The organism is Ensifer sp. CCNWLY38 (assembly GCF_037120565.1).
In the GTDB taxonomy this organism is placed as follows: domain Bacteria; phylum Pseudomonadota; class Alphaproteobacteria; order Rhizobiales; family Rhizobiaceae; genus Ensifer; species Ensifer adhaerens_H.
The window spans coordinates 1-230,686 of sequence record NZ_JBBBBO010000014.1 but is presented as its reverse complement, the minus strand read 5'-3'; the positions used below and the strand labels follow the sequence as shown (position 1 = coordinate 230,686).

At 61.4% G+C, this 230,686-nt stretch carries 202 protein-coding genes and 8 pseudogenes (1 of these 210 cut by a window edge); 84 read left to right on the top strand and 126 right to left on the bottom strand.

From position 1 onward, the window contains the following. The 14 genes from V7S54_RS27235 to V7S54_RS27170 all read right to left on the bottom strand — a co-directional run. Window positions 1–895 carry the 5' portion of an ABC transporter ATP-binding protein gene (locus V7S54_RS27235; RefSeq protein WP_336409082.1) on the bottom strand. It extends 155 nt beyond the left edge of the window, so the window shows 895 of its 1,050 coding nt (coding positions 1–895); it begins with the start codon at window positions 893–895; its stop codon lies beyond the left edge, outside the window. A 30-nt stretch (window positions 896–925) separates the two neighbouring features. Next, entirely contained in the window at window positions 926–3,025 is a 2,100-nt protein-coding gene (locus tag V7S54_RS27230; RefSeq protein WP_336409083.1) for an ADP-ribosylglycohydrolase family protein, read from the bottom strand. Window positions 3,026–3,041: 16 nt separating this feature from the next. Further along, complete coding sequence (locus V7S54_RS27225) at window positions 3,042–4,247, bottom strand: ADP-ribosylglycohydrolase family protein (protein ID WP_336409084.1); 1,206 nt, start codon at window positions 4,245–4,247, stop codon at window positions 3,042–3,044. Next, the gene (locus tag V7S54_RS27220; RefSeq protein ID WP_336409085.1) at window positions 4,237–5,658 is read right to left on the bottom strand and encodes an extracellular solute-binding protein; all 1,422 of its coding nucleotides are present in this window, start codon (window positions 5,656–5,658) and stop codon (window positions 4,237–4,239) included. Before V7S54_RS27220 ends, V7S54_RS27225 begins: the two co-directional genes overlap by 11 nt. A 50-nt stretch (window positions 5,659–5,708) precedes the next feature. Continuing rightward, window positions 5,709–6,611, bottom strand: a complete 903-nt coding sequence (locus tag V7S54_RS27215) for a carbohydrate ABC transporter permease (protein ID WP_336409086.1) — start codon at window positions 6,609–6,611, stop codon at window positions 5,709–5,711. Next, window positions 6,611–7,540: an ABC transporter permease gene (locus V7S54_RS27210; RefSeq protein WP_336409087.1), complete on the bottom strand. Its 930-nt coding sequence runs from the start codon at window positions 7,538–7,540 to the stop codon at window positions 6,611–6,613. Before V7S54_RS27210 ends, V7S54_RS27215 begins: the two co-directional genes overlap by 1 nt. 39 nt (window positions 7,541–7,579) lie before the next feature. Continuing rightward, window positions 7,580–8,629 carry a LacI family DNA-binding transcriptional regulator gene (locus V7S54_RS27205; protein WP_336409088.1) on the bottom strand — a complete coding sequence of 350 codons (1,050 nt, stop codon included), beginning with the start codon at window positions 8,627–8,629 and terminating at the stop codon, window positions 7,580–7,582. Window positions 8,630–9,003: 374 nt separating this feature from the next. Beyond that, on the bottom strand, window positions 9,004–10,623 hold the full coding sequence (locus tag V7S54_RS27200; RefSeq protein WP_336409089.1) for a dihydroxyacetone kinase subunit DhaK: 1,620 nt from the start codon (window positions 10,621–10,623) through the stop codon (window positions 9,004–9,006). Window positions 10,624–10,633: 10 nt separating this feature from the next. Next, on the bottom strand, window positions 10,634–11,629 hold the full coding sequence (locus tag V7S54_RS27195; protein ID WP_336409090.1) for an ABC transporter ATP-binding protein: 996 nt from the start codon (window positions 11,627–11,629) through the stop codon (window positions 10,634–10,636). Then, complete coding sequence (locus V7S54_RS27190; RefSeq protein WP_336409091.1) at window positions 11,622–12,719, bottom strand: ABC transporter ATP-binding protein; 1,098 nt, start codon at window positions 12,717–12,719, stop codon at window positions 11,622–11,624. Before V7S54_RS27190 ends, V7S54_RS27195 begins: the two co-directional genes overlap by 8 nt. Window positions 12,720–12,723: 4 nt before the next feature. Beyond that, window positions 12,724–12,912 (bottom strand): hypothetical protein, encoded by a 189-nt coding sequence (locus tag V7S54_RS27185; protein WP_065372979.1) that lies wholly within the window; start codon window positions 12,910–12,912, stop codon window positions 12,724–12,726. Then, window positions 12,909–13,847, bottom strand: a complete 939-nt coding sequence (locus V7S54_RS27180) for a carbohydrate ABC transporter permease (RefSeq protein ID WP_336409092.1) — start codon at window positions 13,845–13,847, stop codon at window positions 12,909–12,911. Before V7S54_RS27180 ends, V7S54_RS27185 begins: the two co-directional genes overlap by 4 nt. Further along, on the bottom strand, window positions 13,844–14,791 hold the full coding sequence (locus V7S54_RS27175; RefSeq protein WP_057249298.1) for a carbohydrate ABC transporter permease: 948 nt from the start codon (window positions 14,789–14,791) through the stop codon (window positions 13,844–13,846). The genes V7S54_RS27180 and V7S54_RS27175 overlap by 4 nt, the downstream gene beginning before the upstream one ends. Before the next feature lie 209 nt (window positions 14,792–15,000). Continuing rightward, complete coding sequence (locus V7S54_RS27170) at window positions 15,001–16,335, bottom strand: ABC transporter substrate-binding protein (protein WP_336409093.1); 1,335 nt, start codon at window positions 16,333–16,335, stop codon at window positions 15,001–15,003. A gap of 274 nt (window positions 16,336–16,609) precedes the next feature. Here V7S54_RS27170 and V7S54_RS27165 point away from each other — a divergent pair, with 274 nt between their 5' ends. Both V7S54_RS27165 and V7S54_RS33325 read left to right on the top strand, forming a co-directional pair. Further along, window positions 16,610–17,647 carry a LacI family DNA-binding transcriptional regulator gene (locus V7S54_RS27165; protein WP_336409094.1) on the top strand — a complete coding sequence of 346 codons (1,038 nt, stop codon included), beginning with the start codon at window positions 16,610–16,612 and terminating at the stop codon, window positions 17,645–17,647. An 87-nt stretch (window positions 17,648–17,734) separates the two neighbouring features. Continuing rightward, window positions 17,735–17,869 (top strand): annotated as a pseudogene (locus V7S54_RS33325) (hypothetical protein); the annotation flags it as partial. A gap of 75 nt (window positions 17,870–17,944) precedes the next feature. On the opposite strand, the pseudogene V7S54_RS27160 reads toward V7S54_RS33325, so the two are convergent. From V7S54_RS27160 to V7S54_RS27150, 3 genes and pseudogenes are all read right to left on the bottom strand, one after another. After that, window positions 17,945–18,514 (bottom strand): annotated as a pseudogene (locus tag V7S54_RS27160) (polysaccharide deacetylase family protein); the annotation flags it as partial. Between the two features lie 2 nt (window positions 18,515–18,516). Beyond that, window positions 18,517–20,685 (bottom strand): glycosyltransferase family 2 protein, encoded by a 2,169-nt coding sequence (locus V7S54_RS27155; RefSeq protein ID WP_336409095.1) that lies wholly within the window; start codon window positions 20,683–20,685, stop codon window positions 18,517–18,519. An 8-nt stretch (window positions 20,686–20,693) separates the two neighbouring features. Further along, window positions 20,694–21,485, bottom strand: a complete 792-nt coding sequence (locus V7S54_RS27150; RefSeq protein WP_065372985.1) for a glycosyltransferase family 2 protein — start codon at window positions 21,483–21,485, stop codon at window positions 20,694–20,696. 757 nt (window positions 21,486–22,242) lie between these two features. On the opposite strand from V7S54_RS27150, the gene V7S54_RS27145 reads away from it, so the two are divergent. Further along, the gene (locus V7S54_RS27145) at window positions 22,243–22,545 is read left to right on the top strand and encodes a hypothetical protein (RefSeq protein WP_336409096.1); all 303 of its coding nucleotides are present in this window, start codon (window positions 22,243–22,245) and stop codon (window positions 22,543–22,545) included. Between the two features lie 274 nt (window positions 22,546–22,819). Here V7S54_RS27145 and V7S54_RS27140 read toward each other — a convergent pair whose 3' ends face one another. Beyond that, window positions 22,820–23,821, bottom strand: a complete 1,002-nt coding sequence (locus tag V7S54_RS27140; protein WP_336409239.1) for an NAD-dependent epimerase/dehydratase family protein — start codon at window positions 23,819–23,821, stop codon at window positions 22,820–22,822. A gap of 328 nt (window positions 23,822–24,149) precedes the next feature. On the opposite strand from V7S54_RS27140, the gene V7S54_RS27135 reads away from it, so the two are divergent. Continuing rightward, entirely contained in the window at window positions 24,150–25,214 is a 1,065-nt protein-coding gene (locus tag V7S54_RS27135) for a hypothetical protein (RefSeq protein WP_336409097.1), read from the top strand. 103 nt (window positions 25,215–25,317) lie between these two features. On the opposite strand, the gene V7S54_RS27130 is transcribed toward V7S54_RS27135, so the two are convergent. The 7 genes from V7S54_RS27130 to V7S54_RS27100 all read right to left on the bottom strand — a co-directional run bounded on the left by V7S54_RS27130 (window position 25,318) and on the right by V7S54_RS27100 (window position 37,633). Further along, window positions 25,318–27,657 (bottom strand): tetratricopeptide repeat protein, encoded by a 2,340-nt coding sequence (locus V7S54_RS27130; protein ID WP_336409098.1) that lies wholly within the window; start codon window positions 27,655–27,657, stop codon window positions 25,318–25,320. 23 nt (window positions 27,658–27,680) lie between these two features. Beyond that, complete coding sequence (locus V7S54_RS27125) at window positions 27,681–29,849, bottom strand: tetratricopeptide repeat protein (RefSeq protein WP_336409099.1); 2,169 nt, start codon at window positions 29,847–29,849, stop codon at window positions 27,681–27,683. Between the two features lie 163 nt (window positions 29,850–30,012). Next, window positions 30,013–31,872, bottom strand: coding sequence for a hypothetical protein (locus V7S54_RS27120; protein WP_336409100.1), 1,860 nt, complete (start codon window positions 31,870–31,872; stop codon window positions 30,013–30,015). 29 nt (window positions 31,873–31,901) lie between these two features. After that, the gene (locus V7S54_RS27115) at window positions 31,902–34,316 is read right to left on the bottom strand and encodes a phosphotransferase (RefSeq protein ID WP_336409101.1); all 2,415 of its coding nucleotides are present in this window, start codon (window positions 34,314–34,316) and stop codon (window positions 31,902–31,904) included. 41 nt (window positions 34,317–34,357) lie between these two features. Beyond that, window positions 34,358–35,200 carry a glycoside hydrolase family 16 protein gene (locus V7S54_RS27110; protein ID WP_336409103.1) on the bottom strand — a complete coding sequence of 281 codons (843 nt, stop codon included), beginning with the start codon at window positions 35,198–35,200 and terminating at the stop codon, window positions 34,358–34,360. 484 nt (window positions 35,201–35,684) lie between these two features. After that, a complete protein-coding gene (locus tag V7S54_RS27105) occupies window positions 35,685–36,734 on the bottom strand; it encodes a hypothetical protein (protein ID WP_336409104.1) in 1,050 nt (349 codons plus the stop codon). A gap of 422 nt (window positions 36,735–37,156) precedes the next feature. Further along, window positions 37,157–37,633 carry an Lrp/AsnC family transcriptional regulator gene (locus V7S54_RS27100; RefSeq protein ID WP_336409105.1) on the bottom strand — a complete coding sequence of 159 codons (477 nt, stop codon included), beginning with the start codon at window positions 37,631–37,633 and terminating at the stop codon, window positions 37,157–37,159. A gap of 126 nt (window positions 37,634–37,759) precedes the next feature. Here V7S54_RS27100 and alr point away from each other — a divergent pair, with 126 nt between their 5' ends. From alr to V7S54_RS27085, 3 genes are read left to right on the top strand one after another with little or no spacing between them, the layout of a single operon-like run. After that, window positions 37,760–38,893 carry an alanine racemase gene (gene alr, locus V7S54_RS27095; protein ID WP_336409106.1) on the top strand — a complete coding sequence of 378 codons (1,134 nt, stop codon included), beginning with the start codon at window positions 37,760–37,762 and terminating at the stop codon, window positions 38,891–38,893. Window positions 38,894–38,920: 27 nt separating this feature from the next. Continuing rightward, on the top strand, window positions 38,921–40,171 hold the full coding sequence (locus V7S54_RS27090) for a D-amino acid dehydrogenase (RefSeq protein ID WP_336409107.1): 1,251 nt from the start codon (window positions 38,921–38,923) through the stop codon (window positions 40,169–40,171). A gap of 34 nt (window positions 40,172–40,205) precedes the next feature. Then, a complete protein-coding gene (locus V7S54_RS27085; RefSeq protein ID WP_336409108.1) occupies window positions 40,206–40,583 on the top strand; it encodes a RidA family protein in 378 nt (125 codons plus the stop codon). A 94-nt stretch (window positions 40,584–40,677) separates the two neighbouring features. Here V7S54_RS27085 and V7S54_RS27080 read toward each other — a convergent pair whose 3' ends face one another. The 5 genes from V7S54_RS27080 to V7S54_RS27060 form a co-directional block, all read right to left on the bottom strand. Beyond that, window positions 40,678–41,376: an alpha/beta fold hydrolase gene (locus V7S54_RS27080; protein WP_336409109.1), complete on the bottom strand. Its 699-nt coding sequence runs from the start codon at window positions 41,374–41,376 to the stop codon at window positions 40,678–40,680. 259 nt (window positions 41,377–41,635) lie between these two features. Further along, window positions 41,636–42,709 (bottom strand): phosphatase PAP2 family protein, encoded by a 1,074-nt coding sequence (locus tag V7S54_RS27075; RefSeq protein WP_336409110.1) that lies wholly within the window; start codon window positions 42,707–42,709, stop codon window positions 41,636–41,638. A gap of 2 nt (window positions 42,710–42,711) precedes the next feature. Continuing rightward, complete coding sequence (locus V7S54_RS27070) at window positions 42,712–43,779, bottom strand: phosphatase PAP2 family protein (RefSeq protein ID WP_336409111.1); 1,068 nt, start codon at window positions 43,777–43,779, stop codon at window positions 42,712–42,714. Between the two features lie 239 nt (window positions 43,780–44,018). Then, window positions 44,019–44,471: a DUF2721 domain-containing protein gene (locus V7S54_RS27065; RefSeq protein ID WP_065373002.1), complete on the bottom strand. Its 453-nt coding sequence runs from the start codon at window positions 44,469–44,471 to the stop codon at window positions 44,019–44,021. 247 nt (window positions 44,472–44,718) lie between these two features. Beyond that, the gene (locus V7S54_RS27060) at window positions 44,719–45,078 is read right to left on the bottom strand and encodes a hypothetical protein (RefSeq protein WP_336409112.1); all 360 of its coding nucleotides are present in this window, start codon (window positions 45,076–45,078) and stop codon (window positions 44,719–44,721) included. 490 nt (window positions 45,079–45,568) lie between these two features. Between V7S54_RS27060 and V7S54_RS27055 the strand changes: the two genes are divergently transcribed. Beyond that, window positions 45,569–46,081: a tetratricopeptide repeat protein gene (locus V7S54_RS27055; RefSeq protein ID WP_065373157.1), complete on the top strand. Its 513-nt coding sequence runs from the start codon at window positions 45,569–45,571 to the stop codon at window positions 46,079–46,081. Between the two features lie 192 nt (window positions 46,082–46,273). Here V7S54_RS27055 and V7S54_RS27050 read toward each other — a convergent pair whose 3' ends face one another. The 14 genes from V7S54_RS27050 to V7S54_RS26985 form a co-directional block, all read right to left on the bottom strand. After that, complete coding sequence (locus V7S54_RS27050; protein WP_065373004.1) at window positions 46,274–46,852, bottom strand: hypothetical protein; 579 nt, start codon at window positions 46,850–46,852, stop codon at window positions 46,274–46,276. A 181-nt stretch (window positions 46,853–47,033) separates the two neighbouring features. Continuing rightward, window positions 47,034–48,338, bottom strand: coding sequence for an AAA family ATPase (locus V7S54_RS27045; RefSeq protein WP_065373005.1), 1,305 nt, complete (start codon window positions 48,336–48,338; stop codon window positions 47,034–47,036). A gap of 16 nt (window positions 48,339–48,354) precedes the next feature. Then, complete coding sequence (locus tag V7S54_RS27040; RefSeq protein ID WP_065373006.1) at window positions 48,355–49,299, bottom strand: type II secretion system F family protein; 945 nt, start codon at window positions 49,297–49,299, stop codon at window positions 48,355–48,357. 7 nt (window positions 49,300–49,306) lie between these two features. Beyond that, complete coding sequence (locus V7S54_RS27035; RefSeq protein WP_336409113.1) at window positions 49,307–50,260, bottom strand: type II secretion system F family protein; 954 nt, start codon at window positions 50,258–50,260, stop codon at window positions 49,307–49,309. Then, window positions 50,257–51,705, bottom strand: coding sequence for a CpaF family protein (locus V7S54_RS27030; protein ID WP_336409114.1), 1,449 nt, complete (start codon window positions 51,703–51,705; stop codon window positions 50,257–50,259). Before V7S54_RS27030 ends, V7S54_RS27035 begins: the two co-directional genes overlap by 4 nt. 19 nt (window positions 51,706–51,724) lie before the next feature. Further along, window positions 51,725–52,336, bottom strand: coding sequence for a L,D-transpeptidase (locus V7S54_RS27025; protein WP_336409115.1), 612 nt, complete (start codon window positions 52,334–52,336; stop codon window positions 51,725–51,727). Continuing rightward, window positions 52,333–53,475, bottom strand: coding sequence for a pilus assembly protein (locus V7S54_RS27020; protein WP_336409116.1), 1,143 nt, complete (start codon window positions 53,473–53,475; stop codon window positions 52,333–52,335). Before V7S54_RS27020 ends, V7S54_RS27025 begins: the two co-directional genes overlap by 4 nt. Before the next feature lie 28 nt (window positions 53,476–53,503). Then, entirely contained in the window at window positions 53,504–54,154 is a 651-nt protein-coding gene (locus V7S54_RS27015; protein ID WP_336409117.1) for a TadE/TadG family type IV pilus assembly protein, read from the bottom strand. Next, the gene (locus V7S54_RS27010) at window positions 54,148–54,648 is read right to left on the bottom strand and encodes a TadE/TadG family type IV pilus assembly protein (protein ID WP_336409118.1); all 501 of its coding nucleotides are present in this window, start codon (window positions 54,646–54,648) and stop codon (window positions 54,148–54,150) included. The genes V7S54_RS27015 and V7S54_RS27010 overlap by 7 nt, the downstream gene beginning before the upstream one ends. After that, window positions 54,645–56,255: a TadE/TadG family type IV pilus assembly protein gene (locus V7S54_RS27005; RefSeq protein WP_336409119.1), complete on the bottom strand. Its 1,611-nt coding sequence runs from the start codon at window positions 56,253–56,255 to the stop codon at window positions 54,645–54,647. Before V7S54_RS27005 ends, V7S54_RS27010 begins: the two co-directional genes overlap by 4 nt. Window positions 56,256–56,355: 100 nt before the next feature. Next, a complete protein-coding gene (locus tag V7S54_RS27000) occupies window positions 56,356–56,697 on the bottom strand; it encodes a pilus assembly protein (RefSeq protein ID WP_234792900.1) in 342 nt (113 codons plus the stop codon). Then, window positions 56,642–58,126, bottom strand: a complete 1,485-nt coding sequence (locus V7S54_RS26995) for a type II and III secretion system protein family protein (protein ID WP_336409120.1) — start codon at window positions 58,124–58,126, stop codon at window positions 56,642–56,644. The genes V7S54_RS27000 and V7S54_RS26995 overlap by 56 nt, the downstream gene beginning before the upstream one ends. 72 nt (window positions 58,127–58,198) lie before the next feature. Beyond that, window positions 58,199–59,194, bottom strand: a complete 996-nt coding sequence (gene cpaB / locus V7S54_RS26990) for a Flp pilus assembly protein CpaB (RefSeq protein ID WP_065373013.1) — start codon at window positions 59,192–59,194, stop codon at window positions 58,199–58,201. 104 nt (window positions 59,195–59,298) lie between these two features. Continuing rightward, window positions 59,299–59,496: a Flp family type IVb pilin gene (locus V7S54_RS26985; protein WP_336409121.1), complete on the bottom strand. Its 198-nt coding sequence runs from the start codon at window positions 59,494–59,496 to the stop codon at window positions 59,299–59,301. A 329-nt stretch (window positions 59,497–59,825) separates the two neighbouring features. On the opposite strand from V7S54_RS26985, the gene V7S54_RS26980 reads away from it, so the two are divergent. From V7S54_RS26980 to V7S54_RS26955, 6 genes and pseudogenes are all read left to right on the top strand, one after another. Then, on the top strand, window positions 59,826–60,350 hold the full coding sequence (locus V7S54_RS26980; RefSeq protein ID WP_336409122.1) for a prepilin peptidase: 525 nt from the start codon (window positions 59,826–59,828) through the stop codon (window positions 60,348–60,350). Window positions 60,351–60,520: 170 nt separating this feature from the next. Next, a pseudogene (locus tag V7S54_RS26975) lies at window positions 60,521–61,057 on the top strand (ISAzo13 family transposase); the annotation flags it as partial. A gap of 213 nt (window positions 61,058–61,270) precedes the next feature. Beyond that, window positions 61,271–61,645, top strand: a complete 375-nt coding sequence (locus V7S54_RS26970; RefSeq protein WP_336409123.1) for a VOC family protein — start codon at window positions 61,271–61,273, stop codon at window positions 61,643–61,645. 338 nt (window positions 61,646–61,983) lie between these two features. Next, the gene (locus V7S54_RS26965; protein ID WP_065373016.1) at window positions 61,984–63,012 is read left to right on the top strand and encodes a glycosyltransferase family 2 protein; all 1,029 of its coding nucleotides are present in this window, start codon (window positions 61,984–61,986) and stop codon (window positions 63,010–63,012) included. Then, window positions 63,005–63,706: a class I SAM-dependent methyltransferase gene (locus tag V7S54_RS26960; protein WP_065373017.1), complete on the top strand. Its 702-nt coding sequence runs from the start codon at window positions 63,005–63,007 to the stop codon at window positions 63,704–63,706. The genes V7S54_RS26965 and V7S54_RS26960 overlap by 8 nt, the downstream gene beginning before the upstream one ends. Then, window positions 63,666–65,582 (top strand): GtrA family protein, encoded by a 1,917-nt coding sequence (locus V7S54_RS26955; protein WP_336409240.1) that lies wholly within the window; start codon window positions 63,666–63,668, stop codon window positions 65,580–65,582. The genes V7S54_RS26960 and V7S54_RS26955 overlap by 41 nt, the downstream gene beginning before the upstream one ends. Window positions 65,583–65,826: 244 nt before the next feature. Here the strand turns inward: V7S54_RS26955 and V7S54_RS26950 are convergent, their stop codons facing one another. The 12 genes from V7S54_RS26950 to V7S54_RS26895 all read right to left on the bottom strand — a co-directional run bounded on the left by V7S54_RS26950 (window position 65,827) and on the right by V7S54_RS26895 (window position 77,877). Beyond that, a complete protein-coding gene (locus V7S54_RS26950; protein ID WP_336409124.1) occupies window positions 65,827–67,011 on the bottom strand; it encodes a serine hydrolase domain-containing protein in 1,185 nt (394 codons plus the stop codon). Between the two features lie 691 nt (window positions 67,012–67,702). Beyond that, window positions 67,703–68,980, bottom strand: coding sequence for an L-fuconate dehydratase (locus tag V7S54_RS26945; RefSeq protein WP_336409125.1), 1,278 nt, complete (start codon window positions 68,978–68,980; stop codon window positions 67,703–67,705). A 21-nt stretch (window positions 68,981–69,001) separates the two neighbouring features. Further along, complete coding sequence (locus tag V7S54_RS26940) at window positions 69,002–69,847, bottom strand: fumarylacetoacetate hydrolase family protein (RefSeq protein WP_336409126.1); 846 nt, start codon at window positions 69,845–69,847, stop codon at window positions 69,002–69,004. A 25-nt stretch (window positions 69,848–69,872) separates the two neighbouring features. Then, window positions 69,873–70,607: an SDR family oxidoreductase gene (locus V7S54_RS26935; protein ID WP_336409127.1), complete on the bottom strand. Its 735-nt coding sequence runs from the start codon at window positions 70,605–70,607 to the stop codon at window positions 69,873–69,875. A 10-nt stretch (window positions 70,608–70,617) separates the two neighbouring features. Beyond that, window positions 70,618–71,064 (bottom strand): MaoC/PaaZ C-terminal domain-containing protein, encoded by a 447-nt coding sequence (locus V7S54_RS26930; RefSeq protein ID WP_336409128.1) that lies wholly within the window; start codon window positions 71,062–71,064, stop codon window positions 70,618–70,620. A gap of 1 nt (window position 71,065) precedes the next feature. Further along, window positions 71,066–72,145, bottom strand: a complete 1,080-nt coding sequence (locus V7S54_RS26925) for a Gfo/Idh/MocA family protein (RefSeq protein ID WP_336409129.1) — start codon at window positions 72,143–72,145, stop codon at window positions 71,066–71,068. Then, window positions 72,138–72,488: an L-rhamnose mutarotase gene (locus V7S54_RS26920; RefSeq protein ID WP_058321361.1), complete on the bottom strand. Its 351-nt coding sequence runs from the start codon at window positions 72,486–72,488 to the stop codon at window positions 72,138–72,140. The genes V7S54_RS26925 and V7S54_RS26920 overlap by 8 nt, the downstream gene beginning before the upstream one ends. 10 nt (window positions 72,489–72,498) lie before the next feature. Continuing rightward, a complete protein-coding gene (locus tag V7S54_RS26915) occupies window positions 72,499–73,611 on the bottom strand; it encodes a mandelate racemase/muconate lactonizing enzyme family protein (protein ID WP_336409130.1) in 1,113 nt (370 codons plus the stop codon). Window position 73,612: 1 nt separating this feature from the next. Next, window positions 73,613–74,710 (bottom strand): ABC transporter ATP-binding protein, encoded by a 1,098-nt coding sequence (locus tag V7S54_RS26910; RefSeq protein WP_336409131.1) that lies wholly within the window; start codon window positions 74,708–74,710, stop codon window positions 73,613–73,615. A 6-nt stretch (window positions 74,711–74,716) separates the two neighbouring features. After that, window positions 74,717–75,583 (bottom strand): carbohydrate ABC transporter permease, encoded by an 867-nt coding sequence (locus V7S54_RS26905; RefSeq protein WP_336409132.1) that lies wholly within the window; start codon window positions 75,581–75,583, stop codon window positions 74,717–74,719. Next, a complete protein-coding gene (locus V7S54_RS26900; RefSeq protein ID WP_336409133.1) occupies window positions 75,583–76,479 on the bottom strand; it encodes a carbohydrate ABC transporter permease in 897 nt (298 codons plus the stop codon). Before V7S54_RS26900 ends, V7S54_RS26905 begins: the two co-directional genes overlap by 1 nt. A 78-nt stretch (window positions 76,480–76,557) precedes the next feature. Beyond that, the gene (locus tag V7S54_RS26895; protein ID WP_336409134.1) at window positions 76,558–77,877 is read right to left on the bottom strand and encodes an ABC transporter substrate-binding protein; all 1,320 of its coding nucleotides are present in this window, start codon (window positions 77,875–77,877) and stop codon (window positions 76,558–76,560) included. Window positions 77,878–78,044: 167 nt separating this feature from the next. On the opposite strand from V7S54_RS26895, the gene V7S54_RS26890 reads away from it, so the two are divergent. Continuing rightward, entirely contained in the window at window positions 78,045–78,833 is a 789-nt protein-coding gene (locus tag V7S54_RS26890) for an IclR family transcriptional regulator (RefSeq protein WP_057249366.1), read from the top strand. Between the two features lie 76 nt (window positions 78,834–78,909). Then, entirely contained in the window at window positions 78,910–79,746 is an 837-nt protein-coding gene (locus V7S54_RS26885; RefSeq protein ID WP_336409135.1) for an amidohydrolase family protein, read from the top strand. A 587-nt stretch (window positions 79,747–80,333) separates the two neighbouring features. On the opposite strand, the gene V7S54_RS26880 is transcribed toward V7S54_RS26885, so the two are convergent. The 3 genes from V7S54_RS26880 to V7S54_RS33320 all read right to left on the bottom strand — a co-directional run bounded on the left by V7S54_RS26880 (window position 80,334) and on the right by V7S54_RS33320 (window position 81,440). After that, the gene (locus V7S54_RS26880; RefSeq protein ID WP_336409136.1) at window positions 80,334–80,831 is read right to left on the bottom strand and encodes a GNAT family N-acetyltransferase; all 498 of its coding nucleotides are present in this window, start codon (window positions 80,829–80,831) and stop codon (window positions 80,334–80,336) included. Further along, window positions 80,828–81,124 carry a type II toxin-antitoxin system TacA family antitoxin gene (locus V7S54_RS26875; protein WP_336409137.1) on the bottom strand — a complete coding sequence of 99 codons (297 nt, stop codon included), beginning with the start codon at window positions 81,122–81,124 and terminating at the stop codon, window positions 80,828–80,830. The genes V7S54_RS26880 and V7S54_RS26875 overlap by 4 nt, the downstream gene beginning before the upstream one ends. Window positions 81,125–81,233: 109 nt before the next feature. Continuing rightward, on the bottom strand, window positions 81,234–81,440 hold the full coding sequence (locus V7S54_RS33320; RefSeq protein ID WP_442892615.1) for a hypothetical protein: 207 nt from the start codon (window positions 81,438–81,440) through the stop codon (window positions 81,234–81,236). Here V7S54_RS33320 and V7S54_RS33315 point away from each other — a divergent pair. Further along, window positions 81,348–81,557: an ATP-binding cassette domain-containing protein gene (locus tag V7S54_RS33315; RefSeq protein ID WP_442892613.1), complete on the top strand. Its 210-nt coding sequence runs from the start codon at window positions 81,348–81,350 to the stop codon at window positions 81,555–81,557. The two genes, V7S54_RS33320 and V7S54_RS33315, sit on opposite strands and share 93 nt — an antisense overlap. On the opposite strand, the gene V7S54_RS26865 is transcribed toward V7S54_RS33315, so the two are convergent. The 3 genes from V7S54_RS26865 to V7S54_RS26855 are packed head-to-tail and all read right to left on the bottom strand — an operon-like array spanning window position 81,520 to window position 84,371. Further along, window positions 81,520–82,656, bottom strand: a complete 1,137-nt coding sequence (locus V7S54_RS26865) for an ABC transporter substrate-binding protein (RefSeq protein ID WP_336409138.1) — start codon at window positions 82,654–82,656, stop codon at window positions 81,520–81,522. The two genes, V7S54_RS33315 and V7S54_RS26865, sit on opposite strands and share 38 nt — an antisense overlap. Further along, window positions 82,653–83,813 (bottom strand): CaiB/BaiF CoA transferase family protein, encoded by a 1,161-nt coding sequence (locus V7S54_RS26860; protein WP_336409139.1) that lies wholly within the window; start codon window positions 83,811–83,813, stop codon window positions 82,653–82,655. Before V7S54_RS26860 ends, V7S54_RS26865 begins: the two co-directional genes overlap by 4 nt. Window positions 83,814–83,819: 6 nt before the next feature. Then, window positions 83,820–84,371 carry a MaoC family dehydratase gene (locus V7S54_RS26855; protein ID WP_065373162.1) on the bottom strand — a complete coding sequence of 184 codons (552 nt, stop codon included), beginning with the start codon at window positions 84,369–84,371 and terminating at the stop codon, window positions 83,820–83,822. A 333-nt stretch (window positions 84,372–84,704) separates the two neighbouring features. Between V7S54_RS26855 and V7S54_RS26850 the strand changes: the two genes are divergently transcribed. The 3 genes from V7S54_RS26850 (at window position 84,705) to V7S54_RS26840 (ending at window position 87,423) form a co-directional block, all read left to right on the top strand. Continuing rightward, window positions 84,705–85,814 (top strand): NAD(P)-binding domain-containing protein, encoded by a 1,110-nt coding sequence (locus V7S54_RS26850; protein ID WP_336409140.1) that lies wholly within the window; start codon window positions 84,705–84,707, stop codon window positions 85,812–85,814. A 194-nt stretch (window positions 85,815–86,008) separates the two neighbouring features. After that, window positions 86,009–86,878 (top strand): DMT family transporter, encoded by an 870-nt coding sequence (locus V7S54_RS26845; protein WP_336409141.1) that lies wholly within the window; start codon window positions 86,009–86,011, stop codon window positions 86,876–86,878. Window positions 86,879–87,126: 248 nt separating this feature from the next. Next, window positions 87,127–87,423 (top strand): hypothetical protein, encoded by a 297-nt coding sequence (locus V7S54_RS26840; RefSeq protein WP_336409142.1) that lies wholly within the window; start codon window positions 87,127–87,129, stop codon window positions 87,421–87,423. Window positions 87,424–87,447: 24 nt separating this feature from the next. Here the strand turns inward: V7S54_RS26840 and V7S54_RS26835 are convergent, their stop codons facing one another. Next, window positions 87,448–87,945: an NUDIX hydrolase gene (locus V7S54_RS26835; RefSeq protein WP_234792901.1), complete on the bottom strand. Its 498-nt coding sequence runs from the start codon at window positions 87,943–87,945 to the stop codon at window positions 87,448–87,450. Between the two features lie 346 nt (window positions 87,946–88,291). Between V7S54_RS26835 and V7S54_RS26830 the strand changes: the two genes are divergently transcribed. The 10 genes from V7S54_RS26830 (at window position 88,292) to V7S54_RS26785 (ending at window position 98,237) form a co-directional block, all read left to right on the top strand. Further along, window positions 88,292–88,888 carry a DJ-1/PfpI family protein gene (locus tag V7S54_RS26830; RefSeq protein WP_336409143.1) on the top strand — a complete coding sequence of 199 codons (597 nt, stop codon included), beginning with the start codon at window positions 88,292–88,294 and terminating at the stop codon, window positions 88,886–88,888. Between the two features lie 24 nt (window positions 88,889–88,912). Next, window positions 88,913–89,263 (top strand): ribbon-helix-helix domain-containing protein, encoded by a 351-nt coding sequence (locus V7S54_RS26825; protein ID WP_336409144.1) that lies wholly within the window; start codon window positions 88,913–88,915, stop codon window positions 89,261–89,263. A 580-nt stretch (window positions 89,264–89,843) separates the two neighbouring features. Beyond that, a complete protein-coding gene (locus V7S54_RS26820) occupies window positions 89,844–90,347 on the top strand; it encodes an Lrp/AsnC family transcriptional regulator (protein WP_176707529.1) in 504 nt (167 codons plus the stop codon). A gap of 3 nt (window positions 90,348–90,350) precedes the next feature. Then, window positions 90,351–91,895: a hydantoinase/oxoprolinase family protein gene (locus tag V7S54_RS26815; RefSeq protein ID WP_336409145.1), complete on the top strand. Its 1,545-nt coding sequence runs from the start codon at window positions 90,351–90,353 to the stop codon at window positions 91,893–91,895. Next, window positions 91,892–93,013: a DUF917 domain-containing protein gene (locus tag V7S54_RS26810; protein ID WP_065373039.1), complete on the top strand. Its 1,122-nt coding sequence runs from the start codon at window positions 91,892–91,894 to the stop codon at window positions 93,011–93,013. Before V7S54_RS26815 ends, V7S54_RS26810 begins: the two co-directional genes overlap by 4 nt. Before the next feature lie 37 nt (window positions 93,014–93,050). After that, window positions 93,051–94,616: an ABC transporter substrate-binding protein gene (locus V7S54_RS26805; protein ID WP_336409146.1), complete on the top strand. Its 1,566-nt coding sequence runs from the start codon at window positions 93,051–93,053 to the stop codon at window positions 94,614–94,616. 16 nt (window positions 94,617–94,632) lie between these two features. Continuing rightward, window positions 94,633–95,655, top strand: a complete 1,023-nt coding sequence (locus tag V7S54_RS26800) for an ABC transporter permease (protein ID WP_327500108.1) — start codon at window positions 94,633–94,635, stop codon at window positions 95,653–95,655. After that, window positions 95,652–96,491 (top strand): ABC transporter permease, encoded by an 840-nt coding sequence (locus V7S54_RS26795; RefSeq protein WP_065373042.1) that lies wholly within the window; start codon window positions 95,652–95,654, stop codon window positions 96,489–96,491. Before V7S54_RS26800 ends, V7S54_RS26795 begins: the two co-directional genes overlap by 4 nt. Beyond that, window positions 96,478–97,431: an ABC transporter ATP-binding protein gene (locus V7S54_RS26790; protein ID WP_336409147.1), complete on the top strand. Its 954-nt coding sequence runs from the start codon at window positions 96,478–96,480 to the stop codon at window positions 97,429–97,431. Before V7S54_RS26795 ends, V7S54_RS26790 begins: the two co-directional genes overlap by 14 nt. Next, a complete protein-coding gene (locus V7S54_RS26785; RefSeq protein ID WP_065373044.1) occupies window positions 97,428–98,237 on the top strand; it encodes an ABC transporter ATP-binding protein in 810 nt (269 codons plus the stop codon). The genes V7S54_RS26790 and V7S54_RS26785 overlap by 4 nt, the downstream gene beginning before the upstream one ends. Window positions 98,238–98,376: 139 nt before the next feature. Here the strand turns inward: V7S54_RS26785 and V7S54_RS26780 are convergent, their stop codons facing one another. Continuing rightward, window positions 98,377–98,802 (bottom strand): plastocyanin/azurin family copper-binding protein, encoded by a 426-nt coding sequence (locus tag V7S54_RS26780; protein WP_065373045.1) that lies wholly within the window; start codon window positions 98,800–98,802, stop codon window positions 98,377–98,379. A 314-nt stretch (window positions 98,803–99,116) separates the two neighbouring features. Further along, on the bottom strand, window positions 99,117–101,702 hold the full coding sequence (locus tag V7S54_RS26775; protein WP_336409148.1) for an SH3 domain-containing protein: 2,586 nt from the start codon (window positions 101,700–101,702) through the stop codon (window positions 99,117–99,119). A gap of 707 nt (window positions 101,703–102,409) precedes the next feature. Between V7S54_RS26775 and V7S54_RS26770 the strand changes: the two genes are divergently transcribed. The 4 genes from V7S54_RS26770 (at window position 102,410) to V7S54_RS26755 (ending at window position 106,741) form a co-directional block, all read left to right on the top strand. Next, window positions 102,410–102,994 (top strand): tyrosine phosphatase family protein, encoded by a 585-nt coding sequence (locus tag V7S54_RS26770; RefSeq protein ID WP_336409149.1) that lies wholly within the window; start codon window positions 102,410–102,412, stop codon window positions 102,992–102,994. 217 nt (window positions 102,995–103,211) lie between these two features. After that, the gene (locus V7S54_RS26765; RefSeq protein ID WP_336409150.1) at window positions 103,212–103,655 is read left to right on the top strand and encodes an MEKHLA domain-containing protein; all 444 of its coding nucleotides are present in this window, start codon (window positions 103,212–103,214) and stop codon (window positions 103,653–103,655) included. A 173-nt stretch (window positions 103,656–103,828) separates the two neighbouring features. Continuing rightward, window positions 103,829–105,325 carry an NAD-dependent succinate-semialdehyde dehydrogenase gene (locus tag V7S54_RS26760; RefSeq protein ID WP_336409151.1) on the top strand — a complete coding sequence of 499 codons (1,497 nt, stop codon included), beginning with the start codon at window positions 103,829–103,831 and terminating at the stop codon, window positions 105,323–105,325. Between the two features lie 36 nt (window positions 105,326–105,361). Further along, window positions 105,362–106,741 carry an aspartate aminotransferase family protein gene (locus V7S54_RS26755; protein WP_336409152.1) on the top strand — a complete coding sequence of 460 codons (1,380 nt, stop codon included), beginning with the start codon at window positions 105,362–105,364 and terminating at the stop codon, window positions 106,739–106,741. Window positions 106,742–106,960: 219 nt separating this feature from the next. On the opposite strand, the gene V7S54_RS26750 is transcribed toward V7S54_RS26755, so the two are convergent. Beyond that, on the bottom strand, window positions 106,961–108,274 hold the full coding sequence (locus tag V7S54_RS26750; protein WP_336409153.1) for an alkyl/aryl-sulfatase: 1,314 nt from the start codon (window positions 108,272–108,274) through the stop codon (window positions 106,961–106,963). Window positions 108,275–108,654: 380 nt separating this feature from the next. Here V7S54_RS26750 and V7S54_RS26745 point away from each other — a divergent pair, with 380 nt between their 5' ends. After that, window positions 108,655–109,080: a hypothetical protein gene (locus V7S54_RS26745; RefSeq protein ID WP_336409154.1), complete on the top strand. Its 426-nt coding sequence runs from the start codon at window positions 108,655–108,657 to the stop codon at window positions 109,078–109,080. Between the two features lie 335 nt (window positions 109,081–109,415). Here V7S54_RS26745 and V7S54_RS26740 read toward each other — a convergent pair whose 3' ends face one another. After that, complete coding sequence (locus V7S54_RS26740; protein ID WP_336409155.1) at window positions 109,416–110,813, bottom strand: family 16 glycosylhydrolase; 1,398 nt, start codon at window positions 110,811–110,813, stop codon at window positions 109,416–109,418. 351 nt (window positions 110,814–111,164) lie between these two features. Between V7S54_RS26740 and V7S54_RS26735 the strand changes: the two genes are divergently transcribed. The 4 genes and pseudogenes from V7S54_RS26735 to V7S54_RS33310 all read left to right on the top strand — a co-directional run. After that, the gene (locus tag V7S54_RS26735; RefSeq protein WP_336409156.1) at window positions 111,165–113,036 is read left to right on the top strand and encodes a sigma-54-dependent Fis family transcriptional regulator; all 1,872 of its coding nucleotides are present in this window, start codon (window positions 111,165–111,167) and stop codon (window positions 113,034–113,036) included. Window positions 113,037–113,198: 162 nt separating this feature from the next. After that, window positions 113,199–114,272: a 2,3-butanediol dehydrogenase gene (locus V7S54_RS26730; RefSeq protein WP_336409157.1), complete on the top strand. Its 1,074-nt coding sequence runs from the start codon at window positions 113,199–113,201 to the stop codon at window positions 114,270–114,272. Window positions 114,273–114,338: 66 nt separating this feature from the next. Beyond that, the gene (locus V7S54_RS26725; protein WP_336409158.1) at window positions 114,339–116,138 is read left to right on the top strand and encodes an NAD(P)/FAD-dependent oxidoreductase; all 1,800 of its coding nucleotides are present in this window, start codon (window positions 114,339–114,341) and stop codon (window positions 116,136–116,138) included. A gap of 185 nt (window positions 116,139–116,323) precedes the next feature. Further along, window positions 116,324–116,941, top strand: a pseudogene (locus V7S54_RS33310) (LysR substrate-binding domain-containing protein); the annotation flags it as partial. A gap of 138 nt (window positions 116,942–117,079) precedes the next feature. Here V7S54_RS33310 and V7S54_RS33305 read toward each other — a convergent pair. Next, the gene (locus tag V7S54_RS33305) at window positions 117,080–117,982 is read right to left on the bottom strand and encodes a DMT family transporter (protein ID WP_442892614.1); all 903 of its coding nucleotides are present in this window, start codon (window positions 117,980–117,982) and stop codon (window positions 117,080–117,082) included. 71 nt (window positions 117,983–118,053) lie between these two features. Then, window positions 118,054–118,698 (bottom strand): glutathione S-transferase family protein, encoded by a 645-nt coding sequence (locus V7S54_RS26715; protein WP_065373167.1) that lies wholly within the window; start codon window positions 118,696–118,698, stop codon window positions 118,054–118,056. A 175-nt stretch (window positions 118,699–118,873) separates the two neighbouring features. Between V7S54_RS26715 and V7S54_RS26710 the strand changes: the two genes are divergently transcribed. Continuing rightward, window positions 118,874–119,803 carry a LysR family transcriptional regulator gene (locus V7S54_RS26710; RefSeq protein ID WP_336409160.1) on the top strand — a complete coding sequence of 310 codons (930 nt, stop codon included), beginning with the start codon at window positions 118,874–118,876 and terminating at the stop codon, window positions 119,801–119,803. A gap of 17 nt (window positions 119,804–119,820) precedes the next feature. Here V7S54_RS26710 and V7S54_RS26705 read toward each other — a convergent pair whose 3' ends face one another. From V7S54_RS26705 to V7S54_RS26685, 5 genes are all read right to left on the bottom strand, one after another. Then, entirely contained in the window at window positions 119,821–120,630 is an 810-nt protein-coding gene (locus tag V7S54_RS26705; protein ID WP_065373057.1) for an inositol monophosphatase family protein, read from the bottom strand. A 1,053-nt stretch (window positions 120,631–121,683) separates the two neighbouring features. Beyond that, window positions 121,684–122,742: an ABC transporter ATP-binding protein gene (locus tag V7S54_RS26700; protein ID WP_336409161.1), complete on the bottom strand. Its 1,059-nt coding sequence runs from the start codon at window positions 122,740–122,742 to the stop codon at window positions 121,684–121,686. A 2-nt stretch (window positions 122,743–122,744) separates the two neighbouring features. After that, on the bottom strand, window positions 122,745–123,533 hold the full coding sequence (locus tag V7S54_RS26695; RefSeq protein ID WP_336409162.1) for an ABC transporter permease: 789 nt from the start codon (window positions 123,531–123,533) through the stop codon (window positions 122,745–122,747). Further along, window positions 123,530–124,414, bottom strand: a complete 885-nt coding sequence (locus V7S54_RS26690) for an ABC transporter permease (protein ID WP_336409163.1) — start codon at window positions 124,412–124,414, stop codon at window positions 123,530–123,532. The genes V7S54_RS26695 and V7S54_RS26690 overlap by 4 nt, the downstream gene beginning before the upstream one ends. Before the next feature lie 80 nt (window positions 124,415–124,494). Next, window positions 124,495–125,613: an ABC transporter substrate-binding protein gene (locus tag V7S54_RS26685; RefSeq protein WP_336409164.1), complete on the bottom strand. Its 1,119-nt coding sequence runs from the start codon at window positions 125,611–125,613 to the stop codon at window positions 124,495–124,497. A gap of 225 nt (window positions 125,614–125,838) precedes the next feature. On the opposite strand from V7S54_RS26685, the gene pdxR reads away from it, so the two are divergent. Then, a complete protein-coding gene (gene pdxR, locus V7S54_RS26680) occupies window positions 125,839–127,323 on the top strand; it encodes a MocR-like pyridoxine biosynthesis transcription factor PdxR (protein ID WP_336409165.1) in 1,485 nt (494 codons plus the stop codon). Between the two features lie 193 nt (window positions 127,324–127,516). On the opposite strand, the gene V7S54_RS26675 is transcribed toward pdxR, so the two are convergent. Beyond that, window positions 127,517–128,011, bottom strand: coding sequence for a YciE/YciF ferroxidase family protein (locus V7S54_RS26675; RefSeq protein WP_058321958.1), 495 nt, complete (start codon window positions 128,009–128,011; stop codon window positions 127,517–127,519). A gap of 666 nt (window positions 128,012–128,677) precedes the next feature. On the opposite strand from V7S54_RS26675, the gene V7S54_RS26670 reads away from it, so the two are divergent. From V7S54_RS26670 to V7S54_RS26660, 3 genes are all read left to right on the top strand, one after another. Continuing rightward, window positions 128,678–130,507, top strand: coding sequence for an ABC transporter ATP-binding protein/permease (locus V7S54_RS26670; protein WP_336409166.1), 1,830 nt, complete (start codon window positions 128,678–128,680; stop codon window positions 130,505–130,507). A gap of 102 nt (window positions 130,508–130,609) precedes the next feature. Next, the gene (locus V7S54_RS26665) at window positions 130,610–131,650 is read left to right on the top strand and encodes a glutathione synthetase (protein WP_336409167.1); all 1,041 of its coding nucleotides are present in this window, start codon (window positions 130,610–130,612) and stop codon (window positions 131,648–131,650) included. Window positions 131,651–131,786: 136 nt separating this feature from the next. After that, window positions 131,787–132,257, top strand: a complete 471-nt coding sequence (locus V7S54_RS26660; protein WP_336409241.1) for an NUDIX hydrolase — start codon at window positions 131,787–131,789, stop codon at window positions 132,255–132,257. A gap of 67 nt (window positions 132,258–132,324) precedes the next feature. On the opposite strand, the gene V7S54_RS26655 is transcribed toward V7S54_RS26660, so the two are convergent. Beyond that, a complete protein-coding gene (locus tag V7S54_RS26655; RefSeq protein ID WP_057249919.1) occupies window positions 132,325–132,519 on the bottom strand; it encodes a hypothetical protein in 195 nt (64 codons plus the stop codon). A 159-nt stretch (window positions 132,520–132,678) separates the two neighbouring features. After that, on the bottom strand, window positions 132,679–133,962 hold the full coding sequence (locus tag V7S54_RS26650; RefSeq protein WP_336409168.1) for a DUF763 domain-containing protein: 1,284 nt from the start codon (window positions 133,960–133,962) through the stop codon (window positions 132,679–132,681). A gap of 252 nt (window positions 133,963–134,214) precedes the next feature. Here V7S54_RS26650 and V7S54_RS26645 point away from each other — a divergent pair, with 252 nt between their 5' ends. Then, on the top strand, window positions 134,215–134,529 hold the full coding sequence (locus tag V7S54_RS26645) for a hypothetical protein (protein ID WP_336409169.1): 315 nt from the start codon (window positions 134,215–134,217) through the stop codon (window positions 134,527–134,529). A gap of 684 nt (window positions 134,530–135,213) precedes the next feature. Here the strand turns inward: V7S54_RS26645 and V7S54_RS26640 are convergent. From V7S54_RS26640 to V7S54_RS26630, 3 genes are all read right to left on the bottom strand, one after another. Further along, window positions 135,214–136,821 carry a copper resistance CopC/CopD family protein gene (locus V7S54_RS26640; protein WP_336409170.1) on the bottom strand — a complete coding sequence of 536 codons (1,608 nt, stop codon included), beginning with the start codon at window positions 136,819–136,821 and terminating at the stop codon, window positions 135,214–135,216. Window positions 136,822–136,865: 44 nt separating this feature from the next. Further along, window positions 136,866–137,396, bottom strand: a complete 531-nt coding sequence (locus tag V7S54_RS26635; protein WP_336409171.1) for a YcnI family copper-binding membrane protein — start codon at window positions 137,394–137,396, stop codon at window positions 136,866–136,868. A gap of 297 nt (window positions 137,397–137,693) precedes the next feature. Next, on the bottom strand, window positions 137,694–138,071 hold the full coding sequence (locus V7S54_RS26630; protein ID WP_336409172.1) for a DUF2946 family protein: 378 nt from the start codon (window positions 138,069–138,071) through the stop codon (window positions 137,694–137,696). A gap of 325 nt (window positions 138,072–138,396) precedes the next feature. On the opposite strand from V7S54_RS26630, the gene V7S54_RS26625 reads away from it, so the two are divergent. From V7S54_RS26625 to V7S54_RS26605, 5 genes are all read left to right on the top strand, one after another. Continuing rightward, window positions 138,397–139,740 (top strand): extracellular solute-binding protein, encoded by a 1,344-nt coding sequence (locus V7S54_RS26625; protein ID WP_112946454.1) that lies wholly within the window; start codon window positions 138,397–138,399, stop codon window positions 139,738–139,740. 76 nt (window positions 139,741–139,816) lie between these two features. Continuing rightward, on the top strand, window positions 139,817–140,707 hold the full coding sequence (locus V7S54_RS26620; RefSeq protein ID WP_065373071.1) for a carbohydrate ABC transporter permease: 891 nt from the start codon (window positions 139,817–139,819) through the stop codon (window positions 140,705–140,707). Between the two features lie 7 nt (window positions 140,708–140,714). Then, window positions 140,715–141,602, top strand: coding sequence for an ABC transporter permease subunit (locus tag V7S54_RS26615; RefSeq protein WP_065373072.1), 888 nt, complete (start codon window positions 140,715–140,717; stop codon window positions 141,600–141,602). 42 nt (window positions 141,603–141,644) lie between these two features. Then, on the top strand, window positions 141,645–142,772 hold the full coding sequence (locus tag V7S54_RS26610; RefSeq protein ID WP_336409173.1) for a sn-glycerol-3-phosphate import ATP-binding protein UgpC: 1,128 nt from the start codon (window positions 141,645–141,647) through the stop codon (window positions 142,770–142,772). A gap of 28 nt (window positions 142,773–142,800) precedes the next feature. Beyond that, window positions 142,801–143,715 carry a TIM barrel protein gene (locus tag V7S54_RS26605; protein WP_336409174.1) on the top strand — a complete coding sequence of 305 codons (915 nt, stop codon included), beginning with the start codon at window positions 142,801–142,803 and terminating at the stop codon, window positions 143,713–143,715. Window positions 143,716–143,975: 260 nt separating this feature from the next. On the opposite strand, the gene V7S54_RS26600 is transcribed toward V7S54_RS26605, so the two are convergent. From V7S54_RS26600 to V7S54_RS26580, 5 genes are all read right to left on the bottom strand, one after another. After that, window positions 143,976–144,716, bottom strand: coding sequence for an aspartate/glutamate racemase family protein (locus V7S54_RS26600; protein ID WP_336409243.1), 741 nt, complete (start codon window positions 144,714–144,716; stop codon window positions 143,976–143,978). Then, window positions 144,716–145,372: a flavin reductase family protein gene (locus V7S54_RS26595; RefSeq protein ID WP_336409175.1), complete on the bottom strand. Its 657-nt coding sequence runs from the start codon at window positions 145,370–145,372 to the stop codon at window positions 144,716–144,718. The genes V7S54_RS26600 and V7S54_RS26595 overlap by 1 nt, the downstream gene beginning before the upstream one ends. Before the next feature lie 611 nt (window positions 145,373–145,983). Next, on the bottom strand, window positions 145,984–146,703 hold the full coding sequence (locus tag V7S54_RS26590; RefSeq protein ID WP_336409176.1) for a GntR family transcriptional regulator: 720 nt from the start codon (window positions 146,701–146,703) through the stop codon (window positions 145,984–145,986). Window positions 146,704–146,901: 198 nt separating this feature from the next. Next, the gene (locus V7S54_RS26585; protein WP_336409177.1) at window positions 146,902–148,098 is read right to left on the bottom strand and encodes an amidohydrolase; all 1,197 of its coding nucleotides are present in this window, start codon (window positions 148,096–148,098) and stop codon (window positions 146,902–146,904) included. 26 nt (window positions 148,099–148,124) lie between these two features. Further along, complete coding sequence (locus tag V7S54_RS26580) at window positions 148,125–149,288, bottom strand: amidohydrolase family protein (protein WP_336409178.1); 1,164 nt, start codon at window positions 149,286–149,288, stop codon at window positions 148,125–148,127. Between the two features lie 9 nt (window positions 149,289–149,297). Here V7S54_RS26580 and V7S54_RS26575 point away from each other — a divergent pair, with 9 nt between their 5' ends. The 7 genes from V7S54_RS26575 to V7S54_RS26545 all read left to right on the top strand — a co-directional run bounded on the left by V7S54_RS26575 (window position 149,298) and on the right by V7S54_RS26545 (window position 157,293). Further along, a complete protein-coding gene (locus V7S54_RS26575; RefSeq protein WP_234792905.1) occupies window positions 149,298–149,489 on the top strand; it encodes a hypothetical protein in 192 nt (63 codons plus the stop codon). A 177-nt stretch (window positions 149,490–149,666) separates the two neighbouring features. Continuing rightward, complete coding sequence (locus tag V7S54_RS26570; RefSeq protein ID WP_065373079.1) at window positions 149,667–151,241, top strand: ABC transporter substrate-binding protein; 1,575 nt, start codon at window positions 149,667–149,669, stop codon at window positions 151,239–151,241. A 164-nt stretch (window positions 151,242–151,405) separates the two neighbouring features. Further along, window positions 151,406–152,371 carry an ABC transporter permease gene (locus tag V7S54_RS26565; protein WP_057249798.1) on the top strand — a complete coding sequence of 322 codons (966 nt, stop codon included), beginning with the start codon at window positions 151,406–151,408 and terminating at the stop codon, window positions 152,369–152,371. Beyond that, on the top strand, window positions 152,371–153,267 hold the full coding sequence (locus tag V7S54_RS26560) for an ABC transporter permease (protein WP_065373080.1): 897 nt from the start codon (window positions 152,371–152,373) through the stop codon (window positions 153,265–153,267). The genes V7S54_RS26565 and V7S54_RS26560 overlap by 1 nt, the downstream gene beginning before the upstream one ends. Before the next feature lies 1 nt (window position 153,268). Continuing rightward, complete coding sequence (locus V7S54_RS26555) at window positions 153,269–154,981, top strand: dipeptide ABC transporter ATP-binding protein (RefSeq protein ID WP_065373081.1); 1,713 nt, start codon at window positions 153,269–153,271, stop codon at window positions 154,979–154,981. Window positions 154,982–155,191: 210 nt separating this feature from the next. Continuing rightward, window positions 155,192–156,388 (top strand): cyanate transporter, encoded by a 1,197-nt coding sequence (locus V7S54_RS26550; protein WP_336409179.1) that lies wholly within the window; start codon window positions 155,192–155,194, stop codon window positions 156,386–156,388. 200 nt (window positions 156,389–156,588) lie between these two features. Then, window positions 156,589–157,293: a GntR family transcriptional regulator gene (locus tag V7S54_RS26545; RefSeq protein WP_336409180.1), complete on the top strand. Its 705-nt coding sequence runs from the start codon at window positions 156,589–156,591 to the stop codon at window positions 157,291–157,293. Window positions 157,294–157,468: 175 nt separating this feature from the next. On the opposite strand, the gene V7S54_RS26540 is transcribed toward V7S54_RS26545, so the two are convergent. After that, window positions 157,469–158,854: an amidohydrolase family protein gene (locus V7S54_RS26540; protein WP_336557383.1), complete on the bottom strand. Its 1,386-nt coding sequence runs from the start codon at window positions 158,852–158,854 to the stop codon at window positions 157,469–157,471. A 177-nt stretch (window positions 158,855–159,031) separates the two neighbouring features. Further along, the gene (locus V7S54_RS26535) at window positions 159,032–160,195 is read right to left on the bottom strand and encodes a LysR family transcriptional regulator (protein WP_336557381.1); all 1,164 of its coding nucleotides are present in this window, start codon (window positions 160,193–160,195) and stop codon (window positions 159,032–159,034) included. A gap of 191 nt (window positions 160,196–160,386) precedes the next feature. On the opposite strand from V7S54_RS26535, the gene V7S54_RS26530 reads away from it, so the two are divergent. After that, on the top strand, window positions 160,387–161,694 hold the full coding sequence (locus V7S54_RS26530) for an MFS transporter (RefSeq protein ID WP_336409183.1): 1,308 nt from the start codon (window positions 160,387–160,389) through the stop codon (window positions 161,692–161,694). Between the two features lie 48 nt (window positions 161,695–161,742). Here V7S54_RS26530 and V7S54_RS26525 read toward each other — a convergent pair whose 3' ends face one another. Next, window positions 161,743–162,447, bottom strand: a complete 705-nt coding sequence (locus V7S54_RS26525; protein ID WP_336409184.1) for a gamma-glutamyl-gamma-aminobutyrate hydrolase family protein — start codon at window positions 162,445–162,447, stop codon at window positions 161,743–161,745. A 312-nt stretch (window positions 162,448–162,759) separates the two neighbouring features. Between V7S54_RS26525 and V7S54_RS26520 the strand changes: the two genes are divergently transcribed. Both V7S54_RS26520 and msrA read left to right on the top strand, forming a co-directional pair. Continuing rightward, window positions 162,760–163,026, top strand: coding sequence for a hypothetical protein (locus V7S54_RS26520; protein ID WP_065373087.1), 267 nt, complete (start codon window positions 162,760–162,762; stop codon window positions 163,024–163,026). Between the two features lie 213 nt (window positions 163,027–163,239). Further along, entirely contained in the window at window positions 163,240–163,746 is a 507-nt protein-coding gene (msrA, locus tag V7S54_RS26515; RefSeq protein ID WP_065373088.1) for a peptide-methionine (S)-S-oxide reductase MsrA, read from the top strand. Window positions 163,747–163,902: 156 nt separating this feature from the next. Here msrA and V7S54_RS26510 read toward each other — a convergent pair. Next, a pseudogene (locus V7S54_RS26510) lies at window positions 163,903–166,019 on the bottom strand (carboxy terminal-processing peptidase). Between the two features lie 220 nt (window positions 166,020–166,239). On the opposite strand from V7S54_RS26510, the gene V7S54_RS26505 reads away from it, so the two are divergent. Together V7S54_RS26505 and V7S54_RS26500 are read left to right on the top strand one after the other, a co-directional pair. Beyond that, the gene (locus V7S54_RS26505) at window positions 166,240–166,833 is read left to right on the top strand and encodes a GNAT family N-acetyltransferase (RefSeq protein WP_336409186.1); all 594 of its coding nucleotides are present in this window, start codon (window positions 166,240–166,242) and stop codon (window positions 166,831–166,833) included. 337 nt (window positions 166,834–167,170) lie between these two features. Further along, window positions 167,171–168,544, top strand: coding sequence for an enoyl ACP reductase FabMG family protein (locus tag V7S54_RS26500; RefSeq protein ID WP_336409187.1), 1,374 nt, complete (start codon window positions 167,171–167,173; stop codon window positions 168,542–168,544). 319 nt (window positions 168,545–168,863) lie between these two features. Here the strand turns inward: V7S54_RS26500 and V7S54_RS33300 are convergent. Then, window positions 168,864–168,960 (bottom strand): annotated as a pseudogene (locus V7S54_RS33300) (AIR synthase-related protein); the annotation flags it as partial. A gap of 262 nt (window positions 168,961–169,222) precedes the next feature. On the opposite strand from V7S54_RS33300, the gene V7S54_RS26490 reads away from it, so the two are divergent. Then, entirely contained in the window at window positions 169,223–171,325 is a 2,103-nt protein-coding gene (locus tag V7S54_RS26490; RefSeq protein ID WP_336409188.1) for an oxidoreductase, read from the top strand. Window positions 171,326–171,697: 372 nt separating this feature from the next. Continuing rightward, entirely contained in the window at window positions 171,698–172,108 is a 411-nt protein-coding gene (locus tag V7S54_RS26485; RefSeq protein ID WP_065373094.1) for a GFA family protein, read from the top strand. Between the two features lie 74 nt (window positions 172,109–172,182). Here the strand turns inward: V7S54_RS26485 and V7S54_RS26480 are convergent, their stop codons facing one another. Then, window positions 172,183–173,061, bottom strand: coding sequence for a LysR substrate-binding domain-containing protein (locus tag V7S54_RS26480; RefSeq protein ID WP_336409189.1), 879 nt, complete (start codon window positions 173,059–173,061; stop codon window positions 172,183–172,185). A 109-nt stretch (window positions 173,062–173,170) separates the two neighbouring features. Here V7S54_RS26480 and V7S54_RS26475 point away from each other — a divergent pair, with 109 nt between their 5' ends. The 5 genes from V7S54_RS26475 to V7S54_RS26455 all read left to right on the top strand — a co-directional run bounded on the left by V7S54_RS26475 (window position 173,171) and on the right by V7S54_RS26455 (window position 179,422). After that, window positions 173,171–174,697 carry an ABC transporter substrate-binding protein gene (locus V7S54_RS26475; protein WP_336409190.1) on the top strand — a complete coding sequence of 509 codons (1,527 nt, stop codon included), beginning with the start codon at window positions 173,171–173,173 and terminating at the stop codon, window positions 174,695–174,697. Between the two features lie 170 nt (window positions 174,698–174,867). Then, entirely contained in the window at window positions 174,868–175,539 is a 672-nt protein-coding gene (locus V7S54_RS26470) for a dimethylsulfonioproprionate lyase family protein (RefSeq protein WP_336409192.1), read from the top strand. After that, a complete protein-coding gene (locus tag V7S54_RS26465; protein ID WP_065373098.1) occupies window positions 175,536–176,489 on the top strand; it encodes an ABC transporter permease in 954 nt (317 codons plus the stop codon). Before V7S54_RS26470 ends, V7S54_RS26465 begins: the two co-directional genes overlap by 4 nt. Further along, window positions 176,486–177,373, top strand: coding sequence for an ABC transporter permease (locus V7S54_RS26460; protein WP_065373099.1), 888 nt, complete (start codon window positions 176,486–176,488; stop codon window positions 177,371–177,373). Before V7S54_RS26465 ends, V7S54_RS26460 begins: the two co-directional genes overlap by 4 nt. A 3-nt stretch (window positions 177,374–177,376) precedes the next feature. Then, window positions 177,377–179,422, top strand: coding sequence for an ABC transporter ATP-binding protein (locus V7S54_RS26455; RefSeq protein WP_336409193.1), 2,046 nt, complete (start codon window positions 177,377–177,379; stop codon window positions 179,420–179,422). Between the two features lie 118 nt (window positions 179,423–179,540). Here the strand turns inward: V7S54_RS26455 and V7S54_RS26450 are convergent, their stop codons facing one another. The 6 genes from V7S54_RS26450 to V7S54_RS26425 all read right to left on the bottom strand — a co-directional run bounded on the left by V7S54_RS26450 (window position 179,541) and on the right by V7S54_RS26425 (window position 185,053). Continuing rightward, window positions 179,541–180,704: an ABC transporter substrate-binding protein gene (locus tag V7S54_RS26450; RefSeq protein WP_336409194.1), complete on the bottom strand. Its 1,164-nt coding sequence runs from the start codon at window positions 180,702–180,704 to the stop codon at window positions 179,541–179,543. Between the two features lie 75 nt (window positions 180,705–180,779). Next, on the bottom strand, window positions 180,780–181,598 hold the full coding sequence (locus V7S54_RS26445; RefSeq protein WP_336409195.1) for an ABC transporter permease: 819 nt from the start codon (window positions 181,596–181,598) through the stop codon (window positions 180,780–180,782). An 8-nt stretch (window positions 181,599–181,606) separates the two neighbouring features. After that, entirely contained in the window at window positions 181,607–182,404 is a 798-nt protein-coding gene (locus tag V7S54_RS26440; RefSeq protein WP_336409196.1) for an ABC transporter ATP-binding protein, read from the bottom strand. Window positions 182,405–182,500: 96 nt separating this feature from the next. Further along, window positions 182,501–183,550, bottom strand: a complete 1,050-nt coding sequence (locus tag V7S54_RS26435) for an alpha/beta fold hydrolase (RefSeq protein ID WP_336409197.1) — start codon at window positions 183,548–183,550, stop codon at window positions 182,501–182,503. 234 nt (window positions 183,551–183,784) lie between these two features. Next, complete coding sequence (locus V7S54_RS26430; protein ID WP_336409198.1) at window positions 183,785–184,747, bottom strand: helix-turn-helix transcriptional regulator; 963 nt, start codon at window positions 184,745–184,747, stop codon at window positions 183,785–183,787. Window positions 184,748–184,882: 135 nt separating this feature from the next. Continuing rightward, on the bottom strand, window positions 184,883–185,053 hold the full coding sequence (locus V7S54_RS26425) for a hypothetical protein (RefSeq protein WP_336409199.1): 171 nt from the start codon (window positions 185,051–185,053) through the stop codon (window positions 184,883–184,885). Window positions 185,054–185,227: 174 nt separating this feature from the next. Between V7S54_RS26425 and V7S54_RS33295 the strand changes: the two genes are divergently transcribed. Then, on the top strand, window positions 185,228–185,413 hold the full coding sequence (locus tag V7S54_RS33295) for a helix-turn-helix transcriptional regulator (protein WP_442892611.1): 186 nt from the start codon (window positions 185,228–185,230) through the stop codon (window positions 185,411–185,413). Between the two features lie 42 nt (window positions 185,414–185,455). Continuing rightward, entirely contained in the window at window positions 185,456–186,682 is a 1,227-nt protein-coding gene (locus V7S54_RS26420; RefSeq protein WP_336409200.1) for a bifunctional alpha/beta hydrolase/OsmC family protein, read from the top strand. Between the two features lie 192 nt (window positions 186,683–186,874). On the opposite strand, the gene V7S54_RS26415 is transcribed toward V7S54_RS26420, so the two are convergent. From V7S54_RS26415 to V7S54_RS26370, 10 genes are all read right to left on the bottom strand, one after another. Further along, window positions 186,875–187,405 carry an isochorismatase family protein gene (locus tag V7S54_RS26415; RefSeq protein WP_336409201.1) on the bottom strand — a complete coding sequence of 177 codons (531 nt, stop codon included), beginning with the start codon at window positions 187,403–187,405 and terminating at the stop codon, window positions 186,875–186,877. A 238-nt stretch (window positions 187,406–187,643) separates the two neighbouring features. Then, a complete protein-coding gene (locus V7S54_RS26410) occupies window positions 187,644–188,387 on the bottom strand; it encodes an amino acid ABC transporter ATP-binding protein (protein ID WP_336409202.1) in 744 nt (247 codons plus the stop codon). After that, window positions 188,384–189,358 (bottom strand): amino acid ABC transporter permease, encoded by a 975-nt coding sequence (locus V7S54_RS26405; RefSeq protein WP_336409203.1) that lies wholly within the window; start codon window positions 189,356–189,358, stop codon window positions 188,384–188,386. The genes V7S54_RS26410 and V7S54_RS26405 overlap by 4 nt, the downstream gene beginning before the upstream one ends. Window positions 189,359–189,418: 60 nt before the next feature. Beyond that, window positions 189,419–190,249: a transporter substrate-binding domain-containing protein gene (locus tag V7S54_RS26400; protein ID WP_336409204.1), complete on the bottom strand. Its 831-nt coding sequence runs from the start codon at window positions 190,247–190,249 to the stop codon at window positions 189,419–189,421. Window positions 190,250–190,387: 138 nt separating this feature from the next. Beyond that, window positions 190,388–190,777 (bottom strand): carboxymuconolactone decarboxylase family protein, encoded by a 390-nt coding sequence (locus tag V7S54_RS26395; protein ID WP_065373111.1) that lies wholly within the window; start codon window positions 190,775–190,777, stop codon window positions 190,388–190,390. After that, a complete protein-coding gene (locus V7S54_RS26390; protein WP_336409205.1) occupies window positions 190,770–191,579 on the bottom strand; it encodes an alpha/beta fold hydrolase in 810 nt (269 codons plus the stop codon). The genes V7S54_RS26395 and V7S54_RS26390 overlap by 8 nt, the downstream gene beginning before the upstream one ends. A 2-nt stretch (window positions 191,580–191,581) precedes the next feature. After that, window positions 191,582–192,658 (bottom strand): LLM class flavin-dependent oxidoreductase, encoded by a 1,077-nt coding sequence (locus tag V7S54_RS26385; protein ID WP_336409206.1) that lies wholly within the window; start codon window positions 192,656–192,658, stop codon window positions 191,582–191,584. Between the two features lie 34 nt (window positions 192,659–192,692). Next, window positions 192,693–194,207 (bottom strand): aldehyde dehydrogenase, encoded by a 1,515-nt coding sequence (locus V7S54_RS26380; protein ID WP_336409207.1) that lies wholly within the window; start codon window positions 194,205–194,207, stop codon window positions 192,693–192,695. A 1-nt stretch (window position 194,208) separates the two neighbouring features. Next, window positions 194,209–195,204 (bottom strand): flavin reductase, encoded by a 996-nt coding sequence (locus V7S54_RS26375; protein ID WP_336409208.1) that lies wholly within the window; start codon window positions 195,202–195,204, stop codon window positions 194,209–194,211. 180 nt (window positions 195,205–195,384) lie between these two features. Then, window positions 195,385–197,187: a helix-turn-helix domain-containing protein gene (locus V7S54_RS26370; protein WP_336409209.1), complete on the bottom strand. Its 1,803-nt coding sequence runs from the start codon at window positions 197,185–197,187 to the stop codon at window positions 195,385–195,387. A 170-nt stretch (window positions 197,188–197,357) separates the two neighbouring features. On the opposite strand from V7S54_RS26370, the gene V7S54_RS26365 reads away from it, so the two are divergent. Further along, window positions 197,358–197,960 (top strand): amino acid synthesis family protein, encoded by a 603-nt coding sequence (locus tag V7S54_RS26365; protein ID WP_336409210.1) that lies wholly within the window; start codon window positions 197,358–197,360, stop codon window positions 197,958–197,960. Between the two features lie 35 nt (window positions 197,961–197,995). Beyond that, window positions 197,996–198,478 (top strand): Lrp/AsnC family transcriptional regulator, encoded by a 483-nt coding sequence (locus V7S54_RS26360; protein ID WP_336409211.1) that lies wholly within the window; start codon window positions 197,996–197,998, stop codon window positions 198,476–198,478. Window positions 198,479–198,533: 55 nt separating this feature from the next. On the opposite strand, the gene V7S54_RS26355 is transcribed toward V7S54_RS26360, so the two are convergent. Further along, window positions 198,534–199,178, bottom strand: a complete 645-nt coding sequence (locus tag V7S54_RS26355; protein ID WP_336409212.1) for a glutathione S-transferase family protein — start codon at window positions 199,176–199,178, stop codon at window positions 198,534–198,536. 89 nt (window positions 199,179–199,267) lie between these two features. Here V7S54_RS26355 and V7S54_RS26350 point away from each other — a divergent pair, with 89 nt between their 5' ends. Next, window positions 199,268–199,633, top strand: coding sequence for a DUF982 domain-containing protein (locus tag V7S54_RS26350; RefSeq protein ID WP_336409213.1), 366 nt, complete (start codon window positions 199,268–199,270; stop codon window positions 199,631–199,633). An 87-nt stretch (window positions 199,634–199,720) separates the two neighbouring features. Here the strand turns inward: V7S54_RS26350 and V7S54_RS26345 are convergent, their stop codons facing one another. Further along, complete coding sequence (locus V7S54_RS26345) at window positions 199,721–200,053, bottom strand: hypothetical protein (RefSeq protein WP_336409214.1); 333 nt, start codon at window positions 200,051–200,053, stop codon at window positions 199,721–199,723. Between the two features lie 407 nt (window positions 200,054–200,460). Between V7S54_RS26345 and V7S54_RS26340 the strand changes: the two genes are divergently transcribed. Continuing rightward, window positions 200,461–201,630 carry a DUF882 domain-containing protein gene (locus V7S54_RS26340; RefSeq protein ID WP_336409244.1) on the top strand — a complete coding sequence of 390 codons (1,170 nt, stop codon included), beginning with the start codon at window positions 200,461–200,463 and terminating at the stop codon, window positions 201,628–201,630. Between the two features lie 112 nt (window positions 201,631–201,742). Here V7S54_RS26340 and V7S54_RS26335 read toward each other — a convergent pair whose 3' ends face one another. After that, entirely contained in the window at window positions 201,743–202,384 is a 642-nt protein-coding gene (locus tag V7S54_RS26335) for a TetR family transcriptional regulator (protein ID WP_336409215.1), read from the bottom strand. A gap of 90 nt (window positions 202,385–202,474) precedes the next feature. Here V7S54_RS26335 and V7S54_RS26330 point away from each other — a divergent pair, with 90 nt between their 5' ends. The 3 genes and pseudogenes from V7S54_RS26330 to V7S54_RS33290 all read left to right on the top strand — a co-directional run. Beyond that, on the top strand, window positions 202,475–203,131 hold the full coding sequence (locus V7S54_RS26330) for an O-methyltransferase (RefSeq protein ID WP_336409216.1): 657 nt from the start codon (window positions 202,475–202,477) through the stop codon (window positions 203,129–203,131). A gap of 50 nt (window positions 203,132–203,181) precedes the next feature. Further along, window positions 203,182–204,074: pseudogene (locus V7S54_RS26325) on the top strand (SDR family oxidoreductase). Between the two features lie 203 nt (window positions 204,075–204,277). Further along, window positions 204,278–204,481: pseudogene (locus V7S54_RS33290) on the top strand (MBL fold metallo-hydrolase); the annotation flags it as partial. A gap of 184 nt (window positions 204,482–204,665) precedes the next feature. Here V7S54_RS33290 and V7S54_RS26315 read toward each other — a convergent pair. After that, a complete protein-coding gene (locus V7S54_RS26315; RefSeq protein WP_065373174.1) occupies window positions 204,666–205,955 on the bottom strand; it encodes a Zn-dependent hydrolase in 1,290 nt (429 codons plus the stop codon). Between the two features lie 140 nt (window positions 205,956–206,095). Here V7S54_RS26315 and V7S54_RS26310 point away from each other — a divergent pair, with 140 nt between their 5' ends. After that, window positions 206,096–207,598: an aldehyde dehydrogenase family protein gene (locus tag V7S54_RS26310; RefSeq protein WP_336409218.1), complete on the top strand. Its 1,503-nt coding sequence runs from the start codon at window positions 206,096–206,098 to the stop codon at window positions 207,596–207,598. Between the two features lie 224 nt (window positions 207,599–207,822). Continuing rightward, complete coding sequence (locus tag V7S54_RS26305) at window positions 207,823–209,529, top strand: amidohydrolase (protein WP_336409219.1); 1,707 nt, start codon at window positions 207,823–207,825, stop codon at window positions 209,527–209,529. Window position 209,530: 1 nt separating this feature from the next. Here the strand turns inward: V7S54_RS26305 and V7S54_RS26300 are convergent, their stop codons facing one another. The 13 genes from V7S54_RS26300 to V7S54_RS26240 form a co-directional block, all read right to left on the bottom strand. Continuing rightward, entirely contained in the window at window positions 209,531–210,304 is a 774-nt protein-coding gene (locus V7S54_RS26300; protein ID WP_336409220.1) for a helix-turn-helix transcriptional regulator, read from the bottom strand. A gap of 32 nt (window positions 210,305–210,336) precedes the next feature. Then, the gene (locus V7S54_RS26295) at window positions 210,337–211,362 is read right to left on the bottom strand and encodes an agmatine deiminase family protein (protein WP_336409221.1); all 1,026 of its coding nucleotides are present in this window, start codon (window positions 211,360–211,362) and stop codon (window positions 210,337–210,339) included. Window positions 211,363–211,456: 94 nt separating this feature from the next. Beyond that, a complete protein-coding gene (aguB, locus tag V7S54_RS26290; protein WP_336409222.1) occupies window positions 211,457–212,332 on the bottom strand; it encodes an N-carbamoylputrescine amidase in 876 nt (291 codons plus the stop codon). A 10-nt stretch (window positions 212,333–212,342) separates the two neighbouring features. Next, entirely contained in the window at window positions 212,343–213,758 is a 1,416-nt protein-coding gene (locus V7S54_RS26285) for an aminotransferase (RefSeq protein ID WP_336409223.1), read from the bottom strand. A gap of 47 nt (window positions 213,759–213,805) precedes the next feature. Continuing rightward, the gene (locus V7S54_RS26280; protein WP_336409224.1) at window positions 213,806–214,831 is read right to left on the bottom strand and encodes an extracellular solute-binding protein; all 1,026 of its coding nucleotides are present in this window, start codon (window positions 214,829–214,831) and stop codon (window positions 213,806–213,808) included. A 47-nt stretch (window positions 214,832–214,878) separates the two neighbouring features. Then, on the bottom strand, window positions 214,879–215,679 hold the full coding sequence (locus V7S54_RS26275) for an ABC transporter permease (RefSeq protein WP_336409225.1): 801 nt from the start codon (window positions 215,677–215,679) through the stop codon (window positions 214,879–214,881). Between the two features lie 13 nt (window positions 215,680–215,692). Beyond that, the gene (locus tag V7S54_RS26270; protein ID WP_336409226.1) at window positions 215,693–216,607 is read right to left on the bottom strand and encodes an ABC transporter permease; all 915 of its coding nucleotides are present in this window, start codon (window positions 216,605–216,607) and stop codon (window positions 215,693–215,695) included. Beyond that, window positions 216,604–217,788 (bottom strand): ABC transporter ATP-binding protein, encoded by a 1,185-nt coding sequence (locus V7S54_RS26265; protein ID WP_336409227.1) that lies wholly within the window; start codon window positions 217,786–217,788, stop codon window positions 216,604–216,606. The genes V7S54_RS26270 and V7S54_RS26265 overlap by 4 nt, the downstream gene beginning before the upstream one ends. A gap of 254 nt (window positions 217,789–218,042) precedes the next feature. Continuing rightward, window positions 218,043–218,807, bottom strand: coding sequence for an ABC transporter permease (locus V7S54_RS26260; RefSeq protein WP_336409228.1), 765 nt, complete (start codon window positions 218,805–218,807; stop codon window positions 218,043–218,045). A gap of 7 nt (window positions 218,808–218,814) precedes the next feature. Further along, window positions 218,815–219,666: an ABC transporter permease gene (locus V7S54_RS26255; protein ID WP_336409229.1), complete on the bottom strand. Its 852-nt coding sequence runs from the start codon at window positions 219,664–219,666 to the stop codon at window positions 218,815–218,817. Continuing rightward, window positions 219,663–220,772: an ABC transporter substrate-binding protein gene (locus V7S54_RS26250; RefSeq protein ID WP_336409230.1), complete on the bottom strand. Its 1,110-nt coding sequence runs from the start codon at window positions 220,770–220,772 to the stop codon at window positions 219,663–219,665. Before V7S54_RS26250 ends, V7S54_RS26255 begins: the two co-directional genes overlap by 4 nt. Window positions 220,773–220,821: 49 nt before the next feature. Next, on the bottom strand, window positions 220,822–221,901 hold the full coding sequence (locus V7S54_RS26245; protein ID WP_336409231.1) for an ABC transporter ATP-binding protein: 1,080 nt from the start codon (window positions 221,899–221,901) through the stop codon (window positions 220,822–220,824). Between the two features lie 14 nt (window positions 221,902–221,915). Further along, window positions 221,916–222,929: a dimethylarginine dimethylaminohydrolase family protein gene (locus V7S54_RS26240; RefSeq protein ID WP_336409232.1), complete on the bottom strand. Its 1,014-nt coding sequence runs from the start codon at window positions 222,927–222,929 to the stop codon at window positions 221,916–221,918. A 151-nt stretch (window positions 222,930–223,080) separates the two neighbouring features. Between V7S54_RS26240 and V7S54_RS26235 the strand changes: the two genes are divergently transcribed. From V7S54_RS26235 to V7S54_RS26225, 3 genes are all read left to right on the top strand, one after another. Further along, window positions 223,081–223,983 (top strand): LysR substrate-binding domain-containing protein, encoded by a 903-nt coding sequence (locus V7S54_RS26235; RefSeq protein WP_336409233.1) that lies wholly within the window; start codon window positions 223,081–223,083, stop codon window positions 223,981–223,983. Window positions 223,984–224,117: 134 nt separating this feature from the next. After that, window positions 224,118–224,756 carry a LysE family translocator gene (locus tag V7S54_RS26230; RefSeq protein ID WP_336409234.1) on the top strand — a complete coding sequence of 213 codons (639 nt, stop codon included), beginning with the start codon at window positions 224,118–224,120 and terminating at the stop codon, window positions 224,754–224,756. A gap of 212 nt (window positions 224,757–224,968) precedes the next feature. Then, the gene (locus V7S54_RS26225) at window positions 224,969–225,274 is read left to right on the top strand and encodes a hypothetical protein (protein WP_336409235.1); all 306 of its coding nucleotides are present in this window, start codon (window positions 224,969–224,971) and stop codon (window positions 225,272–225,274) included. Between the two features lie 156 nt (window positions 225,275–225,430). Here the strand turns inward: V7S54_RS26225 and V7S54_RS26220 are convergent, their stop codons facing one another. After that, on the bottom strand, window positions 225,431–227,194 hold the full coding sequence (locus tag V7S54_RS26220) for an adenylate/guanylate cyclase domain-containing protein (protein WP_336409236.1): 1,764 nt from the start codon (window positions 227,192–227,194) through the stop codon (window positions 225,431–225,433). Between the two features lie 162 nt (window positions 227,195–227,356). Further along, window positions 227,357–229,639, bottom strand: a complete 2,283-nt coding sequence (locus V7S54_RS26215) for an OmpA family protein (protein WP_336409237.1) — start codon at window positions 229,637–229,639, stop codon at window positions 227,357–227,359. A 309-nt stretch (window positions 229,640–229,948) separates the two neighbouring features. On the opposite strand from V7S54_RS26215, the gene V7S54_RS26210 reads away from it, so the two are divergent. After that, a complete protein-coding gene (locus V7S54_RS26210) occupies window positions 229,949–230,509 on the top strand; it encodes a hypothetical protein (RefSeq protein ID WP_336409238.1) in 561 nt (186 codons plus the stop codon). Window positions 230,510–230,686 lie beyond the last annotated feature (177 nt).

The following is a 230,686-nucleotide window of genomic DNA, read 5'->3' as shown; positions in this document are numbered from 1 at the left end:
CGCCGGTCGGCTCGACCAGGCTGATGCGGGCCGGCACGCCCGTTGCTCCAAGCGTGATATGTTGCGGGCGGATGCCGCAGACGAGGCGCGTACCCGGCTGCACCTGTCTTCCAAGCGGCAAGGAGACCCCGCCGCGGGTCAACGCCGTTTCGCCGTCAGCGATCGCCTCGACGAGGTTGATCTCCGGCGAGCCGATGAAGCCGGCAACGAAGAGATTGGCGGGATCGTTGTAGAGTTCGAGGGGCGCGCCCGCCTGTTCGATCTTTCCGCCGTTCATTACCACGATCTTGTCGGCCATGGTCATGGCCTCGGTCTGGTCGTGGGTGACGTAGACCATCGTCCGGCGCAATCGCTGGTGCAGCTTCTTGATCTCGCCGCGCATCTTCACACGCAGCTTGGCATCGAGGTTCGAGAGCGGCTCGTCGAAGAGGAAGGCGCGCGGGTCGCGCACGATGGCGCGGCCCATGGCGACCCGCTGGCGCTGGCCGCCGGAGAGTTCCCGGGGCAGGCGGTCCAGCAGCTTTTCCAGACCGAGGATTTCGGCTGCTTCGCTCACGCGTTTCTTGATCTCCGCCTTCGGCGCGCCGGCAAGCTTCAGCGCGAAGCTCATGTTTTCCGCGACCTTCATGTGCGGATAGAGCGCGTAGGACTGGAAGACCATGGCGATGTCACGCTCCTTCGCCGGCATGTCGTTGACGACCTTGCCGCCGATGGTGATTTCGCCGGCTGAAATATCCTCCAACCCGGCGATCATGCGCAACAGCGTGGACTTGCCGCAGCCCGAAGGGCCGACGAGCACGACGAATTCGCCATCGCCCATTTCCAGCGAGATGTCGTTGAGCACGGCGACACTGCCATAGCTCTTGCCAACACTTCTAAGCTCTATCTCGGACATGTTTCCTCCCTTCCTTTCCGCATCGCGCGACTAGCGCTCCGCGACCTCGAGCCGGCCGATTGACATGCGTCCGGCCGAAGCCATGCGCAGGCCGGCCATGCCGTAGCTGAGCGTCGCATCGTCCGCCTGGAGCACTCGCTCGCCATCGACGGAAAGCGTCAGCTTGCCGCCTTCGACGGTGAGATCGACCACATAGCTCCGGCCGTATTCGATGCGGAACGGGCTTCGGGCGAGGATCTTCGTGCCGTGGTCTTCCAGCAGGATCACAGCTTCGCCGTTCTTAAATCCGGCTGCATAGAAGCGGCTTGTCCCTTGAGCGCGCGCCACCACCAGATGCGAGGCGCCGGAGAGCGGCTGAAGCTCAGCGACGACACTGACGTCCCGCAGATAGGCATTACCGGTCCAGGCATCCGCGTCGGTCGCCGTATGCGCGTGGATGCGCCCCTGCTGCAGGCTCCAATGGCCGCGGTTCCAGGTGAAGCGGGTGATGCCGCCCCATTCATGCGCTTCCTTGGCCGGATCGATGACGGCGCGGCCCTTGCCGGACACTGAGAAGTCCGCAAGAAACAGCCGGCCGAGGAACTTCAGACGACCGAAATATTCGACCAGGATCCCGATCTCGTCGATCGCCTCACCATTGCCGTCAGGGATGGTGAACTCAAAGTCCTGCCAGCCACTCGCCGAGGGAACGTGCCAGGCGCCAGTTTCCTGGATGGTGCCGCTCATTGCGCGACGGACGTAAGGCGCCACGCGCAAGTTGCCGTCGCCATTCCACGGGTCAAGCCAGAGCTTGAACTTCACCGTCTGGCCGTCGTCAGCAAGCGGGGTGAACATCGGGCGGTAGCGCTCGTCGTCGAAGTCGGAGCGGCGATAGAAGGGCTTCCAGAAGATGCGTCCGCCCTGCCCGCGCTCCAGGCGGTCGAGCAGGATTTCCAGCGATCCCTTGGCATTCTCCGTATGGCGCTCCTCCGATGCCTTGACGGCGATCTGGTTGAACGGCTCGGTGCGGAAGCCATGGGTCGCGCCGGGAGCGTCGAAATCGAAGCGCACGCCGCGGCGCTCGAAATCCTCGACCCAGAGCGCCGGAGCTTCCCGCTCCTGCAGGCGGAGCGCGAGCACGGTCAGCTCGCGTGCAAAAGAGGGAATATCGACGACGTTGATCGTGCCGGTAACGCCCGATGCGACGACGAAATCGTTGATCGGCTTGCGGTATTTGTCCCAGCTCGGCTGCACCTGCTGCAAGGTGCCGACGATCGCACCGGCATTGCCGGCGTTGCAGTCCGTGTCCCAGCCGGCCATGGTCGCGATCTCAACGGTGCGCGGCAGGTCGCCCTGGCCATAAATCAGGCTCATGACCAGCACGCCGGCATTCGGAATGATGTGGCAGACGCCGGGATAACGGTCATAGCCCCATTCGGCAGTCAGCATGTCGCGGCAGGCGCGCCAGTCATTCGGGTTGTTGTCGTGGAAACGAAGCACCGCGCGAGAAACTTTGGCGTAGATGGAATCGGGTGGGATCGTCGCGAGGCCGGTCTCGATGACTTCCTCGATGCTTTTTGCAACGAAGGCCTGGGCGATCGCCGCGGCGCAGAAACGGGCGCCATGCAACCCCTCACCGTCATGGGCAACACTTGCGGCACGCGCGGACGCTTCGGCCGCCGCCTTTGGGTCGGCCGGATGGACCCAGCCCCAGCTATCGATGAAGATCTGGCCACCAATCTGCTCGGCAACCGTGGTGCCGTTCTGGGCGATCGAGCCGGACTGCGGCGCCGGGATGCCGGCGCGAAGGTTCTGGTAGGCGGTATGCTCGGTCGAATTGCCGAAGCCGCCCCACCAGTACATGCCGTGTTCCTCGGCCGCATAATTCAGCCAGGTCTTGCCGACCTCTTCTGCGGTCGCCCCCAATCCGTAGTCCCGCAACGCACGGATGAAATAGACCGGGCCGTTGGTGTCGTCGTCGGCTGCGAAATTCTTGAAATCGCGCAGATATTCCGTCACCTCGCCATAGGTGTCCCGGATGCGTTCATAGCTCCAGATGGTCGGCTCGACGGGCGCGCCGAGGCGTACGCCGATCGCCTTGCCGATGAAACCGGAATAGGTCCGCTCGAAGATTTCTGTGGTGCTGAGCATCGGATACTTTCAAAGACTAGAGACTGGAAACCTGGGTGAGTTCGGGGACGGCAACGAGGCCCGCGCGTGCCTGCGCCCGCGCTGTTTCGCGTTTGCGGTCTGCCGCCTGGATTGCAGTCACCGTTTCGGTGAAGGCATCGGCGGCGCCGAAGAGATCGAGCCTGTTGACGCGGTCGAGTTGGGAGGCCATCGCCCGGTCAATGATGCTTTCGCCATGCATGGCGCCGAGGATCGCGCCAGCCATGACGCCGATCGAATCCGTGTCGCGGCCGGAATTGATGCCGTCGACGATCGTCTTGTAGAAGTCCCCGTCATTGACGACGGCAAAGCCGAGCGCCAGCGGCAATTCCTCGATCGCGTGGAGGCGCGACGGCTGGTAGGCATCCGTGGCAATGCCTGCCTTCTGCGGCGTATGCTGCACGTTGTCGCCCATCGGCGAATAGCGGGCGATGATCCGATGGAACTCGGCGACAACCGTCGGGTGGTCGGCACCTTTCAAAGTCCGCGCAGCTTCCACGATGTCGGCGATCGCATCACGCGTACCGTCCTTGGCGACGGCAAGCGCTTCTTCGATGACGGTGTCGAGCGTGGTGCCCGGCACGAAAGCGGCGGCAACGGCGGCCGCGAGCACGCCGGCAGCCTCGAGACCGAAACTCTGCTGATGGCCGGAGGCAAAGGCGATCGCCTCCTCATAGGCTGCCTTTGGATCGCAGGCGTTCGCCACGCCGATGGGCGCGATGTACATGGCCGCACCGCAGTTCACCATGTTGCCGACGCCACCCTGTCGCGGGTCGCAGCCGGAAAGCTGGTGCCGCTGGAAGATCCATTTTTCCGGATAGAACAGACGCTCGATCAGCATCGTCTCGCGCTGCAGTTCCGGCACCCAGCGCGGCGTCCAGGCGATCTCGCGCACCATGCCGGAGGCCATGTCCCAGGCATCGAGATGGCGCTTGACGTCGTCGTAGATCGACATGACGCAGAGCGTCATCAGCGTGTCGTCGGTGACGATGCCGCCACCGCGGACACGGCCGTTGCGGGCCGCTTCGCTCTGCTTCATGCGGTGCCACTCGGTATCGAGCGACGTCACCCGGCCATAGCGCTCGCGAATTTCTGCGGCGGAGAGTTTTTCGACCGGCGCCCCGATGGCGTCGCCGTAAGCGACGCCAAAGAGAAGCGCCCGGACCCGTCCCCCAAGGGAGAGCCCTGCAGCATCATTTGTCATTGAGAACCGTCCTTGCATATTCGGTCATTTTCTCACCGCCGGCAGCGTTCCATTCGGAAACGAACTGGTCCCATTGGTCCATTTTCGCCTCGCCGGAGACGAACTTGTACACCCAGGCCCGGTAGACGTTTTCGGTGGCGTCGATGTCGGTGGCGTATTCCGCAGGCCAGACGAAGGCATTGTCCGGCTTGAAGTCGGCTGAAATCGTCTTCAGCGATTGCTGCGCGGCCTCGCTCAGCCATTGCACCGGCGGCTGCCAGTTTGCCGCAACGAGGAAGCGGGCGTACCAGGTGGCGAGCTTGTCGGTCGGCTTTATGGTTTCGCCGTCCTTGGTGTACTGCTCGCCTTCGAAACCGAGGCGTTCGATTGCCTGGCCCTCGGGGCTGGCGATGAAATCGAGCAGCTTGACCACCTCTTCCTTGTGTTCAGAAGTCGTCGCAATGGCGAGACCGCGGGATTCCTTGGAAACGTCGAGTGCCATCAGGCCCTGGCCAGCAGGCCCCTTCGGCGGAGACAGCAGGCTCAGCGTCACGTCGGGGTGCGCCTGGCGCATCTTGCCGCCATAGATGTCGATGACCTCAGCGGAAGAGCCAAAGATCACGCCAGCCCGGCCGGAATAGAACTTGTCTTCCTTCACGTCCCACTTGGTGGTGATGAACTCCGGGTCATAGAGGCCCTGCTCGCGAAGCGAGGCATAGAAGGCGATCTTCGCCTTTTCCGCTGCCGAGACGCGGGCATGGATCCATTCGCCGGCATCGTTCTTCAGCCAGGTGCCGGTGACGCCGAAGGCCTGGTTGAAGATCGCATCGAGCTCCTGGGTGTTGTCGGCAGTGGTGACGCCGTAGCTGTCGGCCTTGCCGTTGCCGTCGAGGTCGCCGTCCTTGATCGCCTTGAAGAGGGTGACGTAGTCGTCGGTGGTCTTGGGCGCCGCGACGCCCGATTTCTCGAGCCAATCCGTGCGGATGACCGGCTGCGGCATGCGCGGCGGATAGATATAGAGCAGATAGGGATAGTTCTTCAGTCGCTCGACGTTGTGCGGGAAGAGCGCTTCCTTGAGATAGGTCGTCTTCGGCAGCCAGTTGTTCCAGTCTTCGAGTACGCCCTGTTCGGCCATCTTGGCGTCGCCGCCCTGGAAATAGATGAGATCCGGGATATCGCCTGACAGAAGCATGGCGCTGAGCTTGTCGGCGTAACCCGAGGACGGCAGGTCGATGACCTGAATGTGGATGTCGGTGCCCTTCGCCTTCAGCGCCTCCTCATAGGCCTTCATGAGCTTGACGTCGTCAGGATTGCTCGTCGTGAGGTCCTTCGAGACGACGCGGATCGTTACCGGATCGGCGAAGGCGGGCATCGCGACACTCGCCATCAGTGCCACGGCGGTCGTTGCGCCAAGGATCAGTCTTCCAAGCATGTTTGTTCCTCCCAATATGCTTTGGCCATTTATGTTTCGGTTCGACATCGTCAGCCCTTCAGCGCACCGCTCATGGTGCCCTTGGTGAAGAACTTCAGGATGAGCGGGTAGATCGCGAGGATCGGCGCGATGGTGAGCAGGATCATGCCGGCCTTCAGTGCGCGGATGTTGATCTGGCTCGCACCCGTGTAGGTGTTGCTTTCGACCACCCCGACCATGGCGAGTTTGTCGCCCTCGACCACGAACTGGCGCAGCACCACCTGCAGCGGCCATTTCGACTGGTCGTTGAGGTAGATCATCGCCCGGAAAAACTCGTTCCAGTGGAAGACGAAATAGAAGAGCGCGATGGTTGCGAGCGCCGATTTGGCGAGCGGCAGCGCCACGTACCAGAAGATCTGGAAGGGATTGGCGCCGTCGAGCTCGGAGGCCTCGATCAGTTCCTTCGGCACTTCCTCGAAGAAGCGCACCAGGATGATCAGGTACCAGGCGTTGACCACCTTGAAGAGGATCAGCGACCAGTAGCTGTCGAGCAGGCCGAGGCGCTTGTTGATGAAGTAGTCAGGGATGATGCCGGGCTCGAAGACGATCGTGACCAGCACGAAGACGAAGATGATACGCCGCCCCGGCAGACCGGGACGAGAAAGCGCCCAGGCCATCAGCGCCGTCATGACAACGCCAAGGGCGGTGCTGATCAGCGTGATCAAGATCGAGTTGAGGAGGCCCCGCTGAACGGCAGAATTGTTGATCAGCAGATCCCAGACCTCGGTCGAGAAACCATTCGGAATGACGGTCAGCCCGCTCATCCCTGCGACCTTGCCCGGATCGGAGAACGAAATGGCGAGCAGGTTGAGGAGCGGCTGGACCGTCAGGACGACGAGGAACAAAAGTGTCGAGACGATGATCGCATATTCGAGCCGCTCAAGCGGCGTTCTGCGGACGTTGTGGGCGGCCATCACCATACCCCCTTGCCGGTAAGACGTTTGGAAAGAAGGTGCGCTGCGACGATCATCAGCATGCCGAGCACCGCCTTGAAGAGGCCGGCGGCGGTCGCCAGCGAGTATTCGCCGGTCTGCAGGCCGATGCGGTAGACATAGGTGTCGATGATATCGATCTTGCTGCGCACGACGTCGTTGGAGAAGTTGATCACCTGGTTGAGGTCAGCGTTCAGGAACATGCCGGCATTCAGGATGAAGAGCGTCGCGATCGTCGGCACGATGCCGGGAATGGTGACGTAGCGGATCTTTTGCCAGCGGTTCGCCCCATCGATCTCGGCCGCGTCATAGAGCTCCTGGTCGATGGCGATGATGGCGGCGAGATAAAGCAGGCTGTCCCAGCCGGCCGACCGCCAGATCTCCGAGAAGACCAGCACCCAGCGGATCGAGCCGGTGTCGGTCATGAAGGAGACCGGCTGCATGCCAAAGAAACCAATGATGTCATTGACCGCGCCGTCACTCGGCGAAAGCACCGCAATGAACACGCCGGCAATGACCACCCAGGAGAGGAAGTGCGGCAGGTAGATTGCCGACTGGATGAATTTGCGGAAGGCGCCTCCCCGGATCTCGTTGAGCAAAAGCGCGACGATGATCGGGATCGGGAAGAAGAAGACGATCTTCATCGTCGAGAGGATCAGCGTGTTCGCCAGCACCTGCCAGAAGATCGGCGACGAAAAGAGCGTCTGGAAATGCTTGATACCGACCCAGATGTTCGGTGGGATGATACGCAGCTGCTCGAAAGCGATCTTGGCTTCCCAGATCGGAAAGTAATGAAAGATCACGAAGAAGATCAGGCCGGGCGCCATCATCAGGTAATAGGGCCACCATTGCCGGACGCTTTTGGCGAAGCTCTGACGTCGAATTCTGGGAACGTTCCCATTTCGTGACATAGTTGCGTTCACCGCAAGTTCGTTGCTTACCGCCATTGCTTACCTCCCTGCCGCCACACGCACGGGTGCCGAGGCTGAAACGTCGGCAAGCGAGCCGCGCTCCACCAATCGGCACGGCAGATAAATCCGCTCCCGCTGGCGCCCACCAGCAATCTGATCGATCAGGCATTCGACCGCACGAATGCCGATCTGCCGGCCGGGCTTTTCGATGGTCGTCAGGCCCGGCCAGGAAAAGGCCCCTGCCGGGATGCCGTCGAAGCCCAGGATCGAGATGTCCTCAGGACATCTCAGCCCCGCCTCGCGAACGGCTATCATGGCCCCAAGCGCCATCAGGTCGTTGGCGACGAACACGGCGCGGTTTCCTCTCCACTGCTTCGCAAGCAGGCGGGCCATCGCGCTGCGGCCGCCCTCGACGGTATAATCGGACTCTTCGACGAGCAGGACTTCGGGATCGACATCGCGGGCGATGCAGTGCTCGTGGACCGAACGCAGGAAGCGGGCGCGCGCGAGACGAGACCTCGGGCCGAGCATCAAGGCCGGCGCCGGGTGTCCGCGCTCGACAAGAATATCCATGCCGAGCCGAACCGCCTGAGCGATATCGGAGCCGACGCTCAACGTATCGGGGAAGCGCTCGGCGCTGGAGCCGATGAAGACGAAGGGCATACCAAAACGGTCGAGGTCGTCGAAATTATCCGCAACGGGATTGATGATCGCCCCGTCAACACGCGCCCGGCGCAGGGCGCGCAGGTGGGTCGCCTCCTTGTGCGCATCCCAATCGGACGAGAAGATCAGAAGCGAAATGTCATCCTTCGCCGCACGATCCTGGGCGCCGCGGGCAACTTCGGCCCAGAACGGGTTGGTGATGTCAGGAATGACGATGCCGAGCAGGCCGCTCCGGCCCGAGCGCATGCCGACGGCAAGCTGATTGGGCTCGTAGCCGGTGGCGGCGACCGCCTTCAACACGCGATCGCGCGCTTCCTCGGAGATACTGGCGGAGCCGCCGAGAACACGCGCGACGGTGCTCTTCGAAACGCCTGCGCGTTTGGCAACGTCGATAATGGTCGCCCTTCGACCCGTCATGTTGTTCATGAAACACCCTCCCAAAGCTCAAGCAATGTCTCTCACGGCATCACCTGAACTCTGTGGGAACGTTACCATGAAGAAAAACGCTTTGGCAATATGCGGGAGAAAATATCCCGATCTTTGCTGCCAGGCCGCCAACGACCTTGCGCGAATGCCGAACATCGCCCGAAATCGCCCTTCGTCCGTTCGCGTACTGTCGAAGCGGAAGTCGCGGCGTAGCTTTGCAGTCTCTGACGGATATCGGGAATCCTTGATGCCCTTGATGTCCTGGGCGCGTCTCGCGATCCGTACACGATATGTGGCGGGCTCTCGATCAGACATAGACCGGCGACGCCGCCGAACGCTAGGCTCGGCGGCGTAGTATCAACGATAGCGGCAACCTAAGCCGCCAGATGCTCGAACAGCCGGGCGACAGCCTCGGCACCTGGGTCGACATGGCCCTCAAGCTGCTTCGCATTGATATAGGCCGCGCGGCCTGCCTTGGCGCGCGTCAAGGTGGAGGTGAAATTCGCCCCCGTTCGTGCGGCCGCCGCTGCCGCGACCACGCTGTCGCCGAGCGCGTCGAGCGCCGGAGACAGAGCATCGATCATCGTTCGGTCTCCGATCTTGGCGCCGCCGATCTCCTGCATGCGCGCAAGCCCGGTTCGAAGCGCCTCGCGCATCGGTAGTCCGCTGGATGCTCCGTCGCCGGCGGCTGCGAAGAAAATGGCAAGCAGCACGCCGGAGGAGCCGCCCATGGTCTGGCTCAGTTCCTGGCCGATCGCCCGCAAAAGCTGGGTGTGATCGGAAAGAGGCAGCCGATCGATCGCGTTGATCAGCGCGCGAGCGGCGCCCGCCAGCGTCGAGCCCGTATCGCCATCGCCGGATTTTGCATCGAGCGCATTGAGATCCTGCTCGGCGGCCATCAACACCTTGCAGCAATCGATCAGGAATGCACGCGTCGCCCCATGGTCGGATGCCATCGGCGTAATCGGCGTCAGGCCATCCGGCAAGGCGTTGACGGCGATCGGCCGAACCTCCGACACACCCGGCCAGGCGGCAATTGCCACTGGTGCTTTCAAGAGTTTAAGTTCCGCCTCGTCGGCGGCAAAAACCGAGACCGAGAAGCCTTGCATGTCGAGCGATGTCATCAGTGGCGCCGGACCAATCGTATGGGTGATCCTCTTGCCGAGAGGCAAATTGATGAGGTCGTGGGCGAGCACCGACATTTCGAGCACCGAGGTGCCGCCCAGATTGTTGATCAGCGCGACGTGCGCGCCGTCACCGATGACCGCCGCCAGCCGCTCCGCCATGGTCGCCACCGACGAGCGCGCGCCTGCAAAGTCGATCTGCTCGACACCGGCCTCGCCATGAATGCCGAGGCCGAGCTCCGCCTTGCCCTCCGGTATCCGCTCTTCCTTCGGCGACCCCGGAACCCGGCAGGTGTCCAGCGACATGCCGATGGTGTGCGTGCCGGCAATGACCTTCTTGGCTGCCGCCGTCACCGTGTCGAGATCGGCACCGCGTTCGGCGAGTGCGCCGGCGATCTTGTGCACGAACAGAGTGCCGGCAACGCCGCGCGCCTGCGGCAGGTCGGGCAGCGCGATATCGTCCCCGACGATCACCATGCTGACCTTCAGCCCGAAGGCGCGGGCGCGCTCGGCCGCAAGACCGAAATTCAGCCGGTCGCCGGTGTAATTCTTGACGACGAGCAGGCATCCGGCCGGACCGGTCACGGCGAGAATGCCGGCGAGAACGGCGTCGACGCTCGGCGAAGCGAAGACGTCGCCGCATACCGCGGCCGTCAGCATGCCGCGGCCGACGAAACCGACATGAGCGGGCTCATGACCGGAACCGCCGCCCGACACGATCGCGACCTTCGATTTATCCCAGTCGCTGCGCAACACGACCCGGATATGCGGATAGCCGTCAAGGCGGGTGAGCGCGCCGCCGGACAGGGCCAGAACACCGTCGATCGCTTCTGTCACGACATCTTCCCGCTTGTTGATGAATTGCGCCATATCGAGCTCCTTAAGCCAAACGCATGCCTGCCGCATCGAAGTAGAGCGGCTTCGAAGGTTGAATCTTGATCGTTTCACCGCCCCGGAGCGGCGTGTGGGCGTCCGTGACGGTGATGAGATCGTGTTTCCTGAATGTCAGATGCAGGCGCGTCTGGTCGCCCAAGTGCTCGACGCGCTTGACCAGAGCATCCTCCCCTGCACCCTGCTGGATGTGCTCCGGCCTGAGGCCGATGCTGGCCGCACCTAAGGGGGCGCCGGCAAAAATGTCGGCCGGAAGCACATTGATCCGTGGCTGTCCCAGCCGCGTCGCCGCGTAGACGCTGACAGGCTGCTCATACACTTCGCGCGGCGATCCGAATTGCACGAGCTTGCCCTCATTCAGCACCCCGACATGGGTCGCCATCGTCATCGCCTCGATCTGGTCGTGGGTGACGTAGAGCAGGGTTGCGCCCGACCTTGCCTGGATGCGCTTGAGCTCGATGCGAAGATCGGCCCTGAGCTTGGCGTCGAGCGAGCTCAACGGTTCATCCATGAGGAAAATCTGCGGGTCTCGGACAAGAGCACGGCCGATGGAAACGCGCTGCATCTCTCCACCTGACAGTGCCGTTGCCTTGTTGTCGAGCTTGTGCGCGATCTGGAGAACCTCGGCAACCTCCCTCACCTTCCGGTCGATCTCTTCCCTCGGCGTCTTCAACAGCGGAGATTTCAGCGGGAACTCCAAATTCTGACGAACCGTGAGGTGCGGGTAGAGCGAGTATTGTTGAAAGACCATGGCTACGTTGCGTTCGGCAGGCGCCAGCCCTTTCACTGGTTGTCCGTCGATATAGACCTCGCCGCGATCGGGCGTGTCCAGGCCGGAGACCATTCTCAGTGTCGTCGTCTTTCCAGCACCGGTCGGCCCGAGCAGCACGACGAAAGAACCATTCGGAACCGTCAGTGAGACATTATCGAGAGCAACCGTACCAGCAAACGTCTTCGTCACGTTTTCCAAGACGACTTCAGCCATGTCTCAGCACTCCTTCATTGCCGTCGGATAACAGCACCTTGCCGGTTTCCGCATCGAAAACCGAAAGCGTTCTCGCATCGAATTCGAGGCCGATCTGCTCGCCTTCCTGAACCCGGTGGCCCGATGGAATGCGTGCCTTCAGGTCGCCGTGGCTCGTTGCAAGCGTCACGATCTGGGTGGTCCCGAGATATTCGACAGCGCTCACGCGGCCCCGATAGGCTCCGTCACTGACGAATTTCACATATTCCGGCCGGACGCCAAGCGTCAGCCTTCCGGCGCGTCCTTCCCGCGAGGTCGGCACCTTGACCTCTATGCCGCCGAGATCGATAGCGCCGCCGCCGACGCCGATCATCCCCTCGAAATCCAGGAAGTTCATCGGCGGAGAACCAATGAACTGAGCCACGAATTTCGTCGCGGGCCAGTCGTAGATCTGCTGCGGTTTACCGAACTGTTCGACGACCCCATGGTTCATGACGACGATCTTGTCGCCCATCTGCATCGCTTCGAGCTGGTCATGGGTCACATAGACGGTGGTCGCGCCCATGCGGTCGTGCAGTGCCCGCAGTTCCTCGGCCATGTGCTCGCGGAACTCGGCATCGAGCGCGCCGAGGGGTTCGTCCATGAAGAAGGCCTTGGGGCGACGCACGATTGCGCGCCCCAGCGCGACGCGCTGGCGGTCGCCGCCCGAAAGGCCGCCGACGGGCTTGTCGAGAATGTTCTCGATCTTGAGAATGCGGGCGACGTCGGCGACACGCGACCTGACTTCCTCGCCGCGCAGGCCCTGGCTGACCAGCGGATAGGAGATGTTCTTGCGCACGTTCATATGCGGATAGAGCGCAAACATCTGGAAGACGAAGGCGATGTCGCGCTTGCTGGCCGGTTTCATCCCGACCTCTTCACCGTCGATGAAGATCTCGCCGCTCGTCGGCAATTCCAGGCCCGCCATCATCCGCAACGTTGTCGTCTTGCCGCAGCCGGATGGGCCGAGCAGCATGAAAAACTCGCCATCCTCAATGGTGAAGCTCGAGGAGCGCACCGCGGTGAAGGCGCCGAACTCCTTGCGCACATTCTGAATTCTGATCTGCGCCATCGGCTTACTCCGGAAAATGGCTGACGATGATGAACATCACCGTACCCAGCAAGGTTATGACGAAGGACCAGGAATAGAGCACCAGAGCGAAGGGCTGCATGAGCATGAAGACGCCCGCTGCGATGAGGGCCGATGCCAGCATTTCCCAGGCACCGCGGCGTAAATGCAGCAATCCATTGAAAAATCTAGTCATTTGCGTACGGCTCCGAAAGTGATGCCGCGCAGCAGGTGTTTGCGCAGAAGAATGGTGAAGACCATGACCGGCACGAGGAACAGGGTCGCCCCGGCGGCAACCGCCGGCCAGTCCTGGCCGCTGACGCCGATGATGGTGGGAATGAAGGGTGGCGCCGTCTGGGCATTGCCCGAGGTCAGAAGCACCGCGAAGGCGTATTCGTTCCAGGCAAAGATCAGGCAGAAAATGGCGGTGGAGGCGATGCCCGTCGCCGCCTGCGGCAACACCACCTTGTAGAAGGCCTGGAACCGGGTGTAGCCGTCGATGAGCGCCGCCTCCTCGTACTCGACCGGGATCTCGTCGATGAAGCCCTTCAGCAGCCAGACCGACAGCGAGAGGTTGACCGCCGTGTAGAGCAGGATCATGCCCGCATGGGTGTCGTTCAAACCCAACGAACGGAACATCAGGAAGATCGGGATGGCGACGGCGATCGGCGGCATCATGCGCGTCGAGAGAATGAAGAACAGCAGATCGTCCTTCAGCGGAACCTTGAAGCGCGAGAAGGCGTAGGCGGCGGCCGTGCCGAGCACGATGCAGAGCACGGTCGAGCCGAAGCCGATGATCACCGAATTGGTGAAGCGCTCGGCAAAGCGCGACGGACCGGAGATGACGAGGCCATCCTTGCGGACAAGACGATCATACCAGGTCTGCGGCTCGCCGACCGCCTGTAGCTGCTCCTCGGTAAGCCGGGTGCGCGTCGTGAAGACGTTGACATAGCCTTCCACCGTCGGCTCGAAGAAGGTCTTGGGCGGATAGGCGATCGCGTCGGCCGGCGACTTGAAGCTCGTCGCGATGATCCAGACAAGCGGAAGGATCGTGATCAGCGCGTAGCCAACGACCAGGATCCCTGCGAACCACTTTTGCCGTTGCGACGGCTCGGTTACGGAATAGCTCATCGTTGTTTGACCTTGTTCAGGGCTTTGACGTAGATCGACGCCAGGCCGAAGACGGTGACGAAGAGGATAACGGCGTAAGCGGATGCGTAGCCGGTGCGCCACTTCTCGAAAGCTTCTCGCTTCAGGTTGATCGAGGTGAGTTCGGTGATCGATCCCGGGCCACCGCCGGTCAGTTGCACGACGAGGTCGAACATCTTGAAGTTCTCGATGCCGCGAAAGAGCACGGCGAGCATCAGGAACGGCAGCACCAGCGGAATGGTGATCGTCCAGAATTGCCGCCATTTGCTGGCGCGGTCGCATTCGGCCGCCTCATAGATGCTGCTCGGAATGGAGCGCAGGCCCGCAAGGCAGATCAGCATCACGAAGGGCGTCCACATCCAGGTGTCGACGATGATGATCGCCCAGGGGGCAAGCGACACATCGCCGATCATCGAGAAACTCGACGGATCAGCCCCCGTCAGGAAACCGACTGCGTAGTTGAAGAGACCGATCTGCGGCTGGTAGAGGAAGGTCCAGAAATTGCCGACCACCGCCGGGCTCAGCATCATCGGCAGCACGATGATCGTGGTCCACAGATCGTTGCCGCGGAACTTCTTGTTGATCAGGTAGGCAAGGGAAAAGCCGATCAGCACCTGAAGGACGATCGTCCAGATCAGGAAATGGGCCGTTGCCTGCATGGTCAGCCAGATGTCCTTGTCGGACAGGATGCTCAGGTAGTTCTTGAGCCCGATGAACTGGACCTCGGCATTCGGCCGGTTGACGCGAAAGTTCGTAAAGCTCAGCCGGACCGTCCAGATCAGCGGAAAGATATTGACCGCGAGAAGCAGGACGATGGACGGGGCCACGAACAACCAGGCCAGCGAGCGATCCGACAGTCCTCGGACGCGTTTGGCAAGGGCATGCGGCGTCGCTCCGGCGACCCGGTCCACAGTTGATTTCAGCATGGGTAATCCCTCATTTGACTGCCACGCTGCGCGTTTCGATAGACGAGCAAAGGTCGCTGCAGCACTTTGGATTACTGCATGTTTTCGTCCTTCAATCGACCACGATTGAAGGAAACATGCAGAAGGCGGCGACAGAACCGGGGAAAATCCCCGGCTCCGTGTCGCGCCATGGTGCGCTGGGAGGTGCGCAGCCACGGCCTTGATGACCGTCAGTACTTGCCTTCGTCGTCGAAGATCTGCGTCCAGTCCTTGACGAGACCGTCGAGTGCATCCTGCGCAGAACCCTGGCCGGCGACCACATAGTCGTGGAAGCGCTTCTGCGTCGCCTGGAGCAGCGAGGCATAGGAGGGTTCGGCCCAGAAGTCCTTCACGATCGCCATGGAGTCGAGGAAGGTCTGGGCATAGGGCTGGCTGGTCGCAAAAGCAGGATCTTCAACGACCTTGCGCAGCGCCGAATAGCCGCCCATCTGCCACCACTTTTGCTGGATTTCCGGCTGGGCGAACCATTTGATGTAGGCGAGCGCATCGTCCTGCTTCTCGGACGCTGAGACTACGGAGATGCCCTGGCCGCCGAGCTGCGCGAAGGCAACACCATCGGGACCCGCCGGGTTCGGGAAGTAGCCCGACTTGTCGCCGCCCACATTGGCATCGGCATTGATGCCGGGCCAGGTAAAGGCGAAGTTCATGTGAAGGGCAACCTGGCCCGACTTGTAGGCGTCGATGTCCTCGGACATGTAGGCGTCGGAATGGCCAGGCGGTGTGCAGCAGTCGTAGAGCGCCTTGTAGAACTCCAGACCCTTCACCGCCTTGGCGGAATTCACGTATCCCTCGAGCTCGTAGGGCTTGTCGGGGTTTTGATACTCGAAGCCGAAGCTGTAGAGCACGTCCATCGCACCCATGGTGATGCCTTCGGATCCGCGCTCGGTGTAGATCGCGGCGCCGTAGACCGTCTTTCCATCGATCTCGCGCTTCTGGAAGAATTCGGCGATATCCTTGAGTTCGGCAAAGGTCTTCGGCACGGCAAGGTCGCGGCCGTACTTGCTCTTGAATTCCGCCTGCAGTTCGGGGCGGGCGAACCAGTCCTTGCGGTAGCTCCAACCGACGACGTCGCCGAATGCCGGCAGCGCCCAGTAGTTCGGCGAGTTCTTCGGCCACTCGGCATAACCGACGACGGTTGCCGGGATGAAGTCGCTCATCTTGATCCCTTCCTTGTCGAAGAAATCGTTGAGCTTCACGTACTGGCCGTTTTCCGCGGCGCCACCGATCCACTGGCTGTCGCCGATCATCAGGTCGCATAGCTTGCCACCGGAGTTCAGCTCGTTCAGCATGCGGTCGGCGAAGTTCGGCCATGGCACGAACTCATATTTCATCTTGATGCCGCTCTTGGCCTCGAAATCCTTGCTGAGTTCAACCAGGGCGTTTGCCGGGTCCCAGGCCGCCCAGCAGAGCGTCAGCTCGGCTGCGTTCGCGTGGCCGGTGTTTGCGACGCTGGCCGCCAGCAGGGCACCCAATGCGGCCAATGATTTGAAATGACGAAGTTCCATAGCTGGGGCCTCCTCCCCTTTCTTCCGACCTCCATCGGAAGCTGAAAACGCCTGTGGCGAATAGCGGGCGCAAAGCGACGTTCTTTTCGTGGGCAGGCCTCCCTCGCATCGCTCCGTGGCCTCACGCACTCCTCTGCCGGCCACAGCACAATTAATATTGAGGTGCGCACCTCAATGCAAGCAAATTTTGAGGTGCGCACATCAATTCTTGCTTTTCGATTGCTTTTGTTGGAGGAATCGCCCTGAAGGTTCGTGAGCAAAGAGAAGCGATTGCATGCGCCCTACCGCGAAAGACCTGGCAGAGGCCGCCGGCGTGAGCCTGGCCACCGTAGACCGCGTGCTGAACGACCGGCCGAATGTCAGCAAGAAGGCTTTCCGCAAGGTCAACGATGCCATCGAGCGCATCGGCTTCGTCAGGAACCCGGCGGCGGTTGCGCTCGCGCGCAACAAGACCTACCGGTTTCGCTTCGTCCTTCCCGTCTCGGGCGACCAGTATCTGAGCGAACTGATCGGGCGCGTCACCGAGGCACGCGACGCGCTGCGCGCCGATTCCACCGAGGTGGAGGCCGTGCAGATCCCGATGGCCGACCCGCACCACGTCGCCAAATATCTGAGCCTCATCGATCACGAGGCTGTCGATGGCGTCGCGGTGATGGCACCGGAATCGCCGCAGGTGCGCGATGCGCTGGTGCGGCTGGTGGAACGAGACGTGAGGGTCGTTCAGTTCCTGTCTGGTCAGGAACGGCTGGAAAGGGCCGACTATGTCGGTATCGACAACTTCGCGGCCGGCGCCACGGCCGGCAAGATCGCAGGCCGCTTCATCGGCAATCGGTCCGGCAAGATCATGGTCGTGGCGGAAACCATGATGGCACTCGATAGCATCCAGCGCCGCCTCGGCTTCGACAGCATCATCAATGCGCAGTTTCCGCATCTCCAGTGTCTGCCCTCGCTCGAAACCTATGCGGACAATGAGCGCGCGGAACTGATCATTCACCGGACGCTGCAACACAACCCGGATACGCTTGCCGTCTACGTGCTGAGTTCCGAGGCGCGGGCGCCGTTAACGGCGGTCTGGAATGCTCAGGGCTCGCGTCAACTCACCGTCGTTGCCCACGAGCGCACGCCGTTCAGCGAGCGGGCGTTGATGGACGAACGCATTGATGCCCTGATCGCCCAGGATCCCGGCCATGCGGTGCGAAGCGCACTGCGCATCATGCGCGCCCGCGCCGACCACCGTGAGCTCCTGGCCTCGCAGGAGAAGATCCGCATCGAGATCCTGCTCAAGGAGAACCTTCAGCTGCAAAGCCGGTGAGGTGATAGCCATGCGGCTGGCGAGCCGCGACCGCATGAAGCCCTGAGCCAGCTTCCGAACGTATCAGCGCCTTGGAAAGACGGATCGATGCAAGGCACGCATCCGCCGCGCCGCCCGCCAGCCTGTGGCGATGAGCCGGTCTACAGGCGGAGCAACGGGCACCTGCTGTTTCTCGATGAGATCCAAGAGCGCTTCCGGCGTCATTTCGCTGGTCACGACGATACGCGAAAGCGCGAACAGGTTTTCCGTTTCGTTGCTGAGTGCGTGGCGCACCCGGCAGGCAGCGAGATATCCGGCCTCCTCGGCAATACGACGGGTGGCGCGCGAAGCGTAGCCATGGGGATAGGCAAAGGTCGTCACGGCGCGACCCAAGCCGTCTTCCAACACCTTCTTGCTGTCACGAAGCTCATGCGTCGCCTTCGCCCATGACAGTGTGTCGAGCTCCGGGTGACTGACCGAATGGGCGCCGATCTCCACGCCTGCGCCCTGCAGATCGCGCAAGGCGGCCCAGTCGAGCATCGGCCGGTTGCCTTCGCCGAGATCGCCGAGCCATCGAGCGGTGGCGCCGACCAGGCCCGAGACGACATAGAGCGTTGCGGAAAAGCGCCGGGCCATCAGGACCGGCATCGCACCCTCGGCGAAATCACACAGCCCATCGTCGAAGGTGATTAGGCAGGTCAGAGGTGGGACCGGCTGGCCGCTACGCCGCAGGAGAGCGAGATCGCTAACCGTGATCGAGCGATAGCCATGTTCCGACAGGGCGTGGAGATGGGCGTCGAGCTCGCGTTGCGTCACCAACCAGCGCCGATAGGCCGAGGCACAGTCCGAACCTACGCTGTGGTAGACCAGAATGGGGATCGATTGCATGATCAGACCTCCCTTTCTGCCGGCCGCCTTGCGGTAAGGCCGCCATGCGGGCGGTCATCGCGCCGGCGCTTCGCCAGGCTGCGCAAGTAGCCGGGCACGCCCGCGAGGATGCCGAGACGCTCCATCCAAATGAGCCGTCGCGGATAGTCGGACGGCAGCCGTGCGGTCTTCTCCGAAGTGGGCCCGGCCATATGCAGGATGCCCGCTGGAAATGCCGCCGCGAGGCGGAGGGCCCGACGCGGATCGTCGACGACGATCTTTGTCAGGTAGGCGCCAAGGCCCATCCCGTAACAATAGGCCTGCCGACGCATCCCCTCTTCGCCCCGGCGATGATAGTGCCAGATGATACCCTGCGGCTGATAGACCAGCTGGAAGCCGCCATTGACGATGGCGAAGAATGCGGCGAGGTCATCGCCTCCGCGCGCCAGGGTTCCCGCTCCCAGCGCAGAGTCGAACCCTCCGACCCGGCGCAAGGCGCTGGCACGGAAGGCCATGTTCGCCCCGGACCCGAACTGGCCGGCCGTGAAGGGAAAGAGCACGCTCTTCGGACGGTTCGCCTTGAGATCGTAGACCCGGCGCTGCAGGCCCTTGCCGAAGCCACCATGCCGCTCCGTCCAGACCTGTGCCCGCGTTTCCAGCTCGGCGGGCAGGATCAAGCCGGTTACGCAGCCAACAGTTCCATCCTCCTCCATCGGCGCCGCCATCGCCTCGACCCAGTGTCGATCGAGCACCACGTCGTCATCCGTGAACAGGACGATATCGCTGGATACATAGCGCAGGCCTGAGTTGTGAGCCCGGCCGAGACCCGGTGTTGGCTCGAGCACATAGTGCACGCGGCCACGATAGCGTGCGGAAAGCAGATCCGCCGTTGCCGTTGAGGCGGGCGCATTGTCGACGACGACCACCTCATCCGGTGCGCGGGTCTGATCGAAGAGCGATGTGAGGCATCGGTCAAGGCTTTCGGCCCGATCGCGCGTCGCAATCACGACGGCGACCCGTTCCTTTGGAGGCGTCCGGTAGGCCATGATCGGTGCCAACGACGTGATGGACCCGATTTTGGCGAGCAGATCCGCCGGCTCGACGACCGGACCTTCATGTTCGAGTTCAACGATCGCGCGTGGATGGGACCCGGAACGGACAAGACAGAACACGCCACCATAGGCAACGCCGTCCGGCCGCGAAAGATCGATCGCAGGAAGTGGCTTTGCCTGGTCGATGCTGACGATCTTGATCGGCCGGAAGGTGGTTGCAGTCCTGGAATATTTTGCCACGAGATAACCCGCCATCGTGAAGGCAAGGCCGGCGATAATGGCGCCGGCGCGCATCAGCCCCCCTGCGTCCAGCCGCGTCGCCACGGCGAGCAGGCCGCGAACGACGCCTGCCGGCAGCGTCCGGGTCACATAGGAGCGTTCCGCGCCAAGGTTCTCCCCTGCTCCGACGGCCTTGACCACAGCGCTCTTGGAACGTCCCTCCGCTAGGCAGCGCCTGCGGAAATAGGCCCAACGTGATCGCTCTGCCGTGACGTGATGATGAACCATGGCATGCGGGTCGTAGAGGATCACCGAGTTGGGATAATGCTGGTGCGCCCGAATGCACAGCTCCGTTTCCTCGCAACCGGCCGCGTCCTGGCCGCTCCGGCCCATCCCTTCACGAAAGCCACCGACGGCTTCGAAAACGGATCGACGGAAGGACATGTTGCAACCGATAGGATTGCGAACGGGCCGCAGCCCCTCAGGCAGACCTCGGTAGCTGCAGCCGACGACCCATTGGAATTCTTCGGGAAACCATGATGGCCGGCCACTCTGCCAGAGCGGCAGGACCCCACCACCGACGCCGATGATCGCCGAACCGGCGTAATGGCTTGCCAAGCGCTGAAGCCAGTCTGGTTCGGCGACGGCATCGTCGTCGAGAAAGGCAACGACATCCATGGGGGCGGACGCGCGCACGCCGGTATTGCGTGCCCCGGACAACCCCTGTGCCCCTGCGTTTGCCAAGACCTCGACCTCAGGAAAGGAGGCCCGGATCGCGTGCAGCAGAGCTTCGTTATGGTCGATGACGACAACGACCCGCTCGGGCCGTCTCGTCTGGTTCAAAACGGAACCGATGGCGTCGCCAAGCTGCTGGCGGCGCTCATCGGAATAAGCGCAGATAACAACCGCAATTGAAGACATGGCGGACCTCAACTGGTCCGCTGCGGACGGTTCCTGACAACGCTGACCATGGGACCACGCCAGCTCATACCGAGCCGCGTGATCGTCTTGAGCACACGCCAGCCATCGGGGATGGTACGAAGATTGCTGACCCCATGGATGCGGGCGTATTCTCGGCTCGGCAGTTCGGCGATCGCGAGGCCGGCCTGGAGAGCGCGAATGTTCATCTGCGTCTCGATTTCGAAGCCGGTGGCGGATTCGACACGCAGATGTGGCAACACATCACGCCAGAAAGCGTTATAGCCGTAGCACAGGTCGCTGTAGCGGCCGCCGAAACGCAACCGGACCAACTGCAGCAGGCCCCAGTTTCCGAGCCTGCGGTACCATTCCATGTCATGCGTATCGCCCCCCTGCAGGAAGCGCGACCCTTTGACGAAATCCGCGCCGGCGAGCAAGGCGCCGACGAAACCGGCCATCTCCGCCGGATCGGCAGAGCCGTCGGCGTCGAGTGTGACGAGAATGTCACCGCGCGCTGCGGCAAACCCGACAGCGAGCGCAGCACCTTTCCCGAGGCGGGGCTGCTCTATGACGACGATGTCCGGCATCAATTCCCGCGCGGTGGCCACGGTTCCGTCGGAGGAGTTTCCATCGACAAGGATCACCTCGTCGATCCATGCGGGGATCCGCGGCAGAACGTGCGGGAGGTTTTTCGCCTCGTTGACCGTCGGAACGATAACACTGACACGCGGGACGGAAATGGCGCGGCCTATTGCCGCTGGACGAAGCGCTGCCCTTAATGGATTCTGAAATTGTTCACCCATTTTATTCAAATTCCTCCAGTTTAAAAAAAATTGAAAACAAAAAACTTCCGACCCCGGTCATGTTTCTGACCTTGGAAGAGAAAACTCTGTATTACTTGTACATATTCAGTTTTATTACAATATTCTAACTTTGTAAACTACCACGCGTTTCCCTTGCGAATCATCATGTTAGAGAATACGGCCCGATTTTTTTCGAATTATTTCAGGATAGTTGCCGATCACGATTTTATTACAAATAAATAACTATGTATTACGCGTGATATTCCGATGTTTCCGTAAAAATCTCGGCAATATATTCTTATAATGTCGCTGATTTTCCATCCAATCTATATTTATATCCGTAATTTTTTACTGGAAAACCGTGTCTCAACCGATTTTCGCTATCCTCTCCAACACCCATCATATAAGCATTTTCTTAACTACTGGATTTTTGTCTCGATAGGAGACGGGAAGCGGAAAATTGCTCCCGGGATTCCGCCTGAAATGCTCAGATGAAGCTTGACCCCACAAGCACATCTTGGCGCCAATTCCATGGAGCCGGTAGGCTAAAAGAACAGGAATTCTTGCGGTATCGGCAACGGATGCACATATCATACGGGCGTATCAGGGCAGCAAACAATTTCCCTAACCCTTTGAAATTACGTAATTTCAGAGGGATGGTGGCCTTACATTTTGCCCTGAGGTTGCGAGATTGATAGCGTGCGGATAGGGAATCGCGTATCTTGCATGCCGAAGCGAGATGAGAGCAGATCAGCCGATGCAGCCAGAAGAACAGATCGCCAAGGCGCCGTCCACAGATCCTGTGAAGCGGTGGATGGAGTTGATGGCTGAGTGGGAAGCCCTCACCGCAGAACTCCGCGACGCTCGACGTGCCGTCGAACAGTCGCCCGCTGCGGACAAGAGCGCATTGATGGAAGCCGAGGCCGCGTTGCTCGCCAAAGCGCGAGGGCTCAAGGAACAGATTGATGGCGTACTGGCTGACGCGGCCAGTCAACGCCAACCTGTCAACGGCCCGCTCGTTGTCGGCACGCTGATTACACCGAACAAAGGCAAGCGGTAGGGCATCCCGCTCTCAAGTGGAATCACTCGAAGCGGAAAGATGCTCCAGAGCAATTCCAGGAAAAGTGCGAAACGGTTTTCCGTCCGGAATTGCGTAATTTCAAAGACTTAGTTCACTTCAGTGTTTCGATGAAACAATGAAATGATCTAGAACTGGCCCCCGAAAGCGCACTTGGCAGCGTTCCGGCGAGAGCACCCGCCCTACTGCCCTGAAGCCGCCCAATGGCGCGCCAACAGGATGCCGCAGCGGTTCTGGCGTGCCCATCGCTCAAGTACTACTGCAGCAGCCGCGCCAGTCCCGTGCGAAGATCCGTCCGGCACTGATAGCCAAGGATCGTCTGAAGCGCTTGCGCGCATCCCTTGGAGCGTCGAACTTCCCCGAGCAGACCGTCCACATGCTCGATGCCGCACGGGGAATTCGTTTCCTCGATCATGATCCGTGCAAGGTCGTTTATCGTCGTCTCGACGCCGCTGCAAACATTGATCACGGTAGCACCCTGCCTGTCGCTGCCGACCGCGCGGATCAATGCCTCCACCACATCGTCGACATAAACGAAATCGCGGGTCTGCATGCCGTCGCCGTAGATGGTGATGTTCTCGTTGTTTTTCAGTCGCTGGGCGAACTTGGTGATCACCCCGGAATAGGGAGACGATGGGTCTTGGCCCGGACCAAACACGTTGAAGAACCGTAAGCCGGTCGTGGAAAGACCGTAGACTTCATAGGCGGCGCGCGTGTGAAGTTCGCAGGAGAGTTTGTCGGCTCCATAGGGCGAGAGAGGAACACACTTGCCATCTTCGGACAGCGGCAGGTCCTGGCTTGCTCCATAAACTGCCGCTGACGAAGCATAAACGAGTGGAAGCTTGGTACCGGTGCGGGCGAGCTCTTCAACGATCGTCAACAGGCCCGTGATATTGATGGCGTGGGACGACGTTAGTTGCCGGTTGCAGCGCTCGACCGAAGCGACGGCTGCCAGATGGATGCAGGCATCGACACCCGCAAGTGCGCGCTGGACGGTCTCGCGGTCGAGAATGGAGCCTTCGACGAGAGTGGCCCCGCTTGGGATGTTCTCAGGTTTCCCCGAACTCAGATCATCAAGGACGACAACGTCGTGGCCGGTCTGCAGCAAGCGCCGTGCGAGGTTTGCACCTATGAAGCCGGCCCCACCGGTTACCAAAATCCTATTCAAGTCGCTGCCCTCACGCTGGTCGGACTCGGAACGCGATGCCTGATACGCGCTGGCACCGATCAGATCACACCAACCGGCGTGATTGACCATGCCGTGCAACCGGCGCTCGCTGTTCTCGCTGCCTCAATCCTCCATTGTCGCGCAGGCGCCGTCAAGGCTGGAGAACCGGCACGCTCGGTGTGGCGCGATCGGCCACATTATGGATTGCTTGCAAAGCGCCTCGTGATATAACTACGGCGTTTTAAGAAACTGATCGATTGACCGCTACAAGGGTCCGGACCGGTTCTACACCAGTCGATATCCAGGAGCTTTCTAAGATATTTCTGCACAAGTCATTGTTGTTGAGAAATTGCCGAGGCTTCTCCTGATGCCTGAAATTCGCCCCTTGCAGGCCCATGATCTTCCCGTTGTCGCCGACATGTTCCAGCGCGAATTGCGCAGGCAACGCGGTCCTGCGCCGCCATCTCTTGCCGGTTACCTCAAGCGCCTCTATCTCGACGCCATTGACGGTGATGTGGGATCGCCATCACTGGTGCACGTCGGTGACAATGGCAATGTCTCTGGCTTTGTCGGCGTCACATCAATGCCGATGCGCTTCGCAGAAGCCAGGTTAAACGCCTCGATTTGCGGGTCGTTGATGGTCGATGCCGATCAGCGCAATGATCTCGCCGGCGCAAGGCTACTCAAGGCCTTCCTGGCCGGCCCGCAGGACATCTCCTTCAGCGAGACGGCAAGCGATGTCACCGCCGGCATGTGGATGACGCTGCGCGGCTCGATCCTGCCTAAGTACAGCCTCGACTGGGTCAAGATCATCCGGCCAGCGAGCTTTGTCGTTGCGGCGGCCAGAGCGAGAGTTCCGCTCGCTGGCCTGGCAACGCCCCTTGCGCGCCTCGCCGATGCCGGCCTGGGACGATTTCGCAGCGGAGAATTCTCGCGCTGGTTTGGCGCCGGTGGCGTCGCAGCTCAAACCGGTCGCTACGCGCTGGCAGACATCGATCAGGAAGGCTTCTCGAACCTCATCGGCAAGTTCACCTCGAAGTTCCCGGTCCATCCTGCATGGGATGATGCCTTGCTTCAGCGCATCATGTCGGATGCCGCAACCAAGCAGGATTTCGGCGGAACGGTGCGATGCACTGTTTCAGCCCGGACGGGGACCATTATCGGAGCTTTCATGTATTTTGGAGGGACCGGCGACATTGGTCACGTCCTGCAGGTTCTGGCCCTGCCCGGCCAAGCGGGGGCCGTGATCGACTGCCTGATTGCGCATGCGGCGGGCGCTGGTCTGGCAGGTATCAGGGGAAGAACCCAACCCGCGCTACTCGAAGCGATGCTCGGCCGGCGAATCTTCTTCTTCAACATCAATTCGACGGTGGTTCATGCCCGCGATCCGGAGCTCGTTCACCAGTTTCAAGCGGGCAACGGCTTCTTCAATGGGCTCGTCGGCGAGCACTGGAGCCGCATATTCGGCGACAGGTTCGACTGACGCCTCCAAGCCTCGAAGACAGCACGCGAAGCGCCTTCTCCAAGATGGGACAGCCTCGCACTCCTGGATAGTGTCCTCAATGTCGACCAGCCGGTAGCGTGTCCTAAAACGCGTAGGCCAGCACATCTCCGACCTGACTGCTCATGGGCCCGAAACGGCAGGCGTTTCGCATCGATTTCGACGCGCAATAACGGTTGACGGCACGCATCGTTGCGCGCGTGAGGCTGCCATTCAGCGGGCCGCTGTAGATACCGACCTCCTTGAGCCGGTACTGCGCTAGGTAGATGTAGGCGTTCGGATGCGTGGTACGCATCATGCGGATGAGCGATTGACGCGATTCCGCCGACAGTTCCTGCATGCGGACTGCAATCGACTGCAAGCCGCGCTTCGAAGTCGCTGCCGAGAACAACATCTCCTCGACAATCCGATCGCCTCGCGACAGCCGAGGCGAAATCTCCGCGAACAATTGCTGGGCTCGATTCATATCGGCCTTGAAAAAGGTCGTGCGTCCATAGCGACGACCATCGCGATAGTAGCTGATAAGCTGGCGCGCAGCCGCGATATTGCCTTCACTCGCGGCACTTTCGAGCAGCGCGGCCGCGGCCTTGCCGTTGCGCTTCGTGCCCATGCCGTAGAGCATGGCGTCAGCAAGGGGAATGACAGCGTCCTTCAAGCCCATGGCTTCCGCCTGCCGTAGCGCGACGATGCCATCGGCCGCCCTGCCGGCGTTGCGCAAGAGGCTCTGTGACTGCACGGTCCCCAATATCAGCAGCCCGTAGGGGTCGCCGGCCTTCGCCGCCTGTCGATAATAGTCCGCAGCACGCCGACCGTTGCTCGCCTGCAGTTTCTCTTCGCGGTAGAGATCGCCGAGTCTGATCAGACCTTGCGTCCAGCCAAGCGAAGCGGCCTCGCCATACTCGCGCATCGCTGCCTTCAAATCGGGCGGACCAGCGTCACCTCGAGCAAAGAGGTCGCCCATCACGACATGCGCTTCGCCCTCGCCGCTCTCTGTGGCCGCCTTGACCATGGCGCGACCGGCAACGACGTCCTGCGCAGTGCCCTGCCCGCGCGCGATCATGGCTCCGGCTCGAACCGCTCCAATATAGTTGCCGCGCGCGCCCGCTTGGCGGTAGTAGTCGAGTGCCTTGGGGAAGTCCACGGCGACCGTCTTTCCGTCACTGAAGAAGTCGCCGAGACGCACCAGCGCATCCGCCTCGTCGAGGTCGGCTGCGCGCTCGTATGCCGCAACGGCCCCAACTCCATCGACATCACCGGACTCTGGTTCCCGCAGGAGATCACCGAGGCTGATCAGTGCGGCCGCGTTGCCGCCCTCGGCGATGCGCCGAACCATGCTGCGTCCCGCTTCGACGTCACGCGGCGTACCGGAGCCATGCGCCGTCATCTCACCCAACCGTAGCATCGCATGGGTGTTGCCTGCGTCCGCGGCACGTCGGTAATAGCCAAGCGCCAATTCGGCGTCAGGCGCAAACGGGGCCGGGATGATGCCGCTATGGACATCGCCAAGAAAGGTGAGTGCTTCTGCATCACCTGTATCGGCCATCGACCTGATCGTGGCCAACGCGCCTTCGACATCCTGCTCGGTACCTCGGCCGCGGAAGGTCAATTCGGCCACACGCAATTGTCCGAACGGGATGCCAGCCTTGGCCGCCCTCTCATAAAACTCGAAAGCCTTGGCGTAGTCGGGCTTACCGCCACGGCCGCTGCCGACCAGGTCTCCCAGGCTCAGCAGCGCATCCGAGCGCCCAAGCGCTGCCGCTCGGGCATAGGCCGCCTGTGCGCCCTCGATATCGGCAGGACCTGAATCGCTTCCACTGAGCAGATCGCCGAGCGAAACGAGGGCGTAGACATTGCCCTTGTCGGCAAGGGAGCGCACCAGTGCGCGTCCCGCGGCCACGTCCTTCGTAGTTCCCTCGCCGCGCGCCAACATTTCGCCGCTGCGCAGGATACCGGTTGCGCTCCCGACCGCCGCAGCACGGCGGTAGTATTCATAGGCGCGCGGCAGATCGATTGGAACGGCCGAAGGGTCCGCATGGCTATAGATGCCACCCAGCAAAGCAAGGGCAGCGCCATCGCCACCTGCGGCTACCTCCTCGATCAGCGAAAGACCCTTTGCAGTATCCGGCTGCGTGCCGTGGCCAAAAACGCGCATCTCGCCCACACGGAGCTTGGCCACGACATTGCCGGCATCGGCCGCCCGCTGGTAATAATTCAAAGCCTTGGCCGGATCGTGGTTGGCATTATCCTCATCGCTGTAGAGATCGCCGAGCCTCAATAGCGCGTCGGCATTGCCGACACGCGCGGCAATGCCGGAATCGCCGGAGGCCGGAGGCGCGCTCTGATCAGAGGTTGCTTCTGCCGACCACGCCGCACCCGCCAGGGTCAGAACGACCGCCGACAACACGAGATGAGATGTCCGCCACAACGCCAAACTCCTTTACAACTTACTCAATGCTGAGCGCCATCATCCGGCGCCATCGCTGGAAGGTCTCCTGCCTCGACAGCCCTCAGGTAATACTCGGCCGCTTTCTTACCGTCCGCGGGGACGCCTTTGCCGTCGCGATAGAGGTCTCCAAGCCGGAGCAAGGCGTCAGCCCTTCCCAGTTTGGCCGCACTCTCGTAGGCCGCAACCGCGGCCTGACCATCGACCGGCCCGACGGCGCCCGAAAGATGAAGGTCGCCAAGCACCACATAAGCGTAGGGGTCACCGCCAACGCCGACTTGCGTTACCATCGTGAGGCCCGCGCCGATGTCCTGTGCGGTGCCTTCGCCGCGAGCCGTCATTTCGCCCTGCCGCAGCCTGCCGGTTGCGTCACCGGCAAGCCCGGCCCTGCGATAATATTCGAATGCCTTGCCAGGGTTGGCTGGCACCGCCCCACCCAGGCGATAGATATCGCCAATTCGCACCAAGGCGTCATAGCGCCCGAGCTCGGCTGCTTTTTCATAGGCGCGCACCGCTTCCGGCACGTTGGCGGCACCCGCGGAACCATCGGCCATCAGATCTCCCAGCGAGACGAGTGCATTGCTGTCGCTGGCATCAGCCGCCGAACGCACCAGCGCCAGGCCGGCAGCGACGTCTCTGGCCGCACCCTGGCCACGCACCATCATCACGCCGGCCATCACCTTGCCATCCAGGCTTCCGGCGTCGGCCGCCTTCCTGAAATAGCCATAGGCACGGGCAGCATCGGCCGGCAGTGTCCCGTCGATGCCACGCTGATAGATCGCACCCAACAGGTTGAGGGCATTGGTATCCCCGAGATCGGCAAGCGCATTCATCTGCGCAAGTCCTCCGGCAACATCGCGTTCGGTGCCCTGTCCGAGCAAGGTCATCTCACCGACACGCAGTTTGCCGGCCATGTTTCCAGCCCCAGCAGCTCTGCCGTAATAGGAGAACGCCTTGGGCAGATCCTGCTTTACCGACCCGCTGCGGCTATAGAGATCACCGAGCCTGACCAATGCATCGGAATGGCCAAGTGTTGCGGCCTTTTCGTAGGATGCGACCGCCCCCGGCAAGTCCACAGCGGCCACGGTCGCATCGCTCAACAGGTCACCAAGCGCTATCAGCGCGAAGGCGTCGCCGTGATCGGCAAGACCTGCCAACATGGCACGCCCCGCGTCATAGGATTGATCGACGCCGCGTCCGCGCGCAAGCATCTCGCCGGTGCGCAGGATGCCGGTCTCGTCGCCACTGTCGGCTGCGCGGCGGAAGTAGCCGTAGGCCTTGGCAAAATCGACTGAGATAACACCACCGTCCGACCGGCTGTAGAGTGAGCCGAGCAGCACGAGCCCAGCGGGGTTGTGCGTGCGAGCGACCACGTCCTCGATCATCGCCAGCCCGCCATCAACATCCTTTGTCACGCCTTGACCCAAGGCGATCATTTCGCCAATTCGCAGCTTCGCCGGCTCGTAGTCCAAACCCGCCGCCTTTCGGTAGAGGGCCATTGCACGCGCCGGATCCAGGGCCACCATTCCTGGGTTGACCGGACGATAGAGGTCGCCCAGCAAGACCAGCGCCTCGGGATTGCCTGAGCTGGCGAGAGCCTCGATCATCGCCAGCCCCCTGCCGACATCGCGGGTTACACCTTGCCCGCGCGCCAGCATCTCACCAACGCGCAGTTTGCCATCGTCACTTCCGGCTTTGGCTGCCTGATCGTAGAAGTGAAACGCCCGACGTAGGTCGGCGGCGACCACCCTGCCCTGGCTGTAGAGGTCCCCAAGCCGCACCAGCGCGTCAGCGCTGCCCATAGCTGCCGCTTCCATATAGAGCTTGGTGGCCGCGAACGGGTCGGCCGGCGCGTTTTTGACTAGGCCGACCAGATCAGCGGGCGATATGATCGCATAGAGCGCATCCGGCCGGTCCGGATTGGCCAGCTCGCGATAATAGGTAAGTGCTGCATCCGCGGCCGCGACGGTCGTTTTGCCGTCACGATAGAGATCGCCGAGCGCGACGTAGGATCCAGCCAAGGCTTTGACGAAGCCATCGGGCTGTTTCGATTGCTCGGCAATCTTGCCCTCAAAAGCCAGCGGCCGAACCGCCGGAACCTGTTCCCCGGGACTGGCCTGCGCCAAATTTCCCGACAACGCGGCGCTGGCCAACAACAACCATCCAATACGCATGCGCCCAAGCTCCCGACACGCGCGAACTGCATTCAAAAAACGCAGCACAGCCAAAAACAGCAACACAAAACAAGCACTGCACTTCCCGGCGGGGACAACTTGATGTGCTCCACCCCCTCAGCCACTTCAGCCTGTCGCTGAAGCAAGCCTGGGAGCCGCCGGTCTATTTGACCCATTCCCCCATTTTAATGCCTGCGCTATCCGGCGCAAAGACCTTGGCGTCCGATGTCGCCTTCACCAGCCGGAACCGCGCCGAAGCGAGCAACGCACGCTCGATCGCATCAAGTGAACCTTTCGGCATGACACTAAGATCGTCGATATAGGCCTTCTGACTTCGCGTGATGATGATGAACGCTGTCCCCGGCGGGCGACCTTGCAGCCAGCGTGACAGTTCCCCGGCGGGATCGGCGAGCACGGCGGCAATGGATTGCTTGCTCTCGATCGAGATCGGCACATAGGTGAAGCGCTCATAGTTCATGAATTGCTCGGGGTAGTTGGGAGCCCCTTCGATCAGCATCGTTCCCGCCGGCGCGTTTGCGTAGAGCCATTGCGAAACCGCTACTTCGTCCTGGGTGAAGGTGTATTGCCGGTCCTTGCCGTTGTTGGCGAGGACGAACGCCACCGACAGCAGCGCTACCAAAGCGCCCAAGGCATAGCGGGCAACGGCATCCCTCGGCGTGCCCGACGAGGGGAAGAACAGGGCCGCCGCGAAGAACGCCAGAAACGGTAGGGCGAAGAGGTAGACGCGGAAGGCGATCTCACCACCGTAGGATGTCGCAATCAGGAGGAACGCCGGGGCGAGTGTCAACACCACCGCCGCAGCATCGCGATAGCCCGCCGCAAGGCGCCGCAGACCACCAAGCAAGGCCGCCAATGCGATGACACCCGTCAGGGCACGCGACGCCCACGACACCACCACCTGCCCCGGACTTACGATCGAGGTGTCGACCAGGCGATCGCCGATCTCAGCCGAGGTAGCGCCAAACTGGTGAACCAGTTCCGGCAGCACGGACGCCAGATAGCCGTCTGCGTAGTAAAGGAGCCAACTGCCTTCGACGACCAGCGCGAATGCCGCATAGCCCAGGCTGATATGCCCCAGGAAACCCAGACCGCACAGAGCCACAAGCATGACCATCGGTGTAAGCGGATGCGTGGTCACGATGGCAACGATCAGCGCCATGGCCAGGATCGACGCCGCCAGCCTTGCGCCTGGCGTGAGGCCGGATGTTGCCGGCGGCTCTCCGCGCGAGGTAAAGGCAAAGTAGCGGCCGAAGATTCCCCCCAGGCCGCGGCGGTTGGGGTCCGCCCAGGTATGCACGACACGAAGTGGCCCGACGCAAAGCGCGATGAGCATCAGGTAGAAGAGCAAGGCAACGCCCTGCGGCGAGAAATAGTCCTGGCCAATCCAGTTTCCAACCGCGAAGAACCAGACCGAACCCCAGACCAATCTGGGATCCGCCGTGAAGCGCCGAAAGATCAGAGGGAGTACCAGCACATAAAGCAGATTAAGAGCCGGGGGCGAGAATCGGACGATGCTGGCAAGCTCGATCGGTTTGATGTCGAAGAACGTGGCAAGCTCGGCGCTGGCAACAAAGAGACCGGGCCAGTTTCTGTAAGCCGCCAGGAATGGAGCGGTCGGGTCGATCTGACCGTGCCGTTGTGCATAGTCGACGATGCCGACGTGCTTCCAGGCCCAGGCATAACGCAGTTCGTCGTAAACGATCGCGGGCGTGGCATGGAGCAACAGCACCAGCATGGCGATTTGCAGCAGCGGAATGCGGGTCTCGCATACATCTCGCTTCAGGCTGAGCGCAAAGCCAATCCCCACCGCCGCATAGGCCACCCAGATTGTGACAGGAAGGACGGAGAACAGGCCATAGTCGTTCACATTCGCCGGATCGATGCGGTAGAGGCTCACGACCCAGAACGTGAATGCAAACCCGAGACAGCCAAGGGATAAGGTGGCCGGGCGAACCGAGACGCCGGCAACCTTCTTCGCCGCCGGCTGTTCGCCGGTCGGCACAACGGCAAGGACGTCGGTCGCTACCACATTCACAGCGCACCTCCTTCAGAAGATACGATACGCAACACACGATCGACATTGGCCGCGATCCACAGCCGGCCAGTCCCCTCGGGCCGCCGTATCCGCTCACTGACTTGCTGCAGCCACACCAGACCGACCAATGCTCGGGTCGCAATGGCGTCGTCGCTCCAGCCTCGATCATCGCCGCTACTGACCGCGAGCCAGGCCTTTTCTTCAGGGTTCCATTCCGGCAACCAAAGCAGATCGGCAACCACAGCGCCCAGAGGCTCTCCCGAAGAAATCGCGCGCAGAGCGATCGCCAACCCGCAGGCATCATAACCATCAGGCGCATTTGGCCGTGCTTTGCCCCATTCCAGGATGCCGGCAAGCCTGAAGGCGTCGCCTCCAACTCCAGAAAAGCGAAGGTTGCGAGGCTGGAGATCGCCGTGGCACCACCCTAAGCGCAGTTCTCGGCCGCACCAATAGCTACGCTGCCTCTGCACGAACAGATCGAGCGCCGCTTCCCGCCGCACTTGCGATATCAATGAGCCATTCAGGTTCCGCAACTGCGCCGCCGGCCACTCGATCCACTCCCGGAACCAGCCCTCGCCGATCGCCTGCGGCGCCGATGTTCGGCCGTGCAGAAGCGCAATGGCGCCTGCGGCCTCCGTAAGCCCGGCTTGCAACTGCACGGGATGTCGCAACAAGCCGACACCACTCTCACCGCCAATTGCCGCCTCGACGCAATCGATAGCGCCCTTGGTGCGCCGAACCGCCAGCCGGGATGGTAGCAGCGGCAAGAAATCCCTCAGGCGCGGCTCCGCCTGCATTAAGTCGAGGTTGTCGATCTGCCGCTCGATATAGGTAATGGCAACGAGATCGCGCGCACGACGAAGCACGGCGCGGGTCTCGTTCTGGTATCCGGATACATCGCCTGCATGATCTGCGAGATACACGGTCACGGTTCCATCGGGGCCCGGTTCCGCGCCGTGCGGTCGCCAGCCGGGCGCATCGGGCCGCGCGGTCAGTAGCAGCAATGGCGCAAGATCGGCTTCGATGGGCAATGGCGTTTGCGGACGCCCCCAAGGCAGAAACTGTGCCGAGAGCCTTTTCGATGCGGCCGCAACCGCCAGAGCCCAGTCATACACACTGTCGCGACGGCCGGTGACAAGAGCAAACACGCCGACGCCGCAGGCGACGGTCAGCATCGCCAGTAGCCAGGCCTCGGCCATTCCGATCGGCCCCTCATGACGCACCAGGAAGACGCCCGAGACCAGGGCCAGGGCCATCACCGAAAACTCGGCCATGGCGACCGATCGCATCCACCCCTTGGTGCGGGCAATCGACAGGTATATCGACAGCACTGCGGAGACGACGCTGGCGATCGCGAAGATCCGCAGGATGGCGGCGCCCTCATCCGCGTAAGTTTCACCGAAGACCGACATGATCGGGTGCGCGAATATGACCATGAGCGTGACGAGGCCAAGCAGCGGCAGCACCGACATCACCGCCGCATCTGCCGCGAGCGACCGCAACCGACCGCCGTTGCTCGCGCCTTCGGCAAGCAGCGAAAGCCCCATCGAACTGCCGACGTAATAAAGTGATGTGAAGATCGTCCAGGCGACGAAGAAACTGGCACTTTCGGCAGCACCGACCAGATTGAGCACCACCAGAGGCGTCGCGGTCCATGCCACCATCATCGACACCGCTCCGATATAGTCCCAACCGAAGTATCGGGCCATGCTCTGCCGATGGATCAGATGCTCATAGTCCGGCGCATCCTCCGTCGCCGGCACGAGCCGCTTGAAGATCAACAGATTGACGGCGAGCACAAAGAGGACGACCGGCGCCGTCCAGGAGAGCGCGATCGCCTCCCAACCGAGGCCGAAAAGCGTGAGAGGCACCAGCAGCGAGATCTTGATGAACTGGTACGTGGTCTTGGAAATCGGGACCCATATGGACTGCCGCAACCCCGAAAGGGCGCTGTCCTGAAGCGCGAAAACCGACCAAATCGCGACCGTCACGACGAACCACGCCATGACGCCGGCGCTCTGCGTCAAAACCTCCAGTTTCGGCATGAATGCGCCGACGACGAAAAGAAAGACGACCGCGACCAGAATGGAGGCAGCCACCGAAACCGAGTAGGCAAACAGGATCAATCGACCAGCGCGCTTGCCAATGGTCGGGACAAAGCGAACGAGGAAATTGCCGAAATTGAGCTGGGCTGCATTGGAAAGGTTGACGATGGTCGCGGTGATCGCGCCGCCAAGGCCGATCGCCTCCGGGGTGCTATAGCGCGCGGCCAGAAACCAGAAGGCCAATCCCAGGATGGCGGTTAGCCCGCTGTTGGCAATAAGGGCGTAACCGTTGCGCAACAGCGACGAAGTCATCAGGCCCGACGGCAGCAGCTGTTTCCACCCTCTCCCACGCCCACGGGCCTGCATCTCTACTGGCCTCGAATGCTGCAGGATTGGTGGGTTCGCGTTCATGAGCCTACGCGCCGCCAGACACGCACATAGTCGATCAGGAAATCGGCTGGAAACTTTGTCTTGGCATTCGGCGAGCCCGGCCAGTTGCCACCCACCGCCAGATTGATCAGCAGGTACATGGGCTCCTGGGAAATGCCCTCAGTCTTTGTATAGCGCCACATCTCCTTGCCATCGAGGTACCAGACGACAGCATCCTTGCGCCACTCCAGGCCATAGACATGCCAGCCGTTGGCGAGATCGGTCGTCTTTGCGCTCTTGCCATCGCTCTGCCAGCTGTTCTGTTTGTCGAGGTAGTGCAAATGCATCTCGTAGGTGTCGGTTGCGTGACCGAGCACCTCGAGAATATCGATCTCCGGACGCGGCTCCTGCGTCGACGGCAGCAGCCAGATGGCTGGCCACAGGCCTTTGCCACGCGGCACCCGGGCGCGGATCTCGAAGTAGCCGTACCTAGTGGCAAAACGATCGGGCTTCGCTCGCTCCAGATAGTCCCGGCCCGTCGTCACCATGCCGGATGTATAATTGAAAGTGCGGCCCTCATGCCCGTTGACCTTTTCAGGCTTCGCGGTCAGACGCAGGTAGCCGTTGCCGACACTGACGTTGTCGGGCATGTACCACTGCAGTTCCTTGTTTGCGAGGTTCGTGCAGCCGTTCTTGTCCCACCAATAGCAACGGGTCCACTTCCGGCGATCAAGCCGCTTTCCGTTGAATTCCTCGGCGAAGATGCGTTTCCACTGCCCGTTTCCGGGCGGCCCGAAATCTTGAGCCAGGGCGCCAGAATTTGCGACCCACAATGCGCATGCCAGTCCCGACAGCGCCGCTACCCAATACCCCATAACCATGCAACAACCCGTCCGGTCCGACTACATTGGCCTGTCGCAAGACGTACTAGCCTGCAGCTACCTGCGAGTGCACGCAAAACGCGGGTTTCGCGCATTTGCCCCCGTATTCGCCAGCCTGTCGCTTACGAAATTTGATATCTCTGATCGAGCTTCGCGTCGTCAAGGAGATTTCCTGCCCGGATACATCAGTCAATTACTTCAAAGTATGGAATTCACCGGGAAAGAAAGCAATCAATTCAATTTGAACTCGAAATTATTCTATGCCCTAAAAATATATCCGAAACTTCAGTGCCTACTTAAATATAGATAGCATATTACTTTTGGCTGTGAAAGATAATGATATGTAGCTATAAATAGAGGGCCTCATCTCACCCAAAAGGATTAGAAAACTCGCAGCGTCAATTGCAACTCCCGGACGTCGATGGCGCCTCTCACGGCGATGGCGGCGAGACCACCCGCAAGGCTTAGATCCGCATGAGCTGGATCAACTGGGCACAGCCAACAGCATCAGGCGTTGGGCGCCGAAAAAGAACGACGCGCAGAGTACAACCATCGTCATGGCATCGAGCCACCAGGGCCAACGTGACCGCAATGGTGGCATTGTGGCGAGCGACATCTGGCGGATGGCCAGCACGGCGATGGCGGATAACATGGCAATCAGACCATATCGGTAGCCGTTACCGGTAACGGCGATGCCGAGCTGCTTCTCTTCGACCTGCGCCGTGAGCTGGACTTCGCCCCTGCCATCCACCTGATCGGAGACAAGCACACGTGCATTTCGAACGGAGGGGTGAGCGGCCAACGCCTGGCGGAAGCGATCGAGAACCGACGGATCATAGGCATCGCCTTGCTTGAAGGGCTGCAGGCGCACCAAATCCAGGGCTTTCAGGCTGACGAGCCCATTGTAGGTAACCGGACCGAAATTCGCCGCAACACCGGGATTGAGGATTACTCTAACCTTGGCAAGCGCCGTGCCTGGCATTCGCGACAGATGGCGGCTGACCACGGTCACAAGCGGGTACGAAGCACTCCGAACGCGCCAGAGCATCTCGTCTTCCAAGCTCGCCAGAACCTCGCCGTTGACGGGTTTGCCGGCGGCGGCAACCATCTGCCGCGTGATGTCGTCGCGAGCCACCTGCGTCAGGTCGCCAAGGCCGCCAACTTCAATCAGGCCCACGCGATAAAGCGCCTCGGGTCGCGGGGTAAACACGATCTGCGCGGGCGCGGCGCTTTCGCCATCATCCGAAACATCGATGTGCGCGTCGAGATACCCCATCCCGCGCATCATTTCTTCGAGGCGACGCCGCTGCGCTTCGACTATGGACTTTGTAGATACGTCCGGCTCGGCGCCAGCATGCGCTTGTTTCAGCTCGACCGCATTCAGGGCCGCGCGCAAGGTACCGTCGAGAACGGCATCCGAAGTCGGTTGTAGTATGATGACCGGAACGTCTGCGGCAAAGCCTGTTCCGACAAGACACGACAATATCGCCGCGTATGCCACTGTCAGAACGATGGCGGTCATGACCTTGCGCATGGTGCCTCTCGCGTTACGACGCACTACCAAGGAACCGCGACTCCGCGGGTTCGAGAGCACATAAAATAGTGATGCCGCTATCACTTTCCGGAACCGTTATTGCCCTCCCCAAGCAATCGCGGCGGCGACAATAATATTGCGTACAGGCTCAGGCTGTATATCGGCCTCGCCCATCAGATCGCCCTTGACGGTTACACCGATAGAGCCCAACCCGGCTAACAAATTAGCATGTTGTTATATCGCCGTCATGCAACTTTTGCTCGATACTCATACCTCTTCTTGATTAGAGAAAGGTAGAAATGGCGGACCGAGGGCACTCTTTCGGGCCGGCTGCGCTCAGACGGGCTCACCATCGAGACAGTCAAAGAGGGCCATGCGAGTGCATTATCGCCAGTGGGATCTGCGCCTACGTCTCGTCGTCTCTATTGTCGCGTTGAGCGCTTCGTCCCGGTCCGCGTTGCGAGCACGTTGCGGATCGCAAAGCTCGAGTGGATTCGTGAAACACCAGGAAGAGCTGAAAGGATTTCCTTGTGAATGCGTTCGAACTCGCCGGCATTGGCGACTTCGACGCGCAATAGATAGTCCGACCCGCCGGTCATCAGGAAGCACTCCTTTATTTCGGGGTGCCTACGTATCGCGGCCTCGAAGCGGTCGAGATAATCCTCCGTCTGACGGTCCAGCGTGATGTTGATGATCACTGCAATGGTGGCCTCGACGTTCGAAGTATCTACCAGCGCGGTGTAGCCACGGATAACGCCGGCCTGCTCCATCAGCTTTATGCGCCGCAGACAGGCCGATGGCGAAAGGCCGACTTCGGCGGCAAGGCTCGCATTGCTGCGTCGGGCATCGAGCCGAAGCAGGCGAAGAATGTTGCGGTCTATCGCGTCAAGTGCGGCCATAGCAGATTATTCCAATTCGTCTTCGTTTATTTCAATGATCATTATTTCACGCAACGATCAATCATTCTTTCCTTGGCAATTTCACGATCGTTTCACTAATCTCCCGCCAACACGGGGGAGGCTGGAATGGACGGGGCAATACAGGCAAGACGGCAAGCTACGGCGACCGCCATGGGCGGCGCATCGGGCTACCTGACCATCGATCTAGCAGCCATTGCTCGCAACTATGAAAAGCTGGCGGCGGAGGTAGCGCCTGCGCGCGCAGCCGCGGTCGTCAAGGCAGATGCCTATGGGCTCGGCGCCATCAGGGTCGCCGCCGGGCTCTACGAGCATGGTTGCCGTCACTTCTTCGTCGCCCAATTCGTTGAAGCCCTGCGCCTGCAGCCAAGTCTCGCCGCCGACGCGACCGTCTATGTGTTGAACGGCCTCCTGCCCGGCAATGAAACGGCCTGCGTCGAGCACGGCATCGTGCCGGTCATCAATTCGCTGGAGCAGTTGCAGCGCTGGAACGAGACTGCGAAGGCGCTCGGCCGCAAGCTTCCGGCGGCACTGCAATTCGATACCGGCATGTCGCGCCTCGGCATTCCACCGGCAGAACGTGCCGCCGTGGCCAGCCTGCTGACAGCGAGCGGAAGCATTGATGTCCAGTTCATCATGAGCCACCTCGCCTCCGCCGACGAAGCCGAGAGCGAGCAGAACGGAAGCCAGCTCGCCGAGATGAACCGCATCACGGCCGAATTCCCCGAGTTCGACCTGTGCTTCGCCAATTCGGGCGGCATCTTCCTCGGCAGACCCTATCATGGTGTCCTTGCCCGTCCCGGCATCGCACTCTACGGCGGCGCGCCGATCGCCAACCAGCCCAATCCGATGGAGCCCGTCCTGCGCCTCGACGTGGCGGTCGTGCAGACCCGCACCGTGCCTGCCGGCGCGCGCGTCGGCTACAGCGGCACCCATGTTGCCGCGGGAGAAACCCGCCTTGCCACCATTGCCGTCGGTTATGCCGATGGCCTGCCGCGCAGCCTGAGCGACCGGGGCGCGGTCTATTGCGACGGCATTCGCCTACCGATCGTCGGCCGGGTCTCGATGGACAGCATCACCATCGACATCTCCGCACTGCCGGAAGCTTGCCTGCACCTCGGCAGCCTCGTGGAAGTGCTTGGCCCCAACCAGACGCTTGAAGACATTGCGCGCGACGCCGGCACCATCTCCTACGAAATCCTGACCGGCCTCGGCCAGCGCTACGAGCGGCAATACCGCTGACCCCTTCTCTTCTCCCGTGAGGACATCATGAAAGTTATCGTTCTCGGCGCCGGCATCATCGGCGTGACCTCGGCCTACCAGCTTGCCAAGGCAGGACATGAGGTGACGGTCATCGACCGTCAGCCCGGCCCCGCCTTGGAAACGAGCTTCGCCAATGCTGGCGAAGTCTCTTTCGGCTACTGCTCGCCCTGGGCCGCGCCCGGCATTCCGATGAAGGCGATGAAGTGGCTGTTTATGAAGCATGCGCCTCTGATCCTGCGCCCCAAGGTCGAAACCGCCATGCTGTCGTGGATGGTGAGGATGCTCTCCAACTGCACGTCCAAGCGCTACGCCATCAACAAGAGCCGGATGTTGCGCCTTGCCGACTACAGCCGCATCTCGCTCGCCACACTGCGTGCAGAGACCGGCATCGCCTATGACGAGCGGATGCAGGGCACGTTGCAATTGTTCCGCACGCAGCAGCAGCTCGATGCCTCCGGAAAGGACGTCAAGGCGCTCGCCGCCGACGGCATTCCCTACGAGGTGCTGGACCGCGACGGCTGCATCCGGGTCGAGCCGGCGCTGAAGCACGTGCGCGAAAAAATCGTCGGCGGCCTGCTGACACCGAAGGACGAGACCGGCGACTGCTTCAAGTTCAGCAACGCGCTTGCGAAAAAGGCGGAAGAACTCGGCGTGCGCTTTAACTATGGCAGCATCATCCGCGGCCTCGACGTCGAGGGTGGCCGCATACGCGGCGTCGTCACCGCGCACGGAACGCTGCAGGCCGACGCCGTTGTCGTGGCGCTCGGCAGTTTCTCGCCGCTGCTCGTCAGACCGCACGGCATCCGTCTGCCGGTCTATCCGGTCAAGGGCTATTCGCTGACGATCCCGATCACCGACGCGTCGCGCGCGCCGGAATCGACTGTGATGGACGAGACCTTCAAGATCGCCATCACGAGGCTCGGCGATCGCATCCGCGTCGGCGGCATGGCCGAAATCTCCGGCTACACCAACGATCTCGGCGAGCCCCGCCGCCTCACACTCCAACATTCCGTCACCGACCTCTTCCCCGGCGGCGACGTGTCGAAGGCGAGCTTCTGGTCGGGCCTTCGCCCGATGACGCCGGATGGCACGCCGGTCATCGGTGCGACGAAGGTCGCGGGCCTCTATCTCAACACCGGTCACGGTACGCTCGGCTGGACGATGAGCTCCGGTTCAGCCCGGGTGATCGCCGATCTCGTCAGCGGTCGCAAGCCTGAGATCGACGCAACCGATCTCGCAGTAGCTCGCTACGCTTAAGCGGTTCCGTTCAACACTTTCGAGGAAACAGATCATGATCCAGGAAATCCACACAACCGACGCGCCGGGCGCCGTCGGCCCCTTCTCGCAGGCGATCAAGGTCGGCAATCTGCTGTTCGTCTCCGGCCAGTTGCCAATCGATCCAGCGACTGGCGAATTCAACTCGGATGACGCGATTGCGCAGGCCGATCAGTGCCTCAAGAACCTTGCCGCCATTGCGGCCGCCGCCGGCACAAGCCTCGCCAACACCGTCAAGACGACGGTCCTTTTGACCGACCTCGGCAACTTCGCCGAAATCAACAAGGTCTATGCCGGCTTCTTTTCCAAGCCGTTCCCCGCACGCGCCTGCTACGAAGTCAGCGCGCTTCCAAAGGGTGCAAAGGTCGAGATCGAGGCGGTCATTGCGCTCTGAGCGCCTCGCGTAGGAGACGTCAATCAAATGGGCGGCCAACACCGCCCAACCTCTCCAACTATGGCGTGGCTTGATGCCACGCCAACTGTGTTCATCAGCTTCCGGCGCGTTGTCGTTCGAGCCATTCCCACATGACGGCGGCGAGAGGCTGCGGCGCCTCCATAGGAACCATATGCCCGGTGTTTTCGATGATTTCAAAGCCTGAGCCGGCGATGCCCTGGTGAAGCTCAAGCGCTTCGGCTCGGGACCTCAACCGGTCCTGCTCCCCCGCGATGACGAGGGTTGGACACCGGATGGTTTTCAGATCATCCCTTTCGTCTCTCCGGTCGATCAGCGACTGCCTGCGAAAAACGTCGCCGCCCAATCGCTGCCCTGCCGCCTGGATGCGTGCAACAATGTCCACCCGCTCGGCATTGTCAGGGTGCAGCGACGAGACCACGGCCGGCCGGCTCAGCCCCTTGAAGACGGCACTGCCAGTCTGTCCAGCGATTGCTTTCTTCCGCTGAAGCTCGACATTGCTATCGCCGCGCGCGGATGTTGCGACGAGGATAAGGGCGGTTACCCGGTCGGCAGCCTGCCGGACGATTTCCCGAGCGACGTAGCCGCCCATGGAGAAGCCGACGAGCACGAATTTGGACGGCGCATCCCCGAGGGCGCGACGGGCCATAGCCGGGATGGAACTGTCCTGCGAAAGATCAGCGTACGTGGCGGGGCCACATTCGCTGAGCGCGGGAACCACGTCACGCCAAAGATCGGCATCGAGCATGAACCCCGGAACCAGAAGCATCGCCATATTTCGCCACCTCGCCGTGCACGTCGATTGACGGTATCGGAAGAAGGAGGGCAAGTCGTCAAGGCACGCCCTGCCACCGGAGCGCAAAAAGCGGGAACGTCTTTATGACTCGGTTCGAAGCGCCTTGGTTGAGCAGCGGAAATGTCGCGTGCGGGAGACGGACGGATAAACAAACATCCATATGGATGTCGACAAGGCACAACTTCGAGCGACTCAACTCCAGTTCATCAAGCCCGATGTCATAATCCTTCTCAGGCCCTCACGACAGTGGAGGTTCCGCAGCCCGGGCCAGCGGTTCGGGCGCAGCTAATACGACTTGCGGCATCAGCGTTCTGGATTGGAAGCGCGAGGCAATCCCGAACCAGATCATTAGTGTTGCCGCATAGGAGACGTAGGCATCAACGGCATAGTGCCAGCCCAGGTGTATCGACCCCAAAAATATTAGAACAAAATGGACCTTGAGCGCCCATTGTATGACGGGGTGAAAGCTTCTTGAGGCCAGCACCATCAAGAGCGCCGTGGCGTTGTGAAGGCTAGGCATGGCAGAAATGCCCATCTCGGTGCCTGAACCTGCGTACCCCTGCCAGAGCAGGTCTTGGACATCAAGAGCAAAGATCGGCGCGTTTTGGTCAGCAGCTTTGAGATAGGACATCAGATCGGCATACGGGTTGTCCCCAAGCCCGAGGTTGCCGAAAAAACACGGACCGGCGGATGCGAACGCGGTCGCCAGGACGCTACCGAGAAAGATCCACAGCAACGCAAAAGTGACGAGAAACTGAGTGCGTTGAGGTCGCTCGCTGAATGCAAGGGCCATCCAAAAGGTCCACATCACCATGAACCAGATACTATAGTTCATGCTGAGCAGGAACGTCACCGGCCAATAGCCCAGGATCGGCTGAAGCCACTGCCATGGGAGCCAACCAAAGTGAAGTGTTCGATCAAGATCGCTCAGCGCCTCGTCCCAGGAGAACGCAGGCAAACGAGCTTTCCACGGCCAGAATACGCTTACAAGGATCACTTGTGCGAGGGCAACAGGAAGATAGGACGTAGCCGTTGCGAATGATACGCCGCGGATGTCGCGGATGATCGCGGTAATCGGGCGGTCCACGCGATTGACCAGAACATGGTAGCCCCCCCTCACGCCTGCCGCGAATAATGCAGTTATCGAGACTAGGCCCATCAAGGAACCGAAGAAATACCCAATCCAGGTGCTAGGCGTCATTTCAAGGACGATAAATGCTAGAAGTAAGTAAGCAATCGATAACAATACAACCGCAGCATCTCGGCGTGCACCAGCAATCAACGCGCTCACGAATGCCTGAGGACTAAACATAGTCAGATCCCTCTGACTGCTTCAGCCGGCTCGAGGCGCCGGGACAGAGACCAGTCAGTCAGATCGGCGAACGGTTTCCAAAACAGGAGCGCTATGCCGCCGCCGATAATTCCGTCGGTCGCGTAGTGCCAGCCGAGCTGGATCGAGCCGATGTAGATCGTGACGGCATAGGCCAAGCCAATCTTGCGACACACGCCACCTCGCTGCCAGGTCACGCACGCGATGATCACGGCAACCGCGACATGGAGGCTGGGCATTGCTGATATACCGGAGACCGCCCCACCATCGCCCGTGTATGCCTCCCAAAGAATATCTTGCGCGATCAGCGCCCCCACCATCCCGGTGTCGGCGTCGACGTTCCTGAGCAGCGCCATCAAGGGCGCGTACGTGTCGTCACGGTAAAGAAGTTCCACAAAGCAAGGCCCGGACGACGATAACGGGAGTGCCAAGATGTTACCGCCTACAAACCAGGTCAGCAGGGTCGTCAAGATGTACCGCAACCGCAACTCATGATTACCGATCCACGCAACCACGATCATCAACAAGGTGAAATTTACCATCCAAAGATTGTAGACGAAATTCAAGGCAACGAGCGAATACACATTCCCGAACACCTTGCTGGTCAGGACATGCGGATCCACGCCACCGAACAACACCCGAGCCAGCTGGATCAGGCTCTCATCCCACGAGAATGGAACGATCGCCGGAATTGTCGACTTGACGGTGCTGATCACAAAGATCATCGCGACAAAGATTGCGGTCGAATGCGTTGCGTGCGCCAGTCTATCGTTCCCGAGCAGCACTTTTTCCATGTGCGCTTTCAGCGCCGCCGTTGGGTGCACCTCCCGTCTTGCGAGCATCTTGAGCACTGTCCGCAGCGTGTAGAGCGACGCCATGCTCGTAATCACCGAAAAGGACCAGTCCGCATAACGCGATGCTGTTTGAAAGTGCGGGGCAACACCAAGATACCCAACCAGGCTCGCCATAGCCGCAGCGTGCGCCAACAGGATCGTATAGGCTAGCCGATAGTCAGCGGCAGTCCTGCTGAACGAGAAAAGAAGCATCGTCATTGAGCATAACCGTAACGGATGTCCCCTACCGCCATTCAATCGCAGTTTCTAATATTTAGTCAACCGTCGATTGCTGCGGCCAAGGCGCAGAATCTTCCAACGACGCTTCCTCGTCCACGTAGACTGGTTGCCGCGCGTATATCCGAGCGCTGATACGACCGAGGATATGCAACCTTCAAAGACGGAGCCTGCTCAAGGCGCAGTAGAGCGCTCTCCTTTTCTCGACGATCTTGCGAAATTCAACCGCGCCCGAGGCTCGACTGATCGATCCGCATCTGCCGCAGCATGTTCCGGCCGGCAATCAGCATCTCAAACAGGAATGCCACAAGCGAACCAATGAGCGAGACGATCGCACCGCCGAAGAACCAGAACAGATTTTCTTCGCGGAATCCGAACTCAAGCGCACCGGCAAGCAGGTTCAGGATCGCACAGCCAGTACAGATCGCGGCCAAGGTTCCCAAGGCGACCGCTATCTCAAGGGCAAGCGTCCGCCGACGCAGATAGTCTAGTTGTATGCGCCGTGCTTCACCCTCCCCGTCTTTCTCCGCCACCTCGTTAACCCGATCCGAGACCCTGCCGAGGCGAGTCGTATAGACGCTGACAAATCCAGCCGTGCCAGCAAGAAGGAAAACAGGCGCCAGAGACGTCTGAATGATCGAGGCAAAATCGTTGATGATTGACGGTGACTCCATGCGTGCTCTTAATAACTTTTGCGCAAGTATCCCGACTTGCAATCTGGCAACCTCTGATCAACCTACAGCAGCTGTAAAAATAGACAATTTTCCGGCCGAGAGCTCAGACAACGCTCCGCAGCCCCTTCCCAAGAGCGTCTGCTTGATTGCGCCCACCGGATCGATGCGCCAAGCGAGATTCCCAATGCCGAATAGGGAAGTCGTGAACTCTCTTTAAAGTAGGACCATCCTCAGCAGGTCCGCCATTTCATTTCGCGTAATGGCGAGCGGAGCGCATGCTCTTGATGATCGCCGCATGAGCGCTAAGGCATGCCAACAGTATCAGAACGAACAAGGCGAACGCCGCAGACGAGCCGCAGACGAGTGACCAGCCAACCGGTGGAAGTTGAGAAAACGAAATACTGGCGAGGCCCGCGCTGTTTTGTGAAATCTGGAGCACGGCGAGTCCCGAACCTATGAGCGCCACGTGCGCATGAATGAAGCGCAGCCGCAGGTATCGCTCCGGCCGAACCGCCAGATAACCGCCAGCCCCGGCGGCGACAAGGAGCGCCACGGTCGCGCCCCAGAAGACCATATCGGAAGCGGTTACGAGCGTGAGTATGAGCATGCGCGTCATCGGTAGCATAGTTGTGTACACGGCCCACACGAGTGGGCTGGACGGACTGCTGCATAGTAACGCGACGCTGAGAAGCGAGATGGTCGCCGCCATGTAGGCTCCGCATGGGCCAAGGCGAATCACGGTCAAAACTAAGGCGCGCATGGTCTATTCCTTCAGCCCCCGAACCCATCTGGCTCGCATCAGACGAAAATATAAGATGATGCTTAATCGAGGCTTACGTGATTTGCCGGCTGGAGCGGAATATCTTGCGGCCTGTCAGGCCCTCCCGCGTCGGTGTCTGTCAATTCCACCGCTTGAATATCTGGGCGGCAAGGCGGAATTGCGGAGGCAGATGCGATCGGCCGGCCGGCAGCAGGTGTCTCTTTATTGCGACTCCCAAATTCAATTCTATCTTTATTAGCTATTTTTCCGGAAGATTTCCGGTGAGCTCATTTCTAGGCGAGGCTAGGATGCCCGCAATTGGGGGAACGTAATGGAAATGTCTCGGAGCAAAATAGGCCGCGTTACGCTGCTCGCAGGGGTGCTGATGCTGGCCGGGTGCCAATCGGATGCACTCGACGATGTCGCTGCCTTCGGCGATAGCGCGAAAACTCTCAACGATGATTCGGCGGTTGCCTTCTACAAGGACGATGAACTGGTGACCACCGGCAAGCTCCAGTTCCAGGAGAAGAACTACGGAAAGTCCTATGCGATCTACAAACGGGCGGTCGAGGTCTTTCCACGGGATCCTGCCGCATGGTTAGGCTTTGCGGCTTCGTCCGACATGATCGGCCGGTTTGATACTTCCGATCGCGCCTATGCGCAGCTTTCGAAGATGATCGGCGGCACAGCCGTCTACTACAACAATATCGGCTACTCCCACCTGCTGCGCGGTGACCTGCCTGGGGCCCGAACCTACTTCCTGAAAGCATATGAGATCGACCCCTCGAACGAGACCACGGCGAGGAACCTCGAGTTGATGAAGAACAGCGTCAAATACGCGCAGCGGTAACGGGCTGTCGCCGCTCGCGCACGTCTGTCGGCGCCAAGCGGACCGGGAGTGAGCGCGCTTACGTGAGTTTTCTACTGAGAACGAACGCGCAGGCAATATTTCTGTGAATGAAGAATGCTGGGCTATTGAGACAAACATTGCTTCTTCGACGGCTTATCGAAGAAGTTATACCCCGCGCCAACGGGGCTCAATCTAGCGCACCTTTCTTAGAACGAGCTTACCATCCGCCGAGACAGTTCGCTCGTAGCGCGGCAAGTTGGCAATGGAACCGCCCTGGGGATCGGCTGCGGCCAGAACATCGTCAACAGCGGATTGTGGAGCGGAAACCGAATAGGATGATGGTGAAAGGCGCTGGGGCACTTCTTTCCCGGGCGCGCTGATGATCATGCTGCCGCTGGATGCGAACATGCTTGGGGTCATGCGGCCATCGAAGTCGGCGACATCCCTCTGCAACTCCTCAACGGATTTGCGAACAGCCGCCATATCATCTGCCTTGGCCCCGCTGGCGATGTTCACGGCCTGTTTGCTGATCTGCTGCTTCAGGCCGTCGATCGAGCGTTTGAGAGCAGAAAGGGTTTCTCGGCTTTCGCGAACGTCCGCGGCATTCTTTGCGGTGTAAAGCAAGATGCCGGCGTTGAGCGGCAGCAGCATGAGTCCGAGCGCGATGATCGGCATGCTTCTCGAACGGCGTGGCGCCTTCGCACTGTTCTCTCTGCGCCGTAATTCGACGTCGGGCTCGATTTCGACATCGACATTCGAAATATGCGTCATCGATTTCCTCCGTCAGCAAACTGGGCCGCGGCCCTGACTTCACCTATCCCCAAAACCCCGCGTGATCCAGATGGACCGCACTCGCCTTATATGTCCTGCACTTTTCCGTCGATGGCCAGCCTGCACGAGCATTTCAGATATTCCTTAACAAGGCTGCCCCTGCCGAGAGCGGCTCGCCCGCCTAGTCCAATGTGAACACGCCTCCCCAAGCCCGCTCAAGCATCTCCAGCGACGCGACCTTCGGCAGGTCGTTGAACTCGCAATAGGAGGAAATGAAATCCAGGAGGTACTTAGGATGGTAACAGGACGCCAGCGTATCCCCTCGGTACTTCCGTTCATAGAAGACGTGCAAATCATTGCGCGCCAAGTCTACCGCGACCGCGCGGGCATAGGACTCGAAGATGCGAACATATTCATCCCGCGATGGGTTATTCACATATATCTTATATTTGAGGCGGCGCAAGCCGGCCTCATCGGAAAGCTCCCGGGGCGGAATGTTTGTCGAAAAGACGACGAGCTCGTCGAAGGGCACCTTGAACTTCTTGCCGGTATGCAATGTCAGAAAGTCGTAGCCACGCTCGAGCGGCACGATCCAGCGGTTGATAAGCGCTTGCGGCCGGTCCTGCTGACGCCCGAAATCATCAATGATGAAGACTCCACCCGAGGCCTTGAGGTGCACCGGCGCTTCGTAGACGTTGGATCCCGGGTTGTGGGTCAGGTCAAGCAAGTCGAGGGTGAGTTCGCCACCGGTCTTGATGACCGGCCGACGGCATTCCACCCACCGTTGATCGGCCTTCGGGTGCGGTCTAGTCGTCGGTTCCCGCACGGCCTGATGCGTCGCCTCGTCATAGAAACGGATGACGTAGCCACCGACCTCAATGGCATGAGGCACCCAGATCGTCTGGATGAAAAGCTCGGAAGTCCGTTCGGCAATGCTCGTCTTACCGTTGCCGGGCGGACCATAGAGAAGGATGGAACGGCCCGAATTGACCGCCGGTCCCAGCTTCTCGACCAATGCCGGCGACAACACCAGCCCGTCCAAGCTTCGGACAAGCCGCTCGGAAGTGACGCGTTCGTGATCGATCGACTGCACGCCGATCTGGCGACAGAAGGCGTCGAGTGACACGGGGGCCGGGCCGACATACTCCGACTGCCGCTGGGCCGCCTGCGCATATTCCAAGCCCTTGATCGAAAGGGCATAGCGGATGTCGGACTTGACATCGTCCCCCGCCAACCCCCGCGCTTCGAGAAAGGACAGCTTCACCAATTCTTTGATGAGAAGGTTCGTCAGCACCTTCGAAAGCTTCATCCGGTTGGAGAGATGCGAAGCCGTAATCGTGTCCTGCTCGGTTGCGCATTTGGCAGCGAGCCGCAACAGGAACGACAATTCAAGCCCGGTCTCTTCGAGGCTCAGCGGCACTACCGGCATGCGCGGATCAAGAGCGAGAGCAAAGTCTTCACGGTCTTGGCTGGGCGAATATTGCATGGAGTCTTACTCCTACCTATCCACCGGCGCGGAGGCCGGAGAGGAGGTTGATGACGCGAATGACGACGGGGACGAGTACGATGATGAGGCTGACGGGAAAGAGGAAGGCGCCGAGCGGCAACAGCATCTTGATCGGCAGGGCATTGGCCTTCTCCTCTGCCCGCACGATCCTGAGATCACGCATTTCCTTGCTGTAGACACGTAGCGTCTGGGTGACGCTGGTTCCGAGCTCTTCTGACTGTCGAAAAAGTACGGCGAGCGCGCGCGCTTCGTCTATCCGCAAACGCGTCGCGAGATTGGCCAGGGCGTCGCGTAAGCGGCGGCCACCGCGCACTTCAAGCATCATGATTGAAAGGTGCAGACCAAAATCCTGTTGTTTCTGCACGAACTCGCGCGCGACGCGGTTCGCCGCCGCCTCGAGACTCATGCCCGCGTCCAGGCACACGATCAGCATGTCCAAGAAATCGGGAAAGAGCCGTCGGTATTCCCGCTCCTTGGCGTCGCCGCGCCGATCGATGTAGATATTGACGAGCACGAAGGCGATACCGGTCGCGATCATCGCCGCAAGCAGTACCGCAAGCTGGGACATCTCGGGGACGAAGCGGTTTAGGGCCCATGCAGCCCCCACCGTCACCATACCGCAAAGGAGCGCACGCACCACTTGAAACACGGTAACCGCTCTGGCCCCGAAATATCCGGCTCGGATCAACCGGTTCTGGGTGGAGTTAGCATTCTGGTCCCGCCGCGTGATTTCGAAATAGCGGCGAATTAGTCGATTCTCCGCCTCGCCCAGATCGACAAGCGTGCCGTCTCCGAGTTGAAGATCGTCGGCGCCTGGCTTCGCAGTCGCCTCCGACAACCGGACGCCAACCTCGCGTCTGCGAAACATCAGTTCCGACGTAACCCCGGAGAAAATCAGAACCGCGAAAAAGACGACGATGTAGATTCCGTACTCGCCCATGGCGACCTCAGTATTCGAAGTTGACCATCTTGTAGAGAATAATATTACCGACTGTCATGATCGAGACGAGCACGATGACAATGGTCGTGCCGTGACCGCTCGCCCAGACAGTGTCGAAGTAAGTCGGCGAAAGCGCTTTGATCATCGCGTAGAGAAGAAAAGGATAGACCGACATGAAAACCGCGGTGATACGCCCTTCCGACGAAATCGCTTTGACCTTGGCTTTCAGCATCGTGCGATCACGCAGGGTCTTCGAGAGATTTTGAAGGATTTCGACGAGATTCCCACCCGTGCCCGCCTGTACGCTCAAGGCGATTGCCAGCAGGTTCAGGTCTTCCGCCCCGACACGGTGACTGAGGTTTACGAGGGCGTCGTCCAAGGTGGTGCCATAGGTCAACTCATCCGAAAGCAGACCAAATTCCGTTCCGACCGGATCAGGCATTTCGCGCGCTACAAGAGAAATTGCGGCAGGCAGCGGATGACCTGCAGCTAGGCTGCGATTGGCAACGTCGAGTGCCTCCGAAAGCTTGAGGGTAAATTTGCGAATCCGGTTGGCCCGCATGCGCCAGACGACGATGACGGGGGCGAGAAGGCAGGTTAGCAGGAAGACGGAAATCCGGACCAGGGTGCTCGGAATGAGGAATTGAACGGCCAACCAGATCAACACCGCGGCGGCGATCCCGTAGAGCGCAAAACGCTTCGCGTCGAACTTGATGCCTGACTGTGTATAGTACTGCCGGATGCGCTGAACGAGCGGCAAGGATCGCCAATCTTCGTCGGCGCCGCGCTCCTTCAGCATCGCACGGTAAGTCTTGAGGCGGTCCTCGCTCGCATCGAGCAGGCTTAACCGATGATTGACCGCGCGTTGCCGCTCAGACTTCCGAAAGTAGCTGCGCAACAGCGCCTCGACGGAGACCAGCGAAGCGATGAAGACCGCAGCGTAGAGGAGCAGCAAGGTCATGGCTCAATCGCCCCCGTTTGCAATGGTTTTCCCGGATCGAAGATCGCCGCCGGAATCACGATCCCAAGCTCCGCGAACTCCTCGACGAAGCGTGGTCGAAGGCCGGTCGCCCGAAATTCGCCGTGGATGCGGCCGCTATCGTCGGTAGCCGTTCGCCTGAAACGCATGATTTCCTGCATCTGCACGACTTCGCCTTCCATGCCGGTGATCTCGGAGATCGACACCACTTTGCGACTGCCGTCGCTCAGGCGCTGGACCTGAACAATGATGGTGATCGCCGAGGCGATCTGCGAGCGGATGCTGAGCTGCGACATCGGCATACCCGCCATGCCGACCATCTGCTCGAGCCGGCCGACGGCGTCGCGCGGCGTATTGGCGTGAATGGTCGTCATCGAGCCTTCGTGGCCGGTGTTCATCGCCTGCAGCATGTCGAAGGCCTCTTCGCCGCGCACCTCGCCGACGATGATGCGATCGGGCCGCATGCGCAGGGCATTCTTGAGGAGCTCGCGCTGGCGCACTTCATTACGGCCGTCGAGCGTCGGCGGCCGCGTTTCCAGCCGTCCGACATGCGGTTGCTGCAGCTGCAGTTCGGCCGCGTCTTCGATGGTGATCAGGCGCTCCCTGGCCGAGATCTGCGACGACAGGGCGTTGAGCAGAGTCGTCTTACCCGAACCGGTGCCGCCGGAGACGACCATCGACACCCGGCCCTTGACGGCAGCGCTCAACAGAATGCGCATCGCGTTCGCCATGGCGCCATTCTCGACCAGACGCTCCAGCGTCAGCGGTTTGCGCGTGAACTTGCGGATCGAGACGAGCGGCCCGTCGACCGAGATCGGTCTGATGGCGACATTGACACGTGATCCATCCTTCAACCGTGCATCAACCAGCGGCGTCGATTCATCGACACGTCGCCCGACCGCGGAGACGATCTTGTTGATCACCCGCAGCAGGTGATCTTCGTCCTTGAAACGCACCGCGGTGCTTTCGAGCTTACCACGCCTTTCGACATAAACGCTGCTGTAACCGTTGATTAGGATATCGGCGATCGAGTCATCGGCAAGCAACGGCTCGATCGGCCCGAGCCCGAGCATCTCGTCGGTGATATCGCGGATCAGGTCGTTGATTTCCTTGGCATTAAGCGGGAAATTGTTGCGCCGGATGTAGTCCTTGACGAGCGGCCTGATCTCGGTGGCAATTTCCTCGTCGTCCATCGTGTCGAGTATGCCGAGGTTGATGCGGTCGAGAAGATGCCGATGCAGGTTGACGCGCTCCGCAACCATGTCGAGCCCGAGCGACTCCTCCAGCCTAGCGCTTGCCGCGGCGCCGGCCGCCCCGGGATCGGGTATGACGACAGCTTCGGCAACCGGCATCTGAGTGGGTTCAGCGGCTTCCGTCAGCTCCCCCTCCCGCTGCTTGTAGAAACGTCCAATGAACCCGTTTGCCATTGCTTCCTACCTTCTTCGACTATTTGACGATCACCGTTGCTCCGACATTCACCCGCTCGTAGAGATCGATGATGTCGGCATTGCTCATGCGGAAACAGCCTGAGGACGCGAACTGCCCCACCGTCGACTGCTCGTTCGTTCCGTGAATGCGATAAAGCGTGTCCGCGCTGCCCCGGTAGAGATAGATGCCGCGCGCGCCCAATGGGTTGAACGGACCCGGAGGCACCAGCTCAGGCAGTTCCGGCGCGCGCGCCTTCATCTCGGCCGGAGGCCGCCAATCGGGCCATTCGGCTTTTCGCCCCACCTTCACCACGCCGCTCCAACGGAAACCGTCGCGGCCGACGCCGATCCGATAGCGGATCGCGCGATTGCCTGAAATGACCAGATCGAGGGTCCGCTCCTGACTGCCGACCACGATCGTACCGGCCGGGTAGATCTTCCCGATCGATACGACCATGCTCGTTTTTGGCCCGAGACTGCGCGGCACCGTTCCGCCCGCCAATGCTCCAGTCGCAGCCGGCGTGAGCGCCAGCACACTCAAGAGCAACACGGCCCGCGTCGACCGGCCACGACCAAAGCCAGCGCTGCTTCGGTCCACCGATCCGCTGCTGCCATGGAGCAGTTCCCTCATCTGACGAGAGCTCCGAGCTTGGCGACGGCACCGCAGAAGGGTGAGCGCGAATTCACCTCGTTGGGCAGAACGCCGCGGTTCACCGCCTCGCTCAGCGTGTCCCAGTCATAGGGGATGATGTGCGCATGCGTATCCTTGAACACCTTATCCACCTGCTCGCGACGCACCCCGAGGCTGAAGAGCTTGGTATGATATTTATTGATGACCACCTGGATCGAGTCGGCACCGCCGCGCTGCCGCACGAGGTCGACGAACAAATCCTTAGCCTGATGGAGCGCCGGGATCGTCATTTCGGTGACAACGGAAACGCTGTTGACCGACCCCAACACGTCGCTCTTCCATGGTGTTTCATAGTAGGGCACGTCTATCACCAAGTGATCGCTCTCGAAGGCCGCGACGTCCAGCATGCGCAGCACCAGCTCGGTCCCTTTCGCCTCCAGCAGCACCGATGGCTGCTTGAACGACAGCAGCGTGAAACCGCCGGCGTGACGCTTGCGCACCAGATCGATGAATTCGAGATCGACACGCGCCGGATTGGCGATGACGGTCTTCAGATCGTAGTCGTTGAGAAGGTTGAGGTAGTAGCCGAGTGATCCGGACGAGAAATCCAGATCGAACAGACCAACACGCGGCGCGACGCCTTTCGTTGGTTGCGCCAAGAGATGGGCAAGCGACGAGGAGATGACACTCGCCCCGGCACCGCCGACGGCAGCAACGACCGCATGGACCCGGCTCTCGTTGCCACCGACGCCTGGCGCATGGGTCGAGATCATCTCGATCAGAGCACGACGCTCAAGCGGCTTCTTCAGCCAGTCGTCACCGTTCAGCCGGAACAACGGCCGCATCAGTTCATCAGACAGAACCTCGGAAACGATGACCATCGGAATATTGCGATGGCTGGCACGAAACGCGAAAATCTCCGGGCGGCAGAGCATGTCGCCGCAGTCGACGTCGAGCACGATCAGGTTGAATTGCGTCGGATCGACGCGCCCCGCCTCGCCAAGCGCGCTCAGTGCCATATGGTGCGCTTCGTAACGCGACAGCGAGCCGAACGTGTCGAGCATAAGGCTTGCCGCCGCCGCATCGTCGGAAAGAACGAGGATCTTGGTGCTTGTTGCAAAATTCATATGTGCGGTCATCTCGCTCCCCCACGCAGTATTGAAGGGCTCAGCAGCTTGAACATGTCTCGAGGTCTTCCGTCGTCAGTGTCACCGGGTGAGCGGGTACTTCGATCTGATCCAATCCCAACAGAGCGCCAAGAAGCGGCAGGTCGAACGTGACATCGCGCACTTCCAGTCGCATGGTCAGAACCGGCCCATCGGGCCTGCCCCAATAACCGAGACCCGAGCGTTGATAGGTCACCATCAGGTTTGCTGGCTGGATGCGCCAATTGAGATCGCACATGCCGCGCGGACTCGCTGTAATCGGACCGCAGACGCCGTCACCGCCCAAGACGATACGATTGATGCGAGCGGCCACGCAGTTGTCCCTCTCGTCCGCATTTTTTGACCCCATCCAACAAGTCAAAGAAATCGTTGCATCGTTCGGAGCAGCCTTGCCGACATCGGCCGTGCTCGCGGCATTGGTCGGAAACACCTCCGCAAACGTATCGTCATTCACTAGCGGATCGGAGACTGCCGCCAGACGGGCGCCATATTGCAGAGCCTTAACGGTCTGGTTCCACTGCGACATGGCGAATCCGAACTCGACGAAGGCGGAAAAGACCAAAAGAACGAGAGGAAATGTGATCAGCGCCTCGGAAAGCGCGATCCCGCTGTCGTCCTTGCGAAACGCCGCTGAGGATAGGTCGATTACCATCCGATATACCTCTCCTCATGCGAGGATGTGATGGTGACCGCGGCGATGCCGAGCCAGCCGAACAATGGCGAGGTCTGATAGAGATGCGACGTCGAAATCGTGGTCTTACCATCCGCATCGACGGGAACGACAGTGATCGCAGCAAGGTCCGATCCCCAGCCTGGCACACGAAGCCTCGCTCCCGCCGCCGGGCTCTGGGTTCCGTAGAACGCAATCATCTTGGCCGTCACTTCATTGCAGGTTGGCCGGTAAACCACTGGTGGTGCTGAGGGTGGTGGCTCCGGACGGCAGCGCGCCATATAGCGACCGGCATCGCGCAGGCCGGCGTCAATCTGCATCCGCTCCCAGAAGATGTTGCCGAATTCGAGGATGCCTGCCGCAAACAGTGCCACGAAAGGCACCGCAATCAACGCTTCGGCGAGAACCGCTCCGTCTTCCTTTGACCAAAACGCGGATCGAAGCCGGCGAGGTAGGAAACTTTTAGGCACGGTCATCGGACCAACTCCGCCTCTTCGCGCAACAACTCATCGAGCGTGCCGCGGCCGCCCTTGCCGGTAATGTCGATCATTTCGAGTGAAAGATAGCGCACATTGCCACTCGCTACCGCCGGCTTGGTAAGGAACATACGAGCGAACGCAACGGCTTGGACATCCGGGGTTCGGCCTTGCAGGCCCTGATCTACACAATTTATGATTGCGGCAAATATTTCGCGTCTATTGCCGTAGACGCTGTCGGGGTAAGTGGCGAGGTCGTAATTCTTATGGCACTGCGGAACGCCGATCTCGTTGTTCGGCGCCTTATCGGCTAGTAGGGTCGGATTACCGATTTCGTAGTTGTAAACGTCATAGGCTGAGGGCCGCACACCGGCAGGTGTCAGGCCTCCCGGATAGCTCGATGAATAAGTCGTGATGGCGCTTATGGGTGCATCAGGAGGAATGTAGTTGGGATCTGACTTGAGCGGACTCGGCATTTTGCCGGAGTGTGAGATGTCCCAATAGAGGTTGAGATTCCATTTGTTGTCAGCGGCGATCCTCCCGCCTCCTCCTGGGATATTCTGCATATCCGCCCCGTATCCTAGAGGTACCGCCTGCCAAGCGTCCACTTCCGCCTGGTATTCACTGCACACCTTACTACCCTGCCCCTGAGCCATGCGCACGTTCGGCGCCGGGCGGTAACGCCAGTCGCTATCGGCCTTGTTATAATCTTTACCATAAAGACCAAACCGCGTGTTCAGTCCCGCTTCGACCGGCCCTGTCTTGGAGCCCGGCTCCGTAGTGAGGTCACTTTGTTTGTAGCAAACGCCCGGACTACCAAGTGCCAACGCATCAGCAAGGTCGTTCGCACCTGTCCCGGCGGTTTCCAGAAATCCGAAGTTCCCCGGACCGGCCTGAAACGCACTGCTGTTGCGCAACTCGATCTGTCTGCCGTAAAGATTCCCCGCCGCAAATTCCGTGTGCAACGTGTCGGCCGCCTCCGCCGCATTCCCCCCACCAGGGTTTTCAAACGGGTTGCATATATAGATCGGCGTCACGTCGCACGCGCTCGCGCGATAAACAGCAACCGCATCGGCGGAAACACTGATCAAATCGCGATTGAGCCCGACGGGCAGCGGGAAAATGGTCTGCATTGCCTGGTTCTTGGCCCTTACCCAAGCATAGGCTGCCTCATTGGGTTCTGTCGTCTCCATCGCCGCGGTGATCGCGTCGTCGTCGTCCCCCGCGAACGTCCCATCTCCGGGGATGCCCTTCAAGAACTTGACAGTTACGGTGCTCGCAGCATCGTTGGCCGCGTCGTAGGCGACGACAATGTGCGATCCGAGCGACATTCCCTGCCCGCCCTCACCAAAGGCTGCGGTGTTGGCGAGCTCTTCGATCGCCTCCTGAGCGCGTTCTATTGCATTGTCGCGGCCGTCGAGCTCGCGCGCTCCAGCGAGAGCCATGGCATCGACCGCGTTTTGAAGGTCGGTATGGAGATTGGCGCTGCGGCCGACATCAATGACGAAAAGAGAGACACCGAGCAAAAACGGCATAGCAATGAGCGTCAGCGCGATGACGTAGCCCCGATGATCGTTCCAGAACCTTTTGATTGCCCTGTTTAGCATACGCACGCCTTTCCGATCGCGGCAGCTCATCGTCGTGTCGCGCTGTTTCTATTGCATTCCTTTCCGGCACTGCTGCCGCATCAAATCACGCCTGCGTCTGTCAATTGCCGGACGTCGAACCGTTGGTTCCCGCCTGGGCGGGCGCCGGTATGATCAGCGCTGGCGCACCACCCCCGCCCTGATAGCTACGGATCGCCCTATGGACCACCTTACCGTCAGTCGCGATGCGTGTGTTTTGTGCGACACGTGGGAATGGATCCTGGGTGTGGATGCCCTTGTTGGCCTCCGCCGCGTTTCCGAGCCCGAAGGTGATCGAGTCCCGGTGATTCAAATAGTCGGCGCAGCCGGAGACAAGGCTCGTTATCGCCAGAATAAGGAGTGCACGCTTACTTCTTCGCAACAGCAACGACGCCTCCCGTGTCGAGATCCAGCCGATGGCCATAAGGCCCGGTGACACCTTCGCCATTGCGGAAGCGGCGCAGCATGTCCTTATCCACTTCCAGAACGCCAAGGGCAAAGAGTTCGACGTCATTGGACGAGCGCGTCTGGTCGAGTGGGCTGTAAAGCGCTTCGCCGGGTGCCGCCGGCCGCACGATATGCGGGGTTACGACGATCACGAGATCGGATTCGCGCTTTAGGAAGCTCGTCGAGCGGAACAACGCGCCGATCACCGGAAGCTGCCCCAAACCGGGCAGTTGCTGGATATCCTTGGAGTTGATCGATTGCAGCAGGCCGGCCATGGCGAAGCTCTGGCCATCGCGCAGTGCTACGGTCGTCTTCGCCGCGCGCGAAATGAAGCCCGGATTGCCGTTGACGTTGATAGATGTATCGATTTCGGAAACTTCCGGCTCAACCTTCAAGCTGATCAGCCCGCCATCGAGCACCACCGGCGTGAAGGTCAGCCGTACGCCGAAGGGGCGATAATCGGTCTGCGTCGCCACCGTCGCTCCGTTGGCCACCGTGGTCTGAATCGGCACTTCGCCGCCGGCGTGAAAACTCGCGGTCTCGCCGCTCATGGCAATCAGGTTCGGCTGAGCAAGGCGACGCACCAGACCCTTTTGTTCGAGAGCATTGATGACCACGTCTATCTGGCCGCCGGAAATCTCGAGGACCTTGGCAATCAGCTGACCGAAGGGTTGCATGCCAGTTGCCGCGCCCGCCGCATCTCCGAGGGTTCGAACCAGCGAGCCATCCCTCACCCCGATGCCCTGGCTGGTCGTCGCCTTGCCGATGCCATTCCTGCCCTGCCCTGCCCAACCGATACCGAGGTCACGTCCGGTTTGACGGGAGGCCTCTATCACCCGAACTTCCAGCATAACCTGCTGAGAGTCGTTGACGCGCAACTGGTTGAGAACGGGTTGATCCGAATAGGACTGTGCGATTTCAAGCACTCGCTGCAGCTCGGTAGCGTCGCGCACGATGCCCGTCAGGCGGATACGATCATTCGAATTGATCACCCGAACCTGTGACCCCGGCGCGGCGGAGCGGATCGCCGATGCTACCTCGCTGAAATCACTGGCGACACGGATGTCGATGACGCCGAGAAGCTTCTTGTCGTCACCATAGACAGAGATGTTGGTCGCCCCGGTTTTCTTACCGCGAATAAAAAGCGACTTGTCGGAGAGTGGCACCACATCGATGAGTTCCGCGCTGCCAATCACGAGGTCTCCGAAAGGCTTGCCCGTCGCAATCGTTATCGTGTCGTTCGGTGGCAGCACGACCTGCTGAACCGACCCGCCGAGATTGATGAACTTCTCCTGCGCGTCCGCCGGCCCGACTAGGCCAGGCCCCCAAAGAGCGCAGGCCGAAAAAATCACGACCGACGCCACGAGGGCTCTGCGTCTTGCAGCGCGCCTTATGCTTCCCCTCATTCCTGCCAAAGCCCCTCTCCTCGAAGCCGGCCCTGCTCCGAAACGGAACAGGTTAAATCCCCTGTTACTGGATCAGTCCCCCACCCGGTATTCTTCCCGTTTGGTCGCGCTCCAGACTCCGACCGTCGCCCACTTCGGCTCCGTCGACAAGACCGGCGCGACATCCCGCTCGACAATTTGCACCTGTTTTTCACCTACAGGTGCATTCATCTTGCTTTCGACGAAATTAATCCGGCCTCCGAGGTCCTCGCCGACCTTGCGAACCATGCGCTCGATCGACTCGAATCGCCCGTCGTCAGAACCTTGTACGAGTTCGGTGGCAACGGGGCCACCCCCCAAATCTGCGACGGTCACCCGCCGCGTTTGCTCGACAGAGGCCGAAGCGATATTGCGAAGTGCGAGTGAGAGCGTCCCGATATTGGCGCCAAGCGTCAGGCGTTGGGCCTCGTCGGTTGTGACTTCGAAAGTGACGGTCTTCACGACCGAGGGTTCGTCCTTGCGTTCGTCGGCTGTCTGGTCGACGGCGAGCACCTTCACCCCCTGCAAAAGGACGTCCACAGAGGTCTGCTCGTTGCCGCTCTTCGAATTGCGGATAACGCGGGTCAGGAGTACGTCGACGCGGTCCGAGGGACGCACGAAGCCGGCGACGCCGAGCACATCGTTGACGCGGATGGAAACGGCCTTCATTCCTTGATCGAGGGCAGCTGAGAGCGTGGCGCGCTCACCGGCACCCGTGATCTTCGAAGCCAACACAGGCTCGCCTGGATCGATCGCCTCCATGGCATAACGCGGCTCTTCCTTGTCTCCAAGAACCGCTTGGATCGCATCAAAGGAGCCTTCCGGTCTTTCATCTGACGGCCAGGGAATGGTCTTCAAGTTCTCCGCTCGGACCCGGTCGCCGAAGCGCATGGACTTCGCCGCGACGACGAGCGTCTTTTCCGTTTGTTTGATGCCACCACTCGCCGCAAGACGGGCTCGCTCACCAGCGAGATAGGTGCGGGTAGCATAGACCGCCGCAAAAGCAAGGAAGAGGGCAACTACAAGGCTGATGATCGTTGAGGAGCGCATCGCCAATGCTCGCAAAGTTGAAAAGTACAACTAACCTGAAAATTTAATTTAGGGGGAGAGGAGTTAACAAACCCCCCTCCTCCTTGATAATTATGTTAAGTAGTTCAAGCCGGAGGAGGATCCAACTCAGTTGTCCACCAAGTACCCCATTCACCCCAGGCCGCGCTAAGGTTCGAGCCGGCTGCAGTTACTGCTGTAATCACTCCGCCGACCAGCAGCGCGAGCAGAATAAGGTATTCAGTCAGCGCTACACCGTCTTCTTCCCGCGAGAAAGCGCGGACTTTTGTCAAAAATGCTTTCATCGAGAATTACCTCCTACACAGTATACTTTTTGCGTGACCGCTTATTTTCCCGGCCCCCGCCTGTCATCGAGACCGCCCCTCTGACTGACATCATTAATAATCCCTTAATTATTATATCGTCAACTTCTAATACGAAATAAAGTGAAACATCTCTGGGGTATGGTTAAAATCGTAATCCCTAACATTTTAAGGGTATTTAAGTTGAAACGTAAACAAACGTGGCACCCTCTAATATTTCGTGAGTTCTTTCCTTTCGCGCCTTCTTGCGAAGTCCTTGGGAAAGCTAAACAATCACGGGGAGGCCACCTCTCGCACAGAGCCGGTAAAACATGACTGGAACAATCAATATAATCCCATTGGGTGCGGTAATGCTTTTTCTCTACGCTGCTTGGAGCGACTTCCAGTGCTGGCGTATTCCGAACGGGGTGGTCCTCGCGCTCGTCGCCATCTACGTCCTCGGCGCGATCGCCCGGCTCGCGACGACGCCGGACATTGGTGCTACGCTTTTGTCGCTTGACGGCATCGGCGGGGAAGTCGCGGCGGGCCTATTGCTATTCACGCTCGGGGTAGCGCTGTGGGCCTTTCGGGTGTTCGGCGCCGGCGACGCCAAGCTATTCCTCCCGATTGGGCTTTTCGTCGGCTGGCATGGCATGCTCGCCTTCGCACTTTTCCTTCTCCTTGGCGGCGTTCTTACCATGCTCGCCCTGAAGCTGCGTATGCCGCTGGCGCTCGCGCACTATGCCGTAATCATGCGGATCGAAGAGATCAGGGCAAGCCGCAAGATTCCCTACGGCGTCATCATGGTCTTCGCCGCGCTCATCACTATGGTTCTCAGGTCCCGCCACGCTAGTTGAGCTTGCGCACCGACGCCGGTTGAACGCGTTCCCACGCACTGATCCGGCTCAGGGCGTATGTGACGTGGACATCCGCGGCGGCAAGCCGCGCAGGAACAGCAGGCATTGCACCAGTTGGGAGGCTGCCTCCTGCGCGAAGACAAACACATCTTCGTTTTTCTCGCGGGCCAGAGCTCGGCCGGGCGGCACCCTACGGGGTCTATGACATCCCCGGCAACGCTGGCTGGGTCAGTGTCGGCATCGACCACGACACGGCCAGCTTCGCGGTCAACTCCATCCGCCGCTGGTGGCAACCGATGGGATGCGAACGCTATCCAAACGCGACACGGCTGCTGATCACCGCCGATTGCGGCGGTAGCAACGGTGCCCGCGTCCGGCTGTGGAAGCGTGAATTGCAAACGCTGGCAGACGAACTCGGCCTGGCCATCACCGTCTGCAAATGGAACAAGATCGAGCATCGCCTCTTCTCGTTCATCACCAAGAACTGGCGCGGTAAGCCGCTCGTCAGCTACCAGACCATTGTCCAGCTGATCGCCGCAACCACAACCAAAGCCGGCCTCAAGGTAAAGTCCGAGATCGACACCAATGCCTACCCCGCCGGCATCAACAGCGATGCCGAGATGGACGCCATCAACATCCAGCGCCACCAATTCCACGGGGACTGGAATTACACCATCAGCCCAAGCAAGCCGCTATCGACGCGATAATTCATCAACGGCTCCTTAGGCTATGATCGACCGGCCGTTTGACGGGGCGCTAGCGGCTTGGCCCTGGAGGCCGCTCCGTCGTTCCTTGCCATCGCTCGACGGAACGTGCCATCTAGGCTCAAGTCTAGGCGACCGCGAAGGACCGTTTCACGGACACAAACAGCATTGCCGACCTCTCCGTCCGGCAGGCTCACAGACTTCATTGGAGAACGCATGTTTGATCACGTCAAGTTCGGCGTCACCGACTTTGCAGCGAGCAAGACCTTCTACCTCAGGGCACTCGAACCGCTTGGAGTAGCTATCATTGCGGAGGGCGAACCGTCCTACGGTGTCGAGCTCAGCGCAAAGGGCAAGGCGTCTTTGTGCCTGCACCAAACGGAGGAAAGGCCGGCGCATCTTCACATCGCTTTTGCGGCCGAGAGCCGCCAGCAAGTCGACGCGTTCTACCGTGCTGCTCTGGACGCAGGCGGCAAAGACAACGGGGCACCGGGTCTGCGCCCACACTACCACGCGAACTATTACGCAGCTTTCGTGCTTTGCCCCGACGGACACAACATCGAAGCGGTTTGCCACGAACCCGAGGCCTGACCGAGCCGCTCGAACGTCTCCGAGCCGTAAGGCCCTCCGTCAACGCTAAGGGCCTTCCGATCACGCGCTACTGAACGGCTGTGGTTCCATAGACGAGGTTCGGAAGCCACAGGGAGAGCTGCGGGAACATGGTGAGCATGATCAGAGGTGTGCATTCATATACAACCCACCGCTTGCTGGTTTGACGGCGGCCGCAAGTTTCTTGCGGTGTGGCGTTTCACTGCCGCCTGTTATCGACTACCGGCGGCGCGATCATCGAGGTTGATCCGCTGTGTCTTGACTACTTCTTAAGTTGTGCGAATTTACGATATCTCGGTCCTATTGCGTCAGGGGGTGGCATGGTAGGGGTGCGCGAAGAACTCGATAATCTAGTGAGATTACGGCACGATATCGCAGATGGTCTGAATATAGCGCTTTCGGTTGTGGTGCCCTGCTACAACGAAGATGCCGGTATCGATGAGCTTTATCGCCGTGTATCGACGGCATGCGAGCAGTACGGCGAGACCTACGAGATCGTACTGGTCAACGATGGTTCCTCCGATGCCACGCGAGAGAAGATTTTTACGCTGGCCGGGCGCGACCAACATATCGTAGGAATCGATCTGGCCCGAAACTACGGCCACCAGATCGCACTGAGCGCCGGGCTCGAGTTTTGCCGCGGCCAAAGGATCTTCATTCTCGACGCCGATCTCCAGGACCCGCCGGAACTATTGGGCCCGATGATGGCGAAAATGAATGAAGGCTACGATGTGATCTATGGGTTGCGCGAGGAACGGGAAGGAGAAAGCTGGTTTAAGCTCGCGAGTGCATCGCTGTTCTACCGCATCCTCGGCAAGCTTTCCAATGTCGACATCCCGGCGAATACCGGCGATTTTCGCCTGATTAACCGGCGCACCCTCGATCATCTCAATGCCATGCCGGAACGCTACCGGTTCATTCGCGGGATGGTCAGCTGGATCGGGCTTCGGCAGTGCGCGTTTCCTTATCGGCGCCATAGCCGATTTGCCGGGGCTACCCATTACCCGTTAAGGAAGATGGTACTCTTCGCAATCGACGCAGTGACCAGCTTTTCTGTCGCCCCGCTGAGGCTCGCGTCTCACTTAGGGCTCGCCTTCGGGTTGCTTGGCATGGCCACTCTGGCCTACACGATATTCGCATGGGCGCTCGGCCATGTGCTGCCCGGGTGGACCAGTCTTGCTTCGATCACGCTCATTTTGGGCAGCATTCAGTTGCTCATGCTAGGCATCTTCGGCGAATATCTCGGTCGGATGTACATGGAAGCCAAAAGGCGACCACTGTTCATCGTCAACGAAGTCGTGTCTCGAGCGGCGATCGAGGAAACGCAGAAGGAGCCCGCGCATGGATGAGGCGGAGTTCGATCGATTCGCCGACGAATACTACCAGCAGCATGCGGCCAGCATACGCTTGAGTGGCGAGGCACCTGAGTTCTTTCACCGATACAAGGTTGAGGACGTAGCTGCAGCACTGAGGGCGGCAGGAACGACGCCTCGGCGCATTTTGGACTTCGGTGCAGGGGTGGGAAATTCGCTGGGCCCGATGAAGGAGGCGTTTCCGGCAGCAGAGATCGTTCTGCTGGATCCCTCAACAAAGTCGCTCGACGTGGCGCGGACGCGCCACCCTGGGAAGGCGCGTTTCCAGCATTTCGACGGCAGCGAGATTCCGTTCGAGGATGGCGCGTTCGATCTCGTTTTCGCCGCTTGTGTTTTCCACCACATCCCAGGCTTGCTCCATGCACCCTTGTTCAAGGAGATCCGCCGCGTCATGGGCCAAGGAGCCAGTCTCTTTGTGTTCGAACACAATCCGCTCAATCCGTTGACGAGAAAGGCTGTTCGCGACTGCCCATTCGATGAAAACGCTGTCCTGCTATCAGCGGCCAACATGAAGGCGCGCCTGCGCGATGCTGGTCTGCCAGACTGCTGCGTTGCTTACCGCATCTTCTTTCCGAGGTTCCTGGGCGCTTTGAGAGCGCTGGAGCCTATGCTTCGGGGGGTTCCTCTTGGTGCTCAGTACTACGTCCACGCAATCAAGCGCGACAACTGATCGCTTGCAGGCATTTCGCTTCATCGCCGTTGGGCTGGCCAACACAGGTCTGGGCTACGCAATTATTCTAGCCGGTCTCTTTGCCGGGCTCGGCGACATCCTGGCGAACGCCCTTGGTTATGCCGGAGGGCTTATAATGAGCTTCTCCCTAAACAGCCGCTGGACCTTTCGGGCGCCTCCATCGTACGCCACCTTTGCGCGCTACCTTGCTGTGTTCTTGGTCTGCTTCAGCGCGAATCTTGCGATCGTACTCGCCGCGCGAGAGATGGGTTTCGTCGACGCCCCCCTGGTGCACCTTGTCGGTATCTCGGCCTATACCATCCTGTTCTACATGGGAGCGGCCCGATTTGTTTTCCGGCGAGGGCGGCCCTTCGGCCTGGCGTGGGGGGAGAGTTGGCCCGAGCTGTCCGTGCTCGTCGCGGTCATCGTTGCGTACGTGTTGCTATGGAAGATTCCGGTGTCGCACGACGTGGTTTGGCAGATGTGGATAGCCCGTCAGATGCTTGGCGGCGCCAGTCTCTACAAAGACATTCTGGAGCTGAACCCCCCTCTTTGGTTCTGGATGGCGTTACCCGTCGAGTTGGTCGCCTTGAAGCTCAAGATAAGCGCGAAGACGGCAATTGTAAGCGCCGTCTTCGCATACCTGGCTCTATCCATCGCACTTTTCGCCAGCTTATTGAGAGACCTGGCGCCCGCCCGCCGGGCAATCCTATTAGTTGCCGCGTTTCTCGCGGTAATACTGATCGGACTACCGGATTTCGGACAGCGCGAGCATCTAGCACTGATTGCGGCAATCCCATACGCAGCCCTGATTGCCCGCCGAACGGATGGTCGTGAGCCCCATTGGGCTCAAGCTCTTCTTATAGGATGCTTCGCCGCGACAGGGTTGGCTCTGAAGCACTACTTTGCACTCGTTCCGATTCTTCTTGAGCTATGGTTGTTAGCCAAAAACAGAAGAAAATGGCGGCCGTTGAGGCCGGAGGTTGTCGCTATGGGTGCCGCGGCAGTCCTCTACGGGATAGCTGTGGTGACGTTAACGCCAGACTACCTAAGTACCATCGTTCCGATGTTAGCGAGCGCATACTTCGGCTACGAATCTTCCTGGCTTATAGTGTTGTTGAACCCACTGGTTTTATGGTGGGCACTTGCATTGGGTTTGGTTTCGGTCCGTTGGCGGCACCGGAACTCGTGCACTCTGGCCGCGCTGCTAGCCGCCGCAGGGTTTGCAATGTCCTATTTCGCACAGCAGAAGGGCTGGCGGTATCATGCCATTCCAACAAGCGGAATGCTCGTCATAGCCCTCATATCGCTGTTGGAGTTTCAACGTTTCGAGCTAAGTATTCTGCGGAAGGTTACTCTCGTTGTTGCTATGTCTATGTCATTGGCGATATACGCCGCTTTCGGTCCATATAGGAACCCCAATGAAGGTGTGGTCGCCCAGTTGCTGCAACATGTACGTCGTGGAAGCGTGGTGATGATGGTAACCGCCAACCCGAGCAGAATCTGGCCCATGGTCGATGATGGGGGTTATGTGTGGCCTTCGCGCCATTTCGCACTCTGGATGCTGACGGCATTCAGCCAAGACCTCCAAAAGAGCGGCGAGCTATCGCCTAAGCTGGCGGAGATGGCCAACTTGGTGCGCAGACAGACAGTCATCGACCTAACCTGCAACCCTCCCGACGTAGTCATCGTGGACAATCTGGAGCGTTCCAAAGCGGCCGGTCTCGATCCAATCAATTTCCTCTCCGTAGATCCGGAGTTTGGTACTGTCTTCGCCAACTACACAAAGGCCGACACGATCGAAGGGTTCACTTCCTACGTCAAGGAGGCGGGATGGCAACCATCCCGGCCGAAGGATTGCAGAACGATCTTCTAGATATTATTCGTCGTCGATCTTGTCCTCGTCGATATCCATTTACCAAGCATAACATGCAAACCGCTCGATCGCTGCGGCCTACGCCGAATGCGTACGGCGTTGCGGCTGTCGGGGTTTCTGCTGACATCAACTCCTCGGCACAGAGCATGAGTGGCGTTACCGACGGTTACAATGTCACCGCAGGCACTTCGCATCGCATGATCGATGGTCATCTTGCGGTTACTTCCGCAGGCACGGTGGACGTTCAGACGAGTTCCACCGGGAACCGAGCAATCGCCGCACTGGTAATCCGTACGTCGGCACCGTAGTCGGCTGTTGTTAAAAGCTTACGAGGTTTCCAGCCGGACCTGCCTCTGTTTTGTGCGCGCTCATAGGCGCGTCGAGCTGCGTCGATGAGACTATGCTGGATGCGAACGAAACGTCTCAAATCGCGGTTTCTTTCGCGTCCGTTGAAGAGTGCGACAATAACGATGCCGTCTGATGAGCGAGCGACCACTGCCCGTGTTCCGTTCAGCGCGCCTGTATGGGCGATATCGGTCTCGGCCCCGCGCTGCCATGTCCACCATCCGAGACCGAAAGACTGTTCAGGAAACTCGCCTGGTACAGGAGTCGTAATCTCGATGTCGCGGATGGTGCGTGACGCGAAACGGTAGAGGTCTTCGGCTGTGGATGTCCAGCCAGCGGACGGGTTGAAATGTGTCCTCGGCGCGTCCATGCCGACGACGTGATGACGGACCTCTGCCGGCGCTTCGCTAATGAGGGCCGTTCTGTTGAGGCCCAAGCGGTTCAGGACGCGCTTTTGGACAAACCGTTCGTAAGGTATCCCGCTGATCTTGGAGACGATCAGACCAAGCCAGCAGGGGCCGAAATCCGTGTATTCCGCTTCCTCGCCGGGGGCGCTATCCAAGGGGCGCTTAAGACGCTCAAGAACAACCGGCAAGCAGGCCTCAGCCGGCGCGAACGTTTCCTTGTCGCCCGCGACCAGATCGACATGCTGGCTCCACCCCAAGCCGGAAGTATGTTGCAGCAGGTGGCGAACCGTGATGTTGCTGTAGCGGTGATCTTCGGCCTTGGCGACGACTGGGAAGATGCTTTGGAGCGTATCGTTAAGCCTCAGTTGGCCATCATCGATCAACGTCAGCACGGCCTCTGCAGTGATGAGCTTTGAGATGCTGGCTATTTGAAACGTCATGCTGTCCAGCATTGGACGGCCGGTCTCACGATCGGCAACGCCAAAGCGAAGCAGTCGCGGCTTCTCTCCTGCTTTGCCAAATGCGACGACGGCACCGGGTATTCCCTCGCGATCCATGAACCAAGTGACGGTTTCGGTAATCGAATGCGGCTTGGCCCAGAACATGGCCTCAGTCACGCTGGGCCAGACAAAACCATACCCGAACACGATGCCAATGCCGGCCACGAATACTGCCATGCGGCGCAACCATCTCGAATGCATTCGATCCCTCCCTCTCAGGCCATCTGCTCGCACTCTGCCACAGTTGCGGTTGATGGCAACGGCAACCCATGAGGCGGAGCCCCATGAAATCTTTGTTGTCGTCGGCCTTGGCTGATGTCGCCAGCGCAAAGACGCAAGTCGCGGTAATGCATGCAGTTGCTGATAAAGGCCTCATGGTGCCCCCCACCCTCTACAACCGAGGGTCTTAGGGTCGCACAGCAGGCAACAAAAAAGGCCGGGTAAACCCGACCTTCCTGCCGCCATCGCCAGTACATCCGTGGTGAATGGCATTGCCTGCAATATGGGCCTGATTGATATTTAATCAAATCGGAAATCAAAGGGGCTGGACACTTTTCCGAAAAGCCTAATGGTTCCGCACACCAGAACTGTGTCCAGCAGCCACCTAAGGCATTGATTTATCGCAATTTCCACACTCGGCATGGCGCGCCACCACAATACACGTTCTTCAAATCCATCGAACTCGATGGCAAGAAAGCACGGCCTCTTAAATCTGCTGCCAAGTGAACTTGCGCGCCGCGCCATCCGAATTTGCGCGCTACAGAAAGCTCCTTGTAGAGTTCCGACGTAAAGCCCAAAGAGACGATCGGTCGCTCCAAATTCCGGATAGACATAAGGCCGGCCGGATTTAACAAATCCGGCACGCCTGTCACTCGCGGAATGTGTAGTCCGCGATCGATTGGGGCTTCATTTCGATCGAGAAGCCGGGCCGCTTCGGCGGCATGTAGGCGGCATTCTCGATGACGCAGGGGTCGAGGAAGTGCTCGTGCAGATGGTCGACATATTCGATCACGCGTCCCTCCTTGGTGCCGGAGACGGCGACGTAGTCGATCATCGACAGGTGCTGCACATATTCGCAAAGGCCGACACCACCGGCATGCGGCCAGACCGGCAGCCCGTATTTGGCTGCGACCAGTAGCACCGCCAGCACCTCGTTCAGCCCGCCCATGCGGCAGGAATCGATCTGGACGATGTCGATCGCGCCCTCGGCAATGAATTGCTTGAACATGATGCGGTTCTGGCACATCTCGCCGGTCGCGACCTTCACCGGCCCGATCGCCTCGCGGATCTTGCGGTGACCGGCGACGTCGTCGGGGCTCGTCGGCTCCTCGATGAAGAAGGGCTTGGCGAAGGCAAGCTGCTTCACCCAATCGATCGCCTCGCCGACCTCCCAGACCTGGTTGGCGTCAATCATCAGATAGCGGTCCGGCCCGATCACCTCGCGTGCGATCGTCAGCCGCCGGATGTCGTCGGCAAGATCACGGCCGACCTTCATCTTGATGTGATTGAAGCCTTCGTCGATCGCCTCCTGGGCGAGCCGCCTGAGCTTGTCATCGTCATAGCCGAGCCAGCCGGCAGACGTCGTGTAGCAGGCGTAGCCTTCCCTCTCGAGCGTCGCGATGCGCTCGGCCTTGCCGGGCTCGGCCTTGCGGAGAATTCCGATCGCCTCGTCGCGGGTGAGCACATCCGTCATGTAGCGATAGTCGACGATGTCGGCGATCTCTTCCGGCGACATGTCGGAAACGAGGCGCCAGACGGGTTTGCCCGCTTCCTTGGCAAGCAGGTCCCAGACGGCGTTGACCACGGCGCCGGTGGCGAGATGGATCGCCCCCTTTTCGGGGCCGATCCAGCGCAATTGGCTGTCGCTCGTCAGGTGCCGCCAGAAGCGGCCGGGATTGGCGAGAATTTCCGCTGTGTCCTGGCCGATAATCAGGTGCTGCATGGCCTTGATTGCCATACAGCAGATGTCGTTGCCCCGGCCGATGGTGAAGGTGAGACCATGGCCCGCAACACCGGGCTTGTCCGTGTCGAGGATGACATAGGCCGCGGAATAATCCGGGTCCGGATTCATCGCATCGGAGCCGTCAAGGCTCTGTGAGGTCGGAAAGCGCAGGTCGAAGACGCGCAGATCAGTGATGCGGGTCATGGTCACTCCAGTCGGTGGTAATCAATCGTCCGCGCGTACGGACTGCTTCTGGCTGCCGAGGCCCTCGATGCCGAGTTCGACGACATCGCCGGCCTTGAGATAGCGCGGCGGCTTCATGCCCATGCCGACGCCGGGCGGCGTGCCGGTCGAGATGATGTCGCCCGGTTGCAGGGACATGAACTGCGAGAGGTAGGAGACGAGATGGGCGACGCCGTAGACCATGGTCTTGGAGGAGCCATTCTGCATGGTCTCGCCATTGACCTTCAGCCACATCGGCAGATTCTGCGGATCCGGCACTTCGTCCTTGGTTACGAGCCAGGGGCCTGTCGGACCAAAGGTGTCGCAGGACTTGCCCTTGGTCCACTGGCCCTGGCGTTCGATCTGGAAGGCACGCTCGGAGACGTCGTGCACGACGCAGTAGCCGGCGACATAGTCGAGGGCTTCCGCTTCAGTCACGTATTTCGCCTTGCGGCCGATGACGACACCGAGCTCCACCTCCCAGTCGGTCTTGGTCGAACCGCGCGGGATGATCAGATCGTCATCGGGACCGACGATGGCTGAAGTCGCCTTCATGAAGATGATCGGCTCCGGCGGAACCTTGGCGCCGGTCTCAGCCGCGTGATCGGAATAGTTGAGGCCGATGCAGATGAACTTGCCGGTTCCAGCAACGCAAGGGCCGAGACGTTGGTTGCCCGCGACAGCCGGCAGACCGGCAAGATCGAGCGACTCCAGTTCCGCCAGCTTGTCGGGATCGAGAGCCGCACCAGAGAGGTCAGCCACATGACCGGAAAGGTCGCGCAGCGTGCCGTTCGCATCGAGGATACCCGGCTTTTCCTGGCCTGGGAGGCCGTAACGAAGAAGTTTCATGTGTCTGCTTCCTGCTTGTGTGTTGTCAGATGGTCCAGCCGCCATCGATGGCATAGGCTTGGCCCGTCGTATAGGTCGCACCGGCGAGATGAACCGCAAGGTCGGCGATCTCTTCCGGCCTGCCGAGGCGTCCCATCGGCTGGCGGGCGATGAAGGCGGCCCGCGCCGTTTCATAATCACCCTGGGCGCGCATGCGGTCCTGCAAGGACGGGCTCTCGACCGTGCCGGGGCAAATGGCGTTGCAACGAATGCCATCTGACACATAGTCGGCTGCAACGGCCTTTGTGAGACCGATAACGGCCGCCTTGGTGACGCCATAGGCGAAGCGGTTGGGCACGCCCTTGATGCTGGAGGCGACCGAGGCCATGTTGATGATTGCGCCGTCCTTGCGCGCAAGCATCCCCGGAAGGACCGCACGGATGGTGCGGATCATCGCCTTGACGTTGAGGTCGAGGGCGAATTCGAGATCGGCGTCGTTCATCTCCAGGATCGAGCCGGCATGAACGAAGCCGGCGCAGTTGAAGAGGATATCGACGGCGCCGATGTTCGCGATGAGCGCTTCCACCGCTTGCGTATTGAGCACGTCGAGCCGGTGCGTTTCGACGTCCGCTTCCTTGGCAAGTGCTGCAAGCGCGTCGAAATTGATATCGGTCGCATGAACTTTCGCGCCGGCCTTTACGAAGGCCAAAGCCGAAGCGCGGCCGATGCCCTGAGCTGCGGCCGTAATCAGGACGACCTTGCCTTTAAGATCCGCTGTCATTCTCGATCCCTCATGCTTTGCGTTCGACGACCAGGATATGGTCGGCGGCGAGAACGACCTCGCCACGCTGGTTGATAACTTCGCATCGTTCCACGACGCGTCCCGCCTTTGGTCGCTTCGGATCGTCTTCCTTGGCAGAGACGGTCACGCGGGTGCGGATCGTATCGCCGATATGGACCGGACGCACGAAGCGCAGACGATCATAGCCGTAGGAAAAGGCAACCGGGTTGATCAGCGAGGCTGTCAGGCCCACGCCGATCGAAAAGATCATGGTGCCATGGGCGATACGCTGACCACCCGGCAAGGTCTTGGCGAATTCCGCATCCATGTGGTGCGGAAAGAAATCGCCGGTGTGGCCGGCATGAACGACAAAGTCGGTCTCGGTGATCGTGCGACCCGTCGTCAGGCGTTCGTTTCCGAGCTCGTAGTCTTCAAAATGGATGATCTGTTCAGACATGTCATTGTCCTGGAAGCGGCGCGATCGCCGTTGCCGGCGCGGCACTCGATTGATAGGCGGCCTCGACGAGCGCCATCGTCTGCCACGCGTCTTCCACCGAGCCGATCAATTCATTGTCCTCTCCCGCCGCGAAGCGCTGCAGGTTCGCCATGCGGTTGACGAAGGCGTCGGGGAACCAGGCACCCTCAAGCGGCACGGCAACCCAGTCGCTGTCACCAGCCGGCTTGATCCAGAGTTCGTCCGGTTCGCCCTTGGGGTAGTCGAGATTGACGCCGAGCTTCACGTAGGCCGCGCCTGCTGTACCGGAGATACGGAACTCGCAGGCCTGGAACTTGCGGCCGAAATCATGGTCGTGGTTGACCGAGAGCACGCAGCGCACGCGGTCGCCGTAGTCGAGGATCGCTGCCGTGCGAGTCTGCGCGACATCGTGGTTCGGATGGCCGATCGACTTCGCATGCACGCCCCGGGGATTGGCAAGCAGGCCGCGGACGAGGTCCAGGTAGTGGATCGAATGCATGGCAATCTCGATGCGCGGCAGACCTTTGAGGAACGGCCAAAGGCCCCAGGGGGTCGAAAGCGCCAGCCAGGCGTCGAAATCCACCACCTCGCCGAGATGCCCCTTGGCGATGGCATCCTTCAGCGCCAGCATCATCGGCGCGAAGCGAAGCTGGAAGTTGACGGCAGCCTTCAGCTTGCGCGTGCGGCAGATCTCGAGAATGGCGGTTGCGGCATCGAGGTCCGACCCCATCGGCTTCTGGATCAGCGCTGCCGCGCCGATCGGCAATCGGCCAAGGATGGCGGCATGGGCGGCGGGCGGCGTTGCGAGGTCGAAGATCGCTTCTTGCACCGAAAGCGCGTCCGCCTCACTTTCGAAGGCGTGGATATGCCATCTCTCCGCCAGAGCGGCCGCCTTGGCGTGATCCGGATCGTAAATCCCGGCAACGGGGAAGCCGGCTTTGCGGTAGGCCGGCAGATGCGCGTCGCCGACGATGCTGCCGGCACCGAAGATCACAATCGGTCGCGGCTTGCTCGGCTTCGGCCACCATTGTCTGAGCGCGCCCGGATCGAAGCTTTCAGTCATGACCGGATGCCTTCCCGTCGTGATGAAACACCTCTTCCATCATCGCCCACCACTCGCCTTCCTGTCTCGTCTCAAGCGGCTTCTGGCAGGGCATGCAGACTGACCACCATTCCTGGTTCTTCGGATGCGCCGCCATCTTGGCCATATCTGCCTCAAAGTCCGAGCCGACATATTCCCAATAGCCGAACAGCAGGTTTTCCGGCTCCTTGAGGAAGATCGAGTAGTTGGTGACGTTGCACTCGGAAATCAGCGCTAGGATCTCCGGCCACACGGCGGCGTGCAACGCCTTGTACTCCGCGATTTTCGACGCTTCGAGGCCGATCACCATTCCCATTCGCTGCATGATGACCTCCCTACCCGCGGAACTCACGGGTGAATTCACTGATCGAGCGGGCGCGCACGGCGTCCCAATCCCAGGCGATGCCGATGCCCGGCTCAGAAGGCGCGATGGCGCGGCCGTTGCGGATCTCCATGCCCTTGGTCGTCAGATCATCGAGCTGCGGAATATATTCGACATATTTGCCGTTCGGCACGGCGCAGACGAGGCTCACATGCAGCTCCATCAGGAAATGCGGGCAGACCGGAATGTCGAAGGCTTCCGCCGCATGCGCGACCTTGAGCCAGGGCGTGATGCCGCCGATGCGGGCGACATCGACCTGCACGATCGAGCAGGCACCCTTCTGCATATATTCGCGGAAATGGCGGATCGAATACATGGATTCGCCGACGGCAATCGGCGTCGGCGTCGAGCGCGTCAGCCGGATATGACCGTCGAGATCGTCGGCCGGCAACGGCTCCTCGATCCAGGCAAGATCGAGCTCCTTCAGCCGCGACGCGCGGCGGATCGCTTCGTCGACGGTGAAGCCCTGGTTGCAATCGGTCATGATCTCGAAGCCGTCGCCGAGCGCCTTGCGCATGGCGGCGAGCCGATCGTAATCCTCCGAGCCGTGCGGCTTGCCGATCTTCACCTTCGAACCTGAAAAGCCCTTGGCCTTGGCGGCAAGCGCGTCCTCGACCAGTGCTTCCTTTTCGATGTGCAGCCAGCCGCCCTCAGTGGTGTAGAGGGGGCAGCTTTCCTTGGCGCCGCCGGCAAGCTTCCAGAGCGGCAGCTTCTGCTTTTTGGCGCGCAGGTCCCAAAGGGCGGTGTCGACGGCTGCGAGCGCCAGCGCGGTGATGACACCGATGGTCGTGGCATGGGTCGCAAATTCCATCTTGTGCCAGATCGCCTCGATGCAATCGGCATCCTCACCAATCAAAATGGGCGCCAGGTGATCGGAAAGAAGCCGCATCACCGACGATCCGCCCGTGCCGATCGTGTAACTGTAGCCCGTGCCTGTCGCCCCATCGGAATCGGTGATGGTGACGATGGGCGTTTCCTGGCTGACAAAGCTCTGGATCGCATCGGTCCGCTTCACCTTCGGCGGCAGGTCGACCATGCGCAGTTCTATTTTCTCGATTCTTGCCATGTCAGCCTTCCAGAGCCTTGCCGGTATCGATGTCGAAGAGATGGGCGCGGGAGAGGTCGAAGCTCATGCGCACCTTCTCGCCCGAGCCAAGCGGGCGCGGATTGAGCATGCGCGAAACCCAGTCGCGGCCGTTGAATTGGATGAAGACAAGTGTCTCGTTGCCGAGTGGTTCGGTGATCGACACCGGCAGTTCGACCTCGTGTACGGCCGCCGGATCGCCGGCATGCAGGCCGTGGCCGCTCGGATAGATATCGTCGGGCCTGAGGCCGAAGGTGACCTTCTGGCCCGGGCGCAGTGATTTTGCGAAACGCGGCGGGATTGGCAGCCGGGCGCCACTGGCAAAGACCAGCGCGCCGTTGTCGACGATCGCCTCGTCCATGTTCATCGGCGGCGAGCCGATGAAGCCGGCGACGAACTTGGTGGCGGGCCGCTGGAACACCTCTTCGGGCGTTCCGACCTGCTCGATGTATCCGTCGCGCATGATGACAATACGATCCGACAGCGTCATCGCCTCGACCTGGTCGTGGGTGACGTAGATCATCGTCGCCTGCATGCGTGCGTGCAGCTTCTTGATCTCGGTGCGCACCTGTGTGCGGAGCTTCGCGTCGAGGTTGGACAGCGGCTCATCGAACAGAAAGACATCGGGCTGGCGCACGATCGCCCGGCCCATGGCGACGCGCTGGCGCTGGCCGCCGGAAAGCTGCGACGGACGACGTTCAAGCAGATGGCCGAGATCGAGAATGGCGGCCGCTTCCGCGACCCGCCCCTTGATGTCATCGGCCGAGCGCCCGGCGATCTTCAGCGAAAAGCCCATGTTCTCGGCAACGGTCATGTGCGGATAAAGCGCATAGGACTGGAAGACCATGGAGATGTTGCGCGCCCGCGGCGGCAGGTCGTTGACCTTGCGGCCGCCGATCTCGATCGCGCCGTCGCTGACGTCCTCGAGGCCGGCGATCATGCGCAGCGTCGTCGACTTGCCGCAGCCGGACGGACCGACGAGCGCGATGAACTCGCGGTCCTTCACCTCGAGGTCGATGCCGTGGACGACCTCGAGCGCGCCGTAGCGCTTGACCAGTTTCCTGAGGGTGACAGGAGCCATGAACGATTATCCTTTCACCGCGCCGAAGGTGAGACCCGAAACGAGGTGCTTCTGAATGATGAAGGTGAGGGTCAACGCCGGGATGATCATCACGACGGCGAGCGCGCACATGCCGCGCCAGTCGATGGTGAACTCGGCGGTGTAGTCGAGAAGGCCGACCGGCAACGTCTTGGAATTGACCGAGCGGGTGATCTGCGAGGCGAGCGCATATTCGTTCCAGGAGGTGAGGAACGCGAAGATGCCGGCCGACGCGATGCCTGGACCGGCGAGCGGAAACTCCACCTGCCAGAACGCCTGCCAGGGTGTGCAGCCGTCGATCTGGGCAGCTTCCGCGAGATCCTTCGGCACCTGGCGGAAGAAGCCGTCGATCAGCCAGATGGTGAAGGGCACGTTGAGCGCGACATAGGTGAGGATCAGCGAGAAGTGGGTGTCGATGATGCCGGTGCGGGCGTAGAGCATGAAGAGCGGCAGCGACAGGGCAATCCCGGGCACGGCCCGCGTCAGCATGAAGCCGAGAAAGATCGCCGACTTCGCCTTGAAGCGATAGCGCGCAAAGGCGTAGCCGCCGGCCATGCCGATCGCGAGCGCGATCACCGTCGAGGTAACCGAGATGATCAGCGAGTTGCGGAAATAGTCCCAGACGGGAACGCCACCCTGGCCTGCGCCCGCAAACATGGCGCGATAGGCATCGAGCGAAATGCTCTCCGGAATCCAGACCGGTGGCTTCGCCATGATTTCGACCGTCGGGCGCAGCGACGACAGCACGATCCAGAGACCGGGCAGGCAGATCACGGCCATTGCGAGAAACAGGCCGATCAGATGTGCGACCTTCAAAAGGCGGCGGCGCAGGCGGTGCGAAGCGTTGATATCCATTACCACTCGGCTCCGATCTGCTGGCGTGCTGCGGCGAGCTTGCGGAAGAAATAGACGGTGAAGACGATCGACAAGAGGATCGCGACATAGGCCATGGCGTTGGCGAGCCCCATGCGGGCATCGGCATAGGCCGTGCGGCCAACGAGCGTCCAAAGCAGTTCGGTGCGTTTGGCAGGGCCGCCGTCGGTCATGATCTTGACGATGTCATAAGCCCGCGCCACGTCCAGCGAGCGGATCGTCATCGCAATGAAGGCAAACGGCATGAGATAGGGCCAGGTGACATAGCGGAAGGTCTGCCACGGCGTGCAGCCGTCGACATGGGCCGCCTCGACCGGATCTTTCGGCATGGCGAGCAGGCCGGCGAGGATCAGGATGGCGAACACGGCAGTCGAGGACCAGACTTCGGCGATGATGATCGAAAGCAGCGCGAGATTGCCGTCGATCAGCCACGGGATCGCCTGGTCGGTGAGCCCCAGCGACTGCAGCGCATTGTTGACGAAGCCGATATTGTCGTTGAACAGGAACTTGAACTGGAAGCCAACCAGCACCGGCGAAAACATCATCGGGAACATCATCATCGTGCGCAGCAGGCGCTGGCCATGGGTCGCCTTGTTGACGAGCAGCGCCAGGCCGAGACCGAGCAGCATCTCGGCGTTCAGCGCCACCGTCAGCAACAGCACGGTGCGGCCGAAGGCGACCCAGAACTCGGCGTTGCCGAGAACGGTCGCGTAGTTGCGCAAACCGACGAAGATCCACAGCGTCTCCGGCTTGGTCAGGCGAAAGGGTGTGAAGCTCGAATAGAAGGAAAAGAGCAGCGGCAAAACGATCACCACCGCGAGCACGACAAAAGCCGGAAGCAGAAGTAGGGCCGGTGCTGACAATTTCTTGAGCTTCATCGGGCAGTCCTGAGGATGGCATGAAATGGCTGAGGCGGCGCCGGCGCCGAAGCGCCGGCGCCGCCTCCTTGGTTGTGATCAGAGCTTGCCCGCGTCTTCCAGGATGCCGGTCGCTTTCTCGGCCGCGGCATCGAGCGCTTCCTTCGACGTCTTGTCGCCGAGAATGGCGGCCTGCAGTTCCGGATAGACGGCGTTGGAGATTTCGATCCACTCGGCCGTCTTCGGAACCGGGAAGGCATGCTTTGCGGCTTCCTGGAAAGCCTGCAGCACTTCGGTCTTGTAGGCGTCTCCCTCGGCTTGCTTGATGTTGTATTCCCAGACGGCAGTCCGGGTCGGCAACGGGCCGGCAGCCGATTCCAGCTTCTGACTGTCCTCGTTGGTCAGCCACCAGACGAGCGAGGCGGCGGCCTCCTTGTTGGCGCAATCCTCCGTGACCGAGAAGCCGTGATGGCCCGACCAGCCGGTGCGCTTGCCGGAAGAACCGGCCGGCTGCACCTTCACGCCGACATTGCCGGCGACCTTGGACGACTTCGGATCGTTGAAGAAGCTCGCCCAGCCAGGCCAGTCGAGGTTGAGAGCGATCGAGCCCGAGGCGAAGCCCTGACCAAGGTCGTCCCAGAGATAGTTGGTCGTGCCAGGCGGTACCGCCTTGTCCTTGTAGAGCTTGACGAACCAGTCGAGCGCGCGCACGCCGGCTTCGGAATTGAAGGCCGGGCGACCATCCTTGTCGAGATATTCCCCACCTTCGGCGACCAGCATTTCATAGAAGCGGCCGTTGATCGCCTCCTCCTTGCCGGCAAACTGCGTGCCGTAGAAATTCGGTGGCGCTGCGAAAAACTCGGCCTGGTCGCTAACCTGGGCCCAGGTGTCCGGCGGCGCGAGGTCGTAGCCATACTTTGCCTTGAAGGCGGTCTTCTTCGCTTCGTCCTGATAGAGGCTCTTCTGGTAGTAGAGTGCCGATACGTCGAACTGAGCGCGCGGCAGCATCACCAGCTTGCCGTCGAGTGTCGAGGCATCGATCAGTGCCGGCACGAACTTGGCGATCTCGTCCGGCGGCAGAAGCGCTAGCAGGTCGGTGTAGATGTCAGGATATTGCGGAGCGAAAGACGAATGGTTGGAACCGACGCACCAGCTGACGCCTCCGGTCGCGATATCCGACTTGATCTCCTTGTCGAGCTCGAAGTGGTTCTTCTTCGACAGGATGTTGACCTTGGCGCCGGTAGCCTTCTCCCACTCACCGATACGCTCGTAGAGCTTTTCGTATTGCTGTCCGCCGATCAGCTTGGCGTCGATCGTGACGCCTTCAAACTTGCCGGGCAGGTCAGCGGCCATGGCCGTCCCCAGCCCCGCGGCAAGCATGATCGCTCCGGCGGACACGCCGGATAGCAGCCTTCTCATCTCCACTCCTCCCTGGTTCACGCCCCTCATCTTGGCGCGACGTTCTCATTTGTGAGAAACTAATTCATATACAAACAACAAATTTATCCAGCGTCAAGGGCGAACTTTCCTTTGTCGGCGCCTTTCTCTGCGTATATGGATATGAATATTCACCAAGGAGGGATCTCATGGACACCGAAGAGTCTGACCGCTATCGCGCGCCCGCCCTCGATAAGGGGCTCGACATTCTCGAGCTGCTCGCCAGCGTCGACGGCGGCCTGACGCAGGCGGAGATTTCCAAGCGCCTGAACCGCAGCCCCAACGAGTTCTACCGGATGCTCGACCGGCTCGTGCGGCGCGGCTACGTCACCCGCATCGACGGCGATCGCTATTCCCTGACATTAAAGCTGTTCGGGCTTTCGCAACTGCATGCGCCGGTTCGCAGGCTCGCTTCCTACGCAACACCGTTGATGCGCGACCTGGCGCAGCGCTCCAAGCAGGCCAACCACCTCGCCGTCTTCGATCGCGGCTCGGCCGTGGTCATTGCCCAGCAGGAAGCGCCTGATTATTGGGGCATCTCGATCCGGGTCGGATCGCACATCAGCCTGTTCGACACCGGCTCCGGCCACATCCTTCTCGCCTTCCGCTCAGCCGAAGAGCGCGAAATGATGATCGCAGAACACGCCAAGAGCAAAGACGAAGTCCCGCGCGGACCGGAGTTCTACGCGCGGCTCGACCAGATCCGCGAACGCGGCTACGAGATGATGGCGAGCGCGCAGACCGCCGGCGTTTATAACCTTTCGGCACCGATCCTAGGCCCCGATGGCCGAGGCATCGCGGCACTCACCGTGCCCTATATCGCGCTGGTCAACGCGCCCTCGGCGCCGGATATTACCGAAACCATCGCCCTTTTGCTGAAGACCGCGGAGCAACTGTCGACGCTTGCTGGCTCGGACGTGGCGCCGGTAGCCGATTGACTGCAGCCGGCGACGGCCTTACTTCTTATTTGAACAGTCCATTCTTATGTGAGATGACATTCGGAGGAGAAGCGCCTTGATCATCGACACCCATCTTCACCTCATCGACAGGTCGAGGCTCACCTATCCCTGGCTCTCGGGCGTGCCGGCGCTCGACCACGACTTTCTCTACGCGACCTACGCGCGCGAGGCCCGTCGGCTCGGCATCGAGGCCTGCCTGCACATGGAGGTCGATGTCGAGCCTTCGGAGATCGAGAAGGAAACGGCGGAGATCGAACGGCTGGCGCGCCAGCCGGAAAGCCTGCTCAAGGGTGCCATCGCCGCCTGCCGACCCGAAGACGATGGCTTTGCCGCCTATCTCGAACGCCAGGAGGCAAACGATTTCGTCAGAGGTTTCCGCCGGGTGCTGCACGTCATGCCGCACGAGCTGTCCGAGGGGCCGACGTTCCGCGACAACATCCGCAGGCTCGACGGCCGCCGCTTTACCTTCGATCTCTGCGTCCTGCCGCACCAGATCCCGAAGGCCATCGCCCTTGCCGATCTTGCGCCCGATGTTCAGTTCATCCTCGACCATTGCGGCGTTCCCGATATTCGCGGCGGCGCCGAGCATCCCTGGCGCGAGCACATCAGCGAGATCGCGCGACGGCCGAACGTCACGGCAAAAATCTCCGGTCTCGTCGCCTACGCCGACGAGGCCTGGCAGGTCGAGACGCTGCGCCCCTATGTCGAACATACGATCGGCGTCTTCGATTGGGACCGGGTGGTCTGGGGAAGCGACTGGCCGGTCTGCACGCTCGGCGGCAATCTTTCGACCTGGGTCGGCGCCACCCACGCTCTTCTCCAAGGCTGCAGCGCTGACGAAAAGCACAAGCTGCTCGCCGGCAATGCGCGCCGGATCTGGAAGCTCGCCTAGCGCATGGTTCACATGGATAGTATCCGGCCCGAGACGATCGCCGTCCAGTTCCAACGCGCGTTCGTTGGGTTTTCCTAGGCCGTCGACTGTATGCGCGCCGGCGGAGATCCGGATTTCATCGCGCTCGTCATGTGCTCGGACGTGCAGGAAGTCGACCCCTGATCAACGATATGGTGGTCACCGACATTGGCATCCGCAACATGCGGATGCACGTCATTCTAAGCCGACCCAAATGGTTTGCCGCCTAACCGCTCGAGGCGATGAAATGGAAATCCACGTCTTGAAGCGGGAAGCGAGAGCCTTCAGGACTTAAGCAAGCCAACCTTGCTGCAAAGTTGGGAAAGTATCAGCCGTTCGGCCCGTCTTTAAAGCGGACAGCGCGGAGTGGACGCGGTGGGGTTTCGAAAGCTCGCATTGAGGTTTACTCGGCACGGAATGGATCAGCTATCTCAAGCCCAAGAATAATAATGCTTCGACGATCGGAAGAGTAGACCGACTAAGCGCGTTCCCGACGATACATTATGCGATGGATGGAGCAGGACGCGAACATGCCTGGCCAATGGGTGCTGATAGTTCACAAGTTGCGGTTAGAAGTTGAGCGCGCTTTTGAGATCATGTAACCCGACCATAAGCATCATTGGGTCCGATGGCGAGGGCAGGAAGCCGACCGCCTCATAGAAGGCCCTCGCGTCCTCGGAAATTGCATGCACCAGCACGCCGCGGATACCCAGGATTTCTGCGGCATTGAGCAGGCGCAAACCTGCGTCGCGCACTAACGCTCTGCCGATACCGCGTCCCTGATGGGCCCCATCGATGGCGAGGCGGCCAAGCACGGCAACCGGAATTGGATCAGGCATGTTGCGCCGAAACCGACCATGTGCTTCCGGTTGCTTCACTGCGCCGGAGGCGAGTGCATAATAGGCGATGACGCGATTTCCTTCGCACACGACGAATGTTCGCGATGCGCCGCCAATCTGATTGGTACGGGCGCGGCGACGCAGCCAGTCGTCTAGTTCAGGCACACCGGAATTAAAGTCTGCCAGTTCGTGCTGATCGGCCAGTGGTGTCGGTGCGTTAAGAGTCACGCCTCATCCCACGGCGCTTTGGTCGACATGGTGCGTTTCAGACGCTCATTTGTTTGCGCGGGCGCATCGAGCCGGGCAAGGTACTCGGCATAGACTTCGGGGCTGACCGTGAATACGGAACGGTCTAGCAGCACTTCCTCGGCGCGGCGCTCGGAAGCCTCAAGCATGAAATCCGTGCGCGTCTTACCAAGCAACTCGGCGGCTCGGTCGATCAAGTTGCGTGTCGCAGGCTTGATTCGCATATTTAGCGGCACGCTTGCGTCCGGACTTTTACTCGTGTTCGAGGTGGCCATGGAAACTCCTGTCTGCACCCATAAGATAGCGTAACGACATCATCTTTACAAGGCCCGTAAAGATGATGTCGTTACATTTTGGTCGTGGGTTATTTCAGCAGCATGAGGTTCATTGCACGCCTTGATGGGAGTAGAACCGTAGCTTCGCGATTTGCGGCAGCCAACTAAGGGTCCCTGCCCATGGGCCGTGATAGCTGTCGGCGCCGTCGATGCGGTCGAAGCCGTGGGCGCCGAAGCAAGTGCCAAGGGCGAAAGCTTCGGCCTTGTCGGCGAAAGCGGCTCGGGAAAGACGACGCTCACCCGCTCGATCCTGCATCTGGAAACCCCTACCTCCTGCCCTTCATTTCCCCGGATCGAAGAACCTGCCGCTAAGCTGCGCAGCAGTCGCCGGCTGCTCAAGTGGGAGCAAAGCTCGCACCAAATAGGCGATTGAGATCGTCGACGACCTTTTGCGCCGCGTCCTTGCGCATGAGGCCGTCATTGATCCGATCCGAAGCTGCCTGCTGAAAGGCCATGTAGCCATCGTGCCTTGGGCGAACCCAGGCGGTTTCCAGCGTCTTGCGCGTGGCGCGATAAAAGTCCGAGGTTGTGGCATTGACGTCGTCGTCGTCCCAGGCGGCCGCGTGGCCGGGCTGTCCGCCACCTGAAGCATAGGGGCCGCGCTGGACCTCGCCGCTCGCGACGAAATAGGCGAAATCCATCGCGGCATCGATCGAGTGGGAGAAGGCCGAGACCGCGATCCCGGTTCCGCCCAGGGCGGAGCCGGCGGGGCCAATGTTTCCGGCCACTGGGATATCGCCGAACCTGACGAGAGACGGCCGGAAGCCTGACATCGCGTAGCTGACATAGCCATAAATCAGCGGCGCGCAGACGGCCTTCGCATGCGGCTCGCTCATCGCTTCGAGCACGGCAATCGGATCCATCGAGAAGCAGGCGGGGTCGATCAGGTCCGTCAACTCACGCAGGCGCTCGAACGCTTCGATGCCGGCATCGATCTCGATCAACTTCCCTGCCCCATCGCTGCGGCACGGGTTCCCGAGATTGGCCGAGAGCGTATAGAAGCTCATCAGGGAATGCGGCGGGCGCATCGGCAACGCAACCTTTCCCTGACTCGCCAGAACCAGCATCTCAGGCCAGGTCTCAACACGCTCCGCCCGATCTGGCCGCCAGGCCTGCACCTGCGTCGCCGCGTCGATCGGGAAGGCCCATTGCCGGCCCTGCCAGGTGTAACTTGGATAGGAGCGACCGACGCTAGCATCGGCCAGTGCCTTCCGTTCGGCCTCTCGTCCTTCGACATCGAGCGGCGCCAGACACTTCTCCTTGGTGATCTGGCCGACATGCGGATGGTCGATGACGATGAGGTCATAAGCTCGCGCCAGTTCCTCGACCGGGTAGGTCTCGAAATCCTGCAGCGACCGCTTGTCCCATTCGACCGTGACGCCGGTGCGTTCCCGCCACAGCCGCGAACAGGCGATCATCGGATCGTAGCCGCGCGGGTGGCTCCAGGTCATGCCCTTCAACGTGATGCTCACAGGCCGAACTCGTCTCGGATCGCTTCGCTATGCTCGCCGATGCGTGGCGCGGCGCGATCCACCTGGGCGCGCTTGCCGTTGACCCTGAGCGGCGAACGCGTGGTGAGGATCGAGACATCGTCCTCGCGCACGACCGTCTGCAACATGTCGAGCACCCGGAAACCTTCGCTTTCGAGCAGTTCGTTCCAGTTGAGGACCCGCGCGCACCAAATGTCTGCGGGTTCAAGCAGGCCAAGCCAATGGTCGATGGTGTTTTCGGCGATCCGCTTGGCGATCAGCGCCTTGATCTTGTCGCGCTCGGAGAACCAGGACGCCGGATCGTCGCGATAGGCGTCGAGTTCGGGCATTTCCAGGAGATCCGCGAGCTTCGGGATCGGCGTCATGGCGATGGAGAGATAGCCGTCCTTGGCCGGATAGACCCCGTAGGGCGCCGACAGATAGGCGTGGGCACTGCGGAAGCCTGAACGTGCCGGCAGCCGGCGGCCGTCATTCAAGTGCGTCGTCAGCACTTCGAACTGGAAGTCGACGAGTGCCTCGAGCAGGCTGGTTTCGATGAGGCTGCCCTTGCCACTGATGCCGCGACGGACGAGCGCTGCGAGAACGCCTTGAGCGGCAGCGGCGCCGGCGAGCATGTCGCCAATCGCCAGGCCGAAGGGAACGGGGCCCTGCCCTTCGTCGCCGTTCAGCCACATGACGCCCGAGCGCGATTGCGCGAGCAGATCCTGCCCCGGCCGCTTCACCCAGGGCCCCTCCTCGCCATAGCCGCTGATCGAGGCATAGACGATCTTCGGATTGATCGCCTTGACCGCCTCGTAGTCGAGCCCGAGGCGTTGGATGACGCCGGGGCGGAAGTTCTGGATCAGGACATCGGCCTTGGTGAGCAGCGTCTTCAAGGCCGCGAGATCTGCCTCGTTCTTGAGGTCGATCGCCAGGCTCTCCTTGGCACGGTTGATGGCATGGAAGATCGTCGAGTCGCCACCGATCTCGGTGTCGCTCAGATAGAGCCGGCGCGACAGGTCGCCGCCGTCGGGGCGTTCGATCTTGATCACGCGTGCGCCGAGATCCATGAGGCGCAGCGAGCAGTAAGGCCCTGAGAGAAACTGGCTCATGTCGACGACGACAAGGCCGGCAAGCGGCAGTTCGTTTGCTTCCGTCATCGCGACTTATTTCTCGGTCTTGCCGACAAAGTCGGCGGGGTTCTTGTACTTCACCGTCTGCAAGTGCTCGCAATAGAGCACCAACTCCCCCTCGCCCTTGAAGACCTGGTAGCTGGCCCGGATGAGCCCGAGCTCCTTGTAGCGCGGGGTTTTGTCCATGTTGGTCCGGATCGTGTAGATCGTGTCGCCGATGAAGACCGGCTTGATGAAGCGCAGCTTGTCGTAGCCGTAGGAAAACGCGTTGACGCAGTTGGTGGCGACGAGCCCGAGACCGGCGGAGAACACGAAGGCGCCGGCAACGAGACGCCGGCCGAACATGCCGTCGCGCTCGGCGAACATCTGGTCCTGAACATAAGGATGGATGTCGACCACCAGCGTGTTGAACAGATGGCTGTCCCCCTCAGCGATCGTCCGGCGCAAAGACCGGATGCGCTGGCCTACGGGCCAATCCTCATAGAACCAGTTTTCCGCATTCCACACCGGCAGGTCGGCATGGTCTTGCGGCATGTCCGTGGGATGCGTCGAGGAAACACCGACGGTGGGCGTGAATTCATGCATAAGCAGACCCTTGCGCAGAAAAAGCTAGATCAGTTCTTGGTTGCCGCTGCCGAATGCCAAGGGCACACGACCGCAGCAACCGATATCTTCTTATATGAATACCTTACTCACATATGGATCAGCATTGCAAGGGACTCGAATCTTCTACGGGATAGCGGAGTCACGGGTGAAATTTTCCAACGGGTTTGCCGAGCGAGCGATTCCCAAAAACGATGCCGGGAACGGATTGCGCGTCCGACTTCTTACGACCACATCGATGTGCAGAAGAGCTGAATTTCGCTTTGCAGCCGGCGGCCGAGCTACGCGTTTCGAGGACCAAGAGTGACCGACACAATGCCATCCACAGCCTCAACAAATGCGGCGCTTCACGCTGCGATCAAGGTCAACATTGTTGTGATCGGCGCAGGCCAAGCCGGGCTGTCGTCGGCCTATCACCTGATGAAGCTTGGCCTTCAGCCGGGCCGGAATTTCATCGTCCTCGACAAGAACGATAAACCGGGCGGCGCCTGGCAGCATCGCTGGCCGTCATTGACGCTGAGCACCGTCAACCGTCTCCACGACTTGCCGGGCATGGAGTTTGCGGAAGTTGTTCCCGTTGGAGAAACGGAGGCGCGGGCTTCGACCGCGGTTCCCAGCTACTACGCGGCCTATGAAGAAAAATTCCGGCTGCCGATCTATCGCCCGGTTGCGGTCAAGGTGGTTTGCGAGCGCTTCGGCCGGCTTCGGGTGGAGACCGACCGCGAGACCTTTTCGGCCGAGGGGCTCATCAACGCCACGGGAACCTGGGAGACCCCTTCTATTCCCGCCTATCCCGGTGCCGATCGGTTCGAAGGACAGCAGCTTCACTCTCGCGACTATCAAACGGCGGACGCGTTTGCGGGCAAGCATGTGATTGTCGTCGGCGGCGGCATTTCGGCGCTCCAGCATCTCGATGAAATCTCGCAAGTGACAACGACAACGTGGGTCACGCGCCGCGAGCCGCAGTTTCACGAGGGACCATTCACTCAGGAAGACGGCCGCGCCGCCGTTGCCGCCGTTGAAGAAAGGGTGCGGCAAGGCCGGGTGCCGGGCTCGGTGGTATCCGTGACCGGCATCCCGTGGACCCCGGCCCTGCGGGCCGCCGCAAAACGCGGGGCGCTGAACCGCCTGCCGATGTTCCGCGAAATCCTTCCTCACGGCGTGCGCTGGCCGGATGGGACGGAACAGAAAGCAGACGTCATTCTCTGGGCGACGGGCTTTCGCAGCTCACTCGATCATCTCGCTCCGCTGCAACTGCGCGGGGACGACGGCGGCATAGTCCTGGGCGGACGCCTCGCGACGCGGGTCGAAAAGGACCCACGCATCCATCTGGTGGGCTACGGCCCCTCGGCTTCCACCATCGGAGCGAACAGGGCGGGCGGCGCAGCAGCACGGGAACTGGCCGCCCATCTCGGCCTGATCTGATGCGGCTGTGAGCGCGATTCCAGTCGCCGTTCCTTCGAGAAACAATGCGGCCGCAATCCGATTGCGCGAGCCAATGGAGCGATCTCGTCGCCATTCCCAAGTAAATGCGACGGGAAGGAACCCGTCGTTTGGTTCGAGCGCTCCCGCGAAGTCTATGCTAATCAAATGGCCAACGATTCTGAGTTTTTAGTGTGATGAGCCCCAAGACCCGCGGCTATTTGTTTGCCTTCCTCGCTATCTGCATCTTCGCGGGGCAGGACGCAATAACCAAGTATCTGGGTGATCGCTATCCGGCGCTCTTCATAACGATGATACGGTTCTGGGCGTTCGCCCTCTTCGTATTTGCCTTTGCCGCGTCGTCTCCCGGGGGCATTTGCAGGTCCATTCAAACGCGACACCCTTGGCTGCAGGTTGTTCGCGGCCTTCTGCTGGTCGCAGAGATCGTCGTCATCGTCTTTTCCTATGTTCACGCTGGGCTCGCCATGAGCCAGTCGATCTTCCAGGTAACGCCACTGATCATCACCATCCTGTCGATACCGCTTCTCGGAGAGGTGGTCGGATGGCGGCGCGGGGCCGCGGTACTGATTGGTCTTGTCGGCGTTCTGGTGATCATCAATCCGGTGGACGTTCATTTCGACATGTCCCTGCTTCTGCCGCTTGTCGCCTCCGTGCTGTTCGCGCTCTATAGCATCGCCACGCGCGCAGTGAGCCGCGAGGATTCCGCGGTAACGAGTCTCTTTTATGCGGGTGTGGTCGGGGCACTGGCGATTTCGCTGATCGGCCCGTTCTACTGGACCGAGGTCGTCCCCACCGATTGGTTCGCGTTGGCAGCCCTTTGCGTCTGCGGCACGCTCAGCCACTACTTCCTTATCCGGGCCTATGGGCTGCTGCCTGCCGCGGAAGTTCAGCCGGTCACCTATTTTCAGCTGGTTCTCAACGTGATGTTTGCCGTCCTGTTGTTTGGCGAAACGATCACGCACAACATGATCATGGGCGCCCTGATCGTGGTCGGCGCGGGCCTTTTCACGATCTGGCGCGAACACCAACTGGCCAAGCGCTCATAGCCGATACGGCATCTGAAAACGCGCGCGCTTTGCGATCGATCGGGCCAGCAGGATCTAGCTTCACGACCGCACTAATATCCTGATCGCCACGCGACGGAACAATTTCCACCTTCGCGTGTTGTCGGAGCAGCCGATCGGATGGCAAGGTTTTTCCGCGGATGGAGTATGCGATGAAATGGCTTCTCCCAGTCCTGTGTATCGCGGCAGGCCCCGCTTATGCGCAAAGCCCCGGCCTCGAGACGACCTGCATGGCGGTCGCCAAGAATTTCTTCCTGGTCGACACGCTCAACGTCGGGGTGATCCAGTCCTTTCCCGAGATTGCACCGCCCGGAGCACGCTTTAAGTATTCCGAAAGAGCCGACACGAAGAAGACAGATATGACGGACACCTTCGAATGCGAGTTCGACAATGCGAACGCGCCGACAAAAATCCTGCGCTTCTGCGTTTCACGCATCTGCTACGCCGCCGATGAGGACGATCCCGAGCGCAAGAGACGATTTCAGGAGATGCAGGTTCTTCTGCAACGAGCGAAAACCGCAAACTGATTTCCCTGCATGATGCTGGCAGCGCTACCGGGCCTCGAGTTCAAACCCGACACACAGCCCGTTTTCTGCAGCCAGAAGCAACAGCAGTTCACGGAGCTTTGGCTGCGAGACTTCCTGGACGGCGGCTTCAAGCGGAGTCCATTGTAGCCTCCGGCTTTGCCTCTCGGGGAAGTCCGCCAGAATTTCCTGGACCTCGAGCAAATGCACATTGAGGTGATAGCTGAGGTCAATGCTATCCTTGGTATAAACGAACGAGCCAATGGCATCGCTCGATACCCGGCCTCTAACGCCGGCCTCTTCCATCGCTTCGCGCGCGGCGGCGGCGCGTGCCGTCTCCCCTGCCTCTATACGCCCCTTTGGTATTCCCCAACGGCCGTTGCGGCGGCTTGTGACGAGCAACACTTCAGGAAGGCTATCTGCGGAGGTTCGAAAACAAATCGCGCCAGCCTGCTGGACACACGTCATTGAACGAGCAGAGTTTTGTGGCAGCATTTCGCATACTAGCGAGAATTGCTCGGACATCTCTCTCGGTTCCGGTGGATTTGAAGCAGAATCTTGTTCGCGTTTATGACAGATATGTGACGGCCCGTCTCGCAATGAGCGATTGCAAAATGAAACGAGGGAGACGCCATCATTGCACCCCTGCAGTTTTTTCCCTCAGCGAGTAACTGTCCGGGCCGTATCGGGGGCCACACACGAGACTGACCGACAGGAACGTTAGCGGGATCGGAATGGCGATCGCTCCGCCATCTGGCACCAATCGGAGCCGCCTGGAATTTTCGTTGTAGTATTCCGTTAGTACCTGCTGACTCGGCTGCCCTGCTAAGCTCTTTCCATTGGTTTTGGCCATTGGTTTTGGGAGGAACAGATGACAGCTTCGAAAATTCTGATGATCACCGGTGACTTCACCGAGGACTATGAAACGATGGTCCCGTTTCAGACGCTGCTTGCCTGCGGGTACACCGTCCATGCTGCCTGCCCCGGCAAGAAGGCCGGAGAGACGGTCGCGACCGCGATCCATGATTTCGAAGGCGACCAGACCTACTCCGAGAAACGCGGCCACAACTTCGCCCTCAACGCTACTTTCTCCAGTATCCGCGCCGAGGACTACGACGCGCTCGTCATCCCCGGCGGCCGCGCGCCCGAATATCTGCGCCTCAACCCCGACGTCATCAGGGCCGTGCAGCATTTCTTCGAGGCCGGGAAGCCGGTGGCAGCCATCTGCCACGGCGCCCAACTTCTTGCCGCGGCCGGTGTGCTGAAGGGGCGCACATGCTCGGCCTATCCCGCCTGCCGCCCGGACGTCGAACTCGCCGGCGGCATCTATGCCGATATCGCGATCGACGATGCGGTCTCGGACGGCAACCTCGTCACCGCACCCGCATGGCCGGCGCATCCTTCGTGGCTGCGGCAGTTCATGGCTGTGCTCGACGCCTCCGCCCTGCTACAAACGGACGCCGCCTGAGGAAGCGGACAAGGGAGGGGCGCGATGTGCGAGTTGTTCATAAAGGCAGACGCAAGGCTCTGGGAAAGCACGACCCGTTCGCTACGCATTGATGGCATGGTGACAAGCGTTCGGCTGGAGAATTTCTTCTGGTCGAAGCTCGAGGAGATCGCGCATCGCGATCGCATGAACGTCACGCAGTTGATAACCAAGCTGCATCATGAATCCATCGACGCCGGCCACGATCTGGGGAACTTCACTTCGTTCCTGAGGGTCTGCTGCGCGCGCTATCTCGACCTTCAACTGACCGGAGACATTCCAGCGGATGTCAATCAACCGATCGCCGGGCTGAACGCTCCGGCGATCCTCGTTCGCGAGCAGGAAAAATACCACTGAGCCGGCGGCCCTCAACGGTTGAGGGTCGCAAAACACCACTGCACGCTCGGCCAGCTCACCAGCAGCGGCTGAGGTCATTGCGGTTCGTCAGTGTACTCGCCGCGATTGTCAGGCCGACGGCGGCTCTGCAGGCGGTCGCCTAGACCTTCGACGGCAGCTGCGGCCTGGGCAATGGTGACGCCGCCGACAGCGCCAGGTCCCCGCTCGTAGCGACCGGCTGAGCCGTCTGTCGGCCGTGCCCCCACAGAAGGCACAGCCTCCACATCTACACTCGGTTCCTCTCGTATCGATACGGAAGCATTCCGTTCGAGCTTCCGTACTTTTTCGGGCGCAGAACGGCGGCGCTACAGACCCCGAGCATAGTCCGCGCCGAGCGGAATTCAGGCATACCGCCCCTCCCGATCGGCCTTATCGGCAGCTTTCCCGCCTCAACGCCATTTCCGATTCGGCAACTTCCAGAAGAATCATTGCCTGAAACAGGACATTTTCGACAAGAATTGCCTTTGCCGACTGAAATATTCTTGACATAGTTCCGTTTCGGAAATCTACTCTGCCTATCAAGGCCGAAATGGAAACGGTGATGACCCAACGCTACCTCGTCGATGATCTGGACCGCGAGATTATCCGTTATCTCTCCGAAGACGGGCGCCTTTCGGCGGCCGAGATCGCCGGCCGGATCGGCAGCGTCTCGGAGCGCACGATCCGCAACCGCATTGCCGGACTGCTGCAGGCCAAGATGATCGTCATCGGCGCCATTCCTGATCCGGTGGCGCTCGGACGCGATGTCCAGGTCGAGCTTCTGATCGAGGTCGAGCCCGGCAAGCAGGAAGACGTCGCCATCCTGCTCGCAGAGTATGACGAGATCGGCTACCTCGCCGCCACGAGCGGCACGGCGAACCTCAGCGCTTCGCTCTTCGTCGCCGACCATGCGGCATTGCTCGAATTCATCGATCAGGAGCTGGGCAAACTGCCTGGCGTCAAGCGCGTCACGAGCTCGGTCGTGCTGCGCCTCTACAAGGTATTCGGCACGAGGACGACCGCGATCAGCCGCGGTACGGACCTCGGCGGCAAGAAAAAGGGATAGACCATGCTTCGTATCGGAGTGGATGTCGGCGGAACCAATACGGACGCGGCGCTGTTGCGCGGCACCGAGGTCCTGGCCACGGTAAAATCCTCGACCACCGCGGATGTGACATCGGGCGTCAGCGCAGCGATCCGCACGGTCCTGGCCGAAGCAGGCGTTTCTGCCGGCGCGGTCAATGCAGTGATGATCGGCACCACGCACTTCCTCAACGCCATCGTCGAGGGTCGGCATCTTGAAAAGGTTGGCGTTCTCCGCCTTTGCGGCGCCGCGACGCGCTCGCTGCCGCCAATGATCGATTGGCCGGACACGCTTCGCCCCGTCGTCGACGGAGGTGCCGCGCTCGTTGGCGGTGGCGTCAATTACGATGGTTCGGAGATTGCGCCGCTCGATGACGCAGCGATCCGCGCGGCATGCCGGGATTGGCGCACGCGTGGTATCTCCGCCGTCGCGATCTGCTCGGTCTTCGCCTTGGTCGACCCGAGAATGGAAAACGCCGCGGCGGAAATCGTTGCCGAGGAAATGCCGGGTGCTGCAATCAGCCTGTCGCACCGCGTCGGCCGCACCGGCCTCCTGCCCCGCGAAAACGCCACGATCCTCAATGCGAGCCTCCATACGCTCGGACGCGAGACGGTCGGCGCCTTCCGCTCGGCCTTCGCCGCCCTCGGCCTCACCTGCCCGCTCTTCCTCACGCAGAACGACGGCACGTTGATGGCGGCCGAGTTCGCCGAACGCTATCCGGTCTTCACGATCGCGTCCGGACCGACCAACTCCATGCGCGGTGCGGCCTTCCTCACCGGGCTCTCCGACGCAGCCGTCATCGACATCGGCGGCACCACCACGGATATCGGCATGCTGGTCGCCGGCTTCCCGCGCACCCGCAGCGAAGGCGCGATGATCGGCGGCGTGCCGACCAATTTTCGCGTGCCGGACGTCTACTCTTTCGGGCTTGGCGGCGGCAGCATCGTGCGCCCGGGCCCATCTCCGACGATCGGTCCGGATTCTGTCGGTTTTCGCCTGCCGGAAAAGGCTCTCTGCTTCGGCGGCGATACGCTGACGGCAACCGATATCGCCGTTTCTGCCGGTCTCGTCGACCTCGGCGACCGCGACCGCCTCAGCCACATCACGCCGGAATTCGCACAGCAGATGCTGGCGCAGATGAAGGCCAGCATCGAAACGGTGCTGGACCGCATGAAGCCAAGCGCCGATCCGATCCCCGCCATTCTCGTCGGCGGCGGTTCGGTGCTGGTCGAGGGGCTCTTGGAGGGAACCTCGGTTTCGCTGAAGCCTGATCATTTCGGTTCCGCCAACGCCATCGGCGCGGCAATCGCGCAGGTCTCCGGCGAGGTGGATAGCGTGGTTTCGCTTGAAGGCACCACGCGGGAAATCGCATTGGAATCCATCGTCGCGGAGGCACGGGCGCGCGCCGTCGAGGCCGGCGCAGACGCCGATACGACCACCCTTGCCGAAATTGAAGAAACGCCGCTGGCTTACCTGCCCGGCAATGCCGTTCGCGTCGCCGCGAAAGTGATTGGGGAGTTGCGGGCATGAAGTACTGGACGCTCAGCGAAGGGGATATCGATCGCATCGCCATCGGCTGCGGGATTCTGGGAACCGGCGGCGGCGGCAGCACCTATCACGGCCTGCTGCGCGCCAAGGCGCTTCTGCGCGAAGGCAAGCGCATCCGCATGGTGCGCCCGGCCGACATGGCGCCGGATGCCCAGATCCTGGGTATCGGCGGCATCGGCGCCCCGACGGTGGGCATCGAGAAGATCCCGGAAGGCAGCGAGGGCGTCCGACTATTGAACGCACTCGAACGGCATATGGGCCGCAAGGTCGATGCGCTGCTCGGTGACGAAGTTGGCGGCGGCAACGGTATTGCGCCGATGCTGACGGCGGCGATGGTCGATCTGCCTGTTGTCGATGCTGACGGCATGGGCCGGGCCTTCCCGGAAGTGCAGATGACGACCTTCTTCATCCACGGCCAGGCCGTGCAGCCGGCGGCCCTCGCCGATGCCGACGGCAACGTGCTCGTCGTCACCGACGCGACGACGCCGAAGATGCTGGAGAAATTGCTGCGCGCCAGCACCATTGCCATGGGATGCACGGCGCTGATGACGACGGCTCCAATGTCCGGTGAATTCGTCCGTCGTTTCGGCGTGCCCCACACCACCAGTCAGGCCTGGAGCCTTGGGGACGCGGTGATGAACGCACGGGCAGCCAAGGAAGACCCAGTCGAGGCGATTTTGCAGCAGTCCGGCGGTGTGCGGTTGATGCGCGGCAAGGTGACCGATATCAGCCGCCGCGTCATGGCGGGCTTCACCCGCGGCAAGCTCACTGTGGCGGGTCTGGATGCGGATGCGGGCCGCACGCTGACGGTCGACATCCAGAACGAATATCTGATCGCGCGCGAAGGCGAAGAGATCATCACCATGGTGCCGGACCTGATCTGCATCGTGGATTCGGAAACCGGTCGGGCGATCGGCACGGAAGAGCTGCGCTACGGCCTGCGCATCGACGTGTTGTCGATGCCCGCACCGGTGCTGCTGCGCAGCGAGATCGCGCTCGCCTCCGTCGGCCCGCGTGCCTTTGGTTACGATTTCGACTTCGTGCCGATGGGCGTGTCTGCGGATGCGCCTGCCGTACCCCATTACAAAGAAGACGCCTAAGCGTCCGCCCCCTCCAGAACTCGATTGGGAGCCCGACATGAACCGCCGCAATTTCTTGAAAACCGCCGCCCTCACCGCTCTGGCCACAGCCGCCGCGTCGCGCTGGAATTTTGCCATGGCTGAGGGCACGAGCAGCATCTTCACGCTCGCCTATCCGACGAGCTTTCCGGACCTTGACCCCGCCACCTCGTTTTCCAACGACGGCGCGGTGCTGGCCAATGTCTACGAAGGGCTGACGCGCTACATTCCCGCGACCGATACGGCCGAAGCCAGGATCGAGCCCCTGCTCGCCACCTCCTGGGACGTGAGCGCAGACGGCAAGACCTGGACCTTCACCCTTCGCGATGGCGTGAAGTTCCATGACGGCAGCCCGCTGACCTCGCAGGCGGTAAAGGGCTCGATCGAACGGACCAAGAAAATCGGCGGCGGTGCGTCCTTCATCTGGGGCCCGGTTGCGTCCATTGAAACGCCGGAACCGCTGAAGGTGGTCTTCGTGCTCTCCGAACCGCAGCCACTGGATCTCATCGCATCGGCCGGCTTCGCCGCCTGGATCTATGCCCCTTCCTCGCATGACAAGGAAGCCTCCTGGTTCAACGCCGGCAACGATGCAGGGACCGGAGCCTTCAAGATCTCGCGTTACGAACCCGGCCAGCGTGCCGTTCTCGATCGGGTCGAAGGCTATTGGGGCAAGGTGCCGGATGGCGCCTTCCAGACGATATCGTTCGAGATCGTCGAGGATGCGACGCTCGCTCAAAACATGATCGAGAGCGGCCAGGCCGACTGGACCTACAGTCTTCCCTATGAAAACCTTGAGGCGCTGAAGTCCAATCCCGACCTGAACGTGGTCGTGAACCCTTCCTTCGAAACGCTGTTCGGCCTCTACAATGTCAAGCGTGCGCCACTCGACAAAGTGAAAGTGCGGCAGGCCCTGTCGCTCGCCTTTCCCTATGACGACGTGATCGCCGCGGGAACGAGCGGCTTCGGCTCGCGCGCAAAGGGTGTCGTGCCGGCCGGCATCTGGGGCCACGACGCCAATGCGCCCATCCCGAAAACCGATCTGGAAGCCGCAAAGGCACTTCTTGCCGAAGAGGGCATTGAGCCGGGCCTGGAACTGGTCATGACCTATTCCACGTCCCAGGCAATCGAAGCGGTCGCAGGCGAACTCTGGAAGGCCAATCTGGAGACGCTCGGCATCACGCTGAAGCTCCAGCCGATGGCATGGGAGGCGCAATGGCAGCTCGGCAAATCGAACCCCGAAGCGGCACAGGATATTTTCGTCATGTTCTGGTGGCCGACCTTCGTCACCCCCTATGATTACCTCTTCAACCTGTTCCACAGCGAAGAGAAGCCGAACTTCAATCTCGGCTACTATTCCAATCCGGAGGTGGACGCCAAGATCGATGAAGCGGCCAAGCTCTCGGGCACGGACCGCGCCCGCGCCGAAGCGCTGTTCATCGAGGCGCAGCGCAAGATCATCGAGGACGCGGCAGCCATCTTCATGCTCGACCAGCCGAACGTCCACATCATCCGGGCTGACATCAAGGGCTATGCCGACAATCCGGCCTACGGGCACATCGCCTTTGTCAACGATCTGAGCCGGTAGGGCACGCGGGGGTCTGATGGAACTTCTACGCTACATCCTGCGCCGCACGTTTCTCTCCGCCTTCGTATTGGTGGGCGTGACCTTCCTGGTCTTCGTGGTGGCACAGGTCGTTCCGTCGGACCCCGCAGCGCTCTATGCGGGCCCGCGTCCCACGGCCGAGCAAATCGAAAAGGCGCGCCAGGAACTCAATCTCGACGCGCCTCTTCCCGCCCGTTTCGCGACTTTCGCCGGCGCCATGGCTTCCGCCGATTTCGGCATCTCCTACAAATCCAGGCGTCTCATCGCAGAAGATCTCAGAGCCTATCTTCCGGCCACTCTGGAGCTCGCCATCTTTTCGACCGGCCTTGCGCTCCTGATTGGCATTCCGTTCGGCGTCATCGCCGCGGCGCGGCAAGGCGGTTGGGCAGACCGGCTCTGCAGTTTCGGCTCGATCGCGGCCGTCGCAATGCCGACCTTTTTCCTGGCCATGATCCTTCAGCTCATCTTTGCGCAATGGCTGGGAATCCTCCCGCTTTCCGGGCGGCTTTCCAGAGAAATCGCGATCTCGGCGCCGCTACCGATGGTGACCGGTTTCAACCTGATCGACGCACTCATCGCCGGCCGCCTTGAGGCATTCGGCGACGCACTGACGCATTTGATCCTGCCGGCATTGACACTCGCGTCCTATCCTGCCGGCGTCGCCATGCGGTTGACCCGCTCGGCCATGATCGAAATCCTCGAACGCCGGCATATCGTTGCAGCCCGCGCGCTCGGCCTTTCCGAACCGCGCATCCTCTTCGGTCATGCGCTGCCGAACGCCATGGGTCCGGCACTGACGGTGATCGGCCTCTCCTTTGCCTACGCCCTGACCGGTGCGGTGCTCATCGAGATCATTTTCGCCTGGCCGGGTCTCGGCCGTTATGTATCCGAAGCGATCCTTGCCAAGGACTTTCCGGTCATCGCCGCCGTCACCATGGTCGTGACCATCTGCTATGTCGTGATGAACCTGCTGATCGATATAACCCAGGCCCTCGTCGACCCTCGGGTGGCACTGTCATGAAAAAGCTTCTCCAACGCCTCGGCTGGCCTGGAACCGTCGCCCTTGCCATCGTCCTTCTCTTCGTGCTCGTCGCGCTCTTCGCGCCGTGGATCGCGCCTTATCCCCTGCAGGGGGCCGGCGGCCCGAATGTTGTCGCCAAGCTTTCACCACCCTCAGCGGACTACTGGCTGGGTACCGACCATCTTGGCCGAGACATTCTGAGCCGCATTGCCTACGGGACGCGGGTCTCATTGACGAATGGCATATTGATTGTCGCCTTCTCATTGCTGATCGGCCTGCCGATCGGTCTTGCCGCCGGCTACTTCGGCGGCTGGGTCGACGAGGCGCTGATGCGCGGTACCGACGTCTTCCTCGCCTTCCCCGCGCTGCTGCTGGCGGTGCTCATGGCCGCCGCCCTCGGACCGGGCTTTTTGAACAGCGTCATCGCCGTCGCCGTCACCTGGTGGCCCTGGTATGCGCGACTGGCTCGCGCGGAAGTGCTGGTGCTGCGTGGTCAGCCCTATGTGGAGGCGGCGCAACTCTCCGGCGTCTCGCATTGGCGCATCATCCTCCGCCACATCCTGCCGGCGACCGGCAGGCCGCTGACCGTGCAGGCTGCCCTCGATGTCGGGCCGGCACTTCTGACGGCGGCTGCCCTCTCCTTCCTTGGCCTCGGCGTGTTGCCGCCGACCGCCGACTGGGGCCAGATGGTCGACGCGGGTCGAAAATTCTTCCCCGCGCGCTGGTGGTATTCGGCGATGCCGGGCCTGACCATCTTCGTCATTGCGCTCGCCTTCAGCGTGCTCGGCGATGCGCTGCGCGACCGCAAGGGAGGGACTGGCCGTGCCTCTGCTTGATATCCGCAACCTGTCGGTCAGCATCCCGACATCAGAGGGCGACGTTCACGCGGTACGCGCGGTCAGCCTTGAGATCGAGCGCGGCGAAATCCACGGCGTCATCGGCGAATCCGGCTGCGGCAAGACCATGACCGGGATGGCGGCACTCGGCCTTGCGCCGAAGGGTGCCCGCATCGTAGCCGACCGGTTCCATTTCGACGGCGAGGATCTTCGGGAGCATGCGGTGCACCTGCGTGGCCGGCGGATCGGCATGATCGCCCAGGATCCTGCCGCTGCCCTCAATCCCGTGCTCAGCATTGCCAGGCAGATGGACGATGTGGTCCGCGCCCATCGCGACCTGCCGCATCGGGCTCGGCGCGCGGAGGCGATTGATCTGCTGGCCGCAACCGGGCTGCCTGATCCGGAGAGAGTGCTGCGCAGCTATCCGCACCAGCTTTCGGGCGGCATGCAGCAGCGTGTGGTGATCGCGCAGGCGCTGGCGACCGGCGCCGACTTCCTGATCGCCGACGAGCCGACCACGGCGCTCGACGTCTCGGTCGGCGCCCAAGTTCTGGCACTTTTGCGCAGGTTGGTGACAGAGCGCGGCCTCACCGTGTTGATGATCACCCACGACATGGACGTCATCGCAGAGGCCTGCGATCGTGCAACGGTGCTCTACGCGGGCCGCTCCGTCGAGACCGGCCCGGTCGATACCGTGTTGCAAAGTCCCGGACACCCCTACACCCGTGCCCTGCTCGCCGCACTTCCCGACGCTGCACCGCTTGGTGCACGGCTCGCGGCCATTGAGGGCTCGATCCCGCCGCCGCGCTCGGCGATAGCCGGCTGTGCCTTTGCCGCGCACTGTCCCCAGGCACTCCGGGAGTGCGCAGCCACGCCGCCGCCGGAGCGCAACCGAGCCGCACATCGCTGGTTATGCCATCTGCCGGAGGACGCTGCATGACCACGCCCCCGATACTCGACGTCGACAATCTCGTCATCCGCTACCGCGCCGGCCTTTTCGCGGCACGTCCAAAACCGGCCGTCAACGGCGCAAGCTTCCGTTTGGCCAAGGGCGAGACCCTCGGCATCGTCGGCGAAAGTGGCTCCGGCAAGACAAGCCTGCTGCGCGCCATCCTTCGGCTTCTCCCGGTGGAAAGCGGGCAGATCCGGCTTGAAGGACAGGACTGGCTGGCGCTGCGGGGCAGCGCGTTGCGCCGGGAACGCCAGAAGATCGGGGTCGTCCTGCAAAATCCTTTCCTGTCGCTGAGCCCGCGCTTGACGATCGCCGATATCCTTGCCGAGCCGATCCTGGCGCAAGGCGGCCGGCAGGACCCGGCCATGCGCAAAAAGATCGCAGGGCTGCTCTCGGACTGCGGGCTACCGGCCGACTTCCTCGACCGACGCGCAGGCGAACTCTCCGGTGGCCAGGCGCAGCGCGTGGCGATCGCCCGCGCGCTGGCCCTGGAGCCGAGCCTCCTCATTCTTGACGAACCGACATCGGCGCTCGATGTCTCGGTGCAGGCGCAGATCCTCAACTTGCTTTCGGACCTGAAGGAAAGCCGCGGGCTGTCGATGCTTTTCGTCACCCATAACCTGAAGGTCGTTGCACATGTCTCCGACACGCTTCTGGTCATGCGGCGTGGCGACGTCATCGAATTTGGAAAAACCAAAGAGGTGATCGCTGCCCCGGCCGATCCCTATACGCGTGAGCTGCTTTCCTTCGGGCGCCGTGAAAGGCCTGTCGGAGTTGAGCCAGCTTCGAGCTAGCACCGAATGTCCGAGCACGTTTTCGCTTCCGGAGATCCGTACAGGCGCGGCTGAGTATCCGCCGGCCCAATCCTACTGCACGAACGGCGGCCATACGCTGACCGCCGCTGCAATCGAGTGTCACCGTGGCAGACGCGGGCTACTTTGTGACCGTCAGCATCGCATGCATGCCAGCCTCGAAGTGTCCCTTGATGTTGCAGAGCAGGACATAGGAGCCCGGCGTGAGCTTGGCCTTCAACTGGCCATCGGTACCCGGCTTTAGGTCGGATACTTCGCCGAGGCTTTTCAGCTGTTTTTCATTGACACGGTGCTTGGCCGCGACGACATCGATCTTCTGGTCAGCCGATTTCAGCTTGATCAGAACCATCTCGTGTTCTTCCGTCATTGCGTCGTTGTGAACCATAAAGGTCGTCTCGCCCGCCTTGATGGTCGATTGGTCTAGCGTGAGGGTCATCTTGCCGCCCGTCTCGCCGCTCTCGACAACCTTGACGGTCGTGCCGGCAAATGCCGGCGACGCCAGACAGATGAAAGTAAGCACTGCTAGCTTGTTTCGGCTGAACCGCATCTTGAGTTTCCCTTTTTTGCTGGCTTTGCTGGCGAAATGTGCCATGTCGGGAGCAGAGTGGCATTGCTGCCCCAAGGGCTCTTCTCCGAAGCACAATTCGCACGCTTGTGCCGCGCCGATGAGCAGGGCCGCCGACCCGCAGGCCATACGGTCCCGACGCCGTTCTAGGCGACGCATCCTGTCCATCGGCTGTCGTGCGACCTGCTTTATGGGACGGCTTACGCCCCGTCGTCTGGTTGGAAGCCCCTTCCGGCGGCTTCCTCCAGAACATGGCGGGCTGGACGAAGGCGGTTGTGGCCGTCCCCTCTGCGGACCTAGCGCCGCCCACCGCCGCCACGTCCTCCACCACCGCCGCGGAAGCCTGCCCCGCCGCCCCGGCCGCCGCCGCCGCTACGGATGGCCGCCCCACCGCCCCGACCGCCGCCGCCGTGGAAGCCGCCGCGGTTGCCGCCTTGGAAGCCGCCACCGCTATAGCCGCCACGGTCGAAGCTTTGGAAGTTGCGGCCAGACTCCTGATAGAGCCGGCCGTAGTTGCGGCTCAGCTCATTCTGGTTGCCGAACTGTCTTCCGGCCCGATCGAAGGAAAGATGATCCGGCGCCCGCTGACGAGCCTGCTGGTTGCGCCGCGGTGCCGGCCGCGTCTCGGCCCGGTTCTGAATGCGTTGCGCCGCCTGCGGCCTGCTGGCTGCCGCATTCCGGAGGTTCTCACCGTCCGGCCGCTGAACGGGCTGCCAGCCATCCGGCGTGTGCTTCTGCCACGTTCCGTCCTGGCGGCGATAGACGCTGCCGTCGCGGCCGGCATAAACGTCGCCGCCCTTGCTGCCAACGATAAAGCCCTTGTTGCCTTCCGTGTTGCGCCAGCGCAGACCGCCGGCACTGCCGGTCGTGCCGCCGCTGATCCGCGCGAATTCTCCACCGTGCTTGACGGCAACGCTGCCCCAGGAACCGTAGACATTCTGCCCGCCCCGGGCAACCATCGCGTTGCCGGTTCTTGGATTGTAGGCGGAGATGAAGCCCCGCTCGCCGCCAGGTCCTGCCACCGCGCCAGCGCTGAACCGGGTCCCGGTGACGGGATTATAAGCCGCGCCAAACGCCAACCCCCTCTCGGGACCGTAGGCGTAGCCATAGCGGCCGAAGGTTCCGTAGGCCGGGTTGTATGAGGCGCCAAAGCCGTAGCTGATGGGTGGCGGATAGTAGGGCCAATCGTCGTCGTAATAGTCCCAATAGGGCGGATAGTACCACCCCGATCCCCAGACGACGGTGTCCCAGGCGAGATACGTATAGAGGTAGCCGAGGGTGTAGCCATACCAGACAGCGTCCGGCTCCGTGTCGTAAACGCGGACATAGGTGGCGTTATAGACCGGCGACGACGATGGAATGCCGTAGATCTCGTCAGCAACCGCGCGCGCAACGGCAAAGGGCCCGATCGGCGTATCGCCGACGAACCAGATGCCATCCTTGAGGACGAAATACTTGTCCGCGACCTTGATAACCTGCTCGTTCGCGTTGACGGCATAAAACAGAGACGTGCCTTCGATCGGCTCGAACTTCGGCTCGCCGTTGTAGTGAACGTCCACCTTCAACGACCCATCGGTCGTAACCCGCGCAAGCTTCGGAATACTCGCCCTCAAACGCGCCATCGCGCTTTCGGACGTGCCGGGAATAGACGCGCGAACTGCGGAGTAGGACTCGTCGTCGGGTAGGTTCACGAAATCTTCCGGCAGATCGGGAGTGGCAAAGCTCCAGGGTCCTGCGAGCGAGGCCGACGAAAACCATCGCCCGGAGAGAAGGGTGTACCAGACCTTGCTGGCCCGATGGAAAAAGACGGCGCTGGTGGTGTTGGAAACCCAGTCAAGCCCAGTCCCCGCCACCGGTTCCAGAACAGGCTTTCCGTCAAAGATCAAAAGCTCCGCCGGCTTCTCGGAATAGAAAACCTTCGGGATTTCGTTCTCATTGAAGCGCGTTGGCGGCAGGGAGCCCTTTACCCCTTTCCAGTTCTCGATGTCAGGCAGTTTCGAAAACAGGTCCGGAACCGTTTCGGTCTCGACCCAGCCGGTCTCCAATGTCTTCGAGGTGAGCCAGTTCTTGTCGCTTCGCAGATAGTAGTCGCCCGATTGCTCGACCTTGAACAGGTCCCAGTTCGTGTTGACCACGAACGATAGGCCCTCAACGCCCTTGACCGGGGCCGTAACCGCCTTGCCGTCCGTCTGCAACAGGATCGCTGGCGCCTCGCTCTCAAAGATCGGCGGCGGGTCGGCCTTGATATCCGGAACGTCTGCGAGACGCTGGAAATCCGCAAGGCTCGCGGCCAGCCGTTGCTGCGACACGACGATCGGATCGGTCGGAACAAGCTTGCCGATTTCGAGCGCAAGATCGGCAAGTTGCTGGCGGTTCAGCGCGGAGAAGTCGAGCCGGGTGGTGCGGACATCCGTCAGCGTGACGTTTTCGGATGCATCGTCCGCGACGGTCTTGGCTGAAAGACCGATGACCCCGTAGACCGGCTTCGCGTCGGCAGACGACGATTTGAGCTCGGTGGCAACAAGAGCCTCGAGTTCCTTGAAATCCTTCCAGGATGTTATCTGCGGCTGAAAGAGCGTGATCGTCGCGCCCTTGTCGGTGTTGAACACCCTTGGCCAGGCCGGCGCGGTGGCATCGGACTGATTGAGATATTTACCCGCAACGAACCCATTTGCGCCGGCGAAACTTACTGCACACCAGGAGGCTTCCGCATCACACTCCTTGATATCGACTTCCTCGCCTTGGGGGATGACGCGTATCGCGTCAAATCCGGTGCCTGGGCCTACCCTGAAATTCACATTTGCCGTCAGGACGGCGGGGTCCGCAAAAGCAGAGGTCGAGAAGAACGAAGCGACCGTGAGGTAGGCAAGAATTCTACGCATGATCACATTCCTTCATTGATGTGTAAGGTGTGTTCAAATCCTGTTGGCTAGAAGTTGCACTAGACACGGATCGCCGCGGAAAGGTGTTTGGGGATCGCAGCTATTCGGGCGTCATTCAATTCGGAATCATTGCACATTCGATGGCGAGTGCAACTGGCAACATGGCCAACTTCTGATTAAACCGGGCGCTGAACGACGCCTTCTTTGTTACCCGTAGAGCCGGCACCCACGGTTGCGTGCGATACTGCCGGCCAGCGCGGAAAAGCACCGATGGCAACGCACTTCGGTTGCGGGAGCGCGAGAATGATTGCAGTTTGTCGTCGACACCCCCCGGTTGGTGGGCGGCTGGAGAACGGCATGCGGACTGGTGTCATGAATGTCCAACCTTGCTGATGGTCTCGGCGCCCCGCCCGACGGCAAAGCGCATGCTTTTCGTGCTCTCCTTTTCGGGCCACAAGAGCTATCCTGTTTCCGAATATCGAGATTGCAAAGTGGGTCGGCGCACGTATAGTTTCCATCTCTCCCGGCGGCTTCATCGTCGCCTCCCGCCGATGAAAACGTCATTCTCAACGCCTGCCGCGCGTCGATCCACCCGTCATCGTGCCGATCTGCGGCACCCGATGTATGATGCTCGACGTGCTTTTTTGCCCTGCTCGCGCGCAAATGCGGGGCAGATGCTTCATGAAACTGATGCAAGGATAGTGGACATGGAAACGACCTTTTCTCCGGTGCTGACCGTTTGCGGTATCGAGGAACTTCCGGGGCAGAGCAGCCGAAACGTGACCCATGTTCTGTCGATCGTCGATCCGGAACTTCCGGAACTGGAAGCATTCGGCGCCTACGGCGAACACCACCGCACGACGCTGCGTTTCCACGATATCATTGCGGCGGCACCGAACCGGGTGATGCCCCGCCCGAACCACGTGGAAGCCGTTCTTCGCTTTGGTACGGATTTCCTGATGCGGCAAGATCGGGAAGCCGCGAGCCATGTGCTGGTTCACTGCCATATGGGCGTATCGCGCTCGACGGCAGCCATGCTGACCCTCATGGCGCAGGCAAACCCGGATGAGCCCGGCGAAAGCCTCTTTGCCCGCCTTGTCGCCATCCGCCCGCAAGCGTGGCCGAATTCCCAGATGATTGGCTTTGCCGACGAACAGCTCGGCCGCCGGGGTGAGCTCACTGCGGCGCTTGGCCGTCACTATGGTCGGCAGATCAAGAGCCGCCCCGAGTTCACCGAATGGATGACGACACTCGGCCGCGATGCCGAATTGCAGATGGCCATCCACGACTGACCGCCTAAGGCGCACGCAGTCTCGAGGGAACATCGGCAGAGGCGCTCAGCCTGGATATCCTAGAATTCTTCGCAGAGCGCCCGCCTTCAGGAACACCACGCGATCCAGTTGGCTGGCCGGAAACCAGGGCAGCAGCGACAGCGGACTCCAGTCTCCACGATGGCCGATGTGTGCAAGATGCGGCCAATGGCGACGCATAGCAAAAGGGAACGGCATGATGAGCGAGCGTGACGTCGAAGAAATCTCCGCACTGATGATCGCAAGCTTCCGCCAGCTGACAGGCAGAAGCTTAGGTGGTCCTTCCGCGGATGGCAGATGGCTCTATGAATCCGCGCCGTTCGCCCTGCTCGCACATGACCGATCCGAGGATCCGCGCTTCGTATACGCGAACAAGACGGCCCAGGCCTGTTTCGGATACTCCTGGGAGGAATTCATCGGCATGCCGTCACGCCTTTCTGCCGAGGCGCCAGACCGCGAAGAAAGGCAGCGCCTTCTAGACGGCGTCTCTGCCAAGGGTTTCATCGACAACTATCGTGGCGTTCGGATCGCGAAATCCGGACGCCGGTTCTGGATCGAAGAGGCGACCGTCTGGCAGCTTGTGCGTTCCGACGGCGCCTGTGTCGGCCAAGCCGCCGTGTTTCACACCTGGAAGGACCAGTAAGCGCTTTTGCGCCTCATCTCTTGATCGCTCGGGGCACTGCTTCACCTCCGAATAGAGAGATTGGCTACGGTCACCCCTACCTTTGGCCAAAGTCTCTGCCGCCCACCCCGGCAATAGACAATCTGTCGCCCTCCCTCTGGCAGACTTCCTCCACACAACAAGAGGAGGCCGCCATGACCGCCGTATTTGCCCGCACGACCTTTCACGACGCCCTCGCCCGCCTTGCCGATCCGCACCTGTTGCGAGAGCTCGCCTATGTCGGCGGCCGCTGGATCGCCGGCCACGAGGGTGCCGGCTTCAAGGTGACCGATCCCGCCTCGTCGGCGACCCTTGCCTGGGTCGCGGCCCTTGATGCCGAGCAGACCGGGGAGGCCATCTCGGCCGCGAGCGACGCGCTGCCCGCCTGGCGCACCATGCTGCCGCAACAACGCGCTGCGATCCTGCGCAAGTGGCATGACCTGGTGCTCGACGCCCGCGAGGATCTTGCGCTGCTGATGACGCTGGAACAGGGCAAGCCGCTTGCCGAGTCGCGTGGCGAGATCGACTATGCGGCCTCTTTCATCGAGTGGTATGCCGAGGAAGGAAAGCGCCTCAACGCCGAAAGCGTCACCAGCCACCTTCCGGGAGCCGAGATGATCGTGCGCCGCGAGGCCCTCGGCGTCGTCGGCATCGTGACGCCGTGGAATTTCCCCTCCGCCATGATCACCCGCAAGGCTGCAGCGGCCCTTGCCGCCGGCTGCACCGTCGTTGCACATCCCTCCAGCGAAACGCCGCTTTCAGCGCTTGCCCTTGCCGAACTCGGCGAGCGGGCCGGCCTGCCCTCAGGTGTCTTCAACGTGGTGACAGGGGATGCCGCCACCATCGTCGGCCGCATGAACGCCGATGCGCGCATTCGCGCCATGAGCTTCACCGGGTCGACAGAAATCGGCAAGCTGATCGCCAGCCAGTGCACTCAGACCATGAAGCGGCTGGTCATGGAACTCGGCGGCCACGCGCCGCTGATCATCTTCGCCGATGCGGACGTGGAGAAGGCAGCCGATATCGCAATCGCCGCAAAGTTCGCGACGTCTGGCCAGGATTGCCTCGCTGCCAATCGCATCTTTGTCGAGCGGCCGATCCTCGGGGCCTTTGAGGAGGCCTTTGCTGCACGGATCGCGCGCTTGAAGGTCGGCGCCGGGCTCGACCGCGACAGCGAAATCGGGCCGCTGATGCACGAACGAGCGATCGCCAAGGTTGAGGAGCAGCTTGCCGACGCTTTGCGGCTTGGCGCCAAACTCGCAGTCGGCGGACGACGCCACCTGGCCGGGCCGTTTTTCTTTGAACCCACGCTCCTGACCGACGTGCCCGACGAGGCACTGATCATGCGCGAAGAGACCTTCGGTCCGGTCGCAGCCGTGACGGCCTTCGACGACGAGGACGAAGTGATCGCCCGCGCCAACGACACCGAATACGGCCTGGTCGCCTATGTCGTCACCGAGAACGGCGCGCGTCAGATGCGTCTCGGACGTGCGCTGGAGTACGGCATGGTTGCCATCAACCGCGTGAAGATCACCGGCGGCCCCATTCCCTTCGGCGGCTGGAAGCAGTCGGGCCTCGGCCGCGAAGGCTCCCGCCACGGCATCGAGGCCTTCACCGAGCTCAAATATCTCTGCATCGACACGGCCGCCTGAGCGCGGGCGCCACATTCATACGCGAAAGGAAAAACCATGCTCGACAGAAGCAACGAACTTGCGGCCTCAGACCGTGACCACTTCTTCCACCCGTCCACGCATATGGGCATGCATGCGCGCGGCGAGACGCCGACTCGGGTCATCGGCGGCGGCGAGGGCGTCTACATTACCGACACCAGCGGCAGGACGAGCCTTGACGCCTTTGCCGGCCTCTACTGCGTCAATGTCGGCTACGGCCGGCAGAAGATCGCCGACGCAATCGCAGAGCAGGCCAAGGACCTCGCTTACTACCACGCCTATGTCGGTCACGGCACGGAAGCCTCGATCACGCTGTCCAGGATGATCATCGATCGCGCACCGCAGGGCATGAGCCGTGTCTATTTCGGTCTTTCAGGCTCGGATGCCAACGAGACCAACATCAAGCTGATCTGGTACTACAACAACATCCTCGGCCGGCCGGAAAAGAAGAAGATCATCTCACGCTGGCGCGGCTATCACGGTTCCGGCGTCATGACGGGTTCGCTGACCGGCTTGCATCTCTTCCACAACGCTTTCGACCTGCCGCGCGCGCCGATCCTGCACACGGAAGCGCCCTACTTCTTCCGCCGCCCGGACCGGTCGATGGATGAAGAGCAGTTCTCGCAATACTGCGCCGACAAGCTCGAAGAGATGATCTTGGCCGAGGGCGCGGAGACGATCGCCGCCTTCATCGGTGAGCCGATCCTCGGTACCGGCGGCATCGTGCCACCGCCGAAGGGCTACTGGCAGAAGATCCAGGCGGTGCTCGAAAAATACGACATCCTGCTCGTCGCCGACGAGGTGGTTACCGGCTTCGGCCGCCTCGGCACGATGTTCGGCTCCGACCATTACGGCATGAAGCCCGACCTCATCACCATTGCCAAGGGCCTGACCTCTGCCTATGCGCCCCTTTCCGGCACGATCGTCTCCGACAACATGTGGCAGGTGCTGGTGCAGGGCTCTGACGAGCTGGGCGCGATCGGCCATGGCTGGACCTATTCCGCTCATCCGATCTGCGGGGCCGCGGGCGTTGCCAATCTCGAACTGATCGACGAATTGGGCCTTGTCGAGAACGCAGGCAAAACCGGCGCCTATTTCCGCTCGGAACTGGCGAAAGCGCTTGCCGACCACAAGCATGTCGGCGACGTGCGTGGCGACGGATTGATGGCGGCGGTCGAGTTCGTCGAGGACAAGGACGACCGGGCCTTCTTCGACCCGGCAAAAAAGGTCGGCCCGCAGATCGCCGCCGCCCTCCTGGAACGCGGTGTCATCGGCCGCGCCATGCCCCAAGGCGACATCCTCGGCTTCGCACCACCACTCTGCCTGACGAAGAAAGAGGCTGACATCGTCGTGAAAGCGGCCGCAGACGCGATCACATCCGTGCTCGGCTCAAAGTAAGGCCCGGCGAGCAGGAAACGATGAAAGAGGCCCAATGGCGCAATCATGCGTTTCCATTCCCTGCATGCCCGGCCGCGCAAGCGACCGGGCATAAGCTCGAAGTTCAGGAGGGCCCGCGGCCACGCGCTCAATGAAGCCTCTGGTGTCTCGGACCGAAGAAACCTCCGTTCCTCACCTTGAAGCGAATTCTAGAACGATGGCGTGCCCGCGCGGACACAGCTACGCCTGCCTCTCTCGCTTCAGCAGGTATTGAGCTGTGGTGAGGTAATAGTTCCGGGCGTTAGCATTGATCTGGCGTTCGCCCAACTCGGTCAGCGCCCGAGCCTTGATCTCCTTGGCTGCCATGTTCGCAGGGTCAACGGCCAACACATGGTCGATCATTTCTGCCGCCCATTGAAACTCCTTGGCCTCAATGGCTTCCCGGGCGCGGGCGATGACCTTATCTAGGCCTCCTGCCATTTCGAGCATCTTTCGGGCGCGCTCCCCGGGCGGCAGAGGATTCAAATTCGTGGCATTTCCATCGAACCAGCCGACGTAATCGGCGTAAATACCACGCACAGCCCACGCGACAGTGCCATAGTATTCTTGCAGGTAGGGGCTCTTTGAGAGCTCAGGAGAGAGTTTCACCTCCTGAACAAGCTCGTCGGGTGTCTTTCCTTGTTTGATACCGGCCAGGGTCTGGTCGAGGACGGTCTTGATGCCGTCGCGGTAATCGGTGAGAGCCTTGCGGACCTCGTCCTTCCCGAGGATCGGGCGCATGTGGCCCTGGACCATGTAGGTGGCGTCCAAGGCGAGCATTTTGTCGAGGCTTGCGATCCACTTCTCCGGCGGCCTCAGCTTCAGGCCGCGGATCGGCGAGAGGTTCGGGTATGATTTCAGAAAATCATCGCCGGGGACCAGCACTCCCTTCCCGGCGATCCAGATCGCCGTGTTCTCAGGAGACTCCCCTGGCGTATGGATGAGCTGCATCTGCACCCCCGCCAGCTCTATGGTCTCGCTCTCCCCTCTGAATGTGCGGGTCGGCGGCAGGAATCCCTCCCGCGTATGCGGGGTCACACGGCCATATTCGAGCTGCGTACCCGCGTTGATGAACAGATGGTCAGCGAGCTTGGTGCCGAAGGCATCACCGCCGTCGCGCGGTGCTCTTCCGAACTCAGGACCAGATTCCAACAGCGTCTGATGGCTGTAGATTTCGGGGTTGTCAGATCCGGCAAACACGCTCGCGCCGCCGGAATGGTCCGGGTGATTGTGCGTGTAGATGATTGCCAGGACGGGACGTACGAAGCGATTCCCGAAGGCGTCCACGATCGCCTTCGCGTCGACGGGGTTTGCAGACGTGTCGACGATAATGGTGCCTTTCTCCCCCTGGATCAGCGTGACATTGCTCGCCGAATAGCCCACGGCAGCAAAGACACCGTCCGTGATTTCGATGACTTCCTTCCGGAATTCTGCGGAACTCGCACGCAGTTGCTCGCGCCCGGCGAATTCAGCTGGAGACGCGGGCGACGACTGCCCGAGTGTTGATGCGACCATCAAGGTTAGTCCTACTTCACGGCTCCACGAGCCTGGCATGGTACGTTCAGAAATGACGGCGACCGGCCGTCTGTCGTTGCGGTTGCGACTGCAACGCATCCCGTGGACTTGATATGGGAATAACTGACGGAAGTCCCGTCCTTCCTTGCGGCCGAGGTCTGCGTGGTGATCGTCGGAGACGTCAAGTCTCTTCGGCCGTAGGGCTAAAACGCGGCCGGCTGTCCTGGCCAAGCGGCGTGCCAGTGGAAAGCTACCTTTCTTTGCGCTGGTTCAAACAGCCCGGCCCCTCTTGCCTTTAGGCTGGACGTCGAAATGCCGGATCGTGATTGGCGCAGCGCCGAAATATGCCGCTACGCAACTCTGGACGTGGAACAAACGTAATGCGAGCAGCCGAACCCGCGATGACATCGACATTGGCCCAGACAAAAGAGGACATCAGCCGTGCGATCGCACGGATGCACGGCGCGGTCTTGAGCAGCGCCATCGACTGCGAATGCCGTGACCGCGTGGGCGAGGCACTGCGCGACCTTGAGAGGCTGGAGCGCGAGCGGATCGAGCGGAGCCTGTTGACCGCGGCCGGCGAGCAACGGCGTAGGATCGCGGCACTTCTCGAACTGCTGGACGACTTCGACCCGAACGAAACAGATGCGCTCGACGACGGCACCATGGCGGAGGCGGGTCTGCTCTTTGCCGATATCGCTGCCGCCGCAGAGTTGGGTTCCTATCTGCTACGACAATCGCGCCAGGTTCGCCATTCATCCGGCGTGGTGCAGGAGGCGAGCAATCGTGCCGCACCCAGCGAGTGACCTTTGCCCAGCGCGTTTCGAAGGCTTGCAGCGACGCGACGCCTCGCAGCGCAGCCGGTTCAGAGACGCGCTTCTGGATATTGCCATGTCCCAAACCGTTGCGCTCGGGGAAATGAGCTTGCTTCTCGAAACCCTGCAAGACGATAGAGGAACCGGATGCACAGACTGGCGCTGATGTGGCCGTCCCTCGCGTCCTGGCCGTTGCGTCGGGTAGTGACATCCGGTTCGCCACGGAACCCGACGAAGGCGGAGCCCATCCGTACAGACGCTGCGCATGGTCATGGCCGTTTGGCAGGGTGGGCCGCTCCGAAAGCGGCCGACCCTTCGTCGTCCGCTTAGATATCCCAGTCGGAGTCCAGCGAGTACGCCTCGATTGAGTCGATCTTCATCTCCGCGCCGTCGGCAAAGTCGTCATTAGGCGTGTCGGCCATCCCTCCAACCGCGAGATTGACGAGCATATACATCGGCTCGTGCATATCCGCGGGCGTGTCCGTGCGGGCGATCTCCGTGTCGTCGAAGTACCAGACGATCTCATCCTCCGTCCAAAGCACGCCATAGTCGTGAAACCCATCAGTATCGGCGACCTGCACTCCGTCTCGGCTCACGGTGTGCTCGCCGCTTTCGTTGGAGTGGGCGGTGGTGATCACGGTATTGGTGTCCTGCCCGCGCATTTCGACGACGTCTAGTTCCGGCGGCCAGGAGCCGTCGGCGGGTAGCAGCCAGAAAGCGGGCCAGGCGCCTTGATCGTCCGGCATGTCGGCTCGCATCTCGAAGTAGCCATAGGTCTGGGCGAAGGACGAATAGGTCGTCAGCATCCCGGATGTGTAATCATAGCCACCGATCTCGGACTGGATTTCTTCCGAGGCGCGCTCGGCGGTGATCGTCAGCACGCCGTCCTCAACGGAAAACGGGTTGACGGAAGCGGTCGGCTCATAACTCGGATTGACGTACCATTGCAGCTCGCCGTTTTCGGTTAGCGTTGCCCCCTCTTCCGGCGCCCACCAGTATTTCGCATCCCAGACACCGCCTGTGTCGCTGCGGAGTTGAAGCGTGTCGAAATCATCCGAGAAAGTCTGCGTGAAGGCGGACCGGTCCAGGCTCAGCTTGAACTGGCTCTCCTGCAATTGGTCGGTTGTCGTATCGGCGAAGACCACACTTTCGCCTTCGGCGAGATGAAGGCGGAGATCGTCGCCCTCCTGGGCAGAATTGGCCAGGACCTGGTCGAACGAGGTGAAGCCATAGCCATCGAGGCGGACAGTGTCGTTGGAACTGAAATCGGCGATGAGGTCGCTGCCGTTGCCGTGTCCGAACACGAAGGTATCGGCTCCACCGGCGCCGATAACCACGTCGTTACCTGCGCGTCCGTCGATGGTCTGGCTGCCCGAACCACCGGTGATGATATTGTCGGCACTATTGCCGAACGCATATCGGTCGTTGCCGGTGACGGTCAGGTTCTCGAAATTTTCCGGCAAGGTGTAGCTCATCCACGTATCGATCGTGTCTACGCCTTCGCCGGGGGCCTCTTCGGCCCGGTTCGTCGATGAATAAAGGTAGTAGATGTCGTCGCCCGTGCCGCCGATCATCGTTACGTCGACGGAACTATCGCCCCAGATGGAATCATTGGCGGGCGTGCCGTAAAGGCTCGGTCCGGATCCGGTTGCGGAATACCATGCCGTCGAACTTCCGCTGTAATAGACCGGTTGTCCTAGGGCGTTCATGGCAGTTCTGCTCATCGAGAAGTCTCCTGCTAGATAAAGTGCCCCTTCCCGGTGAGCACCCCTAGCATCTCTGACTGTGGCCTGTCGCCCACACCTCCAACTCTTTTGCCCCTGTGCATTTTTTAACCGCGATAGCAATGGGCGCGGATAGACTCCCGCGGGGATCGAAGCACTCGCCGAAAAGCGCCGGCGACGCGATTCTTAGAATGGAGAAACGAAAACGCACTCAGACCGCAGCATCACGATGGCGCGGATTCCGATCGATACCGCATGGGAAGTCCCTACCGGTCGCTGCTTTGCCTATTGATAGATATGGATTGTCGACACGCCGAGAGTGTGTCAGCTTCCCGCTTGGGAGGCCGATCGATGACAACACCGCTATCGCATATACGTGAGATAGAGCGTGTTGGCTTGGGCGCTGCGAGCCCGCGCGATGCACCCGTGGTCCAATCCTGGCTTCGCTGCCTCAATGATTACAAGCTGGATCCGACGATCGCGCAGGAAGCCTATATCGTTCCGGGATCGAAGCTGCGCGAGCATCGCGAACAGGCCGAAGAACTGATCCGCATCGGCCGCTCCGGCCTTGAAGGGCTGTTCAACCAGGTCGCCGAACAGAACTATGTTCTGTTGCTGTCCGATGCGCGTGGCGTCACCGTCGATTTCATGGGCGACCCGACTTTCGACAACCAGCTGCGCAAGGCGGGGCTCTATCTCGGCTCGGAGTGGTCGGAGAGCCGAGCAGGAACCTGTGCGGTCGGGGCGTGCATCGTCTCCGGCGAACCGGTCATCATTCATCAGGACGATCATTTCGACGCCAGCCATATCGGACTGACCTGTACGGCGGCGCCCGTCTTCGACACGCTTGGCGACCTTACCGCCGTGCTCGACATCTCCCAGCTCCGGTCACCCACCGCCAAGGCGAGCCAGCAACTGGCGCTGCATCTGGTGTCCGCCACTGCGCGGCGGATCGAGCTCGCCAATCTCATGACCCGTACCCGCAATGACTGGGTCCTGCGGCTTGCGCGCTCCCCGGAATTCCTTGATGTCGACCCGGACGCCGCCATCGCCCTGGATGGCAGCGGGCGTATCACTGGCATGACCCATGGCGGTTTTGGCGCACTCGCCCGCTCGATGAACATCCGCGGCCTCAGAACGCGTGATTTTCTCGGACTTCCGGTCTCGGAGGTCTTCGATATCGACGTGGACGACCTGCCAAATTTCATGCGCGGCCGGCCGAACGGCGAACGGCTGCTTCGAGCCAAGAGTGGTCTTGTCCTTTTCGCCAGTGCCATCGCACCCGTCGTCAGCCTTCGCGCGCCTGCCGGACTGGCACCGCGCCTCCCCCGGGCTTTGCGCGATCTCAGTCGCGGCGACGCCGCAATGGAACGGGTGCAGACCCGCGCGGCGAAACTTGCGACCCGCAACATCTCTATTCTCATTCAAGGGGAAACGGGCAGCGGCAAGGAATATCTTGCGCGCGCGATCCATGACAGTTGCGGCGGCAATGGCAACTTCGTCGCGGTCAATTGCGCGGCAATCCCGGAGCATCTCATCGAGTCCGAACTCTTTGGCTATGCGCCCGGCGCATTCACTGGCGCCAGCCAGAAGGGCAAGCGTGGCCTGATCGAGGACGCCGACGGCGGCACCCTGTTCCTCGACGAGATCGGCGACATGCCGCTCTCGCTGCAAAGCCGGCTGTTGCGCGTGCTCTCGGAAAATGAGGTCCAGCCGGTCGGCGCGCTGAAGGCGCGCCCGATCCGCCTGCGCGTGGTTTCCGCCTCCCACCGCGATCTCGCGGAACTGGTGAAGGAAGGCCGTTTCCGAGAAGACCTTTATTACCGCCTGAACGCCGCGACGCTCTGCCTGCCAGCCTTGCGAGAGCGCCAGGATCTCGGCTGGCTGATCGACCAATTGCTCGCTCGCATCGAGAAGGAGAACAACGAGCCCTACCGCATCGACAAGGCCGCCCGGGCGGCCCTGCTGGCGCATGAATGGCCGGGAAATCTGCGTGAGCTTTCCAACGTCCTGCGGGTCGCCGCCGCACTTTCCGAAGGTGGCCTCATCGATACCGAGTGCCTGCCGGAACATCTCTTCGCCACCCAGATCCGTTCGCTGCCAGGCGAGGACGATGCATTGAGACAGGCGCTGCGAGACTGCGGCGACAACATCTCGGCACTTGCAAGGAAGCTCGGCGTCAACCGCTCGACCATCCACCGTCGCCTGAAGCGTCTCAACTGACGCAACGCCTGCAACACCTGTTGCGCAGCAACTGTTGCATTCCCCGAGACTTTCGGCTGCGGATATTTTGAAGCCATTGATATTACCGCAGAAATAAGCGGAATCGCGATTTGGCATGCTCCTTGCTGCCCCTCCTGTGCAAGAACAACAGGAGGAAACACAATGAAAGCTCTGCGCTTTCACGCCGCCAGGGATCTACGCATTGACGATGTCGCGGCCCCGCCTCAGCCTGGGCCGGGCGAGGTGCTGGTTGAGAACCGTTTCTGCGGCATCTGCGGGACCGATCTGCATGAATACGCCTATGGGCCGATCTTCATCCCGAAAGAGCCGCATCCCTTCACCGGCGCCCATGGACCACAGATCCTTGGTCATGAATTCGGCGGCGTCGTGAAGGCAGTCGGCGAAGGGGTCAGCCATGTGAAGCCGGGCGACCGGGTCTCGGTCCAACCGCTGATCATGCCCCGCCGTGGCGACTATTACGCCGATCGCGGTCTGTTTCACCTGAGCGCCAACCTCGCACTTGCGGGCCTCTCCTGGCATTCCGGGGGAATGGCGGAAGCCGCGCTTCTCAACGACTACAATGTCCAGCCCATTCCCGATGCACTGTCCGACGAGGAGGCTGCGCTGATCGAGCCCACCGCAGTCGCTGTTTACGCCTGCGACCGCGGCGGCGTCACCGCCGGCAGCAGCGTGCTGGTCACCGGCGCAGGGCCGATCGGCATTCTCGCCGCCATGGCTGCGCGAGCCGCCGGCGCTTCGAAGATCTTCCTCTCCGACCCCAACGAGACGCGACTGTCGCTGGCCAAGGAAGCGCTGGGCGACGTCCGCACGATCAATCCGAAGATGGAAAAGGTCAGCGACGTCGTCCAGGCCGAGACCGAGGGCGGTGTCGGCTGCGACGTCGCCATCGAATGCGTCGGCAACGAACATGCGCTCAAGGCCTGCGCAAGCGCCGTGCGCAAGCAGGGTGTTGTCGTACAGACCGGTCTTCACCCCGGAGAAAACCCGTTGAACTGGTTCGACGTAACCTTCAAGGACATCGATATCCGCGGTTCCTGGGCCTACCCGACCCACTACTGGCCGCGTGTCGCGCGCCTGATCGCGAGCGGCCAGATTCCGGCGCGGCGGATCGTCACCAAATATGTCTCGCTCGGCGAGGCGGTTTCGGCAGGGTTCGACAAGCTGCTCGATCCCGCCGGCACCCATCTGAAAATACTGATCGACCTCAAGCGTTAGGCCGGTCCGCGTTGCGGGACGGTTGAGGAGCCGTCCCATCTTCATCACAGAGCAGGAGGAGAAACGATGCTCGAGAAGACCCCCACCACCCGCGTTCAGACGCTGCTTGATACCTTTGGCGACGCGCTCGAAACCGGCCGCATCGACGATGCAGCCAACTTCTTCGCCGAGGAATGCTACTGGCGCGACCTCGTCGCCTTCACCTGGAATATCAAGACCGTCGAGGGCCGAGACCAGGTGCGCGACATGCTTCATGCGCAGCTCGCCTCCGCAAAGCCCTCCAATTGGCGCGTCGCCGCCAGCGAAGAAGCGACCGAGGCCGATGGCGTGCTCGAAAGCTGGATCTCGTTCGAGACGGCGACCGGGCGCGGCTATGGCCTCGTGCGCATCAAGAACGGCCTTATCTGGACGCTGCTGACGGCGCTTGCCGAAATCAAGGGCCACGAGGAGAAGTCCGGCTTTACCCGCCCGCTCGGCGCCAAGCACGGCCAGAATCTCGGCGCGAAGACCTGGAAAGAGGAGCGCGAGCATGAGGAGCGCACGCTCGGTTATGAATACCAGCCCTATGTCGTGATCATCGGCGGCGGACAGGGCGGCATTGCGCTCGGCGCTCGGCTTCGTCAGCTGGGCGTGCCCACCATCATCCTCGAAAAGAACGAGCGGCCAGGCGACAGCTGGCGCAAGCGCTACAAGTCGCTCTGCCTGCATGACCCCGTCTGGTACGATCACCTGCCCTACATCGACTTCCCGAAGAACTGGCCGGTCTTCGCGCCAAAGGACAAGATCGGCGATTGGCTGGAATTCTATACGAAGGTGATGGAGCTGAACTACTGGACACGCTCCACCGCCAAGTCGGCCAAATGGGACGAAGCCACGAAGGAATGGACAATCGTGGTCGACCGCGACGGCGAGGAAGTGGTGCTGCGGCCGAAACAGCTCGTCTTTGCAACCGGCATGTCCGGCAAGGCGAACATCCCGGATTTCAAGGGCCGCGGGCGCTTTAGGGGTGAGCAGCATCATTCCTCGCAGCACCCGGGGCCGGATGGTTACAAGGGCAAGAAGGTTGTCGTGATCGGCTCGAACAATTCGGCCCATGACATCTGCGCCGCACTTTACGAAGCGGGCGTCGACGTCACGATGATCCAGCGCTCGACGACCCATATCGTCAAATCCGACACGCTGATGGATATCGGTCTCGGCGGGCTCTATTCCGAACAGGCGCTGGCGAATGGGGTGACGACGGGCAAGGCCGACCTCATCTTCGCCTCGCTGCCCTATCGGATCATGCACGAGTTCCAGATCCCGCTTTACGACAAGATGCGCGAGCGCGACGCCGACTTCTACGCGGCGCTGGAGAAAGCCGGCTTCCAGCTGGATTGGGGCGCGGATGGCTCGGGTCTTTTCATGAAGTACCTGCGCCGCGGATCCGGCTATTACATCGATATCGGCGCTTCGCAGCTGATCATCGACGGTAAGGTGAAGCTTGCTGCGGGACAGGTGGAGGAGATCACCGAAACCTCCGTAAAACTGTCTGACGGCAAGGAGATCCCGGCCGACGTCATCGTCTATGCGACGGGCTACGGCTCGATGAACGGCTGGGTCGCAGATCTCATCGACCAGGAGACCGCCGACAGGGTGGGCAAGGTTTGGGGCCTCGGTTCCGATACGCCGAAGGACCCCGGCCCCTGGGAGGGCGAGCAGCGCAACATGTGGAAGCCGACGCAACAGGAGGCGCTGTGGTTCCACGGCGGCAACCTGCACCAGTCGCGCCATTACTCGCAGTATCTCTCGCTGCAACTGAAGGCACGATTGGAAGGCATTCAGACACCGGTCTATGGCCTGCAGAACGTTCATCACAAACGCTGACGTAAGTGCGCCGAGAGAGGGCGGCTATCCGCCCTCTCTCGTGCTCGCGAGACGACCAGCCTAGCTTTGGGCGGGAGATCTGGATACGTCCTGGCCGCTGCGAGCGGAGATGCCGACTATCGCCTATCTATGGTCGTGCCAAGGACCACACATCACGCGTGCGGCCCCCTCTCGCCTACCAGTCCATGACGACCTTTGCCGGCATCAAGCGGATAGAGCGCGCCGTCGACCTGATCCGCCGCGAGGAGCTTGGGCAAATTTCCGTTGGCGTGATGCCGGCCCTGTCCGGTCCCTTCATCAGCCACACCAACAAGCGCTTTCTTGCCAGGTATGGCGATGCCTATATTTCCGTGGTGATCCGCAGTTCGCAATTCATCGTTGAATGGCTGCTCTCCAAACAGGTCGACATCGGCCTGATCAATCGCAATACGGACAACCCCTATATCGAGTGTGTTCCCCTACGCGGCGGCGACCTTGTCTGCATAGCCCCGGCGGGCCATCGCTTCGCGGCGAAACAAGAGGTCGAGCCGGCCGACATCGACGGCGAGCCCTATATCGGCTTTGCCGCCGACAACCGCATCCGGCAGAAGATCGAAAGCACACTTGATGGCTATGGCACCCGGCTGAATTACATCATGGATGCGACCCTTGCGCCGGCGGTGTGTGAAATGGTCGCCAACGGGCTCGGGATTGCCATTGTCGACCCGGTGTTCGCCTACGGTCAGCGCGATCACCTCACGATCAGGCCCTTCCGCCCCAACATTGCGTCTGATCTCAGCCTCTGCTGGCTTCGCGACACAAAGAACCGCCATCTCGTTGGCGACGCGCGCCACCGTGCAGGAAATGCAGCTCGGGATGGGTGTGACCGGCCAAGCGACATAGTGACATGGAAGTTCTCGGGCAGTCGGCGGATCGCCGACTGCGATAAGGTGGGTCTTGGTTCAGACGAGTTTGATGAGAGCGACACCAGCAAGCAGCAGCACCACACCAGTAAGACGCAAGCCCGACACCGACCTTTGCGGGAGGCGGAACCAGCCGTAACGATCGACGAATACGCTTGCGACCTGCTGACCTGCGACAGTGAAACCAACGGCTGCGGCAGCGCCGATCACCGGGATCGCAGTAAACACCGTGGTGACATAAGTCGCTCCGGCGAAACCGCCGAGCCAACCCCACCAGGGCATGGTCTGCACGCCGCCGATGTTGGGGCGGGGTGTCTTCTGCCTGGCGAGCGCCACCAGCATCACCGCTGCCATGGCGAGCGTGGCGACGAAGAACGAGATCGCGCCCACCGCAAACGGCGCACCGCCAAGCTCCTGGCGCAGCAGCGCATTGACGGCCCCCTGGACCGGGAGGACCGCGCCGGCCACGAGTGCCAAGGCGATCCAACCAAGCTTGTCGGCTTTAAGGTTGTCCTTTCCGCCTTGGCCGAACACGACCATGCCGACGCCGATGAGCACGACAAGCGTGCCAGCCGCGGCTCCGGCCCGGAGCCCGGTTTGCGCCACACCAAGCAGGCCGAAGCTATCGAGTGCGAGAGAAGCGAGCATCTGCCCGGCGATAAAGAGGCCAACCGATACCACCGCGCCAAGGCGGGGAAATAGAACAATCGTCGAGACGACGTAGACGGCCGAGGCAGTGCCTCCGATGAGATGCCACCACTCCGCCTGCGGAACCGCGCCAAGCACGGCGACAGTCCCGGTGAACAGGGCAACGAGAAACAGCAAACCGGTGCCAATCGCGAGCTGGAGCGTGGTCGCCGCGAACGGTGATCCGACCGCTTTCGAAAGCTGCGCATTGGCGCCAGCCTGAACGGCGAGCAGACCGCCCGCAACCAGAGCCATTGGGACGAACAGAGTCTCCATGACGGACCTCCTTGATGAGAATGACGTTGAACGTGGATAGGGAGAAAGGATCAGGCGCTGATGCTCTCGCGGGCAGGCAGCCGCGGGACGACAAGTCCGCGCAGCACAGCCGGGCGGGCACCGACCGCCATGTACCACCGGGCGAGATGGGGCGTTGCGTCGAGCGTGAGGCCGAGCTTGGTGAGACCGGCATGGATCCATGGCCAGGTCATCACGTCGGCAATGCCGTATGCCTCACCCGCGATGTGGGAGTAGCGCGCCAGTCGCCCTTCGAGCACCCGGTAGACACGGTTTGCCTCCGCCTCGAAGCGGCCGATGACATAGGGGATCTTCTCCGGCGCGAAGACCTTGTAGTTCCAGAGCTGGCCCAATGTCGGCCCGACATGGGCTGCCTGGAACAATGTCCAGCTTTGCGCCTGGATGCGCTCGGCATCGGAGCCGGGCAAGAGCACACCGGATCGCTCGGCGAGATAGGGCAGAATCGCGCCCGACTCGAAGATGGTGCGATCCTGATCCGGATCGACGATAACCGGTATCTTGTTGTTGGGATTGAGGGCCAGGAACTCCGGTGTCCTCTGCTCGCCGACCTCGATGTCGATGACGTGAACATCATAGGGCAGTCCGGTCTCCTCCAGCATGATCGAGACCTTGTGACCATTCGGCGTCTGGTAGGTGTAAAGTTGGATGGGGGTCATCTTGCGCGTCTCCATCGACCGGCCCGCCCGATCGTGGCTACTTAGTTAGGCTGTGCTTTCTCGCAGCGCGATCTGTCTCTTTGCCGTATTGTACTGCATATTTGCACACACGCTGCGAGAACAGTGCTGCAACTTCGCTCGCTCGGCCCGCTACCCATTGTAGGTTCGCACCATCATGCACAGCCACCATCAAATCGATTGGGAAGATCTCCGCTTTGTCCTGGCGGTCGCGGAGGCGAATTCTCTTGCCGCTGCCGCCCGCGCGCTCGGCGTCAATCACACCACCGTGCTCCGGCGCGTCGGATCGTTCGAACAGAAATTGGGGGTTCGATTGTTTGATCGCCTCCCGTCCGGCTACACGCTGACAGCCGGGGGTGAGGAACTGCTCGCGGTGGCGCGGCAGTTGGCCGAAACGGTCACTGAACTCGAACGGCGCCTGACGGGACAGGATCTGCGTCTGGAAGGCAGCCTGCGCATCACCACCACCGATACGCTCATGGCCTCGATTCTGCCGTCGATACTGGCTGCCTTCCAGCAGCGCCATCCCGGCGTCCTGCTGGAGGTGAGCACGTCGAATGCCCTGGCAAATCTCTCCCACCGCGACGCGGACGTCGCCATTCGCCCAGCCGTCGATTCACCCGACGCTCTCGTTGGCCGCCGGATCGCGAGTGTTGCCTTTGCCGTCTATGCGGCGCCTTCCTACCTGCAGGAACGCGGCCTGGCATCAGTCGACGAGATCGATTTCGCGAGGGAACGCTGGGTTGGGCTCGGCGATGAGCTTGCTTCCACAAGCGTTGCACGATGGATGCGCGCGACGCTGCCGGCGCCAGCGGTGCTGCGCTGTGACTCGCTGGTCACGGCGCGCGAAGCGGCAGCAGCCGGCATCGGGCTTGCCGCTCTCCCTTGCTATCTGGGCGACACGACGCCCGGTCTGGTTCGCATCGGCGCGCCGGTTGCTGAAATGACGAGAGAACTCTGGCTTCTCACCCACGAAGATCTGCGCCGCACGGCCCGTGTCAGCGCCTTTACCGAGTTTGCAGGCCAGGCGCTCGCGAAACATCGCCCGCTATTCGAAGGGCACCATCCCTCCGACCTCACCTGCTAGGAAATGCGACTGGTCCACTAGTCCCCTACCGGGTCCTTTCCACGCTTTAACCGACCGAGCGCTTCGGCATGGAGCGTCTCGTTTGCTGCCATGAGGACTGTCTCGTACCGGTGCGTGTCAGCCAGCGGGTGGCCCTCCCAGTCCGTAACGATACCGCCCGCCCCTTCGATGATGGGTATCTGCGGAAGGATGTCGTAATCGAACACGTTGCTCTCGACCAGGAGATCAACGCTACCGAGCGCAAGCAGGCCGGCAGCGTAGCAATCGTGCGACATGCGCGTGAAGCGCGCCCCGGCGGCCAGCCGCGAGAAGCGCTCTCTGGTTTCGTGATCGAACTGTTCCAGCGCCGATGTATAGACGATCGCCTCCTTGAGGCGGGCCGTATCGCTCGTTTGGACCGGTGCACCGTTGAAGAGGGTCGGGCACCCGTGCTGGCCAACCCAGCGCTCGTTTGTTACCGGCTGATCGATAATGCCAAGGAACGGCGTGCCCTGATGCAGCAGAGCGATTTGCGTGCCGAAAGCCAGCGAGCCGGAAGCAAAAGACTTCGTGCCGTCAATCGGATCGAGCACCCAGACCCATTCAGCATCCGCATTGGCGGCACCAAACTCCTCGCCACGAATACCGTGGTCAGGAAAACTCGTCTCGATCATCTGCCGCATCGACATTTCGGCAAGACGATCGGCTTCCGTAACAGGACTGCTGTCCGCCTTGGCTGAGATCTCCAGCCGTTGGCGGAAATAGGGGCGGATAACGGTAGCGGCGGCATCGGCCAGTTCGTGGGCGAATGCCAGAAACGCCGGCGGGCAGACGTGTTCGACCGTCATTCTTGGACCTTCTCAGCTTGAGTTATGATTTTCTGCAACAGGCCTCGGACGGTTTCGACCTGCCTGTGGGCGGCGGCTACCTCTTGCCGTAGCCGCGTCTCCTGATTGCCCGTTCCGATCGTCGTGAAGCTTGGCGAGCGGGCGGGAATGAACGGGTCCCGGGCCTCGGCGGCAAAGCGGAGTGCGGGCGCGAAGTAGCCCTCCTCCTCTTCCAGGCCAAAGGCCAGGACCTGGGCCCTGTCGCCGCCAAGCAGCAAGAGCTCCACCAACATCTCAAGCATCGGCAAATCACCGTTTCCCGACAGGCAGGCAAGGTGCGCCCAGCCGCCACGGTCCGGCCGGATGAGGCAGTCCTTGACATGCACCTCGGTGATATGAGGCGATTGCGCGACCAGGGCCGACATCGGCGCTTCGAACGCGTTGATCATGTTGCCGAAATCGAACAGGAGGCTGAGGCGCGGATTGGCGACCGCCTCGACAATTTGGATCAACTCGGCTGATTTGAGATCCTCATGCTGTTCAAGCGTGAACCGGAGCCTGCTGCCAGGATCGAGTACCTCAAGCCGTCTGAGATCTGCGATCGTCCATGCAACGATCTCAGAAACCCGCCCTTCGTAGCGCGGGTAGCAGCGAAGCGAGGTCGCTCCGGTCAAAAGCGCGATGCGCACCGCATCCGAGAGCCCGGCAAACTCCGTCGTGCTGGTCTCGACATGTAATTCCAGGCCGAACCCGCTCACCGCCGCCCGAAAGGCACTCAACGCCTCGTCAGGCATTCTGGCGAGGCTTGCCTGCTCGCCGTCCTCGACATGAATCTTGAGGCCCGTAAGACGCTGATCTCTCGCGAATTCAACAAGATCCAAGGGTTTCATGCCGCCAAAGCGGAAGTTCAGGTGAAAGGCATAGGCATGTGCAAACAGCGGCGCACGCCGTGCCCGCACGGCGAGCCGCGCACGGCTTTCGGCAGAGAGGCCGTCTATCCTCTGTCTCCAGTTCGGACGCGGCGTCATTTCCCATGGCATATCGGTCACCATCCCGGTTCCTTCGCGAGCTTCGTCAGGCGGCAAGAACGAGCAGGTCACGATCAGAAATACTGACCTCGACCGGGGTGCCGACCGCAGGGGGCGGCGTGTCGGGTTGGTTGAAGGTGTCGAGGGAGACGAACTGACCGGCAACCGCGACACGGATTCGGATCACCGACCCCAGGAAATGCACCTCCGCGATATGGCCGGAGAGAACGACGTTGCCCTCGTCTTTTCGCCCCAGCGCCACTGTTTCCGGCCGGAGCGCTAGGCTCAACCGGTCACCAGCCCGGCCGGGCAGTTCCCGGTTCAGCGCCACCGGGATATCTCCCAGCCCTACCCGCCCCGCGGCCGCGTCGAGGAGGCGGGCGTCGAGGAGATTGAGTGTCCCCACGAACTGCGCCACGAAACGCGTCGCCGGCCGATTGTAGATTTCAAATGGCGTGCCGACCTGATCGGCTATGCCTTGATGCATGACCACTACGCGATCCGACATCGACAGCGCCTCTTCCTGATCGTGCGTCACGAAGATGGTGGTGATGCCGAGCTCGCGCTGGATGCGGCGGATCTCCTCCCGCAGGCTCTTGCGTATCTTCGCATCAAGCGCCGATAGCGGTTCGTCAAGCAGCAGAACCTGCGGCCGGATTGCCAGCGCCCGCGCCAAGGCTACCCGCTGCTGCTGGCCGCCGGAAAGCTGGAACGGGTAGCGCTCGCCGAGTTTCGGCAGGCCGACCATCTCCAACATTTCACCAACACGCGCGCCGATCGCTGCCTTTCCCTCGCCCTTTATTCGCAGGCCGAACCCGATGTTCTGCTCAACCGTGAGGTTGGGAAAAAGTGCATAGGCCTGGAACACCATTCCGATGTTGCGACGGTTGGCAGCCAGGCCGCCTACATCGCGCCCGTCGATGCAAATCGCGCCGGATGTCGGCGTCTCGAAGCCGGCGACCATACGCAGGACCGTGGTCTTGCCGCAGCCGGAGGGCCCGAGGAAGGAGATGAATTCGCCCTTCTCGATGCCGAGATTGAAATCCTTGACGACGCGCTGCGTACCGAAGGATTTTTCCAGATGAAGGATATCGAGAAAGGCCATGGTCAGCTCCTCACGGTAGAGAATTTGGAAAAACGGGTGAAGAGCTGGATCAGCCCCATGCACGCCCAGGTAATGGCAAACGCCACCACCGCGAGCGCCGATGGCTCGTAGGCGCGGTTGCCGCCCATCCAGACCATGTACGGACCGAAAGACCCGACGTTGAGCAAGGCGGCGAAGACATACTCGCCGATGACGATCGCGAAGGTCAGGAAGGCCCCTGATAGCACCGAGACGAAGACGTTCGGCAGGATGACGACGGCGAGAATGCGCGCCCAGCCGGCCCCAAGGCTCTGTGCCGCCTCCGTCAGGCTGCCGATATCGATGGTGCGAAGGCCCGTGTCCACCGAGCGATACATGTAAGGTAGCGACAACGTCGCATAGCCGAACAGAAGCAGGAGATTGGTGCCCCACCAGCTTCCCGTCAGCGGCAGGACCGAGGACGTGTTGTAGATGCGGATGTAGCCGAAAACGATGACGATCGGCGGAATGACCAGTGGCAGCAGCGTCAGGAACTCGACGATCGGGCGCAGCCCTGGAAAACGCAGCCGCACGAAATAGGCGGTCGGGACCACGATCAGAATACCGAGCACGATCGTCAGCAGCGCCAACACCACCGAATAGCCGAAGGTCTGCTGGAACTGCGGATCCGCCAGCACGACACGATAGGCTTCGAAGCTGTAGCCATCGCGCTGCATGCGCATGGAGAAATCGAACATGCCGACGAGCGGCAGCAGGAAGTAGAGCCCGCCCAAAGCGACGGCGAGCCAGGACCAGAGGCGTCTCTCCGTCATTTGACCCACCTTTCCGCGCGCACGCGCAGGAGGATGTAGATCGCGTTGGCAATGGCGGTCAGCAGGATCATGGCAAAGGCGATGGCGTAGCCCAGATGTGGATCGTTGAGCACGTCGCCGCGGATCTGCGCGAAAAGAACGATCGGTGCGATCGAAAGTGATGAGCCGGTCAGTGCGATTGCGGTCGCAACAGCACCAAAGGCATTGGCGAAAAGCAGAGCGAGCGTGCCGAGAAGCGAGGGCCAGAGCACCGGCAACGCCACCAGTCGCCAGTACTGGAAGCCGCTGGCGCCAAGGCTTTCCGCCGCCTCACGCCATTCGCGGCGCAGCCCCTCCAGGGCCGGCGTGATGATCAGCACCATCAGCGGGATCTGGAAATAGAGATAGGTAAGTGCCAGCCCGAGAAACGAGACGATGTTGAAGCCTGCCCCGTAGAGATTGATGCCGAACCAATGGCGCAACAGCATCGTCACGAAGCCAAGGCGGCCGAGCGTTGCGATGAAGGCGAAGGCGAGCGGCACGCCGGCAAAATTCGAGGCGACACCCGAGAAAGTGAGGATGGCATTGCGCAGCGGGCGCGGAAGGCCGCCGAGGGTGATGGCGGCAGCGATCAGGAAGCCGAAAAAACATCCGAGCGCCGCGGTCAGCAGGCTGAGCTCGATCGAAATCCAGAAGGCCGACCGTATCGAGGGCGCAAGCAACTTGCCAAGGTTCTCAAGCGTTACCTGCCCCTCAGCGTTGCGGAACGCGCCAAGCACGATGTTGAGAGTGGGTAGGATGAGGAAGAGCGTGGCAAAGAGGAAGAAAGGGGCAACCCCGAGCCAGCTGAGGACCTGCCGCGGCCTGAACGCTGCCGGCAGGGATGCGACGCTTGTCGTCATCGGATTTGTCCCTGGAATAATTGCACCGGAGGCTGGCGAGAGGCTTCCTGACAGGTGAAGCCTCTCGCCGACCGGAGGACTTACTTCACGTTGGCGCCGACCACCTTGTCCCAGCCCTCGACCACGGCGGTCTTGTTGGCGGAGAGTTCGTCGACAGTCGGGAAGATCGCCTTTTCATAGGCTTCGGCCGGCGGCAGCTTGTCGAGCAGCTCCTGCGGGAACTTGCCGGCCTTCAGCATGGCGTTGAAACGCGCCGGGTGGCAGTAGCCCTTCAGCCAGCCGGTCTGGCCCTCGTCGGAATAGAGATATTCCATCCAGAGCTTGGCGGCGTTCGGGTGCGGCGCATAGGCCGAGATCGCCTGCACATAGACGCCGGCGACGACACCGCTTGCTGGTACGACCACGTCCATCGGCGGATTGCCGTTCAGCGCGTCGCGCCAGGCCAGCAGATTGTAGTCCCAGGCAGCGACAACAGGCGTTTGCCCCTGTGCGATCGTGCCGGCCTTGCCGAGCACCGGCACGAAGTTGCCGGACTTGTTCAGTTCGGCAAAAAGCTCAAGGCCCTTGCCGGCGGATTCCGATCCAGGCTTGGCCCCGCGCGAGATGCCTGCCGACATCAGCGCCAGGATCGCCTGCGCCGAGGACCGCGGGTCGCCGGTCAGCGCCACCGCCCCGGAGTATTCGGACTTCGACAGATCCGACCAGTCGGCCGGTGCGGTCTGAAGCAGGTCCTTGTTCACACCGAAGGCCATGACGCCGTAGTAGTCGCCGTACCAATAGCCCTTCTCGTCCTTGATGTTGTCAGGGATTTCGTCCCAGGTCGCCACCTTGTATGGTTGCAGGAGGCCCTCCTGCGCGGCGGCCGGCGCAAAGGCCAGGCCGAGATCGACGACGTCTGGTGCCTGCGAGCCGGTATTGCCCTTGTTCGCCCGGATTGCTTCCAGCTCGTCGGCCGTACCGGCATCGGGGTTCAGTTCGTTGACCTCGATACCCGGATATTTCGCCTTGAAGCCGGCGATCACCTCGCCGTAGTTGCACCAGTCATGGGGCAGCGCGATGACTGTCAGCGAGCCTTCCTTTGTGGCAGCTGCCACGAGTTCTTGCGAAGCCTCGGCGCGGGCGGTACCCGGCAGCGCCGCGGCCAGGGCAAGGGTGGAGACGAAGGCGCGGCTCGTTGCGCGCGATAGAAGTCTCTTCATGGTTTCCTCCTGTTGACCGTCTGCGACGGATCGTGGGCGATGGCTACTTCTGTCCTTGCATCCGGTCGTCGGCACCGCCGTCAGGCCCGGTTCCCCCGCACCTTGTCTGCGTCCTGCGGAGGGCTGCATCGGTGCGTTTTCGTGTAGGGACAGGATGTAACAATTGGACGACGAAGAAACGTCCATTATGGTGCAATTGACTGTACCAATTTTGGAGACGCATCGGTGGTCAAACAGCTTGAAGGCCCGATCCTGCCTTTCCTTCGCCTCGATGCCTCGATTGCCCTGCCGAAGTTCCGCCAGGTGCAGGACCAATTGCGCATGGCGATCCTCAAGGGGCACCTGCGCGCCGGAACACGCCTGCCTGCGAGCCGCATCCTTGCCGAAGAGTTGGGCCTGTCGCGCCAGACCTTGGTGCGAGTGCTCGATAACCTGAAGGCAGAGGGCTATCTGGAAGCCCGACAGGGAGCCGGTACCTTCGTGTCGGCGGCCTTGCCCCGCCAATCCGCGAAACACCGGTTCACCCCAACGCCAAGGGATGCCGCAGAGACTGCACCGCCGCGTCTGTCGCGTATTGGCGAGCTGTCACGCCGGATGTCAGCCGATATCGGCCCGATGGAAGACAGGCCTTTCCTCCCCAACCGTCCGGCCCTCGACCGGTTTCCCTTTGCCGTCTGGCGGAAATGCTGGAACTCGGTGACGCGCGGCGGCAAGGCCGCGGCCATGGGCTATGGCGAGGTTGCGGGCGAGCTGGTTCTGCGGCAGAGGATCGCCGAGTATCTGGCGCTGCATCGGCGCGATCCTTGCGATCCCGAGCAAATCGTCATCACACCCGGCGGGCATGCCGCCTTCACGCTCGCAGTCCTGGCGCTCGCCGATCCTGGCGATGGCATATGGTTCGAAAACCCGGGACCTGTGACCACCAGCAACCTGTTCCGCACGCTCGGGCTGCGGCTGTGCGCGACGAATGTCGATGCAGACGGTTTGGATGTCGAAGGCGCCATGGCTCGTTATCCCGATGCGCGGCTCGCCTTCGTCATGCCATCGCGCCACCACCCGCTCGGTGTCACCCTGTCGCTGCCGCGCCGGCTTGCCCTGCTCGAATGGGCACGAGCAAACGATACCTGGATCATCGAGGACGATTACGACAGCGAATTCCGTTACGACGGCGCGCCGCTTCCCTCCATGCGCTCCATCGACAGCAACGGACGCGTGATCTATGCCGGCAGTTTCAGCAAAGCGCTCTATCCGGGCCTGCGTGTCGGCTATCTCGTCTTGCCACCGCACCTGATCGGTGCTTTCCGCAACCTGTCGGCACTGATCCATCGCAGCGTGCCGGTCGAAACCCAGCTCGCGCTTGCCGAGTTCATCGGCGGCGGACATTTTGCCAGTCATCTGCGCCGCATGCGCGGCCTTTATGCCGAGCGCCGCGAGGCTTTCATGCAAGCCGGGCGGGACGCCCTTGCCGGACTTGCCCGCATCGACTGCTCCGAAAGCGGGCTCAACGCACTCGCTTGGCTGCAAGACGGCCGTGAAGACCAGGCTTCGCACCGCGCCGTGCTCGATGCGGGGCTGCAGTGCTATCCGCTGTCCGACTATACGATCGCCACGCCTCAGCCGGCTGCGCTCATTCTCGGCTATGCCGGTGTTCCGGCGGATCGGATGAAACCTCTTCTTCTTCGGCTGGCCGAAGCGATCGCCCGAAAATAGCCCCTCGTCGAGGACATGTTCCAGATCGCTCACCGCGCAGCTAGCGTCGTATGCGGCGAAGAACTCTGCGCGCGGCGCCGCGACTAGGCCTTCCCCACAATGGCTTCGGCCCGGCTTTGTGCCAGGCTTCTTCTGGCCGATGGCCCGAATTGGCGCGGAGGGCGAGCCTGCGCCCTCCGCCTTTTCACGATCGTCAGGCCGCCTTCGCCTTGATGTTGGCGGCAGAGAGAGCGATTTTGGTGAGTGCCTTGTCGGTGGCCGCTTCTTCCTGAAGGGTTTGGTCGAGCAGCGGCACCGCTTTCTCCAACCCAAGTTGCTTGGCCCAGGTCTTCAGGGTGCCATAGCGCGCGATCTCATAGTGTTCGACCGCCTGAGCCGTGGAGATGAGGCCGGCGTCGAGAGCCGGGCTCCCTTTGAACTCCTCGATGATCTCTTCGCCCTCGGCGATGATCCCCTGGATAGCCTCGCAGGTCTTTCCTTGTGCGCGCTTGCCGAGGATCTCGAAGACCTGTTGCAAGCGCTCGACATGGCCCTCCGTTTCGTCCCGGTGCTTCTGGAACGCCGCTTTGCTGTCGGGCAATTGCGCGGCGCGCGCCATCTTTGGCAGCGCTTTCAGTATCTGCCTCTCCGCATAGTAGATGTCCTTAAGGCCGTCATAGAACAGCGCCTCGAGCGTCTTCTCCGGCATAGCAAGCTCCTGTGCCATCTGGTTGGAACGCCTCCAACAGCTGCGGCGCCGAAAGGTTCCAGACGGAAACAATACTTCGCCGGCACCAGTTGGAACCCGTTCAGCGCCCCATGCATTGATGAGACCCGGCATGCTCGATCCGGCCAGCGCACACACGATGGCCGCCGGAGCATTCGAAACATCCAGTCGCAAGGAGAACTGGTAATGAAAGACAATGGCTCCGCCCCGGTCCCGGGCACATCAGCCAGAAAATGCGCGCCTGGAGTTCAATTTCGTTTGAGGCGCAATGCTTCGAGGCCGCCAGATGCCCCGACAAGGGGAAGTGGCGGCCTCACCAGGCGACGGCGAAGCGTCGCTCGCCGCGACGGATGGCACGCAGCAGCCCTCCCCGCGATGGGAGCCGATGAGCGTCAACTGGCAAAATTGACCGCGACGACATTCCTATCTCCGACGCTTAAGCCTCGGAGATAAAAGGGCATCGGCAATTGGCAAAGACCCTGATCCCTCTGCCGCGGCATTCTTCGGGTTTGACAAGCCCGATCGTCGCCCCAGTTCATGGAGATGGCTTTAAGTGAGGTCGTGCGCAGCAACGCACAACGAACAGCAGCACTGGTCAAATGGACCCTCGGTCGGGAACGACCGCGCCGGAGCAGCCCTGTTTCCTCCATGCGCAGCTTCTGGGGCCTGCTGCTGGCCTACTGGCTCTCCGAACGTTGGCGCGAGGCATGGGGCCTTACCTTTCTCATCCTGCTGCTCACCGGATTGTCGGCGCAAGCAAGCGTCTACTTCGCCCTGACGTCCGGCGAGCTCGTCAATCGGATCGCCAATTTTCACCACCCCACCGTGCCCTCTACGCCTTCGTCGCTACTGACCACCGCAGCGACGCTCGCGGCGATCGCGATCACCAGGGACGCCGGGTTCACTGCGGTCCGTCATTTCTTCTCGACCACGCTCCACCGGAAATGGCGCCAGTGGCTGGATGAACGCTTCAACCAGGCGCTGCTCGATTCCAACCATACCCATTTCCACCTTCAGCAGAACGGGTTCGGCGCGGCGACCGAAGGCGAGAGTTCGTCGCCCGACAACATCGACCAGAGGGTACAGGAAGCGATTAAAGGCATGACAGGCGGTGCCATCGGTCTTGGCGTGGGCATCGCCGGCGTTGTTTTGTCGCTTGGCTTCGTCGGGCGCAAACTGATCGAAACATCGAGCCCCGTCAGGGGGCTTGACCTGCTCGGCAGCTACGGCAGTGCCTGCCTGATGTTTCTGGCGATCGCGATCTACGTGCCCCTCAATACGTTCATCGCAGCCAAGCTCGGCAGTGTCCTGCAGGGCCTGTCCATACGCATTCAATCGGCCGAGGGCAGCTATCGCAGCGAATTGAACCAATTGTTGCACCGCAGTTTTCATGTTGCGGTCATCAAGGGCGAACCGGCGCAGAGGGCCGTCAACGGGCGCCGATATCGCGAGATCGACGACACCTGGGCGAGCCTCAACCGGGTGACCGCCGGCTACATGGGCTTCGAGCTGGTGCATAATTTCATCGGCTCACGCATCGTCGCCTATGCGCCAGGGCTACTCCCCTACGTCGACAAAACGATCAGCCTGCAGGACTATGTCACCGGCGCGGAGCTGGCGACGGCTCTGATCAACGAATGCTCGTGGTTCATCCATGCGATGCCCGACATCGCGACGCTCAAGGCGGATGCACACCGGATCACAGAACTTGCCCAAGCAATAGAAGGGGTGCAGCAGCCGCAGGATTACTATGCTCGCAGCGGTCCCTCGGTGTTCGAGTACAAGACCCAGGACGCCGCGCGCGGCCTGACGATCCAAGCCATCGAGCTCCTGCATTCCGGCGATGACCAGGCTTTCCTGACCGCTGACGAACTGAATTTCCTTCCCGGAGAGTGGATCTTGGTGGTCGGTGAATCCGGAAGCGGAAAGACCTCGCTTCTGAAGGCAATCAACGGTCTGTGGGCACACGGACGCGGCACGATCACGACGCCGGAGAACGTGCGAAGCCTCTACGCTGCCCAGGACGTCAAGCTCCAGGGTGTTTGCCTGAAGGATCTCGTCTGCCTGCCGGATGAGGCTGAAGCCCATGACGACGCGTCCGTCGCGTCGGTGTTGGAAGAAGCCGGGCTCGAAGAAATTGCGGAAGAGCTTTCGAGCGATGGTCGCGACGGGCAGAACTGGGACAAGCTTCTGTCCGGGGGCGAGAAGCAGAAACTCGTCCTTGCTAGGATCCTGCTATTGAGGCCAGGCCTGCTCTTCCTCGACGAGGCGACAGGCGCCCTTGATAGCGACGCGGTTCGGGCATTCCATCAATCGATCAAGGATCATTGCCCGGAGGCGACGGTGATCGCCGTTATGCACGATACCTCGTCGATCCAGTCAGAAAGCGGGGTCGATTTCTTCGATAGCGTGCTCACCATCGATAACGGCATCGCGACGAAAACGCCAATTTCCGACTGGCGCGATACGCAGGAGTAGCTGGCACCGGCGGCCGCCCTATTTCTTCGGTCATGTGCTGCGCATTCATTTTGTGACGCGGCGTGAACAGCGATCAAAATCCGCCGAAGCTAGGAGCCCCCAATGCGTATTGCCCTCCTTGTCAACGCACTCGAAACCGAAGGGCCGGCCTATACGACGACCGCGTTGGCGCTTGCCGCGCTCTCTCGCGGACACGAGGTTCTTTACGTCACGCCCGGTGACTTTATCCTGCGCCCTGACGATACACTGATGATACGGGCGGCCGGTTTCGTCGGCACACGACCGAAGAAGCCCGAGACGCTCTTGCGAGCGCTTACGGACGCGGACAAGACCATCGTCAACATCGAAGAAGTGGACGTTCTGCTGCTTCGCAACGATCCGTCAGAGGACGCCGAAAACCGACCCTGGGCATCCTACGCCGGGGCGAATTTCGGCCGTCTCGCCGCGGAGCGCGGTACGATCGTTGTCAACGATCCCTGCGGCTTAGCATTGGCCCAGGACAAGCTTTACTTCCAGGATTTCCCGGTGGCCGTTCGCCCGACAACCTTGATCTCCAAGGACATCGATGAAATCCGTACGTTCATCGACAGCCACTCCGAGGGCGTGATCATCAAACCTTTGCAGGGTTCCGGCGGTCGAAACGTCTTCCGGGTGGGTACCAGCACGGAGGGCAATCTTACGCAAATTGTCGAGGCTGTCGGCGTCGTCGGCTATCTTATCGTGCAAAGCTACCTTCCGAAGGCGTCGGATGGCGATACGCGGTTGTTCCTGATGAACGGACGACCGCTGCAGAGGGGCGACGTCTATGCTGCGTTCAGACGCGTGCCGCCCAAGGGAGACGTCCGCTCCAATATCCATGCAAGCGGCACTCCAAAGCCGGCCAACGTTACGAAGGAGATGCTGGCGATCGCCGAGATGCTACGGCCGAAGCTCGTTGAAGACGGCATGTTCCTGGTCGGGCTCGATATCGTCGGCGACAAGCTTCTTGAGATCAACGTATTCACGCCTGGCGGCCTCCAGACCATTCGCGAACTCCACGAGATCGATTTCTGCGACGAGATCCTGGACTCGCTGGAAAACAAGGTGGACATCAAGAAGACCTATCGCGGGTCACTCAGCAATCGGATCCTGTCAACGCTTTGAATTGGCGGCCAATCCGTCGCGTGCTCTACTTTCGCGCAATGTTGGCGGAACTGAACCGCCGATCCGGTTGTTACTGTCCGCGAGTGGCAGGCAGAGCCCGTTTGCCGCAAAGGGCGACAAAGGAGATAGCGTTTCTGTGAATTTTCTACACCAGATTGTCTCTGACGTGCAGTTGATGCTTCGCCGGCCGCCGCGCATGCAGTACGCGGCCTTATGTTATCGCTTTCGTAAAGACAACACACTGGAGATCCTTCTCATTACCAGCCGGGACACCGGACGCTGGGTCATTCCCAAGGGCTGGCCGATGAAAGGAAAGCGCGCACATGAGGTGGCTGCCAGAGAAGCCTATGAAGAGGCTGGCGTGAAGGGCACCTGCCAGAGGTTTCCTTTCGGCCACTACTTCTACAAGAAGAGGCTGGACCATGGGCTCAAGATTTCCTGCAAGGTGCAGCTCTACCCCCTGGAAGTCGCGCGCATGCGCGGGAAATTCCCCGAGAAGGGAGAGCGGAAGCTCGCCTGGTTCGACTATCGGGAAGCGGCGAAGCGTGTCGCCGAGCCATCGCTGCGCGACCAGATACTCCGTTTCGGACGGCAACGCGTTCCCTAGAGCCCCGCGCGTTTAGTTTCCAGAGTATCTTTCCGCTTCAAGTGATTCCACTTGAATGCGGAATGCTCTAGTGGACGCTGGCGACCTTGACGGCGTGGGCGAAATCTTCCGCCACCAGCTCACTGATCGCGATCAACACCTCCTCCACCGAAAACCCGGAGTCGATCGTCTCGCGGATCAAAAGCTGGAGGTCAAGTTCAACGACGTCCCGGCAATCCTCGAGCCGTTCCTCAGATACCGTGATGCTCTGCAGTTCTTCCATCGCGAGACTCCTCTTGACGTGGATTCTGCTGGTTCGCCCTCGCAAGCTTGTTCGCACGACCTTCCAACCCTTGGGAGGAGGTTTGAGTTCCGGCGAGAACTTCTCGAAGAGATCAAAGAAAGAGATTCGCTGCAACGCCTTGCGGTCGCATTGAGCCGCCTACCGGTCGCGGTCGCCTTGACGGCGTGACTGCCCTGCATCGCTCGACGGTTCTTCCCGTCCTTCCCAGCCAAATACGCTGCGACCGCCGAACTCTTGCGATTGTCGAAACTCGCCGGCCACGATCTCCTTGAGATCCGGGCCGGTCACGTATTTCTCGAACTGGCGGGCCTGGTCGTCGAGGCGCTTGAGAACCTGCATCTCTTCGTCGCGACCGAGCTTCGCTTTCGACACCGCGGACTTCATCACCCGGATGGTCTCGTCGTAGACTTTCAGGGGGACCGGGAATGGGTGGCGATCCTTGCCTCCGTGGGCGAGCGAGAAGCGCGCCGGATCGGCGAACCGGCACGGGGCACCGTGTACCACTTCGGCCACCATCGCCAGCGCCTTGACGGTCCGGGCGCCAACGCCCGGCACCAGCAGGAGATGCTCGAAATCCTCTGGGCCACGATCGGCGGCCGCAGCGAGTGTGGCATGCAGGCGTTTCATATTGACGTCTTCTTCGCGCACGTCGTGATGTTCAGGCATAATCAGATGCGGCAGCATTGGCTGCGCGCTTTGCTTGGTCACCCGCCTTGGCTCGATAGCTGCGACCTCCCGGACGATCCGATCCGGCCCCAGCGAAGCCAGAAGATCGAGCTGGCTATTGCGCGAGGCCGCGGCGCGGCGGTCGGCAAGGTTGACGATCTCGCCCTGCCGCGCGCCTTCGATCGCCGTGTGGGGCGAATCCACGAAGCTGGTGATCCCCTCCGAAAGCCAATGGTAGCGCCGGGCCTGCCGCTTTTCGCCGTTCATGCCCTGTTGCACGATGACCCATTTGCCGTCGTCAGTGACGATAAAACCGTGCAGGTAAAGATCGAAGCCGTCTTGAACTGCTGCACTGTCGACCTTTGCGACGAGGCGGCTGGTTGTCGCCAGGCCACTTCCATCGAGGCCCACGCGCTCGCCGATCGCAATCAGCTCGCCGGGGGTCTCCCGGGAATTCCGCCCTCGCCCCCCACAGACGTGAATACCGAGTTCACCTGACAGAGGCGACAAACCACGCTTCAGGGCGCCGATGACGCTGGTGGTGATGCCGGAAGAGTGCCAGTCCATGCCCATGACGCATCCGAAAGACTGAAACCAGAACGGATGTGCCAACCGCCGAAGAAACTCGTCTCGACCATATTCGATGACGATCGCCTGGGTGATGATCGCACCAAGTTTCGTCATGCGCTCGCCAAGCCACCGGGGAACCCGGCCACCGTGAAGCGGAAGATCTGCACTGCCTGCTCTTTGGACCATCCGGCCCTTATACACTGGCAGATGGTGCAGTCACACAGGAAAGTTCTTCAAACGTTCTCGTTGGCGCCGGCAGTCGGCGAGACCACGGTCGCAAGCTGAATAGTCATGACGAGACCTTGCCTCCAGGATGGTTCGACTGCACCAGCTTGAGTAAAAACTCAGCGCCACGACCTACACTACCTTTGCGCTTAAGATGGGGTTCAGCAATCGACGATATGCTCTGCACCAAATGGCATTTGAACAGGGTGCAGAATGAGTGAGTTCCAAAACAGAGCTGTTCGATTGATGGTTGCCTCCGTAGGCGATGCTTCGACCAGCGATATCTCCGTGCGTCGCACGAACGTTCTGACGACTGCGCTGGAACTCTATGTTGCCTTGGGGGGATCGCACGAGCAGCTTGAGACCGCCATAGCGAAGAAGGAAAGCGATGCGCCGAGACGTATTGATCTGGTAATCGGCGATCTGATGATGGAGATGGCAACCATAAGCCACATTCACGACATCGACGTCATGCAGGCAGCGCACAATGCTCTCGACAGCGGCGTCCGTGAAACGACTTCCGCCTGAACTCCGCCTACCCCTGGGGGCGTTTCTCGTAGCCCTGCGTCTTGCGCGCTCGGTGCGTTCGATCGTCGCTTGAGTAGCAAACCCTTCCCTTGGAAGGCAGAAATCCTCGACTTCCTGCTTTTCCGGCACCCCGCGGCAGTGGTCTGCTAGAAGCGGGCCGCCAGGAAATTCATTTGGGCGTTCACCCAATGCCGGGCCTGTCTGGTCGCGGATTGAACCTCTTGCCCAAGCTCCTGGGTGTAGCGGCCTTCACACATCGTCGTGTCGACCACCCACAATCCGCCCGCGTAAATTGCCATCAGCAGGAAACCGCGCATGGCGGCACAGAATGAACATTCGATATTTCTAAATTATTAACGCGAGACGTGATCTGCGATTTATGTCGAGCGGACCGCCTCCGGTCGGCTACCACCCACGGCCGCGACTTCCAAAAAAAGAGCCTCCACCGGCGAGGCGGAGGCCTAGAGTCAGGTGCTTGCGATTGGCCGCTGCAGCGGGGACTGCGATATCGGCGCAATCGCAATCGGAAAAGGCTGACAGAGGCTTCATCCGAAGACAATGAGCCTAAACGGACTATTGGATAATCAACCGGGGCTAGAAGAAGGATTTCCAGGGCAGTAGCGATCGAACGCCCACAGGGCGATCCGCAGGCGTCCGCGCGAGATCGTGCGGCAGCCTCCGCGCTCACGGCCCAATGTTAATCTGATCGCTCAGCGTTACCTTCTCGAAGTCACTGACCAGAATATCGACGCGTACCTGCCAGGGGCCTGCCAGCGGTATGTTCACGCGCTCGATCCGCCAATCTGCGTCGCCGCGCCGGACTGCCGCACGTTTGAACGGCTCGATGCCGGAATCAGGCTTGGATAGGACGAGCGTCACCTCCTTGGCGGTGAGCGGTTCAAGATCGCCCGTGGCGACGTTGATCGATATGTCGACCTCGCCCACCCGTCCGGGCAAGACTTCAACGAGGGCCACCGCCCTGTCCGTGTGGATATGAACGCTTGCAGGCTGGGCCGCCAGAGCGAAGAGCGCGCGCGACGGCGGCGTGAAGCGCCAGCAAGAAACGGCGCCGAAGATCAGGAGGACGATCAGTGTTTCCGCGGCGATCGAGCGGACCAGCCGCTTCGCCGATGCCCGATCGCCAGCCATTACCGGTTCCGTCAGGCGCCAGCGATTTGCAAGCGCCAACAGAAACAGTCCGACCAGCAACGCCATCTTGACCATGAACACCTGGCCATAGGCAGTTTCCACCAGCGCTTGTGGCTTCTCTACCTGCACGATTGCCAAGATGAAACCCGTCACAATGAGAATAACAAGCACGTAAGGGATGGACGCCGAGAATCGACCGAGCGCCTGAAGGGCCATCGGGTCTTCGCGCCGCAACGCCAGGCCCAGGGGAACCAGCGCTCCAACCCAGAGACTAATCGTGGCGGCGTGCAGCAAGACTGCCGGGCGCATCAGCCATTGCGGCTCGGCTGTCGATGCATGGCCGCTCAGCGACAAGGCGACGGATGACGCGATCAGCGCGGCGAGAGAGGACAGTCGAGCATACCGACCCTTCGCCCGGACAGCGATCGCGGCCAAACCAAAGGCAGCGAAGGCGGCAATGGCCGTGCCACCGAAGCTCGTTGCCATCGCCGTGGACCAAACGACCGGCTCGACAAATTGCGTGACGGAAACGCCCAGCGCATCGAGCCCCTGAAAGCCCACGGCGGCAAGTGCGCCGAGAAGCCCCACGCCGAGCGCTGCTGCGCCGACATTGCGCCCTGATCGAGAGCCACAGAGCAGCCAGTGGCGCGAAAACACGCCGCCAACGCCGAGGAACAGCCCCACGTAGAGCGCGAGCTTCGACAATAGAACGCCGGCACGTACCGACCACTCGATCCTGTCTCCCATCATCAGTGGAGCGGTGCTGGCCGCGCCGACCGAAAAGACGACCGACCCACCGATCGGATGCCCGTCGGCAGAGGTTACGCGCCAGCTGAGCACATGCGTGCCGCGCCCAAGATCGGTCGGTGCCCCGATCTCGACCTTTCGATCCTTCAGATCGAACCGCTCGAACGGGATCGCTGTCCCATCTGGTCTGACGAGCTTCAAGGACAACGGCGAAACCGGCTCGCTGAACGTCAACACGTAGACGGACGGCGCGGTGCCTACGACCGCGCCGTCCTCCGGTTCACTTGCGTTGAGCGATGCATGGGCGAAGGCCACGGCAGCCTGCATGAGGACGCCGCAGAGCGAGATCACTATCAGCCTCGCAAGGCGAGTGAAGCTCAGTGGTGCCAGCGCCATGCCCGCTCTCCGGTTAATTGGCCTTCGCGGCCATGTTGCGCTGCTCAGTGCCCGCTTTTCTTTTCAAGCAGCTTGATGCCGGGTGCCGGATATTCGAGATCGTCACTCGACTTGCCTTCTGCCGGGATCTCGATCCAACGCTCGGTCGCGCCATCAGGGCACTCCTGCACCAGCGGCACGTAGAGCGTTTTGCCGACGGGCAGGCCTTCGGTCAGAAACCCGCGGAAGACGAACTCCTCATATTCGTCGTCGGCCAGGCTGCCGCCCTTCCAGACGATCTCCTTCACACCCTCCTTCATCGGGGTGCCGAAGTAGTCATAGGACTTCTCGTAGGCTCCCTTGATCTTCTCCAGCGTCCAGCCCGGCTTCGGCATCGGCTTTGCCGCGATCATACCTTCCGGGACCTGAACGCGCAGAGCGATGGTCGGCTTGCCCTCGCAGCCATGCGGGACGCGGATGACGGCCTTGTAGGACGCGCCGACATGCGCCTCTTTCACTTCGAGCGTGGAGTGGGCGAAGGCTGCCGTGGCGCTTATCGCGATGAAGGCAGCGGTAGTGATCAGTTTCGACAACATATGGCTATTCCTTTGAGGTTATTGGCTTGTGTCGGGTCGCGGGAAAACCTCCCGCGGGTTTCAGGGATTGGATGCAGTGATCCGGAAAAGGTTGCCGACATTCTCGGTCGGTGGCGGGCAGCGATCGCACAAGACGGTCGATGCGGCGGATCCCTGTCGGCTCAAGACCGGCTTGCAGTCAGTCTTGGACCACGTGAAAGGGACGTCGGGATGCGCCGAAGATCGTCGCGATGGTGCCGGCGGACGCCAGGGAAGGATATCCCCGCCTCAGACATAGGCTGGCGCGAACGCAACCGATCAGGCGAGCAGTCGCGGGGGCGCACGAGGATAGCCGAGGCGATGCTCGCCGGTCGGCAACGGCTCTGCCGCGGACCAAATCCGGTGCACCGCGGACGCGACTTGGTGGTTAAGATCGTCGCCAGGCTGCGGAGTCGCCGCCAAGACCTGCGAGGACACGCAACATCCGAGAAGGCAGCAATCGGCAGCGCTCCCATGGTCGTCGTCGTGATTGCCGTTGCTGGCGTGATCCGCGCTGGTGCACAGCGCATTGCCGAAAGCGTCGAGTTGCGGGAAGGCGGGCATCGAGCTTGCGGCAAATGCGCCGACGATCGATTGCAGCACGAACAGGCAGGCAGCGATAAACGCCAGTCCCCAACCGTTGCGTCGCCTCACCACAATCAAGCTCCTTCTGCGCTGTCTCCGAGAATGTCCGGCAGCCACCGCATAGCTAGCCGGTACGCCCGCCCCCTTCCTTGCTCCACAGCAAGCATCCGCGTGAAGTCCAACGTACCGGACAGTCGAGCGCGCTATTCTTCGGGCTCCCCGGCAAGAACAGACCTGCCGCAACCAGGGAGCGCGCCGCCGCCTGACAGCGTAATCAAACTTTCATTTTTCCATCATGCAGATTGGCACGGACTGTCACACTCAACTGTTAGCAAGCGCCCGGCTTCATTCGTGCCACCGATCCTGGTGTCCGCCAATCTGCAAGGAGCGTTTTGCAATGAGAGTCTCCGTCACTACGTCCGTATTCATCGGCCTGATGGCAAGCGTCGCGTTTGGCGCGTCGGCGGCAGCAGCCGAAAAGACGAAGTTCGAATTCTGGTACGGCCTTTCGGGCGATCTTGGCGAACGTGTCCAGGATGCCTGCAAAAAGTTCAACGACAGCCAGTCCGAGTTCGAGATCGTCTGCACCTCTCAAAACGGATACGACACGACCCTGCAGAACACGATTGCCGCCTACCGCGCCAAGAAGCAGCCGGCAATCACCCAGATCTATGATGCCGGCACCCTGGACATGATGCTGTCGGGCGCATTCGTGCCCGCCAAGAAGCTGATGGCCGACAACGGCTACACCATCGACTGGAACAACTATTTCGGCGGCATCGCCAATTATTACGCCACGGCAAAAGGCGAGCTGAATTCCTTCCCGTTCAATTCCTCGACGGCAATGTTCTATTACAACGTCGACGCCTTCCAGAAGGCCGGCATCGACTTCAAGCCGGACACCTGGGAACAGGTCGAGGAAGCAGCGCGCAAGCTGAAGGCCGCCGGCTACGAATGCCCGCTCGCTTTCAATTTCGACACCTGGCCGCTGATGGAGCAGTTTTCGGCCATCCACAACCAGCCGCTCGCCACCAAGGCCAACGGTTACAACGGGCTGGACGCCGAGCTTGTCGTCAACAAGACGAAGTTCGTCGATCACGTGAAGTTCTTCAAGAAGATGGCCGACGAGAAGCTCTTCGTGGTCAAGACCAAGCAACTCGGCATGGACATCGTCCCGGCTTTCACGTCCCAGACCTGCCAGATGATCCAGACCTCGATCGCCGACCACGGCACGATCGGCAAGACCCTTCCCGAGGGTGTGAAGTGGGAAGTCGCCATGTTGCCCGTATGGAAGGGCACGGAGCGGCAGAACTCGCTCGTCGGCGGCGCATCGCTCTGGGTGCTCGCCGGTCGTCCGGAAGCGGAATACAAGGGCGCGGCCGCCTTCCTCAACTACCTTGCGACGCCGGAAATGGCCGAGTGGTGGTCGACGGTGACGGGCTACATCCCGGTGACCAAGACCGGTTTCGACGCCATGAAGGCCAACGGATTCTACGACAAGGCACCCTACAAGGGGCGTGAGCTCGCCATTCAGAGCCTGTCCTTCACCCCGACTTCGGAAAACACCCGCGGCATTCGCCTCGGCGGCTTCACGCAGATCCGCAAGGAATTCGCGACCGCCCTTGAAGCGATCTTCATGCAGAACGCAGACGTGCAGGCCGAACTCGACAAGACGGTTGAACGCGGCAACGCCGTTCTGCGCCGCTTCGAGAAGACCTACGCCGGACAGACGCTGAACTAAAGATCTGATCCGCCCGGAGCCTGCCGCAACATCGGCAGGCTCCGATTTCTATTCTTGCGCATCGGAAATTCGACATATGGACAAGCGTGCGGCCTTTCGCAGCTGGTGGCTACCCAGCCTATTCGCCCTGCCGCAGATCATTTTGATCCTGCTCTTTTTCTATTGGCCAGCCGTCGCTGTGTTGCGATGGGCCTTCACGCTGGAGCCGCCATTCGGCGGCGCCGCGGAGTTCGTCGGTTTTGCCAACTTCCAGGAAGTGTTCGCCGATCCGCTCTACTGGAACTCCGTTGGCGTCAGCCTGGCATTCGCCCTTTGCGGCACGCTTGCCACCATTTTCATCGGGCTTGTTCTTGCCCTTGCTGTCGACCGGCAATTGCCGGGCTCCGCACCGTTCCGGTTCCTCTACATTCTGCCTTACGCGATTGCAGGGCCGGCGGCCGGCATGGCTTTCCGTTTCATCCTGTCGCCTGAGCGCGGGCTTATGGCTTCGGTCAACGCCGCCTTTCCGGATTTCTGGAACCCGGCGAAGTACGGCAGCCATGCCCTTATCCTCGTCATTGTCGTCTTCGCCTGGAAATGGGCGGGCTACACCTTCATCTTCCTGCTCGCCGGCCTGCAGTCGGTTCCTCGGTCGCTGATCGAGGCTGCCGCGATGGACGGCTGCGGCCCGATCCGCCGCGCAGTCGACATCCAGATCCCGCTGCTGGCGCCAACACTCTTCTTCCTGCTGGTCATCATGATGACCGAAGGGTTCGTCGGTGCCGACACCTACGGCATCGTCGCGCGCACGACGGATGGCGGCCCGAACCACGGCACCGATGTAATGGTCTACCGCATCGTCGAAGAGGCGTTCCGTGGCTTGAACTACTCCGGCGCGTCGGCCCAGAGCCTCGTGCTCATCGGCCTCATCATGATCTTCACCTTCATCCAGTTCCGCTTCATCGAGCGCCAGGTCCATTACAAGTGAGGCTGCCATGATCCAGCGGACACCTTTCGCCAACGCTCTCACCTATTGCGTCATGATCTTCGGCTTCCTGCTGCTGATCGGCCCCTTCATCGTCATCGTGTCGGGCGCCAGCCAGACATTCCAGCAGGTCAACGCCATACCCTTCAGTTTCGTGCCGCAGGATCGCCTCTTCGAAAACATGAGCGCCGCCTGGTCGCGCGCCAACCTCGGAACGGCGATGCTGAACAGTTTCGTCATGGCCAGCCTCGTCACGGTCGGCAAGGTGGCGCTGTCGGCGCTGACGGCCTTTGCCATCGTGTTCTTTCGAACGCCGCTGAAGGGCTTCTTCTTCTGGATGGTGTTCATCACCCTGATGCTGCCGCTCGAAGTGCGCGTGGTGCCCACCTATGCGGTCGCCGCCGACCTGTTCCAGCCCGTCCGATTGCTGATTTCGGCCGTCACCGGCTTCGAGGTTTCCGTCGATTGGAACCTTCTCAACTCCTACGCCGGCCTCACACTGCCGTTGATCGCAACCGCGACCGGAACGTTCCTCTACCGCCAATTCTACCTGACCCTGCCCGACGAACTGGCGGAGGCGGCGCGCATGGACGGGTCGGGCGCGATCCGCTTTTTCATCGACATGCTACTGCCGCTCTCGCGCACCAACATGCTCGCGCTGACCACCATCATGTTCGTCTATGGGTGGAACCAGTATCTCTGGCCTCTCCTGATGGTGACGGACCCCCAATACAAGACCACGATGATGTCGCTGGTCGCACTCCTGCCGTCCGACAACGGCACGCCGGACTGGAACGTGACGCTCGCCGGATCGCTGATCATCATGCTGCCTCCGCTCGTCGTCGTTGCCGTCCTGCAGCGGTGGTTCGTTCGCGGCCTCGTGGCAACGGAAAAATGACCCCGCTTTCCCCACACACAAGAGACAGAGAGGTCCGCGCCCATGGCTGACATCGCAATTCGCGCCGTGCGTAAATCCTACGGAAAGAACCCCACACTGCATGGCATCGACCTCGCCTTTGCATCGGGAGAATTCGTCGTGATCCTCGGCCCGTCCGGCTGCGGAAAATCAACGCTTCTGAGGATGATCGCGGGGCTGGAGGACATCACCGCTGGCGAAATCGCCATCAACGGCCAGGTCGTAAACAAACTTGAGCCGCGCGAACGCGGTTGCGCCATGGTGTTCCAAAACTACGCCCTCTATCCGCATATGACCGTTGCAGGAAATATCGGCTATGCCCTGAAGGTGGCCGGTGTCCCGAAGGCGGAGCGTTTGCGCCGGATCGAGGAAACGGCGAAGATCGTCGGGCTCTCCGATTATCTCGATCGCAAGCCGGCCGCCCTTTCCGGCGGCCAGCGGCAGCGCGTCGCCATGGCGCGCGCGATCATTCGCGAACCGAAAGTCTTTCTGTTCGACGAACCGCTCTCGAACCTGGACGCCAAGCTGCGCGTCACCATGCGGGCCGAGATCCGCAAGCTGCATCAGCGTCTCCAGGCAACGTCGATCTTTGTCACGCACGATCAGGTGGAAGCGATGACGCTGGCGGACAAGCTGGTCGTGATGAACAAGGGCGTGGTCGAACAGGTCGGCCAGCCGCTCGACATCTATCACCGTCCGGCAAGCATCTTCGTCGCATCCTTCATCGGCTCGCCGGCGATGAACCTGTTCGATGCCGCTGTCGACGTTGATAACGCCTGCCTGGTGTTCGGCGGCACAAAGATGCCGATCGACAGGGCGCTTGCAGGGCGACTGGGCGCAAGGCGGATCACCGTCGGTATTCGCCCGGAACAATGTGTCGTTGCGCCAGAAGCAAAAGGCGTCTCGATCAAAGTGGATTTCGTCGAGGAGCTCGGCTCCGGCCGCGTCATTCACTCGGAGCTGAATGGCCATCCCTTCGCCGCCAGTGTCGATGAGCATACGCGCGCCCGGCCGGGCGATCGGATCACCCTGGAGCTGCCTCTGGCGCATTTGCATCTCTTCGACCAGGAGACCGGCCGGCGGATCCACGTCGATCTGGAGCCCCGCGCCGTCAGCAGCGCCGCCAGCCGTCCGACGCTCCAAGCCGTCTGATCACTTCAATAAATCAGGAGAAACCGTGATGAACGACATCATTTCCGCCGTGGGGTTCTGCAATCGAACGGGCAAGGGCGATCTTTCGAGCCTTGACGCCTCCTTGCGCGAAATTGCAGAGACCGGAGCCGACGCCTGCGAGATCGGAATCTATGGCGAAGAAATCGTCAGTGGCGGCCGCATCATCGAAGACCGTGTCCAGCGCGTCGCCGAGATGACGAAGAAGTACACCTTCAAGAAGCTTTCGCTGCACGGCCAGATCGTATCCAACTTCATGGATCGCCAGCACCACCATCTGCAAAAGAAGGTCGTGAGGGCGATGCTCGAGCTGTGCGACCGGCTTGGTGCGGGGATTCTCGTCCACCACTCCGGCGCAGCACAGCTTGCTCCCGGAGAGAATGCCGCGGATCTCGACAAGATGGAGCGCGACGCACTCGCGGAGATGGCGGACGTCGCAGGACGATACGGCGTGCGCATCGCCCTTGAGAACATCTTCACGACGGAAAGCAGTCAGTATCGACAGACACCGAGCCAGGTCGCCGAAACGGTGCGAGCGATCGGTTCCAACAACGTCGTCGCGCTCATCGACTTCTCGCATGCTTATATCGAGGCCACGCATCGCGGGCTGGATTTCCGTAACGAGCTGCGGGCAATGGCGCCGGTGACGGGCCACCTGCACGTTCACGACAGTTTCGGCCTGCCCTATTCCATGAACCGCTTCTATCATCCGGCCGAAGCGACGGCGCTCGGCATCGGCGATCTGCATCTGCCGATCGGCTGGGGCGACATTGCCTGGGATGACATCTTCTCCGAACTGACCTTCCTTCCGGATACGACGCTGATCATGGAAATCGGCGCCGAGCGGTTTGCCGATCAGCAACCTGCGTGCCTGGAACGGGCAAGGGGTCTCGCCGCAGCGGTCGGACTTCGATCCGCTGCGTAATGTTTCCGCTTGCCCCGCCGCAGGTGTGGTGGGGCAACCGGATTGCACCCGCTCAAAGCGCACATTCCGGCCGTGTGTTGCGATACACCTGAGACTTGAGCCGCAGGGTGGTTGAGCTTCGTCCACTCTGCATGAAACCGACTCCCCGCAGCACTTTGCCGTATCACCGCAAAGATCCGACCTTCGACATCCCTGACCTCGGCGCGCCGTATCCCGTGTTCGGGCGTCAGTGCCGACGCCAATCCTTGCCGCGCGTATTTCTAATGCGGCCGGAGGACTCCGCGAGCGGCCGCGACATCAACCGACTTGTCGCGCGGATAGGCGTAGGCGCCTGCCTTTGAGGTCCGAAAGCCGCCACTCGCCAATGCCTCGGCGAGCTTGACGGCCGCCACCACGCCATCGATGACCGGTACCCCTGTTTCGCGAGAGAGCCAATCGCACAGCTCCGCCATGCCGGCACAACCAAGAACGATGGCGTCGACGCCATCCTCGCGGATCGCCGCACGCGCTTCGCCGAGGAGTTTGGTCCGCGCGCTTTCCGGGTCGGCTTCCAGGGCCAGAACAGGCAGGTCGACCGAGCGCACGCGGCGACAGCGCGCGCTAGCACCGTAGTGCTTGACGAGATCCTCAATCACCGGCACCGACCTCGGCAAGGTGGTGATCACCGCAAAGCGGGTCGCAACCGTCATTGCCACCTGTACCGCTGCCTGGCAGATACCGATGACCGGGCCGGTTGCCACTTCGCGCGCGGCCGCAAGGCCGGGATCGTCGAAACAGGCGATCACATGCGCCGACGCACCCCGCTTCTCCGCAGCACGGATCGCCGCCAGCATCGCCGGGACGGCCATCGCCTCGTCCGAGTAGCCTTCGATCGAGACGGGCGTGCCGATTGCGGTCTCCGCATCGATGACGGAGCCTTCCGATCGCGCGGCTTCGGCCGCACGTGCGATCTGATCGGTCATAGATGCGGTCGAGTTGGGGTTGATGACATGTATGCGGATCATCGGGCGGCCCTCTCCGGCCTTGGGTTCACTTGCGCGAGCTCGAGAGGCAGCAGTTCCTCCGGCTTCTTAAGTTCGAATTGTCGATCTGAGGTGATGTAATTGTCGGCATGCAGCCGCGCGATCGGCTGATAGGTCTCGGGGTTCGCGTAACGCCCCGCGGGATCGAGGCACCGGTCCTGGATATGCATGTGTACGACCCTGCCGATGACCAGCACGCGCTTGTGATAGTCGAGAATCTGCTCGACCCGGCATTCAAAGCTGCAAGGACTTTCAGCGATACGGGCGGCGTCGATCTGATTGCACGGTATCGGCGTCAGGCCCGCGAAATCGAGTTCATCGACCTCCGAGGCGAAATTGACGCCACAGACGATCATCGCATCGGCGAGCGCCATGTCGACCATGTTGACGACGAACTCGCCGGTTCGGCGGATGTTCGCGACCGTGTCCTTCTCGTCGCCATTGCCACGGTTCTGGATCCCTAGCACCACCAACGGCGGTTCATGGGAGAACACGTTGAAGAAGCTCATGGGCGCTGCGTTATTGTGTCCGGCTGGCGATCGCGTGCCAACGAGCGCGATGGGGCGCGGACCGATGAAGTTTGTCAGCAGTCGATAGCGATCCGGAGGCGGTAGCGTGGTGAAATCTATGTTCAAGTCCGGATCTCCTGCTTGCCTGTTGAAAAATTCAGCAAAAAACCCCGACGCCCGGCGCGACGACAATCGGGGCGGCAGCGCGCACGCCCGCCGTTGACTACATTGGGGAACGGCGTCGGTGCACGGCAAAGGGTGGCCAAAAGCACTGATCGCTCAAGCGCGCCGACACGGCCGACACCGGCATACACCCTTCGGCGGGAACGATAGTTTCTTAGGAAAGCATCGCCGCCCCTCCGGTCGGCAACGGGTACGATGCGCATGCTGCCCTCCCCGACAGTGCCAATCCCGATATCAAGCTATATTGCATCCATTATTACGTCAATATCGTACACGGTAATTGCATACAATAATGGGACAAAGTAGAGAGATGGACCTTTCTCCCGCAAGGTAAGAAACTCACCACAGAAAGCCGGCGGGAATATATGGGAAATCAGGATCTTGCCGAACTCAAGGGGAAGATGGGGCGGTAGAGGCGGAACCACGCCACTCCCGCGGCGGCAGAGGAGCTCTCCTTGATCGCGTCCGCGAATAAATTGCATACAAAACGTGCGGGTACGCATCCCCGAACGTGAGCTTCCGCAGGCAAGCAGCGTCCGAGTGGGCGTTGCGACCTAAAGGCCCTCTTCCTTTGCGTAGGCAGCAAGGAGATCCGGCAAGCCGTCCTCGACGTTGCTTTTCAGCAGGGCTCGGGCCGTGATGGCGCCGATGTGGTGGCCCATCAGCTCGCATGCCTTTTCGCGATCGTTCCGCGCAAGGGCGGCGATCAGGACGCGGTGCTCGGATACGGCGCAATCGGAAGAATGGGGGCGTCCATAGAGCGACAGGATCATCGATGAGCGCGAAACGAGTTCCGTGACATACCGCAATAGGATCGCGTTCTCAGTCAGTCTTGCGAGCAGGACGTGAAACTCACCGGCGAGTTGAATCGAGGTCGACGGATTGCTGACCCTTGCCTTGTCCTCGGCATCGACATGCGCTTCAAGCTCCTTGATCTTCTGCGCAGTCAGCTTGCCGATCAGGCTATCGACCACCAATGTCTCCAGGGCTCGCCGGACGGCAAAGATATCGTGCCCATCCTCGAGACTGGGATGGCTGACACAGGCGCCCTTGTTCGGACGCAATTCGATCAGTCCCTCGCCGTTCAGCCGGGCCAGGGCCTGGCGCACGATCGTGCGGCTAACGCCGAGCCGCTCGCCGATCGAATCCTCCGGAAGCTTCGTTCCCGCAGCAAAGGCCTGGTCGAGGATCGCGCGCTTCAGGATGCGATAGACCACGTCCGACTTGGGAACCGAGGATTTTGCATTGCTGTCGCTGGGTTTGGGCGTCGTCATGAAGAACCTGAAAAATGGCGGGGCGTGCGGTCGAAAGAGTCTGTCAAGGGATGGACCGCAAACAACTATCATCCCCCAATCGGAACGGCAAAGGCGCGGCCGACCCCTTCGGTCGACCGTTCCTGCGATTGCCTGTCGACGTCTCGGCCGGTCGAGCTCTCCTTCGTCAGCCCGGTTGCCGATCGCATCGACAAAGCGTCACTCGATGGCCGGCAGACCACCAGTCAGTTCGCCGCCGTCCACGACGACGCGACCACGCCTGATAACGGTGCGCTTGTGCGGGGTCAGCGCGACAGCTTCCGCCAACGTACGCGCCGGCACCAGCACCAGATCGCCGAAACAACCTTCGGAGAGGCCATAACCGCCGAGCCCGATGCCTTCCGCACCACCGAACGTGCAGACCTGGGCCGCATATTCGAGATCGACATCGTTGGCCATGCCATTGCGCTGCGCCAGATACTTCGCGCGCTCCAGCATGTCGCCATTTCCATACGGCTCCCAGGTGCCTTGAATACCGTCGGAACCGGAGGCGACGGTGAGACCGCTCGCGCGCATCAACCTTAATGGCAATGCAGGCGCCGATGGACTTCCTACGGTCATAACCGCGATACGCTCGGCAGCCAGCCGTTCGATCAACCCAACCTGCCGTGAGGCATCGAGCATCCCCAGGCAGTAGGCATGGCTTACCATGACGCGCCCTTGCAGCGACAAGGCGTGCGTGCGCTCGATGATGAGTTCAAGGCAAAATGCACCAAGATCGCCCGGTTCGTGCAGATGGATGTCGATCGGTTTTGCATGACGATCCGCAAGGGCGAAGATCGCATCGAGATGACGCACCGGATCGCGCTCGATGGAGGCAGGGTCGATACCGCCGACGATATCGGCGCCGGCGCTGATGGCCGCGTCCATCAACTCGAGCGTGCCTGCGCGCGGCAGCATGCCACTCTGCGGGAATGCCACGATCTGCACATCGACCAGATCACGCATCGACTCGCGCGTTTCGAGAACACCTTCGATATTGGCAATGCCGATCTCGGTATCGACGTCGACGTGGCTTCGGATGCTCAAGACGCCGTAGGCGAGCGTCTGCATGATCTGACGGGCAGCCTGCCGGCGGGCGTCGATGCCAAGTTCGCGCTTAGCGTTGCGGTCGGCCAGGATCCGGTCATTGCGGGTCGGGCCAACCCGGTTTTCGAACCAGTCCATGCCGATAAGTGTCTTGTCGAGATGCGTATGGGCCTCGACAAGCCCCGGCAGCGCGACATGCCCGGCCGCATCGATCTCGACGGCGGTTCGGGCGCGACCGGCCGCAACGAACCGGCCGTCACGGATGTATAGGTCTTCGAGGGGCCCGCCGAAGGGACGGGCATTGCGGATGAGTAGGTCTGCAGTCACCTTGAAATCCTCGTTTGTCCCAGTGCTTAACGACGCTCGCTTAGTCCGGCGCGGGCCATCGCGAGTTCAAAGGCGCGCAAGGCGCGATCCAGGATCGCGCCTTCGTCCTGACCAACAAGGCGCCGCCCGCGCATCAGAATTCGTCCGCCCACAATGGTGGTGTCCACGTCCGCACCGTTGGCGAAGCGCGCAAGGCGCTGCACCGGATCGTGCGGCGGCCAGAGATGGGGCTGACGCATGTTTACGAGGAGGATGTCGGCGCGCTTGCCGGCCTCGAGCGAGCCGAGCTCATGCTCCATCATCAGCGCGCGCGCCCCCTCGATCGTCGCCATCTCAAGCAGCTGCAGCGGCGGCAACACGGCATCGTCTGCGAAATGGCGCGCGTGGTAGCGGTGCGCCTGGAACAGGTTGCGAAACATGTCGAAAGGCCTATCGGGTGCCGCAGCATCGGTGCCGAGGGAAACCGTGACACCGTCCGCCATCAGTTCCGGCGCCGGGCACCGGCCGTATACCGACATCAATGCACTGGGATTGTGCGCAACCTTGGCACCGGTTCGTTTCAGGACTGCGCGGTCGGCCTCGGTCAGGTCTATGCAATGGGCAAGCAGCGATCGCTCGTCAAACAGGCCGAGGCGCACGTCATTGGCGGCGATGGACCCGTCGCGGTGTCCATCCTGGACCAGGAGGCATTCTCTTTCCCGCGCACGATCTCGGACCTTGCATGCAATTCTGTATACCGTTTCATCGCGCAATTCCTGCTCATCGAATACGGGCAGGGAAAAGACGACCTGCAGCCGCTCGTCACGTCCGGCCCAGGCATCGACCAACGCGGTGGCCACGTCGATTTGCCGGTCGGGGTCGACGACGATGTCGCTGTGGGACGTCGGCGTATACTGGCGATACACATGTTCCTGCCCGGGGCGGTTCGGCCCCACTGCCAGAACCTCCCGCACGCCCATGGCGGCAACCGAGGCGAGGTGCGCTTCGGCTGCTTCCGACGTCTCGCTGCGCATGATATCCGGGCCGCCGCCAAACAGCAGCGCCGCGGTCGTCGTGCCGCATTTGATCCTTTCTGCGGCCGACAGCGCCGCCTCCGCCGCCCAGAATTCAGGATCTGTCGCAGTTGCGTAGATACGGCCGGTCACGGACATCCAGTCCTCGGCCTCGCTTCCCAGCCCCTTGGTCAGCATATGTCCGGCATGGGCGTGCGTGTCGATCAATCCGGGCATTGCGACCATGCCGGCCGCGTCGATGCGCTCCGCATGCGTTTCTCCGGCAAGGCTTCCGTCACCGATGGCGGCGATGCGCCCATTCTCGACCAGAATATGGCCGCGATCGAGAACCCGCCGTCCCGAATCCATCGTGATGATCGTGGCATTTTCAATCAGTAGTGCGTTCGACATGGACGTTTCCCTCTCCGGCTGCCGGTTTTGGTGTTCTTTTTTGACAAAGCGCTACCAAATCGACTTTCGCCATCTTGATATTGTTTTCATCAGATGTACACTATTTATGGGAATATTCGTATCCAATAGCAAAGACAATATGTATACGTTGAACGGGAGAAACCAGTGAAAACCTCTATAAAGACCCTTCTGGCGGGACTCGCGCTTTTGGCGCCGCTGTCTGCGCCGGCATTTGCCGAAACGCTGCGGTGGGCCTCATCCGGCGATGTCATTTCCTACGACCCGAACGCTCAGGTCGACAGCTTCACCCAGAGCGTTCATCACATGGTTTTCGATCCTCTGGTGCGCCGCAACAAGGACCTGAAACTGGAGCCGGCGCTCGCCACGTCCTGGGAAGTCGTCGAGCCCACGCGCTGGCGCTTCAAGCTGCGCCAAGGCGTGAAGTTCCATGAGGGCCAGCCCTTCAACGCCGGCGACGTCGTGGCGACGATCCAGCGCCAGATCGATCCAGGCGCGCGCAACCGCGAAAACCTCTCCACCGTTGTCGGTGTCGAGAAGGTGGACGAGTATACCGTCGACCTCATCCTGCGCGCACCTTACCCGCTGCTCCTCAACGATCTTGCCGCCATCTACATCATGAGCAAGCCCTGGATGGAGGAACACGACGCACTGAAGCCGGGCAATGCCTCGACCGGCGTCGTCACCTATGCCAGCAACCATGCAAACGGCACGGGCGCCTTCAAGCTGAAGGCCTACGAGCCGGACTCACGCTCGGTATTCGAAGTGAACAAGGAGTGGTGGGACAAGCCGCAGCATAATCTGGACGAGGTGGAATTCCGCCCGATCGCCTCCGACGCGACCCGCGTCGCGGCCCTGCTGTCGGGCGAAGTCGACATGATTGCACCGGTTCCGTTGCAGGACGTCGACCGCATTGCCGCGACCGACGGACTGAAGGTCGTCGAAAACCCGTCGCTGCGCACCATCTTCTTCGTCTTCAGTTACCGGCCGGAACTGCATGCAACACCGGGACAGCCCAATCCGCTGCGCGATGTTCGCGTGCGCCAGGCACTTTGGCACGCGATCGATACCAACACGATCCAGAAGCGCCTGATGCGCGGCAAGTCCCGTACGGCCGGCATGCTTGTCGCACCAGCGGTGACCGGCTACGACGAAGACATCGATGTGCCGCTGCCTTACGACGTCGCCAAGGCCAAGGCGCTTTTGGCCGAGGCTGGCTATCCGGACGGCTTCAAGACAGGGCTCGCCTGCCCGAACGACCGCTATATCGCTGACGAACAGATCTGCCTCGCCGTTGCCTCCATGTGGGCGCAGATCGGCGTCCAGGCCAATGTGAGCGTCGAGAGCAAGACGACCTACTTCCCGCGGACCGACAAGGGCGAGTTCGACATCTATCTTCTCGGTTGGGCTTCGCTGCCGCCGATGGATGGCTTTAGTCCGCTGCAAGCGCTGCTCGCGACCAATGACGGCACCTTCGGCGGCAGCAACGCCGATGGGCTTTCCAATCCCGAAATCGACAAGCTAGCCTATGCTGCTTCGACGGAACTCGACGAAACCAAGCGCGTTGAAGACCTGAAGCAAGCCTTCCGCATCACCCATGATCAGGTGCTCTACCTGCCGCTGCACCAGCAGCCGGTCGCATGGGCGATGAGCAGCAAGGTCGACATGCCGCAGTTCCCGGACGAGTATGTCCGTCCGTGGTTCGCGCAGATCAAGAAGTAATCGGGATTTTTCCCAAGGCGCAGTCCCGGCAAGCGAAAGCAAGCCGGGACTGAACCGCAAACCGGGTCAACCCCTCCAGGACCGGCGACGGCACGGAGGATGCGGGAGCGCATAAACCCGGTGGCCGCCCTTTGGGCAAGATCGCTCCCCGTAAGGACTATCCGATGATCAGACTTCTTTCAGTCAGGCTGCTTCAGGCCATCCTCGTGATGGTCGCGGTGACGGCCATCGCCTTCGTCATGTTCCGCTTCGTCGGCGATCCCGTCGCCTCAATGGTTCGCGAAGGTGCAACCCAGGCGGAAAAGGACGCAGTGCGCGTCGCGCTCGGTCTCGACAAGCCGGTGCTGGCTCAGTTCGTCAAGTTCGTTGGTCAAGTGCTGACCGGCGACCTCGGCACAAGCTATCGCTACCAACAGCCTGTGACGACCCTGTTGCTCAGTCGCCTTCCCGCCACGCTGGAACTGGTGATCGTTGCCACCGTGCTGGCACTGTCGCTCGGCATTCCGCTCGGGGTGCTCTGCGCGCTGAAGCCGCACGCCTTCTTCTCGCGGCTGACCCAGTCAGCGACGCTTGTCGGCATTTCCATGCCCACCTTCGTCACAGGCCTGCTGCTGATCCTGGTTTTCGCAGTAAACCTGCGATGGCTGCCATCCTCCGGACGCGGAGATCTCGTCGATATCGGGTTCTGGCAGACCGGCTTCCTCTCGCTCTCGGGCCTGAAGTCGCTGATCCTGCCCTCGATCACGCTGGCATTGTTCCAGCTCACGCTGATCATGCGGCTGGTGCGCTCGGAAATGATCGACGTCTTGTCGTCGGACTACATCCGCTTCGCCTTCGCGCGCGGCCTGCCGCGGACCTACATCTATGGGCGGCTCGCGCTGCGCAACGCATTGATGCCGGTCGTCACCGTCACGGGCCTGCAGATCGGGCAACTCATCGCCTTCGCGATCGTCACCGAGACCGTGTTCCAATGGCCCGGCATGGGCCTGCTCTTCACGAACGCCGTCGGCTATCCCGACGTGCCGGTGCTGGCTGCCTATCTTCTGTTCGTGGGCTTCCTGTTCGTCATGATCAACATGATCGTCGACATTCTCTACACCTTCATCGATCCGCGCCTGAGGACACGATAATGGCTACGCAATCCCTGATGCGCCGACTTCCGCCGGTTTCCGTTGTCATCGCCAGCCTGGTGCTCGTCATCATGCTGACCCTCGTCATCTTCGCCCCGATGATCGCGCCGATGGACCCGCGCGACGTCGCCTCCTATTCGCTGATGGATATGGAAATTCCGCCAGCCTTCATGGAGGGCGGCGATTCCCGCTTCCTGCTCGGCACCGACAACCAGGGCCGCGATCTTGTCTCGGTCATCCTGTTCGGGCTTAGGATCTCCGTCGTCATCGGCCTCGGCGCAGTGGTCTTTGCAGCCGTGCTCGGCGTCGTGCTTGGCCTCGTTTCTGGCTTCTTCGGGGGCGTGGTCGATGGCATCGTGATGCGCATCGCCGATATCTTTGTCAGCTTCCCGACCATCCTCGTCGCACTGCTCATCAGCGGCATCGCCCGCGCGCAGCTCAGCGCCGAGACGATGCTCGCCTGGGCGCCACTGGTGCTGATCTTCTCCATCGCCATCAACGAATGGGTGCAATACGCGCGAACCGTACGCGCCTCGACCATGGTGGAGATCGCGCGAGACTATGTGCGCGCCGCCAAGGTCATCGGCCTGCCGTCGGCCCGCATCATGGGTCGCCACATCCTGCCGAACATCATGAGCTCGGTGATGGTCATCGCCACGATCAACCTCGCCGGCGCGATCCTGACGGAGGCAACGCTCTCCTTCCTCGGCGCAGGCATGCCGCCGACCTATCCTTCGCTCGGCACGCTGATCCGCATCGGCAACCAGTTCCTGTTCTCCGGTCTCTGGTGGATCGCGGTGATGCCGGCAACAGTGCTGGTCATCCTCGTGCTCGCCGTCAACGTGATCGGCGACTATCTGCGCGACCACTTCAACCCGAAACTGATGGCCCGATGAGATGACCGAAACAACGCGCCCCGTCCTCGATATCCGCAATCTCCGTGTCGAGTATCCGCTGGCCAACGGCGACACGCTTGTCGCCGTCAAGGACATCGATCTCACGATCCGACCTGGAGAAATCCACGCTCTCGTCGGCGAGTCCGGTGCCGGCAAGACCACCGTCGGCAACGCGCTGATGGGTCTGTTGCAGGCCCCCGGCAAGATCGCCGCCGGCTCGATCGTCATCGCCGGCAAGGAGATCAACCTGCGCACCGGCCGCACCGAAGGCATCGTGCCCGGGCGCGATGTCGGCGCGATCTTCCAGGATCCGATGACGAGCCTCAATCCGCTCTTCACGGTGGAAAGCCAGCTGTGCGAAGGCATGCTCACGCATCTGAAGCTCTCCTCAAGGGAGGCGAAAGCTCGCGCGCTGGAATTAATGAAGGCCGTTGGCATCCCGGAGCCCGAGCGTCGGCTCGGCAGCTACCCGCACCAGCTTTCCGGCGGCCAGCGCCAGCGCGTAGTCATCGCCACGGCACTCGCCTGCAATCCGCAGCTGCTCGTTGCCGATGAGCCGACGACAGCGCTCGACGTCTCGGTGCAGGCGCAGATCCTCAAGCTCATCCGGGATCTTGCCGACGAGCGGGGTGTCGGCGTGCTGCTCGTCACGCACAATATGGGCGTCGTCGCCGAGATCGCCGACCGCGTCACCATCATGCAGAACGGTGCGGTCGTGGAAAGCGGCTCGACGCGCGAGGTGCTGACGGCACCCAAAGCGCCCTATGCCCGCACACTGATCGCGGCCGTGCCGCCCATCGATACGCGCCTCGAGCGTCTGCCAGTGCCGAGTGAAGAAACGCAGGTGACACTTGACGCGCGCGCCACGGTGCGCCGTAAGAGCGCGAAGAGCGAGACCGGTAGCCGCGACGAGGTCGTGCTTTCCGTGCGCGACCTTGCCGTGGAATACGGCGGCCGTGGATTGCTTCGCAAGACATCGGTCTTCAAGGCCGTCAAAGGCGTTTCATTCGATGTTCGGCGTGGCGAGATTTTCGGCCTCGTCGGCGAATCCGGCTGCGGCAAGACCACCGTTGCCAACACCATCGCCGGTCTTGTCACCCAGAGCGCAGGCTCCATCGATTTTCAGGGCACGGCGCTTGGCGGCCGACGTGAAAAATCGATCCGCCAGTCCCTGCAGATGGTGTTCCAGGATCCCTATTCGGCGCTCAATCCGCGCCTGCGGATCAACGCCGCCATTGCGGAACCGATCCTGTTCTACAAACTCGCCGCCAATGCGGATGAAGCCAGGCAGGACGCAAAGACATTGCTCGAAGCGGTCGGTCTTCCTGCCGATGCCGGCGCACGCTTCGCGCACGCCTTCTCCGGCGGCCAGCGCCAGCGCATCGCCATTGCCCGCGCTCTGGGTCCGCGCCCGTCGCTGCTCATTTGCGACGAGCCGACCTCAGCGCTGGACGTCTCGGTGCAGGCACAGCTTCTCAATCTGCTGAAGGATCTGCGTGATCTCGCCGGGCTCTCCATGCTTTTCATCAGCCACGACCTCGCGGTGATCCGCCAGATGTGCGACCGCGTCGCCGTGATGAAGGCTGGGGAGATCGTCGAGCTCGCCGATACCGAAACCCTCTTCACCGCGCCCAAACACGAATATACCCGCGAGCTTCTCCGCCTTGCTCCCTCGGTCGAGCGCATCATGGGGCGGGAACTGGCTTCGGCGTAAGCGTGGATGGCAAGACCTTTGCGGACGTTCCGCGCCGGCCAAACCCCAACGGCATTGGCGACCTGTCGCGACATCCTTTTTAGCCTGCCGCTACCCCGGCTTGCGCCGGTGACCTCAGGGTATTTGCCCATCGCGAATGACCGACGCGCCACCGCGCAAGTGCCTCTTCGGGCCACAAACAAGAAGAAGACGTAAAGGAAATACCCGATCATGCCCAAATCAACCCAGCCCACGACGGGCCGCCAATGGATGCTGCTCATTCTCGTCGTGCTGGTCGCCGTCAATCTGCGGCCATTTCTCACCGCTCCGGGGCCTGTGCTATCCGAGATCGTCGCCGATACCGGCATGGGATATGGCAGCCTGGCCCTGCTGACATTGTTGCCGATGATGCTGATGGGCGTCGGTGCCTTCGTATCCCCCTCGCTGCAGGCCTTGATCGGCACGCGGCGCGGCATTCTCATCGCTCTCGTTGTGCTGGCTGCCGGTTCCCTGCTTCGGCTCGTCGCACCGGGCGGCATAGCGTTGGTGATGACGGCCGCCCTTTGCGGCGCCGGCGTCGCCTTTATCCAGGCGGCTTTCCCCGGGATCATCAAGGCCGAGTTTCCGCGCAGCATACCCGTGGTCACCGGCCTCTATTCCGCTGTTCTGATGGGCGGCGGGGCGTTGGGCGCGCGGCTGACACCATTCCTCGTCAGCGCCGGCTACGGCTGGCGCCCGGCCCTTGCCTGGCTCGCGGCACCGGCGCTTGTCGCTCTCAGTGCTGCGTGGCTGATCCTGTCGGATTCGCGCAGCGATCGCCCGGACACGGCGCTCACCGGCCGGCTGCTCCGCCGGCCCCGGACCTGGACGCTCATACTCGCCTTCGGTCTGGTCAACGCCGGCTACTCTTCCGCCGTCGCCTGGCTCGCCTCCTATTACCAGTCTCTCGGTTGGAGCAGCGGAGATAGCGGCAATCTCGTAGCGCTGATGGCGATCTGTCAGGCGGCTGCCGCCCTCGCCCTTCCGGTCTTGGCCCGCCGTAGCATCGATCGCCGCGCATTCCTGCGCCTGACGCTGGCGATGCAGGCAATCGGCTTTGCCGGTCTTGCGTTCCTGCCCCAGGCGGCGCCCGCGATCTGGGTTGGCCTGTGCGGTGCCGGCCTTGGCAGCAGCTTCTCGCTGGCGATCGTCACCGCCCTCGATCACTTGCCGCGACCGCAGGAGGCCGGCGTGTTGGTGGCGTTGATGCAAGGCGGCGGCTTCCTGATCGCGTCCCTCGGCCCCTTTGCCACCGCATTTCTGCACGACATCAGCGGCAGCTTCGCCCCTGGATGGACGTTGCATCTCGCCTGCGTCGTCGGCGTTTTCTTCCTGTACATGCGCTTCAACCCGTCACGCTATGCGCAAGCCATGCAGTCGCCAATCTGAGCGAAATATGGCTCTCGATAGGTTTCGACCCTTGGGCCCGCCTCGTGCGGGCTGACCGGAACACGAGAGGCATCACCTGGCGACAAGCCTTTTCGTTTTGCGCCCACCGCTGTTGCCTCGGGTCGATGCCAAATCACTAGACATCTCGCCGTTTTGTATGCAATTCGAGGAGACAATTGCTACGGCTTGGAGTGACCAGTATGGCAAAGAAAGAGAGCGAAGGCGGCGGCGGCCGCGCTCAGGCCGTTCATCGCGTCCTGAAACGCGCAATCCTTGATCAGGCGCTGTCTCCAGGATCGAAGCTGCCGGAAGATTCGATCGGCGAAAGGTTGGGTGTCAGCCGGACCCTGGTGCGCGAGGCGCTGGTCCGCCTTAGCGAGGAAGGGTTGGTGGAGTTGCGGCCGAACAGGGGCGCCGTGGTCGCGCGACCAACCCTTGAGGAAGGGCGCAATCTGTTCCTGACCCGAATGGCGCTGGAACGGCTGGTGGTCGAGACGCTTTCTGGAAAATTGACGAACGAGCAAATCGGCATTCTCTCGTCTCATATTGCAGCCGAGGAGGCGGCGAAGAAGGAGCGCGCTCCGTCGATCCGTCTGGCGGGCGAATTCCATACACTGCTGGCGCAGATGACGAACAACGCCAGCCTCATCCGCTACGTGAACGAACTGGTCGCCCGCAGTTCCCTGATCCTTGCGCTCTATGGCCGACCGCATTCTTCGGAATGCGCCGTGTCGGAGCACCAGGACCTTCTGGACAAATTGATCGCCGGCAAGACCGACGAGGCGGCAGCCCTCATGGCGCACCACCTCGATTCGGTGACGACCCGGGCTTTGCTTCCGACCGACGGGGACAGAAACATCAAGGAAGTGCTGTCCGCCTACGCCGTTGCGGAGGGCCTCGCCTAGGCGAAACGCGGTACTCCCGGAAGATATCCGGGAGCCTTGCGCAACACTCGGCGCGCGCGCCATTCCCTAAACATTCGCGCTGCCGGGCCATTTGCAACACTTCGACGTTCGGCACGAGGCAGACGCTGCTGCCTGGTGATGACGAACGTCGTAGCGGCATGTAACGCAGAGCTTATCAGGCTTCGCCAACCCCACCCGACACGAGACGCCCCTTGTGGAAGGTCGCGGTCCTGGCGGGCACGCGGGCCACGGCCTCTGCCGAGCAACTCGCCCCGACGAGCGTGAACGAGGCCTCATCGCCGACATTTGGCCAAGCGCGTTTGCCCTTATCGTCGAGGGGCAGGATGCCGCCAGTGGCGATAGACATGGACCGTGACAGGCGGAATTCGTCCGATCCACGATAAAGCTGCGCGTAGAGATATGCCTTTTCCAGCATGTCCCCGCTGCCGAATGGCGACCAGTGGTCGATAACGCTATCGGTTCCGGTCATGACGAAAACGCCTTTCTGCGTCAGCTGCGGCAAGGGCATCATCAGTCCACCGATCGGCACCGTCGAGGCAATCGAGATCTTCTGTTCCGCCAGGCGTGTGGCCGTCTCTTCCAGGGCCTCCGGAGCCAGTGTGGTCAGCGCGAAGGCGTGGCTGATCGTCACTTTGCCGCGCAGAGCGGGATTCTTCTCGACGGTATCGATCATGTAGTTGACCGCTGCCACGCCGGCGGGGCTCGTTTCGTGCAGATGAATGTCCACCCCTTTGCCGGTATCCAGCGCGATCTGGAACATGGCGTCGAGCGATTTTTCCATGGCGCCGTCGACATTCGTCGGATCCAGGCCGCCGACATACTGAACGCCCATCTGCATGGCTTCACGCATCAGACCATCGACCTTGGAGTGAAGCAGTCCGTGCTGGGGGAAGGCGACGATTTCACACACGAAATCATCACGATGGTTTTCCAACGCCTGCTGCAGGTGTTCGAGGCTCTTGAGGCCGCTAACCGGGTCGATGTTGCAATGGCTGCGCGCGACCGTGCTTCCCTTGGACTGCAGGAGGGCGATCAGGCCCTCGGCGCGCTCTCGCGAGGTCGGCAGCAACTGAGGAAGCAGCTTCTCCTCGAGAGCGATCATATCCATGATGGTTTTGCCCTGACGCGGGCGCGGCGCCTGCCATGGGCCACCATAAAACGTCTTATCGAGATGGATGTGCATATCGCGCATCGTCGGCAGCAACAGTTGCCCGTGCGCCTGATAGCGCGGCACACCTTCGGGCAGGTTCGCATTCTGCGCATGCAAGGCGACAATCGCGCCGTCCTTGATCTCCAACGCGTAGAGCGCAGTCCGTGTGGCGACAACGATATCGCCGTCATACACGAACCCCTCCTCCAACCGCACGCCGGTCAGGATATAGTGGCGATCCGCGAGCGTCTTGGTGTTCGCCTCGCCGGCGCTCTTACCGGCGCTGGCCGATGCCTCGCGAACCGCTCCGCCAGACAACCCGGCGACAGCGCACGCCGTTGTGAGCGCCCCGGTCCGGCTGAGAAAGGTCCTGCGGCTTTGCGGTAGCATCTGTTCCAACATCGTTGCGTTGCCTCATCATGGATTGGGTCAGGGCTGCCAATCTACCGAACGGCGCCACCGCATGGCAGCGACATTTACCAATGCTGGCTATTCGATTTGCCAATGCAAGCGGGCGGCCACGCAGCGATCGCGAATGACAAAGGGGTGGACGCCTCCCCTCTGTCGCTACCTCCGCAGCTCACAATATTCGATGAGGCGTTCCGCCAGCGCCAGTGCTGCGGGGCCAGCATCGTCGCGGTAAAACAGCGCCAGTTCAAAGTCATCGACGGATGGCAGACGCTCGGCAGCGCCCAGCACGCGGTGGGAAGGCAGACGGCAGCTCGCAGGCAGCAGACTGACACCAAGCCCGGCAGCCGAGGCGGCGGCAAGCGCTGCGAGACTGGCGCTGCTGTAGCTGATGCGCCAGCGGATGCCGAGAGTGTCGAGCGCCTGACATAATTCGTCGCGGTAGAGGCCGTTCAGCGGGAACACAGCCAAAGGCACCGGCACCTGTTCGATCGCCGGGCGCACGAGACTGTCCAACCACAGCAACGGCTCCGGCCTTGCCGCGCGCGGCTGTTGCTTGCGGCGCTGCTTGACAAGAATAAGGTCGAGCTCCCCGTCCCGATAGGCGAGTTGCAGATCGGCGCTGAGCCCGCTCGTCACGTCCAACCGCAGGTGCGGATGCTGGCTATTGAAAGACGCCAGCAGGTCGGCCGTCGGCACCATGAAATCCTCGGGCATTCCCAAGCGAAGCACGCCGTCACGCCATGGGCCCGCCAAGGCGTCATGCGCCTCTTCGTTCAGCGCGATGATGCGGCGCGCATAGCTCAGCAACTTGACGCCTTCCTCCGTCAATTGCACCTGATGTGATGAGCGCTCGAAAAGCGCCTTCCCGAGCATTTCCTCCAGTCGGCGAATTTGCTGACTGACTGTCGATTGGGAAAGGTTCACCCGCTCGGCTGCGCGGGTGAAGCTGTTGCTTTCGCAAATGGCCACAAAGCTGAGCAACAGCTGGGGATTGAACATGGGATAGCGGTTCATTCGTCCCCCAAATGCGCTGGAGCCGGTTGCGGCGAGGATGACGGCATCGCCGCGCCGTGCGATCACCAAACGGTCCAGATCACGCGTAGCACCAAGATTGAATGCGTTGCATTTATTATCTTGTATACAATCTGCATGCAAAGGGAAAAGCACAGGCTTCACTGGGCGACGACCGCCAGCTCGTCCCTGAACCGACCGGCGAAACCCTAGGGTCGCCAGATCTGCGCCCGATCGCCGCGTTTGGAACTGAAAAATCGGTTCCTGCATCTCGCACCCCGGTCCATTCGCTAACGCAATGGTTTCCATCGGTTTTCTTAATTTCCGAACAGCCGAAAACATCCCTATAGGCGAGGCCATGTCGCGCTCTCCGGTCGCGAATTGCGCAATGCGGTAGCGGCGAACATCGCATTGGCACCCCAGACGCCGCAACGAGCAGCTGCCTCTCGAAGAAGAGGTCTAGCCCGAGGGCGAACAGCCGCCTGGAAAGGTGCAATGTGATGACGCACGAACTGGACAGCGCAGCCCGTTCCGACACGATCCCAAGCGAGCGCTCCTCCACATGCGCGCCTCATGTCGGCTTCCTGGCCAGGATCGCGTCATCTCTTCTCCTTTATCCAGGGTATCGAAGGCTCTGGATATCCAACCTTTTCTTTTTCGGGGGCCTCTGGACGCAGACGCTCGTGCTCGGCTGGCTGGTGTTTGAGACCACCCGCTCGGAGTTTTCCGTCGCCCTCTTCACCGCGGCAAGACTGGGACCGATGATGCTTGGTCCCCTCGCAGGCGTGATCTCGGACCGCTTCGACCGGCCCCGGCTGCTTTTGGCTGCGTCCGGCTGGGCCTTTGCCGTCCTCAGCGTGACTGCGCTTCTCGTGGCCCTGGACAAAATATCCTTCTGGGGCCTGGTCTTTGGGGGCTTCTGCATTGGCCTGGCGCAATCCCCATCCCAGCCGGCACGTTTCGCGCTGGTCGCCGATCTCGTCGATCGCGAGAAGCTCAGCAACGCGAATGCTCTGAACTCGCTTGTCCTGAGCTTGACGCAGATGGTCGGGCCGGCGCTCGGAGGAACGATGATCGTGGCATTCGGAGCTGCATCAGCGCTCGCCATCTCCGCCGGCTGGTATCTCGTTTCGTTCGTAGCGCTCTGGCCGATGAGGAACCTGAAGAGCAGCCGGCAACCAGATCGAGAAGAAGGCTTTGTGAGTCTTGTCGCGGCAGGCTTTCGCACCATCTCCGGGAACGTCCTCCTCCGGTCTGTCCTGGGCGTCACGTTCTTGGCCAATATTCTGTTGTGGCCGATCTACCAGGGCTTCATGCCGGTTATCGCTAGGGAACATCTGGACCTGACGCCACAGGGGCTCGGCCTGTTACTGACATGCGCCGGCACCGGCAGCCTGGCCGGGGCTCTCGTCATCGCCAGTCTCGGAGACTTCCGCTACAAGGGCGGCCTTTTCCTGATTGGCACGGCGATCTGGGGCGGACTATGGGCGACCTTCGCTCTGTCGTCCTCGGTGCCTCTGTCGTTTGTTCTCATGGGGCTCATCGGACTGTCGGCGTCGCCGTTCGGTATCCTGCAGACCACGCTCATGCTCATGATGACCGAACCGCACGTGCAGGGACGCGTGATGGGCATCCAGGAATTGACCATCGGCGTGATGCCGGTTTCGAGCCTGGTGCTCGGCTCGGCGGCAGAAATCATCGGCATTGCCAATGTGGCGCTGATCAGCGGGACGCTGCTGGCCGTTTCACTTGCGATCTTGGCTCTGCGCGTTCCGGAATTGCTACGCTACAGCGGCCACAATAGCTGAGCGCGCCAACAGAAGCCCACCCTCGCGATGGAATGTCGTTTTGCCCGCTTAACGGGATGAGCGGCTTGCAGCCTCCACAAACGCGTCAAATACGCGGGCGCCCGGATGGCTTCCGGCGTCCAGCAATTCCGGGTGCCATTGCATCCCCATGGCAAAAGACTGCGAGCCGATCTCGATTGCTTCGACGACACCATCGGATGCTCGGGCCGTGACGGTCACCGCGCCGGATACCTCCACAAGCGCCTCTCGATGAAACGTGTTCACGGCGAATGTTTCCGCGCCGAAGATTTCAGCCATTCTGGTGCCGGCGACGACGCGCACGTCGTGCGACACGTTTGCCTGGTCATGATTGAGGGATTCCGGCCACGACGAGTGGACATCCGAGACCATACGGCAGCCGTTGAGGCACCCGAGCATCTGCATGCCATTGCAGATGCCAAGCACCGGTTTGTCACGCGCAAGGAACCCTTCCATCAACGCCATATCGACGGCAAGACGATCAGATGGCGGATACCGGGAATGGTCTCCTTCCACGTACCAGCCCTTCGGAAAGTTGATACGGCCACCGACGCTCAGGAACCCGTCAAACTCCGCGACGACCTGGTCAACGAGATCAGGAATGTACGGGATACCGAAGGCAAAAGCGCCGGCACGGCGGATCGCGGAGAAGTAATTCTTCGAGGTATCATAACGCCCGCCACCTGAGCTGGTGTTCTCATCCATGATCACGGCGATCTTCGGCATGCGGTCCATTGGTTTCATCCCAGATTCCAGAAATTCTACGTCTATTTATCCCGTCCGGATCGCGCAGGCAGTCGTTTTCATGCCGACACCACATCTATCTTCGAACGAGACGTCGCTGATGGCGCTGCACGGACTAGGCAGACCTGACGAGCATCACCGGCTTTACCAACCTCAACTCTCTCCCTCGTACCGCCAGCACATCGCCGGGAACAGTCCTCGTCTTGCGGCGTTTCCTGTTCCACCGGTGCTTTCGGACGCTGGACCGCACGAGAGGACCTGGATCGTAAAGATCACAGGTCAGAGCAGAGGGTAAAAGACGATATGGGTTTGGTGCAACTCGGCCGGGCTCGCCTTGCGTTGGTGCTTCCACGGCATCGCGAACTCTTGCGCATGACAAAGAACCAACAGCTCTACGACCTCTTCGAGGCCTATGCGCGCGAGTCGATGATGCTCGACGGTCTTTTGCGGGAACTTCCGCGCCGAGAGAAACAAGTATCCGAACATCAGCAAATCTGCCTGGACCTGCAGGCCGACGTGGTAACGCTGCTGACGCGGCTCGCAGAGCCGCTCAAACCGGGAGCGTTGTAACCGCGACACCCCGGAGGCGCCGTGCCCCACGCTTCACGCTTTTAAGCGACCAGGAAATCGTCTGTTCCTCCTTCCAGAGCCTCGGCTCGGAATTCGCCCCGAAGGCCTCCTGACCTGAGCCAAACGAGTTCCTATATTACAGTTCCGTCGTCGGCGGCTCGTCCCGTGAACGGAGTTGAGACCAAGGCGCATTATCAACCGGAGGAATTCTGGATGACCAAGAGAGCTGTTCTGGCCGGTGGATGTTTCTGGGGGATGCAAGACCTGATCCGCAGGCTTCCCGGCGTCACCGATACGCGCGTGGGCTACACCGGTGGCGACGTGCCCAATGCGACCTACCGCAACCACGGCACCCATGCCGAGGGCATCGAAATCCTCTTCGATCCGGAGAGGATCAGCTATAGGCGAATTCTGGAGGTCTTCTTCCAGATCCATGACCCGACCACGAAGAACCGTCAGGGCAATGACGTCGGCATGTCCTACCGCTCGGCGATCTACTACGTCGACGACGAGCAGAAGCGAATTGCCGAAGATACCATTGCGGACGTGGAAGCATCAGGCCTGTGGCCAGGCAAGGTCGTGACCGAAGTGGAGCCCGTGGGAGATTTCTGGGAGGCCGAGCCGGAGCACCAGGACTACCTGGAGCGCTATCCCAACGGCTACACTTGCCATTTTCCGCGCCCGAACTGGGTTCTGCCCCAGCGGTCGGCGGCGGAGTGATGGTTCTGGCAGATGTGCCTGAGCTCCCCGTGTCATGCATGGGGTCTGTGGTCGTGGGGATGCCGGACAAAGCTTGGGCCCAACCGGGTCGGATGGGCCCTCATTCGGAAGCATAACTTTTGATGCGGTAGTTGCTTGGGGGTGACACGGGTCTGATTACTCCCGCCCGTGCTTCCCGATCGTTTTTGTTGCCGCCGCTAGCACGCCTTCCTGCAAACGGCTTCATCGGCAAGAATGGCGGCGGCCTCGTTCAGCAAGACGTCCTTTGCGTTCTTGCGGGCATTCTCGATGGCAATGTCAGCACTCAGGCTCCGCTCGTTTGCATTGAGACCATCATCTCCGCCAGTATCGTCGCCGTCGCCTGCTTGCGCGCGAGCCTTCCGTCGACTTTCTCGCTCAGCCTGTTCTTTGCGACGTTCGGCTTCATTGAGGGAAACCGTACCCTTCTCGCGCTGCGCCTTCAGATCCGCAATGTCTTTCAGCAAGCGCTGGTAGTCCGGATCGCTGTCAACCCGCGCTTCATGGCGGCTTTGCAGTTTCGGCAGCAGCGTCATTACGGTGTCGGCGGGCGCATATTTCGCGGGCTTGATCTGCGCCCATGGCAGGGCGTTGTCGTAGCTGGTCTCGCCAAAGGTTTTCGGGTCGGAAAGGCTTGGCAGGCTGATATCAGGGGTTACGCCGCGCAGCTGCGTTGTGCCGCCGTCGATCCGGAAAAACTGGGCAATCGTCACCTTGAGCTCACCGAATTCGGGTTTGCTGTTGCGAACCATCTCGTCAAGATTGACGACAGCTTGAACGGTGCCCTTGCCGAAGCTGGGTTCGCCAATGATCACACCACGGCCGTAATCCTGGATTGCCGCAGCAAAGATCTCCGACGCCGACGCCGAGCCACGATTGATCAGGACACCCACGGGGCCCGTCCAGACGGGGTCTGAAAAATCGGCGCTTCTTACTTCGACCTTACCGTCACTGCCGCGCTGCTGGACGACCGGACCGTTGCCGATGAACAGGCCGGTCAAGTCAATCGCCTCGTCCAGTGAACCGCCGCCATTGTTGCGCACGTCAATGAGAACACTGTCGACTTTTTCCCGCTTGAGTTCGTCGAGAAGCTTTCGGACATCGCGGCTCGCGCTTCTATAGTCCTTGTCGCCTTTGCGTCGGGCTTCAAAATCCTCATAGAATGCCGGCAGCGTAATCACCCCGATCTTGCGCGTGGCGCCGCCTACTTTCACGTTGAGAATGGTCTTCTGGGCGGCCTGCTTTTCAAGGCTGATCTTGTCGCGCACCAGAGTGACGACGCGGTGGGTGGCATCCACCCCGGCATCGGCGGGCAGGATGTCCAGGCGCACCACGGAGCCCTTCTTCCCGCGTATCAGTTGCACGACTTCATCCAGGCGCGTGCCGACCACTTCCTTGATCGCCCCGTCCTTGCCCTGACCAACACCGGTAATGCGGTCTCCGACCGCAAGCTTGCCGGACAGCTGAGCCGGCCCGCCGGGCACGAGCTCGCGGATCGTCGTGTAATCGTCGCGTTCCTGCAGCACCGCACCGATACCAACCAGGGAAAGCTTCATGGCGATGTTGAAATCGGCCGAAGCGTTCGCGCCGAAGTAGTCGGTGTGCGGGTCGACCGACGTTGTGTAGGCGTTCATGAACGACTGAAAAACGTCATCGCTCTTATACTTGTAAGCGCGATCGAGAGCGTTTGTGTACCGCTTGGCGAGCGTTTCGCGAATAGCCGCGTCGGTCTTGCCGCCCAGTCTCAGCCGCAACCAGTCGCTTTTTACGCGCTTGCGCCAAAGGTCATTGCTCTCGGCTTCCGACTGCGGCCAAGGCGCGTTTTCGCGCAGTACCGGATAGTCTTCCCGCGTGCTGAAATCGAAGTCCTGCTTGAGCAAGTCGCGCGCGTAGCTCATGCGGTCGACAACGCGCTTACCGTACACGTTGAAGATTTCAAACGGGATCTTCAAATTCTTCCGCCGGATGGCATCGTCGATCTCGCTGCGGTCGGACATGAACCCGTCGATATCCGCCTGCAGGAAAAGCACGCGATCCGGATCGAGGGATTTGATGAACCGATCCATGATCTTGGCCGACAAATCGTCGTCGAGTTGGACCGGCTTGTAGCTGAAACGCGTGAGAAATTTTGCACTCAACTGCGCCGCTTGTGCCTGTTGCTTCAGCGGCTCCAAAACAGGAGGTGGCGCGACTTCAGCATAGGCGGACTGTACGATTGCAAGAAATGCACCAAGGAAGACGTATGATATGCGCATTCAGCGTTGATCCAATTCTTAATGCCGAGTGTCGATGCCAATCTAGGTGAAGCAATTATGGTTTTTTGGCAACCGGGTGGATCATCAGCGGCCGTTCTTGCGACCGAAAGACCGTTCAATTGACAGTGAGGCTGGCCCCGCCGCCGTCAGAATGACCTCCACGCCATCCGAAAAACCTCCTATGATGGCCGTCCGCCCAAAAGCTTTCCGGAGGATCCAGATGATCCGGCTCGAACCACCGCTACGCGTTGCAAGCGAGGCAGATGCGAAGGCGTTGGCCGATCTCGTCAACTTCGCGGGCGAGGGTTTGCCCCTGTACATCTGGGAGGGGCTTGCAAAGGACGGGCAGGATCCATGGGACGTTGGTCGCGCCCGACAAATGCAAAGGGTGCGCGAAGGCCAGATTGTGGTCGTGGACTTCGGGGGTGGCGCCGTAGCAAGCCTGACTGGTTACCCGATTGGATCGGAGCCCGAGCCAATCGCCGATGATTTCCCCGCCCTGTTCCGGCCGCTGCAAGAACTGGAAAACAAGGCACTCGACAGCTGGTATGTCAATGTACTGGCCTGCTATCCCGAGTACCGAGGGCAAGGGCTTGGCTCACGCCTGCTCAGTCTGGCAGAAGAGATAGCGCGGGATCAGGCGCTCCGCCGGATGAGTGTCATCGTTGCCGACAACAATGTCGGTGCCAGACGACTGTACGAGCGCAGCGGCTACGAGCAGGTAGCAACGCTCGCCTGTGTCAGGGACGGCTGGAAGGGCGATACGGAAAACTGGGTGCTTCTGATGAAATCGCTTCGTCCATCGGATGGCTGATGAGTCCTACTGCCCTCGGGCTCGGAACATTCCGCGCTGCGGTCATGAGACCAAACGAGGCACCTAATCGACACGCTAAAATCGTCGCGCCACACGCGCTGAGCCGCAACAGATCGCATCCCGAATCACGCCGGCGCGACCGTGAGTTCCTCTCTCGTGTGGTCAATCCGAGGGGTCTCGACCCGCTTTTCTGGTGCCCCCCTTCATTAAGCGAGTTCACGTTTTGAAATGAACGGTCACGCAATATGACTTCCTATTCTAGACCAATGTGGTCATGTGACGCTCAAAGTTCGTCCGAGTCACCCCTCGACGACTAACGGACCAAAGAGCTGACAGTATGGAAAACCCGATCGCATTGAACCGTCTTGCCGAAAACAGCGTCTTTCGCAAAGGAGATGTTTTCGTCCTCTTCGGCGAGTTGTTCGGTCGCGGATACGCGACTGGCTTGCTCGACGAAGCCCGGCGGGCTGGCATGGAAATTGTGGGGATCACGGTCGGACGGCGCGATGAAAACAACGCGCTGCGGCCTCTGGACGCCGAGGAACTCTCCGCCGCCGAAGAGCGGCTGGGCGGCAAGATCATCAACATCCCTCTGATGGCGGGCTTCGATCTCGACGCTCCGGCCGGCGGCCCAACTGCGACCGATCTTCTCGCGGACATGACGCTGGAGAGCTGGCAGGACGACAAGCTCGACTGGGACTACATCAAACAGTGCCGGGACATCGCCACCGCGCGGTTCACGAATGCGCTCAAGCAGGTCATGGCCGTTCTCGACGGAATGATCGCCGACGGCCGCAACGTCTTTTTCGCCCATACAATGGCCGGGGGCATCCCGAAGGCGAAGGTCTTCCTGGTTATTGCCAATCGAATCTACAAGGGTCGTGGTGCCCGCCACATGTCGTCGCAAGCCCTGCTCGACAGCGATATGGGCAAGCTCATCCTGCAGAATTTCGACGAAGTCTCCGCAATCACGTTCCGACATCTCATCGACTTCAGCACGGCGATCCGGGAGCGCATCGAGGCATCGGGCGGTCAGGTCCGCTATACGGCCTATGGCTACCATGGAACGGCCGTCCTGATCGACGGCGGCTACCGTTGGCAGACCTACACCAACTACACGCAAGGCTACGCCAAGATGCGGCTCGAAGGCTTCGCGCAGGATGCCTGGACCGCGGGTATCAAGGCGACCGTCTATAACTGCCCCGAAATCCGGACCAATTCGTCCGACGTATTCACCGGCATCGAGCTCCCACTGATACCGCTTCTGCTTGCCTTGAAGAAAGAGAACGGCGGCCAATGGGCAGAGTACCAGTGGCAGGCCTGCCAGCAGCTTCTGGCAGACGGCTTCACGATGAACGATGTGTTCCAGAAGATTACCGACATGCAGGCCAATGAAGTCATGCGTCCGTTTTACGACTTCTCGGCGTGGCCCATGGCGAACAGCCAAGCGCAGTCCGATCTGACCATCGGCACGTCCAACGAAATCACGCAGATGCACCGCGACGGCAAGGCCATGATCAGCGACCACCTGAGTGCCCTGGTGGTGGAGGCGACGGGGCAGCTTATCTTCGGCGCGTCTTCAGAACCGTCCGGTCCCATCCAGTGGCTCAACCACGATATCGTCGCGCGCCGGCTCAACGCTTCCCACATGCAATGGAAATCGCCGTCGATCGCGGAAGGGGCGCAAGACTCTCAGCTCGAAGTGGCCTGAAAACGTCCCAGCCGCATGCGCGGCAACAATGCGTGCTACGCGACCACCAACTCCGCATTCCCCGTCACGGCCTCCCCAATTTCAGCCGCGTCAAAACTATGCTTGCGGAAGACGTCGAGCACCTCCGATGCTGAAGATCGCGATCAGGCGACGAGCAGACCGCCGCTCGTCTGCGGATCGCATAGCAACGCCTTGTCGATCGTTCCCATCTCGCGAGAAAAGACGACCTCCTGTCCGTAACTCGCCCAATTGCGGCCCGAGGCACCCGTGATGAAGCCCGCGCCGGCGAGGTCGCGGGCTCCCTCCAGCAAGGGCACAGCGGACCAGTCGATCCGCAACTGACAGCCCGAGCCTCTCGCCATTTCGAGAGCGTGACCGGCAAGGCCGAAACCCGTCACGTCGGTCATGGCGTGGACATCGGCAAGACGCGCGAGATCGGGCCAGGTGTGTTGAGGCGCGTCGTGCTTTCGATCATGCGGGCGTAGCCGGCCTCGTCGAGCGCACCTTTTTCAAAGCGGCGGAAAAGATGATGACGAAGCGCAATGACATCAAAACAATTTCCCATGGAAGAAACTATACAATCGTATAGCAACGATCTTGCGACGCGGCCGCTTCCGGTTATTCTGGGCTTCGGCGGCCTCGGCCCCCTCAATCAAAGTTCTAATCGTGGTAGTAGCGATGTCCCGAGACCCCCGCTTCGATATTCTCTTCGAACCCGTCAAGATCGGCCCGGTCACGGCGCGTAACCGCTTCTACCAAGTGCCGCACTGTTCCGGCATGGGGTACCGTTATCCCAACGCAGAGGCCCACCTGCGGGGCATGAAAGCCGAAGGCGGCTGGGCGGTCGTCTCCACCCAGGAAGCGGAAATCCATCCAACCTCGGACCTGACGCCGGCCAACGAAGCCCGTCTTTGGGACGAGGGTGACCTGCCCGCGCTCTCGGCCGTCACCGAACGCATCCATCACCATGGCGGCCTGGCGGCCATCCAGCTCGTGCATAACGGCCTGCATGTCGCCAATCGCTTCAGCCGGATGATCCCGCTTGCTCCGTCGCACGCCATCAGCGACAGCCTCGACCCCGTCCAGGCGCGTGCCATGGACAAGGCCGACATCGCAGACATGCGCCGCTGGTATCGCAATGCCGCATTGCGTGCCAAGAGAGCCGGTTTCGACATCATCTATGTCTATGCCGGCCACGACATGAGCGTGCTGCAGCACTTCCTGTCGCGCCGCCACAATGATCGCAGCGACGAATATGGCGGTTCCTTCGAAAACCGGCTGCGGCTATTCCGGGAGATTCTGGAGGATACCCGCGAAGCGATTGGCGATACCTGTGCATTGGCCGTGCGCCTCGCTGTCGACGAACTGATGGGCCCATCCGGTATTACCAGCGAAGGCGAAGGCAAGGACATCATCTCCGCGCTCGCCGATCTTCCCGACCTATGGGACGTCAACCTTTCGGACTGGTCCAACGACAGCCAGACGGCCCGCTTCTCCGAGGAAGGCTACCAGGAGCCCTATATCCGCTTCGTCAAATGCGTCACGACCAAGCCAGTGGTCGGCGTCGGGCGCTATACCTCACCGGACAGCATGGTGCGGGTGATCCGCCAGGGTATTCTCGATTTCATCGGCGCGGCGCGCCCGTCGATCGCCGATCCCTACCTGCCGAAGAAAATCGAGGAAGGACGCATCGACGACATCCGCGAATGTATCGGCTGCAACATCTGCACGTCCGGCGACAATACCAACGTGCCGATGCGCTGTACGCAGAATCCGACAATCGGCGAAGAGTGGCGCAAGGGCTGGCACCCGGAGATTATTGCATCGTCACCGGCACCCGAGCCGGCGCTCATCATCGGCGGCGGCCCGGCGGGGCTCGAAGCAGCGCGTGCTCTTGCCCAACGCGGCGTCGACGTCGTGCTCGCCGAGGCGGGTGGAGAATGGGGCGGACGGGTCGCCCGCGAATGCCGGCTGCCAGGGCTTGCGACCTGGGGCCGCGTGCGCGACTGGCGCATCGGGCAATTGAGCACACAGGTGAATGCCCAACTCTACCTGCACAGCCCGCTGAGTGTCGAAGACGTTCTGCAATACGGCATGCCTCATGTCGCGATTGCCACCGGCGCGAACTGGCGATGCGACGGCGCCGGCCGCACCCACCGCCTGCCCCTCGAATTCCTTGCGGAAGGCGCCATCGTTTCGCCCGACGCCCTTCTTGTCGACGGCGCCGCGGCCGTGTCCGTCGACGGTCCGGTCGTTATCTTCGATGATGATTGCTTCTATATGGGCAGCGTGCTTGCCGAAATGCTGGCCAGGGCTGGCCGGGCCGTGACCTTCGTGACGCCCGAAGCCCAGGTTTCGCCGTGGAGCAAGAACACGCTGGAACAGGGACGGGTGCAAAGACGTCTCATCGAACTCGGCGTGGAGATCATTCCTGCCATGGCGCTTGCCGGGCGCACGAAGGACCGGCTCGAGCTTTCCTGCGTCTATAGCGGAAAGACGCGGCAAATCGACTGCGCCACACTCGTCCCGGTCACGGCTCGGCTGCCCGATGAAACCTTGTGGCATGACCTGAATGCACGGGAAGCGGAATGGGCCGATGCGGGGATCAAGACTGTTGTCCGGCTAGGCGACTGTCTGGCGCCCGGTCTGATCGCCGCCGCCGTCTATTCGGGTCACGAATATGCCCGAACCTACCAGGAGCAGGTCGACAGGGATTGTTCTCCCTTCCTGCGCGAAGACATAGCAGTGCTTCACGAGAGGTTGGGTGGCTGGAACCGATAGCGGGCGCGCCGGTGCGCGTTGCCGTCAGCACAATCATCGCACTAAAGCTCGACGTTCGAGCTGCAAATACGCGCCTGCCGGTTTGTGCGCATACACGATCCTGAAGGCAATCCGGTTGAACAATGGGAACCGGCGATCCCCTTAGTAGTCGTGAACCGTTCGCCACCCATGCGCAGATAGCCGAGGGGAACCGTCCATATGGTTTCCCTCTAGACCTTGGAATGCCGCCCACTACTTCTTCAGTTTGGCACGCCTGAAAATGGTATCGGGCCCCGCCCCTTCGCATTCTCCGCCGCAAGGATCTGCGGTTCGGATTTGCGCTTCCCCCCCTCAATCCAACGTATTTTCACCACGCAAGTTGGAGGACTTTCCATGGCCACTGCCCAATGCACGTGTGGCGCTCTTAGACTGACGTTTGGTGAACCGCCGCAATTGACCGCGCTATGTCACTGCTTGGCTTGCCAGCGAAGAACTGGCGCGCCATTCAGCGCCAACGCGTTTTACTCTGTCGACTGCATCGAGATTTCCGGAGCATCTACGGAATTTGTTCGCACTGCTGACAGCGGGCGTAATGTGCGAATGTATTTTTGCCCAACATGCGGTTCCACCGTCTTTTGGAAGGCCGACGCCGCACCGTCCTGGATCGGGGTGGCGGTCGGCTCATTTGCCGACCCGACATTCGCGCCACCTGCCCTGTCAGTGTTCGAACAGTCGAAGCACAAGTGGGTGCAGCTTGACGAGAAGGTCAGGCATTTCAAAGGCCTACCGACCGGCCAAGACTAGTGGCCCGCTGAAGAGCGTGTCGAGGCGTGCGTGAGAGCGAGCATGGTTGCGCGCCCTCCCGGCCCCCGTCGCCGTCACACTTGGCTTTGGATCCACTGTAGGAACTTGCGGATCGCCTTCTCGCGCCCGCGCCGCTCCAGGTGCACGAGATACCATCCGCCCGGCTGCATGACATCCGAGGCCAGCGGGGCAACGAGCGTACCGTTGGCAATGTCTGCCTCGACCAAGAACTGCGGCACGACCACCACACCTTGTCCATTGGCGGCCGCCTCTATCGCGAGCAGATTGCTGTCAAAAAGCGGCGAGGATTTTTGGGAGAGGCCGGTCGCTCCCACGCTGGCCGCCCAGGTTGCGGCATCCTCCGCTGTCCCGCTGACCGACAGAAACGAGAAATGCCTGAGGTCTTCGGGCGACTTGATGACCTTGGCGATGGCCGGTGAGCAGACGCCGACGAGGCGTTCGCGGCGGAGCACCGTGTACGCAAGGTTCGCGCGGTTCGGCGCCCGCGTGTAGATGAAGCCGATATCGGCGCGGTCGGGGTTAAACTCCCAATCGAGTAGGCTTGCGTCGAGATTGACGGCAATCTCGGGCGAGGCCTCCTTGAAGGTCTGCAGGCGCGGTATCAGCCATCGGACGGCGACGGTGACATAGACCTGTACGGTTAGCGAGGCCGGCGTGTTCGTTTGGCGGATGAGGTCGGTGGCGAGCGCAATCTTGTCGAGCGCATCCTGCACGACGGGAAAGTAGACCGCTCCGTCCCGGCTCAGTTCCACACGACCGGGAAGCCTGAGAAACAACGGAGTGCCGAGATTGCGCTCGAGCGAAGCGACCTGGTGGCTGATGGCCGATTGCGTGACGCGCAACTCTTCTGCCGCCGCCTTGAAGCTCATCAGTCGCGCCGCGGCTTCAAACGCCCGCAGCGTCGTCAAGGGAGGCAATGTGCGGCGGACCATGCTCTCAAATCCACATGAATTTTGCTCATGTAGACGTTAATTCTAATCGTTTGCAACCGGCCGCCCCCATTTTCATACTCCCTAAATAATCCAAAAATGGGGAACCGAAATGAAACGGGATCTTATGAAAACCACGGCGCTTGCCGTGGCCATGGCCGGCTGTTCGCTTTTTGCAACCGCCGCATCCGCTGAGCCAGCTTGCGTGCGCGTGCTCGGTTATGAATCCGACGGCGAGAAACAAACGATGGACCCGGCGGCGCTCATTGGCACCGACAGCGTCTACCACATCCGTTCGGTCTACGAACCGCTTGTCGATCGCAGCAACACGATGCAGCCCGTGCCTGTATTGGCAGAATCCTGGCAGTCCAATGCCGATGCCACGGAATGGACGTTTCACCTGCGCAAAGGCGTAAAGTTCCACGACGGCTCCGATTTCGATGCCAAGGACGTGGTCTATTCCTATCGCCGCCTGCTTGACCCGGCGATCTCGCCTGGCGGTTTTTCGACCCTCGCTTTCCTCGATGCGAACGGCATCACCGCGGTCGACGATCACACCGTGCTCTTCAAGGTGAAGGAGCCGGTCGTCGAACTGCCGATGTTGATCGCAACCAAATACGCATTGATGGTACCGGATGGCGCCAAGTCCGAGAATCTACGCACCAAAGGCAACGGCACCGGCCCCTTCCTGCAGGAGACCTTCACCATCAATGGCGCGGTCCGCGTGATGCGGCGCAATCCGAACTATTGGCGTTCCGGCCTGCCGAAGGCAGAGTGCCTGGAGATCGCCACCAGCCTCGAGTCCACCTCACGGCTTTCCGCACTTCTTTCCGGCACCGTTGACCTCTCGCTGACTGTGGATCCTCCGAGCCTGATCACGCTGAAAGACAATCCCGCGGTCGAGCTCGTTGCGACACCCGGCGCAACCTCGCTTTACCTCGCTGTCTGGACCGACACGCCGCCCTTCGACGACGTCAAGGTGCGCGAAGCTCTGCGGCTGGTTATGGACCGACAGAAGATCCTCGACACCGTGCTGCTCGGCTATGGTGAGGTTGGCGGCGATACGCCGATCCCGCTTTCCTCGCCGCTCGGCCTCGGTGTGCCGGCAAAGGCGGCCGATGTCGAGAAGGCCAAGGCCCTGCTCTCCGAAGCCGGCCACCCCGACGGTATCGACTTCGATCTCTACACGTCAGATTCCTACCCAGGCATGATGCTCCTGGCGCAGGTCTATGCCCAGATGGCCGCGGAGGCCGGCATCCGCGTCAATGTCATCACATCGCCGGCCGAAGGATACTGGGATACGGTCTGGCTGAAGAAGCCGGCGGTCATCTCCTACACCAGCGCCCGCCCGCCGGCGGAAGCCCTGACGCTCTCACTCAACAGCAAGTCCGAATGGAACGAGACGCACTGGAAGCGGGACGATTTCGATGCGCTCGTTGTCAAGGCCGGGCAGACGGCGGACGACGCGGAACGAAACAAGCTCTATCGTGACGCCCAACGGATCGTCGCCGATGAAGGCGGCATGATCCTGCCGGTCTTCACCTCGGTCGTGGCGGGCTTGCGCAAGGGCTGCTCGGGCTACCAGCCGAATGTCGATGTGAACCGCATCGACTATGCGGAATTGACCTGCGGCGACTAGAGCATCCCGCTTTCAAGTGGAACCACTTGAGGCGGAAAGATGCTCTAGAATCAAAGTGCCAGAGCGTCCTTCGTGCGTTCGGCTGAACGCACGGCGCTCTAGAACCACCCTCTCAACCCTCACGACAACCCATCCACGGGACGACCCGTTCCGTGGAAGAGGATAGCTGCATGACGATTTCCGCCCTGACGACCTTTGTGAACTGCTTTGCCGATGCGCTGGATCGCGATCCACGAGCCGTATCGCGATCCCATGCCGTCCGGCTGCGCCGGATTGCCGAGCACCTGCCGCCAGTCGCCCCCGTAGCGGAGGGGCGCGTGCCAATCCAGGCGGCTTGCGAAAACGAACTTGCTGCTTATGGCCAGACATCGGAGCTGGCACGGGCGCTCGGCGCCCTGCTGCCTGCCATCCATATCACCCGCAGCAAGAGCTATCTGGCCAATCCGCCAAGCAGCGATTTCGGCGAAAACTACGGATACGGCGTGATTTGCGGACCCGACAATGGCGTGCCGGCCCTAATCCAGGATCCGGACATCGCGTTCGGACTGATGTTCCTGGGGCCGGAAACTCACTATCCGCTCCACCACCACCCCGCAGATGAGCTCTACTACACGGTCACCGGCCCCTCCTTCTGGCGGGCAGGAGATGCCGACTGGGACATGCGTGGCATCGAGGAAACCATCCATCACGCACCATGGGTGCCGCATGCAACGCTGTCGGCCGACAGGCCGTTGGTGCTTCTCTACATTTGGGAAGGCGATCTCGAGACGGATGCAGCCTTCATTCCCGATCCGCTGACCGCCAAGGCGGCCCTGGTCTCAGTCGGAGCAAACCCAAAATGAGTGTAGCTCGCCTGCTTTTCAGCCGGATCCTGTTTTCGGCCCTCACCCTCCTTCTGGTCTCGATCCTGATCTTCCTGATCCTCGAGGCCCTTCCGGGTGACGTCGCCACCCGCATCCTCGGACGCGACGCGACCGCCAAGGCGCTGGAAGTGCTGCGCAGCCAGCTCCACCTCGATCAGCCCGCGCTCGTGCGCTACTTCCAATGGCTCGGCGATTTCCTGCGCGGCGATCTCGGCGTGTCGATCGCGACGGGCCGACCGATCGCCGACGTTCTCGCGCCCCGTATCCTCAACACGCTGCTTCTCTCGCTCCTCGCCTTTGCGATCTACCTGGTGTTGGCGCTCGTTCCGGCAGTCATCCAGGCGGTCAACCGCGGCAGGGCAGTCGACAATGTCATCTCCGTGATCACGCTGCTCTTGCTCTCGTTGCCCGACTTTCTGCTGGCAACGATCCTGCTCTTCCTGTTCGCCGTCGCCGTGCCGATCCTGCCGGCACTTGCGACGATCTCCGAGACCAGCAGCTGGCAGGAGACGTTGCGCGCCATGGTTCTGCCCGCCGTGACGCTCGCGATCATGATGGCCGTCTATGCCATCCGCGTGCTGCGCGACAGCCTGATCGAAGTGTTGCGCTCCGATTATGTGCGTCTCGCGGAGCTGAAGGGCCTTCGCCCCCGCGCCGTGCTCTTTCGCCACGCCCTTCCGAACGCCATCGTGCCCGCGCTCAACGTCACGGCGCTGAACCTCGGCTTCCTGATCGGCGGCGTCGTCATCGTCGAGCGGGTGTTCTCCTATCCCGGTTTCGGCACCCTGCTGATCGACGCGCTGCAATTGCGCGACATTCCCCTCATCAAGGCGACGGTGATGATCAGCGCGGCCGTCTATGTCGCCGCCAACCTGGTAGCGGACGTCCTGGCCGTCCTGCTTCAACCCCGCCTGAGGACAAGCCGATGACCATGACGACGTCCAATCCGTCCAGACGATCCGCCTGGTTCGACAGGGCGCTCTGGCGTGCGACGCCAGGCCCCTTCAGGATCGGCGCGATCATTCTCGTCACCCATGTGCTCTTTGCAATCGCGGGCACCTTCTGGACGCCCTACGGCTTTGCCGAGATGGGCGCCGGTCTGCCGCTTTCCGGCGCGTCCCTTCAGCATCCGATGGGGCTCGACCAAATCGGCCGCGATGTCTTCAGCCGTTTCATGTACGGCGCGCATATCGTGCTGCTGCTGTCCTTCGCCGGTACGATACTGGGTATGGTAGCCGGAACGACGCTTGGCCTTTTGTCTGGCTATATCGGCGGCTGGTTCGACGAGATCACCCAGCGCATCGTCGAGGCGATGATCAGCATTCCCTTCCTGGCGCTCGCGCTCGTCATGATCATTGCGGCGGGCCCGGCGCTCGCCGGAGAACCGGTGCTCATCGTCTTCGTCGTCGCCCTCGTCTATGCGCCGCGCATTGCGCGCATCGCCCGCGCAGCGGCCATGGAGATCGCCACGCGTGAATATGTTGCCGTGGCGGAGCTACGCGGCGAAGGCACCTGGTCGATCGTCTTCCGTGAAATCCTTCCCAATGCCGCGAACGTGTTGCTCGTCGAGTTCTCGCTTCGCCTCAGTTATGCGCCGATCCTTATCGGGGCGCTGGGCTTTCTCGGCTTCGGCATCCGCCCGCCGACGCCCGAATGGGGGCTGATGATCAGCGAAAACCGCAATCTCCTGATCGCCTCCCCCGTGACGGTTTTCGGGCCGGGCCTCGGCCTCGCCTCGCTCGTCATCGGCTTCAACCTCTTTGCCGACGGCCTGTCGCGCATGCTTGGCCAGCGGCCCGTCGCCGGAGCGTGAAACATGAAAAAGCTCATCGAAGTTCGCAACCTCAACATCGCCTATGGCGGCTCCTCCGGCTGGACGAACGTCGTGCAAGACGTGTCCTTCGAGATCGCCAGAGGCGAAGCCTTCGGGCTCGTCGGGGAATCCGGCTGCGGCAAGTCGACGGTTGCCTACCGACTGCTCGGCTACGGCACGATCAACAGCTTCGTTCAGACCGGCGAGGTGCTGTTTGACAGCATCGACCTCTTGAAGCTCGCGCCGGCGGCGCTGACACGGCTGCGTGGTAGCCGCATAGCGCTCGTGCCACAGAACCCGACAACATCGCTCAGTCCCGGCATGCGGGTCGGTGCGCAGATCCGCGAGATGATCGCAACGCACAATGCCCTGCCCGATGACACGACGATGGAACGACGCATCGTCGAGCTCTTTGCGCTCGTTGGGCTGCCGGATGTCGGTCACCGCTATCCGCACGAACTCTCCGGCGGCCAGCAGCAGCGGGTGACGATCGCCATGGCCGTCGCTTGCAATCCCGATCTTCTGGTCCTCGACGAGCCGACGACCGGCCTGGACGTCACCACCCAGCGCCAGATCATCCAGCTTCTTTCCGATCTCAGGGCCCGCATCGGCATGGCGATGCTCTACGTCACCCATGACCTCGCTCTGCTCGCCCAGATCGCCGACCGCGTCGGCGTCATGTATGCCGGCCAGCTCGTCGAAGTCGCCGCCAGCGACAAGCTCCTTTCGGCACCCGCTCACCCCTATTCCCGTGGGCTGATTGCATCGATCCCCACGATGGACGGCACCGATCGACAGACGCGCGGACTGCGCGGCGTACTCCGGCGCGATCAGATGTCGACCGGCTGCAAGTTCGAGCCCCGCTGCGATTTCGCAACGACCGCCTGCCGCACGACACCTCAGCTCCTCGAACCGATCCCCGATGCACGATCCGTTGCCTGCATGCGCTGGCGGGACGCCGCGACGCAGCAACAGCCGGCCGTCGTGGCCGGTCCGCACGGCCGGACAGCGGCCAGGTCGGAGCGCCTTCTCTCGGTCGCCGACCTTTCGCTTTCCTATCGAAGGCCAAGCATCGTCGACAAATTTCTCGGCCGCACGACCCTGTCGGTGGTGCGCGACATCGACCTGGAACTTCGCGCCGGTGAAGTCGTCGCGCTCGTGGGGGAATCCGGCAGTGGCAAATCGACGATCGCCCGGGCGATCAGCGGGCGGCTGCCGCCGCGCTCGGGAGCGATCACTCTTGAAGACGGCCCTCTCGCTCCTGCGCTGGATGGTCGCTCGGCGGAGCAGTTGCGACAGATCCAATACATCTTCCAGAATCCCGACGCTTCGCTCAATCCCCGGTCCAGCATCCGATCGATCCTCGAGCGCCCCTTGAAGCATTTCGGCATCCCTGCTGACGGGACGGCGCTTGAAATGGTGCTGGAAAGCGTCGGCCTTCACGCCGGCTACCTCGATCGCATTCCGGAACAGCTTTCGGGCGGTGAGCGTCAGCGCATCGCGATTGCCCGTGCGCTGCTCGTCAACCCGAAGCTGCTGATCTGCGACGAAATCCTGTCCGCACTCGATGTGTCCGTCCAGGCTCGAATTGTCGAGCTTTTGCGTTCGCTGAAGGAGAAGCACGACGTCGCCATGCTTTTCATTTCGCATGACCTGGCCGTCGTGCAGCAACTGGCGGATCGGGTGGCGGTGCTTTATCACGGCGAACTCATGCAGATGAGCGAAACGGCCTCGCTGCTCACCGCGCCGCTGCATCCTTACACCGAAATGCTGCTGGAAGCCGCACCAAGCCTTCGGAAGGATGGGCACGTCTCCCGGCCGCCGGCTACGCCCACGCTAAAGGCAACTCCGGGGATCGGCTGTCCCTTCGCCGGGCGTTGTCCGCGCCAGCCCGGCAGCCTCTGCGCGGACACGCGGCCACCCGTTCAGGAAACCGGAAGCGGCTTTGTCCGCTGCCACTTGCCGATTGACGGGCTTGGCAGGCACGCCCGCTCGCCGGAACATATGCGATCGCCCGCGGTAGAAGACATGCGTCTTCAGAACCTTTGACTTCCTTGCCTCCCCCCTTGCCCGGCCGTGCCAGCGGCCGGGCAAGGCCGGTCATGTCGTCCCTCGCCTGCGTTCGCGGCGCTGTCAGGCTGCCCCCCTCTTGCGGCGAGCGCATCCGTCAGTTGATCGCATTCCTGTAGAAACTTGCCTCTACCCCCGCCATGTCGATCGCCGCCAGATCTTCCGGCAGTCCGTAGCTGTCAGCATCGGCATGAACCTTCGCCTTGTCGAAATCATTCGCCTCGGCGATGAAATCGTTGGTGACATAGCGGGCGGTATCGATGTCGATGTTCGACTGGCCGATGTTCTTGAGGAGCTTGAAGAAGCTGTCCCAAGCCGGGATGTTGTGCTCTCCCCAACCCGCGCGCGCCGCCATGTCGCCCTTGAAAGTGCGATGGATCTGCATCAGGCTTTCAGTGCCTGCACGCGGACCATAATTGGCCCTGGTGGTTGGCAGAGCCTTGAAGACGATATCAGTGGCAGCGCGGGGATTGCGATCGGCGAACTCGCTGCCCATGGCCCAGCCTCTGAGATACTTTTTCAGAAACACCCGGCGCTCGGCATCCTCCAGATCGGTGCGACGCACAACCAGAGAGTTGGACGGTAAGGGCGAGCCGCGCATTCCCAGCCAGTAGTCGAAGTCCAGACCTTTCGCGCCCAGATCGGCACGCAAGCCTTCCCAGGCGAGGCAAGCGTCCCCCTGACCACTGGCCAGCGCCGTGGTCCATGTCGGCCACCCCGCTTCGACATAGGCGATCTTCCTGGGGTCGACGCCGACCGCCGCAAACATCGGATCGCAGATCGACTGCCAGGCTGCCGAGCCCAGCAATACGGTCTTGCCCTCCAGTTGCTTCAGGTCCTTGACCCCTTCCCCCTTGCGGAAAGCGACGTTGAAGAGATCGAGGAAACCGCTCCCGAAGACCGAGACGAGATCCATCCCCGTGTTTACCGCAAAGGACAGAACACCTGGCGAAGGAAACCCCACATCGGCCTGTTCGACGGCAAGGAACTTCACCACGGCGGTTCCGTCCGCAGGTCCCGGCTCCATGGCCGTCTCGACACCGAGATCGCCGAAGTAACCCCGGTCCCTGGCGACCCAATAGGGATAATCGTCCATCACCTCGATGGTGCCGCGCGGCGAAATCCAGGTGAAAGGCGAATTGTATGGCTTGGCTTGCGCCTTGCCGGGAGACAGCAGGCCGCCACCCAGAACGGCTGTTGTCACAAGGCCGCTGGCGCTAACCTGAAGCAGCCGCCGGCGTGTCATCGGGCGATGATTCATAAGGTTTCCTCCTCTGTGATTGGGCCGCAATACTTGCTGTTGACGGACGAGAAGCGGCGTCTCGCCCGTGGGGTGTCAGCTTTCCCAGCCGGCCAGCTTCTTTCCGAGCCAGAAGAAAAAGGCGTAGATCGTGATCCCGGTGACGGCGAGGATCAGGATACAGGCGAAGAACTCGGGCATCCGGAGCGTCGAAGAATAGGTCGTAAGCCGGCTGCCAAGGCCGAAACCGCCGCCCGACATCTCGGCGCCAACGGCGGTAATCATGCCGAAGATCGCCCCGATCATCAGGCCGACGATCACCATGGGCATCGCCATCGGAATGCGGATCTTGGTAAAAATCTGCAGGGTCGACGCGCCGCAGGACCGCGCCAGTGCGATCTTCATCGTGTCGACCCGCCGGAATCCGGTGGCCGCGTTGATCATCACCATCGGACCCGATGCCAGTGCGATCGCGATGATCCTTGGCGTGAAGCCGAAACCGAAATTCAGGATCAGAAGCGGCACCAGCGCCAACATCGGCGTCGTGACCAGCAACAGGATATAGGGCGTGATCACCTTCTCCACGAAAGGAAACTGGGTGATGACAGCAGCAAGGATCAACCCCATTGACGCCCCGACGGCATAGCCGGCGACAAGTTCGATCATTGTGTAGGAATAGTGCTCGCTGATCGTTGCCATTTCGGGCGACGGGAAGACGGCGGCGATGGCGGAAGGTGTCGGCAGGATGAATTGCGGCACCTCCATCAGCCGCAGCAGAAGCTCTCCGCCACCAATGACGAAGATTGCTATGGCAATGATCGCCGCGACCTCGCGCGCGCCTTGCCCGCCGATACCGTTTGCCAGCCCGGTGGGAGTTGCAATCCCGGCGCTGTTGGTTTGGCTCTTCTCGCTCATGTCGTCCCTCATACCGCTTTGGCAACCGCCGATTTGACCGACGGCTGGTGCTGGATTTCGTGCTTGATTGCATTCACCAGATCGAAGAACTCGCGGCTCTCCATCAGGTCCAGTGACCTTGGCCGCGGAAATGGCACGTCGACGACCCGCGCGATCCGTCCCGGACGAGCGCTCATGATGTAGACCTTGTCCGCCAGAAAGACCGCCTCGGCGATGGAATGGGTGATCAGGATCACTGTCTTGCGGGACTCCAGCCAGATCTCCTCGACCAGCTTGTTCATCTCGTCGCGGGTAAACGCGTCCAGCGCGCCGAAGGGCTCATCCATCAGAAGAACCGTGGGATCGCTGGCAAGTGCCCGCACGATGGACCCCCGCTGCTGCATGCCTCCAGACAGTTCGCGCGGCATCTTCCCATCGAAGCCGTCGAGGCCAACGCGGCGCAACAACATGTCGATGCGGCTGGCATCAGGGCGCCGTCCTCGGATTTCAAAGGGCAGCTCGATGTTCTTGCGGATGGTGCGCCACGGCAGAAGGTTTGCCTCCTGAAACATCATTCCGATGCTTGGATGCGGGCGCTTGATCCATTCCTCGCCGAGAGTGATGGCCCCGGATGTGAGCCTGTGCAGCCCGGCAATCGACCACAGGAGCGTGGTCTTGCCGCAGCCGGACGGTCCGACGATCGAGATGAATTCGCCTTGCCGAACGGTCAAGTCGACGTTTTGCAGGGCGTGAACCTCGCCTGAATGCGTGCGGTATGTCTTGGTGGCGCCCCTGACGTTCAGCGCCTTGTCCGTGTTCTTTTTCATCTGTATCGCGTCCTCCGGCGCGGTCCTTGGGCATGCCTCCGCCGATCCCCCGGGCGCGGGCGCACGGGAGCCGGTAGATCTGGATCGGGATATCGTTCAGGCCGCGAGCAATTCGTTCAGGTAGCGGTCGACCTGCTTCATGTAGCCTGGCTCGAACCCGTTCAGGCCCATGTGCCCCTCTGGCGACTGGATCGTCCGTAGCAGGGCTCCCGGCACGAGCGCGCAGTCGGCTTCGCATTCCCGCGGCGGAAAGAACTGATCATGGCTGATCGGCATGATCATCATTCGTGCCGAAATGCGGGCCAGTGCCTTGGCCAGATCGCCGCCTGCATGCCGCGATACATCCGCCCGCTGCCATTTGTGCATTTCGCTCAGGAGGACATTGGGGTCCATCGGCTCGAAATAGGCCTTCATGACGCCGTTGACGAAATCGTCCAGCGACGACATGCCGATGACGCTGCGCCAACGCTCCTCCTGGTAGAACTGCGTGGACCAGCCAAGCACCGCCACAAGCCGTGCCATCCGGTCCATGCCGTCGCGCACGTCAAGGCCACACCCATACCAGCCGCCATTCCAGCGCGGATCAGAGGTGATTGCCTCCTTGAGGCTTTCGACGAACACCTGCTGGTGAAGAGAGGTGCGCGCCGTCGCCGCAATCGGCGCCGCTCGTTCGACCATATCAGGGTACCTTACCGCCCATTCATAGACCTGTTGCCCTCCCATCGACCCGCCCACGACCAGGGCGAGCCGCTCTATCCCGAACAGGTCCGTCAGCAGCCGATGTTGCGCATGAACATCGTCGCCGATGCCAAGCTTGGGGAATTTCGCCATGGCTTGTGGGCCGGGCGTGTTTTGCGGCGACGATGACACACCGCCGCCAAGCTGATCGACGATGACGATGAAATAGCGCGCGGGGTCGAGGGCGTGGCCCGGGCCGACATAGACGTCCTGCATCACCTTGCCGGTGCCGGAGAACCATGTCGTCACCAGCACCGCATTGGATTTTTCGGCGTTCAACGATCCGAAGCTACGGTAGGCGAGCTTGGCACCCCGCAGCGTTTCGCCGCTCTCAAGGATCAGGTTACCCAGATCATAAAGCTTGAAATCGCCCTGCGTTGCCGGGGCGTAGTAGAGGTTCTCGATCATCGAGGCGACCCCAGTTCCGTAAAAAATCCCTTGGTCATCTCGTCCTCCCCGTCGATGCCATCGCCCCTCATGAGAAGTCGGACTTCAATTGAGGTGCGCACCTCAATTGATAGCGGCGGCTGCTCCAAACCGTCCATTGCGAAGATTCGCGATGCCGATCACGCCCGGAGCGCGCAGCACAGAGACCCGTTGGCGGCTTGGTGTTTTTGGGTAAATCTATTTGAGGCCGGAGGATTACACCTCGGACCGCGAATGCGCGTCCCTGTCGGCATCGCGGTTCGCCGCTACTTCACGCTGAGGCAGATCCATCCTGGCGAGCAGACTGATAAGGGCAGATGTGCTCGAGACACCGGTCTTCTGCCTGATGCTCCTGAGCTGATGATCGATCGTCGAAAAAGACCTGCCGCGAATGAGGGCAATTTCCTTGTAGCTCATACCCTTCGCAACCAGTCTGGCGACCTCGGTCTCCGAGACCGTCAGCGTCACGGCCGACACGTTGCGCGATCCATCGGCGATGCCAGCGGGCACACCCTGCGCGCGTCCGCCCCGATCCGGATGTTCCCGGTCGTCGATCGCCTTGGCAACGGCAATGATCGGGCCCAGCACGTCGACCACCGTCTGCTCGAAGCGATCATAGATATTCGAGTCGTTGGGAGCAAAATGCTCCGTCCAGTCGGCGCAGATCAGGCCGTAGCTGCCATTGCCGGCCCGAAGCGCGCCCCCGAACTTCGTCTTTGTCCGAGCCTTCGACAGTCTTTGCCGCAACCGCATCTGCAAGCGGCGGTCCTGTTTTATGTCGGCAAAGACCACCGGACGTGGCGCGAGCCACATCGCCTGCATGATTGGATCATGATTGTCGACCACCGATCCGCCAAGCGTAGGAACATCGTAATTGGCGTCCTTCGCTTCAGCCAGGCTCGGGAGATATGTCGTTGCATGAGGTGCGCCAAACCCGGCATCGACCCGGTGGCATTCAAGCTCTTTTCGCAGCCAGTGGGTTGCAAGAGACCAGCAGGCTGCAAGATCATCGAGACGGAGAAGCATATGGGCCGCGAGGTCGCGCGCCGGCGCGTATCGGATGAAGGAACCGTCAAGAAGCTGGCCCCGCAGGCGCCGCTGCGTGGCAAAGATATCCCCGCAAAAGCCATCGGCAATGATCAGGGTGCCCCACGGTTCGGGATTTCTTGCATCCGCCAACTCGTCTCCCCCTTAGGTCTTCCCCGTCCGCATTCCTCTCAAGCGAAATCGCCAGAAGCAGCGCGCCGTAGAGCGCAGGTCGATCGGAAAAATAACGCTAATCCAGGCGTCGCCGGAGTCAAAGACAAATCGGCCCTAGTGCCCAGGCAAGCTCGGCGGCGCGACAAACTGGTAGTATGACCACACCGCGATCAACGCGGCTACCAGCGCCAGCCAAACCAACGCCTTTCGCTGCGTTGGACTGACCGGCTTGGCCTCCTTCTTTGGCTTCGGTCGTTCAAACTTGATGATGTTGTTGTCGTCCATCCTGATCCCATCCTGAACAAGCCCACTCAGCACTGCCCGCATTCCCATGCATATAGCGGGCACGGCGTCATTGATACGCCTCAAGCTCGCCTTCTTGACCTAAGCGCCTGATTTGGCGTCAATAAGATATGAGCGCAGGCTCGTCCTGGTTATCGAGACGCGGGAGGCAGGAGCATGGCTGGGCGCTATGAAGAACCGCGGCATTCCAACGCCATAGCCCTTTCGGATCGCCCTTCGATGGCGCGAAGATCGTCAGCCTGCGCCAGAGGCGTTGGGGTCCACCAGGCTCATTTTACCAGGGCTTTCAGCCAGACCGTCGGAATAAGTCCGGCGGAGTGGCGTCGCGTGCGACGCCACTGAAGACCTCAGCCACATACTTGTTCTCCTCAAAGGAGCATCGCCATGAATTTCAACACTCAACGACTTGAATTTGCAGGCCATTCCGGTGCAACCCTCGGCGCTCGTCTCGACCTCCCCAACGGTCCCGTGCGGGCCTACGCGATTTTCGTCCACTGCTTCACCTGCTCGAAGGATCTGGCAGCGGCGCGTCACGTCGCGGCCGAACTTGCGCGTGAAGGGATCGCGGTCCTCCGCTTTGATTTTACCGGTTTGGGATCGAGCGAAGGTGAGTTCGCCTCAACCAATTTCTCCTCCAACATTGCCGACCTGCTTTCGGCTGCAGACTATCTGCGCCGACACTTCGAGGCCCCGTCACTGTTGATCGGCCATTCCCTGGGCGGTGCCGCAGTTCTCGCCGTCGCCAGAGACATTCCAGAAGTCCTCGCGGTGGCGACGATCGGGGCGCCGGCCGATGTCGGCCACGTCCTGAAGAACTTCGGGGCCAGCCTCAAGGAGATCGAGGATCGCGGCGGTGCCGAGGTCGATCTTGTGGGGCGCAAGTTCCTGATCAGAAAACAATTCGTGGAAGACGCCCGCGCGCATCGCATCCTGGATGCTGTCGCGACGCTGAAAAAGCCCCTTCTCATTCTTCATGCTCCGTTGGATCAAACGGTCGGTATCGAGAATGCGAGCGACATATTCCACGCGGCAAAACACCCCAAGAGCTTTGTCTCGCTGGACAAGGCCGACCATCTGCTAACCGATCCTGCCGACGCCGCCTTCGCCGCCCGGATCATTGCGGAATGGCTGGGCCGCTATCTCGTGGCTGACCCGCCACAGGGCACGAGACCGATGGAGCAGGTTGGCGTGATGGAAACGGGGGAAGGCAAATTTCAGAACTCGGTCCAGGCCGGCAGCCACCGCCTTTTTGCCGACGAGCCACAAAGTGCGGGCGGGCTGGATTCCGGTCCGTCGCCCTATGACTTCCTCTCGATCGGGCTCGCTGCTTGCACCTCGATGACGCTGCGTCTTTATGCCGACCACAAGAAGCTCGCGCTTGGGCGCATCAAGGTGGAAGTCTCGCATTCCAAGGTCCATGCGAGGGATTGCGAAGAATGCGCTGCATCCGAACGCGCCGATGGTGGAAAGATCGACCGGTTCGAGCGGGTCATATCGGTCGACAGCGAGGTCTCGGCTGAGCTTCGCGCCAAAATCGCCGAAATCGCCGACAAATGCCCAGTCCATCGAACGCTGGAAGGGATAGCCAAGATAGAGACGGCCGTAAGATAATTCCGAGGTCTCTCCCATCGGACCAGCCCCGAACGCGTACGCAAGGCTTTGCGCGGGCGACCCAGGGGGTCGTGCATGCCCGACTTGAAGAACCCGCGGTGGCGCGCGTCAGCCTCACTGGGACGTATTGCGCTGCCCGAACGCGCTGGAGTCCTCGCGCTACAGGCGAAGGCGAAATCAGCGACGATCTAGCTAAACGATGGTAGCCCGTGTGGCGAAGCTCGTCCGGAAAAGTGCGTCGTGCGCAACTGTGTCGGGATCAAAACAGCAGTCACGGACGATGTAGATTTTATAATCTGCATCGCTTGACCACCCGACGCTGGAAAAAAGGACGCCGCTGGTCGCTATCCCAGCCATGACCAACGTCTTGATGCCTTTTGCCTGCAAGTCTTGGTGCAAAGTCGTGCCATGAAATACATTGGCGCGCGGACATGCGTATCGCCAGTCGCCTTCGGCTACATCGAGCCCACTTACGGGCGCCGGGTCACGAAAGAAACCTGTCTTCATGATGTTGCTGATCAACATGTTGTTTTCACAGGGCGTCTCATAATCGACCGCAAAATTCGCGAAGATGGTGGGGTTCTCAGTGTCACGCCACCGCGCAATCAGTGAATTGGCGCGATCGAGCAGATCCGCAGGAACCTCGTTTGCCAGGATCGAAAAGACGTCGGCCTGATAGTGCATGATCAACAAAGCCGCATCGGCGACGTCCAAATCATCCATATATGACACTGCTGTCCTCCCGCTTTCCCGCCCGCTCGCTTCGAAGTAACCAGGTGGCCGAATTCGCAAATCACCGAACGGCCCTCGCCTCATTCAACGTCGACGGGACGTATCGTGTCAATCGCGGCGACGGACGATCAGGTTAGTGCTACAGCATCCGGCAACAGGTCGATCGGGTCTTCCTTTCTCCAGGCGACCCCAAGCCGATCTTGAAGCCTGAAGACGACGAGATACCTTGCTAGTGCTTCAGTATCTGGCTGAGGAACAGTTTCGTCCGCTCGTGCCTGGGATTGGTAAAAAACTCGTCCGGGTTTGCTTCCTCGACGATCTGTCCGCAGTTCATGAAGATCACACGGTCGGCAACCGCCCGCGCAAATCCCATCTCGTGCGTGACGCAGACCATCGTCATGCCGTCCTTGGCCAGGCTTGTCATGGTGTCCAGAACCTCCGACACCATCTCCGGGTCGAGCGCGGATGTCGGCTCGTCAAACAGCATCACTGCCGGCTGCATGCAGAGCGAGCGCGCGATCGCGACGCGTTGCTGTTGTCCGCCAGAAAGCTGGACGGGGAACTTGTTGGCCTGTTCCGGAATTCGTACCCGCTCCAGGAATGTGAGCGCCCTTGCCCGCGCCTCTGCTTCCGGTAAGCCGTTGATCCACATCGGCCCGACCATACAGTTCATCAAGACGGTCATGTGCGGAAACAGATTGAAATGCTGGAACACCATTCCGACATTGCGCCGCACGTCCGAGACATTGCGCATCTTGGCATGCAGGTTGATGCCGTTGACGACGATCTCACCCTCCTGGTGCGCCTCCAGGCGGTTGAAGCAACGGATCAACGTGGACTTGCCGGAGCCGGACGGGCCGCAAATGACGATGCGCTCGCCTTTACGAACCGTCAGGTTGATATCCGTCAGCACCTGGAAGGCGCCGTACCACTTGGAAACGTTTCTGACGTCGATGATGGTCTCAGCACTCATCTGACCTTGCTCCTGGCATAGTGACGTTCGATGCGGGACTGGATCAACTCGAGAGCGATGGACATGGTCCAGTAGAGCATTGCGGCGGATATGAGCATTTCCATGTGCTGGAATGTCTTCTGGCCCAGTGTGCGGGCGAGAAACATGAGCTCCCAGACACCGATGACGGAGACCAGCGAGCTATCCTTCAGCATCGAGATGAACTGGTTGCCGGTCGGCGGAATGATGACCGGCAGCGCCTGTGGCAGAATGACCTTGCGCATCGTCAGCCCGAAGCCGAAGCCGATGGAGCGCGATGCCTCCCACTGGCCGCGATCGATGCTCTGGATGCCGGAGCGGAAGATCTCCGTCATGTATGCACCGTAGCAGAGCGAAAGTGCCAGAATGCCGGCCGGCACCGCGTCGATGATGAAGCCGAGCTGCGGCAGGCCGAGATAGATCAGATACACCTGCATCAAGAGCGGCAGGCCGCGAAAGAAGGACGTGTAGAAGCTGGCAATCGCATAGGCGAAGCCGTTGCTCGAGAGCTTGGCCACAGCGCCGAGGATGGCGATCGCCGATGCAATCACAATCGAGATCGCGGAAACGTAGACCGTCGTCACCAACCCTTGCGCGATGAGGAACGGCAACTTCTCCTCGATAAATGGCAGGCTGAGATTGAAGGTCTGGAAGAAGGCGAGGAACAGCGCGAGCAACTCGAGCCAGACGACGGCGATCTGAACCCTGAGGCTCGCAAAACCGATCAGGACAATGTTGAGGCAGAAGAGCACTGCCACGACGAATGCGGTCGCAAAACGGCCGTAGAACCCGCTTTCGAGCGGCTCGCCGATCACCGGGCGCATCAGTTCGCCCATCGTCGTGCCGGTCAGGCCGAAGGCCGTGAAGGCAGTGAGGACGGTGGCGAAAATACTGGCCACGAACCACGGCTTGTGGACGAGTATTTCGGACTCGACTGTATCCGGATAAAGCATCTTTGGTCCCTTTTGGACAAAGGGCGGCCCGGTCTCCCGGACCGCCAGATATGGGCTGCCTTACTTCACGATGGTGTAGTCGACGCCGTACCACTTCTCAGAAAGCTTGCTCAGCGTGCCATCACCCTGCATCGCCTTGATCACTTCGGCGATCTTGTCGCTCAGTTCCTTGTCACCGTGTTCGACGGCGACAGCGAGCGGCTCGTAGAAGACCGGGTCGCCAACCTGCTTGATCGGATAACCGGCCCTGATCGCGTCGCGGATGCTGGGCAGCGACGACACGACCGCATCGAGGCGGACACCGTCACCAAGGCGCAAATCGTCGAAGGCAGTCGTCGAGTTGGCGTAAGACTTCACTTCCTTCGGTTTGAACGAGTATTCGAAGGCAGGGGCGCCGGCGGCATCGAGCGTCAAATCCTGTTTGGCGTAGGCTTCGAAGGTCGATGTCGCCGTGGCGCCGACAACCTTGCCGTCCAGATCGATCAAACCGACCGTAGGGCTGTCCTTGTGAACGGCCACGGCGGCCGGGGTGTAGTAGTAAACCGCCGGAAAATCGAAGACCTTGGCGCGCTCCTTGGTCGGCGTCATCGAGCCGACATGCATGTCCCAGCGCCCCTGCCAGTTGCCGGCGGTGATGATGTCCCAACCCGGAGTGACGAACTCGACGCCGACACCCAGCCGCTTGGCGATTTCCTTGGCGACATCGACGTCGAAGCCATCCATCTCGTTCTTTTCGTTCATGAAGGATTGTGGCGCCCAGTTGGCGTCGGTCGCGACCTTCAGTGTCTTTGCATCAAGCACGTGGTCGAGTACGGCACCGGCGTGCGCCGGAACCGTCGCGAGCGACAGCGCAAGCGATGCAGCCGCGGTGAGTTTTGCAAATGTGTTCATGCTCTCGTTCCCTTTTGTCATTCTGTTTTGACAGGATCCTCTTCCTGCCATCGGGTTGATCTTGAGTTCTCAGGCGGCCTTCCGTCTTCCGGCGATACGAGGGAGCGCGGAGCTGCCCTTTCCTAGAAACCGTGGAAGTCAGCGTTCTCCTTTCTGGGCCATCTCATCGCGGACGCTCCGCGCGACGCGGAAGGCATCGACGCCCGCGGGAATGCCGCAGTAGATCGCGATCTGAACGAGTGCCGCGCGAAGCTCTTCATCGGTCAGACCGTTGCGGATCGCCCCGCGAAAATGGATGCCGAACTCATGCATTCGGTTGAGCGCCGCAAGCATTCCGAGGTTGAGCAGGCTGCGGCACTTCAGATCGAGGCCCTCGTCCGTCCAGACGGTGCCCCAGCAATATTCGTTCAACAGATCCTGGAAGGGACGCGAGAAGTCGTCGCTGTTGTCGACCGCGCGATCGACATAGTCGTCGCCGAGCACCCTGCGCCGAACAGCCTCTCCCCTTGCCCGCAGCGCCTCATCCATCGACCGTCTCCCCCTGGCACAAAAACTCGCCCATCAGCGATGCAACGACGTCTGGCGCCTCGATGAGGATGGAGTGGCGCAGGCCCGGCAGGATGCGGAGCTGCGAACCGGGAATGCGCTCATGCATGTAGCGCGCCATACGCGGGTTGGAGCCGGCATCGTCCTCGCCGGTAGCGATTAGCGTCGGGCAGCGGATCTGGTCGAGAAAACCGCCGAAATCCGTTTCCGCCAACACGCGATAGGCGGCCGCGTAGCAGTCGGGATCGTTTTCGGCGTCCCGTGCCCTTAGCCTTTCGACCACGTCCGGGTGGCGCGCCTGGAAGTCTTCCGTCAGCCAGCGCGACAGCGAGGCGTTGTGGTGATCGGCAGGCGTGCCGGCCCTGAGTGCGGCCAGGCGATCGAGAACCCGCTCACGCTCGGTCGGCGTGCGGCCGGCGACCGTCGACAAAAGCGCCAGCCGACGCAGACGGCCAAGATGGGTCAGAGCGAGACGCTGGGCGATCAGCCCGCCCAGCGAAAAGCCCGCAAGATGGAAGGTGGGAAAACCCGCCGCGTCGGCGAGACCCAGCGTCTCGTTGACGAAATCATCGATCTCGTACCGGCCCTTGACCCGGCTGGATCGGCCATGCCCGCGAAGGTCGAATGTCAGGATCGTAAACCGTTCCTTCAGGCGTTCTACCACGCCCGACCATGCCTCGAGATAGGAGCCGACGCCATGGATGCAGACGAGCGGTTCGCCTTCCCCTTCGATGCGGTAGTTGAGCGTCACCTCTCCAATGGTATGGCGCTGAGCCCCTGCCATCGTCAGCCACCCACCGCAACGCGCTTCTGTTCCTTCTCACGCGCCGCGAAGAAGGGCATGATTTCCCTGACGAACAATTCCAGCGTCCGCTTCTGCAGCTCGAACGGCAGATTGAAGGTCAGGCCCAGGCAATACTGGTCCACGCCGGCAGCCTCATAGACCAGCAGCTTCTCGATCGCTTCGTCCGGCGTGCCGAACATCAGATTCTTGCGGATGTTTTCCGGGTTGTAGTTGTCTTTGCCCTTGACCGCCTCATAGGGCACCGCTTCGGGGAACCCCTCGCGTACGGTCCCGATGTTCTGCATGAGGTTTTCGAAGGCGCGGCCGTAGTCGATGCTGTGCTTGACCGCGCGCTCCCGGCCATCCGGCCGGTCGTAGACGCAGGTGCGTCGCTGCATCATGAAGCGCGGACGCCGTACCTCGGGATGATCGGCAACCGCCTTGCGAAACTTCTCGGAGAGCACGTGGATCTCGGCCTCCGGAGCGGAGAGCGGTGTCGACAGGATGCTGGCGCCGTTCGCGATCGCCCAGTCGAAAGTGCCGGGATCGCGCGCCGCCACCCAGATTGGCGGATGCGGCTGCTGCAGGGGTTTCGGCACGGCAGCCGTGATCGGGAAATTCCAGTATTGCCCTTCATGGGCATAGTCGCCGGACCAGAGCTTCTTCACGGCCGGCACGATTTCCTTCATGTAGGCCACACCCTCCTGCTGCGGCATGCCGCCTGCCATGCGGTCGAACTCGTATTGGTACGAGCCGCGTGCGATGCCGAACTCCAGGCGTCCATTGGTCAGGTGATCGCAGAGCGCCGACTCGCCGGCGAGCCGGATCGGGTTCCAATAGGGCGCGACCAGCGTGGAGGTGCCGAGCCGGATGCGATCCGTGTGCTGGGCAAGCCAGACCAGCGTCTGGAACGGATTGGGAGAGATCGTGCATTCCAGCGTGTGGTGCTCGGCAGTCCACAGCGTCTCGAAGCCGCCTTCGTCGGCAAGCCGCGCAAGCTGCAGCAGGTTGCTCTTCACCTGCTCCATCGGAATATCGGGAGAGAAGCGTTCCATCGTGAGGGAGACTGCGAACTTCATGTTTTCTGCCTTTCCTGTTCCCGTGCTTTTGCTGTCATTTCAGGCGGATGACGAAGGGGTCCTGCATCGCGCCGGAGTAGTCGACGATGACGTTCTTCAATCGCGAAAACTCGTGCATGACCTCGAAGCCGCCGCGCCGGCCATAGCCGCTTTCCTTGAAGCCGCCGTTGGCGGACATGAACGAGGCGGAGCGGTAGGTGTTGATCCAGACGGTCCCGGCATCGATCCGGTTGGCGAACCGAAGCGCCCGATCGATGTCCTTGGTCCAGATGCCTGAGGCCAGGCCGTAGCGTGTGTCATTGGCGAGCCGGATCATCTCCTCCTCGTCGCGAAACGGCATGACGCCGACCACCGGGCCGAAGAGTTCGTCGCGCATGAAGGTCATGTCGTTTTCGGCATCGACCATCACAGTCGGTTCGAAGTACCAGCCCCCTGACGAAAGTCCTTGCCGCTGCGGACGCCGCCCGCCGGCAGCGATGCGCGCCCCCTCCTTGATGCCGGAGGCCACGTAGGATTCGACCTTTGAAAGCTGGTCGGCGAGCGCGAGCGGACCGATGTCGGTGTCCTCGATCGTCGGGAGACCGACGCGGATGCGTTGTGTCCTCGCGACGAGCGCCTCAATGAAGCGATCGTAGATGCGCGCTTCTACAAAACAGCGTGAGCCTGCGACACAGGTCTGACCAGCAGCTGCGAAGACACCGGAGACGACGCCGTTGACCGCATGTTCAATATCGACATCGCCAAAGACGACGTGAGGCGACTTGCCGCCGAGTTCCATCGAGCAAGGGACAAGGTTTTCAGCGGCGTTGCCGGCGATGCGTCGGCCGGTGGCCGTGCTGCCGGTGAAGACGTATTTCGCAACGCCGGGATGGCGTGTCAGCGCCTCGCCGGCACTCTGGCCCGTACCGGTCACGACATTGACGACGCCGGCGGGAAAGCCCGCCTCGTAGATCAGCTCCGCAAGCGCCAACGTCGAGGCGGTCGCATGTTCCGAAGGCTTGATGACGACCGTATTGCCGATTGCGAGGCAAGGCGCCAGCGTGCCGGTCAGAAGCATCAGCGGCGAATTCCAAGGCGTGATCATGCCGACGACGCCCAAGGGTTCGCGCAGATTGAAATTCAGCGTATCGAGACGATTGATCGGGATCGTCTCGCCCTGCAACTTGTCGGCCATGCCCGCGAAATAGTGGTAGCTGTCGGGCATGGAGCGCATCTGCGCCCGGGTTTCCTTCAGCAGCTTGCCATTGTCGCGCGTCTCGATTTCCGCAAGCGTGTCGGCGTTGGCGCGAACGAGTTCGGCAAGCCGGCGCATCAGCGCGCCGCGATCGGTCTGCGTCATGCAGCGCCAGGCCGGATCACGAAAGGCGGCATTGGCAGCGGCCACGGCGGCCTCGACATCGTCAGCATCCGCTTCGGCAAGATGATACCAGGGCTCACCCGTCGTCGGGTCGAAACTGGCGATGTAATTGCCGTTCTTCGGCGCCACGAACTGCCCGCCTATGAACAGGATCTGGCGCGAACCTTCGATGGAACTGACCGTCGTCTTCATATCATTGTCCTTGGTCTTGGGAGGTCTGAAGCCAGGTGCGGGCTTCGCCGTCGATCATAGCGATACGGCCGCCGTCGTCGGAATCCATGTAGATGCCGAAGCGGCCCGCCTGCCTCTCGCGCACGTAGCGTCGCAGCATGGATCGCAGTTCGTGCGTCGCGATCGCATCATCTGGAAGATCGTCGAGCGGGAAGAAGCGCAGATCAGCTGGCAGCCTGGTGCCGGCACCGCCCTCGCCCGCCAGTCGGGCGCGATAGACGAGATAGCCGGGATCGCTGTCTGCGACATCGAAGACCGAGTAGAGGAAGGTCTCGTCCGGAACGAGCCGAAGTGCATCGCCGCCGTCGATGACGAGCTGGCTGTCTGCCTTGCGTCGCCGCGCAGACGGCAAAACCCAGCCGCCCTTGCCGTCCGAACGCAGAAGCAGGCCGTCACCCGCTTCGATCAGATAGCCGATGATCATTCCATGCGACGCAAGCCAGCCATTCGGCAATGGGTCTTTGACGCTGGCATAGCGGCCGCGGCAAAAGCCGAGCGGTGCGGTCGGGCTGGTGCCAAAGGCCCGAACCTCGCCGATCAGGATCGCATGATCGCCGGCATCAACAGTGCTGAAAGTCGTGCAGTCGAACCAGGTCAGGCTGTCAGTCAGGACCGGCGCGCCCGTGTGAATGTGATCGTGGGTGACCGACTGGAATTTGTCCGGGGATTTTGAGGCAAAGGTTCCGGAGACGTCGACCTGTCCTTCATGGAGGATGTTGACCGCAAAACACCCCGCATTGGTGAAAGCAGGATAACTCGAAGCCGACTTCGCAACGCAAACCAGAAGCAGCGGAGGATCTAGCGACACCGAGGTGAAGGAGTTCGCCGTCATTCCACGCGGGGTGCCGTCTTCGTCGCGGGTGGTGATGACGGTGACACCGGTCACGAACGTGCCGAAGGCGCGGCGAAGCGCAATCGGATCAATCGCCACGTCCGTCGATGCTGCTGTCTCAACCATGCGCTTCTTGCCTCCTCACCATCAGGTTGATTGGAGGTTAATGCCGTCACCGCGGTCGTTCTTCCGTCGCTTCACAGGAGGGGGAGAAGAACTTCTGCATCGATCCCGAGGAGGCGATCGGAGGCCGCGAAATCGGGTGGCGACACGGTCGCAAGACGGCTCCCGACGGACGGGGAAAGCCTAGCTGCGGAGTGTGGAGCGATTGTCGATGACGCCGTGCAGGCGGATCGCGAGCTCGACGGCAAAGCGCTTTTCCGGCGTTTCGACATCCACGCCGAACAGTTCCTGGATACGCGCCAGCCGATAGCGCAGCGTCGTCACATGCAGGCCCATCGCATCGGCACAAGCCTGGCTGCGACACCCCTCCTGCAGATAGATCGACAGGGTTTCGAGATAGGGGGTTCCGTTGTCCCGATCGTGATCGGCGATCGCCCCAACACTCTCGTGCACGAAACCGCGCACGTCGCCGGCCTCGCAGGCGGCGACCAGCATCGGCAGCGGGCCGAAATCCTGCGCAGAGACCGCGCCAGTCAGACTAAAGGAGCGTCCGATGCGGATCATTCGGGCGCAGCGTTCCCAGGCCTGCGGATAATCCGACAGGGCCGCACACCGGTTGCTGGCGACGACGATCGGTGCCTCGTCGAAGTAACGACCGAGTTCCTCGGCGATACGGCGGGCGAGCTTTGTCGTGCGCTCCTGCCGCTTACCCGTATCGTGGGGAACCAGGCAGACGACGCCGCCCTCGACCGCAATCAGGTTCGCCTGGATGGATGCCTGCTGCATGACACGTGACAGTGTGTGCTCCACATCGACGGAAGCGCCGCCAAATGCCTTCGTCTTGTCCGGAAAATCGACGACGATCATCTGCTGAGGCACGGAAAAACTCAGGCCGAGGCGCTGGGCGCGCTGGGCAACATCGCCGGCATTGCGCCACCGCGCCTCCACGATCTCGAAGAAGAGTTCGGTCTGCGTCCTCGTCTCGAAGCGAAACCGGATGAAGCTTCGCATCATCTGCACGCTCAGCGCAAACTTGGCGCTGTCGAGCATCAGGAGATCGAGATCGCTGAATTCGCGGTTCGTCGGGAAGATGATGAGCGCCCCGACCAGTTGATTGTCGACCATCAGCGCTTCGACACGGGCCGTTATCTTGAACCGTTGCGTGCCATCATCGAGGTAGAGGTTCACGGCATCGGTCGTCCCGCGCTCGACAGCGTCTCGGGCGGCCCTCATCAGCGGCCGGCTAAGAACAGTGGAAGCCGCCTCGTGCCAACTGGCCTCGTCGTAGAGGGCGTTCGGCGGCCGGCCGGCAACAACCTGATTGGCGGTGAAATCAACGACCACCGTCGGATTCGGCAGCATCGTCCCGACCATGGCCGAAAGTGGTGCGACCGACCCATCGCTCAACACATGTTCCAGAAGTGACGTATGTGCCTCCAAGGCGCGCTCCAGCCGCTGCGCCGACTGCTTCTCCGCCTCGAGACGATGTTCCCGCTCGACCGCGATGGCACCGAGGTGGATGATCGTGCCGAGAAAGGCGAGATCATCTTCCGACACCTCGGCGACCTCGCGAGCAATGACGCTCAGCACCATCGGTCGACCTTCGGCATCCCTGCAGTTCATCGGCATCACGAGCACCGTGCGATAGTCACGCTCGAAAGCCTCCTTCCGATAGCCTGGAAACTCGGCGGATTCGCGTGCGTCACGGATGTAGACGGGCTCGTTTCGCTGCAGCGCGATCAGGGAAGGGCTTGTCGCCAGCTCCCATTTGTCGGGCAGTCGCCGTTCGATCAGTGTCGGATCGTGGCGCACGATGACATGGGCGTAACCATGCGCCGCGTCGATGCCCATGATCGACCCCAGAGACCAGTTCGCATGGCGACAGGCGGCCGCAATGAGATGCTGCAGCGCCGTCTGAAGATCGCCGCCGCTGTTGATCTGACTGGCGACATCGCGGAGCGCCAGTATCTGGGACTTCTGATCCAAATCGTCTCGCCTCTTGACATCTATCAACCAACCATGCGCGCGGCGAAGGCCAAAGTCTACTGCGCTTCCGCGAAGCCGCAGCGAACATCTTCCGACGAAATGTAGGAAGCGCCGCCCGACGATCCCGCTAGGGTGCGAAGCAATCCCAACAAACAGCAACGGCGCATCCCATGACGATCGGCATTCGAAAAATCTGCACTTTCCTCGAAGAAACGCTGGTGGAGGGCGGCAAGGTGGCGCCGCGCCCGGTAAACGTCGTCATGGTGGCGGCGGTGATCCAGAACCCCTGGGCGGGGCGAGGCTTTGTCGAAGATCTGCGGCCGGAAATCATCCGTATCGCCGGCGAACTCAGCCACGAGATGACGGACCGGCTGCTTCGTCAGATGGCGGCGGACCGGATCGAGGCTTGCGGCAAGGCGGCGGCCGTCGGCATTGCCGGTGAAATTGAACATGCTTCGGCAATGATCCACACGCTGCGTTTCGGCAATCCCTTTCGGGAGGCGATCGGCGGCACCAACTACCTCGAATTCGCCAACACCCGCAATGCGCCGGGCGCGCTGCTGTCGCTGCCGATGATGCACAAGAGCGAGAGCGGCAAGCGATCGCATTTCCTCACCGCCAACTTCCAGATCGCTGACGCCCCCGGCCCAGACGAGATCATCGTCGCGATCGGCGCCTCCGACAGTGGCCGCGCCCATGCCCGCATTGCCGACCGGTTCCAGGACATCGCCGAAATGGATGCGGAAAAGGCTGCATTGCTCAGCAAGGCTTGATAAGAGCAGACAAACGAGTTGCGCGGGAGTTTGCCATGAAGCTTGATGCAATCGACCTGCGCATTCTCGATGCAATCCAGCGGGATGGACGCATCACCAAACTTGCGCTCGCCGAAAAGGCGGGCCTTTCGCCCACGCCCTGCTGGATGCGGCTGCGCAAGCTGGAAAAGGCCGGCATCATCAGCGGCTACCATGCGCACGTGGCATTGCGGCGTGTCGCGCCGGTTGCAAGCGTGATGGTCGAGCTGACGCTCGCCAACCACCGTCAGGCGGACTTCGACCGGTTCGAACGAGCCGTCCGCGATATTCCGGAAATCGTCTGCTGCTGGTCGGTCGGCGGCGGCGTCGACTACATCCTGAAAATTGTCGCCGCCGATATCGACGCCTATCAGCGCCTGATCGACACGCTTCTCGACAGGGAGCTCGGCATCGCGCGCTACTTCACCTACATCGTCACCAAGACCGTCAAGGAAGAGCCGGTGCTTCCCGTGTCTTTGCTAATGGCGGAAGAGGCCTAGCAAAGGCGGCGCACGAGCGGCAAGACATACGCATCCGCCGGTACATGTCTGCGAATCAGATCGCGCCGAAGTTGCGCGCCCATAGTTCGCGAAGATCGGGATCCGCGTCGACACGCCGGGCAATGCTGAGCAGCTTTGGGCAGTTTGCCGCCAGCCAATCGCGCCCCGGTCGCCAGCGCGTCATCGCCGCGATCCAGATATCAAGCGCAGAGAACCGCTCTCCGAGCGCCCACGGCGCGGGTGCAATCTCGTCCTCCCACTGCCGCCACAGGTCCATGCGACGTCCGAGCACCCGGCTGCGCAACTCGTCCGGCACGCTCGGCGCCCAACGTTCCGGGTAGTCAGCGTAGGTGAAGGTCCCATAAACGGCAGTCACGAGCCAGATCAGACGACGAAGAAAGACAGGACGAAGCGGGTCCCCGACCGGTGGCGCAAGTCCGGCTTCTGGGTATGTCTCCGCAAGATGAAGCAGAATGGCCGCGCTCTCCGTCATAACCGTGCCATCGGGAAGTATGAGCACGGGCACCTGTGCGAGCGGGTTGACGGCGACAAGACGGTCCCGGGCCGGGCCGGGCTCATCGAACCCGGCGACATTCTCGAACGTGTAGGGTAGCCGCGCTTGCACCAGCGCCGCTTCGACGAGAACGGAGCCCCAACTTGGAACGCCGTAGAGGCGGTAAAGTGCTTGTGTATCGGCCATCGTCATTTTTCCTCGCAGTGCACGGTGCCATCTTGGTCGCCACCCCGCAAGCTGTGCCGGCAAGCGGCAGCCTCCGGAACAGCTCAAACATGGACCATGACTGGGTTGAGGTCGCAAGCAATCAAAATTGGCGTGTGCCACTCTCTGCCCGACCCAGGAACAAATTTCCGGGCCAGGCGTTCTGCGCCGAACCGGAGACAACGGCGATGCAAGCTATCATTTGGGATCACCCCGTCAGGGTTGGTGTGAAAGGCGAGCGCACCATCAACGGACCACAGGATGCCCTGCAATATCTCAGCGAAATGCCGCAGGGCGGATGGTTCTACGAACGGGCAAGAAACCGCTGCCGCGCTGCTCTGGAGCGCGGCGACGAGCTTGGGCTTTCGCGGAAAGCTTTCATTGGCGCGACCATCGAATCTTCGTTCCCAATCTCGGACGACGACGTTCTTTCCTGAAGTCGATGGCAACGTGGTCGCGCGAACGTCCCACGAAGGACGGTGACGAACAGCGCGACCGATGGCGTTCGGCCGTACCGTTGCGCGTTACGACCCTTGCTCCTCAGGCTTGTCGGGTGCGGGCATTGGATTGTTTTTCGCTTCCATGGCGGCCTCGATCTGCCTGATGACCTTGACGGCCTCCTGGAGGATTGCCCGCATCTCGTCATCGTAGAGATGCACCGGCATCCCGCCGGCCCGAATGATATCCATGGTTTCGGCTGACTCTTTCAGTCGATCGGGCTGCCCGAGCATCTTCCAGCCTTCCTGGACCGCGACATAGGCCCGGACGAGGAGGCGAAGCTTTTCGCCCTCCGTCAGCATGTGAACGTCACGGGCGGCCTGGGTCAATTCGGCAATGACGTCTGAAGTACTTCTCATAGGACACCCAGGCTACGCAGGTACCGCGGTGCAACCGGTTCATTCAGTATGAGCTAACGTGTGGACCGGAGAAAGCAAGTGGCCTCGCCTTGGCCACCCGATTTGGCCAACGAAAACCGAGGTCGTGGGGACCTGCTCGTCGCAGGAATTCTTCATCATGAAGCCTCAGGGGGCAGCATCAACGGGTTCTTAATCCTTCGTTGACCATAATTTCCGTCGAAGAGCCGAACCGCCGGTCGTTGCCGCCGGTGGATTGCACCTCGAATGAAACGGAACCCGCCGTGTCTGAGTATCCAGTAACCGCGTATCCGGCGCCTGTGTCGTGTGGCGTCGCAAGAAGAAGCGTTCAGCGCATTGCACGATGGTTTGGGCGTGTGAGCGCGATCGCCGCCATCGCAGCGTCCACCATGGCCGTCACCACTACCGCGTCTTCGGCGGAAGTTCGATCATTAAAACTGTTCTTCACCCATACCGGCGAGCGCGCGACGATCACCTTCAAGCGGGACGGTAAATTCGACCCGAAAGGTCTTTCACAAATCAATCGCTTTCTGCGCGACTGGCGAAGGAACGAGCCTGCCCGCATGGACCCGCGTCTTCTCGACCTCGTCTGGGAAGTCTACCAGCGCGCCGGGGCGAAGGACTACATCAACATCGTCTCCGCTTACCGCTCGCCCGCGACCAACAACATGCTGCGCGGGCGTTCGCGCAGCACCGGGGTCGCCAAGAACAGCCAGCACATGCTCGGAAAGGCGATGGACTTCTACATTCCAGGCGTGAAACTCGCTCGGTTGCGGGAGATCGCCATGCAGATGCAAGTCGGTGGGGTCGGCTACTATCCCACCTCCGGATCGCCTTTCGTGCATCTCGATGTCGGAAACGTGCGGGCGTGGCCGCGGATGTCGCGCCAGGAACTGGCCCGCATTTTCCCGAAGGGGCAGACGCTTCACGTTCCCGCCAATGGCGGGACCTTGCCGGGTTATGACCAGGCGATGGCCGACTACAAAAAACGGGTCAAGGCCACCTCGATCGTGGCTGCGAACAGTGCCGGTCCAGCAAAATTCAAGACTGCGGCACCCGCCGACAACACCCTGCTCACCGCAATGCTTCCAACGCGCAAGAGCCGTGGGGAAGAAGCCCTCGAACGCCAGACCCTCAAGCAGTCTGTCGAAGAACCGCCGTTCTTCGACCTTGCGTCAATCAGCGTCCCGCTCCCGACGCTCCGCACGGTCGCCACCGCCGCGGCCACCGAGCGCGCGCTCCCCGTGAACGTCTCTGCATTCGTTCCGTCCTCGTCGTTCAGGATCGCACTTGGCACGGGCATGATGCGGGCGCCGGGCGCAAGCGAATCCGGCCTCACCGGCTCGCCGTCCGCGAAGACGGAGTGGTCAATTCGCGACGCTGCGCTCCTTAAGTGGGCGCTGGCGCCGGCCAAAGATCTTGAGCAGCTGATCCTTCCGGCAGGCCTCGGGTTCTCGGTGGCAAGCGCTGAGGATGCAAACCGCATACCGAAGGGGACTTCCCAACTCGGCGAACAGAAAAAGGCCTTTGACAAGGAACGCTTCTGGTCGGACGGCTGATTGCGGCGCGCGGACGGATATCTTGGCGACATGCAGTCGAACCGGCCGTCAGTCAATCAATCAGTCGGCTCAACCTGCCGGCACCGCCCGCTTCACAGAGACGTTTCCGGCGCTACGATCGAGCTCCATCAGCCATGCTGCTGATGTAGGCGCAGAACATGTCGGCCATGGCGTCGGCGTAGACCTCTATCTCGGCCTCACTCCGTGGCGTTTCTGAAAACTCCTTACCGACAGTGGTCATCGTCGTGATGATCAGATCCGCGGCCAGTTGCCGGGCAGCTCCGGTGCAGTGCGGAAGCACCTCCATCATGAAATTTTCGAAGATCGGATCCCCCGCTTCCTTTGCCTCCCGGGCTTCGGGCGCATCACGATAGAGCGGGGCGGCGTCATCGAGCGCGACGCGGACGGTCGCCTCCTCGCATTCGGACCGGACAAAGGCGTGGACGAGGGTCCGTAGCCGCTCAAACGGCGATTGCGAGCGATCCTCGAGGAGGCCCCGCACAAGATCCGTCGTCTGCTGCCACTCATCGCTTTGCAATCGAAAGAGGATCGCGGCCTTGTTGGGAAAATACTGGTAGAGCGATCCGATGCTCACGCCGGCTTTTTCCGCCACCCGGGCGGTGGTGAATCTCTGCGCACCCTCCTCTGCCAAAACCTGAACAGCAGCCTGCAAAATGGCTCGGACAAGCTCGTTCGAGCGCGCCTGCCTCGGCTGTTTTCTTGAGGATATACGGGCACTTGGACGATCCGTCATTGGGGCGCTCGGCAATGCGATTAGCGAATGCGACGAATTATTCGTATTTTCGATTTCAACACAAGCCGCATTCCTGCAACGGAGCCTTTCATGACGACCTTGACCACTGAACCTCTCGCACCGCTTCTCGATCGCCTGTTCAAAGAAGCCGATGCGGCATCAAGTCCGGCGATGGCCGCGCTTTCGCGCGAGGAGCGCGAACGCCTCGTGCGCAGCAAGACGGAATATCTCGATTTGTATGGGCGACTGAAGGATCTCTGGCTTCCGGTATCGCGCGAAACGGGCACGCTGCTTTACATGCTGGCTCGCAGCTGCGGCGCGAAATCGATCGTGGAATTCGGCACATCCTTCGGCATCTCCACGCTCCATCTTGCCGCCGCGCTGCGGGACAATGGCGGCGGGCGATTGATCACCAGCGAGTTCGAGCCTTCCAAGATCCTACGGGCACGCCAAAACCTGGCTGACGGCGGCCTTATCGACCTTGTCGAAATCCGGGAAGGCGATGCGCTCAAGACCTTGAGCACCGATCTTCCCGAGACAATCGATCTGCTGCTGCTCGACGGCGCCAAAGCCCTCTACCGCGAGGTGCTGGATCTGGTGGAAGACGGTCTGAAACCCGGCGCATTGATTGTCGCTGACAACGCCGACGATTGCCCCGATTACCTTGCCCATGTTCGCTCAGCCGCCTCGGGCTATATCTCCGTGCCCTTCTCAGAGGATGTCGAACTGTCCATGCGGGCCGGATAAATCTGCGGCTACCCAACCTTCAAGCCTCGTCCAAAGACTGGAGAAACATCATGCACGTATTCGTAACGGGCGCGACCGGCTGGGTCGCCGCGGCCATCGTGGACGACCTTTTACGCGCCGGCCATCGTGTCACCGGCCTCGCCCGCTCCATGGAGAAAGCAGAACATCTTGTCGCCGCCGGCGCCAAGGTAATCCAAGGCTCGCTCGACGACCTTGATGTCCTGCGCGAAGCGGCATCGGCGGCAGACGCCGTCGTCCATACCGCTTTCAACCATGATTTCATCCATTCCGCCGGGGACCATGGCTTCACGACATTCCTTGAAAGTGCCGCACAGGACCAACACGTGATCGAGATTCTCGGCGGTGCATTCGAAGGATCGAGCCGGCCGCTGCTGGTCACCTCCGGTCTGTCCGGCCTGCCGCGCGGCGTCACCGAAATGGACCTTCCGAACCCGGCCAGCCCGCGCAAGTCGGAGGTGGCAGCAAGAGCGCTTGCCGCCCGAGGCGTGCGCGCAGCAACCGTACGCCTCGCCCCGTCGGTTCACGGATCGGCGATTACGGCTTTGTTCCGGTCCTGGTGAAGCTGGCGCGCGCGACGGGCGTTTCGGCCTATGTCGACGAGGGACAGAACTGCTGGTCGGGTGTTCATAGGCTGGATGCCGCCCGCGTCTACCGGCTCGCCCTGGAGCAGGGCGTGACCGAACCGGTGTACCACGCCGTCGCCGACGAGGCGGTCCCGTTCAAGGAAATCGCCGCCGTAATCGGCCGCCAGCTCAACCTTCCTGTCGAGGCGCGACCGCGTGAACACTTCGGCTGGTTTGCCACAATGGCAGGCGCCGACATGGCCGCCTCCAGCGCGCATACCCGGACACTGCTTGGCTGGCAGCCTTCCGGCCCCGGCCTTCTCGCAGACCTCGATCAGCCCGGTTATTACACTCGATAATCGCTGGTGGTCAGCGTTGGGGTGCTGTCGCTGTCAACCGCGATGTTGGCCCACAACGTCGACCCCGTCCGGGCGTAGTGGCTAAACGACATGTTCCTGCCGTCAGACGCTTTCGATTGGACGCGCAACGTGGTCCTCGTTCGCAGCGGCGACCAGACGATACTCGTCGACGCCGGTCTGGGGTTGGACCCTGACCTGAACTTGCGGTCGGCTTCGAACACCCCGACTGGCACAACGGCTTCGAACACGATCCGGAGGAAGCGGCCCGTGTTCGGGTTCGTCTTTTGCGCGAGTTGGTGGAGACGGGCGGACAGCTGGTTGCCACTCACCTGCCATTCCCGTCCGTTGGCCGGGTGGCGGTCGACGGCGATAACTTCCGTTGGGTACCGGTTTTCTGGGACTACTGACCTTGGTCGGACGAACTACGCCCGCATGCGATTGAACAATTGGCCGATCGCCGCCTCGTAGGTGGGACAGTTTGCTGCTTTTGCAACGCAGCAAACGTCCCGTCATCTTGCCGCGACCCAACATCCGGGTCGCCTTCGGAGAGATGCGGACATTCTCTGGCGAACACGAAGGCTGCCGGGACCACTATCTATCGGCAATCAACCGCTGGCCGGACGAAGCGAAGTCCGGGAATGGTAACGATTTTGATGCGGACGAACGCGCCAGTGCCACATCCAAGAGCACGTTCGCGCCGGCGGTGACATCGAAAGGTGACGCGTACTCGCGCGGATTGTGGCTGACCCCATCGCGGCACGGTACGAAGATCATCGTGGTCGGCACCCGCCGCGCCAGATTGAACGCGTCGTGCCCGGCGCCGGAGACGATGTCGCGATGCATCAGCTGGCGATCCCTGGCGCTTGCTCTTACCGCCTCGGTCAAAACGCCATCAAAGGTGACCACCGGTGAATGCCAGGCCAGACGCCCGTCGATGTCGGTTTCATTGTGGTTCTGGCGGAGCGCCTCCAACCCGTCCAGCAGCTGCCGATGCATCCGTTCGAGCACCGCTTCGTTGGGGTGCCGGAGATCGACCGTCATATCTACTCGTCCAGGGACCACATTGATCGCACCCGGCGAAAGCTCGATCCGGCCGATCGTGCAGCGCGCATCTTCGTCGATCCGGCCGATCGCCTGCACCAGTCCGATCACATGCATGAGCACGGGCACGGGATCCTTGCGCAGCGCCATCGGCACCGGACCGGCATGGGTTTCCTCGCCGCGAACCGAGATCTCATACCAGCGGATTCCCTGGCCTCCAGTGACGGCGCCGATGGTCTTTGCCTCCGCCTCGAGGATCGGCCCCTGCTCGATGTGAAGTTCGATGTAACAATCGGCGTCAGGGAGATTGGGCTGCGCCTCGCGATCGTATTCGTGCCGTACGAGTTCGTCGGCCAGCACAATCCCGGCACCGTCGCGGGCGGACAAAGCCTTTTCCAGATCCAGCATGCCGCAGGCGACACCCGAACCCATCATCGCGGGCTGGAAGCGGCAGCCCTCTTCATTGGTCCAGACGCAGAGATCAATCGGCCGTTCGGTTTCCACCGCCGCATCGTCCAGCGTCTCCAGAACCTCGAGCCCGGCCAGCACGCCGAGCACGCCGTCGAAGCGACCGCCGGTCGGCTGGGTATCGAGATGACTGCCGATCATGACCGGTGATGCATCGCGATTTCGGCCGGCGCGGCGAATGAAAAGATTGCCGATCCGGTCTTTGCGGATCCCGTATCCGCGCGCTTCGCACCACGCAAGAAACAACGCGCGGCCGGCTTCGTCCGCATCCGAAAGCGACTGCCGGCACGAACCGCCCTCGGCCGTGGCGCCGATTTCGGCCATGGCCATCAGGCGCTTCCACAACCGTTCTCCGTTGACCGCCTGCCGCATCTCGCCCTCCTCGCGCATGTCTTTGTCTGCGCCAACTTCCCCGGCCACCCGTGTGCGCACCAGTCACCCATGTGGGGGACTGTGATGGTCTCTCGGCCGCTCGCTACAAAGGAGTGAACGGTCAACCGAGGAGGCAGGTCATGGATACGACACCGGACAGACGATGGCACCGCATCGCGGAAGCGCTCCGCCCCGAGACCCGTTTGTTGATCGACGGGCAGTTTCGGGCGGCGGCGGATGGTGAGACCCTGGCCTCGATCAATCCGGCAACCGGCGCTCTCATCGCCAATGTCGCCTGCGGAAATGCAGCCGACGTCGAGACCGCCTGCGACGTCGCCGCGAAGCGTTTCCGACAGGGCGTCTGGTCGCGTTTGGCGCTTCGGCAGCGCATCGATGTTATGACCCGCTTTTCCGAGCTGATTGCCGAAAACCGCGATATCCTGGCGGTGCTCGATACGATGGAAATGGGCAAGCCGATCGCTGAAATGTGCGCCATCGATGTGCCCGGCGCCGTGCTGACCATGCGTTTCATGGCGGAAAGCATCGACAAGATCGCAGGCAGCGCGCCGGTCACCAACACGGACGCGCTGCACTACATCCTGCGCCAGCCGCTCGGCGTCGTCGGCTGCATCACGCCGTGGAACTATCCGCTGATGATGGCCGTCTGGAAGATTGCGCCCGCGCTTGCCGCCGGCAACAGCGTCGTCCTGAAGCCGGCGGAGGATACGTCCCTCAGTGCGCTACTGCTCGGCCGCCTGTTTCTGGAAGCGGGCGGACCGGATGGTGTGTTCAACGTCGTGCCGGGACGCGGCGCCATCGCCGGCCAGGCACTGGCGCGCTCGATGCAGGTCGACAAGATCGCCTTCACCGGTTCGACGGCTATCGGTCGGCAGATGTATCGCTATGCCGCGGATACGAACCTCAAGGCGGTTTCGGCCGAACTTGGCGGCAAGTCGCCGCAGATCGTGCTTGCCGATGTCGAGGACCTCTCAAGCGTCGCGGAAAAAATCGCCGACGGGCTGTTCGGCAATCAGGGCGAGGTCTGTTCGGCAGGCTCGCGTATTCTGGTCGACCGGAGCGTTCACGACGAATTCTGCGAGCTCATTGCCGGCCATGCCGCGCGGAAATACCGGCCGGGCGATCCGCTCGATCTGACGACCACGATGGGTCCGCTCGTCAACAAGGTGCACCAGGGCCGTGTGCTCGACTATATCGACGGCGCGCGGCAGGACGGTGCAGCGCCGGTCATCGGCGGTCGATCAGCCGATCGGACCGCGGACGCAGCATGCTTCGTGGAGCCCACCCTCTTTGCCGGCGTCAACAACCGCATGAGGATCGCCCAGGAAGAAATCTTCGGGCCGGTCGGCGCGATCATACCGCACGATAGCGTCGAGGATGCGGTCAGGATCGCCAACGACAGCCCGTACGGTCTCGCCGCCGGCATCTGGACCTCCAGTCTCGGCAGCGCCCACCGCATCGCCCGGGATCTTGAATGCGGCATGGTCTGGATCAACGGCTACATGAACGGCGACATGAGCCAGCCCTGGGGCGGCTGGAAACTTTCCGGCCACGGCCGCGACAAATGTCTGCAGGCGCTTCTCGACAACACCCAGTCCAAGTCGGTCTGGGTCACGCTCGAATGACCGCCGGCGATGGCTGACAGTCGCTGTCGGCAACAAGCGCCCGCCATGCATCCTACAGCGCCGCGCGTCTTATCAGACGCGCAAAGGTCGCTGTAGCACGTTGAATTGCTGCATGTTTTTGCCCTTTAATCGGACGATTAAAGGAAACATGCATTTGGAGAGCTCACCTGCATGGATGTCGCGGGCGTGGTAGTGAGTGACCCCGATAGGAAAGGTAGGACCCCATGGCCCGAAACACCAAGGGAACGCTGCGGTCGCTGACCGGCCTGCTGCTGGCCGCCTCAGCACTTTGCAGCGCCACGACCGCGATTGCGGAAACGCTTGTTATCACCGATGCCAAGGTCCGCACCATGAACCCAGCCGCTCCGTTGGAGGAGGCTGTGGCGATCAATGAGGACGGCGTGATCGTCGCTGTCGGCGACGAAGCGAGTGTTCTTGAGAAAGCTGGAAAGGACGCCCATGTCGTCAAACTCGGCGGTCGCATGGTCCTGCCGGGTTTCCAGGATGCCCATGTACATCTGGTCGAGGCCGGCATCAATGCCAGCCTCTGCGAGTTCGAGCCCTTCGCCTCCCTCGAAGAGACGCAAGACACGGTTCGCGATTGCGTAAAGCAGAGCCAACAGGAATGGGTGGTCGGCTCGGGCGTCAGCATGACCAACCTGCTCGACGAAACCGACGATCCCGTCGGTGTACTGGACAAGATTTCCCGCGATCGGCCAATCCTGATCCTCGACGACATCGGCCATGGCGCCTGGGCAAACAGTGCCGCGCTCGCGGCCGCCGGCTACGACAAGATCGAAGGCAACCCGCCCGGCGGCATCATCCTGCGCAATGAGAAGACGGGCGCGCCGAACGGCATCGTGCTGGAGAATGCCCAGCAGAAACTGCGCAACCTCGCCTTCCCGGATACGCCCGAAAACGTCAAGTTTGCCTATGAGAGCATGCTGCCGACGCTGAAGACGATGACCGAGAACGGCATCACCACCGTCAGCGACGCCGGTGGGTTCTGGCCGCAGGGACACCTGAAGGCCTGGGAGATGGCCGAAAAGAACGACACGCTGACACTGAGGGCCGCGAACGCACTCTACGTCTATCCCGATCTGCCGTTCGACGAGCAGGTGGAAAAACTCGCAAGCTTCTACAGCAACGATCCGAACCGGCTTTTGAAATTCGATCAGGTGAAGATCTATGTGGACGGCATCCTCGAGCAGCGCACCGGCGCCTTGCTCGCGCCCTACAAGAAGGGGCCGGGTATCGATCACGGCTTCGACAGTGGCTTCCTCTATTTCGACGAGGCGACGCTCGACCGCTATTCCAAGGCGCTTTCGGAAGAAGGCTTCAAGCTGCATTATCACGTGACCGGCGATCGCGGCGCGCGCCTGGCGCTCGACGCCATCGCGCAATCGGACCCGAAGCCCGGCCCGCACCGGTTGACGCATATCTACCTGCTCGACGAGGCCGACTACGGCAGGTTCAAAGACGAAGGCGTCGTCGCCGATTTCCAGCTGGCGCCGAGTTCGCTCAGCCGCGAATACGACGCCTTCATCCGCAAGTTCATCGGCGAGCGCGCCGATCACATGATGCCGGCCGGAAGCATCGAGAAGTCAGGCGCGACGGTGGTCATGAGCAGCGATTTCGATGCCGACGAACTTTCGCCGCTCATCAAGATCCAGACCGCCCTTCAGCGTAAGCGGGATGGCGCCCCGGATGTGGAAACGGCCGTCAAATGGATGACGATCAATCCAGCGAAGCTTCTGAACCAGGACGACAAAACCGGCACGATCGAACCCGGCAAGTTCGCCGACCTCGTCGTCATCGACAAGGATATCTTCGACATTCCGGTCAAAGACATCGGCAGGGCCGCCGTCGCGGCGACGTTGCTACAGGGCGATGCCGTCTATGATGCGGAAGGCCTTTTCTCCGAGAACTGAGCTATCCGCCAGTACCTCCGAGCAGGAGCGAGAACAGCTCGCCCTGCGAGGAGATCTTGAGCTTGGAGTAAATGCGCTTGCGGTGAACTTTCACCGTTTCCGGGCTGTTGCCGAGAATGCGCGCGATGCTCTTGGTCGAATGCCCCTTCAGCATCAGCCGGATGATTTCCCCTTCGCGCGTGCTCACCTTCAACTGTGACAGGGTGGCGAACACCATGTCGGCCGCGGGCTCGCTCGCGGCCGGCCCGGCGATCGGCTGCGGCCAGTGCTTGCGGCAAAGCTCTGAGACCACAGGCAACAGGCCGTCGAGATGGGCGCGGGCCTGCGGTGCGGGCCGGCATTCGGCCGTCCTCTGGCCAAGCGATAGCGCGATCGCGGTGCCTTCGGCACTGGCGACCAGCATGACGATTTCATCGTAGAGCCCGGTTTCGGCATAGAACATGCGATAGTATTCGCTCGTGCGAAAATCGTCCGGAGCGCAGTCGTCGAGGCTCACCACCCGATCGCCGGGGTCACTCAAATAAAGGCTGTAGAATGGATCGAGCAGGTAGGCGAAGCTCAGATAAGGCCCGATCGTCCGCCTGGTCGCCTCCGGATCGAGATCGCTATAGAGCTGCAGCGGCGGCTGGTCGGCGGAGAAGACCGAGACGAACAGGCTGTCGAAGCCGTAGACACCAAGGCAGAGCTGCCGCAGAGCGTCCGGAAAGGCCGGGCTGCCAATCGCAGCCACGGCCTTGCCGATCAATGCCATCTGTTCAAACGGAAATCCCGTCATTCCCCGCCTTGTCGTCTGAATTCCGTCGACGATCAAAGCGGTTCCTGCTGGGTAATGCAATGGATGCCGCCACCGCCAATGGCGATCGCATCGATCCGGACTTCGCGCACGCGACGGTCCGGAAACAGCGAGCGGAACATCTGCCGCACGGCCGTGTCGGACTCGATGCCGTAGCACGGCATGATCACGCCGCCATTGACGAGATAGGAGTTGACGTAGGAGCGGCAGAACTTCGGATGATCCGACGGCGCGTCGACGGCTTCCGGAACGGTGACGATCCGGATCGGCCGGCCCTTCGCATCGGTCTGGCCCTGCATCGCCTCCAGGTTCAGGCGGATGTAGTGGTTCCACTTGTCATCCTCTTCGTCATCCCCCTCGCTTGGGCTTTCCATCAAAACGACGCCGGGGGCGACGAAGACGGCGATGCCGTCCACATGGCCGTCGGTCTCGTCCTCGATCGGATTGCCGGGCAGCCAGATCACCTTTTCACCGCCCAGCATGTCGAGAAGCTCGCGCTCGATGTCGTCGCGGCTCCAGCCGGGATTGCGGTTGCGGTTCGGAAAGCAGGTTTCGGTGGTGATGATCGTGCCCTCGCCGTCGACGCTGACGCCACCGCCCTCGGCAATGAGGTTCGAGACGAAGCCGGCGACGCCTGTCTTCTCCAGCATCAACCCCGAAAAGGCCGCGTCGCCATTGAACGGATGATACTTGCCGCCCCAGGCGTTGAACTTGAAGCGCGCGCCGGCACGACGGCCGTCAGCCGCCGTCAGGAAGCAGGGGCCGGCGTCGCGTGCCCAGCTGTCGTCGATATCGGCGTCGACGAGATCAATCGACGGGTCGAGGATGGCGCGGGCTTCGGCCATATCCTCCGGACGCGCAGCCATCGTCACCGGCTCGAACTCGCGGATCGCGTGGGCGACGGCGGCATAGTCGCGGCGGGTCGCAGCGATATCGTCCCAGACCTCGTGGCGGCAGGGCCACATCATCCAGGTCCGGCGATGCGGCTCCCATTCGGCCGGCATGCGAAACCCGGATTCGCGTGGTGTCTGGTTTTTCATGGTACGTTTCCTTCCTGCCCCGTCTCGACACCCGCGACAACACGGAAGCATCGGGATCTGGGCTCATCACATTGTTGTTCGTTCGAGAAAACCTTCAGCCGATGGCCGTCTGGCCATCGAGCGTGCGGATTGCGCCGTAGAGGTCCGGCCTGCGATCGCGGTAAATGCCCCAGCTGCGGCGGAATGCACGCACCGCATCGAGATCGAAGCGCGCCGTCAGATAGGTCTCATCCGTGCGGCTGGCTTCGGCAACGATCGCGCCGGTATGGTCGGCGATGAAGGACGTGCCGTAGAACAGCGCCTCGTTGCCGCCTGCCACTTCGCTGCCGACCCGGTTGGAGGCGATCACCGGCACCATGTTGGCGGCCGCATGGCCCTGCATGGTGCGGCGCCAGTGGCTGGAGCTGTCGATCTCGGCGTTCTGCTCGCTACCGATTGCTGTCGGGAAGAACAGAAGCTCCGCGCCCTGCAGCGCCAGTGACCGAGCGGTTTCGGGAAACCACTGGTCCCAGCAGATGCCGCAGCCGATCCGCGCATATTTCGTGTCGACCGCCCAGAAACCGGTATCGCCGGGGCTGAAATAGAACTTTTCCTCGTATCCCGGCGCCTGGGGGATGTGGGACTTGCGATAGTTCCAGACGATCTCGCCGTCGGCATCGATGATCGCAAGCGAGTTGTATTGCGCCGGTCCGGCTTTCTCATAATAGGAGATCGGCAGCACGACGCCGAGCTCCTTCGCAATCGTGCGAAAATGCCGGACAGCGCGATCCTCGCCGAGGCTGGCCGCCAGATCGAGATGGTCGATCGTCTGCTCCAGGCAGAAATAGGGCGTCTGGAACAGCTCCTGCAAAAGGATGATCTGGGCGCCATCCTCGTGAGCAACCCGCACCAGTTCCTCGGCCTTTTCAATGTTCTCGTCGATGTTCCAACTGCAGGCCATCTGCGTCGCTGCGACGGTGACTTCGCTCATCTCTTGCTCCTCAAGCGGCGCTGCGGCGGGATGCCATGAAAGCGGCGACCGATTCCGACAGGGCGGAAACGATCGTGTCGCATTCGGCCTCGGTGACGATCAAAGGTGGCGAGACGATGAGCCGGTTGCCGACCGGCCGCACGACGACGCCGCGGGCGATGCAGCCTTGGAAGATCGTTTCGCTCGCTTTTTCGTGGGCCGGCAGTGGCGCCTTCGTCGCCTTGTCGGCAACGAGATCGATGCCGAGCATCAAACCGGCACCACGGACATCGCCGACGATGTCGTGGGCAAGCAATGTCCTTGCCTGTTTCTGCAAGTGCGCGCCGGTCCTTGCCGCATGCGGCAGCAACCTCTCCCGCTCCATGATGTCGATATTGGCGAGCGCCGCGGCACAGGCGACCGGATGACCGGAATAGGTGAGCCCCATGGAAAACACGCCGCCTTCGCATTGGGGACGGCTGATGACGTCATAGATCTCGTCGGAAATCAGCGTCGCGCCGAGCGGGATGTAGCCCGACGTGATGCCCTTGGCCGAGACCAGGATGTCCGGTTGAGTGTCGTAGATCGCGTCGGACGCAAACCATTCGCCGAGGCGACCGAAACCGGTCACAACTTCATCGGCCATGTAGAGGATATCGTTGCGTCGGCAGACCGCCTGCATTCGGCTGTGGTAGCCTTTCGGGGCGACCAGCACGCCGCCTGCACCCATGATCGGCTCGGCGATGAAGGCGGCGACGTTCTGTGCGCCCAGCTGCTCGACGCGCATCTCGAATTCGCGCACCAAGAGGTCGCAATAGGCTTCCTCCGTCATGCCGTCCGGGCGCGCGTAACAATCGGCAGCCGAGATGTGGTGGATGAAATCCTCGCCGACCTGGGCAAAGCCGTATTTCGTGCCGTGGATGCCGGTCAGCGCCGCCGCCACATAGGTTGCGCCGTGATAGCCGTTGTTGCGCGAGATGATCTTGCGCTTGCCCGGCTTGCCGCGCATGGCGAAGTAATAGTGCACGATGCGGATGGCCGCATCATTCGCCGTCGAGCCGCCGCACGTGTAATAGACATGGTTGAGGCTGCCGGGCGCGAGCTCCGCGAGCCGGGCTCCGAGCTCGGCCGCAGGCACGTTCCCCGACGCGCCGAAGGGATTGTAGTAGTCCATGTCCAGCACCTGGGCGGCGATCGCGTCGGCCATCTCGCGCCGGCCGTGGCCGATGTTGACGCACCAGAGCCCAGCGATGCCGTCGAGCAGCCGCCGTCCGGCATTGTCGACGACGTAGGCGCCCTCGGCCTTTTCGATGATCTGGCTGCCGGTCGCAGCAAAGGTCGAGAAATCGGTATAGGGGTGCAGGACGTGGTCCCGGTCTTTCTCGAAGGCCGAGCGGTTGTTCGGCCGGTCGGATCCGGCGGCAGCCACGGATTGAACGATGGTCATTGTTTTCTCCAGAATGGTATGAGGCGCAACGTCAGCAGACCGGCCGGTCAGCGCAGGAGCTTGGTCCAGACGCGGTCGTAAAGTTTGGTAACGGCAGGCGTGCAGGCGGTCAGAAATTCCGGCGCAGGCGCACTCTCGGGCGGGCTCAGCTCCGGAGCGCCGGCCAGCGCCTTGTCGACGAAGGCTTCCGAACCCTTGATGCCGTTGGCGTAGCGGGCGTAGTTGGTGATCATCGCCGCGTTTTCCGGATCCATGACGAAATTGATCCAGAGCTTGGCGTTCTCGATGTCGGGCGCGCCCTTCGGCACAGCGACATTGTCCATCCAGCCGGTATAGCCTTCCTTCGGGTAGATGTATTCGATCGACGGTCTCTCATCGCGAGCGCGCATCGCGTAGCCGTTCCAGCTCATCGAGACTGCGGCCTCGCCGGACACGAGAAGCTCCTTGGTCTCGGAGTTGTAGCTCTTGACGAATTGCTTCTGCGTCGAGAGCAGGTCGAGAACCGCCTTCAGATCCTCGGGGTTGTCGTTGCAGCGCGGCTTGCCGAGGTAACGCAGCGCCATGTTGATGACGTCGTTAACGTCGCGCAGCATGTTGATCTTGCCCTTCACCGCGTCCTCCGGTTCGAACAGGATCTTCAGCGACGTGTCGTCGCCCTTGACGATATCGCGATCGACGGCGAGACCGGTCGAGCCCCAGGCCCAGGGTGCCGAATAGAGGCGTCCCTTGTCCCAAAAAACGTCCCGCCACATCTCGTCGACATGCTGGTAGTTGGGCATCGCCGCGACATTGATCGGCTCGAGAAGGTTTTCGCCGATCAGGATCGTCATCGTATCGTGACCGGGCACGACGATGTCGTAGCCGCCAGCGCCCGATTTCAGCTTGGCAAGCATCGTCTCCATGGAATCGTAGGTGTCGATATGGACTTTGACCCCGTAGGTCTTCTCGAACTTCTCCACCATTTCAGGCGGCGTGTATTCGCCCCAGGTGTAAATGAAGAGGTCGCCGGCAGCGGATGCGGGGCCGGCGATGGCCGAGGCAAGCAGGGCGGCGAAGATGGCAGTCTTTTTCATCTGATGTTCCCTTTCTCTTTTTTGATTTTCGAGTGTTGGCGCGGGCGTCAGTGCTTGCGACCCGCCTGCCCCAGCAGCCCCGAAATCAGCACCAGCACGGTCGAGGCGGCCAGCATCAGCGTCGAGATGGCGTTGACCTCGGGCGTCATGCCGAGCCGGAGCATGCCGTAGATGTGCAGCGGCAAGGTCGTGGCGCCGGGACCGGCAACGAGTGCCGTGATGATGAAATCGTCGAGCGAGATGATGAAGGCGAGCAGCCAGCCGGAGACGAGCCCGGGCACCAAGAGCGGCAGGGTGATGCGCAGGAAGGCCTTTGCCGGCGAGGCATAGAGGTCGGCCGCAGCCGAAGGCAGCGTCTCGTCCATGCTCTCCAGCCGCGCCTTGATCGGCAGATAGGCAAAGGGGATGCAGAAGACGATATGGGCGATGAGAATGGTGGCAAAGCCAAGGCTGATACCAACTGCCACGAAGAAGACGAGCGAGGCGACGGCAGTGACGATCTCAGGCACCATCAGCGGGAACGTCAGCACGACATAGGCCCCTTCGCCGCCACCCTTCTTCCGGTTGACGGTCGCAATGGCGGCCCCAAGGGCAAAGACCGTGGCAACCGTTGCAGCGATGATGGCGATGATCAGCGAATTCAGCGCAGCCGTCTGGATGTTCTGGTTGGCAAAGACGGTCTGGTACCAGCGGAAGGAAAAGCCGGCCCAGCGGGTGACCGAGCGGCCGTCGTTGAAGGAATAGAGCGCCAGGACGACGATCGGCGCATAGAGGAAGACGACGCAGCCGACGGAGAGAAGGCCGAAGCCGGGAAAGACGCGCAGGTCGCGCAAGCGTGCGGTGGACATGGCGGACCTTTCTTTAGATCAGGCGCTGCTGCTGCGCGGCGCGCCGGGCAAGCCAGAGAAGGACGATGAGGGTGATGGTGAGCAGGATCATCGACAGCGCCGCGCCGAACGGCCAGTTGCGCGCCGCCTGGAACTGGGTGCCGATGAGGTTGCCGATCATCAGCGTCTTGCCGCCGCCGAGGATGTCGGGCGCCAGGTAGGAACCGACCGAGGGAATGAAGACGAGCAGACTCCCAGCGATCAACCCTGGACGCATGACCGGCAGCACGATGCGGAAGAAGGCGACCCTGCGGCTGGCGTAGAGGTCGTAAGCTGCTTCCAGGAGCCGAAAATCGAAGCGCTCGAAGGCCGAATAGAGCGGCAGTACCATGAAGGGCAGAAAGGAGTAGATCAGCCCGAGCGAGATGGCGAAGCCGTTGTAGCTCAGCGCCAGCGGCTGGCCGACCACGCCGAGATCGATGAGGGCGCTGTTGATCGGCCCGTCGTCACGCAGCACGAAGAGGAGCGCGATGGTGCGGATCAGAAGATTCACCCAGTAAGGAATGGTGATCAGGAACAGCCAGATGTTCTTTACCCGGTCGGAGCGGGTCGCAATGTAGTAGGCCGTCGGCACGCTGATCACGAGGCAGAGAAGCGTCGCAACGGTCGCCTGCAGCAGCGAGCGGGCGACAATGATCAGATAGTCGGGCGTAAACGTCAGGCTGTCGTCGAGGAAATCCCGCTCGAACAGGATCTGCTCGTAGGCTGCGGTGGAAAACGTCCACTCGACGCCGCCATAGGCGCCCGGCACGAGGAAGGAATAGGTGAGCATGATCGCAATCGGCGCGACCATGAACACCAGGATGATGCCGAGCGACGGCCAGAGCAGACCGGCATGGGCAAGCCCCGGTGGGATGCGCGAGGACAGAGCGAGGGGCCGGGCACTCATGACAGGAGCACCTTGATGGAGCCGGGCTCGAAACCGATGCTGACGAGGTCGCCCGGCGCGAAGTCCTGCCGGCCGCGCAGGCCGCCGCGCGGCGAGCGGGCGGTGAGCGCGTGCTTGCCGACGCGCAGGTGGTATTCGACGGCATTGCCGAGATAGGTGCGATCGGTGACCTTTGCCGGTCCCTGTCCCTCGCTTTGAGCGGCACCGAGTATGAGCCGCTCCGGGCGGATCGAGAGCCAGACCTGTTGCCCGCTTTCGACGTGATCGACGATCGGCGCGTGGACCTGGCCAAAGCCCTCGATATCGAAGGCTGCTTCGCCGCCCGTGGCACCGGCGACCTTCGCCTCGATCAGGTTCGATTCACCGATAAAGTCGGCGACGAAGCGGCTTTGCGGTTGTTCGTAGATATCTTCGGGCGCACCGACCTGCTGCAGCCGGCCATTGCTGATGACGGCAACCCGGTCGCTCATTGCCAGCGCTTCCTCCTGGTCGTGGGTGACGAAGATGAAGGTGATGCCGGTTTCGCGCTGGAGCGACTTCAATTCCAGCCGCATCTTCTGCCGGAGCTTCAGATCAAGCGCCGACAGCGGCTCATCGAGCAGCAAGAGCTTCGGCTGGGGTGCGAGCGCGCGGGCGAGTGCAACGCGCTGGCGCTGGCCGCCCGACATCGTGTCCGGGCGGCGATCGGCGTATTCGCTCATGTGCACCAGATCGAGCATGCGCTCGACGGTCTTGTCGACCTCTGCACGCGGCTTGCCGAGCATTTCCAGCCCGAAGGCGATGTTGCGACGGACCGTCATGTGCGGAAACAGCGCATATTGCTGAAAGACGGTGTTGACGGGGCGCGCTTCCGGCGGCAGGCGGCTGACGTCTTCGCCGAAGATCCGGCACGTGCCTGACGTCAGCATCTCGAACCCGCCAAGGATGCGCAGCAAGGTGGTCTTGCCGCAGCCGGACGGACCGAGCAGCGTGAAGAACTCATTGGCGCGAATGGAAAGATCGACGTCCTTCAGCGCCTCGTGGGCATGCGGTGTGCCGGCATTGTAGGTCTTGCGGAGGTTACGCACTTCGGCAGCGACGCTGTTTGGATGCTGCACCGGACGGGAGCCGGACTTGCTCAACGACGCAACCTTGCTGTCGGCGGGCAGTGTCGGATTGGGTTCTATGATGGCGCGCTGCATGGTTCTCCTCCGCTTGAGCCGAGGGGAGCGACATACCGCTCGGCATGGCAGAACTATGCGTGGGGCCGACGGGAGGCGTTAGTCCCCCAGAGGGGGTACCGTCGATGCCCGAGGTTTCCGGATGCATCGGAAACGCGAAAAGGCGGCCCGTGGGCCGCCTTCGGGAATAGTTGCCGCCAGGCGCACTCAACCTGCGCCTCGACGCTCAAAGTGCTGCTTTCGCTACCTATTCGGCAGCCAGGCAACCGCGATCTTCAAGCTTCCGACTTCCGCAAAAGAATGACCAATGTCGTCGCCAGGATCATGATGACCGAGATGGCGGCAACGGCCGGATCGAGGTCCAGACGCAGATTGTCCCATATGCGCTTCGGCAGGGTGATGACGTTGACGCCGCTGACGAAGAGCGTGACCGAGCTCTCCTCCCAGGACATGACGAGGCTGACGAACCAGGCCGCAAACAGGCCGAAGCGGATGTTCGGCAGGATGACCCGGAAAATCGACTGCAGTTGCGTCGCCCCGAGATTCCGGGCGGCAAGTTCGAGATTCCTGTCCAATCGACTGAGCGCTCCGAGGATGGCGATCACCGAGAACGGCACGATCATCACCACATGGGAGAGCACCAGCCCGGCGATCGTGTCGAGCAGCCCGATCTGCGCCAGCAGGAAATAAAGCGCGACTGCCGAGGTTACGGGCGGAACGATGATCGGCAGCAGCACCAGACCGATCAGGAAGCGCCCGCTCGCTGGCCGGCGCAGCCAGATGCCGATGCCGAACGCTGCGGCCAGCGCCGTTGCGATCACGCTCGACAGCAATGCGATGAGCGTGCTTGTACCGATGCTCGCCAGCCAGGTGTCCGGGTCGAAGATCGCCAGGTAATGCCTCAGCGAATACTCGCCATCCGGCATCGACAGGAAGCGCTTGGCGGTGAAGGAAAAGGGGATGACGGCGGCGAGCGGCAGCAGCAGGAAGAGCCCGGCCGCGCCGGCAAAGAAACCGCCAAGACGTGATTTGCCAAACATGAGCCACCTACCGCGACATGAGTTGTTCGATGCGCATGACGCGCTGCGACAGCCAGAGGATCGCAAACACGACGACGAGCAGCACGACGCCGAGGGCGGCACCCAGCCCCCAATTGGCCGTCTGGAACATCTGCACGAACACCGATTCCGCCGTCATCACCACCCGCCCGCCGCCGAGGATCATCGGCGTGACGAAAAAACCGAGCGAGAAAATGAAGGTCATCGCCAACGCCGAGAAGACACCGGGCAGCGACATCGGCAGATAGATCCGCCAGAACACACCGAGCGGCCGGCAGCCGAGCCCGAGGGCCGCGAGCAGCACTCGGCCGTCGATCTTGCGCATGACCGAGGCCATCGGCAGAACCGCGAAGGGCACCATGAAGTGGACCATGCCCGTGATAACCGACCAGACGTTCCGGCCGGTTGAAAGCCCGCTGAGACCGAACGCCTCTGCAACGTCGCTTGCAAGCCCGTTGTTGCGAAGGATCACGACCCAGCCGAAGGCCCGTACCAGCACCGAAATCCAGAACGGGATGAAGATGCAGATCTCGATCAACCGGCTGCGACGCGCGCTGCCCATCACCCAGTAATAGGCCAGCAGATAGGCGATCGGTATCGTAATCGCGGTGCTCACCAGGCACACCCAGAATGTCCTCAAGAAAATCGCCCGGAAGTCCGCACCGGTGAAGATGCGGACGTAGTTGTCAAAGCCAAGCTCGGGTCGGGTGACGCTCCAGAGCGTCACCCCGGCAAATGGCAGCACATAGGCAAGTACCAGGATCACCGGCAATGCCCAGAGCATCGCCAGCGATCCGGTTGCACCGAGGCGCCTGACGGGGGCCGAATGCGCCGGCATCATGACGCAGTCATCGCCAGGTACTTTTCGAGCGCCTGGTCGCCGCGGGCAGCATACCAGTCCATGTCCATCAGCACCTGTTGCGACATGTTCTCAGCCGAACTGCAGTCCAGCCGTTTCAGGTCCGCCGGCACGAGGTCGTGAGCAAGCGGATTGGAAGGCCCGCAGCCAAGGCTCCGCAGCAACTCGACCTGGCGCGCGGGATCCTGGCAATAGCGGATGAAGTCCATCGCTCGGGCGGATCCTGCCGGATTGCCCTTGATCACCGCCCAGCCCGATGGCGCAAGAATGCCCTCGGCATAGGTCCAGCTGACGTCGCCGCCGGTGTCTTTTTCCACGAGGTTGGCGCGCGTGTGCCACAACAGGGCCATCGACGCCTCGCCGTCGCGCATCAATTGTTGGCTCTCGGCGCCGGAATCCCAGAAGCTGACGATATGCGGCTTGATCTCGTCGAGCTTGCGGATGGCGCGTTCTTCGTCGAGCGGATAGAGCTTATCCATCGGCACGCCATCGGCCAGAAGCGCTGCCTCCATGCAGCCCGACATCCATTTGTAGAGCGACCGCTTGCCCGGATATTTCTCGACATTCCAGAAATCCGCCCAGGATTTCGGCGGATTGTCGCCGAACTGCTTGGCGTCATAGGCGATGACGTAGCTCAGGAAATAGTTGGCAACGCTGTATTCATAGGCGAAGCCTGCCTGCACCTTTTCGCGGTCGACCACCTTGTAATCGATCGGCTCGATCATGCCTGCCTCGCCCAAAGACTTCGTCGCGCCCGGATCGGCGTCGCAGACGTCCCAGGAGACAGCACCGCTTTCGAACTGCGCCTTCATCGCGCCCTTGGTCGGTCCGGAGCCGTCGATCTTTACCGTCATGCCCTGTTGTTCGGCATAGCTGCCGGTCAGCGCCGTTTCGAAGGCGCCGACCGCATCCCCTCCCCAGTTCGTGATCACCAGTTGGCCATCCGCCGCGCGGGCCGATCGGCCGCCAAGGTGAGGTGCCACGCCAAGCAGAACGAGGCCTGTCAGAAACGTCCGCCGATCGATGCGGCCAGCCAGATGACCGTCTTTTAGGAGTTCGAGGCATTCCGCCTTCAGATCGTTATTCATGTCATTTCCCCTTTTTGTTGTTTGGTTGGCATGCATGGAAAGTTGCGCGTCAGCCGGCGAGCACCCGCCCGTCCAGGTGGCCCCAGCGCACCCAGAGCTGCTCTCCGCGCGTTGGCGGAATACCGAGCGCGTCGCGCGCGGTCGTCAGCGTCAGGCTGGTGCCCTCAGGCGCGCTGCCTTTGACGATGGTCGTTCCGCCTTGAAAGACGACGCCGTCGACGGTCATCGGCAGCAGGTTGTGATCCGCCTGAGGCCGGTCGCGGCAAAGGGTCAGTTTTTCCGGGCGAATGGCGAGCACGGCCGGCGCACCCCCCAGTTGCTCGACGTCGGGCAGCAGTGCCCGCACGCCAAACTCGCCGACATGCGCATGAAACTCACCGGCGACCGCCCGTTGCCGGGAGACCGGCAACGTGTTCATGGTCCCGAGAAATTCGGCGACGAAACGGGAGTTGGGCTCATCGTAGAGTACGCTCGGCCGGTCAAGCTGGACGATGCGGCCGTGATCGAAGATCGCGATCCGGTCCGACATGGCCATGGCTTCCATCTGGTCGTGGGTGACGAACAGGAAGGTCGTTCCCGTCTTGCGATGGATTGCGACCAGTTCGTCCTGCAATTGTTCGCGAAGGTTCTTGTCTAGTGCCGACAGCGGTTCGTCCAAAAGCAGAAGCTCAGGCTCGAACACCAGCGCTCGTGCAAGCGCAACACGTTGCTGCTGTCCGCCTGACAGTGCCGAGGGGCGCTTGTGCTCGTGTCCCCCAAGGCCGACGAGGTCGACCATCCGGGCCACCCGCTGCTCCACTTCGGCCCGCGCCACCTTCCGGACGCGCAGGGAGAAAGCAATGTTCTCGGCAACGGTCAGATGCGGGAACAGCGCGTAACCCTGAAACACCATGCCGAAGTTGCGCTTGTCGGCCGGCGTTGCGCCGATGTCCTCGCCGTTTTTCAGGATAGCCCCTGACGACAGCGGCTCGAAGCCGGCGATCGCGTTCAGAAGCGTCGACTTGCCCGATCCGGATGGGCCGAGAAAGGTGAGGAATTCTCCCTTCTCGATGTCGAGCGAGACGTTTCTCAGAGCTTCGAAAGACCCGAAGGACTTGCAGGCTTTGCGAATGGAAATGTGGGCTGGCATGGCTGCTGCTCCGATCAATCGACGCTGTCGCGGATTAGCGGACTCGTCGAGCAATGGATACCGCCGCCGTTGAGCTGCACCTTGTCGTAGTCGATCTCGAGCACGGTGACGTTGTTGCGGGCAAGCGCCTCGCGTGTGCGATCCGAAAGCCCGCGCGGCATGATCACGCGGCCGGGCGCGATCGCCAGACCATTGACGATCCACGGATTGTCGTCCTCGTTCATCTCGATCGTGCGGATGCCGAGCGCGCGCAGCTTTTCCAGGAACACGAAGGAAAGGCCGCGCGGCCAGATCAGCGCGAGATCGACGTCGATCATCAGGAAATGCCCGTCGATGTGGATGTCGTAGCCGCAGAGATCGACGACCAGCAGCTCGACGCCCTGATACCGCAGGACCTCGGCGATCTGGCTGATGCCGTCGTCGTTGATGCGGATGCCCCGGCCGATGACGGCGGTGCGGCTGTTGAGCCAGGCGAAGCTGCCGCCCTCGGCCATGGCGGTGCCGTGCAGGGTGCGAAGCACCGGCATACCGTGTTTTGCGAGCGTCCGTGTCACCGGAAGCTCTTCGCCATGGCGCATGCGCGGCGCCAGCCGCGGGACGATCGCCCCGCCTTTGACGGCAATGCAGGAGTCACGGGTATAGACGGATTTGAACCGGCCGCGATCGACGCCCTCGACATAGACCACCTCGACGCCTTCGGCGCGCAGCAGATCGGCGAGGCCGTCGTGCTGGGCCTGCAATTCCCCAAGCGTCGGAATGCTATCGCTCTGCCAGTACCAGCCGGTTTCGAGATCGCCATAGGTGCCGATTTCCTCGATCCGCTTGGTGCGGTCGATGACGGAAAACTCGTCGCCCGGGCGGTGCATCAAGACGGTGCGCAGTGTGCCGACATCATTGTCGCAGCCCCAGTTGCGGCCCCACAGTCGGGCGAGCCGCTCCGGTGCCTCGAAGGCCGGCTCGGCAACGGAGCCGAAATACTTGATCGTCGCGGAATAGAGATCTTTCTTCTTGGGTGGTGCGGCGTTCACGTCTGGTCCTCTTTGACTGCGGGCCGGTATTGCACGGCCTCCCGTTTCGATAAAGGAGATGCTAACGGATCGTTTTCCTCCCTCATAACGAATTGATTTCCGCGATAACTTGAGGTTTTCTCAATAATAAATGCGATCAGAGGAGAGATCCGTGTCAAGGTTGCCGCCGCTCAACGCACTGCGCGCCTTCGAGGCCAGTGCCCGAAACAGAAGCCTGACGAAGGCCGCCAATGAGCTTCATGTGACGCCTGGTGCAGTCAGCAAACAGTTCCGGCAGTTGGAGGAGCATTTCGGTTTCGCGCTGGCGACGAAGTCGCGCGACAGCTTCATCCTGACCCCGCAAGGACAGGAGCTCTTTTCCAAGCTCACGCAATCCTTCGAGACGCTCAACGACGCGGTGCTCGGTCTTCAGCGAAACCCGATCGCCGGTCGCCTCGCGGTGCGCTGCATGCCGGCCTTTGCAACCCGTTGGCTCGTGCCGCGGCTCGGAAAATTCTACGAGCGCTACGAGCGCGTCGAACTGCAGATCCTCTCCATGCCGGAATGGGGCGAGCCCTTTCCGGACGGCCAGGCGGACCTTGCGATCATGTTTGGCGATCCGGCGGCCGCCAAAGGGGAGACGACACTGCTCAAGCAGATGGAGTTCTTTCCGGTCTGCAGCCCGATCCTCCTCAACCGGGACGGCGACATCAAGCGGACCAGGGACCTGACCCGCCACGTCCTAATCGACGGCGTCGGATCCACCCACTGGAACGACTGGTTCCGTCACCACGACCAGGAGATACCCGCCACGGTTCGCCGGTTGAGCTTTGAGGATTTCAATCAGAACCTCGCGGCGGCACGCTGCGGAATTGGCATTGCGATGGGAGACAACATCACGGCTAGCGAAGAGCTTGCCCAAGGTGCACTCGTCCGCCCGCTCAAAGGTTTCATAAAATCGGCGACGAAGGGCTACTACGTCATCACGCAAAAAAACCGGGACCATTCCCCGCTCGCCAAGGTGTTCATCGATTGGGTGGTCAACGAAGCCCAGGCCACAATAGAATTTGCCTGAGGGAATGGAGCAACGGCCAAATCGCCCCAAACGAGCCTACGCGTCGGTTGCGCGTGCTGGACTGAGCACTCGGACGATTGAGCAACGACGCAACTGGCGCCATAGTGCTCCCGGATTTTTCGGGAGGAAGCGACATGCATGAATTCGCAATTCTTGTCACCATCCTGGGCGTCTTCCTTCTTGGAGCCATGAGCCCTGGCCCAAGCTTTATCGTGGTGTCGCGTATCGCGATCGCCCGGTCACGCGCTGACGGAATAATGGCAGCGGTTGGCATGGGAATTGGCGGCTTTCTATTCGCCTGCATTGCAGTCGCCGGCCTAACAGCGATCCTCCTTCAAGTGGAATGGCTGAGCATGCTGCTCAGGCTCGCCGGTGGCGCGTACCTCGTCTGGATCGGCATCGGTATCTGGCGTGCCGCACCCCAGACGATAGCGATTGCCGATGCGCCCGCAGATCAGCCAAGCACACTGTGGAAGTCGCTGCTGCGGGGCCTTTTCGTGCAGATCTCCAATCCGAAGACGGCCATCTTCTACGCATCCATGTTTGCAGCGCTGCTACCGTCTCCGACGCCCACCTGGATGCTGCTGACGCTTCCGCCACTGCTCTTCATCAACGAGTTCGTGTGGTATGCGATTGTCGCCCTCGGTTTTTCGTCACGTGCGCCGCGGGTCGTCTATCTGCGCTCGAAGACCTGGATCGACCGCGTGGCTGGCGCTGTGGTGGGCGCACTCGGCATCAAACTGATGGCCGATAGCGTGCGAACAATCGGCTAGTGCCGCGATCCGCACTCGGCTCCCCTGGCCACGTTTCAAAGTCGCAGACGTCGGCGTTTCCACCATCGACCGCGTCCTGACTGTGCGGGGTCCGGTGCGCGCCGAAACGGTCGAACGCCCGATCGATAGACAGTGGGTTGTCCAAAGTTTGTGTTGACCGTTTTCGACGGCGCGGCGAAACTTGCAACCGGGAGCGAGGAGGAGGACGAATGATGGCTGAGCCAGACCGCTGGCGCCACATGGCAAGCGCACCGAAAAACGGCAGTCGGATCCTCGTCACGATCCGCCCGTCCGAGCAGGGCACGGCGGAAGTTGACCTCGCCTATTGGTCGAATGGCGATCAGTTCGGTAGAGAAGGCTGGCGCGCTTCCGATTCCTCGCCCGGCCGCATCATCGAATACGCAGAGCCGGAACTGAAATGCTGGATGCCGATGCCCTCGGCCAATATCAACCTCACCTCGATGCCCTTGCCCTGGGAAGGCGATGACGACCAAGAACTGGACGGGTCGGGGATTTAGCAAGACGAAGAGCAAGCAGCAGACCGGCCCACTATCCGTGGTCCGGCAAGCAATCCAGGTCCCCTTATCGGCCGGATTCAGAACCGCTCTATTGGACCCCCATGCGGGGCAGAGGACTTTGCGCCTTCTCCAGTCGCGCATGTCCTTTAATGGCCATCAACGTTCGGGCAATCCTGCTTTCCGCAACCCCTCGGCCATTTGATCTTGCCACCGCGGGATGTTTTGAAACCAGGGAAGCGCTCGATACCGGTCGATAGTAAAGCCTGGCTCGGCCGCCAATAGCTTCCCCGCAGCCCATCGGGCGGTCTCCAAGTCTCCGTTCATCGCCGACCAGGCGGCGAGATGACGGTAGGACCATGTGACGTCCGGATAGGTGTTGACGACCTCATGGGCTATCGCAATCGCCTGTGAAATAGCACCTTCCATGGCCAAGGAAAAGGCCATTCCCAATCTCATGTTGAATGCGAGCGGATCTCTTGGGCTCAGGGTCATCCCCCGCTGGAAGCGTTCCGTTGCCAGATTGGCTTCGTCCTTGTAGATCGCAAGCCAGCCCAGGCGCGCCCATGCCCAGGCATTGTTCGGATCAAGCGCAAGCGCCTTTTCGATAAAGGTGGTGGCGCGCTCCTGGTCGCCGCAGATGCTCAATGCCGCACCGGCGGCAGTCAGGGCGGTCGGATCGTCGCCGATCGAACCTACAGCCTCTACCGCTGCGCGCGCCTTTTCCAGCTCACGTTCCGGTTGCTTGGTCCAAAGGTAGGAGGCGTTCGAGGCGTGGCACCACGCCAGAAGTGCATGGGCGCGGCCATAACCGGGATCAACGGCAATCGCTTGCCGAAGCAGCTCGATCGCCTGGTTGTTGGTGTCCTTGCGGCGGCCCCAGAGGTTCGGGTAGGCGCGCATGACGAAATCATAGGCCCTGAGACTTGTCGGCGGCCTGCGCCTGGCCAGTTCGATCTCGGCATCGCGGATCGCCGGGTGAATGGCGCCTGCCACCTGCGCCGCAATCCGATCCTGGAATTCGAACATATCTTCGATTGCGCCCTCGTAGCGGTCGGACCAGAACTGGGTCCTTGTCTCCGCATCGACCAATTGCACCGAAATGCGCAGTCGGTCGCCGCCTCGGCGAACGGTGCCCTCGACCACATAATTGACGCCGAGTTCCCTGCCGACCTCGCGCACGTCGACGAAGCGCCCTTTGTAGGTGAACGCGGACTGTCGCGCGATTACAAAGAAATTCCGGACGCACGAGAGCGCGGCGGTGATCTCCTCGACAACGCCGTCCACGAAGTATTCGTCGCCCTGCCCACTGAGGTTGTCGAAGGGCATGACGACGATCGATGGCTGGTCCTTGCCACGACGGGCTGCAAGTGATGGCTCGGACGCGATGTCGCCTTCGACAGCGGTCTCTTGCTGCCAATCGACCCGGAAGACGAAAATTGGCCGTGGGATGTTCTTCAGGTTGCGCTCACCGAGACTGATCAGCGGGAACGGCACTTTCCCATCGAGATGCTCGCGCACCGATGCGGAAATGCAAATGCCTGACGGAGCCGCGATCTCCTGCACGCGTGCCGCGATATTGACGCCGTCGCCGAGTAGGTCGTCTCCGGCCACGACCACGTCACCCAGGTTGATGCCGATGCGGAACTCCAAACGGCGATCGGGTGGGCGCTCTTCTGAGGCACTGGAAAGACGGCGCTGGATTTCGACTGAGCACCGGACGGCCTGGACAGCGCTTGGAAACTCGGCGACAAACCCGTCACCGGCGGTTCCGAAGATACGGCCACCATGCTCCTTCACCACTTCGGCAATCCGGTTACGGCACACATTTAGTGCGGCAAGCGTACCTTCCTCGTCCAGCGCCGCAAGGCGACTGAAGCCAGCAACATCGGCTGAAAGGATGGCTGCGAGCTTTCGATCCACAGCGATGACCGCTCCTGCGACCCACGAAATCGTTGGGCTTGATATGCGCGCATCTTCCCACAATGAGGGATGCTTGTCGCCAGCAAGGACGCAGAAGATGCAGTAACTCAGCATGATGCATCGCCACGCATCTGAACAGACGCATGGCGACGCAGATTTCGGTTACCGCTGCGCGACCGGGCGCACCAGCGGCGTCACGCGTCGGATGGTCACCCGGCGGTTCTCCTCCTCGGGTTCCTGCGAGCGGATTTTCAGGAAGCGCTCACCGTAGCCTTGCGTGACGAGGTTTTCCGCCGGGATGCCGTAGACCTCGGTCAGGAGAACTGCGACCGACTCCGCACGTTCGTCGGAGAGGACCAGGTTCGAGCGGTCAGAACCGACAGCGTCCGTATGCCCTTCGATGAAGAAGGTTTCGCCGGGATCCTTGTCGAGAACCTTCTGCATTGCGTCGGCGACCGTTCGCAGTGTCTTTGCCTGCGACATCGAGACTTCGGCACTTCCCGTCGCGAAGTGGATCGTATCGAGATCGATGCGCCGGACCTTGTCACGCAAGCGGGCCGAATTGCGGACCTCATCGATGGTATAGACGCGCTCGACCCGTTCGACCGGCGGCTCGGACAGGAATTCGTAGTAGTCCCGATCCGGATCTTCCGAGTAATCGACGATGTAGTCATCGACCGGAATCGTCAGACGCATCGGAGGCAGTTCGTAGCCGACGTCGAGGATCGCCGGACGCCGATCCTCCTGATACTCCGGCGCATACATCAGCACATATTCGTTGCCGTCGCCGTCGACGCGCGAGCGCTGCAAGATGTCGCCGTAACGGTCGTAAACAGTGACGATGCGGTAGCCGCCCGGACGGACGATCGTTTCGCGAACGCGGCCGCGCGGAAGCTCGTCGTAGTAGGCCTCCTGCGCATCGTGGCGCAGACGTGGACGATCGTCGCCACGCACGAAGATCTGCTCGCCGACGCCGAGGACGACGCGATCGTCAAACCTCTCGACCACCTGCACCTCGGTCACATCATTGCTCGTGGTGTTGTTGACCGTCGTGCTGTTGATGACCGTATTGTTGATGACGGTGTTGTTGACGATGTTCGTCGTCTCCGGGACCGCGAAGACTGGCGCCGCTTCGACGCGTCGGCCTTCTTCCTTGATCGCGGCCTCGATCCTCTGCGGAGCCGCCTGCCGCACCTCGGCCGGAATCTCCGCCTGGGCCGCAGCGTCGTCGGTCGGCGGCGCTATGTTCTGATCCTGGACGCGCAGCTCTTCGCGCTGCTTGCGCCGAGCCTCGCGCGCCCGGTTGCCCCCGGAGTTATCGGCGTCCTTGTCGCTGTCGAGCACAGCCGCGCCGTTGTCGACCGGAAGCACCACGGTTTCGTCGCTCGCCGCCGGATCCTGGGCAATCTTGCGCTTCTCTTCCTTCGTGCGCTTGTCGACAACGATCGGAGCGGGCTTGCCCTGAGGTTCCTCACCCTGGCGCTGCTCGGCCGTTGCTGGTTGTTCGGCCCCTGGAGCCGGCTGCTGCTCACCCTCGCCTGTCTGCGGCGTCGGCTGCTCTGCTGTGGTTTCGCCTGTCGGTGCGGCACGCTGTTCTAGGGCCTTTTGCTCCTCGGGCTGCTTTCCTTCAGCTTGCTGCTTGCGCTTCTTGGGCAACGGTACCTGCTGTTCCTCGGCCTGCTGAGGGGTGCCCTCCTCTACGGCGGGCTGCCGTCCTTCCGCCTGCTGCTTGCGCTTCCTGGGCGCGGGCACCTGCTGTTCCTGGGCCTGCTGCGGGGTGCCTTCCTCTACGTCGGGCTGCTGGTCTTGGGCCTGCTGCTTGCGCCTCTTGGGCACAGGATTTTGTTGCTCCTCAGCCTGCCGCGGAGCCGCTTCCTCGACACCATCCTGCTGTTCCTCAGCTTGCTGCTTGCGCTTCTTGCGCACCGGAGTTTGTTGCTCTTCGGCCTGTCGCGGAGCTCCTTCCTCTGCACCAGGCTGCTGCTCCTCAGCCTGCTGCTTGCGCTTCTTGCGGACAGGAGTTTGTTGCTCTTCAGCCTGCTGGGGAGCGCTGTCCTCGACGCCAGGCTGCTGTTCTTCGGCGCGCTGCTTGCTCTTCTTGCGCACAGGCGCTTGCAGTTCTTCAGCCTGCCGCGGTGCGTTTTCCTCAGAGCCGGGCTGCTGCTCCTCAGCCTGCTGTTTGCGCTTCTTGCGAACCGGCTCTTCGACCTGGCGCTGCGGCTCCTCGGCTTGCGGTTGCTGCTGTTCTGTCGGCCCTTCCCCGGCGGCATGCTGCTTCTTGCGCTTCTTGAGCAGAAGCAAATCCTCGGGAGACTGCTGGTCGGTCCCTTCCTGCGCTACCTGGAACGGTGCCCTCGGGCTCTCGGCTAGCGCCGGCTGAATCGCGAAAGATACGGCGAAGACGGGCAAGGTCACCGTTGCGAAAAGTTTGGATCGAATCGACATCATCTTTGTTCCTCTTATTGGGAGGTCCCCGCGCCAGTTGCGCTTATCGCCCGCATCAAAGCCGGCAGAACGGCACGCCTGTTCGCGCGCCCCAAGGGGCCATGCCCCGCGGCTCCGACTTTTTTGTGTCAGCCAAAGGCTAGTCCCAACGCCACAGTTCCCGATCGGTTCCGCTTGCAGGCCCATCCCGAAGCTGCTGGCCGCAGGTCGCGCTGTCGTTCGTATTGATCCGAAAGGCGACGATGCGGAGGTCGCTGGCCGAGCGCGCGAGCGTTTCCTCACTGAACGGCATTCCTACGGACATTACTCGTGACGCGAAGCGTAGCGGCTGCCAAGCTCTGGCCCGATGTGGCCGACGAGGCGGGGCGCGCCAATCTTCGCCGCGCCTTGTGGCATCTGCCGCATGGTTGGATAGGCGTGGATGGCGACGAGCTCGTTCTGCAGGCGACGAGCGATTTCACGCGCGCTCGAGAGGTTGCCGCGCGGGCGCTTGGAGGTGAGCCGCGCACGTTCGACGAGATCGGTCTTATCTCGCACGATATTCTTCCGGGTTGGCACGAGGAGGTGGCGACCGATGCCAGCCTGTTCAGCGAAGGAGACGGACCGGAAGACGAATTCTACGCCACGTGGCAAGACCAGCCGCTGCTAACGGGCTCGTCCTATACGCTGTCCTATGAGGCATGGCAGCGACTGAACTATGCCGAGAACCTCTATTATCGGGTCGGAACGACGATAAGCGAGACCGGATGGGAGAATTACATGGTCTCTACGGACGGCTCCGATTGGCCGACCGCACCCTCCATTCGGATCGAGGTTGGGCGTTCGCTTGCGCAAAGGCGCAGCGCTTCAAAGGGTGCAATGGCCTACTGACGGCGCAAACCCGGGAATGAAGATGGGGGGCCATCGGGACCTCGGCGGGCGGGGTATTGTGTGTTGCTTTCGCGTTGGCCGTTCGCTGTGTCTAGAACGTCAAAAAGCCCGCGGACGTTTGTGTCACGCGGGCTTTTGTTTGATTTGGTTGCGGGGGCAGGATTTGAACCTGCGGCC

Bases quoted from the DNA above. Each gene is read 5' to 3' on its own strand.
- V7S54_RS26940 (WP_336409126.1), bottom strand. From the start codon at position 69,847: ATGAAACTTCTTCGTTACGGCCTCCCAGGCCAGGAAAAGCCGGGTATC.
- V7S54_RS33320 (WP_442892615.1), bottom strand. From the start codon at position 81,440: ATGCAGGATCGAGCGGGTGAGCGTCGTCTTTCCCGAGCCGCTTTCGCC.
- V7S54_RS27125 (WP_336409099.1), bottom strand. From the start codon at position 29,849: ATGCGTATTGGATGGTTGTTGTTGGCCAGCGCCGCGTTGTCGGGAAAT.
- V7S54_RS27070 (WP_336409111.1), bottom strand. From the start codon at position 43,779: ATGACGATGCTTCTTTTCTCGTTCAGCAGGACTGCCGCTGACTATCGG.
- V7S54_RS26275 (WP_336409225.1), bottom strand. From the start codon at position 215,679: ATGTCCACCGCACGCTTGCGCGACCTGCGCGTCTTTCCCGGCTTCGGC.
- V7S54_RS26615 (WP_065373072.1), top strand. From the start codon at position 140,715: ATGATCCAGCGGACACCTTTCGCCAACGCTCTCACCTATTGCGTCATG.
- V7S54_RS27220 (WP_336409085.1), bottom strand. From the start codon at position 5,658: ATGCTTGGAAGACTGATCCTTGGCGCAACGACCGCCGTGGCACTGATG.
- V7S54_RS26255 (WP_336409229.1), bottom strand. From the start codon at position 219,666: ATGATGCCGGCGCATTCGGCCCCCGTCAGGCGCCTCGGTGCAACCGGA.
- V7S54_RS26905 (WP_336409132.1), bottom strand. From the start codon at position 75,583: ATGGATATCAACGCTTCGCACCGCCTGCGCCGCCGCCTTTTGAAGGTC.
- V7S54_RS26225 (WP_336409235.1), top strand. From the start codon at position 224,969: ATGGCTGAGCCAGACCGCTGGCGCCACATGGCAAGCGCACCGAAAAAC.
- V7S54_RS27110 (WP_336409103.1), bottom strand. From the start codon at position 35,200: ATGGTTATGGGGTATTGGGTAGCGGCGCTGTCGGGACTGGCATGCGCA.
- V7S54_RS26285 (WP_336409223.1), bottom strand. From the start codon at position 213,758: ATGACCATCGTTCAATCCGTGGCTGCCGCCGGATCCGACCGGCCGAAC.
- V7S54_RS26695 (WP_336409162.1), bottom strand. From the start codon at position 123,533: ATGACGGAGAGACGCCTCTGGTCCTGGCTCGCCGTCGCTTTGGGCGGG.
- V7S54_RS26580 (WP_336409178.1), bottom strand. From the start codon at position 149,288: ATGCTGACCAAGGGGCTGGGAAGCGAGGCCGAGGACTGGATGTCCGTG.
- V7S54_RS26540 (WP_336557383.1), bottom strand. From the start codon at position 158,854: ATGCTACCGCAAAGCCGCAGGACCTTTCTCAGCCGGACCGGGGCGCTC.
- V7S54_RS27020 (WP_336409116.1), bottom strand. From the start codon at position 53,475: ATGACCGCACATATGAATTTTGCAACAAGCACCAAGATCCTCGTTCTT.
- V7S54_RS27115 (WP_336409101.1), bottom strand. From the start codon at position 34,316: ATGCAGGCCCGTGGGCGTGGGAGAGGGTGGAAACAGCTGCTGCCGTCG.
- V7S54_RS26845 (WP_336409141.1), top strand. From the start codon at position 86,009: ATGAGCCCCAAGACCCGCGGCTATTTGTTTGCCTTCCTCGCTATCTGC.
- V7S54_RS26560 (WP_065373080.1), top strand. From the start codon at position 152,371: ATGGCTACGCAATCCCTGATGCGCCGACTTCCGCCGGTTTCCGTTGTC.
- V7S54_RS26415 (WP_336409201.1), bottom strand. From the start codon at position 187,405: ATGGATGATTTGGACGTCGCCGATGCGGCTTTGTTGATCATGCACTAT.
- V7S54_RS26900 (WP_336409133.1), bottom strand. From the start codon at position 76,479: ATGAAGCTCAAGAAATTGTCAGCACCGGCCCTACTTCTGCTTCCGGCT.
- V7S54_RS26300 (WP_336409220.1), bottom strand. From the start codon at position 210,304: ATGACGGGATTTCCGTTTGAACAGATGGCATTGATCGGCAAGGCCGTG.
- V7S54_RS26960 (WP_065373017.1), top strand. From the start codon at position 63,005: ATGGATGAGGCGGAGTTCGATCGATTCGCCGACGAATACTACCAGCAG.
- V7S54_RS26605 (WP_336409174.1), top strand. From the start codon at position 142,801: ATGAACGACATCATTTCCGCCGTGGGGTTCTGCAATCGAACGGGCAAG.
- V7S54_RS27225 (WP_336409084.1), bottom strand. From the start codon at position 4,247: ATGACAAATGATGCTGCAGGGCTCTCCCTTGGGGGACGGGTCCGGGCG.
- V7S54_RS26330 (WP_336409216.1), top strand. From the start codon at position 202,475: ATGACGACCTTGACCACTGAACCTCTCGCACCGCTTCTCGATCGCCTG.
- msrA (WP_065373088.1), top strand. From the start codon at position 163,240: ATGACCAAGAGAGCTGTTCTGGCCGGTGGATGTTTCTGGGGGATGCAA.
- V7S54_RS27045 (WP_065373005.1), bottom strand. From the start codon at position 48,338: ATGCAATATTCGCCCAGCCAAGACCGTGAAGACTTTGCTCTCGCTCTT.
- V7S54_RS26400 (WP_336409204.1), bottom strand. From the start codon at position 190,249: ATGAACACATTTGCAAAACTCACCGCGGCTGCATCGCTTGCGCTGTCG.
- V7S54_RS26775 (WP_336409148.1), bottom strand. From the start codon at position 101,702: ATGCGTAGAATTCTTGCCTACCTCACGGTCGCTTCGTTCTTCTCGACC.
- V7S54_RS27090 (WP_336409107.1), top strand. From the start codon at position 38,921: ATGAAAGTTATCGTTCTCGGCGCCGGCATCATCGGCGTGACCTCGGCC.
- V7S54_RS27060 (WP_336409112.1), bottom strand. From the start codon at position 45,078: ATGCTCATACTCACGCTCGTAACCGCTTCCGATATGGTCTTCTGGGGC.
- V7S54_RS26810 (WP_065373039.1), top strand. From the start codon at position 91,892: ATGAAGTACTGGACGCTCAGCGAAGGGGATATCGATCGCATCGCCATC.
- V7S54_RS26365 (WP_336409210.1), top strand. From the start codon at position 197,358: ATGACGATCGGCATTCGAAAAATCTGCACTTTCCTCGAAGAAACGCTG.
- V7S54_RS27035 (WP_336409113.1), bottom strand. From the start codon at position 50,260: ATGACCTTGCTGCTCCTCTACGCTGCGGTCTTCATCGCTTCGCTGGTC.
- V7S54_RS26760 (WP_336409151.1), top strand. From the start codon at position 103,829: ATGACCGCCGTATTTGCCCGCACGACCTTTCACGACGCCCTCGCCCGC.
- V7S54_RS26670 (WP_336409166.1), top strand. From the start codon at position 128,678: ATGCGCAGCTTCTGGGGCCTGCTGCTGGCCTACTGGCTCTCCGAACGT.
- V7S54_RS26460 (WP_065373099.1), top strand. From the start codon at position 176,486: ATGACCATGACGACGTCCAATCCGTCCAGACGATCCGCCTGGTTCGAC.
- V7S54_RS33295 (WP_442892611.1), top strand. From the start codon at position 185,228: ATGGCTGGGCGCTATGAAGAACCGCGGCATTCCAACGCCATAGCCCTT.
- V7S54_RS26295 (WP_336409221.1), bottom strand. From the start codon at position 211,362: ATGAAAAACCAGACACCACGCGAATCCGGGTTTCGCATGCCGGCCGAA.
- V7S54_RS26805 (WP_336409146.1), top strand. From the start codon at position 93,051: ATGAACCGCCGCAATTTCTTGAAAACCGCCGCCCTCACCGCTCTGGCC.
- V7S54_RS26715 (WP_065373167.1), bottom strand. From the start codon at position 118,698: ATGACCCCCATCCAACTTTACACCTACCAGACGCCGAATGGTCACAAG.
- V7S54_RS26855 (WP_065373162.1), bottom strand. From the start codon at position 84,371: ATGCATGAATTCACGCCCACCGTCGGTGTTTCCTCGACGCATCCCACG.
- V7S54_RS26915 (WP_336409130.1), bottom strand. From the start codon at position 73,611: ATGGCAAGAATCGAGAAAATAGAACTGCGCATGGTCGACCTGCCGCCG.
- V7S54_RS26620 (WP_065373071.1), top strand. From the start codon at position 139,817: ATGGACAAGCGTGCGGCCTTTCGCAGCTGGTGGCTACCCAGCCTATTC.
- aguB (WP_336409222.1), bottom strand. From the start codon at position 212,332: ATGAGCGAAGTCACCGTCGCAGCGACGCAGATGGCCTGCAGTTGGAAC.
- V7S54_RS26565 (WP_057249798.1), top strand. From the start codon at position 151,406: ATGATCAGACTTCTTTCAGTCAGGCTGCTTCAGGCCATCCTCGTGATG.
- V7S54_RS26895 (WP_336409134.1), bottom strand. From the start codon at position 77,877: ATGAGAAGGCTGCTATCCGGCGTGTCCGCCGGAGCGATCATGCTTGCC.
- V7S54_RS26800 (WP_327500108.1), top strand. From the start codon at position 94,633: ATGGAACTTCTACGCTACATCCTGCGCCGCACGTTTCTCTCCGCCTTC.
- V7S54_RS26270 (WP_336409226.1), bottom strand. From the start codon at position 216,607: ATGAGTGCCCGGCCCCTCGCTCTGTCCTCGCGCATCCCACCGGGGCTT.
- V7S54_RS27005 (WP_336409119.1), bottom strand. From the start codon at position 56,255: ATGCTAAACAGGGCAATCAAAAGGTTCTGGAACGATCATCGGGGCTAC.
- V7S54_RS26850 (WP_336409140.1), top strand. From the start codon at position 84,705: ATGCCATCCACAGCCTCAACAAATGCGGCGCTTCACGCTGCGATCAAG.
- V7S54_RS33305 (WP_442892614.1), bottom strand. From the start codon at position 117,982: ATGGCTCTGGTTGCGGGCGGTCTGCTCGCCGTTCAGGCTGGCGCCAAT.
- V7S54_RS27025 (WP_336409115.1), bottom strand. From the start codon at position 52,336: ATGAGGGAACTGCTCCATGGCAGCAGCGGATCGGTGGACCGAAGCAGC.
- V7S54_RS27175 (WP_057249298.1), bottom strand. From the start codon at position 14,791: ATGCTGAAATCAACTGTGGACCGGGTCGCCGGAGCGACGCCGCATGCC.
- V7S54_RS26690 (WP_336409163.1), bottom strand. From the start codon at position 124,414: ATGACGACAAGCGTCGCATCCCTGCCGGCAGCGTTCAGGCCGCGGCAG.
- V7S54_RS27000 (WP_234792900.1), bottom strand. From the start codon at position 56,697: ATGGCCATCGGCTGGATCTCGACACGGGAGGCGTCGTTGCTGTTGCGA.
- V7S54_RS26985 (WP_336409121.1), bottom strand. From the start codon at position 59,496: ATGAAAGCATTTTTGACAAAAGTCCGCGCTTTCTCGCGGGAAGAAGAC.
- V7S54_RS26815 (WP_336409145.1), top strand. From the start codon at position 90,351: ATGCTTCGTATCGGAGTGGATGTCGGCGGAACCAATACGGACGCGGCG.
- V7S54_RS26750 (WP_336409153.1), bottom strand. From the start codon at position 108,274: ATGGTCGCATCAACACTCGGGCAGTCGTCGCCCGCGTCTCCAGCTGAA.
- V7S54_RS26835 (WP_234792901.1), bottom strand. From the start codon at position 87,945: ATGTCCGAGCAATTCTCGCTAGTATGCGAAATGCTGCCACAAAACTCT.
- V7S54_RS26665 (WP_336409167.1), top strand. From the start codon at position 130,610: ATGCGTATTGCCCTCCTTGTCAACGCACTCGAAACCGAAGGGCCGGCC.
- V7S54_RS26755 (WP_336409152.1), top strand. From the start codon at position 105,362: ATGCTCGACAGAAGCAACGAACTTGCGGCCTCAGACCGTGACCACTTC.
- V7S54_RS26735 (WP_336409156.1), top strand. From the start codon at position 111,165: ATGACAACACCGCTATCGCATATACGTGAGATAGAGCGTGTTGGCTTG.
- V7S54_RS26725 (WP_336409158.1), top strand. From the start codon at position 114,339: ATGCTCGAGAAGACCCCCACCACCCGCGTTCAGACGCTGCTTGATACC.
- V7S54_RS26685 (WP_336409164.1), bottom strand. From the start codon at position 125,613: ATGAAGAGACTTCTATCGCGCGCAACGAGCCGCGCCTTCGTCTCCACC.
- V7S54_RS27210 (WP_336409087.1), bottom strand. From the start codon at position 7,540: ATGTCACGAAATGGGAACGTTCCCAGAATTCGACGTCAGAGCTTCGCC.
- V7S54_RS26995 (WP_336409120.1), bottom strand. From the start codon at position 58,126: ATGAGGGGAAGCATAAGGCGCGCTGCAAGACGCAGAGCCCTCGTGGCG.
- V7S54_RS26970 (WP_336409123.1), top strand. From the start codon at position 61,271: ATGTTTGATCACGTCAAGTTCGGCGTCACCGACTTTGCAGCGAGCAAG.
- V7S54_RS26635 (WP_336409171.1), bottom strand. From the start codon at position 137,396: ATGTTGTCGAAACTGATCACTACCGCTGCCTTCATCGCGATAAGCGCC.
- cpaB (WP_065373013.1), bottom strand. From the start codon at position 59,194: ATGCGCTCCTCAACGATCATCAGCCTTGTAGTTGCCCTCTTCCTTGCT.
- V7S54_RS26590 (WP_336409176.1), bottom strand. From the start codon at position 146,703: ATGACGACGCCCAAACCCAGCGACAGCAATGCAAAATCCTCGGTTCCC.
- V7S54_RS27185 (WP_065372979.1), bottom strand. From the start codon at position 12,912: ATGACTAGATTTTTCAATGGATTGCTGCATTTACGCCGCGGTGCCTGG.
- V7S54_RS26445 (WP_336409195.1), bottom strand. From the start codon at position 181,598: ATGAGCGAGAAGAGCCAAACCAACAGCGCCGGGATTGCAACTCCCACC.
- V7S54_RS26860 (WP_336409139.1), bottom strand. From the start codon at position 83,813: ATGACGGAAGCAAACGAACTGCCGCTTGCCGGCCTTGTCGTCGTCGAC.
- V7S54_RS26505 (WP_336409186.1), top strand. From the start codon at position 166,240: ATGATCCGGCTCGAACCACCGCTACGCGTTGCAAGCGAGGCAGATGCG.
- V7S54_RS26700 (WP_336409161.1), bottom strand. From the start codon at position 122,742: ATGGCCTTTCTCGATATCCTTCATCTGGAAAAATCCTTCGGTACGCAG.
- V7S54_RS26215 (WP_336409237.1), bottom strand. From the start codon at position 229,639: ATGTCGATTCGATCCAAACTTTTCGCAACGGTGACCTTGCCCGTCTTC.
- V7S54_RS26820 (WP_176707529.1), top strand. From the start codon at position 89,844: ATGACCCAACGCTACCTCGTCGATGATCTGGACCGCGAGATTATCCGT.
- V7S54_RS27055 (WP_065373157.1), top strand. From the start codon at position 45,569: ATGTCTCGGAGCAAAATAGGCCGCGTTACGCTGCTCGCAGGGGTGCTG.
- V7S54_RS26610 (WP_336409173.1), top strand. From the start codon at position 141,645: ATGGCTGACATCGCAATTCGCGCCGTGCGTAAATCCTACGGAAAGAAC.
- V7S54_RS26980 (WP_336409122.1), top strand. From the start codon at position 59,826: ATGACTGGAACAATCAATATAATCCCATTGGGTGCGGTAATGCTTTTT.
- V7S54_RS26740 (WP_336409155.1), bottom strand. From the start codon at position 110,813: ATGAGCAGAACTGCCATGAACGCCCTAGGACAACCGGTCTATTACAGC.
- V7S54_RS26795 (WP_065373042.1), top strand. From the start codon at position 95,652: ATGAAAAAGCTTCTCCAACGCCTCGGCTGGCCTGGAACCGTCGCCCTT.
- V7S54_RS27190 (WP_336409091.1), bottom strand. From the start codon at position 12,719: ATGGCGCAGATCAGAATTCAGAATGTGCGCAAGGAGTTCGGCGCCTTC.
- V7S54_RS26875 (WP_336409137.1), bottom strand. From the start codon at position 81,124: ATGGCCACCTCGAACACGAGTAAAAGTCCGGACGCAAGCGTGCCGCTA.
- V7S54_RS26675 (WP_058321958.1), bottom strand. From the start codon at position 128,011: ATGCCGGAGAAGACGCTCGAGGCGCTGTTCTATGACGGCCTTAAGGAC.
- V7S54_RS26360 (WP_336409211.1), top strand. From the start codon at position 197,996: ATGAAGCTTGATGCAATCGACCTGCGCATTCTCGATGCAATCCAGCGG.
- V7S54_RS26405 (WP_336409203.1), bottom strand. From the start codon at position 189,358: ATGCTTTATCCGGATACAGTCGAGTCCGAAATACTCGTCCACAAGCCG.
- V7S54_RS26780 (WP_065373045.1), bottom strand. From the start codon at position 98,802: ATGCGGTTCAGCCGAAACAAGCTAGCAGTGCTTACTTTCATCTGTCTG.
- V7S54_RS27230 (WP_336409083.1), bottom strand. From the start codon at position 3,025: ATGCTCAGCACCACAGAAATCTTCGAGCGGACCTATTCCGGTTTCATC.
- V7S54_RS27075 (WP_336409110.1), bottom strand. From the start codon at position 42,709: ATGTTTAGTCCTCAGGCATTCGTGAGCGCGTTGATTGCTGGTGCACGC.
- V7S54_RS26530 (WP_336409183.1), top strand. From the start codon at position 160,387: ATGACGCACGAACTGGACAGCGCAGCCCGTTCCGACACGATCCCAAGC.
- V7S54_RS26545 (WP_336409180.1), top strand. From the start codon at position 156,589: ATGGCAAAGAAAGAGAGCGAAGGCGGCGGCGGCCGCGCTCAGGCCGTT.
- V7S54_RS26555 (WP_065373081.1), top strand. From the start codon at position 153,269: ATGACCGAAACAACGCGCCCCGTCCTCGATATCCGCAATCTCCGTGTC.
- V7S54_RS27170 (WP_336409093.1), bottom strand. From the start codon at position 16,335: ATGGAACTTCGTCATTTCAAATCATTGGCCGCATTGGGTGCCCTGCTG.
- V7S54_RS26390 (WP_336409205.1), bottom strand. From the start codon at position 191,579: ATGGCAGGGGCTCAGCGCCATACCATTGGAGAGGTGACGCTCAACTAC.
- V7S54_RS26230 (WP_336409234.1), top strand. From the start codon at position 224,118: ATGCATGAATTCGCAATTCTTGTCACCATCCTGGGCGTCTTCCTTCTT.
- V7S54_RS26500 (WP_336409187.1), top strand. From the start codon at position 167,171: ATGGAAAACCCGATCGCATTGAACCGTCTTGCCGAAAACAGCGTCTTT.
- V7S54_RS26645 (WP_336409169.1), top strand. From the start codon at position 134,215: ATGAGTGAGTTCCAAAACAGAGCTGTTCGATTGATGGTTGCCTCCGTA.
- V7S54_RS26480 (WP_336409189.1), bottom strand. From the start codon at position 173,061: ATGGTCCGCCGCACATTGCCTCCCTTGACGACGCTGCGGGCGTTTGAA.
- V7S54_RS27040 (WP_065373006.1), bottom strand. From the start codon at position 49,299: ATGGGCGAGTACGGAATCTACATCGTCGTCTTTTTCGCGGTTCTGATT.
- V7S54_RS26890 (WP_057249366.1), top strand. From the start codon at position 78,045: ATGGACACCGAAGAGTCTGACCGCTATCGCGCGCCCGCCCTCGATAAG.
- V7S54_RS26305 (WP_336409219.1), top strand. From the start codon at position 207,823: ATGGCCCGAAACACCAAGGGAACGCTGCGGTCGCTGACCGGCCTGCTG.
- V7S54_RS26575 (WP_234792905.1), top strand. From the start codon at position 149,298: ATGGGCGTGCGTGTCGATCAATCCGGGCATTGCGACCATGCCGGCCGC.
- V7S54_RS27150 (WP_065372985.1), bottom strand. From the start codon at position 21,485: ATGGGTGAACAATTTCAGAATCCATTAAGGGCAGCGCTTCGTCCAGCG.
- V7S54_RS26710 (WP_336409160.1), top strand. From the start codon at position 118,874: ATGCACAGCCACCATCAAATCGATTGGGAAGATCTCCGCTTTGTCCTG.
- V7S54_RS27195 (WP_336409090.1), bottom strand. From the start codon at position 11,629: ATGGCTGAAGTCGTCTTGGAAAACGTGACGAAGACGTTTGCTGGTACG.
- V7S54_RS27015 (WP_336409117.1), bottom strand. From the start codon at position 54,154: ATGGTAATCGACCTATCCTCAGCGGCGTTTCGCAAGGACGACAGCGGG.
- V7S54_RS26935 (WP_336409127.1), bottom strand. From the start codon at position 70,607: ATGACAGCGGATCTTAAAGGCAAGGTCGTCCTGATTACGGCCGCAGCT.
- V7S54_RS27105 (WP_336409104.1), bottom strand. From the start codon at position 36,734: ATGCGCAAGGTCATGACCGCCATCGTTCTGACAGTGGCATACGCGGCG.
- V7S54_RS26840 (WP_336409142.1), top strand. From the start codon at position 87,127: ATGGCGGTCGCCAAGAATTTCTTCCTGGTCGACACGCTCAACGTCGGG.
- V7S54_RS26355 (WP_336409212.1), bottom strand. From the start codon at position 199,178: ATGGCCGATACACAAGCACTTTACCGCCTCTACGGCGTTCCAAGTTGG.
- V7S54_RS26245 (WP_336409231.1), bottom strand. From the start codon at position 221,901: ATGCCAGCCCACATTTCCATTCGCAAAGCCTGCAAGTCCTTCGGGTCT.
- V7S54_RS27050 (WP_065373004.1), bottom strand. From the start codon at position 46,852: ATGACGCATATTTCGAATGTCGATGTCGAAATCGAGCCCGACGTCGAA.
- V7S54_RS26910 (WP_336409131.1), bottom strand. From the start codon at position 74,710: ATGGCTCCTGTCACCCTCAGGAAACTGGTCAAGCGCTACGGCGCGCTC.
- V7S54_RS26490 (WP_336409188.1), top strand. From the start codon at position 169,223: ATGTCCCGAGACCCCCGCTTCGATATTCTCTTCGAACCCGTCAAGATC.
- V7S54_RS26375 (WP_336409208.1), bottom strand. From the start codon at position 195,204: ATGGTTGAGACAGCAGCATCGACGGACGTGGCGATTGATCCGATTGCG.
- V7S54_RS27085 (WP_336409108.1), top strand. From the start codon at position 40,206: ATGATCCAGGAAATCCACACAACCGACGCGCCGGGCGCCGTCGGCCCC.
- V7S54_RS26420 (WP_336409200.1), top strand. From the start codon at position 185,456: ATGAATTTCAACACTCAACGACTTGAATTTGCAGGCCATTCCGGTGCA.
- V7S54_RS26655 (WP_057249919.1), bottom strand. From the start codon at position 132,519: ATGGAAGAACTGCAGAGCATCACGGTATCTGAGGAACGGCTCGAGGAT.
- V7S54_RS26425 (WP_336409199.1), bottom strand. From the start codon at position 185,053: ATGGACGACAACAACATCATCAAGTTTGAACGACCGAAGCCAAAGAAG.
- V7S54_RS26385 (WP_336409206.1), bottom strand. From the start codon at position 192,658: ATGAAGTTCGCAGTCTCCCTCACGATGGAACGCTTCTCTCCCGATATT.
- V7S54_RS26380 (WP_336409207.1), bottom strand. From the start codon at position 194,207: ATGAAGACGACGGTCAGTTCCATCGAAGGTTCGCGCCAGATCCTGTTC.
- V7S54_RS26535 (WP_336557381.1), bottom strand. From the start codon at position 160,195: ATGGAAACCATTGCGTTAGCGAATGGACCGGGGTGCGAGATGCAGGAA.
- V7S54_RS26765 (WP_336409150.1), top strand. From the start codon at position 103,212: ATGAGCGAGCGTGACGTCGAAGAAATCTCCGCACTGATGATCGCAAGC.
- V7S54_RS26440 (WP_336409196.1), bottom strand. From the start codon at position 182,404: ATGAAAAAGAACACGGACAAGGCGCTGAACGTCAGGGGCGCCACCAAG.
- V7S54_RS27065 (WP_065373002.1), bottom strand. From the start codon at position 44,471: ATGGAGTCACCGTCAATCATCAACGATTTTGCCTCGATCATTCAGACG.
- V7S54_RS26785 (WP_065373044.1), top strand. From the start codon at position 97,428: ATGACCACGCCCCCGATACTCGACGTCGACAATCTCGTCATCCGCTAC.
- V7S54_RS26345 (WP_336409214.1), bottom strand. From the start codon at position 200,053: ATGAGAAGTACTTCAGACGTCATTGCCGAATTGACCCAGGCCGCCCGT.
- V7S54_RS26745 (WP_336409154.1), top strand. From the start codon at position 108,655: ATGCGAGCAGCCGAACCCGCGATGACATCGACATTGGCCCAGACAAAA.
- V7S54_RS26250 (WP_336409230.1), bottom strand. From the start codon at position 220,772: ATGAATAACGATCTGAAGGCGGAATGCCTCGAACTCCTAAAAGACGGT.
- V7S54_RS26525 (WP_336409184.1), bottom strand. From the start codon at position 162,447: ATGGACCGCATGCCGAAGATCGCCGTGATCATGGATGAGAACACCAGC.
- V7S54_RS27080 (WP_336409109.1), bottom strand. From the start codon at position 41,376: ATGGCGATGCTTCTGGTTCCGGGGTTCATGCTCGATGCCGATCTTTGG.
- V7S54_RS26640 (WP_336409170.1), bottom strand. From the start codon at position 136,821: ATGGCGCTGGCACCACTGAGCTTCACTCGCCTTGCGAGGCTGATAGTG.
- V7S54_RS26950 (WP_336409124.1), bottom strand. From the start codon at position 67,011: ATGGCAGTATTCGTGGCCGGCATTGGCATCGTGTTCGGGTATGGTTTT.
- V7S54_RS26265 (WP_336409227.1), bottom strand. From the start codon at position 217,788: ATGCAGCGCGCCATCATAGAACCCAATCCGACACTGCCCGCCGACAGC.
- V7S54_RS26410 (WP_336409202.1), bottom strand. From the start codon at position 188,387: ATGAGTGCTGAGACCATCATCGACGTCAGAAACGTTTCCAAGTGGTAC.
- V7S54_RS26310 (WP_336409218.1), top strand. From the start codon at position 206,096: ATGGATACGACACCGGACAGACGATGGCACCGCATCGCGGAAGCGCTC.
- V7S54_RS26455 (WP_336409193.1), top strand. From the start codon at position 177,377: ATGAAAAAGCTCATCGAAGTTCGCAACCTCAACATCGCCTATGGCGGC.
- V7S54_RS26475 (WP_336409190.1), top strand. From the start codon at position 173,171: ATGAAACGGGATCTTATGAAAACCACGGCGCTTGCCGTGGCCATGGCC.
- V7S54_RS26625 (WP_112946454.1), top strand. From the start codon at position 138,397: ATGAGAGTCTCCGTCACTACGTCCGTATTCATCGGCCTGATGGCAAGC.
- V7S54_RS26335 (WP_336409215.1), bottom strand. From the start codon at position 202,384: ATGACGGATCGTCCAAGTGCCCGTATATCCTCAAGAAAACAGCCGAGG.
- V7S54_RS27135 (WP_336409097.1), top strand. From the start codon at position 24,150: ATGTTCCAGCGCGAATTGCGCAGGCAACGCGGTCCTGCGCCGCCATCT.
- alr (WP_336409106.1), top strand. From the start codon at position 37,760: ATGGACGGGGCAATACAGGCAAGACGGCAAGCTACGGCGACCGCCATG.
- V7S54_RS26520 (WP_065373087.1), top strand. From the start codon at position 162,760: ATGGGTTTGGTGCAACTCGGCCGGGCTCGCCTTGCGTTGGTGCTTCCA.
- V7S54_RS27030 (WP_336409114.1), bottom strand. From the start codon at position 51,705: ATGGCAAACGGGTTCATTGGACGTTTCTACAAGCAGCGGGAGGGGGAG.
- V7S54_RS26825 (WP_336409144.1), top strand. From the start codon at position 88,913: ATGTGCGAGTTGTTCATAAAGGCAGACGCAAGGCTCTGGGAAAGCACG.
- V7S54_RS26470 (WP_336409192.1), top strand. From the start codon at position 174,868: ATGACGATTTCCGCCCTGACGACCTTTGTGAACTGCTTTGCCGATGCG.
- V7S54_RS26650 (WP_336409168.1), bottom strand. From the start codon at position 133,962: ATGGTCCAAAGAGCAGGCAGTGCAGATCTTCCGCTTCACGGTGGCCGG.
- V7S54_RS26435 (WP_336409197.1), bottom strand. From the start codon at position 183,550: ATGATCGAGAACCTCTACTACGCCCCGGCAACGCAGGGCGATTTCAAG.
- V7S54_RS26925 (WP_336409129.1), bottom strand. From the start codon at position 72,145: ATGACTGAAAGCTTCGATCCGGGCGCGCTCAGACAATGGTGGCCGAAG.
- V7S54_RS27155 (WP_336409095.1), bottom strand. From the start codon at position 20,685: ATGTCTTCAATTGCGGTTGTTATCTGCGCTTATTCCGATGAGCGCCGC.
- V7S54_RS26395 (WP_065373111.1), bottom strand. From the start codon at position 190,777: ATGGATGAGGCGCTGCGGGCAAGGGGAGAGGCTGTTCGGCGCAGGGTG.
- V7S54_RS26350 (WP_336409213.1), top strand. From the start codon at position 199,268: ATGGACCATGACTGGGTTGAGGTCGCAAGCAATCAAAATTGGCGTGTG.
- V7S54_RS26465 (WP_065373098.1), top strand. From the start codon at position 175,536: ATGAGTGTAGCTCGCCTGCTTTTCAGCCGGATCCTGTTTTCGGCCCTC.
- V7S54_RS26705 (WP_065373057.1), bottom strand. From the start codon at position 120,630: ATGACGGTCGAACACGTCTGCCCGCCGGCGTTTCTGGCATTCGCCCAC.
- V7S54_RS26340 (WP_336409244.1), top strand. From the start codon at position 200,461: ATGGCCGTCACCACTACCGCGTCTTCGGCGGAAGTTCGATCATTAAAA.
- V7S54_RS26770 (WP_336409149.1), top strand. From the start codon at position 102,410: ATGGAAACGACCTTTTCTCCGGTGCTGACCGTTTGCGGTATCGAGGAA.
- V7S54_RS26945 (WP_336409125.1), bottom strand. From the start codon at position 68,980: ATGACCCGCATCACTGATCTGCGCGTCTTCGACCTGCGCTTTCCGACC.
- V7S54_RS27140 (WP_336409239.1), bottom strand. From the start codon at position 23,821: ATGGTCAATCACGCCGGTTGGTGTGATCTGATCGGTGCCAGCGCGTAT.
- V7S54_RS27100 (WP_336409105.1), bottom strand. From the start codon at position 37,633: ATGGCCGCACTTGACGCGATAGACCGCAACATTCTTCGCCTGCTTCGG.
- V7S54_RS26485 (WP_065373094.1), top strand. From the start codon at position 171,698: ATGGCCACTGCCCAATGCACGTGTGGCGCTCTTAGACTGACGTTTGGT.
- V7S54_RS27200 (WP_336409089.1), bottom strand. From the start codon at position 10,623: ATGGCGCAATTCATCAACAAGCGGGAAGATGTCGTGACAGAAGCGATC.
- V7S54_RS26260 (WP_336409228.1), bottom strand. From the start codon at position 218,807: ATGTTTGGCAAATCACGTCTTGGCGGTTTCTTTGCCGGCGCGGCCGGG.
- V7S54_RS26315 (WP_065373174.1), bottom strand. From the start codon at position 205,955: ATGCGGCAGGCGGTCAACGGAGAACGGTTGTGGAAGCGCCTGATGGCC.
- V7S54_RS26280 (WP_336409224.1), bottom strand. From the start codon at position 214,831: ATGAAAAAGACTGCCATCTTCGCCGCCCTGCTTGCCTCGGCCATCGCC.
- V7S54_RS26550 (WP_336409179.1), top strand. From the start codon at position 155,192: ATGCCCAAATCAACCCAGCCCACGACGGGCCGCCAATGGATGCTGCTC.
- V7S54_RS27010 (WP_336409118.1), bottom strand. From the start codon at position 54,648: ATGACCGTGCCTAAAAGTTTCCTACCTCGCCGGCTTCGATCCGCGTTT.
- V7S54_RS26965 (WP_065373016.1), top strand. From the start codon at position 61,984: ATGGTAGGGGTGCGCGAAGAACTCGATAATCTAGTGAGATTACGGCAC.
- V7S54_RS27145 (WP_336409096.1), top strand. From the start codon at position 22,243: ATGCAGCCAGAAGAACAGATCGCCAAGGCGCCGTCCACAGATCCTGTG.
- V7S54_RS26920 (WP_058321361.1), bottom strand. From the start codon at position 72,488: ATGCAGCGAATGGGAATGGTGATCGGCCTCGAAGCGTCGAAAATCGCG.
- V7S54_RS27180 (WP_336409092.1), bottom strand. From the start codon at position 13,847: ATGAGCTATTCCGTAACCGAGCCGTCGCAACGGCAAAAGTGGTTCGCA.
- V7S54_RS26450 (WP_336409194.1), bottom strand. From the start codon at position 180,704: ATGAATCATCGCCCGATGACACGCCGGCGGCTGCTTCAGGTTAGCGCC.
- V7S54_RS27215 (WP_336409086.1), bottom strand. From the start codon at position 6,611: ATGGCCGCCCACAACGTCCGCAGAACGCCGCTTGAGCGGCTCGAATAT.
- V7S54_RS26930 (WP_336409128.1), bottom strand. From the start codon at position 71,064: ATGTCTGAACAGATCATCCATTTTGAAGACTACGAGCTCGGAAACGAA.
- V7S54_RS26830 (WP_336409143.1), top strand. From the start codon at position 88,292: ATGACAGCTTCGAAAATTCTGATGATCACCGGTGACTTCACCGAGGAC.
- V7S54_RS27205 (WP_336409088.1), bottom strand. From the start codon at position 8,629: ATGAACAACATGACGGGTCGAAGGGCGACCATTATCGACGTTGCCAAA.
- V7S54_RS26730 (WP_336409157.1), top strand. From the start codon at position 113,199: ATGAAAGCTCTGCGCTTTCACGCCGCCAGGGATCTACGCATTGACGAT.
- V7S54_RS27165 (WP_336409094.1), top strand. From the start codon at position 16,610: ATGCGCCCTACCGCGAAAGACCTGGCAGAGGCCGCCGGCGTGAGCCTG.